Origin of the sequence: Halolamina pelagica (genome assembly GCF_900115675.1) — an archaeon.
Taxonomy (GTDB): Archaea; Halobacteriota; Halobacteria; order Halobacteriales; family Haloferacaceae; genus Halolamina; species Halolamina pelagica.
Genome location: NZ_FOXI01000001.1, coordinates 324128 through 523073, shown reverse-complemented (window position 1 = coordinate 523073; position 198946 = coordinate 324128). Strand labels below are relative to the sequence as shown.

Here is a 198946-nt window from a genome sequence, read left to right as displayed (position 1 = left end):
CCCTCGCGTGCTGAACTGGCCGCCCGCGTCGAGGAGCTCGAGGAGGAACTCGCCGACGTGGCCGCCGAGACCGGCGAGGACGAGAAGAAGATGTCCATCATCGCCACGAAGGGCACGCTGGACATGGCGTACCCGCCGCTGATCCTCGCGAGTACGGCAGCGGCGTTCGGCTACGAGGTCACCGTGTTCCACACGTTCTGGGGGCTGGAAATCCTCCACGAGGAGCGTTCGAAAGACCTCAAGCTCAGTTCGGTCGGTAACCCCAACATGCCGGTTCCGAACGTGATCGGCGCGATCCCGGGGATGGACCGCATGACGACGAAGATGATGGAGAAGAAGATCGACGACAACGAGACCGCCTCGATCGAGGAGCTCATCGAGACCTCCCTCGATATGGGCGTGGAGTTCCAGGCCTGTCAGATGACCATCGACCTGATGGACTACGACGAGGAGAACTTCTACGACGGCGTCACCACCGGCGTCGGCGCCGCCACCGCCATCCAAGACATGGCCGAAGCCGACATCCAACTGCTGATCTGACGGGGCCGGAGTTTTCTACGGCGCGCGAACGACGAGGAGGAACGTCTCCGAGCGACTCGCCCCGAACTCGACGTCGAAGCCGCCGGCCCGGAACTGCCGTTTGGCGTCGTCGAGTCCGAACCGCTCCGACACCGGCGGGCCCGCCTCGCCGTCGCCCGTGGCCGACCAGTCGGCGACGGCGACGCGGCCGCCCGTTTCGACGACGCGGGCGACCTCGTCGATCGCGTCCTCGGCCGCGAACTCGTGGAACGTCATCGTCGAGAACGCGCCGTCGAGCTCCCCCTCGTCGAAGGGGAGGTCCGCCACCTCGGCGGTGACGAGTTCCACGTTCTCGGGCGTTCCCTTCCCGCGGTAGTACTCGTGCATCTCCGCCTGGACGTCGACGCCGTACACGGTCCCGGCCGTGGCCGCCACGTCGTCGGTGTAGAAGCCCGTTCCGCTGCCGAGATCAGCGAGGACGTCGGTCCCGTCGGCGCCGACCGCCCAGCCGAGTTCTTCGGCCGACACGTACCGATACCGGGCGGCGGCGTCGTCGAGGTTCTCCGCGTTCGCCGCGTCGAACGTGTGAAATCCCATCGTTTCGACGTCGGTACGGACGGGGAAATGGGTACCGCTCTCCGCAGGAAAGGGCGACGTCGCGATGTTCGGAACGTGGCACCGCGGGTACGGGGAACTCGACGACAGTACGACCGGCCGAGAGGGCTGAACCCGTCGCGTTACACCCGTTCGAAGCGGTGCCGGACGATCTCGCTGTCGTCGTCCCACTCGAAGTCGTCGTGGGACATCCGGAGGATCTGCTTGTAGTGGTCGAGGTCGCGTGCGCCCTCCGAGCGGGCGTCCTCCTCGGTCAGATCGCCCAGCGTGCGTTCGGTCACCTCGACGACCTCGAACTGCTCGCCGTCGATGTCGAAGCGGTCCCCTTCCGCCGCGTACGCCTGCCCGCGGTGGATCTGGGTGACCTCGCCCCCGAGTGCCTGTTCGCGCATCCGCTCGTTCGGCAGCAGCGTGTCGGCGTGGGCCTCACTCATCGACTGTATCAGGGGACGCGCACCGTAAATAGGTCCGGACGCCGGAACGTGTGCCGTTCAGGGACGTCGACGACGCGCGCCACGGGCGCGGGACGTAAGCCCCTCCAGCGCCTAGACCCAGTATGAGCAAAGCCTCAGCGAAACCGCACCGACTCGACACCGGCGACGAACTCGACGCCCTCGTCGCCGAGCACGAGGTGGTGCTCGTGGACTTCTACACCAAGGGCTGCACGCTGTGTCAGTCGATCGAGCCGATCGTCGGCAACGTCGCTCGCGCGACGACCGCGACGGTCGCGATGCTGAACCCTCAGACGGATCTGGACCTCGTCGACGAGTACGACATCAAGAGCGTGCCGACGCTGCTGCTGTTCGAGGACGGCGAGGTCGTGGGGCGGATGGCCAGCGGCTTCGAGGGGACGGAGTCGATCGTCGAGTTCGTGACCGAGAGCAGTTCGGCGGAGCGACAGTGAGCCGTCGAACCCACCGCGGGATTCATGCCCACGGATCACCAACGTCGGCCATGGACGAAACCGGGGTGACAGCCAGCTATCCCTGTTGATCGTGCCGTCGTCGCCAAGCGCGTCGACGAAGGAGCGGCCGACCTCGAGGAGATCACGGAACTGACCCGCGCCGCCGGCTACGAGGTCGTCGGCGAACTCACCCAGCGGCGCACACAGGACGCCGCCTACCACTTCGGCGAAGGGAAGGTCGACGAACTCGCCGCCCTCGTGCGGGAAACCGGCGCCGACACCGTCGTCGTCGACAACGAGATGGGCCCGTTCCAGACGTACAACGTGGGCCAGAAGCTCCCCGAGGGCGTCGACGTGCTCGACCGCTTCACCCTCATCCTCGAGGTGTTCGGCCAGCGCGCCCAGACGCGCAAGGCCCAGCTCCAGGTCGAACTCGCGGAACTGCGCTACGAACTCCCGCGGGCCGAGGCCAAAGCCAGCCTCGCCAAGCGCGACGAGCGCCCCGGGTTCATGGGGCTCGGCGAGTACGACGAGTCCCGCGAACAGGACATCAAGAACCAGATCTCCCGGATCTCCGAGGAGCTCGACCAGATCGCCGAGAAGGAGGAGAAGCGCCGGTCCCAGCGCCGCGATCAGGGGTTCGACCTCGTCGCGCTGGCGGGCTACACCAACGCCGGGAAGTCGACGCTGCTCCGCCGGCTCGCGAGCGAACTCGACGTCGACGAGAACGAGGACCGCCACCCGGACCTCGACGCGACCGCCGAGTCCGAGGACCGGCTGTTCACCACGCTCGGCACCACCACCCGGAAGGCCGACACCGGCACCCGGGAGGTGCTGCTGACCGACACCGTCGGGTTCGTCTCGGACCTCCCCCACTGGCTGGTGGAGTCGTTCAAGTCCACGCTGGACTCGGTGTACCACGCCGACCTCGTGCTGCTGGTCGTCGACGCCTCCGAGCCGGTCGAGGAGATGCGACAGAAGCTGGTGACCTCCCACGACACGCTCGGCGACCGCAACGAGGCGCCGATCGTCACGGTGTTCAACAAGGCGGACAAGCTGACCGACCCCGAGATCGAGCGCCGGAAGCGCGCGCTCTCGGCGCTCGCCCCCAACCCCGTGGTCGTTTCGGGCAAGACCGGCGAGCACGTCGACGCCCTCCGCGACCGCGTCGAGCGCGAACTGCCCGACTGGGAGCGGGAGCGCCTCCTGCTCCCGGTCAGCGACGAGGCGATGAGCGTCGTCTCGTGGATCCACGACAACGGCAACGTCCACGAGGAGAGTTACGGCGAGGAGCAGGTCGTGCTCGAGTTCGAAGCGCCGCCGGCGGTGGTCTCGAAGGCGCGTTCGAAGGCTGCCGAGGTCGAACGGCCGGCCGTCGACGCCGAGGCCGGCGAGGCCTGACCACCGGAGCCCCGTTACCCCGTTCAGGACGATGCTGGACGCCGACGTGCGCCCCGACGGCCGAAGCGTTCGTCCGTGGCACTCTCTTTCCCGTAGTTTGACGTTGTGCCTGCTCGACCCTCCAAGTGATGGTCGATCCACTCACGGATCCGCTCACTGAGGTCCTCTTCCATCTCCTCGTCGGTGTCACACTCGGCGCACTCGTGGGGTTGGAACGGGAACAGAGCGAGTCGGGAGGGACGTTCGCCGGGAGTCGGACCTTCCCCCTGTTCGCGCTTTACGGGGCGCTCGTCGGGGCCTTCTTCCCGAGGGCCCTCCCGATCGCACTCGGCCTGCTCGTCGTCCCGCTGACCGTCGCGTACGCCGGAAAGGTCTGGCACGAGCAGGACCTCGGGCTGACGACACTGATGGCCGCGCTGCTCACCGCCGTACTGGGCGCGACTGCGATGCACTCCGATTCGGGCGCAGTCACCGCGATCATCGTCGGCGGCGGCGTCACGGTGCTCCTCTCGGTCAAGGAGCGGATCCACGGGTTCGCCGACCAGTTCGACGAGACCGAACGCCTGGCCACCGCGAAGTTCATCCTCGTGGCCTTGGTCGTTCTGCCGGCGCTCCCGGGGCGGTCACTCGACGTGCTCTACGGCCTCAATCCCCGGTTCATCTGGCTGATGGTCGTGTTCGTCACCGGACTGGGGTTCGTCGCGTACGTGCTCGGGCGGTTCCTCGGGCCGACACGGAGCATCGCAGTGACCGGGATCATCGGCGGCTTCGTTTCCTCGACGGCGACGACGGTCTCGATGGCGGAGAAGGCGACCCAGAACGAGGGACTGCATCACGTCTGTGCGTTCGCGGTCGTGATCGCGTCCATCGTGATGTTCCCGAGGGCGCTCATCGAGGTTGCGGTCGTCAACCCGCGTCTGCTCCCGCGTGTCGCGGTCCCGCTGGGAGTGATGACGCTCGTCGGGATCGTCGCTGCCGGAGCGTTGTACTGGCACACGAGGACCGACGAGACGGTCCAACCCGACGAGTTGCGGAACCCGTTCCGACTCCGGTCGGCGCTCCTCTTCGGCGCGATCTTCGCGGTCGTGCTCCTCGTCTCCGAGTCCGCACACGAGTGGTTGGGAACGTCGGGCATCTACGCCACGGCGTTCCTCTCCGGGCTGGCGGACGTGGACGCGATGACGATCACGTTGAGCAAACTCGCTGCTGAGGGGACGATCTCGACGCAGGTCGCGACCACGGGGATCGTGATCGCGGCAACCGCGAACACGTTCCTCAAGGCCGCGTTGGCGTGGGTCCTCGGCACCTACCGCCTCGGGAGGCTCGTCTCCCTGGTCCTCGGTGTGGTCGTCGCGAGTGGGCTCGTTCTCGTCGCCGTGTAGCTTCCCGCGAGTTCCACGGACGGCCCCAGAGTGGGGACTCGACGACTACCGCGACAGTTCGCGTTTCTCCTTCGATACGACTTCGACGCCCGAGATCTCGGTGCCGGGGTAGCCACTCGCCTCGACATCGTCCCCGTCGTCGACGACCTCCTTCTCCGCCGCTTTCACCATGTCCCAGACGACGCCGAGCCCGGTCGTCACGCCCTGAATCGCCTCCATCTCGCAGCCGGTCTTTCCGGTGGTCTCGACGGCGACCTCGAGTTCGATCCGGTCGTCGGCGACCGAAAAGTCGGTCCCGACGTTCGTGATCGGGATCTGGTGACACATCGGGATGGTCTCCCACGTGTGCTTCACGGCCTGGATCGCGCCGATCCGGGCGGTCGCGAGCACGTCGCCCTTCCCGATCCCGTCGGCGCGGACGGCGTCGATCGTCGACGCCGTCAGGTGGATCTCGCCGCGCGCGACCGCGCGCCGTCCGGTGTCCGGTTTCTCGCCCACGTCGACCATCTGCACGTCGCCCGAGTCGCTGGTGTGGGTCAGTTCTCCGTCGGGGGGGTCGGCGTCCTCACTCATCGTCGCCCCCTTCGAGCGCCACCGGGATGGTCTCTTGGAGTTCCGTCGCGCGCAGGCCGTCGCCCCGATCGAGCAGTTCCGCGGCGCGCCCGTTGACGTAGCTCCCCACGCAGGCGGCCTCGAACGGTGGCGCACGGGCGAGCAGTGCGGCCACGATACCCGCGAGCGTGTCGCCGGTGCCGCCGACGGTCATCCCCGGCGTGCCGGCCCGACAGCGCCGAACCGTCTCGCCGTCGGTGATCACGTCGACCTTCCCTTTCGCGAGGACGACGTGACCCAAGTCAGCAGCGAGGTCGCGGATCTCGTCGGCGTGGCTTACGAGGTCGCCCACGTCCGGCCCGCCGAGTTCCGCCAACTCCGATCGGTTCGGCGTGAGCACCAGCGTCGCCTCGGTGTCGACCTCGGGCACCAGCGCCAGCGCGTCGGCGTCGACGACCGCCGTCCCCGAGAACTCGGCGAGGAACGCCGCGGCCGCCGCCTCGGTCTCGGGGTGTCGACCCAGCCCCGGCCCGAGGATCACGATGTCGTCGTGGTCCTCGGCCGTCCCGACGAGCTCCGGGACGTCTTCGGGCGCGAGGTGGTCGGTTTCGCCGCCCCCGTCGGCTCCATCGGCGCCGTAGGGCTGGACGATCAGGTCCTCCGAGTAGCCCGCGATCGGGTCGAACACCGACTCGGGACAGGCGACGAACGCGAGGTCGGCGCCCGCCGAGAGCGACGCCCCGGCGGCGAGGGCGGGCGCGCCGGTGTAAGGCCCGCCGCCGATGACGAACGTCCGACCGCTCTCGCCCTTCCGGTCGCCGCCGGCGCCCAGAACTGCCACGTCGCCCGGGCCGACCCGTTCCTCCGCGGCGGCCGGGATGCCGATGTCGGCGACGGTCACGTCCGTGTGGTCGGCGATGCCGGGCTTCAGGTCGTGGAACGTGACGACGTGATCGGCCTCGACGGCGGCGCCAGGGGCCCCTCCCGAGTCGGCGTCGACCCCCGAGGGCACGTCGACCGCGAGCACGGGCGCCCCGTCGTCGTCGATGGCGTGGGCGACGCTGGCCTCCGGCTCCCGGAGGTCGCCCGTGATCCCGGTGCCGAGCATCGCGTCGACGATCAGGTCCGGGTCGTCGAGCGCGAACGCGCGGGAGTCCGTGACGGTCTCCGTGGGGATCCCGGCCGCCGCCAGCGCGTCCCAGTTCGCCCGGGCGATGTCGGTCGCGATACTCTCTGGGCGGCCCAGCAAGTGGACGGCCACGTCCCTGTCCTCGAGGAAGCGCGCGGCGACGAGGCCGTCGCCGCCGTTGTTCCCGCGGCCACAGACCAGCGCCACGCTGTCGTCGGGCGTCGTCAGTTCCCGGATCCGCCGGGCGACGGCGTTGCCCGAGGACTCCATCAGCACGCGCAGGGGGACGCCGAGCGCCGCGGCGTTGCGGTCGACCGCGGCCATGCGTCTGCTCGTGATCATGCATCCGGCTTCGGGGTGGCCCGGATTAAGGGTGGTGGGGTGGCAGACGCCGGAACGCATACCCGGCCGGCCGCCGGAGGGCCGGTGTGAAGGAGTTCCCGCCCCTCCCGGCCGTCGACGACGACGCGGCCCCGACGTTCGACGGGCACCTCTGGCTGCTCGAGTTCGTCGAGGGGACGCCGCTCCGGTTCCAACTGCGGGCGTCCGGCGCGATCCGGTTCGGCGGCGAGCGCCGCACGTACGACGACTCGATCCCGCGGCCCTGTCGGCGCGCTGTCCGGCACGTGCGGGAGCGACTCGACCGCGAGGCGCTGCGGGGCGCCGTCGACGACGTGACGGACCTGACGTTCCTGGGTCGGGCGACCCACCGGGAGCGAATCGACTACGACTGGGACCGCCTGCCGCCGTTCCTGGGGGTGGACGTGTGGTCGGCCGACGCCGGGGCGTTCCGCCCGCCGGGGGCCGTCGAGGCCATCTTCGAGCGACTCGGCCTCGATCCAGTCACCGCGGTCGAACGCGAGGTCAACAGTCGGGATTTCGACCCTGTGGGCTACGAGATGCCCGAATCGGCGTGGTACGACGGCCCGGCGGCCGGGGTCGTGATTCGTGACAAGCGCGGGAATCGCGCGCTGGTCGAAAATTCCGAGATTTCTACACAGTCCGACGCCGGCGTCGACGCCGCGGACGCGGAGTCGCTGGCGGACACAGTCGCGACCGAGCAGCGCTTCGGGCGGGTCGCCGCGCGACTCCGGGAACGCGGGCGAGAACCGACCGTCGACGGCCTCCGGGAGCGACTGCTGGAGGACGCGTATCGCGAAGAACACGGCCGGCTGTTCGACGGGGGGCAGGCGGTCGACGAGTCGGCGTTCCGGACCGCCGTCGCGAGACGTGCACAGCGGTTCCTGGGCGAGTGACCGTCGACGGCTTCAGGTCGCCCCCCACGCGACGGCCGTGGGATCCGTCGTCTGGACGAGGCGCTCGATCTCGGCGGGCGAGAGCGCTTCCCCGTAGAGTCGGGCGTCGTACAGCCGACCCTCGTAGGTCGGGTCGTGGACGCCGGTGTCCCTGTCCCGGTAATGATAGCCCAGCGCGGCGCCGATCTCGTCGACGCGCAGGGGGTAGTCGTCCTCGGTCTCGTCGACGAGTTCGCCGTCGACGTACAGGCGGGCGACCGACTCGTCGTACGTGTAGGCGACGTGCTGCCAGCGGTTCCCCGCGAGGTCGGTGAGCGGGACCGCGGTGAACGCGCGCTGCTCGGCGTCGTCGGGGTCGTACACGTTCCCGTGGAGTTCCCCGCGCCGCAGCGCGACGACGAGGTAGTCCCACTTCAGCAGGATCTGCCAGCCGCCGGCGAGGTCGGTGGGCCGCATCCAGAACGCCACCGTACAGGCGCCTTCGGTGCCGTAGGCCGGCGTCCGGAGCTTGCCGCCGTCGGTCGCGTAGCCGCTCGCGAGTAGTTCGTCCGCCGGCCCGTCGGCGTCAGCGGAGCCGGCTGCGACCGCGGAGGGCTCGCCGAACGGTGGCGTGGCGTCGCCGACGCCGCCGAACCCGGCGTCGGCCTCGAGCTCGCGGACCTCCTCCCGTCGGTCCGTCACGTCGCTCCGGATCGTCCCGAACCGCTCCTCGGCCCACGCGGCCGCCGCGCCGTCGTTTCGAAGGACGGCGTGGAGTCGGCCGTCGTCGTACGTGAGCAGGAACGCCTCGCGCTCGTCGCCGGCCCGACAGACGACGAGGGCGTACCCCGGCACGGTGCCGACCGAGACGCTCCCGTTCTCGCCCAGCGCCACCGCGCGGAGCCACTCGGGGAACCTCGACGACAGCGTCTCGAACAGCGACTGCGAGACGACGATGTCGGTCTCGCCGCCGGCGCTGGCCCGCGCGTACAGCGTCTCCAGCTGCTCGGGCCGGGCGATCCGCGGGAGCACCGCCCGGATCTCGTCGGCGGTCCGCATCGCCGACCCCAGGGCCGCGAGGAGTCGCACGCCGTCGGCGGCGGCAACCAGCGACACGTCCGCGCCGCGGAGGAACTCGACGGCCACGTCGCTCTCCTTCCAGAGCGGCGTCAGCGCCGGCGCCGTCGTCGCGATGGCGTCGGCGTCGCGCTCGAACTCGCGGGCGCGTTCGAGTGCGAGCACGCCCACGAGGGTCGTCTCGTAGCCGCCGCTGACCTCGCGGACCATCTCGTGGTCGATCAGTTCCTCGATCGCGCGGTCGATCGTGGACCGCGACGCCGCCACGCGATCCAGCAGGTCGCGCTTGTCGAGCGGGCCGTCCCGCAGGTAGTCGAGGATGGTCGACCGACGCTGTGCGACGTGGAGTATCGTCATGTGGATGCGGGATCGAACGAGCGCAACCGCGTCCCGCGGAAAGATAAACCCGTTGACACCGCGAGCGCTCAGCCCGTGACGAACTTCGTCACCCGGTGAGGTAAGGCCGCCGAGTCGCCGACCTCTACACGTCGCCGCGGGGAGGCGGGGACCGACGACGAGCGAACCCGACGGACCACCGTCGTCGCGGCTGTTCTCCGAAACCGCGCCGACGACCCGTTTTCCGGGCGTCGACGACAGCCCTCCGATCAGACTTCGACGACCGGGTTGACCAGTTCGCCGATCCCCTCGATGTCGATCCGGACGCTGTCGCCCGGCTGGAGCGTGAACTCTCCTTCGGGGACGAGCGAGGTGCCGGTGAGCAGCACGCCCATCTCCGGCACCGCGTTGTGGGCCCGCCAGTACGCGGCCAGTTCCTCGCAGGTGCGGGCCATCTCGGCGGTCGAGGTCGCGTCGTCGAACACCGTCTCGCCGTCGCGCTCGATGCGCATCGAGATCCCGAGGTCGTGGGGGTCGTCGACGCCGCCGGCGCCGACGACGCAGGGACCGAGCGCACAGCAGCGGTCGTACACCTTCGCCTGCGGGAGGTAGAGCGGGTTCTCACCCTCGATGGCGCGGCTGCTCACGTCGTTGCCGACCGTGTAGCCGACGGTCTCGCCGTCGTAGAGCACCAGTCCGAGTTCGGGTTCGGGGACGTTCCAGTCCGAGTCGCCCCGGACGCCGACGGCCTCGCGCGGCCCGACGGTTCGGCTCGGGGTGGCTTTGAAGAAGATCTCGGGGCGCTCGGCGTCGTACACGTCGAGGTACACGTCGGCCATCCCGCTCTCTTCCTCGCGGGCCTGCTCGCTGATCTCGTAGGTCACGCCCGCGGCCCACACCTCCTCGGCGCGGACCGGGACCTCGAGATCGACGACGGAGAACTCGACGACCGGGGCGTCGTCGAGCAGGGCGGCGGCCAGCGCGTCGACGCTGCTGTCGGCCACGTCGGCGGCCGCGGCGAGGTCGCGGAACGACCGCAGTCGGGGTTTGACCGCGGTGAGGTCGTGGGCGCGGTCGCGGGCGACGACGAGCAGGCGCGCGTCGCCGTTGCGTTCGGTGCGGTAGTAGCGCATGCGGGACCTGGGGAGCGTGGTGGACATAAACCTCCTGTCACCTGCCCCGCGGCGTAAAGGGTTATCCCCGAACCGCCACAACCGTGGGGCATGCCGAGCAGATCGAACTTCATCGACGGCGAGTGGATCGACGCCGAGAGCGGCGACACGTTCGACACGCACGATCCAGCGAACCCCGACGCGGTCGTCGGGACGTACGCCCAGTCCGGGGCTGTCGACGCCGAGCGCGCGATCGAGGCCGCCCTCGTCGCGAGCGACGAGTGGGCCGATACCCCCGGCCCCCAACGCGGCCGGATCCTCTCGCGAGCGAGTCGGGTCCTCGCCGAGAGGAAGGAGGAACTGACCGAACTGCTGGTCCGCGAGGAGGGCAAGACCCAACCCGAGGCCGCCGGCGAGGTCCAGCGCGCCATCGACATCTTCGACTACTACGGCGCGAAGGCCCGCGACGTCGGCGGCACGGTGAAGGGGGCCAGCGGCCCCGACACGACCCTGCGGACGAAGACCGAACCGCTGGGCGTCGCCGGCCTGATCACGCCGTGGAACTACCCCATCGCCATCCCAACCTGGAAGATCGCGCCGGCGCTGGCGGCGGGCAACGCGGCCGTGATCAAGCCCGCGACGCTCGCCCCCGGCTGTACCTACGAGATCGCCGAGGCGCTCGCTGAGGCCGGCCTGCCCGAGGGCGTCCTGAACGTCGTCACCGGCCCCGGGGGCGAGGTGGGCGACACGATCGCCAGCCACCCCGACGTGGACGCCGTCTCCTTCACCGGCAGCACCGGCGTCGGCAACGCCGTCTACGACACGGCGACCGAGGACGGCAAGCGCGTCCAGTTGGAGATGGGCGGGAAGAATCCCATCGTCGTCTCGGACACCGCCGACGTAGCCGAGGCCGCGAGCATCGTCGCCGGGGGCGCCTTCGGCGTGACCGGCCAGGCCTGTACGGCGACCTCGCGGGCGATCGTCTACGAGGACGTGTACGACGAGTTCGTCGACGCCGTCGTCGCCGAGGCCGAGGGGATCGAGCCCGGTAACGGCCTCGAGGGCGGCGAGATGGGGCCGCAGGTCAGCGCGTCGGAACTCGAGGGCACGCTCGACTACGTCACGGTCGGGAAGCAGGAGGGAGCGACCCTCGAGACCGGCGGCGACGCGCTCGACCGCGACGGCCACTTCGTCGAGCCGACGGTGTTCGCCGACGTGGACGCCGACAGCCGGATCGCCCAGGAGGAGATCTTCGGCCCGGTGCTGTCGGTGATCCCCGTCGGCGGCTACCACGAGGCGCTCGCGGTCGCGAACGGCGTCGAGTACGGCCTCTCGGCCGGGATCGTCACCGACGACCACACCGAGGCCAACCGCTTCGTCGACGACATCGAGGCGGGCGTCGTGAAGGTCAACGAGAAGACCACGGGCGTCGAACTCCACGTCCCCTTCGGCGGGATGAAGGCCTCCTCCAGCGAGACCTACCGCGAGCAGGGTGAGGCCGGCATCGACTTCTACAGCATCACCAAGACCGTCTACGACAACTACTGAGGCGGTCCCGCCGTCGACGACGGCGGCCGGCACAACGGTTTTGCCACGCGAGCGAGACCGCCCGGCATGGATATCGAGACGCTCGCCGACGGGTTCGACCGGCGGGACTGGCAGGAGGTCGAGGCGACCGACGACCCGGTTCGCTTCGCGATGATCGGCGTCGGCTGGTGGACCCGCGAGCAGGCGATGCCGGCGGTCGCGAACGCCGAGTTGTGCGAGACGACCGTTCTCGTCAGCGGCGACAGCGAGAAGGCCGAAGCCGTGGCCGCCGACTCCGAGACCGTCGAGCACGCCATCACCTACGACGAGTTCCACGACGGCGAAGCGAGCGACGCCTACGACGCGGTCTACGTGGTGACGCCGAACGCGCTCCACCTCCCGTTCGTCGAGACCGCCGCGGAGCTGGGGAAGGCGATCCTCTGTGAGAAGCCGATGGAGGCGACGGTCGAGCGCGCGGAACGGATGGTCGAGGTCGTCGACGAGCACGACGCGACGCTGATGATCGCCTACCGGATGCAGACCGAGCCGGCGGTCCGGCGGGCGAAGGAGTTCATCGACGACGGGCTGATCGGCGAGCCGGTGTTCGTCAACGGGAACATGACCGAGCCGATCCTCGAACTGGTTCCGGATCCCGATCAGTGGCGGCTGGACGGCGAACTCTCGGGCGGCTGTGCGGTGATGGACATCGGGCTCTACCCGCTGAACACCGCGCGGTTCCTGCTCGACGCCGATCCCGAGCGGGTGCGGGGGACGGTGGCGTCGGTCGACGAGGCGTTCGACGACGTGCCGGACGAGCACGGCGCGTTCCAACTCGACTTCCCCGGCCACGTCTACGCGGTCTGTACCGCGAGTCAGAACGCCCACATGGCGAGCCACATCGAGGTGCTCGGCACCGAGGGCCGGGTCCGGGTCGAACCGGCCTTCTACCCGTGGGACGACCGCGCCCTCACGATCGAGCGCGGGGACACGAGTTTCGACGTGTCGTTCGAGCAGATCGACCAGATGGAGGAGGAGTTCGAGTACTTCTCGCACTGCCTGCTGACCGGCGAGGAGCCCCACCCCGACGGCGAGCACGGGCTGACCGACATCCGGGCGATCAAGGCGGTGTACGAGGCGAGCGAGACGGGCGAGACGGTCGAACTGTAGCAGAAAGCGGCAGGAAGCGTGGCACGAGACGGACGACTGTCGCCGCGGCGGCCCAACGCCTTAAGTACCAACGGGCAGCACCACCGGCCATGACCGACGACTACGCGATCGAGGGGATCGAACTGAGCGACGATCGCTACACGGTCGAGCAGGGGCTGATCCGGACCAAGTTCCGCGCGCTCGACGCCGACGGGGACGTGGTGCTGCGCGGGAAACAGAAGATGCTGAAGCTGAAAGAGCAGTTCCCGTTCGTCAACGCCGACGGCGAGGACGTGTTCGAGGTCACCGCCGGCAGCATGCTCGACGTGGCCGGGGACTACACCCTGACCGACTCCCGGACCGGCGAGGACGTGGTGATCCTGGACAACGACTACTCGCTGCTGCAGGACACCTGGACGATCCGCGACGCCGACACCGAGGCTAAGCTCGCCGAGATCAACTCCAGGGGTGCGCTCACCACGATGGCGCGCAATACGCTCCCCTTCGGCGAGCTGATCCCCCACAAGTACGAGATCACCGACGCCGACGGGAACCACGTCGGGAACATCGAGGGGCAGGTCTCGCTGCGGGACCGCTACGAGGTGACCGTCGACGACGCGAGCGACGTGCCGACCGAACCGGTCGTCGCGGCCGCGATGGTGATCGACGCGATCCAGGACCACTGAGCGGGATCCTCGCGCAGAAGTGACCCCGACGCCGGCGTCAACGCTTTGCCACCCGCGCGCGAACGCCACGGGCATGGTTCACTCGACGTGGGGCGACTGGTTCGTCCGCGAGGAGATCGAGGCGGCCGACCCCGGCGACGGCGTGATCGGCTGGTACCTCGGCTGCAACGGGTTCGTGCTGCGCTCGGCGTCGACGACGCTGTACGTCGACCCGTACTTCGGCGACGGCGACCCGCCGAACATCGTCCGGATGATCCCCGTCCCGATCGACCCGGCGGACGCGGCCGACTGCGACGGCGTGCTCGTCACCCACGAGCACATCGACCACATGCATCCGCCATCCTACGGCCCGCTGGTCGAGGACCTCGACGCCGACCTCTACGCGCCCGAAGCGGCCTACGAGTCCCCGGACTACGAGGGCGACCTCGAAGTGTCCGACAACCGCAAGAACGTGATCGCCGCCGGCGGCGAGTTCGAGGTCGGCGACTTCACGGTCCACGTCCGCGGCGCGAACGACCCCGACGCGATCGAGCCGGTGAGCTACGTGATCGAACACGACTCGGGAACGTTCTTCCACGCCGGCGACAGCCGACCCGCGCCCGAGGCGTTCCCGGGCGTCGCCGACGAGTTCGACGTCGACGTGGGCGCGCTGGCGTTCGGTTCTGTCGGGGAGATCTACGAGTACGACCTCGGGCGGGGCGAGCGCACGCGCTGGTACATGGACGAGAACCAGGTGATCGAGGCGGCGAACCAGCTCGAACTGGACCGGCTGCTCCCCTCCCACCACGACATGTGGCAGGGCGTCGGCGCCGACCCGAAGGTGCTCCACGAACACGCGGCCTCGTTCCGCCATCCCCGGGTGCTGGAGATGCCACACGTCGGGTGCTCCTTCCGGCTCGACGAGCCCGGCCTCCGGCGGATGCGTGCGCTCGACGGTCGGTAGGCCGGGCGAAAGCTCTCGATGCCGAGGTGTTTTACCCCGGGCCCCCGGAGGGGACGGGCATGGCACCCACTATCACGGAGATCGAGAGCCGGGAGTTCGAGTACCCGCTGGCGGACGTGGGCACCGACGAGCACGGGTTCAACCTGGTGTACGAGCCCGGGGAAACGACCTACCGCAAGCTGTTCGGCGTCAAGATCCACACCGACGAGGGGATCACCGGCGAGTACGTCGGCGGGAACTCGCCGGCGGCGGCGCAGTACAACATCATCGCGGAGTACCTGATCGGGAAGAACCCGCTCGAACGCGAGAAACACTGGTCGGAGATCAAGCGCGCGCTCCGGAAGTACGACCGGATGGGAATGGGCCCCATCGACATCGCGCTGTGGGACTTCGCGGGCAAGTACTACGACGCCCCGATCCACGAACTGCTGGGCACCTACCGCACCGAGATCCCCGCCTACGCGTCGACGTACCACGGCGACGACGCCGGCGGCCTCGACTCGCCGGAGGCGTTCGCGGACTTCGCCGAGGAGTGCCGTGACCAGGGGTTCGGCGGGTTCAAGATCCACGGTTGGGGCGGCGGCGACGCCTCCCGCGACTTGGATCGGGAGGTCGCAGCGGTCCACGCCGTCGGCGAGCGCGTCGGCGACGAGCTGGACCTGATGCACGACCCGGCCTGTGAGTTGGAGACGTTCGCCGACGCGCTGGAACTCGGGAGGGCGATCGACGAACAGGACTTCTTCTGGTACGAGGACCCGTTCCGTGACGGCGGCATCTCCCAGCACGCCCACCGGAAACTGTCCCGGAAACTCGACACGCCGATCCTGCAGACCGAACACGTCCGCGGGCTGGAACTCAAGTCCGACTTCGCCGCGAACGACGCGACGGACTTCCTGCGGGCCGATCCGGAGTACGACGCCGGGATCACGGGCGCCATCAAGGTCGCCCGCGTCGCCGAGGCGTTCGGCCTCGACGTCGAGTTCCACGCGCCCGGGCCGGCCCAACGACACTGCATCGCCGCCTGCCGGAACTCCAACTACTACGAGATGGCGCTGGTCCACCCCGACTGCCAGAACACCCAGCCGCCGGTTTACGAGGGCGACTACTCCGACATGATGGCGGCCGTGGAAGGGGGGACGGTCTCGGTCCCGGAGGGGCCCGGCCTCGGTGTCGACTACGACTGGGGGTACATCGAGGACAACACGACCGGACCGATCCACACCTACCAGTAGCGGCATCGGTTCGGCGTCGCGAGTTTCGCGGGCCGAGAACCGCCGACGGATATATCGTTGTTTAGACGTAACCGTGTACGTATGAGTTCCGAGAAGGTCATCGACCTGCTGCGCAAGGCCTACGGCGACGAGATCGAGACCGTGATGAACTACCAGACCAACGCGATCGTCCTCGACGGCGTCCGCGCCGAGGAGATCAAGGAGAGCCTCCAAACGGACATTCAGGAGGAGTTGGGCCACGCCGAACAGATCGGCAACCGGCTCAAACAGCTGGACGCCCGGCCGCCCAGTTCCGCCGATTTCGTCGCGCGACAGGACTCCCTTCAGCCGCCGGAGGACTCGACGGACGTGCTCTCGGTGATCCGCGGGGTGCTCGACGCCGAGGAGGGCGCCATCGAAACCTACCGCGCGCTCATCGACGCCGCTGATGCCGCCGACGATCCGGTGACCGAGGACCTCGCAGTGACGCTCCTCGCCGACGAGGAGGCCCACCGGACGGAGTTCCGCGGGTTCGAGAAGGAGTATCAGGACGAGTAACGCGCGGTCCACCACGGACTGTCGGCGCCGCCATCCCCGTTTTTCACTCGGTTTGAGACGCCCGCCGACCGGTCGGTGTCGGTGACTGGGGGAGCTGTCGCGAGGAAGCCTTCCACCAGCGGAAGAAGATCGGCTCCGGAGAAGGTTTATTTCGAGTGGGCGCTTCAGGCTCATAGGCCCTCAGACGCCCTTAGAATTTCTCTCGTTCGGTTTGACGAACGGAGAGAAATCGCGGCGTTCAGATCGACCCGTTATCGGTTCGCGACTCACGACTATGAGTCTCGAACCAATCGATCCGGAGACAGCACTCGAGCTGTACCTCACGGACAAGGAAGCCGAACTCGCTGAGAGTTCGATTCAGTCGCACAAGTACCGTCTCAAGCACTTCCTGCGCTGGTGTGACAAGGAGAACATCGACAACCTCAACGATCTCACCGGCCGCAAGATTCAGCAGTACCGCCTCTGGCGGCGAGACGACGGGGACCTCTCTGTCGCCAGTGAGAAGACACAGATGGACACGCTGCGCGTGTTCATCCGCTGGGCCGAGTCGATCGACGCCGTCGAGCAGGACCTCTCGACGAAGGTTCGCTCGCCGTCGATGACGCCAGAGCAGAACACTCGTGACGAGATGCTCGACACCGAAGAGGCTGAAGCTGTCCTCGAGCATCTCGCGAAGTACCAGTACGCCTCCTGCCAACACGTCACCGTTGCGTTGATGTGGCATACGATGATGCGAGTGAGCAGCGTCCACGCGCTCGACGTCGACGACTATCACCGCGACGAGCAGTACATCGAGGTCCGACATAGTCCCCAGACGGACACCCCGATCAAGAACAAGAAGGACGGCGAGCGCCTGGTGGCGCTCTCGGACGATGTCTGCATGCTGCTCGACGACTGGCTCGAAGACCAGCGGCCGAACGTCACCGATGATTACGGACGTGAGCCCCTTGTCGCGACCACTCAGGGACGAGCGAACAAGACCACGCTACGGACCTACGTCTACCAGGCGACGCGCCCGTGCTTTCGCGGCGCCGACTGCCCCGAAGAACGTGATCCAGAAGAGTGTGAGGCGGCCATCAAGGACCAGCAAGCGTTCAGATGTCCCGCAAACGTTAGCCCCCATGCCATTCGTCGAGGCAGTATCACGCACTCACTCAACAGCGACCTCCCGGACAACGTCGTGAGTGACCGGGCGAACGTGAGTCCCGCGGTTATTGAACAGCACTACGATCGGCGCACCGAGAAAGAAAAGATGGAACAGCGCCGCGACTACCTAGAACTGTTGTAACAAACGCATTTATCCGTTTTTATTCTTTGGTATAGCTACTGGTCTCAGCTTGAGATAGAGTCAGCATTGAGTCCACCTCGTTAGACCTTCTACCCACTCATCGACGTAATTTGAGTCAGATGCTGATTTTATCACACCAGGTAAATCCTCCTTGAGTTCCTCTTGTTCCTCTTCAGAGAGATGATCCATTGCCGTAGAGATCACTATCTTCGCATAGTCGCCGAACTCATCGAACGGTGCCTCTGATAGGTCTTTCATCACCAGTACAACAAAATCAAACACAGCCTCAGAACCCTCTCTCTCAGACAACTTAGCGAGAACACTTTCTGAGACCTTTTGTGTGGAGCTCTCATTCTGGAAGTCAAGAACATATATTATTATTTTCGAATATAATAGTACAATACTGTAATCGAAATTATCAACATCTTGTTGTATAATAAAGGTGCAAATTATCTCATACACCCATTCGAACAATTCTGAGTCTGGAGCATTATCTGACATAAGAACGTGGGCACAACCACCAACCACAGCGTATTGAAGAGAATCGACCTCTCTTCCCAACTGTTTGAGGATATAACTGACAAAGTTCGTCTGTAAATCGACCTGAAAACATTCCGGAGCAACTACAAATGGTTCTGTGAGTACGACATCAGAATTCGCTTCAATCTCTTCTAAATTCGTAAGTTCGGTGGCATGATCAAAATACCACACCACCCACGTCTCGATGAATTCCTCATCATCAGTGGAAATAAGACTCTGAACCGCACGACAGAGCATCCAAGCGTAGCTCCGCAGTTCAACTAGTTCTGAAGAGTGTTTGTCTCCGACTTGGTCTCTCACCAATTCCACTAGCCGCTCAGTCCATGCCCCTGGTTCGGCGACATCTCTCTTTTCAAATATAACATCGCCCACAAACCTTGCCCATCCATCGTGAATTACCTCGTCGCCCGGATCTACTGCTGTCCCCTGTGAGTGTGCCGAGCTTTTTGCTCTATCAAACTCTTCGGCTAGCCGCTGTTCTGCCATTACAATCCACTCATCAGCCCAATCTGGAGAATGGAAGTCTGCGAGTTGTCCAAGTATGGCCGCCCATAGGGGGAGCGACATTATAACTTCATCTTCATCAGAGGATTCGGTTGGGCCATTACCCCGGTCTTCCAATCGGGACCTAAACCGTTTGAGTCGCGCTTCTGTATCCTCTATCCATTGGAGTCGGTCGGTCGGATCCCGTGGTGGATTAGTGATGATAGCACGGGCGAAAACCTGAACTACAACACGATCTGGACTCGTCTGGAATTGACGAGGTTTACCGGCGATTAATTCCTCGGGAGGCATGTCTAATCCTGTGAGGCCCTCAGGTTGCTCGTTAGCATCGGTAATGTCCTTGATGATGAAGTCGAGCCACTCACTGTAGTCCGCCGGACCTTCATCTACCTCAACATGAGGGGCGAGGATCTGGGAATAGAATTCAACCAGGAATACATCGTTGACGTCGCTACTGTTTTGAATACTCGCGGCCCTTTGTCTTACTTCTCTCACAAATGGTTTGACATCAGTGAGATCAAACGTACGAACTAACGGGGAAAGTACCCCGCAATAGTATCGAATGATCAGCAAGTTAGCCAATTCTGATTGAGAATATTCTGTATCTACAATTTCACGAAACAGATTTGTTCCAAGTGAGAGGAACGCTTCGGCACTCTGGTCATTATGATGGTATGCTGCGATGGTAACGCCCGCTAAGCCAGTAACAAACAAGTGATAATACTGGTGGGGTACCTCTTGTGATTCCCCATCTGAGGCCTTGAGAACCCCGTAAAGCGATTCATGAAGTCGATTCGAATCAGTGAGAACAGTCAGTTGAATTGGAACTTGATATATACCAACTGCTGCCAGAACTTGAGGAAATCTTGCGGGCCCAGATTGTTCAAGTATATCCTCAATACAGGATAAAACCAAATCAACGTTTTCTGTATCGGTTATACTTGACCCAGTTGATTCTAATTCTGCTAAATTAGTAGTTAGCCCAACTACATTTTGACTACTTGAATCATAGATTCGCTCTGTAAATCGCTCTCGTCTATCCGAAAGAACCCAATCACCACTCAACTCAGTGAACCATTCCAGTTCAAAGATTGTTAGAGCATAGATTCGAGGGGAAACAACTAGTCTTCCATCTGATCTCCTGTATATATAAGATGACATAGAGCCGGCCATATACCCCTTGACGCGGTTCTCACTGATGTTCAGCAGATTAGCAAGTTCTTTTTCGTCGTCTACTCCTCGAATAGCGGCAAGCATAACAAGAATATCCACTGGCTCCTCTCCATGATTCTCTTGAAGTTCTTGGAGTGCACCGCTCAATCGAGAGCGAATAAACTCCCGTCCTCGAACCCCACTAATCGATTCTACCCCATTCTCAAGGGCTTCTAATGTCGCCTCAACGGCGATCGTAGGGTTACCATCTGCTGTAACAGCAATTCGCTCTACAGAATCATCGTCAAGTGAACTAAGAGTCCGTGGGATTCGTTCCAATACTTCATTATCAACGTTTGAAAGCTGAATTTCTGCTCTAGGTTCTAATCGAGATTTAGCCGAGTCATATCTGATGTCACGGGTTTGTTCCCAGGAAGTTCTGATACTATCTATCTGTTCCTGACTACATTCAATAATTATCACATCATAGAATTCGAATACTTTCTCCCCAAATAAAATTTGGAAATTGTGTGGTGAAATTGATCTTTCCCGACCAACACTGTAGACCAACGCAAGGCCTTTAGAATCTGACTGCATTGAACGCAACTTTGATCGAAGAATTTCCGGGGTAGTGCTATTGACGACACCAATATCGTAACCGTCACGCGCGTAGTGCTCTAGTAACCCCTGAGCAAAAGTGGTTGTACCACCACCCATCTCGCCATAGACTAGCAACGCTCCTTGGTTAGGAGCAACGTTGTCATAATCTTCAGACAACTTCTCTTCCCGCAGAGACTTCGAAAACAGATCGTCGACCCTTCCTTTGGCTTCGGTCTCTGAAATATCCGCCGCTGATTTGAGTTCTTTTGTGATACGATCCTTTTGCTGTTGAGTCAGTGACTTAGGGGGGAGGACTGCATTATTAAATTCCTCTGAGATCAGCTCAGTGATGGGAATAGTCTCCGTAGCAAGCTGGTCAACTAATTCTACAAGCGAGTCGATGTCCTCCTCAACACAAATATCAGATTCTTGAATGAATGAGCGAAGCTCATCCTGTTCTTCAACCAGAGTGTCCAAATGATGGCCAGTAACCGGATCTGCAAATTTTCCAAATGTCTCAAAGGTTCGAGGTGGAAGTTCAGTTTCGCGTTCTAAGTTCTCTTGGTGATGCGGGAATAATTCATGTCCGAGCACCCGACCAAGATTTCGTTCGAATTCGTGCCCATCGTGAAGTGTTCGATTCAGAAGAATTGGAAGGACAGCGAATAGTGCGACTGCACCCACACCACTTGCTAAGGCTCCACCACCAACAGCACCACTCAGTGTTGCTGTCACCGAAGCAGGGAGATGGGTACTTGCCGATCTTGCGAACGAGCTGAGATCAGGGAGGTGATTACTTTCGGATCTTACGAACGAACTGAGATCGGACTGTTTAGCGAAGTTACTAATTTTCGCTGTGACAGAATCACCAGTAATAACATTCTCCACGGCTGCATTACTTGCTCTAACCGCACAATAGGGAAGATATGAATGATAATCTTTTATTGGCGCATGAGTGAAAGAGAACTCGTATTCGAGTGTGTCAACGAACCTCTTGATTTTACTCTCCGACAAAGATTCATCTACACGTTGTAACTTACTGATCGCCTCCTCTCGGGTATAAACCAAGGAAAGAAGTTGTATTGACTCAAAATCGAAGTTTATATTGTTCGACTGACTTACAACCCATTCTAATTCATACGGCCGAAAAACGTAGCAAACACCGGGTTCATGATTTTCAAGCGTGGTAATCAATTCTGCTGCATCTAATTCAGGATCGCTCAAAATCTGATACGCATTATCTAGAATAATTGGACGATTCGTATTGTGCTTTTTTATGTTATCGATTGTATTAATATACGTTATATCACTAGAGGACTTACAGATATTTGTTTTTCCGGTGCAGGGACCTCCAAGCAAGATGCTCTGTGTATCAGTAATATACCCCGGTATGTGCTCTGTCTTGGCTGGTGAAATCTCAATACGCGAATGGGTTGACACGATATAGCCATGTTATAGCGGGGAGATAAGAATTTGTGGTTGCTCTGAGACTGTACCCGAATTGTTCCAACTGAGAACACGATAGCAGACAAAACACTTTGTCAACTACAGTACACCTGTAACATATGGCGCAAATCAAGCTCGAAGTCGTCACAATCGAGGATGAGTATAATGGCAGCGAAAAAGAGGCCAGTACTGTTCGATGTCGTGACCTCGGAGGTCGCAGACGTATTCGATTCCTTCGAGCTCACAGAATTCGACGAAGTAGTTCAGTCGCTTTCGATGAGTGTCGACGGTTCCTTGCGTGGTGCTGCTCTCAGCCTTGCGGCGACTGAGGTACGCCTCGACGGCCTCATCGACGGCGACCTGAATTGGATCGCGTGCGTTCGATGGTTGCTGTCTGTTCGGCCTACTCATCTTCTCGCCCCCGCGCGAATTTCACGAACCTGACGATTGTTTTCATGTGACTATCGACTGTCGATTCGGCGAGTGTGTCGACTTCGCTGGCTGCATCGGTTCGTCGCCAGGACCGGTACTTGTCTGGATCGTGTGATGCCAGCTCGCTGATGGTGTTGATCCCCTGGTCGTCGCAGTAGTCCACGAGGTATGCGAGTCGTCGCTTCTCGAGGTCGACTGTGGTCTGTTTGAGACCGCAGTCGTTCTTTCGGTGATCGAGGTACTTCCTGACTGCTTCTCGGACCGTTGTGCCGGACTCGAAGGCGTTGAGCCGTTTCTGTTCATTCATTGTTGTTTCCCTCCTGATCTTCGTAGCGTGAGTAGCAACTCACGACCCCGGATGCCCGCTCAAACCGGGCGCTGCTGTCGTGGGTTGCGACCACTCGTTCTGTGCGCATCATCGCGATTGAGCTTACGTCAGTCAGACTGACTTAAGGGTTAGGTCAAATTTTCTGATAAGAATTCGGAAGAAGTGTAGATTATATCGAATAGAGCGGCCGTATTCGCCGAATTAGTTGATGGCAGCAAATCACGCTCTTATTTCTTGGAATATGATACGTCTCACACAGAGTGAGCACATCTCACTGCGCGTTAGACGGACTCGAGGTTTGTCGCACGCTCAGTGAAGTCACCGCACGCTGCGTGCGACTAACGAACTTAGCTGAAGCCAGATGTTCTCGCGCGCGCCCCACGGAACTGTACTGAGAGTCGGATCGATTCGCAAAGATTTAACACGATTCTAAACGTTTGGTATCCTGCGAACCGCATGACGGCGTCGACCCGCATCACGAAACATGATGAAATCTTCCGCGGTAAGCGGGGGGGGCGTTTTATAAATAACCCGCCGCTGTCTGTGGAATCCTAAGCATCATGAAAACGGATGGGCGCTGCAGGATTTGAACCCGCGGCAGCTTGGTCCGAAGCCAAGTACTCTGTCCAGGCTGAGCTAAGCGCCCCGTACCCTCTCATACTGTCGACCCACAAATAAGTGACTCGGTTCCGTCCGGGGGTTCCGGGCGCCGTCGGCGTCGACGCCCCCGCGGTAATCACAAAGAATAATAACGCGTCAGGGCATTTTCCAACTATCCGATGAATCCCGGGCAGGTCGTGTATCACGTGATCGGAGCCGCCAGCCCCCCCTGCTCCATCGCGTGATGTACGACCTCCATCCCCATCTCGACGCGGAGGTCCAGCCCGGGTCGAACATCCTCCTCACGGGCCCGCCGCTGGCCGGGAAACGCGCACGGTGTCTCGACCTCCTCGCCGCCGGCACCGAGCAGGGCGAGGGCTCGATCATCGTCACCACCAAAGACAGCGCCGACCGCATGCTGGAGCAGTTCGCCGAGCGCACGAGCTACGAGAGCCGGCCCGTGGCCGTCGTCGACTGCGTCACCAAACAGCAGGGTGACGACGTTCCCGAACGCGACCGAGTGAAGTACGCCTCCTCGCCGGTGGACATGACCGGCATCGGGATCCAGCTCTCGGAGTTCCTGCAGGCGTTCTACAAGGACCGGAACATCGAGCGCAACCGCGTGATGCTCCACTCGCTGACGACGCTGCTGATGTACTCGGACCTCCAGACCGTGTTCCGCTTCCTCCACGTGTTCACCGGTCGCGTCCAGAGCGTCGACGGCCTCGGGCTCTACTGCATCGACGAGACGGCCCACGATCAGCAGACGCTCAACACGCTCAAACAACTGTTCGACGGCGTCGTCGAACTCCAGGAGCACGCCGACCCGATCGTCCACCTCGCGGACGCCTGAGCCGACCCCTTTTGCCGGTGGCAGTCCAACCGCCACCGATGCCCATCACCGACGACGACAGCCTGCGCGCCCTGCTCGACGCCGACACCATCGCGGTCGTCGGCTGCTCGACCACCGAGGGGAAAGCCGCCCACGAGATCCCGAAGTACCTGCAGGAACACGGCTACCGGATCGTTCCGATCAACCCCTTCGCCGACGAGATCCTGGGCGAGACCGCGTACGACTCGCTCGCCGACGTCGAGGAGGAGATCGACCTCGTCGACGTGTTCCGGCCCAGCGAGGAGACCCCGGAGATCGTCGAGAACGTGATCGACCGCCACGAATCCCGCGGCGACGCCGGCACGGTCTGGCTCCAACTCGGCATCGCGAACGACGAGGCCGCCGACCTGGCCGAGAACGCGGGACTGGACTACGTACAGGACCGCTGCACCAAGGTCGAACACGACCGACTGGTCGCCTCGGTGTAGGCCGCCTACTCCGATTCCGCGATCGCGTCCTCGACGACCGTCTTCGCGGCTTCCGACAGCGTCTCCACGTCCTCGCTCTCCGCGTAGATCCGGAGGTACGGCTCCGTCCCGCTCGGCCGCACGAGCACCCACGACGCGTCCGGGAGCTCCAGCCGGACGCCGTACTCGTCGTCGACGCTCGCCTCCGGGAACCGGTCGGGCAGCGTCTCGGCCAGGCGCGCCATCGCGTCGACCTTCGCGTCGTCGTCGCAGGGGACGCTCACCTTCCGGTACGGTCGCTCGGGGATCGGTTCACGGCGCTCAGCGAGCGGCACGTCGGCGACGAGGCGGGCCAGCACGGCCGCCGAGGCGACGCCGTCGATCCAGCCGCCGAAGCGCGTGTGGACGTGCTTCCAGGGCTCGGCGGCGAAGGCCACGTCGGCGCCGCCCGCGCGGGCGTCGGCGATGCCGTCGTGGAGGTAGCCCAGCGCGACGCGTTCGACGCGGCCGCCGGCGGCGCGCACGCGCTCGTCGATGCGCGCGGAGGCGTTCGGCGTCGTCACGACCGTCGGATCCTCCGAGCTCGCGGCGGCGACGTACTCCTCGGCGAGCATCGCGAGCACGGTGTCCTCGTGGACCACCTCGCCGTCGCCCGTGAGCACGACGATCCGGTCGGCGTCGCCGTCGTGGGCGATGCCGAGGTCGAACTCCCCGTCTTGGAGGAAGCGGATGCAGTCGCCCAGCGTCCCCTCGGTGGGCTTGCTCCCGCGGCCTGGGAAGTGGCCGTCGACGTTGCCGTTGAGCGTGACGACCTCCGCGCCGAGTTCGCGGAGCACCTGCGGCGTCGCCAGCGACGCCATCCCGTTGCCGCAGTCGACGACCACCCGGAGCCCGTCGAGGTCGGCGCCGAACTGCCGGGCGTAGGCGACGACTGCGTCGCGGTAGTCGTCGAGTACCTCGGCCCGTTCGCGGGTGCCCCACGCGTCCCACTGCGTTGGCTCGGTGCCGCCCTCGATCCGGCCCTCGATGCGGGCCTCGGCCTCGCCGCTGTACTCCACGCCGTCGTCGAACAGCTTGATCCCGTTGTCCTCGGGCGGGTTGTGCGAGGCGGTGAGGGCGACGCCGTAGCGACCCTGACTCGCGTACGCAAGCGCGGGGGTCGGCGCCTGGCCGATCTCGACCACGTCAGCGCCGGCCGAGGCGAGCCCCGAGGCCATCGCGTCGACGAGCGCCTGCCCCGTCTCGCGGCCGTCGCGGGCGACCGCGAACTCGACCGACTCGTCGTCACCAGCCTGTTCCAGCGCGTCGGCCGCTGCCGCCTGCCCCACCTGGAGGGCCAGCGACGGCGTCACCCGTTCCCGAGCGTCGCCGCGGATCCCCGCCGTTCCGAACAGTTCCATGGTCGACGAGTCGGCGTGGGGCTACTTTGCCTGCCCGGTTCGCGAGCGCCACGCGACACCGGAGTTAAGTGTCGCTCAGCCGATCTACCGGGCATGAGCGATGCTGACCACGTCCGGGTACACGTCCACGTCAGCGGGAACGTACAGGGCGTCGGCTACCGGGCCAACACCGAGGAGACTGCCACGCGACGCGGGGTGAGTGGATGGGTTCGCAACCTGGCGGACGGCCGGGTCGAGGCGGTGTTCGAGGGCGACCCCCGGTCCGTCGAGTCGATGATCGGCTGGTGTCACACCGGCAGCCCGCGGGCGACCGTCGACGGCGTCGAGGTGGCATACGAGGAGCCCCAGGGCGTCGACGGGTTCGACGTGCGCTGGTCCGGGTGACCGCCGCCGGCTCCCCAGCCACGCTCGCCGCAGTCGGAACGACTTAGCCACGGGCGGGCGACGCACACGGTGATGCGACACGCACGCTTCCGGGATCCGAGTGGCGCGGTACGGCGCGGCGAGTGGCACGGCGACGCGGTCAGCTTCGCCGGCGACGAGTACGACCTCGACGAGGTCGACCTGCTCGCGCCCAGCGAGCCGAGCAAGGTGGTCTGTGTCGGGCGCAACTACGTCGCCCACGCCGAGGAACACGACGCCGACGTGCCGGACCGCCCGCTCCTGTTCCTGAAGGGCCCGAACACCGTTGCCGGCCACGGCGACACCGTGACGCTCCCGGCCGGCAAGGAGCGCGTCGAGTGGGAGGCCGAACTCGGCGTCGTCATCGGTGAGCAGGCCAAACACGTCGATGCCGACGAGGCGATGGAGTACGTCGCGGGCTACACCTGCGTCGACGACGTGTCGAACCGCGACGACCAGCGCAGCGAGTCCCAGTGGGTCCGCGGGAAGGCGTTCGACGGCGCCGCCCCGATCGGCCCCTGCGTCGCCGACCCCGAGCACGTCCCGGCGGACGCGACGATCCAGACCCGCGTCAACGGCGAGGTCGAACAGGACGCCACCATCGACCAGCTGGTGTTCGACGTGCCGGCCCTGATCGAGGAGGCGACCCAGTACATGACGCTCGAACCGGGCGACGTGATCGCCACCGGCACGCCGGAGGGCGTCGGCCCCTTCGAGGACGGCGACCGCGTCGAGATCGAGATCGAGGGCGTGGGCACCCTCGAACACGAGGTCACTCGGTGAGCGGGGATGCCGATCCGGCGGGCGGCCCGACCGCGGACGGGGGCGGCGCGATCGTCCGGGTCTGGCACGGCTGGACGGACCCCGAGGACGCCGACGAGTACGAGCGGTTCCTCGTCGACCCCGACGACGGACTGCTGGAGAACCTCTCGGGCGACGGCTACCGCGGCTACGACCTGCTGCGCAGGGAGGCCGGCGACGAGGTCGAGTTCGTCACCCAGATCCGGTTTGCGAACTACGACGCCGTCGCCGCGTTCGCGGGCGAGAACTACGGGCGGGCGCACGTGCCCGAGGAAGCCCGCGAGCTACTCGCTCGCTGGGACGCGGAAGCGACACATTACGACCACCGGGCGAGCGAGCGCCGCTGAGGCGGCGTCGACGACCGGCTCCGAGAACTACTTGCCGTACGTCAGCCGCTTCACGGCGGCGTTCAACCGCGCGGTGACGTTGCCCATCCACGCGACCGGCGACACCCGGCGGATCGACGACTCGTCGACCTCGATGCGCTCGTCGCCGAACGGGTCACGTGTCGGCCCGTCGCTGTTGGCGTCGACGGCGTCGACGACGGTGGTCATCGAACAGCGCCCGCAAGCCTCCGTCGGCTGTTCGTCGCTCATGAACGTGTGTTACAGTTCCACAGTGATAGGTTTGCCGCCGGCGGCCACGCGACGGGCTTTTGAGCCGCCGTGTGCCACAGTCGTGCATGACTCTCCGAACCGCCACGGGTGACCGCGACTGGGTCGTCGGGGGGCGCCGATGACCGAGGCCGACGCGCGCGACCCGGAGGAGCTCCCCGCGGAGATCCGCGAGGAGGTGCCGACGTGGGACGACGAGTACTTCGATCGGGTGGGCGACCGCCTGATGTTCAGCTACGACCTCGAACGGAACCACCGCGTCAGGGGGGAGTCGTTCGACCTCTACGGCGAGTTCCGGGTGCGCACCCAGAAGCAGTTCTTCCACCCCGCGCTGAGCTACGCCGACCACGACCGCGCGGAGTACCTGTTCGCCCGTCGGACCGCCCGCCCGGCCGTCGCCGACCTCGAGTCGCTGGTCGAGTTGGGCCACGACCTGGCAGACGACTGGATCGTCCCCAGCGAGGAACACTTCGGGACGGAGTTCACGTTCGTCGTCGTCGCCGACGAGCTCACCGACCCGGTCCGGGAGTTCGTCGAGGGGTTCCGCGAGCGGGAACTGCTCGCCTACGGCTACTACGGCCACTACGAGATCAACCTCGTCGTCGTCGCCCCCGACACCGAGACCGTGATCGCGAGCACCGAGGCCGACACCGCCGAGGCGTTCGCGCTCTGGGGCGACGTCGACCGCCCGAGCGAGAGCTTCCTCTCGCGGTTCGCCAAACGCTTCTGGACGTAGCTGTCGCTCGGGCGTTCCGGCGGAGGGAAGGTAATGGGGACCGTGACGGTCCGACCGCCCGGTGCGGCCGACCGGTGTCGCAGCGTCCGTCGCGGCCGACACTTCGCCACGACGGTCAGCGTGCGCGGCGTTCGCCGGGGTGACGACGACGGTCAGTCGTCGCCCGGTTCCGGCGTCATACCGCTGCCGCCGCGGACGTTGCTGATGTTGTCGTAGCCGATCTTGACCAGCGAGAGCGCCAGGTAGATCAGTACCAGCGCCAACACGATCCGGACCGACGCCGAGATCTGGGCACCGAGCCCGCTCGCGCCGCCCATGATCAGCTGGTCGTACAGCTGCTCCTTGAACGCGACCCACGAGAGGCCGAGCACCGTGATCGTCACCATCAGCGCCATCGGGACGCCAGTGCTGATCAGCTGCTTGGACTCGTCCCAGTTGGCGAGCCAGACTGTCGCGGTCAGCAGCGCGAGCGCCGCGAGCAGCTGGTTCGCGCCGCCGAACAGCGTCCACAGCGTCGCCCACTCGCCCGAGATGACCAGCACGTATCCGAGGCCACACTGGATGAGCGGGTTGGTGTAGCGGCCGCGAGCGATCGAGGCGGGGTCGGCGGACAGCCCGGTGTCGGTCCCGCTACCGGGCGTGCCGATGATCTCTTCCATCATGTACCGGCCGAGTCGGGCGGCCGTGTCCGTCGACGTGAGCAGGAAGCTCACGAGGACGAGCGCCATGAACGGCGCGCCGAAGCTCGCGGGGATCCCCAGACTGGTGAGGATGATCCCGCCGCCGCTCGCGAAGTTCGGCAGCGCGCCGCCGATCCCGCCGCCGGCGGCCGCTTGGGCCCCGCCAGCGATCGCGAGCGTCGACAGCGCCACCGCGGCGAGCAGCCCCTCACCGAGCATCCCGCCGTAGCCGATGAGGCGGGCGTCGCTCTCCTTGTTGAGCTGTTTCGCGGTCGTCCCGGAGGAGACCAGCGAGTGGAACCCGCTGATCGTCCCGCAGGCGATGGTCACGAACAGCATCGGGAACAGCGGGAACGGCGAGACCGCGTCGACGCCCAGGAACCCTTCGTAGGCGGCGATGCTGCTGTCTACCACCAGCGGCTCGGACGACGTGCCGAGCAGCGTGCCGGCGATGATCGCGATCAGCGCGCCGCCGACCCCCGCGTACAGGAGGAACGACGACAGGTAGTCACGCGGCTGGAGCAGCGTCCACACCGGGAGCGCGCTCGCGACCGCCGCGTAGATCAGGATCGTCGGCACCCACGCCGCAACGTTCGGCGTGAGGATGGCGCTCGACTCCAGCACCGCACCCGGGAGCCAGGCCCCGTTGCCGAGGAACCCCAGCAGGATGATCGTCCCGTCGGGGTAGGCCCCGGCTTCGACGGCCGGGAACAGCGCGATCGGGTTGTTGATACCGAACCAGACGCCCGCGAACACGCCCGCGACGAACACGATCGTCCCGGGGATGAACGGGCCGTCGAGCTGGTAGAGGTAGACGCCGAACACCACCGCCAGCGCGATGTACACGAAGCTCGCGGTCGCCGCCGACGGGAACGCGTTCAGCACGATCCCCACGACGAGCGCGAACACGGCGACGACCAGGATGATGGTGAGGAACGCGAACCACAGCAGCAGGTTCTTGCCCCGTTCACCCACGTACTCGCCGATGATGTAGCCGATCGACTTCCCCTCGTGCCGCATCGACCCCGACAGCGAGACGAAGTCGTGGACCGCGCCCATCAGGGGGTTCCCGATGGCCACCCACGCGAGGGCGGGCACCCAGCCCCAGATGGCGCCGGCCGTGATCGGGCCGACGATCGGCGCGCCGCCCGCGATGCTCGAGAAGTGGTGCCCGAGCAGCACTGGTTTCTTCGATGGAACGTACTCCTGCCCGTCTTCGTACTTGTGGGCCGGTGTCTCACGCGAGTCGTCGAGGTCGACGAACCGCGAGAGGTACTTCGAGTACCCGACGTACCCGACCGAGAACGTGATCAACACCGCCGCCACGATCCAAATTACCTGAGTCATTGTGTCACGTACCTTCGTGATAGAGATTGGTGTGCAGGACTTAAGCGTTGGCCAATCGTTACGCCAGCTCCGACCGCTGTTAAAAGGGCACGGCCCCTCAACGGTCGCGAATCACACGAACGTCGGTTCCTCGACGCCGACCGGCACGTCGAGTTCGGCGGCCACCTCGGCCAACAGGTCCCCCCGGATCTCCCGGGTTCGGGTCTCGATCTCCGCCAGGATCGGCGGGTCCAGCGACCCCCGGACCTGATCCAGTCGGTCCGTCTCCGTCTCGATCCGGTCGCGGAGGTAGCGCGCCCCGCGGCCGTTCTCGTCGTCGTCGGGCGCGGGGGTGAGCTTGTTCGCGATCAGGCCGTCGACGCCGAGCCCCTCGGCGTCCATGTCGTCGATGGCCCGGGTGGTCTCGTTGACAGAGAGCTGATCGGGGTTCAACACGAGGAAGAAGGCGGCGTCGTTCCGGAGTGCGCCGCCCGCGAACTCGAAGAACTCCTTGCGGTCCTGCAGGCGTTCGAGGACGGGATCGCCGTCCATCACGCGCCGCGGCTCGTTGTTGCCGATGGCGGCTTTCTCGAACAGGTCGATGCTCTGGCGGCGCTTGTACATCAGGCGGTCGACCCAGTCCTCGAGGAACTCCGGGAGCCCGAGCAGGCGCAGCGTCGACCCCGTGGGCGCGGTGTCGAACACGACGCGGTCGTAGGGGTCGCTCTGCCTCATCACCTCCACGAACCGATCGAACAGCGCCGACTCGTAGGCCCCCGGCGTCTGGTGTGCCATCTCCAACTGCTTGTTGATCTCGTTGACCATCGACGCCGACACCTGGTCCGAGAGCCGGTTCCGGATGTCGTCGAGGTGGGCGGTCACCTCCTCGTCGGGGTCGATCTCCAGCGCGTCGAGGCCGTCGACGCCGTCCACGGGCTCCGAGGTGTCGCCGAACTGCTGGTCGAACACGTCCGAGACGGAGTGCGCGGGGTCGGTCGAGACCACCAGCGTGTCCACGCCCGCGTCGGCGCACTTGCGGGCGTACGCACACGAGACGGTCGTCTTGCCGACGCCGCCCTTCCCGCCGAAGAAGACGAACGGCTCCATCAGAAGTGGTACTGCTGGCCCTTGCGTTCGATCATCGTGTTCCGGTCCCAGAGCCGTCGCTCCCACGCCTTGAACTCGTCCTCGATGTAGGGGAGGATTTCGGCGGTGTAGTACGACACCGGCGAAGGGATGCCGAAGGCGTCGGGGAAGCAGGCGAGCATGAACGCGTCCTCCAAGTCCTCGGCCTCCTTCTCGATCTTCTCGTAGGCCGGGTGGCTGATCATCCCGTGGTAGAGCCCCCTGAGCCACTCCTCCAGGGTGTCGAGGTAGGCGTCGATCCGTTCGGAGAGATCCATCGTCTCTGGTGGTAGGGGTTCGCGCGGTAAAAGCTGTCGTAGCCGCGGTGGCCAGTTCGGCGCCGCGTCGACGCTGTGGGCGGCGCCGGCCGCTGCCGAGGGGTTGAAAGGCGAGTGGCACCCACCCACACGCATGAGCGATCGCATCCCGGTCACGGTGCTCTCGGGGAGCCTCGGCGCCGGGAAGACCACGCTGCTGAACCACCTGTTGACAAACGCCGGCGACCGCGACATCGCCGTCCTCGTCAACGACATGGGCGACGTGAACGTCGACGCCGAACTCGTCGCCGAGGGGTCGGAGACCGACGTCGCCGGCGGCGTCGAGGAGCTCTCGAACGGCTGCATCTGCTGTGAACTGCAGGACGACCTCGAGACCGCCGTCGTCCGCCTCGCCCGCGACCGCGAGTTCGACCACCTGGTCGTGGAGTCCTCGGGCATCTCCGAGCCCGCGCCGGTCGCGCGGCTGTTCACCACCGAGTCCGCCGCGGCCGCGCGCTACCGCGTGAACGGGCTGGTGACCGTCGTCGACGCCCGGCTGTTCGTCGACACGTTCGGCGGCAAGGGGACGCCCGAGCGCACGGCCGCCGAGGAGGACGACCGCCCGCTGTCGGACCTCCTCGTCGAACAGATCGAGGTGTCGAACGCGGTCGTGCTCAACAAGGCCGACCTCTGTACCGACGACGAACTCGACGAGGCCGAGGCGCTAGTCGCGGCGCTCCAGCCGGACGCCGACACCGTGCGCACGTCGTTCTCGGCGGTCGATCCTGCCTGGCTGCTCGACGAGGAGCGGTTCGAGGAGCACGAGGTCAGTGACCTCCCGGGCTGGAAGCGAGCGCTGGACGACGCGGAGCACGGCGAGGATGACCACGAACACGACGGGGATCACGAACCCGCCGACGCCCGCCACGGCCACCGCCACCCGGACGAGGTGTACGGCGTCTCCTCGTTCACCTACCGGCGTCGACGCCCGTTCCACCCCGAGCGGATCGCCGCGGTGCTCCGTGACCTGCCCGCGGGCGTGGTGCGCTCGAAGGGGACGGTCTGGGTCGCGGGCAACGACCTCCGCCAGACAGTCGGGCAGGCGGGGTCGTCCGTGCGCGTGGAGGCACGCGGCCCGTGGATCGCGTCGCTCCCCGAGATCGAGCAGGACCTCTACCGGTCGAACCGACCGAACCTGGAGTGGGACGACGAGCACGGCGACCGGCGCACGGAGTACGTCGTCATCGGGACGGAGTTCGACGAGGGCGCGCTCCGGCAGCGCCTCGACGACGCGCTGGTCACGGACGAGGAGTGGGACCGACTCGACGATCTCCCCGCGGGGCCCTTCCCGACGGAGAACGAAGCCGAGACCGCCCTGCGGGAGCCGACGCCCGCGCCGGCCGAGTAGCCTCAGCAGGCACAGCCGTCGGCGTGGGAGCGCTCGAAGCGCATCGCCGACCCGCAGTCCGGACACTCCGGCGTCCCTTCGTCGTCGCGGTCCAGCCCCTCGGGCTCCACGTCGACGTCCCGAACCCGCACGTCGCAGTCGTCACACCAGTACGCGCCGGTCGATTTCGACTCCGGTTCCGTGCTCGGCGACGCCGACTCGGTCGTCAACGCGTCCTGAATCGTGCTAACGATACCCATAGTGGACGTATCGGCTCGACCGACTTAGCACTCCCGCCGGCGACCAACAGCTAAGTGCCCCGGTCCCGGGGTTACCGGGTATGAGCGACGACGACGGCCCGACGGGTCGGGACGGGTTCGAGACGGCGACGGAGCGCTCCGCGGGGAACCCGTGGGTGGTCCACGGGCTGAACCTGATACTGTCGACGCTGTTCGCGGTCACGATCGTCTGGGGGCTCGACTTCGTCGGGAGCGTCTCGTTCACGCTCGTCAACGTGGCGACGGCAGCGGTCGTCATCTTCACCGCCGCGTACCTGATGTCGGTCCGGTAGTCGACGAGCGTCGCCAACACCGGCGGTCGTGCGTGGATCCGACACACTGTAGAGGCCGTGCCCGAAACCCCCCGCCCATGGTGACACGAATCGGCATCCACGCCTCCATCGAGGCGCTGTTCCCGCCGGAAGTGCTCCGGGACCGACTCGCAGCCGTCGATCCCGAGGTGGTCGTGGTCGACACCGACGAGGTCGACGCCGTCGACGCGCTGGTGACGTTCGCGTACGAGGACGCCTTCCTCGACGCCGGCCTCGACTGGATCCACTCCGTCCAGGCCGGCATCGACCGGTTCCCGCTCGAGGAGTTCGAGGCGGCAGGGATCAACCTGACCAACAGCACCGGCACCCACGGCGACAGCGTCGGCGAGACCGTCGCGGGCTACATGCTGGCGTTCGCCCGCCGGCTCCACGAGTTCCGGAGCAAGCAGGAGCGGAAGGAGTGGGCGTGGGCCGAGTGGGACGCGCCGTTCACGCTCTCGGGGAGTTCCCTCTGTGTTGTCGGATTGGGCACCCTCGGCCGCGGGATCGCCGCCCGCGCGGACGCGCTGGGCATGGACGTGACGGGGGTCAAACGGACGCCGACGCCGGTGGACCACGTCGACACGGTCCACCCGAGTTCGGAGCTCCACGAGGCGATCGGGGGCGCGAAGTTCGTCGCGCTGGCCGTCCCGCTAACCGACGAGACCGAGGGGCTGATCGGCGCCGAGGAGTTGGCGCGGATGCGTGCGGACGCCGTGCTCGTGAACGTCGCCCGGGGCGGCGTCGTCGACCAGTCCGCGCTCGCCGACGCGCTCAGGGCGGACGATCTCGGCGGCGCCGCGCTCGACGTGTTCGAGACCGAGCCGCTGCCCGCGGACTCGCCGCTCTGGGACATGGACGACGTGATCGTGACGCCCCACAGCGCGGCCGCTCACCGCGAGTACCCCGACCGCATGGCCGCGCTGGTCCGGGAGAACCTCCGGCGCATCGACGACGGCGAACGGCTGGCGAACGGGGTCGTCTGAGTTCGAGCCACCGGAAGCGACACAAGCCTCCGCCCCTACCCCTCGAGTATGGTCGGACTCGGAAGCACCGCACAGAAGCTGCAGACCGTCGCGGAGAAGGCCGAGAAGGTGTACGAGCGGATGAACAAGCTCCGCGAGGAGGTCGAGGAGACTCAACAGACCGTCGACGAGACCAAGGAGCGCGTCGGCACCGTCGAGGACGAACTGGCCGAACAGCGCGCCGTCCTCGACGCCATCGCCGCGGAGTACGACATCGACGTCGACGCCGTCGCCGCCGAGGCCCACATCAGCGAGGCCGAGGACGAGCCGGCACCCAACGAGGACACGGCGACCACCGACGACTGAGCGGCACGGGTCGCTGACCGCCCTCGGAGATGGTAAACTACACAACGGTTACCCTCCACGTCCCCGTATGACCACTCATCGGGAACCTCTGGACTCGGTTCTCGACACCATCGGCGAGACGCCGCTGGTCCGCGTCCACGACAGCCCCGACGCCGTCCCCGTCTACGCGAAACTGGAGTCGTTCAACCCCGGCGCCAGCATCAAGGACCGCATCGGGAAGTACATGCTCGAAGGGATGCTGGAGCAGGGCGACGTCGACCCCGGCGGCACGATCATCGAACCCACGGCGGGCAACACGGGCATCGGCATCGCGGTCGCCGCCCGCCAGCTCGACCTCGACGCGGTGTTCGTCGTCCCCGAACGGTTCTCCGTCGAGAAACAGACGCTGATGCGCGCGCTGGGCGCCGAAGTGATCAACACGCCCAGCGAGGACGGGATGCCCCGTGCGATCGAGCGCGCCCACGAACTCGCGGACGAACTGGACAACGCCGCGGTCCCCCAGCAGTTCTCGAACCCGCTCAACGCCGAGGCCCACTACGAGACCACCGCGCCGGAGGTCTACGACGCGCTCGACGGCGAGGTCGGCGCGCTCGTCGCCGGCTGTGGGACGGCGGGCACCCTGATGGGACTCGCGCGCTACGGGCGCGAACAGCACGCGAATACCCACGTCGCCGCCGTCGAGCCCGAGGGGTCGCTCTACGGCACCCTCCTCGGCGAGGAGCGGGAGGAAAGCGAGTACAAGACCGAGGGGATCGGTACCCACGACACGTCGACCAACGAGCTGTTCGAGCCGGAACTCGTCGACGAGGTCCACGCCGTCCCGGACGAGGAGTCCCACGCGGAGGTCCAGCGCCTCGCCGCCGAGGAGAGCCACCTCGTGGCCTCCAGCTCCGGCGCGAACGCGGTGGCGGCGAAGCGGGTGGCCCGACGGATCGCCGACGGCGAGATCGACGCACCCTACGACGCGGTGGTGACGGTGTTCGCCGACTCCAGCGAGCGCTACCTCTCGAAGGGGATCTACGGCGACTACGAGGAGTGGGAGGGGTAGTCTCCCACCCAGTCGTTTTCACGCGTGCGATTGATTCACGAGCTATGGACAGCGACGACGCCACCGGCGAGATGACGCTCGCGTTCTCGCTGTCGGCCCTCGGCCGGCTCGCCGACCCAGCGGCGGCGTTCGGTGACGCGGAAACCTGGTGTCGACACATCGGTGTCGTCGACAATGACCGCGAGGGGCTCGAGGCGGCCGTCGCCGACCACGACCTCCGGCAGGAGTTCGATCTGGCCGACGACGAGGACATCTGGCTCGCTATGGAGCGGATCCGGGCATCGACGGCGACGCCGCGGCACGTCTACGTCGGCGCGACCGCGGCGGACCGCCGCGTGGCGATCCAACTGGGCTGGGAGTTCGTCCACGTCACTGACGCCGCCGAGAAGGCGGGATGGCGCCTCGACGGCGAGGCGTCGACCGACGGACTGTTCGCGGGGTTCCGAGAGCGCGTCGCGACGTGGCTCTCCGAGATCGGCGACGACTGACCGAGCACGCGCGACCGCCCCCACCTTCGTGATAAAGAGTTTTGCACCCTCCCACCCGAGGGTTGGCAAATGAGTACACACGAGTACGACATCGTCGTCGTCGGTTCCGGCACGTCCGGCTGCTACGCGGCGGCGACGGCCGCCCGCGAGGGGCTCGACGTGGCGGTCGTCGAGCGCAAGAGCGAGGCGGAGGCGGGCCACATCGCCTGCGGCGACGCGCTGAAGGGTGCGGACTCGTTCCCCGACGCGATCCCGAAGTCGAAGATCGAGTCCTCCTTCACCAACACCGCGGTCGACCACGGGCGCTTCGAGATCCCCTCCGAGGACACGGTGCTCGACATCCCCGTCCCGGGCGAACTCGCGGTCATCGACCGCTGGGAGTACGGCCGCAAGATCATCGACGGCGCCGACGAGGCCGGCGCCGAGTTCCACTACGACACGGTCGTCAACGACGTGATCCAGGAGAACGGCCGCGTCGAGGGCGTCCGCGGCAAGCGCGAGGGCGAGGTCGAGGAGTTCCGCGCCGGGATCACCGTCGACGCCGCCGGCGCGCTCTCGGTGCTCCAGGACAACACCGACTTCTCGGACGCGACCTTCGACACGAACGTCTCCTACTCCCAGTTCTGCTCGGCCTACCGCGAGATCGTCGAGGTCCCCGAGCCGGTCGAGTGGGACGACGCGCTCGTGTTCAAGCCGACCGACCGCGCCTCCGGCTACCTCTGGTACTTCCCGCGCACGCCGACGACGATCAACGTCGGCCTCGGCTTCCAGATGACCGAGGAGCCGATGAAGCTCGTCCAGGACCTCCGGAACGACCTCCGGAGCCGCCCCGAGTTCGAGGGCGCGGAGGTCGTCGACAAGCTCGGCGCCGCGCTCCCGACCCGGCGACCGTACGACTCCGCGACGGCCCCCGGCCTCGTCGCGGTCGGCGACGCCGCCGGGCTGGTCAACCCCACCACCGGCGGCGGGATCGCCGGCGCAGCCTACTCCGGCCAGTACGCCGCCGAAGAAGCCATCGCGGCCATCTCGAACGGGCGGACGGACGAGGAGCTCTGGCGGTACAACGAGCGGATCATGGACCACTTCGGCGCGCGCTACGCCGCGCTCGACGTGTACAACGTGCTCTCGACGGCCGTCGAGGTGGACGAACTCACGTCGATGCTGGCCTCGCTGCCGGGCGAGCCCATCGCCGAGGCGCTCTACTCCGGTAAGACCTCGATCAGCCCCGGCGTCGCGCTCAAGACCGTTCGCGGCGCGATCGGCCACCTCGGCCAGCTCTGGGAGATCTACCAAGTCCGGAACCTCGCCGAGGAACTGCTTGCCCACTACGAGAGCTACCCGGATCGCCCGTCGGCGCTCCCGCGCTGGCAGGACCAGCGCGACTCGATCATGGAGCGCGTCTACGAGCAGACCGGCGCCGATCCGAAGTACTAGAACTCGACCGTTTGCTACTCGACCTTTTGCTGCGGGCCCCGGAGGGCCCTTGCAAAAGCTCGACCAAAAGCCTGCGTCGACCCCTCCGAGAGAGCTCCGCTCTCTCGTGTTCCCGCTCGGTACCCTCGCGGGAACTCCGGGGTCTCCTTGGCCCACTCACTCCCTCCGGTCGTTCGTGGGGAGTGCCGATCTATCAGTCCGCCTGCTCGCCGAGTGCCTCGATCGCCCCCGCCAGCGTCTTCACACCGATACGGAGCGATTCCTCGTCGACGTCGAACGTCGACGTGTGGTGGCCGCCGGGGTGATCGGTGCCGAGGCCGACGTAGCAGGCGTTCCCGCCGTTCTCCTGCACGCGGTTCATCAGGAAGGTCGCGTCCTCGCTGCCGCCGAGGTCGTCGTGGTCCATGATCGAGTCGACGCCCTCGACGCCCTCGGCCACGTCGGCGACGACCGCGGCGAGTTCCTCGTCGCTCTCGGCGGAGGGCGCGCGGGAGTTCCGGGTGCGCTCCGCGTCCACGTCGTGCATGTCGGCGGCGGCGTCGACGACTCGGCCCGTCTCCTCCCACATGTACTCCATCAGTTCGGTGGTCTGGCCGCGAACCTCACACTCCATCCGGGCCTCCTCGGCGATGATGTTCGAGGCCGTTCCGCCGTCGACGACGCCGGCGTTCACTCGGGTCGGCCCGTCGGCGTGGCGCGGGACGGCGTACATGCCGGTGATGGCTTCGGCCATCGCCTGGATCGCGTTGTCGCCCTCCTCGGGGTGGGCGCCGGCGTGGGCCGGCGTGCCCGTGAACTCGGCTTCGAACCCGGAGACGGCGAGGAAGCCGCCGACGCCGGCGACGATCTCGCCGGTCGGGTGGTCGAGCCCGATGTGGACCGCGTAGAGGGAGTCCACGTCGTCCAAGTGGCCCGAGCGGGACATCGGGCCGCCGCCGGCGACGCGCTCCTCCGCGGGCTGGAAGAACACCTTCAGCGTGCCCGAGAAGTCGCTGTGTCGCACCGCGTCGAGCACGCCCAACCCGACGGTCGCGTGGGCGTCGTGCCCGCAGGCGTGCATGTACCCCTCGTTCTCCGAACGGAACCCCTCGGCCGCGGGGACGTGGTCCGCGTCGTCGGACTCGGGGATCGGGAGGCCGTCGATGTCGACCCGGAGGCCGATCGTCGGTCCCTCGCCCCGTTCGACGACCGCGACGACGCCGGTGTTGCCGCCGTCGAGACGGTCGACGAGGTCGGCGTCGGCGCCCGCTTCCTCGGCGCGCGCCTTCCACTCGTCGCGGGTAGCCTGGTCGGGGAGGGACATCCGCGGCTCGTCGTCGTCTTCGAGCGCGTCCGGGCCGACGTGGAGTTCGTCCACGTCGCGAGCCCGGAGTTCCTCGACGATGCGCGCGGTGGTGTAGAACTCACACCACGCCGGCTCGGGATGGCGGTGGAGATCTCGGCGGAGTTCGGTCAGCGCGTCGGCGTCTACGGTCACGCCGGATCGGTCGGCCGGCAGGCGCTTAAACCCCGGCGTGGCGGCAGCGAGTGCCCCGTGGACGAGGGGGATCGCTGTGACGTATGATTTATTCCAGCCCGTGCCGCCACCATAGTGTATGGAAGAGGAGCCAACGATCGACGCAGAGCGAGGTCGGAGCCTCGAGTTCCACGGTGGGCCAGCGATCAGCGCCATCCCGATCGGAGTGTTCATCGTCTGGGCCGTGTTCCAGTCCGGCGTGCTGGGCATCGGCGACACCTCGGGGCTCGTCGTCGGGATGCTGGTCGGCCTCATCGCGGGGCTCCCCTTCGTCCGGGGCGACTGGAAGGCGTACGCGGACGCCATCTTCGAGGGGATGACCCAGAAGGTGGCGGCGACGGCCGCCGTCGCGTGGCTCTGGGCGGGGATGTTCGCGAACACCATCCAGGCCGGCGGCTTCGTCGACGGGCTGGTCTGGGCCGCGAACGCCGCCGAGGTCGGGGCGACGCTGTTCCCGGCAGTGACGTTCCTGCTCGCGGGGGTGCTCGCGACCGGGATCGGAACGGGGTACGGGACGACCATCGCCTTCGTGACGCTCGTATTCCCGGCGGGGCTCCTGCTCGGGACGAACCCGATCCTCCTGTTCGGGGCGATCCTCTCCGGCGCCGTGTTCGGGGACAACCTCGCACCGGTCTCCGACACGACCATCGTGAGCGCGGTGACACAGAACGCCGACATCGGCGGCGTGGTCGCCTCGCGCGTGAAGTACGCCGTCGCCGCCGCGGTACCGGCGTTTTTCGCCTTCCTGATCGCCGGGACGACGATGGCGACGACCGCTCCGGCCACCGGGTCGGGCGTGACTGCGGGCGCCGCGTGGGGGCTGCTCCACCTGATCCCGGTCGCGATCGTCATCGGCACGGCCATCCGGGGTCGCCACATCGTCGAGGCGGTCTCGTGGGGGCTGGCCACCGCGTTCGTGCTCAACGTCCTGCTCGGCTACTTCGACCTGGTCGAGGTGGGAGTCAGCGACGTGCTCGTGTTCATGGCGCCGGAGAGCTCCGGGCTCGCAGCCACCTTCGACACGGCGCCGCTGATCGGGGCGGTCGTCGAGACAGTCCCGGCTGGTGAGGCCGGGATCGGCGGCAGCCTCTACAACGGTGCGGTGGGCTTCTTCCCGCTGATCGTCCTCACGCTGCTGATCGTCGCCGGCGCACAGATCATGCGCCGGGGCGGCGGGTTCGAGGCGCTCCAGAACTGGCTGCTCGAGCGGGTCGCGACGACGGTCCGGCGCGCGGAGGTGACGATGGTGCTCGGGACCGCGATGGTCAACGCGATGGTCACCATCAACACCGCCGCCGAGATCGCGATCGCGCCGTACGTCCGGACGCTCGGCCGGCGGTTCAACATCAACGGCTACCGCCGGGCCAACATCCTCGACGCCAACACCTCCGCGCTGGGCTACATCTTCCCGTGGGGCGGCGGCGTGCTCGCTGGCTACTCCGCGATGCAGACGCTCCCCGACGAGTACGCGTGGTTCACGGCCGACATGATCGTCAACCCGGCCGCGGTGTTCCCGTACGTGTTCCACGGCTGGTTCCTCGTGGCAGTGTTCCTGTTCGCGGCGGTGACCGGGTTCGGTCGCGAGTACGTTAGCGACCGCGAGAGCGAGGAGGTGAGTCGCGTATGAGCCGACTCGACGCGTTCTTGGCGGGGCTCGAGTTCCGAACGGCGACGCCGCAGTACCAACCGGGCGACGAACTCCCCGTAATCGTCACGGGTCGCGACGGCGACGACGCGCTGGTTCGGATCGGGGATACGCGACTCCGCCTGCCGGACACGGACGTGGCCGTCGACGAGGAGGTACGCATCCGCGTGACGGCGTTCGACGCCGACAGGTCGACTGGCGAAGCCGAGCTCGTCTGAGTCGGCGTCGGCGTTTTTCCGGGGGAGAAGGAGACTGCTCGATCGGAGAGACGATCCGTCAGCGGTAGGCCTGACTCGCGCGGCGCTCCACGTCGACTTCGACCCGGATCGAGTCCGGCAGGTCGGTCGCGACGACCTCGCGGGCGATGTGGTCGGAGCCGTGGATCTCCAGCCAGCGCGTGTAGACGGTGTAGTTCCAGGGGTCGCACTGCTCGCCCGGCTGACAGCGGCTGAACAGCGGGACGGTGTGGTGTTCGGGCTGTTCCTGGTGGGGGCCTTTGCACTCGGCGCCCTTGCGCTCGACGCGGTCTTTGAGCCCCGTGACGGTGTCGTCGAGGACGGCCCGGTCCCCGCTCCGGAACGTCAGCGTCGTGACGAAGGTCATACTCGGAGGTTGGGTTCGAGCGTGAAAAGCGCATCTACCGGTGGCTGACAGGACGGATGCTGAACCGGGGTTTTGGCCCACCGAAGCCAATTTAAGAGCACGACGCGTACCGAGACCTAATGACGGTCGAAGCGACGTCTGCCGGAGCCATCCTCTTCCGCGACACCCGCGGCGAACGGGAGTACCTGCTCCTGAAGAGCCGACCCGGGGACTGGGAGTTCCCCAAGGGCGGGGTCGAGGGGGAAGAGGAGCTCCAACAGACCGCGATCAGAGAAGTGACGGAGGAAGCCGGCATCGAGGACTTCAGACTCATCGACGGCTTTCGCAGGGAGTACAACTACGTGTTCGAGGCCAACGGGAACACGATCCACAAGACGGTCCACCTGTTCATCGCCCGGTCGTTCGAGGCCAGCGCCGAACTCTCGGCCGAACACCGCGACATGCAGTGGCGGGACTACGATCAGGCCCTCAACACGATCACGCAGGACGGCCCCCGCGACATCCTCGAGGAGGCCCACGAGTACCTCGACGACGTGAAGGAGGCCGAGGGCGAGGGATACGTCGGTACGCCGGCGTAAGCGGTGCCGACCCCCACCGTCGGTTCGGAGTTCAGCTTCGAGCTGTTGGTCTGTCGCTGGGCCGAACTCGACTGGCGCCCCACCGAGGCGGGTGGCGGCGACGCCAGCGGCGCTTCCGCCGACGGGACGCCGGTGATCGTCTCGCGCCAACTCGGCACCCAGCGGCGCCGCTGGGACACCATCGTGATCGAGTGCGACCCGGCGGGGTTCGCCGCCCGTCGATCGTTCGGCGACCGCGCGATCGACGGCGACCTGCTCCCGATCGTCCGCCACGCCCCCGCTGAGTGGGCCTACTACCGGGACGCGCTCCCGGACCCGGGCTACCCCTGGCGCTACGTTCGGGAAGCGATCCACCGCGCGGCATCGCGGGGGCTGGTCGACGAGCGCAAGAGCGGCAACCGGATCGAGATCCGCCGGAAGCGTCCTTACCCCGACTGGGTCGAGCGAATCGTCGCCGTCGAGAACAAACCGGACCTGGACGCCAGCGCCGCCGCCGCGCTCTCGGACCAGCTGGAACACGACGTAGAAACCGCGCTGGCCGACGAGGTGTGGCTCGCGACCGGTCGAACCGGCGACCGCGTGGAGCCGGCCCTGTTACGACAGTTCCCGGTCGAGGCGGGGGTGCTGACGTTCGACTTCGGGACGGCCGACGGCGTCGGCGTCGGCGCCGACGCGGCGACGGTCGACTGGCTCCCATCGGAACTCGAGGTCGGGGCGCCGAGCGATCAGTTCGACGCCGAGGAGAAAGCACGGCGCCGGCGTCTGATCGCCGAGCGAGCTTACGGCAAGGGGTGGCGCTCGATCACGGAGACGATGCGGCCGGACTGTCGGAAGTTCGAGGTCGCGCGGGCGGGTCGCGGAGTCGTACCCGTGTGTGGCGCCAAGGGCCGCTGTCAGACGGAGAGCGAGTGCGGCAGTCGCTGTGACTCGTTCGAGCCGGAGCCGCCCCAGTGGCGGACGAAGGGGTGGCCGATCGAGGGCGGACCGGGGCAAGGTGTGCGGACGCTGCTGGAACGTCGGCGCGAACGGGCCCGCGACCGCTAACTGTCGGCGTCGGCCGACTCGGTCCCGCCCCGACTTCAACCGGAAAATCGGCCATGTCGGGGCTGAAGTGGTCGTTCATCGCCTCAAGCACGGTCTCGCCGATCCTCGTTCCCCTTACTCTTCGGTTTCGAACGGGACTCCACCCGGATTGAGTCAGTACTCAGGTCGCTGAGCTCGGATGATGTCTCCGAGCAGCTGTTGCTCGTCGGCGATCAGTTCCGCTATGTCGTCGGCAGTGATGATCCCGACGAGCGAATCACCCTCACAGACGGGGAGCCGTCGGATCCCGTTGTCAGCCATCAGCGTGGCTGCCTCGTAGAACCCGGTATCGGGGTCGACCGTACAGAGATCGGTGGTCATCACGTCCTCGGCGGTTTGCTCGGTCGGCTCAGTTCCCGCCGCGAGGACGCGGACAGTCAGATCTCGGTCAGTGACGATACCGACCGGCGTCTCGTCGGTCGTGATCACGATACTCCCGACGTTCTCCTCGTCCATGGTCGCTGCAAGGTCGGTGACGGGAGTCCCGGGGTCGGCCATGACGGTATCGCTTCGGGCGAGGTCTTCGATTGGCATTGGTTTACACCCACATGGGGGTAGCACCGGAACTCCCAAATGAATTTTCAGAATTCCCACAATATGGGAAGTCGACCGTCGTCCTCAGAAGTCGGGGACTGCCGTGATGAACCTCGAGCGTGTTCAACCACGGATACAGCGTTGTGTTGCTTCACTTCGGAACGGAGAATCCGCTAGCGGACTCAGCACGTGACAGATGCACCGACCGGGATTTGAACCCGGGCCATGAGCTTGGAAGGCTCAGGTCCTGCCACTAGACCATCGGTGCGCACTCGGAGTAACCACACGCAGAAATAAGGGCGTTCCCCTTCGCGTCGACTGCCCCCGGGCGCGATCAGTCGTCGGCTGTCGGCGCTTCGGACTCGTCCCGGCGGCGGGCAGCCTCACGGATCTCCGCCGACACCGCGGGCGTCGACGCCGGGTCCACCGACCCGCCGTCGAGTTCCTCGAGCGACTTGGGGAACTCGCGCAGGTCGTAGTGCAGTCCGATCCCCGCCTTCGCGCCCTCGCCCATCGCGACCGGGATCTGGTTGTGGCCGGGCGTGAGGTCGCCGACCGCCGAGACGCCCTTGACGGAGGTGCGCCCGTGGTCGTCGACGGCGACGGCGCCGCCGTCGGTCCGCTCGACGCCGAGTGCATCCACCAGGTCGGCGTTGTAGTCCGAGCCGTACATGGGGAACCCGCCGCGGTACTCCCGGACCGTCCCGTCCGCGAACTCGAACGACTCCAGCCAGCCGTCCTCGCCGCGGTTCATCCCCGTGATCTCCTCGTCGATCACGTCGATCGGGTGCGCACGGAGCTGGCGGTCGGTCTCCTCGCTCCACTCCGGTTCCTCGCCGCGCAGCAGCACGTCCACCTCGGCGGTGAAGTTGAGCATGATCATCGCGACCTGGGCGGCGCTCTCGGAGTGGCCCATCACGTACACCGACTCGTCGATGAACATGTAGGCGTCACAGTGCAGGCAGTAGTGGAGGCCGCGGCCGGTGCGGGGCAGCGGCGGGTCCGGACGCTGGTCGGAGAACCCCGTCGCGAGCACCACCCGCTCGGCGGTGTAGCTGTCGTCGCCGACGGCGAGTTCGAACCCGCCGACCTCGCCGTCGATGGCCGAGACCATCCCGCGGACGGTGTCGGCGCCGTAGGACTCGATCTGGCGTTTGGCGGTCCGGAGCAGTTCGTTGCCGGAGGTCTCCTCGGTGATGCCGATGACGTTGTGGGTCTCCTGCATCATCGCCGCCCGGCCGCCGCCGCGGTCGATCAGCACCGTGTCGTGGCCGAGTCGGGTCGTGTAGAGTGCGGTCGTCAGTCCCGCCGGGCCGCCGCCGACGACGGCGACCTGGTACTGGGGGTCGGCTTCCGTCATACCCCTACTCCGGACTTCCGACCTAAAAGCACACCACTCGTGGCATCGTTCCCGAACGCGCCGGCGAGGACGCCTATGGATCGGGGAACAGCGCGCCGACGTCCGGCTCGTCGACGGCGAGCCGGTAGTCGGTCGCCTCGCGCTCGACGACGCCGTGTCGCGCGAGGTGGTCGAGGTGGGCGAACGCCTCGCCCGGCCCGTGGAGGATGTGGATCGTGTCCAACTCCCCGAACAGGTGGTGGCTCACGGTCCACACGTCACAGGCGCCGTGGCGGTCGAGGACGTCGACGACGCGTTCGGTCCGCTCGCGGTGGTGGCCGATGATCTCACGCGCGCGCTCGGCGGGCTCCTCGATCGTGTCGCGGTGCCCCGGCAGCGCTCGGTCCCAGTCCCGCTCGACGACTTCGACCAGGCTGTCGACGTACTTCGCCAGCGGCGACTCGACCCGCACGTCGGCGCCGCCGACGTTGGGCGTGTACTTCGGCAGGATGGCGTCGCCGACGAACGCCTGTCGCTCCCCGTCGTCCTCGAACGCGAACGCGGAGAGGCCGGCGGAGTGACCGGGCAGGTGGACCGCTTCGAGTTCGAACCCGTTCACCGCGAACCGGTCGCCGCCGGAGAACGGCGTCACGTCGACGTCCTCGCCGGCGAGTTCGGCGTGGCCCTCGAGGAACGAGAGGAGCTCCTCGCGAGGGCCGTCGGGCAGCTGCCACGCCTCGAACGTCTCCTGCTGGAGCGTTCGGTCCTCGATCAGCGACGCCTCCTCGCCGGAAACGAGCTCCGCGTCCGCCTCGTGGACGTGGACGGTCGCGCCGCCGGCCTGCTGGATCATCCCCGCCAGGCCGGCGTGGTCGTAGTGCCAGTGGGTCAGGAACACGCGGTCGACGTCTTCGGGCGTGACGCCGAACGACGCCAACCCGTCGACGAACTCCCCGCGGGTCGGTTCGGTGGCGACGCCGGCGTCGACGAGTACCGTCTCGTCGCCCTGCAGCAGGTAGACGTTGTTCGCCCCCTCGAAAACGGTGTTCCCGAGTTGAATCCGCTCCATACTCGGAGTGGTCGGGCGCCGCCAAAGAGGGTTCCCACTTCGGTGCGACCCTCGGGAGTCACCCACCTGCGAGACGGGTGGCCGTCGGGCGGTAGATTCAAACACGGACTGGGTGTAACGGAAACCATGCCGGCGGACCTCTACGACGTTCTCGGCGCGCCCGACGACGCCCCCGCCGAGGAGATCAAACGCGCCTACCGGGAGCGCGTCCGGGAGTACCACCCCGACGTGAACGACCACCCTGACGGCGACGCCCAGTTCAAACTGATCCGAACCGCACACGACGTGCTCTCGAACCCGGCCGAGCGCAAGACCTACGACCGGCTGGGCCACCGCGAGTACGTCGAGCGGAACCTCGACGACCTCCCGCCCGTATCCGTGTTCCCCGACGAGGACCTGCCCGACGGCGTGTCGGCGAACGACACCGGGGCGGGCACCGAGTCGTCGACGGCCAGTGCGACAGCGGGGACGACCTCGACGACCGGCACGTCGGCTTCCAGCACGAGCACGACCACCGGCCGGTCCACTGGGTCCGGATCCGACACGCGTACTGGGACGGACACGCGTACCGACCGCTCCTCGAACGGGCGCGGCTACGGGAGCACGGAAACGAACGGGACCAGGGGGAGCGGTGACTCGTCAGCCGATGCGTCGACGGCCGGTGGGGGCAGTGCGACGACGGCCGACGCCGCCAGCCAGACGGCCGACCGGAACTCGTCGAGCGCCGGATCGGACGCCAGCAGCTGGGACGCGGCGACGAGTTCCGCACAGTCCGCAACGTCCTCGTCCTCGTCGGTCCCGGCGGGCGTCCGCCGGCGGCGAGGGCTGAAACGGTGGTACGGCGTCGTTGCGCTCTCCCTGCTCGTCTACCTCGGTGGGCTCGTCGTCTACGCGCTGCCGCGCCAGGCGGCCCTCCGCGGCGCCGTCGCCGACGCAATGACGGCGCCCGCGTCGACGCTCCTCGGCCCGTTCCCGCTCGCGTCGCCCACGGCGTACCTACTCACGGCAGCGCGGACCTTGCAAGCGGGGACGCCGACGCTCGGGGCCGTACTGCTCGCGGGAACGATCCTCCTCCCGCTGGTCGTGCTGACCACCGTCGGGCGGTTCGGCCGCGGCGCCGCGTGGACCTACGCGATCCCCTCGCTGGGGCCCGCGGTCACGTTGGCGGTCTGGCCCGTCGTCGCCGTGCCGACGTGGGCGGCGCTTTTGGGGCTGATCGTGCTGCCGGTGCTGAGCGGCGGCGGGTTCCTCGTCGACGTGGGGCGGTACCTCCGGGCGACGCGGTGAGCTACCGGACGTGGTAGGACTCGCCGCCCGGGAGGAACCGGCCGAGGTCGCTCTCGCGCCGGTAATCCGTCGACTGTAGCGTTCGCAGTGCCTCGACCAGTTCCTCGTCGTCACCGTCCGCCCAGTCGGCCGGATCCTTGATCGGGAGCACCAGCCACCCGCTGCCGAGGAGTTCCGTGCCGTGGAGTCGGTCCATCTCCGCCTCGGTCCGGTAGGCCTGTGCGGTGTAGGTCTCGAGGACGTGCCGCGTCGCGCGCTCGCCGACGGGCAGGAGCACGTGGGCGGCGATGGCCCGGAGTTCGGCGTCGAAGTAGCGCTCCATCTCCGCGTACTCGCCGTCGGTCGGGGTGTCGTCGCCCTCGGGGACGCACATGTGGAGGTACGAGAGGAACGTCCCCTCGACCTCGGGCTCGTCGTCGACGCGCTGGAGCAGGCCGCCGTTCAGGAGCGCGTCCTGCAGTCGCTCCGCGGCCGCCGACCCCGTGAACGGGACGCCGGTGTCGGCGCCGCCGTGGACGCCGGGGTGGTCGCCGACGACGTGGAAGTCCGCGTTGGCGTCGCCGTAGCCGGGGACGAAACGATCGCAGGGCGGCTCCATGCCGAAGGGGTTCGACACCCGGTCGGTGACGTTTCGCACGTCGTCCCGTAGCGGGTTGGGAGGCTTAGCTACCGTGGTTCCGGCCCGCCGGGACCGGAATAGCCATACGGCCCGACGCCCCAGCCTCGGCCGATGAGTCTCAGCGACGAGGCCAGATCACGCCTCGCCGACATCGTCACCCTCCAGCCGACGAAGAACAAGGAGCTACAGGACCGCTGGGGGATGGAGTCGGGGAGCGAGGTCCACCAGTATCTCGAAAACGAGTTGGGCGACTACTACTACCGCGACGACGACAGCCTGATCCGGGCGACCGAGGAGGGCGTCGACCTGGTCGACGTCGAGCCGAGTGTGCCGCCCGAGGAGGCCGGCGGGGTACCTGAACGCATCCGGGTTCACGAACTCCACGCGCAGATCCTCGACGTACTCGCGGGGCCCGAGGAGCGATCCGAGAGCGTCGTGAGCGTGCTCCAGAAGCTCCGTGCGTCGTTCGACGTCGACCCGGACGTCGAGTCGGTCCGGGACGCGCTGGGGAGCCTCCGCCGGAAGAACGTCGTGGAGGTCGAGTACCGGACGGTCCCGACGTTCCGGCTCGCCGTGGAGCGCTCGGCGGTCGACGTCGAGACGATCGAGAACTGATCGGGCCGGCACCGCTCGGCCGGCCCCGGCAGCTACCCGTCCGGAACGGGATCGACGGCGTCGGGATCGCGGGACAGCGTGTGCGTGAGCCAGAACAGGCCCGTGGCGAAGATCACGAACGCCGACGCGGTGAGGAAGGCCTCGACGGTCCCGACGAAGTCCTTGATCAGCCCGACCCCGACCGGGCCGGCGGTCTGGCCGATCTTCCAGGAGATCGAGCGAAGCGACATCGCGCTGGCGACGGAGTCGTACTTCTCCCCCTCCTCGACGAACAGCGCCATGCTCGCCGGCAGGCGGATCGAGTCGCCGACCCCCAGTACCGCGTAGGCGAGAAAGAGCACGAGGAAGCCGCCGCCCAACTCCTGTCCGTGCCCGAAGTACCCGAGGTAGAACCGCCCAACCACCTCCTCCGCTGGCAGTGATAGCGGGATGAGCGCGATCCCGAGGCCGTACACCAGCGCGCCGACGGCGACGAACTTCGCGCGGTCGCCGATCCGGTCGGTGAGGTCGCCGACGTACCCCTGCAACAGGGATTTGGTGATCTTCCCGCCGGCGAGGATCCAGCCGATCGCGAAGGCGTTGATCCCGAACTCCGTGCGCGCGAGGATGGGGAGGAAGATGATGACCGCCATCTTCCCAACCGAGAACGACAGTCGGAACAGCACGAGCGAGCGCAGCATCGGGAGCTTGAGCAGTTTCTTGATCGTCCCGAATCCGGACTGGGCCTCCGGGTCGTCGACGCCGCCGCCGGGGTCGTCACGCAGGTTGGTGTAAACGAGTACGAACGCGACCAGCGTCACCAGCGCGAGGATCGCGTACACGACCCGTGACTGCAGGGGGTCGTACATCGAGAGCAGGAGCCCGCCGACGATGTCGCCCGCCAGCGAGGAGAACGCCGCGACCTGGTTGTACGAGCCGAGCCAGCGGCCGCTCTCGTCGTCGGGCGAGATCTGCCCTACGACGGTCGAGCCGGTGATCCAGAGGATGCTGGCGCCGATCCCCTGCAGCATCCGGACGAAGATCACGTCGACGGAGCTGGAGACCAGCATGTAGCCCACGAACACCAGCACGTTGATCAGCAGGCCACCGAGCAGCCAGCGCTTGGCGTTCCCGGTGTCGATCTTCCGACCCAGCGGGAGCACGATCAGCAGTTGGACGGTCGCGAAGGCGGTTCCCCACAGCCCCTCGATGAACCCCGTCGTACCGAAGGCGTCGGCGTAGAGGGCGAGCGCGATGATGATGGTCGAGTACGCCTGGCTCCTTGCGAACGCCGTGCCCGCGAGCGAGAGGAACTCGCGGTTCCGAAGCAGGGCGACCGAGTTTCCGAAACGGGCCACGTTTCGTCGGATCGAACACGACACCGCCTCATAAAGGAATTCATCTCTGCAGGCGTTTCCGGGACGGCTGGCGGCGACGACGTATCAGAAAGGCGAGCGAACGAGTCCGGTTCAACAGATACATCCTTCCCACTTCACTGGGAACCGGTCAGATGCACGCAATCGGCGTGAATTCGTACGATCCTGCGACGATACCGTCGGCGAACAGTGTCGAACGATCCGCTGTGGCACGGACATCGACACCGCACTCGTGAGTGTACCCTCACAACTCGCGGGCGGAGTCGAGTCGTTCCGAGAGAAATCAGACGGGACAGTCTTCTCGCTGTCGGTCGCCGCGTTGCTGGCGATCATCGTCGCCATCGTGGCGTTCTCCGACGTGGTCGCGTCGACGCTGGCGGCCGCGAACGAGTTCATCATCACGAACCTGGGGTGGCTCTACCTCTGGGTCGTGTTCCTCTCGTTCGTGTTCGTCCTGTACGTCATGGTCGGCCCGTGGGGGCGGATCAAACTCGGCGGTCCCGACGCGGAACCGGAGTTCACGTTCTGGCAGTACCTCGTGATGACGTTCACCGCGGGGCTCTCCTCGGGCGGGTTGGAGTTCTGGGGCCCCGTCGAGCCGCTGATCCACTACGACACGCGGCCGCCGTACTTCGGCGGCGAGGTCGGGACGTGGGCGCGGATGGCCGACGCGCTCCAGTACGCGATCTACCACTACGGGCTGTCGGCGTGGGCGACCTACCTCGTGTTCGCGGTCGCCATCTCCTACTTCGTCTACCGGAAGGACGCGCCGTTCCGACCGGCGGTCATCCTCGCGCCGTTCGTCGGCGTCGACGACCTCGACGGCCCGCTGGGCAAGCTCGTCGACACGCTGGCGGTCGTCGTCACCGTCAGCGGGATCACCGTCTCCTTCGGGCTCGGGATCAGCCAGTTCGTCTCCGGGCTCGCGTTCAAGTGGGGGGTCGGCCTCGGCGAGGCGGGCCGGATCGGCCTGATCCTCCTCGTCGGCATGCTGTTCCTGCTCTCGGTGATCGCCGGCATCCAGAAGGGGATCAAACGCTTCGCCGACCTCAACGTCGTGCTGTTGATCGGGCTGATGGCGGCCATGTTCGCGTTCGGGCAGGCGACGACGCTCGTCAACCTCACGACGCAGGCGTTGATCGGCTACGCCACCGACTTCGTCGGGATGAGCCTCTTCTTCGCCCCGAACGGTGCGGCGACGAGTTGGCTCGGCTCGTGGACGCTCTTCTTCTGGCCGTGGTGGCTCACGTTCGCGCCGATGATCGGGGTCTTCATGGCCCGGATCTCCAAGGGGCGGACGCTCCGCGAACTCGTCTTCGCGGGGCTGTTCGGCTCGTTCGCGCTGACGGTGCCCTGGTACGCCGCGACCGGCGGCTCCGCGCTCCTACTCCAGACGTCCGGCGCCGCCGACCTGCTCGGCGTCTACGACAGTTCGGGGCTGGAGGCCGTCGGGTTCGCGCTGTTCGAACAGCTGCTCCCCTACCCCGGCGTGTTCTCGGCCGTCCTCCTGCTGCTGGTTGTCAGTTTCCTGATCACCACGCTCGACTCGTCGACGCTCAGCATCGCGATGATGGCCGCCAACGGCGAGGAGTCGCCGTCGACGATCAACCGGCTCGTGTGGGGCGTGATGATGGTGCTACTCACCATCGCGCTCAGCCTCGCCGGCGGGATGCCCGTGCTCCAGTCGTTCACCATCCTGGTCGGGCTGCCGACCGCGATCCTCTGTCTGATCGCGATGACGGGGATGCTCGTCGAACTCGAACGCGAGTTCCCCATCCTCACGGAGAACCACTTGGAGGAGTCGAGGTGGACGACCCAGCAGTCGGGACAGGCGTCCGACGACTGAGAGGCGGTTCCGCCGACCGCGATCACTACTCGGAGCGCCCGGCGCTCAGAGTTCGATCCGTTCGACCAGTCCCGCGTCGCTCTTGGTGTTGACGGCGACGATGCGGACCGCGTCCTCGATCATCGAGTCCTCGAGCTTCGACTTGAGGAGGTTGTCGACCTGGTAGACGCCGGCGGCGTTGACCATCTCGATCTCGACCATCACCGGCGTCCCGTTGCCGGGTTGGAGGCTCACCCGGTCGATCGCCTGGCTGGAGAGGGTGTTGATCCCCCGTCCGCCCTCCTCGTAGGGGATGCGCGAGCGGCCCCGCTCCATGTCGAGCGCGTCGGAAACGCGGATGACCCCGGCTTCACGGGTCAGCGGCGTCTCCGCGGTGTGGTGACAGAGGATCGCGTGGAGCACCTCCGCCTTGATCCGGACCCGTTCGGGGATCTCGTAGAACCGGTCGAGGAACCGGTCGAGGAAGTCCGCGGCTAACGGGATCGAGTAGTAGACGTGATCGTCGCGGTGGACGACGTGGCCGACGTCGTGGAGCGTCGCCGCGAGCGCGATGATGACGGGTTCCTCGGCCTCGTCGAGCCCTTGCTCGGTGGCGCCGTTGAACGCCACGTCCCCCGCCTTCAACAGGTCGTAAAGCCGGAGCGCGCGGTTCCGGACGATCTCGATGTGCTTGCTCCCGTGGTCGTTGTACCCCTTCCGGGTGACGGCGTTGACGTTCTGGGCGTCGAGGTAGGCCTCGACTTCGGGGTGGTCGACCAGTTCGGGCAACACCTCGTTGAGTCGCTCGTCCGGGAAGGCGTGGTCCTCCGAAGGGTCGTACTTGTAGTCGCCACTCTCGCTGGCCATGGGCTACCAATGGCGAAGCGGACGGAAAAAAGGTCGTCAGTCCTCGCCAGCCGCCTCGACGGCCGCCGAGACGGCCCCGTAATCGGGTTCCGTGCCCGGATCGTCGGCCAGCCACCGGTAGGTGACGGTCCCGTTCGCGTCGACGACGAACACGGAGCGCCGGGCGACGCCGTCGATGCCGAGCTGTTCGTACTTCGTCCGGACGCCGTAGGCCCGGCAGACCGAGCCGTCGTTGTCGGCGACGAGGGGAAACGGGAGCGACTCCGCCGCGCGGAACTCGGCGAGTGCCCACGGGAGGTCGGTGCTGATTCCCAGCACGGTGGCCTCCTCGGTCGCCAGTGGGCCGAGACTGTCGCGGAACGTACAGAACTCGGTCGTGCAGGTGCCCGAGAACGCCGCCGGGAAGAACGCGAGCACCGTCGGCGTCTCGTCCAGGTACGCGTCGAGGGGGCGGGGGGTGATGCCGTCGTCGTCGGCGACGGGAGCGGTGAACGCCGGGGCGTCGGTACCGACTGCGGGCACGGTGTCGTCCATGTGGGTACGTCTGCCGGCCGCGGGAAAAAGGACTCTCCCGCGGTCCGAATTTCCAAAAGGCCTATAGTCGATTGTGGGGTATATCACCATAGAGATGTTCCAGACTGCGCCGCTTCAAGTACCGATTCCCGGGGGACCAGAGCTCGTCATCATCCTCCTCGTTCTCGTGTTGCTGTTCGGCGCGAACAAGATCCCGAAGCTGGCCCGCTCGACCGGGCAGGCGATGGGTGAGTTCCAGAAGGGCCGACAGGAGCTGAACCAGGAGCTCGAAGAGATGAAGGAGGGGCCGGAGGCGGACGACAGCACGACCTCGTCGACGGCGACCGACGACGCCGACGAGGAGGAAACGGAGACCGAGAGTTCGACGACCCAGTAGCGCGGAAGCGTGTTCTTTTGTCCCCCGACCCGGTAGCGGCCGGTAGGGCGTGTGGCCTAGCGGACAAGGCGAGGGGTTCCTAACTCCTCGAGCGTGGGTTCGAATCCCACCACGCCCGCTGCACCGCATACCGCACAGCTACCGCCGAAACCGCCGTACAGCGGCACGACAGACTTTATTTCGCACCTGAATCGAGGGTGATTCGAACCCATCTCTGGACGGGGGTCGACGCCGTCTGCGATTCACCCGAGATTCGAAGTCTTCGCACGTGAAACCGGATTCCGTCGAAGGGCGTCCGAAGGAACCACGGACGGGATGCCACTGACCGCGTTAACTCCCCCTGTGAGGTGCAGAGGACAGTTTCGGCACTTCGACACGTTCCGATGCCGAAACCATTGGGGTGAAGCTTCACCGATTCTCCATCTCGGAGCTCACTGATCCGGGTCCCGAGTTCGTCGATCGGCAAGTCGTTTGTCCGTACTTATCCGTGTCCCTACCGCACCACAGCGGGACCTCGTCCGCTAATCGGGGGGAAACGGCCGGCAGGTCGGGTAGCGACCCGACTTCCTATATACTCACCAACATTTATGGCGGTTCGAATCCGTTGTCTCATTAACATGGATCGAATCGCTCTCACCTGTTCGTGTGGCAGTGAGCTTTCGGTATATCCCGACGAACAGCAGAACGCTGTCGATACATCAGTTTCGTGTGACTGTGAGTCGTACTACCTCCTCACGGTAACGAAAATGGAAGTTGGTTCCCGGTTCTGAGATGAAGCGGACCGTTCGGTAACTCTCTCCTGGATTTACCGGAGCGACTTACCACATCGAGACGGATTTCTCACCACCGAATTGGGTGAGGAACAACTGGTGAGCGGGGTTGCGTAACGACGATCTGCATATTTATCGGGCCTGGTTAAAGACTGAACTTTTCCCGAAGCGGGTATGGATCCCTCAATAGCCGGCCTCGACGTTCGTAAACTCGAACCGTGCCCCTCCCCCGTCGGCGTCCCGAATCCGGACCTCCCACTCATGCGCATCGGAGATCTCCCGGACGATGTTCAACCCGAACCCCGTTCCACCACTGGTTGTCGAGTACCCGGGTTCGAACACGTTCTCACGGTCGGCCTCGGGGATCCCCGGGCCAGTATCAGCAACGTAGAACCCGTCCTGCAGGTCCCCGATCGTGACGGTGACACTGCTCCCACCGTGCTCCACGGCGTTTCGCATCAGATTCTCCAATAGCTGTTTCAGCCGGCCGGGATCCGCCCGAACCGTCCGTTCGGACTCCACTACGAGCACCCCGTCGTCCGTGGCCACGTTCTTCCAACACCTTCTCGCTACCCCCGCTAAATCGACCGATTCGAGCGTCTTAACCTGCTTTCCCTCGCGAGCTAACGTCAACAAGTCTTCGACCAGACACAGGCTTCGGTCAACCGCCCTGTCGGCCGCCGCCAGATGCTCAGTATCGGATCCCTCTTGTGCGAGTTCGATTCGCCCCTGCGCCACGTTCAGCGGGTTCCGAAGGTCGTGTGAGGCGACTTTCGCGAACTTTTCGAGCTGTTCGGCTTGCCGTTCGAGTTGCGTCTCGCGTGAAAGCCGCGCCAACGCGTTTTCGGTGTGAGTGATCAGCAGTTCGGCCAGTTTCCGATCGGATTCGGCGAACGCACCGGTCACTCCCGAAACGGCCTGAAAGTTACCGTAGTCCCCGATCGGAACGCTAATCAGGGATCCGTAGGGTCCTTGCGGCTTAGAATCGGGATGGGCTGGAAGGTCGTCAATGACGAACGTCTGCCCCGTTCGATAGGTCTTTCCCCCGATTCCCTCATCGACGGACATCTCGATTACCCCCTCGGGGGTGATTCCCGACGACGTGGCGACTGGATCGAGTACCCGGTCCTCCTCGATACTGATGAGACTCAAGTCGAACTCGAGGATGTCTTCGCTCGCTTCGATCGTTCGCCGATAGACTTCTTCGGCCGAATCGACCTGCGTGAGTTCGTCTGCGAACTCGTGAAGGGCAGTGAGTTGGTGTTCGTACTCCTTACGTCGGGAGATGTCCCTGCCGATGCCGGCGATACCGACCGTTTCCCCCCGCTCATCGGTCAGTCGTGCGCCGGTGAACTCGTACGGGATCCGTCTGCCGTCAGCAGTGAGGAGGTCCGACTCGACAACTCCCTCGCCGGTCCGCAGCGTCTCCTCCATCGCTTCGAGGGCCAGCTCGTCATCGGCCAGAAAATCGACAGCGTTCATCTCGGCGATTTCGTCCTCGGAATATCCCGTGACCTCAGCCGCTCGGTCGTTCCACTGGAGCAGTTCACCGTCCGGTCCGAGAACGTAGAAGACGTCGTCCAGCACATCAAGAGCGTGATCGAGGAACTCCTGTCCCCCGTGTACCGCTTGGATTCCCTCGTCAGGGTTGGCAGTATCTGTCACACGTGCTCACAACATATCATTTATTATACTCATATTTAATATCGTCGGTGAAAACTCGGGGACGGCTTCTCCTCGTAGATCCTACCTAAAACTCAAACTCTCCCGATTCGAAACAGGGAGGTCGCTCGATGCGATCGGAGTGAGCGGGCACGTCCGACCGTGAATCGACCGCCACCACGTCCGGTCACGGCCTCCAGTCGTTCACGCCCGTCTACTCCGCACCCGCCTCCATCCGTTCGTAGCGCTCCACGAACCGGGAGCGACACGAGGGGCAACAGAAGTGGTACACGTCGCCGCCGAGCCGTTCGGTTTCGCCCTCGCTGTCGACCGTGTTGCCACACTCGGCGCAGGTGAGCGCGAACTCGACGCCCCCGAGGGCGGGCGTCCACTCCATGTCGTCGACGACCGAGACCTCCCGTTCGCGAACGTCGGCGTCGCCGATCAGGTCCGCCAGCCAATCGCGGACGCCGTCGGCCTGCGCGCGACCGTAGAACAACAGCTCCCCGTCGGCCGTCACGAACAGGTGTTCCACGGCGCTCGCCGACGAGACGCGCTCGCGGAGCCCCGCCATCCCGCTGTCGACGGTGAGGCGGACGAACACCGGGACGCCGGCGCGCAACTGGGAACGGTCCACGTCGACGGTGAACCGCTTCAGGACGCCGGAGTCCTGCAGGCGCTTGACGCGGTCCGAGACTGCAGGCCCAGACAGCCCCACGTCGTCGCCGATGTCGCTGTACGGCTGACGGGCGTCCGCCGCGAGCAGTTCGATGATCCGGAGGTCCGTCTCGTCGAGATCGCGCATACCCGGGCTACGGCGACCGGAAGGAAATGGCTTCGGTGGCGGCGTCGTTCTCCGAGTTGATACTCCCAGGGGTGACTTTTTGCGTTCGGGGCTTCAGCCTGTAGTCAATGGCTACCGACGAGGGTGACTCCACTCCGAGCCCGCTTGACGGCGAGGTCCAGGAGCCGGCCGAACCCACCGACGACGGACCGGACGCCGTCGTCGGGTCGTACACGTGGGACGATTTCCTTCGGGAGCACGGGGAACCGGAGGCGGCACGGACGCTCTACCAGCGCTTCGACGAGACCCCCGGCAGCGACCGCTGGGGCGAGAAGGAGCGGACGCTCACTCGCGAGGACTGGGACCGGACCGACGTCGACCCCGGCGAGTACCTGGGGTTCCCGCCGTGGGAGATCGAGGCGCGCATCGGCGCCGCGGGAATGGTGGCACAGGACATCACCGACTACTCGGAGCTGATCGGCTACGACGAAACGCCGGTCATCAAGGACATCTACGGCTGGGAGGACTACAAGCGGGAGTACTTCTACGACGAGAACGGCGACCCGCCGACCGACGCCGAGGGCGAACCCGAGGCGTTCGACGCCGAGGCGGCGTTGGGGGTCCCGCCGGAGTCGCTCGACGCGACGATGGCCGACTGCGAGCGGGCCGGCGAAGAACTACAGGAGCTGATCGACGAGCGGACGGTGAACGTCGACGGGGAGGTCGACGAGGACGCCTTCTTCTCGGACCCGCAGGGGCGAACCACCGTCGCCAACCGCTACGACCTGGAGAAGACCGTCCCGCTCGCGAAGAAACACCACTTCGAGGAGCGGGACCGCTACTGGGTGAACAAACCATTCTCCTTCGTGGTGATCTTCCACTCCACGAAGGAGAACGAGATCAAGTACTACGTCGTCCAGCCCCACCTGACCGAGATCGAGTCCGAGCTCTCGGAGTACCTGACCGACAAGCTCCGGGCGTCGATCAAGTACGAGGACGAGGGCGGGACCGCCGGCGACGAGGACCACCGCCGATCGGTGATCGAGAACAAGACGCGGGAGCTACTCGACCGCTACGATCTCTACGAGGAACCGAACGACGACGGCGAGGGCGACGGGCTCGGTAACCGCGTCGCCGACACGTTCGGGCTCGATCCCGAGAGCGGCGTCGCCGGGCGCGTCGTCGACCTGCTGGGGTACCAGGAGCCCGTCGACGGCGTCAGACAGCTCCAGGGGATCGAGGTCCGGCCCGAGCCGGTGCTGCTCGAGGAGGACGCCGACATCCTCAACGAGTACCAGGTCGAGAAGCTGCTGTACTACCTCGAACGGGACTTCATCGGCTACGAGCGCATCGACGGCATCAAACACGACATCAACGTCGAGGACATCTCGTGTGACGGGTACAACTCGCCCGTCTTCGTCTACCACTCCGACTACGAGCAGATCATCACCAACGTCTACCACGGCGAGGACGAACTCGACGACTTCGTCGTCAAACTCGCCCAGCGCTCCGGGAAGGGGATCTCCAAACGCCGGCCACAGGTCGACGCCACGCTCCCCGACGGCTCGCGTGCCCAACTGACCCTCGGGCGGGAAGTGTCGGACCACGGGACGAACTACACGATCCGGCAGTTCAAGGACGTGCCGTTCACGCCGGTGGATCTCATCAACTGGCAGACGTTCAGCCTCGGCGAGATGGCGTTCCTCTGGCTCTGTATCGAGAACCACAAGTCGCTCATCTTCGCGGGCGGGACGGCGTCCGGGAAGACGACCTCGCTGAACGCGGTTTCGCTGTTCATCCCGTCGAACACGAAGATCGTCTCCATCGAGGACACCCGCGAGGTCGAACTGCCCCAGCGCAACTGGATCGCGTCGGTGACCCGACCCTCCTTCAGCGACGACGACAAGGGCGACGTGGACGAGTTCGACCTGCTGGAGGCCGCGCTCCGCCAGCGTCCGGACTACATCGTGATGGGCGAGATCCGTGGCGAGGAGGGACGGACGCTGTTCCAGGTCATGTCCACGGGGCACACGACGTACACGACGTTCCACGCCGACAACGTCGGCGAGGTGCTGAAGCGCTTCACCACCGAACCGATCAACGTCTCGAAGACGATGTTCACGGCGCTGGACCTGGTGTCGGTCCAGACCTCAACCCGGGTGCAGGGCCAGAAGGTGCGCCGGAACAAGTCGCTGACCGAGATCAACCACTACGACGCCGAGAACGACGAGATCAACGTCCAGGACGTCTACCAGTGGCAGGCCGAGACCGACGAGTTCCTGAAGATGGGCGACTCGAACACGCTGGACGAGATCATGTTCGATCGCGGGTGGGACCGCGAGAAGCTGGATCTGGAGATGTTCAAACGCCGGACGGTGCTGGCCTACCTGATCCACGAGGGGCTCAACACCTACACGCAGGTGGCGGCGACGTTCCAGGCGTTCATCAACGACCCCGAGACGATCCTCTCGCTGATGGCCAACGATCAGCTCGAGGCCTCCCTCGAAGACCTCCGGGAGATGGAGTCCGTGCTGATCGACATCGACCCCGAGAAGGAGGAGATGGTCCCCCGGCCCGAACCCAACGACGAGATCCTCGCCGAGACCGAGGAGATCCTCGAGCGGGCGGAGGAGGAGCTGTTCGAGCAGTACTACGGCGAGACCCCGGACGAGGTGGCCGACGCCCTGGTCGACACCCAGCCCCAGGGGAACGTCGAGGCGACTCCCGACGCCGCCGGCGAACTGCCCGCCGGGGCCGACGAAGGCGTCGACGTCGACGACGGCCCCGATCGCGACGCGATCGACGGGGGAAGCGACGAGCGAAACGCGATCGACGAGGCGGACGACGACCCGACGCCCGAACTCGAACCCGGCGACGACCAACTGCCGGACTCCGACGCCGCCGCCGCGGCGGACGACGAAGCACCCGCCGAGGGGCCGTCGGACCGTACGGAACCGGATCAGGCGCCCGACGACACGGCTTCGCAGTCCGTCGACGACAACGGCGCCGGCGGAACGTCGGACGGGGAGCCGAGTGCTGAGGGACACTCCGCGGCCGATCGGCCCGTCGACGGTGGGCCCGGTGATGCCGCCCCTGCCGACGACGGGTTCGAGGTCCACGACTCCGACGACGGGGTCGCGGATCAGACGCCCGCCGGCGACCGCCCCGACGACGAGCGGGCGAACGGCGACGTATTCGGCGACCGGACGCCCGCCGACGAGCAGTTCGACGGGGACGGACCGATCGAGGACCCGTTCGCTGCGGAGTCGCCCGCGGACAGCGGGTCCGAACCCGCGCTGGACGAACGGCCGGACGACGAACTGGCCACCGACACGCAGTCCGTGGACGCCCCGGACCCGAACGAACCGTCCGAGGACGAACCGGCCACCGACGATCCCTTCGACGAGGAACCGGCCGCCGAGGAGACGTTCGGGAACGGGTCGGCCACCGACCGGTTCGACGACGGGGAGTCACCTGGCGATCGGTCGGACGGCGAGCCGCTCGGGTGGGACGACCCCGGCGACGACGACCCGAGCCAGCCCCCCATCCAGTTCGGGGAGGAGTCCGACGACACGGACTCGGCGGACCTCGAGTCCGACGAGCCGGCGATCCAGTGGGAGGAAGACCCGTCCGACGAGCGGGACGATCCGAGCGATCTGACCTTCGGCTCCGACGACGACGAGCCGCTGTTCGAGTCGGACGACGCCGACGACCCCGACGACCTGTTCCTTGGCGTGCCCGAGGAGGACGATGACGAGGACGACGACCCCAGCGACGGCTCGGACGACGGCGTCGATATCGACTCGTGGTCACTCGACGAGGAGGGCGAAGAGTAGATGAGCCTCGAACTCGGCGAGGGCCGCGACGGCGACTCGGGTGCGCTGGCGGACGCGTTCTACCCGCTGTACGAGCTCCTGTTCAACTCGGAGGGGGACTTCGTCAGCGACGTCGAGGGGAAACTGACCGAGGCCCGGATGAACCAGGCGGTCGAACTCTACCTCTCGCGGGCGCTCGCCGTCGGCATGTTCGTCGGCGGCGCGCTCTGGCTGGTCGGGAGCCTGCTCGGGTGGGCCGTGTTCGAGTTCGGGCTGATCTCCCCCGAGGCTCTCAGTCTCGGAATCCCCGTCGGGAGCGCCGAGATGGCGGCGGCGCTGAAGGCGGCGACGGTGCCGGCGGTGATCCTGCTGTCGGGGCTCGTGTTCGGCAGCATCGGCTTCGGGATGGGGTTCGGGACGATCGTGGCGATCCCCTACTCCCGGGCCTCGACGCGCAAGCGGGAGATCAACATGCTGCTCTCGGACTCCGTCTCCTACATGTACGCGCTCTCCGTCGGGGGACTGAACCAACTCGAGATCCTCGAGTCGATGGCCGAGGCCGACGACACGTACGGCGAGGTGGCGAAGGAGTTCCAGAGCATCGTCAACGAGACGGAGTACTTCGGCACCGACTACCGGAACGCGGTGCGCAAGCAGTCGATGGAGACGCCCAGCGACGAACTCTCCCAGTTCCTCACGGACATGCTCTCGATCATCAACTCCGGGGGCGACATGGAGCAGTTCCTCTACGACAAGAAGGAGAAGCACATGCGCACCGCCAAACAGGAGCAGGAGACCACGCTGGAGACCCTGGAGCTGTTCGGCGAGATGTACATGACCCTCTCGCTGTTCCCCCTGCTGCTCATCATCATCCTCGTCGTGATGAGCATGATGGGCAGCGGCCGGGAGCAGCTGATCTACGGCACCGTCTACGCCCTGATCCCGCTGATCGGGGTGGGCTTTCTGGTGCTGATCTCGACGGTGAAGCAGGACGAGACCGGCGACGGCTACCTCTCGCCGGGGACGGGCAACGAGCGACTCGAGGCCAGCCAGGACGAGGGGCTGTTCCACCTCGGGCTGATCGAGTCGTTCACGGGGGGGTTCAGCGTCTTCAACCGCATCAAGTCCCGCGAGGGGAACTACAAGACCAAGCAGCTGCTTTCGGCGCCCCAGCTCTTCTTCCGGGACAACCCGCTGTTCACGCTGGCGCTCACGGTGCCGACGGCGCTGGCCGTGATGGGCGTGCTGTTCGTCGACGGCTCGATGCCGACGACGTGGGACGGGATGATCGCGAACCCGATCTGGGGAACGGTCGTCTGGTTCTACGTCCCCTCCTACATGACGCTCGTGCCGCTGGCGTTCTTCTACGAGTGGAACGGGATGACGCGGCGGTCGATCACCGGGAAACTCTCCGAGAACCTCCGGAAGCTCTCCTCGGCCAACGACACGGGCCAGACGCTGCTCGAGTCGATCGAGACCGTCGCCGACACGTCGACGGGGAAACTCGCCGACGAGTTCGAGGTGATGTACGCGAAGGTGAACTACGGGATGAGCCTGCGGGGGGCGATGGTCGAGTTCAACAACAAGTACCACATCCCCCGGCTGGCCCGGACGATCAAGCTGATCGCGGAGGCCCAGGAGGCGTCGAGCCAGATCACCGACGTGCTCTCGACGGCCGCGCAGTCCTCGGAGAACCAGGACGACATCGAGCGCGAGCGGAAGTCGCGGACGCGGATGCAGGTCGCGATCATCCTGATGACGTACATCACGCTGCTCGCGGTGATGGCGATCCTGAAGGTGCAGTTCCTCGACACGATGGCGGGGATGGGCGGCGGTGGGGGCGGCAGCGCCGGCGGGCTGAGCTTCGGCGCCAGCATCGACACCCAACTGCTCTCGCTGCTGTTCCTGCACGCGGTGACGCTGCAGGCGGTGCTCTCGGGGTTCATCTCGGGCTACATCCGCGACGCCCAGATCATCTCCGGCGTGAAGTTCGTCGTGATCCTGCAGACGCTGGCGCTGGCGGTCTGGGTGGTGGTAGTGTGAGCCGCCCCGTCGACGACGAACGCGGGCAGACCGTGCTCGACTACGCCATCGGCGTGGGGATCTTCCTCGTCGCGGTCACGTTCGTCGTCGCCACCATCCCGGGGATGTTCGCGCCGTTCGTCGGCGCCGGCGACGCCCAGATCGCGGACCGCGTCGCGACCTCGGTGGCGACCGAGCGGCTGGGCGCCCCCGACGAGCCGTACCTGCTCGATCGCAACTGCACGGTCGCCTTCTTCGACCAGTTGGACGGCGGGACCACGGTCCCGTCGGACTGCCGGTTCGACACGGACGCGACCACGATACAGGGGATGTTCGCCCTCGAGCCCGGACAGGCGATGCAGATCCGGATCGAGAACACGGGCGGCGGCGCCGCCGTCGTCGACGGCACGACCCTCGCGGCCGGGAGCGATCCACCGAGCGGCGTCTCGGTGACCACGGCCCGCCGGACGGTCGCCATCGACGGGACGACCTACTGGCTGGAGGTGCGTGCGTGGTGACGGGCGGCGATCGCGGGCAGGCCCACGCCCTGGAGGCGATCACGGCGGGGATGCTGCTACTCGCGAGCCTGCTGTTCGCGCTGCAGGTCACCGCCGTAACGCCGCTGACCGGGAGTACGTCGAGCCAGCACATCGAGAACCAACAGGCGAAACTCGCCGAGGGGGTGCTGGCCACGGAGGCCGAGAGCGGGACGGTCGTACCGACGCTGCTCAGTTGGAACGAGAGCGGCCACTTCTCCCGGGCCGAATCGGGAGGGTTCCACGGCGGTGGCCCCCCGACCGCGTTCGGGAACGCCCTCGACCGGACGCTGCGGGAGCGCAACATCGCGTTCAACGTGAACGTGTACTTCATCACCGACGGCGGGGAACGGAGCCGCCACCCGGTACAGCTGGTCGATCTCGGGTCGCCCTCGGATCACGCGTCGACGGCCACCCGGTCGTTCACGGTGTACGACGACGACGTGCTCCGCGAGACCAACGAGTCCACGGAGTCGACCGAACGCACGAACACGACGCTCACGGAGGCGAACTTCTTCGCCCCCGACGCGGACGAGAGCCGGGTGTACAACGTGCTGGAGGTGGAGGTGGTCGTATGGCGGATGTAGACGATCGCGGGCAGTTGCTCCTCGTGGGCGCGCTCACGCTGGCGGTGATGCTGGTCGCGCTCGCGGTGTTGCTCAACGCCGCCATCTACACCGGGAACGTGGCGACCCGCGACGCCGGCACCGGGGCTGGCGAGGCCATCGAGTACGAGAACGAGGCCACGACGATGGCGCAGTCGAGCATCGACGCCGCCGAGGGGAGCAACTACTCCGAGGTCCGGGGGAACTTCACCGACAGCGTCCAGGGGTGGAGCGAGCTCGCACACACGCACTCGGGAGCGTCGCTGGCGGCCACGAACCTGACGACTGTGGACCTGACCAACGGGAGCCGGATCGCCCAGCAGTCGGATCGGAACTTCACCGACGACAACGGGAACTCGAACTGGACCGTCGCCGGGGACAGCCACGCGCGGGCGTTCCGGATGAACGTGACGCAGGGCTCGCTGAGGACGGGTGCGACGGACGCGTTCCAGGTGACTTTCGACGACGGCACCGACGAGTGGGGGATCTACCTCTACCAGGACGGGGGGAACGTGTCGATCACCGTCGAAGACGAGACGGATACCGAGGTCGGCGACGGCTGTACGGTCGATCCCGGAACCGACGACCGAGCGATCGTCGACGTCACCGGCGGCACGCTCGCCGGACAGGAGTGCCCCGAGATGCAGTTCTTCGAGAACCTCTCGGGTGCGTACACGATCGGCTACGTTGACGCCCTCAACGGGAGCGGGAACGAACAGGTCAACGGGACCTACTCGCTGGTCGTCGATCGACAGCAGGGCAGTCTCGTGACCGGGGCCGACGAGGACGCCGGCGCCCCGACGGTCGCCCCCGCGCTGTACAGCGCCGACCTCAGCGTCACCTACCGGGCCGCAGATCTCCTCTACCAGTCGGAGTTCCGGGTCGCCCCCGGGGAGGCCGGCGACGATGACTGACGGGCCCACGACGGCGGGATCCGATCGGCCCCTGCTCGGCGACGAGCGCGCCGTCTCGACGACGCTCGCGTACACGCTCACGCTCTCGATCTCCGCGGTGCTGGTCTCGGGCCTCCTGATCGCCGGCGGGGGACTGATCGAGGACCAGCGACAAGCGATCACGGCGGACGAACTGTCCGTCTCGGGCCAGCAGCTCGCCGGCGGCCTCGAGGACGCCGACAGGCTCGCGGGCGCTGCGGAGAACGGCACCGTCGAGGTCGACGTCTGGCTCCCCGCGGACGTCGGGGCGGGCGGGGAGTACAGGCTCCGGTTGGTGAACCACCCGACACCGGCTGATCAGCCCGCTCGGGGGACCGTCGTCGTCAGCGCCGAATCCGTCGACGTGACCCGGAACGTCAGCTTCCGGACCGAGAACCCGGTCGCGAACGGGACGCTTTCGGGCGGCCCGGTGACGATCGTCGTCGCCGACGACGACGGCGACGGCGACCCGGAACTCGTTGTGTACGAGGAGGGTGAGGCACCGTGAGCGATCGTGCACGTCGTCGTGACGTTGATCTAACCGGTGTGGAGGAGTGCACCTATCACTGTGGAGGCCGTAGCGATAGATGATGGGATCGGATACCGACCGTGCCGTCTCGAGCGTCGTCGGGGTGGTGTTGCTCCTGGGCATCACCATCCTCGGTACCGGGGTCGTCGTCGGCCTCGGTTCGCAGGCCTTCGCCGACGCCGAGCGCGGGGCGACGGTGTCACAGGCGGGGCACTCGCTGACGCAGTTCGACTCCAAGGCGGCGATCGTCGCCCTGGGGGAGAGTAGCTCCCAGCGTGTCGATCTGGGGCCCTCCGGTAACGGCGAGTTCGTCACCGACGGGGACGCCGGGTGGCTCCGGATCGTCCACCAGAACGCGACCGGCTCCGGCCAGAACGAGACGATCTACAACGCCTCGCTGGGCTCGGTGAGCTACCGGAACGACGACGTGGTGATCGGCTACCAGGGCGGCGGGGTCTGGGAGCGCCGCGATAACGGCAGCGTGATGCGCTCGCCGCCGGAGTTCAACTACCGCGGCGCGACGCTGACGCTGCCGGTGATGCGAGTGACCTCCGACTCGCGGGCCTCCGGACCGACGACCGCGCTCGTCACGCGGCAGAACGACTCCCGACAGGTGTTCCCGAACGCGTCCGCGAGCGACGCCGACGAGAACTGGAGCGACGAGGGTGCGCCGTACGGCGACAACACCGCGTACGAGAACCCGGTCACCTCCGGGAACGTGACCGTCACGGTCAAGAGCCAGTTCTACCAGGCGTGGGCCGAGTACTTCCGTACCCGGACGACCGGCGAGGTCTCCGTCGACCACGACCGCAACCGCGCGAGCGTGGAACTGGTAACGGTCGCCTCGATCGGCGAGTTCACGCTCAACGACGTGATCTCCAACGACCGACTCACCGCTCGCGGGCAGGCGCCGGGCCACAGTCTCACCGACTTCAACGTCACTTTCCAGACCGAGAGCCAGGGGAGCGGCTTCAACAACTACGACGGCGGCTTCTACCTGGAGTCCGACCAGCACCAGTTCGAGTATCTCGTGCACGTGCCCTCGGGTGGGAATCCGGACCACCTCGAACTGTACATGTTCTACCGGAACACGGAAACCAACGAACAGCACGTGTGGGCGAACAAGAGCGTCGACGCTGACACCGGCCCGGTCCGGATCGAGGAGAGCAACGGCGCCTCCCGGCTCGTCGTCGACCTCACCGCGGGCGACGCGACGAACGGCTTGAACCTCACGTACCAAGACGCAAGCCCCGACGGCACGGAACTCGACTGGAACCAGCCATTCGCCACCGACATCGATTTCAACCACACGGCCGACGGTGAGCCGAGAACGTTCGTGGAGAACGACTCGGCGACGACGTACCTCCTCACCCGACACTACGTCGCGAAGTTGGGTGACGAGTTCACCGTGAACGCCCACGGTACCACCGGGGGATCCGGGGGAGGGGTCCACCTCGACCACGCCGCGTCGAAGGGGGTCCTCGACTACGACCCCGGCGCCGGCGGCACCTACATCACCTACCTCCACGTGACCGAGAACGAGATCCAAGTCGAACTGGATTGACGCCACGCAGTACGGCTTTCCCTCCGCGATCGCCCACCGCGGACTGACACCGTCCGACCACCGGCGCCGTTCTGTGCGTCGGCAAACGTTTTTGGGCGCGGAGTTCTGACCTTTGTACGAACACACATGTCTGGAAAGCCCGAAGACGACACGACCGGGGACTCCGAACTCAACTCGGCGCGGGAACGGCTCGAAGAGGGCGCCGACAAGGCCATCGGCGAGTTCGACCAGGGCGTCGTCGATCTGCTCGCGTGGCTGCTCGACACCGAGACCCGCGCGCGGATCTACGTCTACCTGCGACAGCACCCGAACAGCACCAGCGAGGAAGTCGCCGAGGGGACGGGACTCTACCCGAGTACGGTTCGCGAGGCGCTGGCGGAGCTCCACGACGAGGACACCGTCTCCCGCGGGAAACGCGAGAGCGAGGGCGCCGGCAACAACCCCTACGAGTACGAGGCCATCTCCCCCAGCGAACTCGTCTCGGGGGCGGTCGGACAGGTCCAGAGCCAGCTCAACGCGGTGTTCAACCTCGACGAGAAGCTGACCCGGGACGACGACGGCGACGAGGACGGACCCGTGACGATCTCGGTCCGAGACGCCGACGAGGGGGCCAGTGACACCGACGACTCGCGCGACGACGACGCCACCGACGCCGACGTGGATGCCGACCCCAGCGACGCCGACGGGGACGACGTGGCCGAACCCGAGACCGAATGACCGCGCTTTAACCCCCGGCGCGCGGAAGCCGGGGTATGCAGGTCGCCATCGGGGGGACGTTCGACCCCGTCCACGACGGTCACCGCAAGCTGTTCCGCCGAGCGTTCGAACTCGGCGATCTGACCGTCGGTCTCACGTCCGACGAACTCGCCCCGGAGACCCGTCACGTCGAGCGGTACGTCCGTCCCTGGGAGGACCGCAAACGGGACCTCGAGGCGGAACTGGAGCCCCTGGCCGAGGAGTACGGCCGTGAGTTCGAGATCCGCCGGCTGGACGAGCCGACCGGGATCGCGGTCGAACCCCAGTTCGACGCCCTGATCGTCTCGCCGGAGACGCGCGAGGGCGGCGAGCGGATCAACGAGATCCGGGAGCAGCGCGGCCACGACCCGCTCCGGATCGAGGTCGTCGACCACGTGCCGGCCGAGGACGGCGAGCGCATCTCCTCGACGCGGATCGTCACCGGCGAGATCGACCGCCACGGCAACCGAACGCCGGAGCGCGACGGACGCGGGAAGTTCCCGCCCGAGAGCCCGAAGTCGACCTCCGCCTGCGACTCCGAGTAGTTACCACGACGGGGGACGGAACCCGGCCGCCTCGAGCAGCGGCTTCCAGCGCTGCTGGACCGAGAGCCGGGAGACCTCCATCGCGTCGGCAACCTCGGTCTGGGCCCGCTCCTCGCCGGACAGCAGCGTCGCCGCATAGAGGGCGGCCGCCGCGACCGCCGGCTTGGACCGGTCGCTCTCGGGCACGTTGTTCAGAAACAGGTCCTCGGCGGTGGACCGCGCCTCGGCGCTCAGTCCGAGGCTGTCGGCGCCGCGGTCCATCTCCGCGAGCCACTCTTCCTCTTCGACCCGGTCACGCGCGCTGTACACGGGTGAGCGTTAGCGCGCGGCAGAATAAACCTCCGGGCTCAGAGCTCGTGGTACGCCGCGATCGCCTCGCGCCACGCGTCCGGGAGCGGCACCGACTCGCCGGCCTCCCGGTCGTACGCGACCTGGACGCTCTCGACGCTGGCCGCCAGTTCGCCCTCGGCCGTCCGGATCTCGTACTCCATCGGCAGACTGGACTCCCCGAGCCGGGGGACAGACACCGCGACGGTCACGGGGCCGTCGCCGAGTTCGATCGGCCGGTGGTAGTCGATCTCGATACGGGCGAGCACGGAGGAAACCTCGGAGAGGTCCTGATCGAGCACGTCGGCGAAGTAGTCCGCACGGGCCTGCTCGGCGTACGTTGCGTAGACGGCGTTGTTGACGTGTCCCATCGCGTCGATGTCCCGGAACCGCACGTCCAGGCTCGTCTCGTAGCTCATGGGTCGACCTGGCGGGCGAGTGAAAAAGGGACACCGATCCGGCCGGACCGACGGCTCAGTCGTGCTCCTCGATCTCGGCGCCGGCCGCGTTGTTCTTGACGCTCTCGATCCCCTGACGCGCCTTCTGCTTGCTCGCGTACCCCTCGCCGCCGTCGGCGACGATGTTGCCGTTGTCGTGGCGGAGCCGCCAGCGGTACTGCCCGGCTTCGTCCTCGAACAGCTCGAAGGTGGCTTTGGACTCGGACATCGGTTGGTGATCGTTCGCATACGTGAAACCTCTTCCGACTATCACGAACGCGCTCGACGTCGACGCCACCCGACTGACGTAGCCCCCGCGGATCCGCGGCGACGATTACCCTCCTGGATGGCGTGTGTTTTTCCTTGGTCTCGTGCAACCATGACGTATGGCAGCGGATCACGACCCGTCGATCGACGGAGACTTCGACTACCAGGGCGGCGACGTGGCCCGGCCGGGGCTCGTCGCGGACCTCGAGCGCCTCGTCGACGGCGAGGTTCGGTTCGACAGCTACTCCCGCCAGCTCTACGCGACCGACGCCTCGGCGTACGAGGTCACACCCATCGGCGTCGTTCTCCCCGAATCGACCGCCGACGTGGCCGCGGTCGTGGAGTACTGCGCCGAGCGGGAGATCCCCGTCCTTCCCCGCGGCGGCGGCACCAGCCTCGCCGGCCAGACCGTCAACGAGGCGGTCGTGCTCGACCTGACCGCCGAGATGGACGGCGTGCGCGAGGTCGACCCCGACGCGGCGACGGCGACCGCAGCGGCGGGCGCGATCGTCGCCGAACTCAACGCCGCCTGTGCGCCCCACGGGCTGAAGTTCGCGCCCGACCCGGCGTGGCGGGACAAGTCAGCCCTCGGCGGCGCGATCGGCAACAACTCCACCGGCTCGCACTCGCTGAAGTACGGCAAGACCGACGTGTACGTCGAGTCCTGCGAGGCCGTACTCGCCGACGGCACCGTCACGCAGTTGGGCGAGGAACGCGTCGGCGACCTCCGTGAGCGCGCCGATCCCGAGGGCGACCTCGAACGGCGTATCGCGGCGGGCGTCGTCGACGTACTCGACGGCCACGCCGAGGAGGTGCGCGAGCGCTACCCCGAACTCAAGCGCAACGTCTCGGGGTACAACCTCGACGTGCTGGTCGACGAGGGGACCGTCGACGGCGAGGTTTCGGCGGACGCAACGGTCAATCTGGCACGCCTGCTCGCCGGGAGCGAGGGGACGCTCGCGTTCGTCACCGAGGCGACCGTCTCGCTCGAACCGGTCCCGGCTACGAAGGCGGTCGCGCTGCTGGCCTACGACGACCTGATCGCGGCGATGGAGGACGTGAGCGCGGTGCTCGAACACGATCCCGCCGCCGTCGAGGTGATGGACGACACCCTGCTCGACCTCGCCCGGGACACCCAGGAGTTCGCTGACGTGGTGGGGATGCTCCCCGAGGGCACCGACTCGGCGCTGCTCGTGGAGTTCTACGCCGACAGCGACGACGAGGGGCGGCGGAAGGTGGCCGACCTGCTCGCGGACCGTCGGCCGGGGACCGACACCGCCGGCGACCCGAGCGACTCGCCGCCGAGCGCCGGCGATCCCCCCCGGGCGATGGCGGCGATGGAGGCCCACGACGAGGAGACGCGGGGACGGTTCTGGAAGATGCGGAAGGCCGGGATGCCCATCCTGCTCTCCAGAACCACCGACGAGAAACACCTCTCCTTCATCGAGGACTGCGCCGTCCCTCCCGAGAAACTCCCCGAGTACACCCGGCGGTTCCAGCAGATCCTCGCGGACCACGACACGTTCGCCTCCTTCTACGCCCACGCCGGCCCGGGGGTGATCCACGTCCGGCCGCTGATCGGCACCAAGACCGAGGCCGGCGTCGAGCGCTACGAGTCGATCGCCGACGCCGTCAGCGACCTCGTCGTCGAACTCGGCGGCAGCGTCTCGGGTGAACACGGCGACGGTCGCGCACGCACGCAGTGGAACCGGAAACTGTACGGCCAGGAGCTCTGGGAGGCGTTCCGCGACCTCAAGGCCGCGTTCGACCCCGACTGGCTGCTGAACCCGGGCCAGGTCTGTGGCTACGCGGCCGACGAGGCGCGCCCCCAGCAGTTCCCCGAGCGCGCCGACGCCGTCGAGATGACCGAGAACCTGCGGTTCTCCCCCGAGTACGAGTTCGAGGCCGGCTTCGACCCCGAACTCAGGTGGGAGAACGACAACGGGTTCCAGGGGATGGCCGAGCTCTGTCACGGCTGCGGCGGCTGCCGTGGGGATCAGGACACCACCGGCGGCGTGATGTGCCCCACCTACCGCGCCGCCGACGAGGAGATCCAGGCCACCCGCGGCCGGGCGAACCTGCTCCGGCAGGCGATGAGCGGCGACCTCCCCGAGGAGGAGGTCTTCACCGAGGAGTTCGAGGACGAGGTACTCGACCTCTGTATCGGCTGCAAGGGCTGTGCGAAGGACTGCCCGAGCGAGGTGGACATGGCGAAGATGAAGACCGAGATCGAGCACGCGCGCCACCAGCGCGAGGGCAGCAGCTTGCGGGAGACGCTGTTCGCCAACGTCGACGCCCTCTCGCGGGTCGGGAGCCGGCTCGCGCCGCTCTCGAACGCCGCCGCGAACCTGCCGGGCGCGCGCTGGCTGCTGGAGAAGACCGTCGGCATCGCCGCCGACCGATCGCTCCCGACGTTCCACCGCCGGAGCTTCGAGGGCTGGATGGCCGACCGCGAGCCCGCGGTTTCCGAGGCGGAAGCCGACCGGAAGGCCCTGCTCCTCCCGGACACGCACACGAACTTCAACGCCCCCGGGCAGGGGAAGGCCGCGGTCCGCGTGCTGGAAGCCGCCGGCGTCCACGTCCGACTCGCCGAGGCGGCCGGCCCGAGCGGCCGGCCGCCGCTCTCGAAGGGGTTCGTCGGGCAGGCCCGCGGTCACGCCCGAGAGAACGTCGACGCGCTCGCCCCCCGAGTCCGCGATGGCTGGGACGTGGTCGTCGTCGAACCCTCCGACGCGGTGATGCTCCAGTCCGACTACCACGACCTGCTCACGGGCGACGGCGTCGAGGCCGTCTCGAACGCGACCTACGGGCTGTTCGAGTACCTTGACTCGTTCCACCTCGACGAGGAGCTCGACGCCGCCGGCGAGGGGTCGCTGGTCTATCACGGCCACTGTCACCAGAAGGCGACCAAGAAGGACCACCACGCGGTCGGCGTCCTCCGCCGTGCCGGCTTCGCGGTCGAACCGCTCGACTCCACCTGCTGTGGGATGGCCGGGAGCTTCGGCTACGAGGCCGAGCACTACTCGATGAGCAAAGCGATCGGGCGGCTCCTGTTCGACCAGGTCGAGCGCGCCGACGCGGAGGAGGTCGTCGCGCCGGGCGCCTCCTGTCGCACCCAACTCGGCGACCGCCCGGGCGCCGACGCCGAGCCGGCCCATCCCGTCGAGAAGCTCGCCGCCGCGGTCGACGACGCCTGACTGCGCCCGGCCGGTCGGGCCCACTTTTCAAGTACGAGAGCGCGACCACTCGCCCCGTGACCTGAGAACTGCGGCGGGGCAGCAGCGGTAGCGTGGCACCTGCCCCGCCAGCGACCCGCCACCTGTTCGCCAACTCGCCGGCGATCGCGCTCCTCAGAGGTCGTCGAGTAGCCGCCCCAGTTCCGCCAGTCCCGCCTCGACGGCCGCCGGGCGCCGCCCCGCCGAGAGTCGGATCCCCGACGGTGCCCCGAAGAAGCGCCCCGGGACGACGAGTACGCCCGCGTCCCACGCCGCCTCGGTGAGTGCGTCGCCGTCGACGCGTTCGTGCTCGACCAGCCCGAACGTACAGCCGGCGGCGATCCGCCCGTCGAGATCGTCCCGGCCGTCGACGAACGACGCGAGCAGCTCGTGGTTCCGCCGCAGGTGGGCCCGCGAGTCCGCGACGAGCTCGTCCCGGTGGGCGAAGAAGCGCCGAGCGAGCGCGCGGGACGGCTCCGCGACCGACGGGACGTGCATGAACACCTCCCGGGCGCGGTCGACGAACGACTCGTCGGCGATCACCCAGCCGATCTGGAGCCCGCCGAGCCCGTGAAACTTGGTGAAGGAACCGGTCACGACGGTGTTCGACAGCCCCGCGGCCGTGACACCTCCGAACGCCCCTCCGGAGCCCGGGTCCGCCGTGTAGGGGCCGTAGACCTCGTCGACGAGCAGGCGAGCGTTCGTGTCGGCCACCGCCTCGGCGACCGACGCCAGGTCGCCGCGCGACGTGAGCCGTCCAGTCGGGTTGTGGCGGTTCGTGACGGTGACCAGCGCCGTCCCCGGGGACGTCGCGGCGGTGATCGTGTCCGGGAGCAGCGGGTACCCGGAACTCGCCGGGCGTTCGAAGCGCTCGATCTCCCCGCCGACGCCGGCCGGGGTGTGGATCAGCGGGTCGTACCCCGGGCGCTCGACGAGGACCTCGTCGCCCTCGGCCAGCGACAGCGCCGCCGCGGCGGCGAGGAAGTTCGCGTGGGTCGCCCCCGCGGTCACCAGCACCCGGGACTCGTCGACGCCGTACTCCGCCGCGATGGCGGCTTCGAGTGACGGCGGGTCGGCCGGGTCGTCGAGCCCCGCGAGCGGCGACGGGACGACCGACCCGTGCGCGCGATCGGTCCGGAGATCGCTCGACCCGAGGTCGTGTGTCGCCGTCTCGGGCCGGCCGTGGATCCACTCCAGATACGGCATCGGTTCGTACATGGCTCGGGGATCGGTGTGGAGGGGCTAAGAGCCACCGGCTCACCGGCCGCGCTGCCGGGATCAACCACGGTGGACGTCGCGCGCTCGCTCCCGTGCGGCGTCGATACTGTCGAACCGCGCGAGGTGGGTCTCGCAGTCGCAGTCGGAGGCGCCGAAGCCCGACACGGGGCCGCTCCCGAGCGCCTGCGCGACCGCGCACTCACAGTCCCGCTCGGGCGTGCGCTCGACGGCGACCAGCTCCACGTCGGGGTGGCCGCCGAAGTAGTCGACGTGCCAGTGGCGGACGTCGTGCTCGCCGGCGGCGACGCGCCGGTGGCGGTCGATCCGGGAGAAGCCGCCGCTGCCGAGCGCGCTCCCGGTGTAGCAGTAGCCGCCGGCGGGGAACCGGTGGGTCCCCAGTGCGCCGACCTCGATAGCGGCGGCGTTCGGCAGCGCGAACACGAGCGTGTAAGTGCCGCCCTCGGCCATATCCCCGTCTCGGCGTCGGCGCCCAAAAGCGGCCGGGACCAGAACCGTCATACTCCGCCCGCGCCGAACAGACGGCGTGCACGACCCGCTCGACTGGCTCCGCGAGCGGCCCTACTACCGAGATCAGGTGGCCGCCCATCGACGCGTCCCGCCACGCGACCCCCGGTTCGCGGAGCTGGATCTCGAACAGCGCCTCGAAAGCGCGCTGGCCGAGCGCGGCATCGAGCAGCCGTTCCGCCACCAGACCGACGCGGTTCGGGCCGTTCGGGCGGGCGACGACGCCGTGATCGCGACCGAAACCGCGAGCGGGAAGAGCCTCGCCTACACCGTGCCGGCGTTCGAGAACGCGATGGATCACGGCGGCCGCACGCTGTACATCGGCCCCCAGAACGCGCTGATCGCCGACCAACTGGAGACGCTCTCGGAACTCGCTCGGGATCTGGGGTTCGGGTCCCGGGTCGCCGTCGAGCAGTACACCGGTCGCCTCTCGAAGTCGGAGAAGCGCGACGTGCGTGACCGCCGGCCGACGGTGCTGCTGTCGAACCCCGACATGGTCCACTACGCGCTCCTCCCGCACGCCCACCGGCTCTGGGAGTGGTTGTTCAGTTCCCTCGAACGGGTGGTGATCGACGAGATCCACAGCTACCGGGGCGTGTTCGGTTCGCAGGTCGCGCTGCTGTTGCGGCGACTCAACCGGATCTGTGACCGCTACGGCGCCGACCCGACCTACGTCTGCTGTTCGGCCACCATCGGCAACCCAGTCGAGCACGCGGCGACGGTGACCGGGCGGGACCCATCGGGGTTCACGCTGGTCGACGACGACGCCTCCGCGACCGGGCCGCGGGACTGGGTGCTCTGGAACCCCCCGGAGTACGAGCAGGATCGCGGGACCGGGCGTCGACGCTCCAGCCACACCGAGTCGATGCGCCTGTTCGCCGACCTCGTCGAGGCGGGCGAGCAGACGCTCGTCTTCACCCGGAGCCGCCAGACCGCCGAGCGATACGCCGAGGAGTCGGCGAAGGAACTCCGGAGTCGCGGCGCGACCGAGTTGGCCGGGAAAGTCGGCGCCTACCAGGGCTCGCTCACGGACGAACGCCGGCGGGAGTTGGAGGGGCAGCTCCACGACGGCGACCTCCGCGGCGTCTGGAGCACGACCGCGCTCGAACTCGGCGTCGACGTCGGCGGGCTGGACGCGGTGATCGTCGACGGCTACCCGGGGACCCGGATGGCGGCGTTCCAGCAGGCCGGCCGCGCGGGCCGGGGCGACGACCCCGCTCTCGTAGTGCTCGTCGCCGGCGAGGACCAGTTGGATCAGTACCTGATGCGGAACCCGGAGACGTTCTTCGAGGGCGAGCCAGAGGACGCGATCTCGAACCCCGAGAACGAGGAGCTCCTGCCGGACCACGTCGCCTCGGCGGCCGCCGAGAACTGGCTCTCCCGGGACGACGACCGCCACTTCGGCGAGCCGTACCCGGACGTGGTCGCAGAGCTGGAAGCGACGGGGGTTCTGGAGCGCCGGAACACAGAACGGGGACTCCGCTGGACCCACGACGGCGACGAGAGCCCCCAGCACGGCATGAACCTCCGGACCATCGACGACCGCGAGGTCGACCTCCGGGACGCCCGCTCGGGCGACGTGGTCGCTTCGCTGTCGTTCTCGGACGCGCTCCGGGACGTCCACCCCGGCGCGATCTACCACCACCAGGGCCGGCGGTACGAGGTGGCCGAGTTGGATCTGGACCGCGATACGGCCCGGCTGGAGCCGACCTGGGCCGACTACCACACGCGGGTCCTGACCGAGAAGGACGTGACCGTCCATGAGGACCTGCGGGAGAAACCCCTCTCGGCACGACCGGAGACCACGGTTCGGTTCGCGGACGTCTCCGTCACCGAGCGGGTCACGGGGTTCGAGCGTCGCGACGCCGCGTCGGGCGACACGCTAGGTCGGGAGTCGCTGGACCTCCCCGAGACGACGCTCCGGACGAAGGCGCTCTACTGGACCGTCCCGGAGGCCGTCGAAGTCGAGATGCGGGCGATGGCGGCCGAGGACGGCGACCCGGAGTACGGCTTCAACGGCGGCATCCACGCGGCCGAGCACGGCGTCATCTCGCTGTTCCCGCTGTACCTGCTCTGTGACCGGGCGGACGTCGGCGGGCTCTCGACGCCCTATCACGGCCACACCGACCGGTCGACCGTCTTCGTCTACGACGGCCACCCCGGCGGCGTCGGCCTCGTCAGGCGCGGCTACGACCGGATCGAGGAGCTCATGCGCCGAACCGCCCGGCTGATCGACGACTGCGACTGCGCCGACGGCTGTCCGTCCTGCGTGCAGTCGCCCCACTGCGGCAACGCGAACGATCCGCTCTCGAAACCCGAGGCGGTGTTCATGCTCGATGCGCTGACCGGCGACTGATCCCGCGCCGACTGGCGGGGCGGTTTTGCAACGCTTAAACCCACGGCGGCGCTTCCTTCGGTTATGACCGACGACGCCGACGCGGCAGCCGAGGAGCCGACCGAAGCCGAGACGGGCGTCGACGCGCCCGAGGAAACGGACGCCGAGACGGCGCCCGAGGCTGACGCCGGTGCCGAGGCTTCCGCGGCGGAGGGGGAGCGCGAGCAGGAAGAACTCGACCGGTCGCTGATCGAGCGTGTCGCCGACCACGACGAGGCGTTGGCCGAAGAACTCGAAGCGGAGCGAGCCGACTACGAGGAGCGCGTCGACGACCTCGAGAGCAAACTCACCCGCAAGCAGGCCGACTTCCAGAACTTCAAGAAGCGCCAGCAGAAGAAGCTCGAACAGCAGCGCGCCCGCGCGACCGAGGACCTCGTGGAGCGCCTGCTCCCGGTCCGGGACAACCTCGCCCGCGCGCTGGCGCAGGACGGCGACGCCGACATCCGCGAGGGCGTCGAGAAGACGCTCGGGGAACTGGACCGCGTGCTCGACGACGAGGGCGTCGACCGCATCGAACCCGAGGTCGGCGAGGAGCCCGACCCCGAGCGCCACGAGGTACTGATGCGCGTCGAGAGCGACCGCCCCGCCGGCGTCATCGACGAGCTCTACCGCCCCGGCTACGAGATGGGCGACCGCGTCATCCGGACCGCACAGGTCACCGTCAGCCAGGAGTAGCGGTCGGTGGACGGTTCGGGATAAATCCTTCTCCGTACCCCGCCGCCGGGTGGCAGAACCGCAAGCGGGCGTTGGGGTTGTCTCCGGGCGTTAAAGCAACCTTTAACCGACTCAACCCGGAAGGTATGAGCAAGATGGCGAGCAACAAGATCCTCGGAATCGACCTGGGGACCACCAACTCCGCGATGGCCGTCATGGAGGGTGGAGACCCCGAGATCATCGTCAACAGCGAGGGCGATCGAACCACGCCGTCCGTCGTCGCGTTCTCCGACGACGGCGAGCGACTCGTCGGCAAGCCCGCCAAGAACCAGGCGATCCAGAACCCGGAGAACACGATCGCCTCGATCAAGCGCCACATGGGCGACGAGGACTACACCGTCGAGGCCGAGGGCGAGGAGTACACGCCCGAGCAGATCTCGGCGATGATCCTCCAGAAGCTCAAACGCGACGCCGAGGAGTACCTCGGCGACGACGTGGAGAAGGCGGTCATCACGGTGCCGGCGTACTTCAACGACAAGCAGCGACAGGCGACCAAGGACGCCGGCGAGATCGCCGGCTTCGAGGTCGACCGCATCGTGAACGAGCCGACGGCGGCGTCGATGGCCTACGGGCTCGACGACGACTCCGACCAGACAGTCCTCGTGTACGACTTGGGTGGGGGGACGTTCGACGTGTCCATCCTCGACCTCGGCGGCGGCGTCTACGAGGTCGTCGCGACCAACGGGGACAACGACCTCGGCGGCGACGACTGGGACGAGGCGCTGATGGACCACCTCGCCGACGAGTTCGAGAACGAGCACGGCATCGACCTCCGCGAGGACCGGCAGGCGCTCCAGCGGCTCAAGGACGCCGCCGAGGAGGCCAAGATCGAGCTCTCGAACAAGAAGGAGACGACGGTCAACCTCCCGTTCATCACGGCGACGGACTCCGGCCCGGTCCACCTCGAGCAGTCGATCACGCGAGCGACGTTCGAGTCGCTGACCGAGGACCTGATCGGGCGCACGGTCGAGCCGACCGAGCAGGCGCTCGAGGACGCCGGCTACACCAAGACCGACATCGACGAGGTCATCCTCGTCGGCGGCTCCACCCGGATGCCCCAGGTCCACGAGCAGGTCGAGGACCTGGTCGGCCAGGAGCCCAAGAAGAACGTCAACCCCGACGAGGCCGTCGCGCTGGGTGCGGCGATCCAGGGCGGCGTCCTCTCCGGCGACGTGGACGACCTCGTGCTGCTCGACGTGACCCCGCTCTCGCTGGGGATCGAGGTCAAGGGCGGCCTGTTCGAGCGCCTGATCGAGAAGAACACCACCATCCCGACCGAGGAGTCGAAGGTGTTCACCACCGCGGCGGACAACCAGACCTCCGTGCAGGTCCGGGTGTTCCAGGGCGAGCGCGAGATCGCCGAGGAGAACGAGCTGCTCGGCGAGTTCCAGCTGACCGGCATCCCGCCGGCGCCGGCCGGGACCCCCCAGATCGAGGTCACGTTCAACATCGACGAGAACGGTATCGTCAACGTCGAAGCCGAGGACCAGGGCTCGGGTAACGCCGAGTCGATCACCATCGAGGGCGGCGCCGGCCTCTCCGACGAGGAGATCGAGGAGATGCAGCAGGAGGCCGAGCAGCACGCCGAGGAGGACAAGCAGCGCCGACAGCGCATCGAGGCCCGCAACGAGGCCGAGGGCGCGATCCAGCGCGCCGAGACCCTGCTCGAGGAGAACGAGGAGAACGTCGACGAGGCGATCGTCGAGGACGTGGAAGCCGCGATCGAGGACGTCGAGGAGGTTCTGGACGACGAGGACGCCACGGCCGAGGAGCTCGAGGAAGTCACCGAGGAGCTCAGCGGCGAGCTCCAGGAGATCGGCAAGCAGATGTACCAGGAGGAGGCCGCTGCCGGCGGCCCCGGCGGCGCAGGTGCCGCGGGTGCCGGTCCGGGCGGCATGGGCGGCGCCGGCCCGGGCGGCATGGGCGGCGACGCCGGTGCTGGCGCGGACGGCGACGACGAGTACGTCGACGCCGACTTCGAGGACGTCGACGAGAACGACGACGAGGACGAGTAACGCGAGCCCGAGGGGTCGTTCCCGTCGGCCCGAAAACGAGCGGAGCGAGCTTTCCGAACCGAACGGGCCGTAGCTTTTCGTGCGGTTCGAATCTCACCGACGCTCCAGCGGCACGGTCATGCAGTTGATCCCGCCCGCGCCGCGGGTCAGCACGCCCTCCGGGATCCCCTCGCCGTCGGGGAGCACCTCGACGCCGCGCTCTTTCAGGCCCTCGATGGTGGCGTTCAGGCCAGGGTCGTAGTTCCCGTCCTCGTCGGTTCGGTGCATCGGGACGACCACGCCATCGTCGACGGTGAGGAAGTTCGCGGCCCAGCGCTCCGTCGGCCCCGTCTCGACGACGTCGTAGCCGCGATCGCGGAGGTACGCGAGCGCCGACGTGGACCGATCGAACTCGTAGCCGTCGCTCGTCTTCCGGAACACGTCGACCGTCGCGGCCTCGGCCAGCGTGGGGTCGGTCACCGCGAGCCCCTCGGCGGCGAGGTTGCACCAGCCGAGCAGGTGGAGCACGCGGGAGCCGATCCCGTGCTCCTCGCGGTGGCGCCGGTCCGCCGAGAGCGGCGCGCGCACGAGGCCGACCTCCTCGAACCCGACGGCGCCGGCCTCGAGGAACTCCCGGCCCGCGTCGTAGGTGGTCCGGATCACCTCCTCCTCGCCGTCGACTTCCGCCGAGACGCCCAGCAGCGCGAACTCGTCGGCCGGCAGGAACTCCCCGCCCTCCAGGGGCCGGTGCATCTCGTGGCCGAACTCGGCGCCGAGACCCTCCCACGCCCGGCGGACGACCGGGAGTTCGTCCTGCCGGACCGGCTCGCCCATCTCGCACAGGACGGGGCCCTCGTCCCCGACGACGACGGTGTCGCTCTGGAACAGCGTGTTCGAGATGGGCTGGCGGAGTTCGACGCTCGTCCGGTCGTTCGCCTCGGAGAGCTCGGCCCGCGAGAGGACGAGTTCCAGCGTCTCCCGCGGGCTGAACGCGGCAGTCGCCGCGGCGGCGTCGACGCCCTCCGGCACGTCGACGTACTCGTCGACCAGAGCGTCGAGCTCGCCCGCCGCGGCGAGGTCGTCCGCGAGGAGGTGCACCTCGACGCCCGCGGCCGCGAGGGCGTCGGTCATGCGCTCGTGCTCCCGTGCGGCCTGTGCTGGCGGCAGCGGGGCGTCGAAGAGGTTCGTCTCGGGATCGAGCGCGCCGGGCCAGAGTTCGAGTCCCGGTCGGTGGGCGCGAACGTGGCTGAGACGGTCGTACTCGGCGCGGGCGGTGAACGATGGCATTCGTGTACACGGTGCACGACGGGGGCGATGAATCCATCGCCGCGACAGGGTACCGCGACCGAGTGATCGCCGCGGTCGGAGCCACGCGATTCAAATACGCCGAGCGAGTTTGTTCCGATAACGAATGAGCGAGGACTTCTACGAGGTGCTGGGGGTCTCCCGGGACGCCGACGAGGACGAGATCCAGCAGGCGTTCCGCAAGAAGGCTTCCCAGTACCACCCGGACGTGAGCGACGACGACGACGCCGAGGAGAAGTTCCGCAAGGCCAAGAAGGCGAAGGAGGTGCTCACCGACGAGGAGAAGCGCCAAGCCTACGACCAGATGGGCCACGAGCGCTTCGAACAGGCCGAGAAGCGCGGCGGCTTCGACGAGGGCGCCGGCGGCGCCGGCGGGATGGGCGGCGGCCCGTTCGGCGGCGCCGGCGGCGGCGGTGGCGGCTTCGAGGACATCTTCGAGCAGTTCTTCGGCGGCGGTCGCGGGGGCGGCCGTGGCGGCGGCGGCAACCGCCCGCAACAGGGCCGCGATATCCGCACCGGGATGTCGATCACCCTCGAGGAGGCCTACGAGGGCGTCAGCAAGGAGTTCACCATCGAGCGCCCCGAGGAGTGCCCGGACTGCGGCGGCGCCGGCCACCCCGACGACGCCGACGTGGAGACCTGTCCGGAGTGTAACGGGCAGGGCCAGGTCACGCAGGTCCAGCAGACGCCGCTGGGCCGGGTCCAGCAGACCCAGACCTGTCGGCGCTGTGGCGGCGAGGGCGAACTCTACTCCGAGGAGTGTTCGACCTGTTCGGGCGACGGCGTCGTCCGGCAGGAGGCCAGCCTGCAGGTCGACGTGCCCGCCGGGATCCAGAGCGGCCAGAGCCTCCGGATGGAGCGCGAGGGCGCCCCCGGCGAGAACGGCGGCCCGAAGGGCGACCTCCTCATCGAGGTCGAGGTCGAGGACCACCCCGAGTTCGAACGGGACGGGGCCGACCTGGAGCACCGCCACGCGATCTCGTTCCCGCAGGCGACCTTCGGCGCGACCGTCGAGGTGCCCACGCTCGACGGCCCCGTCGAACTCGACGTTCCCGCGGGCACGCAGTCGGGCGAGCGGTTCAGACTCCGGGGGAAGGGGATGCCCCGCCTGCGCGGCCGCGGGCAGGGGAACCTCTACGTCGACGTGCAGATCGTCACGCCGGACGACCTGAACGAGGAACAGCGCGAAGCCCTCGAACGGTTCGCGGAAGCCGGCGGCGAGGAGGTCGACGTCGACCGCGGCTTCTTCGAGAAGCTCCGGAACTCGTTCTGAGGCTGGCGGCGGCGGTCGCTTTTTGGCGCGGGCGGCCGATAGTCGACGCGCAATGAGTCACGACGCCGCCACCTACGACGACGTGGAACCGAAAGCGCCCGGGATGTACTTCCTCCGGGACGCGCTCGACTGCGAGAACCTCGGCGTCACCGTCGTCGAGGCCGACGCCGGCTGGGAGGGGATGGAGCACGACCACGAGAGCGACGGGCAGGAGGAGGTGTACCTCCTGCTCTCGGGTGCGGCGAAGCTCACCGTCGAGGACGAGGTCATCTCGATGGACGCGGGCGACGCCGTGCGCGTCGACGCCGGAGACTCCCGGATGCTCATGTTCGAGGCGGACGACTCCCGGATGGTGATCGCCGGCGCTCCCTGATCGCCGGCCCCACCGCCGACCGCCGGAGCCTTGGTTCTCCCGCCGCGAGTGGGCGTATGGACGCCGTCGGCGACCTGCTCGCCCGCGACCGGCGCAGCGACCGCCCCGCGCTCGTCGTCGGTGACGGTCGCGAGCGGAGCTACCACGAACTGATCACGAACGCCTACAAGGCGGGCAACGTCCTGCGCTTCCACGGCGTCGGCGAGGGCCGGACGGTCGCCGTCGCGCCCGTGCCCGACCTGCCGCCGGTATTCGCCTTCCTCGGCGCCGCCCAACTCGGCGCAGCGACCCGGTTCGATCCCGAGGCCGGCGCCGACGCCGGCGACCGACTGCTGCTCGTTCCCGGCGCCGAGCAGGCCGCGTACGACCCCGGACCCGGAACCAAACTCGCCGTCTTCGGCGACGACGCCGACGCCGCCGACACCGTCGACTGGGAGGAGTCCGTCTGGAGCGAGAACCCCGCCTTCCCGCCGACCAGCGTCGATCCCGCGACGCCGTTGCTCGTCGGCGAGGACTGGCGGGTGAGCCACGGCGACGCACTCACCGCAGCCGCGGAGGTGGCGGACCTGCGGCGGCTGGACGCCGACAGCCGCGTCGTCGTCCGGAGTTCCCTGGCGGAACCGGGGGCCGTCGTCGCCGGCCTGCTCGCGCCGTTACTCGTCGGGGGATGTGCCGTGCTGGCGGATCCGGCCGCGCCCGCGAGCGACGCACGCGGCGATCTCGCGGTGACGAGCGGGAGAGGACCGGAACCGGCGACGCTGGCGCCCGACGACGTCCTGCGATCGGTCGAGTGAGCCGGCAGCGGCGTCGTGGCTAGCGGCCACGGTCGCCATTGGGCTATCGCTTAAGTACCCCCGGGTGAATTACCGACTGACGTATGAGTACACTCTCGACGTACTGGTCGCGCTACCGATCGGTTCCCATCGTGTACCGGATCGGGACGGCGTTCGTCCTGGGTTCGGTCTTCGGGCTCGTCGTCGGTCAGCCCGCGACCAGGCTGCAGCCGCTCGGTGATCTCTTCGTCCAACTGCTGAGCATGCTGATCATCCCCATCATCGTGTTCACGCTGCTGATGGGGGCCAGACGGTTGACGCCGAGCAAACTCGGCAGGATCGGCGGGCAGGTCGTCGGACTGTACGCGATCACGTCCGGGCTCGCCGTCGCCTTCGGGCTGCTGGTCGCGAACGTCATCAACCCCGGTGAGAACCTCCAACTGACTGGCGGTGAAGCGATGGAGGCCGAGGCCCCCGACATCGTCGATGTGATCCTCGGCATCGTGCCCGGCAACGTCATCGGCTCGATGGCTGCGGGTGACATCCTGCCGGTCATCTTCTTCGTCATCGTGTTCGGCTACGCACTGGCTGTTGTCGAGGAATCCGATCAGGTCTCCGAACAGGTCAACGAGGGGATCGAGAGCTTCTACAACCTCGCGGAGGCCGGTGCTGAGGCGATGTTCAAGATCGTCTGGGGCGTGATGGAGTACGGCGTGCTCGGCGTGTTCGCGCTGATGGCGGCCGTGTTCGGGCAGGCGGGCGTCGACGCCATCCTCCCGTTCGCGCTGCTCATTCTGACCCTCCTGCTGGCCGTAACCCTGCACATCGCCGTCGTCCACCTGGGCGGGCTGGTGATGCTGCTGGCCGGCCAGTCGCCGATCAAGTTCCTCCGCGGCGGGCGCGACGCCCTGGTCACGGCGCTGTCGATCCGGTCCTCGTCGGGGACGCTACCCGTGACGATGAGCGACGCCGACGAGAACCTCAAGATCGACGAGAGCGTCTACAGCTTCTCGCTCCCCCTGGGCGCGACGATCAACATGGACGGCACCGCGCTCTACCAGGGGGTCGCGGCCATCTTCGCCGCGAACTTGGTCGGGGTGTCGCTGACGCTCCCCGAACAGTTCACCGTCGTCGTCGTCGCCGTGCTGGCGAGCATCGGCGCCGCCGGCGTGCCCGGGACGGGGCTGATCATGCTGACGCTGGTGCTCACCCAACTCGGGCTGCCGCTCGAAGTGGTCGGGTTCGTCGCGGGCGTCGACCCGATCCTCGACCGGATGCGGACGATGACCAACATCTCCGGCGACCTATCGGTGACGACGGTGGTCGCCAAGTGGAACAACGCTATCGACTTCACCAGCGGGTCGTGGGTCGGTGAGCCGCGCGGCCCGGCGCCGGCTGACGACTGAGTCGGCAAAAACAGTTGGGTGGGGAACCCCCCGACCGGTCTACGACGCGTCTTTCAGCTGCTCGAACGCCTCGGGGTTCTCCATCGAGGAGAGGTCGCCGGGGTCCTCGCCGCGGTAGGCCGCCTCGATCGCGCGGCGGATCACCTTGCCGGACTGCGTTTTCGGGAACTCCCCGACGAAGATGACCTCGCGGGGGCGGAACGGTTTGCCGTGCTCCTCGCCCACGAGCGTGCGGAGTTCGTCGGCCAGGTCGTCGTCGGGGGTCACGCCGGCCTCCGGCACGACGTAGACGACGACCGCCGTCCCGGTCGTCTCGTCGGGGACGCCGACGGCGGCGGCCTGGTTCACGGCCTCGTGCTCCACGAGCACGGCCTCGATCTCGGCGGGGCCGACCTTTCGGCCGGCGACGTTGAGCGCGTCGTCGGCGCGCCCGTGGAGGAACCAGAACCCGTCCTCGTCCTTCTGGGCGAAGTCGCCGTGGTCCCAGAGGTCCTCCCACGTCGACCAGTACTCCGCGAGGTAGCGCTCGTCGCCCGACCAGAGGCTCTTGGTCATCGAGGGGCAGGAGTCACGCGCCACGAGGAAGCCGCGCTCGTGGGCCTCCTTCACCGACTCGCCGTCGGCGTCGACGATGTCGATGTCCATCCCCAGTCCGGGGCCGCCCAGCGTGCCGGGCTTGAGGTCGTTGATCGGCATGGGCATGAGGAAGCAGCCACAGATCTCCGTGCCGCCGGAGATGTTGATGATCGGCGCCTCGCCGCCGCCGACCTGCTCGTAGAACCACATCCACGACTCGGGGTCCCACGGCTCGCCCGTGGACCCGAGCAGGCGCAGGCTGGAGAGGTCGTACTGCTCGACCACGTCGTCCCCGTGCTTGCGCAGCGCCCGGATCGCGGTGGGCGAGACGCCGAAGGTGGTGATGCCGTGTTCCTCGATCATCTCCCAGAACCGGCCCGGGTGCGGGTGGTCGGGCGCGCCCTCGTACATGAACGTCGTCCCGGCGAAGTGGTGGTTGCCGATCAGCGTCCACGGGCCCATCATCCAGCCGATGTCGCTGACCCAGAAGAAGCGGTCGTGGTCCTTCTGGTCGAAGCCGAAGTGGATCTCCTTCGCACACTGCACGAGCACGCCGGCGTGGGTGTGGACGATCCCCTTCGGCTCGCCGGTCGTCCCGGAGGAGTACAGCAGCATCGACTCCTGATCCGACGGCAGGGACTTGGTGTCGTACTCGCCGGACTTGGGGGAAACGGCGTCGTCCCACCACTCGTCGCGCTCGTCCTCCCACGGCACGTCCACGTCGGGGTTCTCGCGGTCCCCGAGTCGGTCGTAGACGACGACGTTCTCGACGTGGCCGGCCTGCGCGATCGCCTCGTCGGCGCCCTCCTTCAGGCGGATCGGACTCCCCCGGCGGTAGAAGCCGTCGCCGGTGAACAGCACCGCGGGCTCGGCGTCGTCGATGCGGGTCGCGGTCGCCTCGACGCCGAACCCGGAGAAGATCGGCACCGCGATGGCGCCCACCTTGAAACAGCCGTAGAGGATCGAGATGACCTCCGGCACCATCGGCATGTACAGCCCGACAGTGTCGCCGGTCTCGACGCCGGCGTCCTCGAGGTAGTTCGCGACGCGGTTGGCCTGCCGGTAGAGGTCGTGGAACGTCCGTTCGTCGACCTCGCCGTCCTCGCCCTCCCAGATGCAGGCGACCTTGTTGCGCTCGGGGGAGTCGACCTGGGCGTAGCGATCCAGGGTGTTGTGGGCGATGTTGATCTCGCCGCCGGGGTACCAGTCGGTGAACTGCGGCCCATCGCCGTCGTCACGGACGGTGTCGTACGCCTCGTAGAACTCCACGTCGAGGTAGTCGGCCATCTCGTCCCAGAACCAGTCGACGCCGGAGTCGGGTTCCCCCTCGACCTCGGTCGTCGTTCGCTCGATCAGTTCCTCGTAGTCGTCGATACCGTACGCCTGCATGAACTGCCAGACGTTGGTCGACTCCACGAACTCCCGGTCCGGTTCGTGAACGACCTCGTCGAACCCCTCGGTCGCGTCCATACGCGCGAGGTTTTGGCGGCGACGGGAAGTAACTTTCTCGACAAGGGTCGCTCGACCGAGGGCCGGCGGTGGCTAAATGTCTGATCAGTACGTTTATCGTTACTGAGTGAGTACTCAGACAGTATGAGTTCCGATACGTCCGGCACCGACACCCGCGAGCAGTTGATGGCGGCGACCTACCGGGTCCTCGCGGAGCGGGGGTTCGCGAACCTGACCACCCAGCGCGTCGCCGACGAGGCCGACTGCAGCCAGTCGCTCGTCCACTACCACTACGACACCAAGGACGACCTCGTCGTCGCCTTCCTCGAGTGGGTTCACGAGCAGGAGACCGAGTGGCTCGAGACGCTGGGGGACGGAAGCGCCGAACGGCGACTACGGCGGTTCGTCGACGCGCAGCTCTCGATCCCGGCGGACGACGAACACGCTCGGTTCAACGTCGCGTTCGTCGAACTGGCGGCCGCTGCGGCCCGCAACGAGCGCTACCGGGCGGTGCTGACGGCGTTCTCCGAGCGACTGCAGGCGACCCTCGCCGGGATCGTCCGGGACGGGATCGAGGCGGGCGAGTTCAGGCAGGTGTCCCCCGAAGCGACCGCCCGGTTCCTCCGGTACGCACTCCAGGGAGCGGTCCAAGCTGACCTCACTCTCGACGAACCGGAAGCGAAGCCCCAGACGGAGGCGGCCGTCGACGCGTACGTCGAGGGGATGCTTCTGGCCGAGAGGGACTGATGCGCGCGCTCCTCCGGGAGCGGGGGTTCGCGGCGCTCTGGCTCGCGCAACTGATCACCCGGATCGGTGACAGCATCCACGAGATCGCGCTGATCTGGATCGTGTACGAGGTGACCGGCGACCCGCGACTCGTCACGCTCGTCGCGCTGGCGAGTTTCACGCCGGGAGTGCTGCTCTCGATCCCGGCCGGCGTCGTCGTCGACCGCGTCAACCGGAAGTACCTCCTCGTCGCCACCGAGGCCATCCGCGGAGTGGTCACGCTCTCGATCCCGATCGTTGGCGACGGGCCGTACCTCGTCCCGGTCGTCATCGCCGTCGCGCTGATCGCGGGCACGATGGAGACGTTCTTCGGGCCCGCCCAACAGGCGATGATTCCGCGGCTGGTCCCGCAGGCGGACCTCGACGCCGCGAACTCGCTGAACAACCTCACGCTGTCGACCTCCCGGCTGTTCTACGCGCTCGGCGGCGTCATCGTCGGTGTCGGCGGCTCCTTCCTCGCGTTCTACATCAACGCCGGAACGTTCCTGCTCTCGGCGCTTGTGTTGCTCGCCGTGCCCGCCACGGCGGGCGTGACCGAGCGCGGGACGGACGAGGCTTCGCCGCCCCTGCTCGCGGAGGCCCGTGAGGGGATCGAGTTCGTCCGGGCGAGCCCGGCGCTGCTCTCGGTGATCGCGATGGGGGTGTTCGTCGACTTCGCGTTCGTCCCGCTGGTCGTCGTGCTCCCGATATTCGCCGCCCTCGTGGTCGGCGGTGGGAGCGTGACCTACGGCTTCCTGCTGGGGTCGTACTTCGCGGGGACGCTCGTCGGGAACCTCCTGATCGGGCCGGTTCGCGAGGTCGTCGACGCCCGCCGTGGCGCCGTCATGGTTTCGGCGACGGTGTTCACGGGCAGTAGTCTCGCGCTCGCTGCGTGGCTCCCCACGGTCGTCTCGTTCCCGCTGGCGGCCGCCTGTGCCGGGATGGCTCTTGCCGGCGGCGCGAACCCGTTCCTGAACGTCCCGCTGACGACGTACATCCAGGCGACCGTTCCCGACGAGCAGCGCGGCAAGGTGCTGTCAGTCATGCGACTGGGGATCACCGGCGCGGCGCCGATCGGGATCGCGCTCGCGGGGCCGCTCGTCGAGGCGTTCGGCCCCGTCGCGGTGCTGCTCGGGATGGCCGCGATCGTCGTCGCCGCCGGCGCGAGCGGGCTCGCAACGCCGCTGATCCGGATCGGCTCCGTTCGCACCCCCGAGTGACGGTTCGGACGGTCGAACCACTCGACCGCAGGTGGACCGTTCGAACTTCTCAAAAATTCTGTACTGTTCGGGCTGTGCAGACGGCGGGGGAAGTGAAAACGGAGAACGGTGGGGCGACTTACTCCTCGTCCTCGACTCGCTCGGCGTCGATCACGTCGACGGCGGCGACGCCGTCGTCGGCCTCCAGCTCCATCACCTTCACGCCCATCGTGTTCCGGCCGACGATCGAGAGGTCCTCGACCGGACAGCGCATGATCTGGCCGGCCTCGCTCATCGTCACGAGGTGGTCGCCCGGCCCGACGGCGTGGAGCGCGGTGACGCCGCCGTTTCGCTCGTTAGTCTTGATGTCGATCAGCCCCTTCCCGTTGCGGGACTGGACCCGATAGGCGTCGAGGTCCGAGCGCTTCCCGTAGCCGTTCTCGGTCACGGTCAGCAGCCACGAGTTGGACGACTCGTCGATGCCGGCGACGGCGGCGACCTCGTCCTCGCCCTCGAGGTCGATGCCCCGGACGCCGCGGGCGGTCCGCCCCATCGCACGGGCCTCGGTCTCGTCGAACCGGATCGACATCCCGTCGCGGCTGGCGATCACCACGTCCTGGCTGCCGTCGGTGACCTCCACGTCGGCGAGTCGATCGCCGTCCTCGAGGGTGATCGCGCGGATCCCCGTCGAGAGGATGTTCTGGAACTCCGAGACGCCGCTGCGCTTGATGTAGCCGCCGCGGGTGACCATCGTGAGGAACTGCTCGTCGTCGTCCTCGCCGTCGTGTTCGACGTCGGCGGTGTTGACGACGGCCTCGATCTGCTCGTCGTCGTCGAGGTCGAGCAGGTTGACCGCGGACTTCCCGCGGGCGGTTCGGGACATCTCCGGCACCTCGTAGGTCTTCAGCTTGTACACCTGCCCGTGGTTGGTGAAACAGAGCAGGTAGTCGTGGCTGTTGGCCACGAACACCGAGGCGACGGCGTCGCCCTCCTTGAGGTCGGTGCCGATGATCCCCTTCCCGCCGCGGTTCTGGGCGCGGAACACCTCGAGGGGCATCCGCTTGATGTAGTCGTCCTCGGTCATCACGACGACCTGCTCGGACTCGGGGATCAGGTCCTCGTGGGTGACCGTGCCCGAGTCCTCGATGAAGCCGGTGCGGCGCTCGTCGCCGTACTCATCGGAGATCTCCTCGAGTTCGTCGACGATGACGGCGTCGAGTTCCTCGTCGCTGTCGAGGATGGTCTCGAGGCGGTCGATCGTCGCCTGCACGTCCTCGTACTCCTCCTCGATGGAGGCCCGCTCCATCGAGGTCAGGGAGCCGAGCTGCATCCGGACGACGTGGGCCGCCTGCTCCTCGCTGAACCCCCACTCCTCCTGGAGCATCGCCTTGGCGGCGTCGCGGTCGTCGCTGTTCCGGATCGCCTCGACCACGTCCTCGGCGTTCTCCAGCGCCTTCAGCCGACCTTCGAGGATGTGGGCGCGGTCCTCGGCCGCCGCGAGGTCGTACTGGCTACGCCGTCGGACGACCTCGCGGCGGTGCTTGATGTACTCCTCGAGGGTCTCCTTGAGGTCGAGGACCCGCGGCTGGCCGTCGACCAGCGCGAGGTTGATCACGCCGAAGGTGGTCTCGAGGTGGGACTCGAGCAGTTGGTTCTTCACCACATCGACCATCGCGTCGCGCTTGAGCTCGATCACGATGCGGATGCCGTCGCGGTCGGACTCGTCGCGCAGGTCGCGGATCCCCTCGATCTCGCCCTCGTTCACGTCGTCGGCGATTCGCTCGATGAGGCGGGCTTTGTTGGCTTGGTACGGGAGTTCGGTGACGACGATGCGGCCCGCCTCCTCGTCGGTCTCGAAGCGGGCGCGCAGGCGGAGCCGCCCGCGGCCGGTCTTGTACGCCTTGTGGACGCCGTTGCGGCCGACGATGTTCGCGCCCGTCGGGAAGTCCGGCCCCTGGACGTGCTCCATCAGGTCCTCGACGGTCGCCTCGGGGTTCTCGATCAGTTCGACCGTGGCGTCCACGATCTCCCCGAGGTTGTGCGGCGGGACGTTCGTCGACATGCCGACCGCGATGCCCGAACTGCCGTTGACAAGCAGGTTCGGAAACGCCGACGGCAGGACTTCCGGCTCCGTCAGCCGGTCGTCGTAGTTGCTCTCGAAGTCCACGGTGTCCTTGTCGAGGTCCTCGAGCAGCTCCTCGGCGATCGGCGACATGCGCGCCTCCGTGTAGCGCATCGCCGCCGGCGGGTCGCCGTCGACGGAGCCGAAGTTCCCCTGGCCGTCGACCAGCGGCGCCCGCATCGAGAAGTCCTGCGCCATCCGGGCCAGCGCGTCGTAGATCGCGCTGTCGCCGTGGGGGTGGTAGTCCCCCATGGTGGTCCCAACGATGGAGGAGGACTTCCGGTGGCCGGAGCCGGCGGTGATGCCGTCCTCGTGCATCGCGTAGAGGATGCGGCGGTGGACCGGCTTCAGGCCGTCCCGGACGTCCGGCAGCGCGCGGCCGGCGATGACCGACATCGCGTAGTCGATGTAGCTCTGCTCCATCTCGTCTTCGACGCGGACGTGCTCGATGCGCTCGGCGTCGGCGTCCCCGTCGTCGGGTACATCCGTGCTCATATGTCCACCCACTCGGCGTCCTCAGCGTGTTCCTTGATGAACTGCTTTCGCGGCTCGACGGCGTCGCCCATCAGCACCGAGAACATCTTGTCGGCGGCGGCGGCGTCGTCGAGCGTGATCTGCTTGAGCACCCGGTTCTCCGGGTTCATCGTGGTCTCCCAGAGCTGTTCGGGGTTCATCTCCCCCAGCCCCTTGAACCGCTGGACCTGCGAGGGGTTGCCGTTACAGACCTCCTCGACAACCTGGTCCCGTTCCGCCTCGGTCATCACGTCGTAGGTCTCGCCGCGGTAGCGGACCCGGTAGAGCGGCGGCTTGGTCGCGTAGACGTAGCCGGCCTCCAGCAGCGGCTTCATGTGCCGGTAGAGGAAGGTGAGCAGCAGCGTCCGGATGTGGGCGCCGTCCACGTCGGCGTCGGTCGCCATGATGATCTTCTGGTACCGGGCCTCCTCGATGTCGAACTCGTCGCCGATGCCCGTCCCGATGGCGGTGATCAGCGCGCGGATCTCGTCGTTCTCCAGCACCCGGTCGAGCCGGTGTTTCTCGACGTTGAGGATCTTCCCCTTCAGGGGGAGCACGGCCTGGAACGCGGCGTCACGCGCCTGCTTGGCGCTGCCGCCAGCGGAGTCGCCCTCCACGACGAACAGTTCGGCGTTCTCCGGGTCGCGGCTCTGACAGTCCGAGAGCTTCCCGGGCAGCGCCGTCGACTCGAGCGCCGATTTCCGGCGGGTGAGCTCCTCCGCCTTCTTCGCGGCCTGCCGGGCCTTCGCGGCCTCTGCGGCCTTGGCGACGATCTTCTCGGCCGTGTCGGGGTTCTCTTCGAGGTACGTGCCCAGCCCCTCGTGGACCGTGCTCTCGACGATGCCCCGGACCTCGCTGTTGCCGAGTTTGGTCTTGGTCTGGCCCTCGAACTGCGGGTCGGGGTGTTTGATCGAGACCACGGCGGTCAGCCCCTCGCGGACGTCCTCGCCCTTGAGGTTGCCGTCGACGTCGCCGATGAGGCCCTCCTCGTTGGCGTAGTCGTTGACGACGCGGGTGAGCGCCGTCTTGAACCCGGTCAGGTGGGTCCCACCCTCGCGGGTGTTGATGTTGTTGGCGAAACTGTGGACCGAGCCCTGGAGTTCGTCGGTGGCCTGCATCGCCACCTCGACCTGGATCCCCTGCTCCTCGTCCTCGAAGTAGACCACGTCCTCGTGGATCGGGGTCTTGGTCTCGTTGAGGAAGCGGACGAACGCCCGGATCCCGCCCTCGTAGCGGAACGTCTCCGAGCGAACTTCGCCGTCTTCGGCTTCCTCGGGGCGCTCGTCGGTGAGTTGGATGCGGACGCCGCTGTTGAGGAAGGCGAGTTCACGGAGCCGGCTCTCCAGCGTGGTGAACTCGAAGTCGGTGGTCTCGAAGATCTCCTCGTCGGGCCAGAACCGGATCGTGGTCCCGGTGCTCTCGTCGGCCTCGAGGTCACGGACGCGGTCGATGTCGCCCTGCGGTTCGCCGCGCTCGAACTCGTGGCGCCAGACGGCGCCGTCGCGTTTGACCTCGGCGGTCAGGCGCGAGGCGAGCGCGTTCACCACGCTCACGCCGACGCCGTGGAGGCCGCCGGAGACCTGGTAGGACTTGTTGTCGAACTTCCCGCCGGCGTGGAGGACGGTCATGATGACCTCGAGTGCGGGGCGGTCGTACTCTTCGTGCGTGTCGACGGGGATCCCCCGTCCGTCGTCGGTGACGGAGACGGAGCCGTCGTCGTGGATACTCACCTCGATGTGATCACAGTGTCCGGCCAACGCCTCGTCGATGGCGTTGTCGACGACCTCGTAGACGAGATGGTGGAGCCCACGGTCGTCGGTGGACCCGATGTACATGGCGGGGCGTTTCCGAACGGCCTGGAGACCCTCCAGGACCTGGATCTGGCCCGCGCCGTAGTCGGCGTTCTCTTCTGACATAGCGCGTACTATCCGAGAGGCGGTCCCGCCGGATAAAGGGCTCGCACGCGCGGGCGAGCGCGCGAAGAGAAAATCGCAGACTGCATAGGGAAGTTCGGGATTACCGAAAGCGATTCGACGGTTCGGAAAAGTGAGTTTGGGGCCGGCCGTGCGGGGGTGAAACACGGCCGAATCGGGGCGCGCGCGAGACTCGCCGAGCGCTCGTCGACGGTACATCCCGAGCCCCGGTCGGATCGCGCTGTCGTCGACGCCGCATCGACCGACTGAACCAGTCGCCCACGCGGAGTTTCAGTTTCACCGAGCTACGGAAGGGACTTTACGTGACGGCCGGGTAGGCCACCTACAGAATGACCTCGCAGCAGACGACACTCGGCGAGGGCGCCACCACGGCCGAGGAACTGGCCGAGGGGCAACGCGAGATCTCCATCGCCGAGTTCTTCGAGAAGAACAAACACATGCTCGGGTTCGACTCGGGCGCCCGGGGGCTGGTGACGGCCGTGAAGGAGGCCGTCGACAACGCCCTCGACGCGACCGAGGAGGCCGGCATCCGGCCGGACATCTACGTCGAGATCCGGGAGGTCGGCGACTACTACCGGCTCGTCGTCGAGGACAACGGGCCGGGGATCACCAAGGAACAGCTCCCCAAGGTGTTCGGGAAGCTCCTGTACGGCTCCCGGTTCCACAAGCGCGAGCAGAGCCGCGGCCAGCAGGGGATCGGGATCTCCGCGGCCGTGCTCTACTCCCAGCTCACCTCCGGCAAGCCCGCGAAGATCACCTCCCGTACCGAGGGCAGCGCCGACGCGGAGTACTTCGAACTCATCATCGACACGGACACCAACGAGCCGGAGATCGGGACCGCGGAGACCACCTCCTGGGACCGCAGTCACGGCACCCGCATCGAGTTGGAGATGGAGGCCAACATGCGGGCCCGGAGCCAGCTCCACGACTACATCAAACACACCGCAGTCGTCAACCCCCACGCCCGGATCGAACTCCGGGAGCCGGGGCTCGACGAACCGCTGAAGTTCGAGCGCGCGACCGACCAGCTCCCCGCCGAGACCGAGGAGATCCGTCCCCACCCCCACGGCGTGGAACTCGGGACGCTGATCAAGATGCTCGACGCGACGGACTCCTACTCCGTCTCGGGGTTCATGCAGGAGGAGTTCACCCGCGTCGGCAAGAAGACCGCCGACAGCGTCGTCGACAGCTTCCGCGACCGCCACTTCGGCCGGGAGCTCGGCTGGCCCGCCCGCAACGGCGCGCCGGCTGCCGACGTGGGGGCCGACATCGAGGACGCGCTCCGCGAGGCCGTCTCGAACAAGGGCGCCGACGCCACCGACACGTTCGCCGAGCGCGTCGCGAACAGCCTGACCGAGCGCGAGCGGACGACCTACTCCCAACTCGTTGAGATCGTCGCCACCGTCGCCGACGAGGTGGGGGCCGACACGGGCAAGACCTTCGGCGCGACGGTCCGGGACAACGCCGTGGAAGCGGCGTGGGCCGAACTCACCGAGTTCGGCACGGGCGGCGTCGAGGAGAACGGCGAGGAAGCGGACGGCGACCTCGACCGCCTCACCCCGACGCTGTACGAACTCGTCGACGACGCCACCTCGACGCGGAAGGACGACGCCGCGGTCCACGGGCTCGCCGAACGGCTGGCCGAACGGTTCGTCGCGCTCGGCGACGACGGCTCCAACCGGATGCGCCTGGCGCTCGACGACCTGACGACGCTGGTCCACGAGGCCGCCGACACCACCGAGGAGTACGACGACGAGACGTTCGGGGACACCGCCCGCGAGAACGTCGTCGAGGCGCTCTGGTCGCGGATGGTGACGGTACCCGACGACCCGCCGAACGTGACCGAGATCGCCGGCGACCGCGACACCGCCTCCGAACTGCTCGAGGCGATGCGGGAGACCGACATCCTCTCGCCGCCGACGGACTGTCTCGCGCCGATCACGGCCGAACTGGTCGAGGCCGGCCTGCGCAAGGAGTACGACGCCGACTTCTACGCCGCCTCGACCCGTGACGCCGAGGTCCACGGCGGCGACCCGTTCGTCGTCGAGGCCGGCATCGCCTACGGCGGCGACATCCCCGCCGACGGGAGCGTGGAGCTGCTTCGCTTCGCCAACCGCGTCCCCCTGGTCTACCAGCGCGGCGCGTGTGCGACGACCAACGTCGTCAAGCGCATCGGCTGGCGCAACTACGGGCTCGACCAGCCCGGGGGCTCGGGGATGCCCAGCGGCCCGGCGGTCATCTCGATCCACGTCGCCTCGACGAACGTCCCCTTCACCAGCGAGTCGAAGGACGCGCTGGCGTCGGTCCCGGAGATCGAGGACGAGATCGAACTCGCGATCCGCGAGGCCGCCCGCGAACTCAAGTCCTACCTCAACAAGCGCCGCTCGATGGCCAAGCGCCGGGAGAAACAGGACGTTCTCGGGCGGATTCTCCCGCAGATGGCCGAGAAGGTCGCCGAAGTCACCGGCCGCGAGCACCCCGACATCGAGGGGGCGATGGCCCGGATCATGAACAACGTCGGCGTCGACCGCGAGCGCGACGGCGAGACGGTGACGCTGAAGGTCGCGAACCACTCCGACCGGAACGAGGCCCTGGAGGTCACCGAGATCGTCTCCGCCGAGCCCGAGGGACTGCCCGACGGCGTCGAGCCGATCGAGATGGACGGCGAGTGGTTCGTCAACTGGAACCCCGAGGTGAGTTCGGGCGAGACGGTCGAACTGGAGTACAGCCTGCCGACTGACGCCGACGCCGACGCCACCGTCGACGGCGTCGACGACGAGAAACTCACGGTGAACGCATGAGCACAGAGGACACCACCGACGCTGAGGCACGGGAACGGCTGATCGACCTGGCCGCGGAGTTCTACGACCAGTTCGCGGCCGGCGAGATCCCCCGGATGGAGCTGCCCACCCGGACCAAGAGCAACATCGAGTACGACCCCGAGAAGAAAGTCTGGGTGTACGGCGACCGGAAGTCGACGCGCACCGCGAACTCGGTCAGCGGCGCACGGAAGCTGCTGAAAGCCAGCTACACCATCGATTTCCTCGCGAACCAGTTGGACGAGGACCGGTCATCGACCCTGCGTGAACTCTACTACCTCTCCGAGTCCTGGAACAACGAGGAGGCACAGTTCAACAGTCAGGACGAGTCGAACAACCTGGTCGAGGACTTGGAGATCGTCACGGGCGCCACCCGCGAGGACTTCCACATGCGCCCCGAGGAGTCGGGCGCGAAGGTGATGGGCCCGCTCCTCATCCGGGAGCAGACCCAGCGGGGCGACCGGGACATCCACTGTCAGAAGGACGTCGGGCAGGGTGGGTACCAGATCCCCAACGACACCGACACGATCGAGTTCCTCGACAACGACGCGGAGTTCGTCATGTGCGTCGAGACCGGCGGGATGCGCGACCGGCTCGTCGAGAACGGCTTCGACGACGAGTACGACTGTCTCGTCGTCCACCTCGGCGGCCAGCCGGCCCGGGCGACCCGGCGACTCACCAAGCGACTCCACGACGAACTGGACCTGCCGGTCGTGGTGTTCTGTGACGGTGACCCCTGGTCCTACCGGATCTACGGCTCGGTGGCGTACGGCTCGATCAAGTCCGCCCACCTCTCGGAGTACTTGGCGACGCCGGAGGCCGAGTACGTCGGGATTCGCCCGCAGGACATCGTCGACTACGACCTGCCGACGGACCCGCTGTCGGACTCGGACGTGAACGCCCTGGAGTCCGAACTCGACGACCCGCGCTTCCAGACGGAGTTCTGGGAGGAGCAGATCGAACTCCAGTTGGACATCGGGAAGAAGGCCGAACAGCAGGCGCTGGCCTCCCGGGGGCTGGATTTCGTGACCGACACGTACCTCCCAGAGCGGCTGGACGAGATGGGCGTCCTGTAGCCGGCGGTTCTCCCCGGAACGGTTCCGCTTTTGCCCCCGCCCCACGAGCTACGGGTATGCACTTCCCGGACCCGCACGACGAGGGCGGATTCGACCACGTCGATCCCGAAGCGGCCGGCATCAACCCCGACGCCGTCGAGGACGCGGTGACCTTCCACCTCACCCACGGAACCCCCGACGAGACCGTCGAGTACCACATGCCCGACCTCGAACCGTTCGACGAGACAGAGGGCGAACTCGGCGGCTTCCTCGGCCCGGTCCCGGACCGCCGCGGCGGTCCGGCGGGGATGATCCTCAAAAGCGGCCGCGTCGTCGCCGAGTGGGGCGACACCGAGCGCGTCGACCACTGCTTCTCCTGTGCGAAATCCTTCTTGAGCATCGTCGGCGGCGTCGCGTGGGACCAGGGGCGCTTCCAACTCCAGGACAGAGTGGCAGAAGATATCGCGGATAACGGTTTCAACTCGGACCACAACTCCCAGATCACCTGGGAGCACCTGTTCCAGCAGACCTCCGAGTGGGAGGGCGAACTGTTCGACCGCCCGGACAGCGTCGACCGCAACCGAGGCGTCGGCAAGACCGAGGGCCCGGGGAAGGACCAGCCTCGGGAACTCGAAGAGCCAGGTGCGTTCTGGGAGTACAACGACGTGCGGATCAACCGCCTCGCGCTCTCGCTGCTGCGGCTGCACGCCAAACCCCTGCCTCGCGTGCTCGCCCACGAGGTGATGGACCCCATCGGCGCCTCGCGAACCTGGGAGTGGCACGGGTACTACAACTCCAAGGTGGACGTGGAGGGGCGAACGATGGAGTCCGTCTCCGGCGGCGGCCACTGGGGCGGCGGCTTCTGGTCCTCGACGGCGGACCTCGCGCGGGCCGGCCACCTCCTCCTGAACGACGGCGAGTGGGACGGCAAGCGCCTGCTGAGCGAGGCGTGGGTCGAGCAGGCCACCGAACCGTGTGACGTGTACGAGAACTACGGCTACCTCCTCTGGCTCAACACGAACCGAACGCTCTGGCCGTCGGCGCCCGAGTCGGCCTACGCCTTCCTCGGCCACGGACAGAACGTCGTCTGGGTCGATCCCGAGCACGAGCTGGTGGTCGTGCTGCGCTGGCTGGATCTGGCCGACGACCGCGACGAACGCGAGGACCAGCCGAACCAGGACCGGTTCTTCGAGAGACTGCTGGCCGGGGTCTGATCCCCGCCGACGCCGACCACAGCCGGGGGCGAACGACAGCCTTACGCTCGGGAGTCCAGAACCACGGGGGTATGTCCGACGAGATGCAGTACCACGTCGAACTCGAACCCGGCGACGTCGCCGACGCCGTCCTGCTCCCGGGCAACCCCGAGCGCCTCGACAAGATCACCCCGCTCTGGGACGACCACGAGGCGGTCGCTCACCACCGCGAGTACCGTACCGCGACGGGGACCTACGACGGCGCCGACATCTCGGTCACCTCGACCGGTATCGGCTCTCCCTCCGCCGCCATCGCCGTGGAGGAGCTCGCCCGTATCGGCGCGGACACGTTCATCCGTGTCGGCTCCTGCGGCGCCATCCAGCCCGAGATGGAGGTCGGTGACCTCGTCATCACCCGCGGCGCGGTCCGGCAGGAGGGCACGAGCAAGGAGTACGTCCGCGAGGACTACCCCGCCGTCGCCGACGAGGAGGTCGTCGCCGCGCTCGTCGCCGCCGCGGAGCGACTCGGCCACGACTACCACGTCGGCCTCACGATGTCCGCGGACTCCTTCTACGCCGGGCAGGGCCGCGAGGGGTTCGACGGCTTCGAGGCCGCCGGCAGCGAGGACCTGGTCGAGGACCTGAAGGAGGCGAACGTGCTCAACATCGAGATGGAGACCGCCGCGATCTGTACGCTGGCGAACGTCTACGGCCTGCGAGCGGGGGCGGTCTGCTCCGTCTTCGCGAACCGCACGACCGGGGAGTTCATGACCGAGGGCGAGTCCGTCGCCGCCGAGACGGCCAGCCTCGCCGTGAAACTGCTCGCGAAGATGGACGAGGTGAAGGCCGAGGCTGGCGCGGATCGCTGGCACGCCGGCCTGAGTCTGGAGTAGCGGGAGCGACGACGACTCTCACCGCGCGACCGCCCAGAACCGCACGCTCTGGGGGACTCGCCACAGTACTTCTGGCAGGTCCGTCTCCTCGGGCTCGTTCGCTTCGACCGCGTGGCGCTGGTGTTCGATCAGTCGCCGCACCGCGAAGCCGGCGTCGAGTAGCGCGCCGTGGAGGTCGGCGATCGACCGGTCGAACGTCCGGAGCACCTCGTCGTACTCCTCGTCGATGGTGATCTCCCGGGGACCGGGGTCGAGGTAGTCGCCCCCGACAGTGCCCGACTCCGCTTCCAGCGCCTCGTTCAGTGGGTGCGGGACGCTCAGGACGAACACGCCCCCTTCGCGGAGCACGCGGTGGGCCTCCCCGAGCGCGGTGTCGAGGTCGGGAACCATCTGGAACGCCGCCTCGGAGGACGCCACGTCGAATCGATCGTCCGGGAGCGGGAGGTCGGTCACGTCGCCCTGCACGAACTGGGCGTCGACGCCGTACTCCTCCCGGAGTTCTCTCGCGTACTGGAGCTGATCGCCCGCGAAATCGACGCCGACGACGGGGTCGGCGCCCAGTTCGGCGGTGCCGACGCTGCCCTGCCCGCCGCCACAGCCGAGTTCGACGTACGCCTGCCCCTCGACCGAGTCGAGAATCCCCGGTTGGGGACCGCCCGGCGCGTCGTCGGCGAACGGCGAGGGCGCCGGCGGGAGTTCCCCCTCGTCGGTGCCCGAACGCCAGATCGCCTGGAAGTCGTCGCTCCACTCGTTCCAGAGGCGTCGGTTCGCCCGTCGGAGATCGCTCACGCGCGAGACTGTGTCGGGATGGAGTAAAGTGGTTTCGAGAGATCAGGAGAGGTCCGACCACGCGCCCCAGAACCGCTGAAGCGCGGTCAGGTGGCCGACGACGGCGAACAGCACCAGCAGCAGTTCCACGGCGCCGAAACCGACGGCGAGTTCGCCCGGCAGGACGAAGGCGACGACGCCGACGATCCCCACCAGCGCGAGTCGGTCCGCACGACCGAGCAGACCGCCGTACTCCCGCCCCAGCCCGACCGCCTGGATCTGCGTGCCGAGGTAGGAGGTGAGCAGGACGCCAGTCACCGCGAGCAGGCCCAGCGCGTAGGCGTCGGCGCCGGCCGCGAGCCCGGCGATGATGAGTACGTCGGCGTAGCGATCGAGCACGTGATCCAGCAGGTCGCCGCCCTTCGACTCGGTGCCGAGTTCGCGGGCGAGCGCGCCGTCAACGATGTCGAGCCAGCCGTTCGCGAACACGAAGAAACTCGCCGCCAGGTAGAGCCACAGCGGCCCCTGCCCGCCGGCGAGCGCGAACGCGCCGCCCGCGGCGCCGGCGAAGGCGAACGCGATCACGCTCACGCCGTCCGGACTGAGCCCCAGTGTCCTCGCGGCGTCGACGAACGGCACGAGCATGCGGTCCGCGATATCGCGGTACTGATCGAGCGTCACAGCGCCCCCGTGAAGTCGACCGTGCCGGCCGACGGCTCGCGCTCGCCGCGCAGAACGGCGACCACGTCGTCGACGACCGCCGCGACCGGTCGGTCGGTGGTGTCGATCTCGTAGACGCTCCCCTCGCCGTAGGCCCGAACGGCCTCGCTGAGCACGATGTCCAGCGCCTCGCTCTCGGCGTTCTCGGCGATCGTGGGCTCGGGCTCGTCGCGCTCCCGGAGTCGCTCCTCCAGCTCGTCGGGGTGACAGCGCAGTACGACCGCGGCGTCGGCGTCGAAGTGGTGTGCGAGGTGGGAGTCGAGCAGCCCCGACCAGTCGTCGAGGTACGCGTCGATGGCGTCGAAGTCAGCGATGAGCGAACCCCGTTCCTCGTCTCTCCCCTCGTGGAGCCCCTCCTCACGGATCAGGTCGTTGAGGTGGTGGACGGGAACGTCGAGGCGTCGACCCACCTGCTCGGCAACGGTCGATTTGCCCGTCCCGGGCGTCCCCGTGAGCGCGACGCGGTCGAACGCGAGGTCGGTGTCGTCGGCCGTGTCGGTCATGCTTCGGGCGCCTCCAGGTCCGCGAGCACGTCGTTCAGCGTCTCGACCGCGCGCCGGGTTTCGTCCTCGGTGCCACAGGAGACCCGGATACAGCCCGGCAGGCCGAACGAGGAGCAGTCCCGGACGATGACCCCCTGCCCCTGGGCAGCCTCGGCGACGGCGCTCCCGTCGCCGACCTCACAGAGCACGAAGTTGGCCTCGCTGTCGAACGTCGGCGCGTCGAGGTGCTCGTGGACGTACTCGCGGGCCCACGCCGCGCTCTCGACGGACTTCTCGACGTGGGCCTCGTCGTCGAGGGCGGCGATGGCCGCCCGGAGTGCCGCCTCGCTGGCGGCGAATGGCGTCGACACCTTCGCGTAGGCGTCGGCCCACGCTTCGGGGACGAGCGCGTAGCCGATCCGCAGACCGGCGAGGCCGTACGCCTTCGAGAACGTCCGGAGGACCGCGAGGTTGTCGTACCCGTCGAGGAGCGCCGCCGCGGAGGGTTCCTCCGCGAACTCGCCGTAGGCCTCGTCGACGACGACGAGCGTCTCCTCGTCGACGCCGGCGAGCAGCGCCTCGATCTCCTCGCGGGCCATCGTCGCGCCGGTGGGGTTGTGGGGCGAGGTGACGAAGACGACGCGCTCGCCGTCGTAGACGTCGAGGACGGTGTCGGCCGTCATCGCGAACTGGTCGGCCTTCGAGAGCGCGTAGGATCGAACGTCTCCGTGGTGGTAGCGCGCGCTCATCCCGTAGTAGGAGAATCCGGGGTCGGGGACGAGCACGGGGTCGTCGGGATCGAGCATCGCCCGCGAGAGGTAGTCGATCGCGCCGTCGGCGCCGGGGCCGACCCAGACCTGGTCGGTGGAGAGCCCCCACTTCTCGGCCAGCTCGGCCGTCAGGTCCGTGTGGGCGGCCTTGGGGTAGACCGAGACGTCCGCGGCGGCGTCGCGGACGGCGTCGACGGCCGCGGGACTGGCGCCGTGTGGGTTCTCGTTCGAGGAGAGCTTCACCAGCTCCTCGGGGTCGAGACCGAGGTCGCGGGCGACCTCCTCGACCCCCCGGCCGGGAACGTACTCGACGTGGGCGGAGAGGTCCCGTGGTTGCATGCCGCGACGTTCTCGGTGATGGGGGATAAGGCTCCCGCCCTCGGGTCAGTCGGGGGGCCGAGTTCGGCGACGACCTCGCCGATCACCGCGTTTCGACCGGAGTGGCGCGAAGCGTTCGCGGCGGCGGCCGCGAGCCGGCGCGAGGGAGGCGGGCTTCGCCCGCCGAGGCCGGGGAGGGTCGAGGGCTGTGCGGTCGCAAGTAGTCGACGATCGAGACGCTGTCGCGGTCGCCGGAAACGTCACGAGAGTTGCACCCGCTAGCGTCGTTTCGAAGCGCCACGGGGACGCCAGCGGCGACGAACTGCGGTCGAACGTCAGCCGCGAATTAGTCGGCGCGCTCCTCGATCAGCCGGGTCTCGACGGCGGCCTGCACGACCTCGGACACGTCGCCGAGGCTGTTGGAGTTGTTCGCGACGACGCCGTTGAGCAGCGCCTCGTGGTCCCGCAGGCCGGCGACGACCAGCGTGTCCGCCTCGGGCACGTCGTAGGCCTCTGCGATCGCCTCGACGACCACGTCGCCCTGGTCCTGATCGTCCTCGGCGACGGTGTCGAGCAGGCCGCCGAAGATCTCGTCGGCGTCGACCTCGACGCGCCGCTTGAGCGTCCCGGGCGACTCCACGTCGCCGCCGAGCAGCCCCGCGAGGTACCCCTTCACCGAGCCGACGATGTACTCGTCGAGGCTGTCCTCGCCGAGCTGGTGGGCACGCCGCGCGGCGAAGGCGCGCACGAACTGGTCCATCTCGATCTCGAGCGCCGAGCGCTCGTCGGCGTCCTCCTCGCGAGTCTCGAAGGAGCCGTCGTCGTCACGCTCCTCGGCCGCGTCGCCGTCGTGCTCGGTCGTGGCCGCCTGGGTCTCGTCGTCGCCGTCCGCGTCGTCCGCCGCGCCGTTGCCGCGGTTTTCGGCGGTTTCGGGTTCATCGTCGGCCTCCTCGGTCACCGAAGCGCCCGCGACGATCCCCTCGGACTCGTCGGCGTCGTCGGACCGGCGGCCGCTCTCCGACCCGCTCACGCCGTTGCCCGTGCCGAGCGTGTTGATTCGCCCCTCGATGTCCCGTCGTCGGTCGTTACCGCCGTTGTCAGTCATGATTAGCACCGCGTGCGTTGCCGCCGGGTGCCCCAGTGGGCATCCACGGCCTCGTCCCGCACACAGGGGTCCGTCGGTGCAGAGCGAGAAAAAGTCAGCGGAGCTACCGGGCGACGGTCAGTCGGCCCGGATCGTCGCCGCGCGGGAGCGCGCCCGCTCGACGACCGCCGGACGGGCGGAGAACTCCACTCGGACGCGCTCGCCCGCGTACTCGACGGCCACCCGCCCGCGGTCGTGAGCCCACGCGAGGAACGCCTGCGTCTCCCCGGTGTTCGGCAGGTCGAACTCGGCACGCTCGTCGGGCAGGGCGTCGACGACGGTGTCGGCGAGTCGCCCGACTCCCGCACCGTCGAGGGCGCTGACGGCGACGATCTCGTCCACCCGATCGCCGGCCACCTCCCCCACTGCCCGCCGTCGCTCGGCGAGGTCGTCCTCGTCGCCGAGGTCGGTCTTGTTGAGCGCGACCAACAGTTCACCCCGCGGCTCGTCGATCTCGGCGAGCGAGACCCTGAGCTTGCCGCGCATCTCGGCGGCCGAGTCGCTCGCGTCGACGACCAGGAGCGCGGCGTCGCTGTCGGCGACGGCGTCGAGCGTCGCGCTGAAGGACGCGACGAGGTCGTGTGGGATGCCGTCGACGAGGCCGACGGTGTCGGTCAACAGCACGCGCCGGCCGTCGATCGTCGCCCGCCGGGTCGTCGTCTCGAGCGTCTTGAACAGCCGATCCTCGACCTCGGCGACGCCGTCGAGGTCGGCGTGCTCGGGCGCCGTTTCCGCGATCGAGAGGTCGTCGGCCAGTCGGTGCAGGAGAGTCGACTTCCCGGCGTTCGTGTAGCCCGCGATCGCGACGAGGTCGAACCCCTGCTCGCGGCGCTCGGCCCGGCGTTCGCTCGCGCGGTCGGCCAGCGTGTCGAGCTTGCGCTCGACGGTCCGGATTCGTTTCTCGATGTCGACCAGCCGGGAGCCCGTCTCGGCCGCACGCTGCATGTGGGTCCGCTCCTCGGTCTCCCGGACCCGCGGGCGCTCGTAGCGGAGCTTCGCCAGTTCGACCTGGAGCCGGGCGGCCTTCCCGCCGGCGCCCGCCTCGAAGATGTCGAGCACGAGTCGGTGGCGGTCGACGACCCGGACGCCGTCGGGCAGCAGCGCCGTGAGCGAACTGTACTGGCCGGGCGTGAGTTCGGAGTCGAACAGGACCGCGTCCGGATCCGTCTCGGCGACCCGACGAGCCAGTTCCTCGGCCTTGCCGCGGCCGACGTTGTACTGGCCGTCCTCGCGGCGGCGCTGGGTGAGCGCGTCGACGACGGCGTACCCCGCCGCCGCGGCGAGACGCCTGATCTCGGTCGTGTCCGGGTCCGCGGCGTCCCGGGCGACGACGATGGCGGTTCGGTCGGGTCGGTCGCCGTCGCTTCCCGACCGCTCGGTGGTGCTCGCTCGCTGTGCGTCCGTCTCGTTCGCTGGTGAATCTTGCAACGTTGGTGAGGGTGGATCCCCCACCGGCGCCGGAACGCCGACGGCGAGAGCGCCCGCCGGCAGTGGGAGACCCGAGGCTGTCGGATGTCGGTGCCGCAGTGGGTCTCCCGCCGGCGCTCACGGGGACGATTTCCCCCGCCGTCGTGTGAGCGTCACGGGCTCAGTAGGAAACGAGCTCCATCGGCTACGCGGTACTGCGTCTGCGGACCGCAAAAAGGTTCGGTCGGTGTGGGAACCTTACTCGTCGTCGAGCTCGTCGACGATCTCCTCGGCGTCGACGTCGGCGTCCTCGAGGTCGCCCTCGATGTCCTCGAGCTCCTCCTCGAGCTCCTCGGCGCCGCCCATGCCGCCCATCATGCCGCCCATGCCGCCCATCATGCCGCCGGCGCTGCCGTCGAAGACCTCCTCGACGACCACGCGGTCGAGGTCGAGGCGGTCCATCAGGTCGTCGGCGACCTGCTGCTTCTGGAACATCCACTGCTGGTTCATCTGCATCTGCTGGGTCGCCTCGATGTAGAGGGAGCGCTGCTCGACCTCCTCGGTCTCGGTGGTCTCCTCGCCGTCGTCGTCCTCGACGGTGACCTCCTCCTCGACCGTCTCGGTCTCGATGCGCAGGTCCGGCTCCATCTGGAGGTACATCCCCAGCAGGCCGGCGGCCTTCTCCTCGTCGTCGTCGACCACGTCGACGATCTCGTACTCGTACTCGAGGTCCTCACCCGCGAGCGGGTGGTTGAAGTCGACGCGGGCGCGCCCGCCGATCACGGTCTCGACGTAGCCCTGCTCGCCGTCGATCTGGACCTGGGCGCCGGGGCGGCGGTCCTCCTCGTCGAGCTTGTTGGCGCTGACGGTGCGGACCTCCTCCTCGTCGTACTCGCCGAAGCCGTCCTCGGCGGAGATATCGACGGTGCCCTCGTCGCCGACCTCGCCGCCGATCAGCGCGTCGTCGACGCCGGGGAAGACGTGCCCCTCGCCGACGACGATGATGCGCGGGGAGAAGTCGTACTCGTCGTCGTCGATGCCGGCCTCCTCCGCGACGTCCTGCCGGGTGGTGTCGACCACGCGGTCGTCGCTGACGGTGCGGACGTTGTAGTCGATGCGGACGAAGTCCCCGTCCTGGATACCGGATTCGGTCTCTGCCTCGGCCTCGTTGGCCGTGTCGGCCTCGGCGTCGGCCTCGTTTTCGCTCATACCTCTACGGTCTCGTGTTCCACTCTTAAGGACAACGTTTCGGGCCCAGACGGCGTCGAATGGGCAGTTCGCCGGCGCTGGCGGCCCAGCACTCCGCCACGAGTGGGCAGCCTTTTCGTCGCCGCCGCCGACCCCCGAGCCATGTACGAGGTCGAACTCAAAGTCGAAGCCGACCACGCCCGCGTGCGCTCGGCGCTGGAGGCCGCAGGCGCCGCCCCGGTCGACTACGTCCGACAGGTCGACACCTACTACGATGCCCCCCACCGGGAGTTCGCCGAGACCGACGAGGCGCTGCGGCTGCGCGAGGAGACTGAACTCGACGGGGACGGACAGCCCGTCGAGACGACGACGAAGATGACCTACAAGGGCCCCCTCGTCGAGCAGGCGTCGAAGACCCGCGAGGAGCACGAGACCGCCGTCGACGACCCCGACGCCGCCGCGGGCATCCTCGACGGGCTCGGGTTCGAGCCCGCGGCGACCGTCGCGAAGGAGCGCGAGCGGTTCGAACTCGACGGGTACACCGTCACCCTCGATCAGGTCGAGGGCCTCGGCTCGTTCGTGGAGGTCGATCGGGAGGGCGCGGAGTCGGAGATCGAGCGTCTCCGGGCGGGTGCGCAGGCGCTGCTCCGCGATCTGGGGCTCGATCCGGCCGACCAGATCCGCACCTCCTACCTCGGCCTGTTGCTCGCGGGAGATACCTGAGAGTAATTTCCAGAGGTCAGATCGTTTCCGAAGGTTATAGAGTGTACGCCGCAGAAGCGTCACCAATGACGCGGAACATCCAGGTCTCCGAACTCGACCGGCGGGCGGTCGAGGATCAGCAGGTCGAGATCGTCGAGCGAAAAGGGCTCGGTCACCCCGACTCCATCTGTGACGGCATCGCCGAGGACGTCTCGCGGGCGCTCTCCCAGCTCTATCTCGACCGCGTGGGCAAGGTGCTCCACTACAACACCGACGAGACCCAACTGGCTGCGGGCCGTGCGGCGCCGGCCTACGGCGGCGGCGAAGTGATCGAACCCATCTACATCCTGATCGTCGGCCGGGCGACCAAGAGCTACGAACAGGACGGCCGCACCGTCGAGCTCCCGGTCGACTCGACGGCGCTCGCGGCGGCGCGGGCCTACCTCGAGGAGCAGATCCCGGAGCTGGAGTACGGCACCGACGTGGTCGTCGACGTGCGCCTCGGCGAGGGCTCCGGCGACCTGCAGGACGTGTTCGGCGAGGAGGAGGTCCAGGTGCCGATGGCCAACGACACCTCCTACGGCGTCGGCCACGCGCCCCTGACCGAGACCGAGACGATCGTCCGCGAGATCGAGCGCGGGATCAACGGCAAGTACGCCGCCGAGCACCCAGAAGTCGGCCCGGACGTGAAGGTGATGGGCAAACGCGAGGGCGACCGCATCGACGTGACCGTCGCCGTCGCGATGATCGACGCCTACATCGCCGACCTCGAGGCGTACAAGGCCGCCGTCTCGAACGTGCAGGAGTACGCCACCGAACTCGCGCGTAGTTACACCGACCGGGAGGTGAACGTCGAGGTCAACACCGCCGACGACTACGACGCCGGCTCGGTCTACCTCACCGTCACCGGCACCTCCGCCGAGCAGGGCGACGACGGCTCCGTCGGCCGCGGGAACCGCGCGAACGGGCTCATCACGCCCAACCGGCCGATGAGCATGGAGGCCACCTCCGGGAAGAACCCCGTCAACCACATCGGGAAGATCTACAACCTGCTGTCGACGGCGGCCGCCGAGGACGTGGTCGAACAGGTCGACGGGATCCGCGACCTCCAGATGCGACTGCTCTCCCAGATCGGCCGCCCCATCGACGAACCCCACGTCGCCGACGCCCAGATCGTCACCGAGGCGGACGTCGACGTGGCCGACATCGAGGCCGAGGTCACCGAGATCGTCGATGGGAACCTCGCGAACGTGACCGGGATCACCCGCGAGGCGATCGAGGGCGAGATCTCGACGTTCTAGGCCACCGAGCATTTACCCGGGGCGGCCGAGAGTCTCGCCCATGCAGACGCTGGAGCTGACCGTCAGACTGCTCGCCGGCGTCGGGCTCATCCTCACGAACGGGTTCTTCGTCGCGATCGAGTTCGGACTCACCCGCGCCAGGCAGTTCTCCAAGGAGGAGTTCCTCGGCGACGGCGAGAGCAAGGCCCTCCAACGCGCCTGGGAGATGACCAACGACCTGGAGCTGTATCTCACCACCTGCCAGGTCGGGATCACCGCCTCCAGCATCGCGGTGGGGATCGTCGCCGAGCCCGCGCTGGCGGCGGTATTCGAGCCGCTGTTCCAGGGGACGTTCCTGGCCAGCGTCGGGTCGGGCGCGATCCTCGCCTTCCTCATCATCAACCTCGTCCACCTCACCCACGGCGAGCAGACGCCGACGTACCTCGGCGTCGAGCGCTCGCGGCTGGTGTGCAGGTACGGCGCGACGCCGTTGTACTGGAGTAACCGCCTCATCCTGCCGATCATCAAGCTGGGCGACTGGGTCGCGAAGGCGACGCTCGGCCTGTTCGGCGTGGAGATGACCGGCGCGTGGCTGGAGGCCGAGGAGGACGCCATCGAGTCCCGCGCGGAGCTCCGGAACCGGCTGGGCTCGGTGCTGAGCCAGGGCGACGTGCCCGAGGATCGCCGCGAGGAGGTCATGAACGCGCTCCAGATCGGCGACCGTCCCGTGAGCGAGGTGGCCGTGCCGACGGCGGACATCGTCGCCCTCTCCACGGAAGTCGACACCGAGGAGAACTTCGACCGGATGGAGCAGCACCCGCACACGCGCTACCCGCTGGTCGGCGAGGACCTGAGCGACTTCCGCGGGATCGTCTACTTCCCGATGCTCGCGCGGTACCGCGACAGCGTCGCCGAGGGCGACGTGGACTTCAGCAACCTCTCGGCGCCGCCGATGACGATGTCCCACGACACCAGCGTCAGCGACGCCATCGACCAGTTCCAGGTCGAGAGCCAGGAGCTCGCGTTCGTGCTCGAGGACGGCGAGGTGATCGGGATGGTCACCGTGACCGACCTGCTGGAGTCGATCACCGGGCAGATCGAGGACCCGATCGACCTGCGGAACGGCGACGACGACTAAGCAGCGATCCGGCCCGAGCCGGAGGGAAACGCCCTTGCTCGCCCGGGGGCTACGACTGCTGTGCAGCAGTCTCCGGATCTCGCGGTCGTCCGCTACGGGGAGGCAGGCATCAAGAGCGACAAGGTCCGCGGGCAGATGCTCGACCGCCTCGCCGAGAACGTCCGGGCGATCCTCGACGACCGCGGGATCCCGGGACACGTCGAGCGTCACTGGTCGCGCCTCCTGATCCGACCGCCCGAGGCCGGCGAGTTCGACGCCGACGCCGCCGCGCGGGCCGCCGCCGACGCGTTCGGCGTCGTCTCGACCCGACCCGCCATCTCGACGGCGCCCGAGGCCGACGCGTTGGCCGAGGCGGCCGTCACGCTCGCGGCCGACCACCCCGACGGCGCCACGTTCGCGGTCCGAGCCAACCGCGCCGGCTCGCCGGAGACCCACCCGTTCACGAGCCAGGAGGTCGCCGCGGCGGTCGGCGCCGCGATCGGCGACGCCACGGGCGCCGGCGTGGACCTCGACGAGCCGGACCGCGCCTACCGCCTCGACGTCCGCGAGGACGAGGCGTTCGTCTCCGCCGTCGAGTACGACGGCCCGGGCGGGCTCCCGGTCGGCACCCAGGGGAAGACGGTCGCGCTGTTCTCCGGCGGCATCGACTCCCCCGTCGCGGCGTGGGAGCTGTTCAAACGCGGACTCGAGGTCGTCCCGGTGTACCTCGACCTCGGGGACTACGGCGGCCCGGACCACCTCGCCCGCGCGGTCGAGACCGCCGGAACCGTCGCTCGCTCCGCGCCCCACGTCGACGCCCGCCTGCGTGTCGTTCCCGCCGGCGACCTCGTTGACGATCTCGTCGACGCGACGGGGGCGACCCGGATGCTCTCGCTCCGGCGCGCGATGCTCCGGGTCGCGGAGGCCGTCGCCGAGGACGTGGGCGCCCACTCGGTCGCGACCGGCGAGTCGATCGGCCAGAAGTCCTCCCAGACCGGGCCGAACGTCCGGGTCACCGACGCCGCCGCGACGCTGCCGGTCCACCGCCCGCTCCTGACCCGCGACAAGCCCGAGATCGTCGCCCGGGCCCGCGAGATCGGCACGTTCGTCGACGCCACGATGAACGTCGGCTGCGAGCGCGTCGCGCCGGACTACCCCGAGACCAACGCGAGGCTGTCGGCGGTCGAGGCAGCCGAGCCCGAGGACCTGTTCGACCGCGCCGAGGCGCTGGCCGACGAGCGCTACGTCGTCGACGGGAACTGAGCGCCGTCGCCGGATCGCAACCCACTTCATCCGCGCCGGCGACCGCCCGACAATGGCGCAGGTCTGTCTGCTGGGCGAGCCCGGGAGCGAGCTCCGGTACGAACTGCTCTCCCGGGAGACCGCCCGCGAGGCGCTCTCGACCTACGACCTGCGGGAACCGTACGCGAACAGCCTCGCGCTCGACACCGTCTCCATCGGCGCCGCGGTCTCGCTGTTGAACGACCTGAACTGGTACCTCGTCCGGTTCGCGCGGACGGCGCTGGTACAGGCCGACTCCGTCTCCGAGACGGAGTGGCTCTCCCGCGATCTGGCGACCGCGGTCCGGGACGGGGACGTGGATCCCGCGGAAACGGGCGAGTACCTGAAGGTGTACGGGGTCGAGGACGGCCGACCCGAGGACCCGGCGTTCGTCGAGCGAGAGGGCGACTGGACGCCCGATCGCGGGGGGTACGACGAGGTGCTGGTGGTCCGGGTCACTGAGGCGGAGTTCGAAGCGTAGCGCTATTCGCCACACTGCCACGGGCAGTCCTCGGCCTCCTCGGCGTCGAACAGGCCCGTGGACATGTAGCGCTCGCCGCTGTCGGGGAACACCGTCACCACCAGCGGGTCGTCGACGCCCTCGTCGACGAGTCGGTCAGCAGTCCGTCTTGCGGCGACGTTGGCGGCGCCGCTGGACTGGCCGACGAGGATCCCCTCCTCGCGGGCGAGACAGCGACACTCCCGCTCGGCGGTCCCCAGGGCGACGGTCTCGACGGCGTCGACCAGGTCAACGTCCAGGTTCGGGGCGACGAACCCCGGCCCCATCCCCTGGTAGTCGTCGGCTCCCGACTCGCCGGTCGAGAGCACGGCGTTCTCCGCGGGTTCGACGGCGACCACGTCCACGTCCGGGAACGCCTCCCGGAGGCGCCGACTCGTTCCGGTGAGCGTGCCGCCGGTGCCGACGCCGGCGACGAACGCGTCGACCTCGCGGTCGTCGACCTGCTCCAGGATCTCCGGGCCGGTGGTCTCGTAGTGCGCTCGCGGGTTGGCGTCGTTCTCGAACTGCCGGACCTGCACGTAGTCGCCGGTCGCTTCGAGTTCGTCGGCGCGGTCGCGGGCGTCGCTGATGTCGCCGTCGACGACCTCGATGTCGGCGCCGTAGGCGCGCATGATCCGCCGGCGCTCGGGCGACTTGGAGCCCGGGATGACGATGCGCACGTCGTACCCCTTCACCGCGCCGATCAGCGAGAGCCCGATCCCGGTGTTGCCGCTGGTGGGTTCGACGATGGCGTCGTCCGCGCCGAGTTCGCCGGCCTCCTCGACCGCCCGAATCATGTACAGCGCCGGACGGTCCTTCGCCGAGCCGCCGGGGTTCTTCGACTCCAGTTTGGCGGCGACGGTGCCGGCCGGCGAGGCCACCTCGACGAGCGGCGAGCCGATGCTCTCGATCACGTTCGCGTCCATCTACCCCGGCGTATCCGGGTCGAACCTAAATGGGTAGCGACACCGGGCGAACAGGTTCCGGAACGGCCGACAGTAATTTTTGCGCCCGCATCGACGTTCCCAACGATGAGCACTAACAGCATCACCGACCGACTCCCGCTCGGGGCGGGCGCCGGCGCCGGCGTCGCCGCGTACCTGCTTGGGTATCTTCTCACCTACGTCTGGCAGAGTGGCTCCGTCGAGGAGCGCCTGGAGGGGTACAACTTGGTCACGGAACTGTTCGGCGGGGAGCCCATCGCCGTCTGGCAGGGCGTGGGCTGGCTGTTCTACAACGCCCACTTCGTCGACACCCGGATCGACGCGCTGGGCGGAACGCAGTCACAGAACTTCATCGCCGGCAGCGACGGCGGGTCGCTCGCGCTGCTGTACCTCGTGCCGGTCGTGCTGCTGCTCGCGGCGGGGCTGCTGACCGCCCGCGTCGCCGACGCGGACGAACCGGTCGACGGCGCGACCGCCGGCGTCGCGATCGCCGTCGGCTACTTCCCGCTGGCCCTGCTCGGCCGGTTCCTCTTCGCCTACCAGGGGTCGGCGGCACCGGACCTGATCACCGCGGCCCTGCTCGCGGGGTTCGTCTATCCGCTCGTGTTCGGTGCGGTCGGCGGCGCCATCGGCGGCGTCCTCGGCGAGTAACCGCCGCCGGCGTGCGTTCTCGAAGGCGGCGGCCGACAGCCGCCGACGTGCGTTCTCGAAGGCGGCGATCGACAGCCGCCGACGTGTGACTTATTCCCCTCCGGCGCGGTGTTCGGGTATGAGCAACGCCGAACCACCCGAATCGACGCTCTCGACGCTCCAGCCCGACCCGACGTGGGACGCCGAGTCCCACGCCGACGCCGTCGACGCGCTCGGCGCCGACGGACTCACGTTCCGGGTCTGGGGCGGCGACTGGTGTGGCGACTGCCGCCAACTCCTCCCCGCGTTCGCGGCCGCGCTCGACGCCGCAGGCGTGCCCGACGAGCGGATCCACGCTCACGCGGTCGAGCGCGAGGACGGCGAGAAAGTCGGCGAGGGGCTCGAGGAGTACGGGATCGAACTGATCCCGACCGTGATCGTCGAACGCGATGGGAGTGAGATCGCGCGGTTCGTCGAGAGCGAGGGGCGGCCGATCGCGGAGTACCTCGCGGACGCGATCGCGGCCGCCGAGTAGCTCAGAGGTTCTCCTCGACCCAGTCGAGCGCCGCTTCCAGATCCGTCTCCGGCGGCGAGCAGGTGCGCGAGCGACAGGCGTACACCGTCGGCTCGCCGTCGCGGGCCTCGCGGCCGGCCCAGATCGGCGGCGCCTCGTCGAGCCCGAGTTCGTCGAGCCAGCCCTTGAGCCCGTCCTCCGTCGGCGGCCGCCGGGCGACGACGGCGCCGGGCAGGTGGCGGTCGGCGAGCGTCTCGCGCCAGTCGGCGGGCAGTTCGTCGGCGGCGACGGTGAGTTCGAGCGAGCCGCGCCGGGCGGCGTCGGCGGCCATCGCGAGCGTCCCGTGCTCCACGGGGCTGGCCTCGATCCGGCCGCGGTGGGTCGCGAGCGTCTCCCGCGCGACCGAGCCCAGATCGCGGTCGGTGAAGTGGTCCAGCTCGAGCAGCAGCGAGACCGCGGCGCCGACGCTCGACGGCGTGGACTGGTCGGTCAGCTCCTGGGGCCGCGCGACCAGCTCCTCGCCGTCGTTCGCCGAGAGGTAGAGCGTCCCGTCGTCGGCGTCGTAGAACGAGTCGGCGACGACCGCGGCGAGGTCGAGCGCGAACGCCAGCGGTCCGACCTCCCCCGTCGCCTGGTAGAGTTCGAACGCCCCGCGGCCGAGGAACGCGTAGTCCTCGAGCGCGGCGTCGACGGCGACGTCGCCGTCCTTGAACCGTCGGGAGAGCCGCTCGTCCTCGGCGTCCCAGAGGTGTTCCCGGACGAACCCGAGCGCCGACTCGGCGCGTTCGATCCGGGCGTCGTCGCCCAGCACGAACCCCGTACGGGCGAACGTCTCGATCAGCAGGCCGTTCCAGCCCGCGAGCACCTTCTCGTCGCGTGGCGGGCGCGGGCGCTCCTCCCGGGCTTCGAACAGTCGCTCGCGACCCTCGGCGAGCAGGTCGCTGATCTCGCTCTCTGAGTCCGGTGCCTCGACCGTCTCGCCCGCGACCTCCATCTCCGCGCCGACGAGTTCCGCGACGGGAACCGTCTCGTTCAGCACGCTGGTTCCACCCTCGAAGTTGCCGCCGGAGACGACGCCGTAGCGCCGGCAGAACAGCGTCGCCGCCGGCTCGTCGAGGGTCTCGCGGACCTCAGCGGGCGTCCAGACGTAGAACGCGCCCTCCTCGCGGTCCGGTTCCTCACCCTCGTCGAGCCGGGAGCCGGGCGTCCCGCTCCGGGCGTCGAGCGTGCTGAAGAACCCCCCCTCGGGGTGGGAGAGTTCGCGTTCGAGGAAGTCGAGCGTCTCGCGCGTCAGGTCGGCGTAGCGTTCACGCCCGGTCGCTCGGTAGCCCGCGAGGAACGCCGCCGGGATGGTGGCGTTGTCGTAGGCCATCTTCTCGAAGTGCGGGACGGTCCAGTCCTCGTCGACGCAGTAGCGGTGGAAGCCGCCGCCGAGGTGGTCGTAGAGCCCGCCGCTGCCCATGGCGTTCAGGGCGTTCTCGGCGACGGTCAGCGGCTCGGGATCGTCGGAGAGGGCGGCGACGCGCAGCAGGAGTTCGACCCGGCCCGGATGCGGGAACTTCGGGCTCCCCTGTCCGAAGCCGCCGTGCTGGCGGTCGGCGCCGCGGATCGCCGCCGCCGCGGCGTCGTCGAGGATCTCGCTGCTCGGTGGCTCGGCGTCGTCGGGGGATCCCGTCGGCGCCATCCGGTCGCGGGCGGCCGTGGTCCACTGCTCGGCGCGGGTCTCCATCTCCGGGCGCTGCTCCGGGTCGGCCCAGGAGTCGGCGATCTGCCGGCAGAGCCGTTCGAACCCCGGGACGTTGCGCCCCGGCTGTGACTCGGGCGGGAAGTACGTGCCGACGTAGAACGGCTTCCCCTCCGGCGTGAGGAACGCCGACAGGGGCCACCCGCCGCCACCCGTGACCAGCTGGCAGACCGTCTGGTAGACGCGGTCGAGGTCCGGCCGCTCCTCGCGGTCGACCTTGATCGGGACGAAGTTCTCGTTGAGGGTCTCGGCCACCTCGGGGTCCTCGAAGGACTCCTCGGCCATCACGTGACACCAGTGGCAGGCCGAGTAGCCGACCGAGAGGAAGATCGGCACGTCGCGCTCGCGGGCCTCCGCGAGGGCGTCGTCGTCCCACGGCTGCCAGTCCACGGGGTTGTCGGCGTGTTGCTGGAGGTACGGGCTGGCCTCCTCGGCGAGTCGGTTCCGGTCGTCGTTACTCGGCGGTTCGGTCATTATCGAGGAAAGCGCGCCGAGGGGGAAGTAGCCGGTGGTCGCGGCCCTACTCGACCGCGCGGTAGACGACCACGCCGTCGTTCTCGTAGGCGCGCTCCCAGTCCGGCGAGGCCGCGAACGAGCGGTCGAGCGAGCCGAACGTCACCTCGGGCTGGCCCCGAACGGTGTAGGCGCCCTTCGGGAGGTAGACGTAGTCGGGGTCGGCGCCGACGCCCGCCAGCTCGTGCTCGACACAGTCGACGCCGTCACACTGCGAGAGCGCTTCGAAGGTTTCCAACTGCGTCTCGTACGCGTCCGGACCGTACCACTCCACCCCCCACGGGCCGATCAGGATCGTGCGGTCCGCCAGCGCCGGGACCCACTCAGCCGCGTCGCCGAGCACGACGAACGTGGCGTCCGGCGGCGTCTCGGCCGCGGCCCACGCCATCGCCTCGGTGTCCTCCTCGTCGAGGAACTCGGGGGTCGAGGGGTCGCTCGGCAGCGTCATCTCGTGGGCGAGGTAGCCCCCACCCGCGACGCTCGCGAGGAGCAGGCAGGCCGCCGCGGCGACCTCGCGGCGTTCGACGGCGCCGGTGCCGGGGAGCGAGACGCTGCCGTCCAACGAGGGTAGCCGGCGAGCCACGTCGACGGCGGCGACGCCGGCGACGACGCTCCCGACGGTGAACGCGAACCGGGGCTGGGCGAACAGCAGTTCCGCGGCGGCGGCCCACCCCGCGAGGAACCAGTTCCGGCGAGCGTACAGCAGGTACGCCGCGCCGAGCAGCGGGAGGAGGGTGGCCGAGACGCCGATCGTCGCCGCGCCGCCGCCGATGCCGCCGTGGGTGCCCGCGGCGCCGGCGAGCACGTCGATCCCGTGCGTGCTCGTGACCCAGCCCAGCCACGGCGAGACGACGACGGCGCCGCCGACGCCGACCGCCGCGCCGCGGGCCAGGCCCGCGCCCGAGCGGTCCCGAGTTCCCCAGAGGAGGAGGTACGTGACCACGACGAACAGCGAGTAGGTCGGGTGGGTGAGCACGGTCGCGCCGAACGCCAGCGCGCCGACGGCGACCGCGCGCCACGACTCCCCGTCGAAGACGTGATAGCCCGCGTAGATCGCCGTCAGCGCGTAGCAGAACGCGAAGGCCCGAACCAACCCGCCGGCGGAGACGTGCCACTGGAGCAGTTGTGGGTTGAGCGCGACGGCGACGCCCGCGGCCGCGCCGGCGGGGCGCGAGCCCGCGTAGTCCCGCGCGAGCAGGTAGACGGGCACGAGTGCGGCCAGCACGCCGAGCGACGGCAGGAAGCGCGCGAGGGCGACTGGCCCCGCACCCAGATCCAGCAGCACCGCGAGCAGGTAGAACTGAAGCGGCGGGTACGCGAAGGGGACGCCCTCGGCGGTGTAGCCCGAGATCTGCCCGGGCGGCGCGTACCCGCCGGCGGCGATGGCGTCGGCGATCCGGAGGTACAGCCCCGCGCCGTAGGCCGGGTAGGGGTTGGTCGCGAGGTAGATCGCGACGGCGAGCAGGCCCGCAGCGAGCGCTGCGCCGAGCCACGGCACGTCGTCGCGCGTGATCGGGAGGCGATCGAGGCGGCTCATTTCCGGCGGAGTTCGATGGGGAATCGGAACGCGATCGTGTGGTCGAGCCAGCGGTACTCGAGCGTCGCCCAGCGCAGCAGACTCCCGACCAGGACGACGATCGCGAGCTCCTCGAGCAGGCCGACCCAGCGCGGGAACACGTAGGCGATCGCGTTCTGGATCGTCGGCGGCAGCGCGTTCTCGACGCGCTGGCGCGCCGACGCCGCCTCGGGGGCGGGCTCGTGGCTCTCGAGCCCCAGCGACGCCGCGCTCTCGCCGCCCGTGCTCTCGTCGCCGGTGCCGAGGCGCTCGGCCTCGTAGGGGAAGCCGACGTCGGCCGACCAGACGATCTCCCCCTCCCGGTCGACCTCGAAGACGCGGTCGCCGTTAGAGTCGGTGATCAGCGTGTGGCCGTTGGGCAGCCGGTCGGCGTCGCGGGGCCACTGGATCCGCTGGTCGGCCCACGTCCAGGACTCGACCCACTCGCCGTTCTCGCGCTGGTACTCGACGATCCGGCCGTTCTCGGAGTCGCCGACGAGGAGTGCGGGCCCGCCCTCCTCGGCCGGGATGAAGTCGGGGTTGTGCTGTTCGTACAGCGTCGCGTGGTCGCCGTCGGCGCCGAGCGTCCACTCCGCCATCAGCTCGCCCTGCATGTCGACGAACGAGACCTGGTCCTGGTTCCGGAGGCTGACCATCACCGCCTCCTCGCCGTCGACCTCGACGTGCTCCACGTCGTTGATGTGGGTCCAGTCCTCGGGGAACGGGCCGCCGCTCTCGACGCCGTAGTCGGCCTGCGCCTCCCAGGACCACTCGATCAGCCCCGTCGTGGTGTTCACGATGAACGCGCGGTCCTGCGCGATGTCGGCGACGAGCAGGCGGTCCTCGTCGATGCGGTCGGCGTCGTGCCAGCGCGTGGAGTGCTTGCCGGCGGTGATCCGGCTGAACACGTCGGTTCGCTCGCCGGTCGTGAGGTTGACGCGCTCGACCCCGTTCCGGGTGCAGACCGCGCCGTCGCACTCGTCGGCGTCGAGGTGGTCCGCGTAGACGAACTCGACCGTGTGGCTGGTGCCCTCGACGGGGTCGACGTCCCAGTAGCGCGTGTGGTCGTTCTGGTAGTAGTAGAGACTCCCGTCCGGCGCGAACGCCGCGAGTTCGGCCCGTGCTCGCGGCGCGTCGCTCTCGTCGCTGACGAACGCGTTCGAGTCCGTCGCGACGACGGTGACGTTGTCGCGCTCCCCGACGACCGCCGCGTCGTCGCCCGACCGGAACGCCTGCTCGACCGCGGGGTCGCCGGTCACGCGGTCGTTCGTGCGCTCGCTCTCGACGTAGCCGGCGACGATCGTCGACGCGGCGACGAGGACCAGCGCCGCGAGCAGGAGGCGGAGGGTCCGCTTGGGGAGGTCCATCGCGCGGTGAGAGCCGTGGCGAGGGGTAAAACCTGTCCCTGTCCACTGGACAGACGGGTGGTCGGGGGGGCCGGAACGGACAGCACAATCCCTATGCCAATCGGTCACCCAAATTCGGTGACAATGGGTAGCGAGTCGAGCGTCCCCACGGACCGACGATCGGTCCTCGCGGCCCTCGGAAGCGGTGCGACCGTCCTCAGCGCCGGCTGTCTCCAGCGTGCGCGGAACCTCACGGGCTGGCGGTCGACCCAACCAGTCACCCTGCGGATCAAGACTCTCCCGACCGATGCCGACCCGTACGCGCTCGCCCTCGCCCGCGAGATCGCCTCGTGGTTCCGGGCGGCGGGGATCGAGACCGAGGTGCTCCCGATGGCGGAGCAGGAGCTCATGCGCCAGAGCCTGCTCCGGACCGAGTTCGAGATGTTCGTGATGCGGCTGCCCGAGAAGTTCCGCGATCCCGACGCGCTCACGACCCTGCTGCACTCGCGGTTCGCCGACGCCCCCGGCTGGCAGAACCCCTTCGGCTACACCAACTTGGGCGCCGACGAGGCGCTCGAACGCCAGCGCCGGGCCGACGGCGCCGAACGGCGGGCGACGCTCGAACGCCTCCAACGGACGGTCGCCCGAACGCAGCCGTTCACGCTGCTCACCGTCCCGGACGACATCCGCGCGGCGCGGACCGGCGCCGGGCCGAACTGGCAGGTGACCGACCTCCGCTCCCCAGTGGGGTATCTACGCCTCGCCGGCGAGTACGAGAGCGGGAGCGAGGAGACAGTCCTCCGCGTGGTGACAACCGACCGCCGCGCGACCACGAACCTGAACCCTCTCGCCGTCGAGTTCCGGCGCGGCGGCGCGTTGACCGGGCTGCTGTACGACCCTCTCGCCCGGTCGATCGAGGGCGAGCTAACACCGTGGCTCGCCGAGTCGATCGACCTCGTCGACGGCGACCCGCCGTCAGCGCGGGTCACCCTCCGCGAGGACGTCCGGTGGCACGACGACGAGGCGCTGACTGCGGCCGACGTGGCGTTCACGTACGACCTGCTCGCGGACACAACGCTGGGCGACGACGAGGAGGACGCGGAGGTGCCGTCACCCGAGTTCCGGGGACAGAGCAGCCTCGTCGACGACGTGTCGGTCGTCGACGACCGGCGACTCGACGTGACGTTCGCCGACGCCGATCGGGCCGTCGTGCCGCGCGCACTGACCGTCCCGATCCTCCCGGAGCACGTCTGGCGCGACCGCACCGACACCGCCGCGATCGGCGGCATCCCCGTCGGCACCGTGACCGAGGCGCTCGTCTCGAACAACATCCCGCCGGTCGGGAGCGGCCCGTTCGCGTACGTCCGGAACACGCCGCGGGAGAGCCTTCGACTCGAACGCGTCGAGGGGCACTTCTCGGCCCGGGAGGGAGCTGACTTCCCCGACTGGATCGCCGATCCCGCCGTCGACGCGCTCTCGGTGCGGGTTGTCGGCTCCGACGTGACCGCCGTCGAGACGGTGGCGGACGGCGAGGCGGACGTGACCGGCACCGCCGTCGGCGCGGCGACGGTCCCGCGGATCGGCCGCGCCGACGGCACGGAACTGGTCGTGCGACGCTCGGATCGGCCGTACGTCCTCGGCTACAACACCCGTCGCCCGCACCTCGACAACCCTCGGTTCCGGAACACGCTCGCCCGGGTCGTCGACGAACAGCACCTCGGCGAGCACGTGCTCGACGGCTACGCCCGCCCCGCGGTCGGGCCGCTCCAGGGGACCGAGTGGTACCCGGAAGACCTCGAGTGGGACGGCGGGAACCCCGTCGTCCCCTTTTTCGGGCGGGACGGCGAGTTGAACGTCGAGGCCGTCCGTGAGGCGTTCCGCGAGGCCGGCTACCAGTACGAGGACGGCGCACTCGTGGGGGGGAGCACATGAGTCTGTTCACCGTGTTGACCGACGTCGTCGCCGTGGTGCTCGTGTTGCACCTGCTGAGCCTCGGCGCCGTCCGGCGACTCACGGGGAGGAAGTTCCGGCGCGGATCGCTTCGGGAGAACGTCCGGGCGGTCGGGCCGACCGCGGTCGTCCTCGGCGTACTGCTGCTCGCCAACGGCGCCGTGCGCGACGTCGGCGTCGAACTCTCGTGGCTGATCGGCGTGAACATCACGGGCGCGATCCACGCCGTCGAGGGGACGTTCGTCGCGGATCTGCAGTCGATCGCGTCCCCGGAGCTGACGGCGTACTTCAGCTTCGTCTACGTGTTCGGCTACGTGTTCCTGTTGACGTTCCCGATCGTGCTCTACGCGCTCCACGACGACGCGCGCCCGCTGGCGGCGACGCTCGTGGCGTACGCGCTGAACTACGGGATCGGGCTGGTCTGCTACGTGCTGTTCGTCGCGTACGGCCCGCGGAACTTCATGCCCGGCGCGGTCGAGTCGCTGCTGTTCACCAACTGGCCGGAGGTCCAGCACCTGACGAGTCAGGTGAACGAGAACACCAACGTGTTCCCGTCGCTGCACACGTCGCTGTCGGTGACCGTCGCGCTACTCGCGGCCCGTTACCGCTCGGCCGCGCCGGGCTGGCTCCCCATCGCGACGGTCGGCGCCACCTCGGTCGCCGTGGCGACGATGTATCTCGGGATCCACTGGCTGACCGACGTGCTGGCGGGGATCGTACTCGCGGTGTTCAGCGTCGCCGTCGGCGCCCGCGTCGCCGAGGGGAGACACGGCGACGAGCCGAGCGCGACTGAGACCGATCGCCGACCCGCGGGCGGCGTCATCGAACAGTTCCGGCGGTAGGCGTCGACGTGCCGGAGACGAACGATTCCTCGAGAACGTCCCGAGCGTCTACATGTCGCTCCACGCGCTCATCCCTCGGCCGACCGAGGAGATGGAGGCGATCCACCGGACCGCAGCCGCCTTCTTCAGGAACTTCGCGCCCGGGCCGCCGAAGGTCCCGAACGGGAGCGAGTCGACGTCGTGGGCGATCGCCTCGTCGCCGACGGAGATGAGCGTCCCCTTGTCCTCGTAGGTCCACTTCGAGAGTGGTTCGTCGAGCACGGCGTGGACGAGGTTCTCGCCCGCCACCTCGGCGGCCGTCCACGCGGCGACGGCCGTCGGCGGCGCCACGTCGTCCCCGCCCTGGTCGATCAGCGCGGTGTCGCCGATGGCGAACACGCGGTCGTCGCTGGTCCGGAAGTCCCGATCGGCGAACACGCGGCGGGAGCGCTCGTCCTTGTCGAGGTCCGTGTTCTCCAACTCCTCCCGGCCGGTGATGCCGCCGGTCCAGACGAGCACGTCGTAGGGCATCTCGTCGGGCGCCTCGTCCTCGCCGCCGCCGAGGTAGACCGTCTCCCCGTCGACCTCCGAGATGAAGTCGCCACACTCGATGTTCACGCCGGCGTCCTCCAGCCGGGTCCGGATGGCCTGCTGGACCTCGTCGGGGTTGTTGGGGAACACTTCCTCCAGCCCCTCGACGAGGTGGACGTCGACGGGCGCGTTGTGCTCGTCGCGGTAGGCCGCGATCTCGCCCGCGGCCTGGATCCCGGAGAGGCCGGCGCCGCCGACGATCACCTGCGCGGGGGCGGCGACGGAGGCGTCCGCGGCGGCCTCCCGCACCGACTGGTGGATCTCGCGGGCGTCGGCGAGGCTCTTCAGCGTGAGCGCGTGCTCGTGCAGGCCGTCGATGCCGAAGAACGCCGTCGCGCTCCCGACGCCGAGCAGGAGGTAGTCGTAGTCGACGGGCTCGCCGTCATCGAGCTCGACCGTCCGGTCGTCGGTGTCGAGGCCGACGACGCGGTCCTGGACGAACTCGCCCCAGTCGGGGAGCATCGACTCGCAGGGGACGGTGATCTTCGAGGCGACGCTCGGATCCCGGATGACGCGGTGGGACTCGTGGAGCACGAGGTGGTAGTCGTGTTCGTTGATCCAGACGAGTTCCACGTCGCCTTCGAGGCCCGCATCGGGCACTTCCTCCTTCAGCGAGTCGACAGTTCCGGCGCCGGCGTAGCCAGCCCCGACGACGACGATGCGATCGGTCATGGCCGGAGGTGACACGGGCTCCGGTAAAGTCGCTACGGAACCGCCCGCGGGGGATCCGGGAACGCAGGAACCAACAGCCCCGGCCGCGACACTCCGGTAATGACCGCACCGAACCGAAACACGCTCTGGGCCCGAGCGATCGTCGACGAGCTCGTTCGGGGCGGGGTCACCGCGGCCTGCGTCTCGCCGGGCTCGCGCTCGACGCCGCTGACCGTCGCGTTCGCCGAGCACGAGGACGTGCGCGTGTTCTCCCACCTCGACGAGCGCGCCGCCGCCTACTTCGCGCTGGGGCGGGCCCGCCGCACGGGCGAGGTCACGCCGCTGGTCTGCACCTCCGGCACCGCCGCCGCGAACTACCACCCCGCCGTGTTGGAAGCCGACCAGTCCCGGGTCCCGCTGCTGGCGCTGACCGCGGACCGCCCGCCGGAACTCCGCGACTCCGGCGCGAACCAGACCGCCGACCAGGAGAAGCTCTACGGCGACGCCGTCCGGTGGTACAAGGACCTCCCCGAACCCGAGGCCGAGGCGCGGAAGCTCCGGTCGCTGCGAACGACCGTCGCCCGCGCGCTGACTGCGGCCGAGGGGACCGACCCCGGCCCGGTCCACCTCAACGTCCCGTTCCGCAAGCCGCTTGAACCCACCGAGGTGCCCGGCGACGTACCCGACGACCTCGAGTCGCTGGCCGCGGCGGGGCGAACGAACGCCGCCGGGGGCGCCGGCTCCGGCACCGGCGGCGTCGGCACCACCTCGCCGCCCGCGTTCGTCGAGCGGGCACAGGGGGCGCCGGAACTCCCCGACAGCGAGATCCGCTCCCTCGCGGACGACCTCGGCGTCGAGCGGGGGCTGATCGTCGCCGGCCCCGCGGACCCCCACGAGATCGACCCCGAAGCCGTCGTCGCGCTCTCGCACGCGACCGGGTTCCCGATCCTCGCCGATCCGCTGTCGGGGCTCCGCTTCGGCGGGCACAACCGCGTCGCACCCGTACTCGGCGGCTACGACGCCTACCTCGACGAGGCGGTCACCGCGGACTGGCCCGACCCCGAGGCCGTGCTCCGGATCGGCGCCTCGCCCACCTCCAAGCCGCTGCGGAAGTACCTCGCCCGGACCGACGCCCAGCAGCTCGTCGTCGATCCCGCGGGGAAGTGGCGCGAGGCGGAGTTCACCGCCAGCGACCTCGTCGTGGCCGACCCCTCGCGACTGGCTGAAGCGCTCGCTCGGATCGTCGCCGGCCCGGACTCGGCGGCCTGGCGCGACCTGTGGGCCGAGGCCGAGCGGACCCACTGGGACGCCGTCGACGCCCACGAGGGGCTGTTCGAGGGCGGCATCGTCGCCGACGCCGTCGCCGAGGCTCCCGAACCCACCACGCTGTTCGTCTCGAACTCGATGCCCGTTCGCGACCTCGATCGCTTCGCGCGACCCAGCCCCGACGCGGTGACGGCGCTCGGGAACCGCGGCGTCTCGGGCATCGACGGCATCACCTCGACGGCGCTGGGCGCCGGCTCGGCGACGACGGACCACCTGACGCTCGTGATCGGCGACCTGGCGTACTACCACGACATGAACGGGCTGCTCGCGGTCGCGCGCTGTGACGTGGACGCGACGATCGTCCTGCTCGACAACGACGGCGGGGGGATCTTCCACATGCTCCCGATCGAGTCGTTCGACCCGCCGTTCACCGAGCAGTTCAAGACGCCCCACGGGATCGACTTCGAGCCGACGGGGGAGCTGTACGGGCTCGAGTACGAGCGCGTCGACGGCCGCGAGGCGTTCGTCGATGCCTACACGGAAGCGGTCGCGGGCGAGGGGTCCACGGTCGTCGAGGTCGCCACTGACGCCGCGGACTCCCACGGGACCCGCGACGAACTCCGGGCGCAGGTGATCGCCGAACTCGCCGGCGGATCGACGAACTGAGCGCGTGAGGGCCGCGGCGACCGCGGGGTTTTTGCGGGCCGGCGTCGCCGTTCCGACATGGTCTCAGAGCTGTTCGACCCCGAGCGCTGGGAACAGGTCGACGGCGCCGGCGAGTTCGACGACATCACCTACCACCGCGGCGTCGACGTCCCGGCGGTCCGCATCGCGTTCGACCGCCCCGAGGTCCGCAACGCGTTCCGGCCGGGCACCGTCGACGAACTCCACGCCGCGCTCGACCACGCGCGCAAGCAGGCCGACGTCGGCGCCGTCCTCCTGACCGGCAACGGGCCCTCCGAGAAGGACGGCGGCTGGGCGTTCTGCTCCGGCGGCGACCAGTCGGTCCGCGGCGGCTCGGGCTACGAGTACCGCGGCGACGACGAGGCTGGCGAGGACGACTCCGAGGCGGTCAAGCAGGCCAAGGCCGGGCGCTTGCACATCCTCGAAATCCAGCGACTCATTCGGTTCATGCCAAAACCCGTCGTCGCCGTCGTTCCGGGCTGGGCCGTCGGCGGCGGCCACTCGCTACACGTGGTCTGTGACCTCACGCTCGCCAGCGAGGAGCACGCGAAGTTCCTCCAGACCGACCCCGACGTGGCCTCCTTCGACGGCGGGTTCGGCTCGGCGTACCTCGCCCGGCAGATCGGCCAGAAGAAGGCCCGCGAGGTGTTCTTCCTCGGCAAGACCTACTCCGCCGCAGAGGCCGTCGACATGGGGATGGCCAACGAGGCGGTCCCCCACGAGGAACTGGAGGACACGGCCATCGACTGGGCCGAGACGATGACCAGCAAGAGCCCGACGGCGATGCGGATGCTGAAGTTCGCGTTCAACATGGTCGACGACGGGATGGTCGGCCAGCAGGTGTTCGCCGGCGAGGCGACGCGGCTCGGCTACATGACCGACGAGGCTGCGGAGGGCCGGGACGCGTTCTTGGAGGGCCGCCAACCTGACTTCTCGGGCTACCCCTGGCACTACTGACCGACCACTTTTGACGGGGGCCTCGCTCGCGGCCCAACCCCACGGCGGTGTACCGCAACAGCGACGCCATGTCACCCTCGAAACCCCCGAAGTCGCCGGCGGCGAGGGCGGCCATCTCGGCCTCGGTGACGCCGGCGTCGCGGCCGATTCCGACGTGGTGGTGCCACTCGTAGCGAGGGCCGTCCCCGGCGGCCGTGAGCAGGATCAGGGGTCGCGATGTCGGTCTTCGAGGCCGTTCGACTCCCACAGCGAGAGAGGAACGCACGGGTGCCAACGAGCACCTCGGGGTTGTTGCCGAGGACCGCGTCGGCGTTCACCGGTTTGCCCCGTAGCTTCGAGATGCCCAGATGGCGGTACTTCGCGGGGATCTACTCGGGAGCGACATACAGGACGGGTGCCATACGGCGGGAGTGTAGCTCTCCCGTCCACCTCCGGCAGGCTGCCAGGGTTATCCCGTTGCTCGTCGGCCGAGAACCAACCCTTCATGGCCCGTCCGCCCCGACGCTTCGACAATGAGTACGGAGACGAGTGGAGCCGACATCTCGCGGCAGCGCGCGTGGGTGATGGCCGCCCGGCCCCAGACGATGCCGGCGGCGATCTCGCCCGTCGTCGTCGGCGTGGGCGTCGCCGTCCACGAGGGGCTGTTCGCGGTGCTCCCGGCCGCCGCGGCGCTGCTAGGGGCGATCCTGATCCAGATCGGCACCAACTTCGCGAACGACTACTACGACGCCGTGCAGGGCGCCGACACCGAGGAGCGGGAGGGGTTCACCCGCGTCACGGCGGGCGGGCTGATCGAACCCGCGGCGGTCAAGCGCGCGATGTGGCTCACCTTCGCCGCCGCGATCCTGGTGGGGGTCTACCTCGTCTGGGTCGGCGGCGTCCCGATCCTCGTGATCGGCCTGCTCTCGGTCGCCTCCGGGATCGCGTACACGGGCGGCCCCTATCCCCTCGGCTACCACGGGCTCGGCGACCTGTTCGTGTTCGTCTTCTTCGGCCCCGTCGCCGTCGCGGGGACGGTCTACGTGCAGGCAGCAGCCGCCGTCAGCGGCGTCCCGACGGGGCTACCCGCCGGGACCGTTCCCACGCTGGCACTGCTGGCGAGCCTCCCGATGGCGGGCCTGACGACCAACGTCCTCGTCGTGAACAACGTCCGGGACAAGGAGGAGGACAGCAAGACCGGGAAGCGGACGATCGCGGTTCGGTTCGGCTACGGCGTCGCTCGCGCCGAGTACGTCGCGATGCTGGTGCTGGCCTACGCGGTTCCCGTGTCGCTGTTCATGCAGTCGTTCGGCGCCGCCGTCCTGCTGCCGCTGCTCTCGCTGCCCTTCGCTGCGGTCGTCGCCCGTACAGTCCTGACAAAGACCGCCGGCGAGGCGCTCAACCCCGCACTGGAGCGCACCGGCCAACTGCTCGCGCTGTACGCGGCGCTGTTCGCCGCCGGGTTGATCCTCGGATGAGCACCGAACGCCGACCGTTCACGCTCGATCTGTCCCGGCCGCTGTCGACCGCCGACGGCACGATCGAGCAGCGCCGCGGCGTCCTCGTCGGCGTCGAGCGGTCGGCCGACGGCGGCTCGGTTCGCGGCGTCGGCGAGGCGACGCCGCTCCCGGGCTGGACCGAGTCGTACGACGCCTGCAGGGGGGTGCTCGAGGACCCGCCGGAGGCGTGGGAGCATGTCGACGACACAGTCGGTGCGGAACCGCCGTCGACGCCGGCCGCCAGGCACGGCTACCGGCTGGCGGTACTCGACGCGGCGGCGCGGGCGAGCAGGAGATCGCTCGCGGCGCTGCTCGCCGAGCGCGGCGGGTTCTCGACACCCAGCGAGTCGGTTGCCGTCAACGCCACCGTCGGCGACGCCGATGCTGAGGAGACCGTCGCCGCCGCTCGCGAGGCGGTCGACGCCGGGTTCGACTGCCTGAAGCTCAAGCTCGGCGCGCGATCGCTGGACCCGGATCTCGACCGGGTTCGAGCGGTCGCGGACGCCGTCGACGCCACGATCCGCGTCGACGCGAACGGCGCGTGGGACCGCGAGTCGGCCGCAGCGGCCGTCGACGCGCTCGCCGCGATCGGGATCGAGTACGTCGAGCAGCCGGTGCCCCCCGAGGAGGTATCCGCGCTCGCGGCGCTGCGCGGCCGGGGCGTCGACATCGCCGCCGACGAGTCGATCCGTGCCTACGGCGTCGACGCCGTCCTCGACGCCGGTGCGGCCGACGTGGCGGTGCTGAAGCCGATGGCGCTCGGCGGGCCGGGTGCCGCGATCGACGCCGCACGACGGCTAGTGGACGCCGGCGTCGATCCGGTCGTGACCACGACGATCGACGGCGCCGTGGCTCGCGCCGCCGCGGTCCACGCCGCCGCCGCGGTGCCGGGCGACCGTGCCTGCGGCCTCGCGACCGGGAAGATGCTCGCCTCGGACCTGGGCACGGATCCCGTTCCAGTCGTCGACGGGGCGATCACCGTCCCCGACGGACCGGGGAACGTCGGCGGGGCGTTCGACGACCTGCTCTGGGACTGAGCTCGCGCTAGCCGAGGCGTGAGCTGTGGCGAACAGGCGACACGATAAGCTCGCGGGACGGTGTGTCGCGCTACTACCCTGGCGCCCCGCGGTCGTTCTCAGGTCACGCGGGGCGTGGTCGCCCGATCGCTGATAAACTCTCGCCGGAAAACCGCTCAGTCGTCGGCGGTGACGGCCGCGTCCGACTGCGGGTCGACGCCGCCGCGGGGCGGCGCCGAGTCGAGGCCGACGCCGGCGAGCGTCAGCACTACCAGCACCAGCGGCGAGAGGAACGCGAAGAAGTAGTACGGCGCGTACTCGGTGAGGATCAGGAACGAGGTCTGGCCCTGCAGCCCGAACACGCCGGCCATGAACACGCCGCCGGCGTGCCACGGCAGCAGCGCGCCGGTCGGCGTCCCGGCCGACTCCACGGCCCGCGAGAGCACCGAGGTGTCGAGGTCGTGGTCGTCGAACAGCTCCCGGAGCGTCATCCCGGGAACGACGATCGACATGTACTGTTGGGCCGAGAACGCGTTGACGAGGAACGCCGACGCGCCGGTGCCGATGACGAGGCTGCGCTGGCCAGTCACGACGCTCGCGAGGCGGGACGCGAGCGTCGAGAGCACACCGAGGTGATCGAGCAGCCCCCCGAGCGAGAGCGCGAGCACGACCACCGAGATCGTCCACGCGGAACCGGCGAGCCCGCCGCTCACGAGCAGGTCGTTCACGAGCGTGACCCCCGTCTCCGGCGCGGTCCCGTTGAGGAAGACGCCCCAGGCGTCGGTGAACGCGCTTCCCTGGACCAGTACCGTCGTGCCGGCGCCGGCGAACACGCCAGCGACGAGCGAGGCGAGCGCGGGCACGCCCCGGATCGCGAGCGCGAACGTGACCAGCAGCGGCAGGAAGACGAACAGTCCGAGGTCGTACGAGCCCGCCAGCGCGCCGCGGATCTCGGCGACCCGGCCCGTCGGGATCGCACCCCCGGCTCGGAGCCCCAGCACGGCGTAGAGCAGGACCGAGAGCCCGAACGCGATCGCGGTCCCCAGCCGCATCGAGAGGATGTGGTCGTAGAGGTCGGTGTCGGTCACCGCGGCCGCGAGGTTGGTCGTGTCCGAGAGCGGCGACTGCTTGTCGCCGGCGTAGGCCCCCGAGAGGACCGCGCCCGCCGTCATCGGGATCGGGATGCCGAGCCCGGAACCGATGCCGGTGAAGGCGACGCCCAGCGTCCCCGCGGTGGTCCACGAGGAGCCGATCGAGAAGGCGACGACCGCCGCCAAAAGCGCCGTCGCCGGGAGGAACGTCTCCGGGGAGAGGATCCCGAGCCCGTAGTACATCAGCCCCGGGATCGTCCCCGCGGAGATCCACGTCGCGATGAGCGCGTAGATGGTGAAGAGGATCAGGATCGCCTGCAGTCCCATCCGGAGGCCGTGTTCGATCCCCTCCGTGAGGTCGTCGTACCCAACGCCGATCCAGTACCGGCCGACGACGCCGGCGAGCACCACGCTCCAGAGCAGTGGCGCGTGGGGCGCCATCCCCAACAACCCGGAGCCGAGACCGAGGAAGACGACCACTCCGAGCGTCGGGACGAGCGCCTGCGACAGCGTCGGCGTCGCCGCGGACGAACTATCCGCCGTCGAGTTATTCATAGAGGACATTTCCCTACCCGTTTCGATTACCTTCGGAAATAAATACTCGTTGGGACGGGAGCCGTCTGGCGTTTGGTAGCGAACGACGAACGCAGTGATCGCCGGAAGGAAAACTGCAGCGCATTTTTACCTATCGGGGTATGCGTTATGGACATGACTCGCGGGTTCCAAAGCCGAAGTCTCCACGGCGGTCACGAGCCAGCGGCCGAGGGCGGCTCGTACGCCCCGCCGATCCATCAGACCACGTCGTACCGCTTGGGCAGCGCCGACCGCGCCGCCGACCTCTACGCGCTGGAGGCCGACGGCGACGTGTACAGTCGGATCTCCAACCCGACCGTCCGGACGCTCGAGCGGCGGCTGGCGTCGCTCTCGGGCGGCGTCGGCGCCGTCGCCACCAACGCCGGGATGGCCGCGATCGACGCCCTGACGACCGTCCTCGCGAGCGCGGGCGACAACGTCGTCACCGCGGGGGATCTCTACGGCGGGACGACGACGTACTTCGCACACACCGCCACGCGCCGGGGCGTCGAGATCCGGACCGTCGACACGCTGGACTACGAGGCCTACGCCGACGCGAGCGACTCCGACACCGCCTTCGTCCACGTCGAGACGATGGCCAACCCCTCGCTGGTGACGCCGGAGTTCGAACGCCTCGCCGAGATCGCCCACGAGCGCGCGACGCCGCTGATCGTCGACAACACGTTCGCCTCGCCCGCGCTCTGTCGGCCGCTGGAGCACGGCGCCGACGCCGTCTGGGAGTCGACCACCAAGTGGATCCACGGCTCGGGTACCACCGTCGGCGGCGTCGTCGTCGACGGCGGCACGTTCCCGTGGGACCACCCGGACGCCGACTACCCGGAGCTGTCGGGGGAGAACCCGGCCTTCGGCGTCGACTTCTCGGAGCGCTTCGGCGAGGAGGCGCTCGCCCACGCGCTGCGCCACCGCGGGCTCCGCCCCCTGGGCGCCCAGCAGACGCCCTTCGACGCCTGGGCCACGCTGCAGGGGCTCGAGACGCTGGATCTGCGGATGGATCGCCACTGCGAGAACGCCCGCATCGTCGCCGAGCACCTCGACGATCACCCGGAAGTGGCGTGGGTCACCTACCCGGGGCTGGCCGACCACCCGACCCACGACAACGCCGCGCGCTACCTCGACGGCTTCGGCGGCATGATCGCGTTCGGCCTCGAGGACGGGTTCTCGGCCGGCAAGCAGTTCTGCGAGGCGGTCGACCTCGCGGGCTTCGTCGCCAACGTCGGCGACGCGCGCACGCTGGTGATCCACCCCGCGAGCACCACCCACGCCCAACTCAGCGAGGACGAACAGCGCGCCGCGGGCGTCTCGCCCGACCTGCTGCGGCTCTCGGTCGGGCTGGAGGAGCCCGGGGACGTCGTCGACGACATCGACGCCGCCATCGAGCGCGTGACGACATGACCGGGAACACACGCGGGACGGCGGCGCCACAGCACACCAGCGCCACGCGCTCGGTTGGCCCCTTCGAGTTCGAACGCGGCGGCTCGGTCCCCGACCTCGAACTGGCGTACGAGACCTACGGGGAGTACGACCCGGAGGGCGGCCCGAACGGTCGGGGGAACGCGGTGCTGGTCTGCCACGCGCTCACCGGGAGCCAGCACGTCGCGAGCGGGCCGGACGACGACGGCACGAACGACGGCGCCGCCGGCCAGGCCCGCGCGTGGTGGGACGACGTGGTCGGCCCGGGGCAGGCCATCGACACGACGGCGTACTTCGTCGTCTGCGTGAACGTCCCCGGTTCCTGCTACGGCTCGACGGGACCCGCCAGCCCCCACCCCGACGGCGGCGTCTGGGGGAGTTCGTTCCCGGCAGTCACCGTCGGCGACTGGACCCGCGCCCAGCGACGCCTGCTCGACGAGTTCGACGTCGACCGGCTCCACGCCGTCGTCGGCGGCAGCGTCGGCGGGATGAACGTGCTCGACTGGGTGCGTCGCTACCCCGCGGCCGTGGACCGAGCGATCCCCATCGCCACGGCGCCCCGGCTCGACGCCCAGCTGTGCGGGCTCAACGCGGTCGCCCGCCGGGCGATCCAGGGCGACCCCGAGTGGCACGGCGGCGAGTACGCCGCGGCGGGAACCCACCCCGACCGGGGGCTCGCGCTGGCGCGCCAGCTCGGCCACCTCAGCTACCTCTCGAAGGCGTCGATGGAGCGGAAGTTCGACCGCGGCGGGAGCGACTACGACGTGGCGTCGCCGTTCCCCGACGGGCCCGCGGCCGACGCGTTCGCGTACGACGAGGTCGAGTCCTACCTCGACCACCAGGGCTCGACGTTCGTCGACCGGTTCGACGCCAACAGCTACCTCTACCTGACCCGGGCGATGGAGGCGTTCGACCTCGCGGCGGACGAGGACTCCGACGCCGACGCAGTCGCCGAGTTCGACGGCGAGGCGCTCGTGGTCTCGTTCACGGGCGACTGGCACTTCCCGGTCGAGGGCGGGACGGCGATCGCGGAGGCGTTCGAGCAGACTGGCACGGCCGTCGATCACCACGTCGTCGACTCCGACCACGGCCACGACGCCTTCCTCGTGGAACCCGAGAACGTCGGGCCGCCGATCCGTGAGTTCCTCGGTGGCGGCGTCGACGAGCGCCAGCCCGCCAGCAGTCGATCGCGATCCGAGACAGCCGACGGCGACGCGGTCGCTGGGGAGGCGGGCGACGGCGACCCGGACAATGACGGGAGAGGTTCCGACGACGGGGTTCAGCGGCCGCCAGGAACGCCGGGGACGGCGTGTTCGGTGTTCATGAGCTGATCGCGCGCAGTCGTCGTCCGCCCCCTCGTGGTCGCCGCGGTTACGACTGCGGCCGCGGTTGCTCGAACCCCAGACCTTTTGTCTGACTGCAGAGTTTGACTAACCAGTCAGTCAGTATGAGTACCGGAGAGTCGACCAGCGATATCACCGAGGGAACGTACCGCGCGCTCTGCAAGCACGGGTACGCGGACGTGACCATGGAAGACATCGCCGCCGAGACGGACGTGAGCAAATCCGCCCTCCACTACCACTACGACAGCAAACACGACCTGCTCGTCTCCTTCTTCCAGGACCTGCTGGAGGGGTTCACCGAACGCCTCGACGCCGTCGAGGGCGAGACCGCCTACGAGTCCCTGTTGAACCTCATCGACGCCGTCCTGTTCCCGCCGGACGACGACGCCCCCGACCTGGGGTTCCAGACGGCCGTGCTGGAGATGAAGGCCCAGGGCCCCTACGACGAGTCGTTCCGACGCTACCTGAAGGAGCACGAGCACACGCTGCGTGAACACGTCGAGGACCACCTCGCCGACGGCGTCGAGAGCGGCGAGTTCCGCGCGGACCTCGACGTGGAGGCGTCGGCGGACTTCCTCGTGACCGTGTTCAACGGGGCCCAGACCCGCAGCGTCGCGGTCGGGCGGCCGGTCGAGGAGACCCGTGAGACGCTCCGGGCCCACATCGACTCGATGATCGTCGCCGACGGGGGGAGGAAGTGAGCCTCCGCGGCCGACTCGCCGGGGTGCGGGACCTCTTCCACCGCGCGTTCAATCAGGGGGAGCTGGACCTGACCGAGGGCGGTATCGCCAAGCCGCTGTTCATCCTGGCGATCCCGATCGTCATCACGAACCTGTTCCAGACCGCCTACAACCTCGCGGACACGTTCTGGGTCGGGCGGTACAGCACCGAGGCGCTGGCCGCCATCAGCTTCGCGTTCCCGATGGTGTTCCTGCTCATCTCGCTGGGGATGGGGCTCTCGGTCGCCGGCAGCGTGCTGATCGCCCAGAACATCGGCGCCGGCGACAAGCGCGAAGCCGACTACGCCGCCTCCCAGACGGTCTCGTTCGCGGTCGTGGTCTCGATCGTTCTGGGCGGTGTCGGCTACCTCGTGGTGGACACGCTGGTCCGGATCTACGGCGCCTCGCCCGACGTGCGGCCGCTCGCGGTCGACTACATGGAGGTGATCTCGCTGGGGCTGGTGTTCATGTTCGGCTTCTTCGTGTTCATCTCCCTGATGCGCGGGGCGGGGGACACGGTGACGCCGATGGTGGTGATGGGCATCTCGGTCGTCGTCAACATCGTGCTCGACCCGTTCCTCATCTTCGGGTTCGAGAACAACCCGCTGTTCGCGATCATCGGGATGTCGGGCCTCCAGGACCAGCTGTTCGCGATGACGGGGTACACCGGCGACGGCCTGCGCGGCGCCGCCATCGCGACCGTCTTCTCCCGGGCGCTGGCATTCCTGATCGGCTTGGGGATCATGTTCCGCGGGAACCAGGGCGTCCAGATCCGGTTGGGCGACATGGCCCCGGATCCCGAGTTCGCGCGCCGCATCCTCGAGATCGGCGTCCCCGCCTCGGTCGAGGGCGTGGGGCGGGCGCTCTCGGTCAACCTCCTGCTGATCGTCGTCGGCCTGTTCGCGACGCCCGTGGTGTCGGCCTACGGCATCGGGACGCGCGTGCTCTCGGTGGTGTTCATGCCCGCCATCGCGATGGCCCGCGGCGTCGAGACGATGAGCGGCCAGAACATCGGCGCGGACAAGCCCGACCGCGCCGCCGCGACCGCGGCGTTCGCGTCGAAGGCGTCGTTCCTGATCCTCTCGGCGGTGGGCGTGATCGCGTTCGTCTGGGCCGAGCCCATCGTCTCGATCTTCGTCGGCGCCGACCAGCCCGACGCACCCCGCGTGATCGAGGTGGGCGCCCAGTTCATGCGCTTCGTCGCCCCCACGTTCGGCTTCATGGGGATCATGCGCGCCTACAACGGGAGTTTCCGCGGCGCCGGCAAGACGACGGTGGCCGCGGTCATCTCGGTGGGGACGCTGATGGTGTTCCGCCTGCCGATCGCGTGGCTCGCCTCCCAGACGTTCGCGATGGGGCCCGACGGCCTCTGGCTCTCCTTCGCGCTCTCGAACGCCTTCGGTGCGACGCTCGCCTATCTCTGGTACCAGCGCGGCACTTGGCGCGACGTGAGCCTGGATCGGACGCCCGGGCCGACGCCGAGCGACGACTGATCGCCGTCGCCGACTCCGCTCCCCGAGCGACGGCTGTCCGTCGCCGTCGACTCCGTTCCTCCGCTGAACCTGCAGAAACAGCCTACCGAACGATCCGGCAGCGCTCGCCCGCGCGCTCGACGTAGCCGGCCGACTGCAGCGAGCGCAGCGTCGGCAGGAGCTCGATCAGTTTGAGGTCCAGCGCCTCGGCGATGCTGTCGACGGTCGTCTCGACGACCGACGAGAGATAGACGTACACCAGTTTCCCCGCGGTCGAGTCGACGTCTGCGGGCGGTTCGGTGTGCAGTTCCGCGGCGCCGTCAGCTCGTGCCGGCTGCGCTTGGGTCATTACGTACGCCAACCACTTCGACATCCGTAAAGGTTGGTTACAACGATCGTCGAACGCCCGTCACGCGTCGTCCGTGCGCTCCATCCCGGAGTCGATCCCCGACTGCATGAACTGCGCGAGGATCCGGCCGATGCTGCTGTCGGCGGTCCACATCGCCTCCTCGCCGACGGCGTCGTCGGTGACCGCCGAGAGCAGCACCGTTCGCTGGTCGACCATCAGCGCGCGCCCCGCGAAGTCGCCGGGGTTGTCCTCGTCCATCACGAACACCCGGACCGGGCTGTCCGCGAAGCGCTCCCGCTGGTCCGGTTCTGCCGTGACGACGACGACGGCGACGCCGTCCCGGGCGCGATCGCGGAGGGTCTCGGCCAGCGTCGTCGGGACCGACCGCGAGTCGGGCGCGACGAACACCACCCGCTGCTCGGCCCGCCGGAGCAGGTCGGCGATGCGGTCGTCGATGGGCTGGCGGCCCCGCAGCGTGGCGACGGCGCCGCCGGCGTCGCCGTCGTCGGTCTCGGTCCGGAGCTCCGCGAGGTTCTCGAACGCGCGGTCCCGTTCGCGTTCGAGGCGCTGTCCGAGTTGGTCCCGGGCCGCCTCGAGGCTCACCGGTCGGTACTCCTTCGGCGAGGACGCCACCAGTTCGACGAGCCCCCGCTCGACCAGGTCGTCGGCGGCGCCGTACACCTGCGAGCGTGGCACCTCCGAGGCGTCGCTGATCGCCTGTGCGGTCCCCGTTCCGAGGCGCTGGAGCGCGACGAACACGCGGGCCTCATAGTTCGACAGTCCGAGTCGCTTCAGCGCGTCGACGGCGTCTCGTGTGCTCATGGCGGGGGCGGGTCCTCCGGTCGACCGACGGTTCGACGGCGCCCGGTATGAGTGGCCGGGATCCGTCGACCGGATATTTTGTACTAATCTACAATATTTATTTCCCTCGAGCGAGTGGAGGCCACCAATGAGGCTCGCCGAACGCTACGCCGCCGCCGTCACCGACCACAGCAGGCTGGTGATCGCCGCAGTCCTCGTCGCGACGCTCGTCGTCGGCGCCGGCGCCGGGAGCGTCGACGGCGGGCTCACGATCGCGGGGTTCAGCAGCGACTCGGCCGAGGCCGCCGCCCTCGACGACATCGAGCGGAACTTCTCGGTCGCCGGCGAGAACACGACGACCGCACAGGTGGTCGTCCGCGGCGACAACGTCCTCACGAGGGAGTCGCTGCTCGACACGCTGCGGTTCCAGCGGGCGATCAGGGAGGACGAGTCGATCAACGCGACGCTGCGGGACGACCAACCGACCCTCGGCGTCTCCAACGTCGTCGCGACGGCGGCGTACTACGAGTCCCGGGGTGGCGGCGGCCCGCCGCCGTCGCTCGACGCCCAGATCGACCAACTCGAGTCGATGTCCGAGGCGGAGGTCGAGGCGACCGTCGACCGCGTGCTCGACCCCGAGGCCGACACGCGCGGCGACCCCTACGCGCTGCTCGCGACGAGCTACGAGCCGGGGTCGACGACCGCGTCCGGGCGGATCCTGCTCGTGTATCAGGACACCACCGGCGCGGCGGCCGACAGTCTGCCCGAAGACGTGACGGCGGCGCAGTTGGAGCTACGGGAGCTCGCCGACACGGAACTGTCCGCGACCGACCACTTCGTCTTCGCGCCCGGCATCGTCGACGAGGAGAGCGGCCAGGCCACCGGCGAGAGCTTCGCGCTGATCTCGCCGGTCGCGCTCCTGCTGATCCTCACGGTGCTCGGAATCGCGTACCGCGACGCGATCGACGTGCTGCTGGGGCTGCTCGGGGTCGCGCTCGTGCTCGTCTGGATGGCCGGCTTCCTGGGCTGGGCCGGCATCGGCATCACCCAGATCCTGATCGCCGTCCCGTTCCTGCTGATCGGGCTGAGTATCGACTACGCGCTCCACGTGGTGATGCGCTACCGCGAGGCGAGCGTCGACGACCCCGGCCTCGATCCCCGGGCGGCCATGCGCCGGGGGCTTGCCGGCGTCGTCGTCGCCATCGGCGCCGCGACGTTCACGACCGCGGTCGGCTTCCTCTCGAACGCGGTGAGCCCGATCGCGTCGATCCGGGAGTTCGGCCTCGTCAGCGGCTTCGGGATCGCCGCCGCCTTCGTCGTGTTCGGGCTGCTGTTCCCCGCGCTGAAACTTGAGATCGACGGGCTCCGCGGCCGCCTCGGGTGGCCGCCCAACCAGTCCCCGTTCGGGCGCGGTGAGCGCGTCGGCCGCCTGCTCAGTGTGGGGCCGGAACTGGCCCGGCGCGCGCCCTACGTCGTGATCGCCGTCGCGGTCGTGCTCGCGGCCGGCGGCGGGGTCGCGGCGACGGGGATCGACACCACGCTCGACCAGACCGCGTTCCTCCCGCAGGACTCGCCGGACTGGATGAACCTGCTGCCCGCCGCGCTGCAGCCGAGCGACTACGACATCAAGGCCAACGCCGTCTACCTCAACGAGAACTTCGTCCAGTCCCGCGGGGGTTCGCAGGCGGAGTTCCTGATACGCGGCCCGGTCACCGATCCCGGGACGCTGGACGCGATCGCCGCCGGCCACGACGCGCTCCGTGAGACGGACTCGGCGGCGGTACGGGCCGACGGCAGCCTGCAGGCGACCGGCCCGCTCGCGACGATCGAGGCCGTCGCCGCAGAGAACGAGACCGTCGCCGCGATGGTCGACGACGCCGACACCGACGGCGACGGCGTGCCCGACGGGAACCTCGCGGCGATCTACGACGCGGTGTACGACGCCGACCCGGCGGCCGCGGCCGAGACGATCCACCGCGAGAACGGCGAGTACCGCTCGCTCCGGCTCTCCGTCGCGCTCTCGGGGACGACCGACACCCGGACGATCACCAAGGAGATGCGCGGCGTCGCGACCGAGATGGAGTCCGGGAGCGACCTGAACGTGATCGCGACCGGCTCGCCGATCACCTCGGAACTGGTCCAGCGGTCGCTGCTGCGTACGCTGGTCGAGGGGTTCCTCATCACCTTCGGGGTGATCCTCGCGTTCCTCGCGATCATCTTCCGGCTACGGTACGGCTCGGCGACGCTGGGCGCGGTGGTGCTGTTCCCGGTCGTGCTCGCGCAGGCGTGGCTGTTCGGCACGATGTACCTCGCCGACCTGGCGTTCACGACCGAGACCGCGATCATCGCCGCCATCGGGATCGGGATCGGCGTCGACTACGCGATCCACATCGGCGAGCGGTTCGTCGACGAACGCGGGGCGGGCCGCGAGCCGATCGACGCGCTGACCCGGACCGTCGAGGGGACCGGCGGCGCGCTCCTGGCCAGCGCGGCGACGACGACCGCGGGCTTCGGCGTGCTCGCGCTCGCGCTCGTGCCGTCGCTCCAGCGCTTCGGCTTCATCACCGCGGTCGCGATCACGTACGCGTTCCTCGCGAGCGTGCTGGTGCTGCCGAGCCTGCTGACGGTGTGGGAGCGGCTGGACGGGACGACGGCGGACACGTCGGCCTGAGGACACCGCCCCACCCGCAGATGTTCGGGGCCACGGGTAGGGAGCGAGAACGCGTACGCTCGTTCATGCCCGGACTCTCCCCCTTCGGCGGCAACGACGACGCGACGTTCGACGATGACGACGAGTTCGTCCCGGACCACCTCCCCGAGCCCGGCGAGTTCCTCGCCGGCCACGAACTCCTCACCGACGACGCCCACGTCGCGGTCCACGGGACCGCACGCGAACTGTTCGAGGAGCGCGGCGTCTACGACATGACCTTCGGCTACAACCTGGCACGCCTCAACCTCGACACGCGACACCCCGGGGCGGGCTTCCGGTACGCCGAGGAGGTCGGCGAGCGGAACGTGCTGCGCGCCGAGTTCACGCCGACGACGGCGTTCTGTCCGCAGACCCACACCCTCACCGTCGGCGCGTTCCGGGCCTGGAACGGGCTCAGCGACCGCCACGACTACGATCTGGTCCGGATCCGTGCGGCGCCGATGCACCAGGAGAGCGACGCCGTCAACGAGCAGTTGCGCTCGCTGGAACAGGAGTACCGGGAGACCGGAACCGTTCCGGACGGGGCGGGCGAGGCGGACGACGGCGCCGCGGACGCGTCGGACGCACCCTTCTGAGCCGGGCGTCGACGGGACTCGCCGCCGCGACCGCGGCCCCGTCGCTACGACCCCCCGGTCGTCGGCGCGAACACGATCAGCGCCGTGCTCGCCTCGACCGCACGGGGCGAGATCTCCCGCTCCCCGCTGAATCGCGCGACGTCGCCGGGTTCGAGTTCGTGCGTCTCGCCGTCGAGTGCGAGGTCGAGGCGACCGTCGAGAAGGTAGAGGACGACGTTCGTCCCGGGGTGGGTGTGGGGCGGGACCTCGTCGCCGGCGTCGAGTTCGAGGCGGACGGTCCGTGGTCGTCGCTCCTCGAACACCTCGGCGTGTGGTGCCTCGGCGAGCTCGTCGATGGCGATGATCTCGGGCATCGACGGCACTCCGACCGGCTCGGCCCTAAGCGTTCGCCCGAACGGTCGGGCGGGCGGCGACGACTCAGTCGCTCTCGACGGGGCCGGGTTCGGCCTCCGACGCCGCCGCCCAGTCGCCGAACAGCACCGTGGGAAGGGACTGGGGCGCGTGCTCGCGGACGACGCCGACGACGTTCGCGACGAACAGCACCGTCCCGACGAGCGCGAGGAGGCCGCCGACGGGAGAGGCGGCCGACGGGAGCCCGAGCAGATCGTCGGCGACGAGCAGGGAAGCGCCGACGAGGAGGCTCCAGAAGTCCGCCGCGGCGACGCGGCCGTCGTAGAGGTCGTCGACCATCGGCACGGGTTCGTACCCCAGTCGGTCGCTGTAGCGGTGGACCCAGACGACGAACGGGACGACGTGATAAACCGTCCCGAGGACGACGAACCCCACGACGCCGAGCAGGAGGAGGTGGGTCGTCCCGGGAGCCCCCAGCAGGCTCGCGCGAGCGAGCGGATCCGCGAGCCACGCGGGCAGCGCGAGCGCGGCCCACAGCGCCGTCGCCGCCGCGACGACGGCGTACCGCGAGAGCATCGGCGTCCGGTCGACTTCCGTCCCCCAGAGCCGCCGCGCGAGCACGATCGAGAACGAAAGCAGCGCCAGCGCGACGAGCGCGCCGCCGACCCGGGCCAGCGACGCCGACCCGACGAGTCGCCCGCCAGCCAGCAACAGGACCCCCGTCGGGAAGCCGAGTTCCTCGACCCGGCGGAGGGGCTCGTCGACGCCGTGGAGCTCGGTCTGGGTGAACATCGTCCCCAGCTGGTAGAGCGCGCCGAGGACGGTCGTGAGCACGGCGCCGAAGACGGCGAGGGTCGCGTGGGCGGCGACGACGCCGGGGCGAGTCACTGGGCCCCCAGCCAGTAGCGGGTGCGTGAAGTCGACCGCCAGCACGAGGCCGAGCAGCGGCGCCAGCACGAAGAAGCCGAGCGCGAGCGCGAAGTGGCGCTCGGTGACGTCGAACGGCCGCGCGCGGGCCAGCGTCCGGCCGACGTTGTAGACGAACAGCCAGAAGCCGAGCAGCATCGCCGCGCCGAAGACGGGCAGGAGCGCGAGCCGCGTCAGGAGCAGGCTGGCCGCGAACCCGAGCAGGCCGCCGGCGAGCAGCGGAAGCTGGAGGGCGGCGAGCCGCGTCGAGTGGAGGTCGACGCCCGACCAGACGGGGACGAACTGGGTCATCGCGCCGGCGATGGTGAGACAGACCCAGCCCACGAGCAGCAGGTGGGCGTGTGCGAGCGAGAGCAGGCCCGGCCGGAAGTCGGCGACGGCGGCGACGCCGGCCAGCACGCCCAGCGGGAGGAACGCGCTCGCGACGAGGAAGTGCCGGAGCGGCACCGTCATCGGCGGCTGGCGGTCGGGGTCCACGTCGCCCGGGATCGCGCTCATGTCCTCGAGAAGGGGCTCCAGCCGCCTCCCGATGGCTCCGAACACGTTCGGGACATGACCGACCGGGCGCCTGGGCGGGGTTCGACGGCTACTGTTTGGGGAACCGCGCCACGTACTCGTCGTCGGCGCGCTGTTCGACCGCGTAGCCGTCGGCGTCGAACGCCTCGACCTCGGCCTGCATCTCGTAGAACAGCGGTTTGGGCTCGTGGTCGTTGACGATCACCAGTTCGTCGCCGCTGTCGAGCGCCGCGAAGGCGTCGTGGATCTTCGGGTGGCGGTCCGACGGCGGCACGTCGCGGACGTCGAGAGTCGTATCGGACATCTGTTTTCCCTCGCACGCGCCGGGCCCAGAAAGTTGCTCCGAACGTGTTCGCCTCGGGGTGCTGGAGGCCCGCGTGCGAACATGTTCGGCAGCACCGACTGGTGTCCCAGGGCAGTAGAATGAGCTATCGATGCCATGGGTGAACGACACCATCTCTCTCCACGACCGACGCCGACCCGCAGTCGCTCCCGACCACGCAACTGCGGGTCGCTCGACCGGAACGAGGCGACCGCCGTACCCGCCGCGATAGCCGCCGATGGCGTCCGCACCGCCGCGCCGATCACCCGACGGCCCCGAGACAGATGACTGGTTACATGCACGACACGACGCGACCCGCCGAGGAAAAGACGATGACGAGTGACCCGCTCGCCGCCGAGACGCCGACGCTGCAGACGGTGTTCGACGCGCTGGAGGACTCGGACTGCCGGGCCATCCTCGAACGGCTCGACCGTCCGATGGCCGCGAAGGAGCTCTGTGAGGCGTGTGAGATCCCGCAGTCGACGACCTACCGGAAGCTGGACATGCTCAGCGACGCCGGGCTGGTCGAGGAGCGCACGGAGATCCGGGAGGACGGCCGCCACACGACGCGCTACGTCGCCGACTTCGAGGAGATCAACGTCTCGCTGACCGAGGAGGGGACGCTCGAATTGTCGATCGACCGCACGGAGTCGACGCCCGAACAGCGCCTCTCGAAGCTCTGGTCGGAGGTGCGCACGGAGACATGAACGTCGCCGTCGTCGCGCTCAAGACGCTCACGCTCGTCCTCGGCGGCTCGATCACGTTCTACGCGTACCGGGCCTACCGACGTAACGGCTCGCCCGCGCTCCGGGCGCTCGCGGTCGGCTTCGGCGCCGTCACGCTGGGCGCGCTGGTCGCGGGAATCGTCGACCAACTCCTCCCGGTGAACTCCGACTTCGCGCTCGTCGCCGAAAGCGCGTTCACGACGCTCGGGTTCGCCGTGATCCTCTACTCGTTGCACGTGGAGTAGGGATCACGGGAGCTACCGGTTCGTGCCGTCTCCCGAGTCAACCCTCCCCTCACTCGCAAAACCTCTAACCGGCGGCGGAACTCAGACGCTCCGCCGGGCGATCAGCCGACTCGCCAGCCACGCCCCCGCGGCGCTCCACACGACCAGCGCCGCCACGAGCACCGGCGTCGTCACCCCGGACCCGACCAGCACCTCGGCCATCCCCCCAGTGACCGTCGGCACCGACTGGAGCGCGAGCACCCGGAACGCGGTCGCGGGATTCGCGAGCACGAACACCGGGAGCCAGTTCGGGCCGACCACGTCGGCGGCGATCAGCCCGACGGAGACGAGATCGTGGACCAGCGCGACCCAGACCCACAGCAGCAGCGCGCCGCCGAGGGCGTGGGTCTTCTCCGCGGCCAGCGTCGACAGCAGCACCGACAGCGCGAGGAAGGCGGCGCCGCCGAGCACCGCCGCGCCCACGAGCCCCAGGTACGCTGTCGTGAGCCGCCCCTGAATCGCGAGCCAGAGCCCGCCGACGCCGAAGCCGGCGACGACGCCCCCAGAGAACACCGCGAGCCGGCCGAGGTAGGTGCCGAGGACGACGCGACCCCGCGGGATCGGGAGCGCGAACAGCACGCCCAGCCAGCCCGACTCGTCGCTGCCGACCACGGCGTCGTAGCCGAACAGCAGCGCGACCAGCGGCAGCAGCAGCGCCGAGAGCTCGACCAGGCTCACCACCACCGCGTCGGCGCGGACGACGCCGCCCTGCCCGCCCAGCGCGACGACGAGCACCGACAGCGAGGCGAACAGCGCCGTCAGCGCGAACGCCCAGCGGTTCCGGACCGCGAGCGAGAACTCCAGCCGCGCGATCGTGGCGACCTGGCCGAGCGGCGAGCCGTCGGCGGCGAGGCTCGGCAGCCCGAGGGCGGTCCCCTCGGCGACGCCGCCGTCCGGCTCCGCGTCGGTCATCGGTCCACCTCCAGGGTTTCGCCGCGACTCCCGCCCGCCTCCGCGACCAGGCTCCCGAACCCGGCTTCGAGGTCGTCGTCGCCCAACTCCTGCAGGTCGTCGACGGCGCCGTCGAACAGCAGGTCGCCGTCGTGGAGCACCGCCACGTCCTCACAGAGCGCCTCGACCTCCGCGAGCACGTGGGTCGTGATCACGACCGTGAGATCCGACTCCTCCCGGAGGCGGTCGAGGATGCGGTGGAACTCCGCGACGCCCAGCGGATCGAGGCCGGCAGTGGGTTCGTCCAACAGCAGCAACCGCGGCCGGTCGAGCAGCGCCGACGCGAGCGCGAGCCGGCGGTTCATCCCGTTGGAGTAGCCGCCGACCCGGCGGTCCGCGGCGTCGTCGAGGCCGACGGTGCCGAGTGCGGCGGCGACCCTGTCGGGGCGCTCCGCTTTCGGTACTCCCCGCAAACGGGCGTGGTAGCCCAGCACCTCTCGGCCCGTGAGCGCGGCGGGGAACCCCGCGTGTTCGGGGACGTAGCCAACCACCTCGCGGAGTTCGTGGCCGGCCTCCGTCACGTCCTGGCCGCCGACGGTCACCGTCCCCGAGTCGGGGGTGAGGTGGCCGACGAGCAGTTTGAACAGCGTGGACTTGCCGGCGCCGTTGGTGCCCAGCAGGCCGTAGGTCGTGCCCGCCTCGATCGAGAGGCTCACGCCGTCGAGCGCGAGCACGTCGCCGTACCGTTTCGTCAGGTCAGTCGTCGCTATCGCGTGCATAGTGGTCCCTCCAGTCGTGTGGCGAGCGTTCGAGCGGGTGGTAGTCGACGACCCCCGGCGCGTCGACGATCGGGAGCGTCCGTTCGGCCCGCCGCAGCGCGCGGAACGCCGGGCTGTTCGTGAACACCGCGGCAGTCGGGTTCTCGCGGACCAGCTTCTCGACCAGCCCCGCGGGGCGGTAGCGGAGTTCGCTCACGCCGTCGTCGTCCAGGTCGGCGGCGCCGCCGCCGCTCCAGTAGTTCCCGCGGTCGGAGTCGTTCCAGACGTGCGTGTCGCTGGTGACCGCCTGGACGTGGCGGGCGTTGCCGACGAAGCTGTTGCCGACGACGCGCTCGCCGTGGGTGCCGGCGGTCAGGTGGAAGCCGATCCGGTTGCCGAGCACGAGGTTGTCGACGATCTCGTTGTCCGCGGAGTTCAGCGAGTAGATCCCGCGTTTGTTGCCGACGAACTCGTTCCCGCGAACCGTCGAGTAGTCGATACGCTTGAGCAGGATCCCGTGGCCGCTGGTGCCGGTGTTGTTCGCGGCGGTGTTGTTCACGACCGCGATGTCCTCCGAGAGCATCAGGGCGAAGCCCACGTCGTTGTCGACGGCGGTGTTGTTCGCCAGCCGCGAGCTGTCGGAGTACATGTAGTGGACGCCGTAACGCAGGTCCCACAGCGCGTTCCCGCGGGCGGTCACGTTCGACGCCCAGGAGTAGTAGATGCCGTCCCGGGCGTCGGTGATGCGGTTGTCCTCCACCAGCGTCCCGGCGGTCTTCCAGAGCTGGATGCCGTTACCCCGGTAGGACCGCGGCGTGACGTTCTCCCGGCCGACGATGGTGTTGTTCCGCAGGCGGGCGTCGTCGACGCCGTCGACCCAGACGCCGAAGGTGATCCGCGTCAGCCGACTGTCGGCGACGGTGACGTTCGGCGCGTCGACCCAGACCCCGGCGTCGTTGGTCGAGGTGTCCATCCCGGCGTTGCGGATCCAGACCCCCCGGACGGTGACGTTCGGAGCCTCGACAGTGACCACGTCGCCCTCCTGCCCGCCGTCGATCACGGCCCGCGCGTCGGGTGCGGTCGTGACGGTCACCCCCGTGGTGTTCACGACGACGCGCTCGTCGAACCGGCCGCGAAGGAGCACCGTCTCGCCCGGCTCGGCGGCGTCGACGGCGCGCTGGACGGAGTCGAACGACTCGTCGCCGACGGTGGCGACGCCGGACTCGGTCACGGGGTCGAACGCGAAGTCGTCGGGGCGCTCCGCGTCGGCTGCGGGCGTCGGCGTCGCCGCCGACGTGGGGGCGAACGTCACCCCCACGAGCGCGGCCGCCACGACGACCACGAGCGCGACGAACCCGCGTTCGAGTCCGGCGTCGTCCATCAGCGGTTCACCTCCCCCCGCCCGATTCGGTCCCGGAGTCGGTCGGGAGCCCCCGGACGATCCGGGGCAGTTCGTCCACCGTCGCCGTGGAGTCCCGGGCCGCCCACGCGACCAGCAGCAGGCCGATAGCCGCCACGGTCAGGTAGGCGCCGACGCCGAACCGGGAGTAGCTGGTGATGTTCGCCACCGCGTACTTCCCCCACAGCGGCGGCGTGAACGGGTCGACGCCCATCACTGGCGCGTCGGGATCGAGCGTGTGGCCCGCCTGGTAAAGCCGGTACTGGATGTCGGCGAGCAGGACAGTGAACACCAGTACGGAGCCGACCAGTTGCGCCGTGAGCCCGCGACGGAGCTTCCGCGCCGTCGGCGCGACCGCCACGAACAGGCTGGTCGCCGCCACGCCGACGAACGCCAGCGGCCCGAACGACCACTCCGGCACGTCGATCGCGTCGGGGTGGGGCTCGTAGTTCGGCGGCCAGAACACCGGGTCCGGGTAGTAGAACCCGATGTAGTGGTTCAGGCGGGCGATCTCCACGTAGTCACCGCTGATCCGCGGGTAGGCGTAGAGCCCGAGCGTCAGCGTCTCGCTGGGGTACTGGACCGCGTCCATCCGAATGTGCCACATCGGGAAGAACAGCGCGACCACGAGCAGCGCCGCCGCTAGCAGCGGCAGCAGCCGCCTGATCTCGCCGAACTGGCTCCATTGCGGGCGTTCCATGGTCCTACTCGGACGGTTCCACGATCATTCGCGAGCGCATCTCCAGGTGGAGCGCGCTGCAGAAGTACGTACAGTAGATCCAGTACACCCCGGGCTCGTCGGCGGTGAACGTCACCTGTCGCGTGTCCTGGGGCGCCAGCGCGAGGTTCACGTCGTGTTCGGGGATCGCGAGCCCGTGGACGATGTCCTGTGTCCCCTCGATGTTGGTCGCGGTCAGGGTGACCTCGTCGCCCTCTTGGACGGTGAAGTCACGCAGGCCGTACTCGCTACGCTTGACAGAGGCGTACACCTCGACGGTGGAGTCGTCGACGCGCTCGACCCGGGAGTCCTCCTCGCTGACGAACTCCTCGTCGTAGTCCTCCGGATCCCACGTCGTCGCGGGCTCGATCTTGTCCTTGTGGGCGAAGATCGCGTCGTGGGGTTCGGGGTACACCGGGTGGTCCGCGACCAGTTCCATCCCGCCGGTCTCGTCGTCCTTGTCGTTCCCGATGTAGATGAGCTGGTCGTTGTCGGGGTAGATCGGCCCGACCGGGAGGAAGCGGTCCTTCGAGAGCTTGTTGAGCGCGACCAGCCAGTTGCCCTCCGGCTCGGTCGACATCGCCTGAACCGCCTGGATGTGGCCGGGGTTGTAGTGCACGTCGATCTTGCCGAGGATCGGCTCCTCGGAGCCCTTCTCGGCGTTGACGGCCTCCTCGATGTCCCACTTCACGACCTGGGAGTCGATGAACAGGGAGGTGTAGGCGTGCCCGCGGTCGTCGTAGGTCGTGTGCAGCGGCCCGAGGCCGACCTTCGGCTGGCCGACGATGGTGTCGGCCGGGTCGTCGGCGGTGGCCAGCTTCTCGATGTCGATGATGGAGACGGTCGGTGAGAGCTTCCCGGCGACCATCCCGTACTTGCCGTCCGGCGTCACCTCGACGCAGTGGGGCGACTTCGGCGTCGGGATGTACCGCACGATGGGGTCGTCGCCCTCGTTGTGCGGGCTCTCCTTCGTCCCGTCGACGACGGGGACGCCGTTGACCTCCTCGTACTCGCCGGCGTCGACGAGCTCCTGGATCGCGGGCACGTCGAACGCCTTCACGTCGTCCCGGTCGTCCTTGGTCATCTCCTCGACCTCGACGCCCTCCTCGTCGTTGTAGGAGGAGGAGAGCACCCAACGGCCGTCCTTGTCGGAGTCGACGATGTCGAGTTGGCCGTCGACCTCGACCTGCCAGAGCACGTCCATGCTCTCGGGATCGAGCGCGCTGAACACCGAGACGTACTCCTCGGGTTCGTTCACGTCCCGCCCGTCGTTGGGCATCGGCGTCCGGAACTCGCTGTTCGCGAACACGTAGCCGGTGTCCGGGCTCTGGATACAGCAGCCGTGGACCGACTGGACGTTCGGGATGTCGACGATCGCGTCGGTCTCGAAGTAGGTGAGGTTCACCCGGGCGACCCGGCCGTTGGCCTTGTCGTTGACGAAGATGTACTCCCCGTCGTACTTCCCGTCGGTCTCCGAGAGGCTCGGGTGGTGGGAGTCACCCCACGTGTAGTCGCCGGCCTCCTCGAGCATCTCGGTGGTGCGGTCGTCGTGGCCGTACCCCTTCGCGGACTCGCGGTTGAACACCGGGATCCGGGTGAGCTGGCGCATCGACGGGATGCCGTACACCCGGATGTCGCCCGCGTGGCCGCCCGACCAGAAGCCGTAGTACTCGTCGTGCTCGCCCGGCGGCACCTTGTGGTCGGGCACGTCGCCGCCGCTGTTCGACTCGGTGGCCGTGTTGTTGCCCAGGCCCGCACAGCCCGCGAGGCCGCCGACGGCGCCGACGGCCGCGCCCGCCTTCATCACGTCCCGGCGGGTCACGCCGTCGCCCAGCGAGGGGAGCGTCGACTCCGCCTCGGGCGCGTCGGGTCCCTCCACGTCCGCGAGCAGTTCGTTCAGCTGTGCCTCGTGCTCCGCGAACAGCTCCTCGGAATCTTTCCGCTCGGTGCGCTCCTCCTCGTCGGTGTCAGTGTTGGTACTCATCTCAGACCACCCGTACAGTGCCGACCATCCCGTTCATCTCGTGGGGGATGCAGTAGTACTCGTACTCGCCGGTCGTCTCGAACGTGTGTTCGTACGTGCCGCCCTCGGTGACGTTCCCCTCGTCGGGGTAGGCGTCGACGGCGGCCTGCTCGCTGTCGAAGCCACCCGAGGCGAAGTACTCGGCGCCGTCGGGGATCTCGTCCTCGTACGCCGTCGCCGAGTGCCCGATGGAGCCGACGTTCTCCCAGGTGACCGTCGTCCCGGCCTCCACCTCGATCTGCTTGGGTTCGAACGTCAGCTCGTCGGTCATGTCCACCGTGTTCGTCTGTTCGAAGCCGTCACCGCCGCCGCCGGATTCGGTCGGCGTCGCCGTGTCGGTGGGGGAGTCGGTCGACCCGCCGCCCCCGCCACAGCCGGCGAGTCCGATGCCGATGCCCGTCGACGCCAGCGCGACAGCGAACCGTCGTCGCGAAATGTCGTCAGTCATGCTCCTACAGACCCTCGTTCGGGAGTCCACTACTAGAACCGTCCAGCGAGTTCCCACGGTATCAGAACTCACGAACGCGTTCGGGCAGGGGTTTATCCGTTGAACCGGTGCGAACGCGGCGACTATTCTGTCGGGGATAGCTATCCAGAAAAGAACGCCGCGAACGGGTTCGATCCGTGCCAACCCCAGCGGCGGTCGGCTCACGCGCGGTCGACCGTCGCGGTCGGTCCCGTGCCTACCGCTCGATGACGGCCTGTGGCTCCGGCTCCTCCAGGGCCGCGGCGGCGAACTCCTTCATCACGCGCTCCTCGGCGCGGTGGAGCGTCTCGCTCGCCGTCGACTTCGCGAGCCCGACGGCGTCGGCCAGTTCGGTCAGCGAGCACTCCCGGGGCGTGTCGTAGTAGCCGCGCTCGATCGCCGCGCGGACGATGGCGCGCTGGCGGTCGGTCAACAGCTCCTCCGAGCCGGCGACCTCCTGCTGGAGGTAGTCGACGGTGTAGGCGATCCCCAGCGCCGAGAGCTGGTCGCCCAGCTCCGAGATGGCGTCCTGGGCGGCGGTCAGCGTCCACGTCGCGTCGCCGTCGCGGATCTCGAACGGCATCTCCAGCGGGAGCCCCGAGTCACGGGCGGCCAGCAACAACAGCGGGAGGTGGGTTCGGAACTGCAGGAGACACTCGTCGTCGCCACACTGGAGCACCTCGACGTCGTCGACGGAGTCGTGTGCGCGGACGTCGGCGAGAACCTGCCGGGGGTCGGGGGCGGCGATCTCCGCCAACCCGACCCCGGCGTCGGTCTCGGTCATCGCCGCCAGGATCCGGATCGTCGCGTCGTCGTGGGTCCGGGAGATCTCGCCGGGCCAGGTCCGCTCCGGGATCGTGAGCGTGAGTTTCGCTTCGGGCATAGCTCTACGTTCGCGTTGCACACGGATAACCCAGACGATGTTCCCGAACATGTTCGTTCTTTTTCCAACAGCCCTCGTGTCGACCATGTTCGGCACAACCCCCACCCCCGCGGACTGCGTGGGTCAAGCCATGCCCGAGAGGACACTCGACGTCCGCGAGGTCGACGGCGAGCCGTTCGGCCGCATCGTCGACGAACTGGAGACGCTGCCGGAGACGGAGACGCTCGTGTTGATCAACAGCTTCGAGCCCGAACCGCTGTACGCCGTGCTCGACCAGCGCGGGTTCGACCACGAGACCGAACGGGTCGCCGAGGAGGAGTGGCGCGTCGAGATCCACCACGCCTGAGCCTCACGCCTCCCAGATCGCGGTGAGGACGGCGTCGTCGCTCTCGACGGTCTCGTAGGCGTACCCGCGCTCCTCCAGTCGCGGGTAGAGGTGCTGGGGCGCTCGGTCGTTCGTCTGGACGAGCGCGGTGTCGGCGTCGAGTTCCGCGAGCCGTTCGAGCGTCCGTCGGAGCGGTTCGGGCGGGGGCAGGTCCCGCGCGTCCAGGTGGGCGAGCGGGCGAGCGGCGGGCGCGTCGTCGAACCGGTCGTCGATCTCGGGCTGCTGTTCGGGCGACATGGTCGGGGTTACGGCCAGAGACGGGGGGAACGTTGTGCCGAACCGGTTCGGGTGAGACTGGCAGCCCCCGAGATTTATTCGCGTTCAGCACGCTGCAGACGGTATGTACGCGAGGATCCTCGTTCCGACCGACGGGAGCGACCACGGTCAGCTGGCCGCCGAACACGCGATGGATCTCGCCGACCGGTTCGGCGGGGCCGTCGACGCGCTGTTCGTCGTCGAGGAGGCGGGCCCCAGCGGCCACTGGGACTTCGAGGTCGAGAAGCAGGAGGCGGCCGGCGAGCGGGCGCTGGACGCCGTGGCCGCGATGGCCGACGAGCGCGGCGTCGTCCTGGAGCGTCACCTCCGCCGGGGGACGCCAGCCGAGGAGATCGTCGATGCCGCCGCCGACTACGGGGTCGACCTGATCGTGATGGGGACACAGGGCCGAACCGGGTTCTCGCGGATCGCTACCGCCGGCAGCACGACGGAGCGAGTGGTTCGGTTGACCGAGATCCCGACGCTGATCGTCGGCGGTGCGGGCGTCGAGAAGGTGTGAACAGTCACTCGTCCGAACCCTTCCCAGTGACGAACGCCGAGAGCGAGCCGTCCACCCGGTCGGCCAACTGCGCCTCGATCCCCTCGCGGCGGACGCCGGCCGGCGCCAGCACCGACGCCGCGGCCCGGCAGAGCCGATCCCGGTAGTAGTCGGCGTCGTACGTCGCCGGCTCCTCGGACGGGAGTGCGACCCGCGCCCGACCCTTCTTCCCGTCGTCGACGACGACGTACGCGACGTTCTGGCCGGGCTGTTTCTCCAAGCCGCGGTCGGCCGCCCGCTCCAGCGCGGCGACGTTGGTCGTCGACTGGGTGTACTCCTCGAGGCGCTTCGAGACGCGGTTGGTGATCGCCAACCGCGACGGGTCCACGTCGCCGGCCTGCAGCCGCTCGACGAACGTCCGGAGGCGCTCACAGACTGCCGCCGGCGAGCGGGTCCGGCCGAACTCGCGGATCAGCGCCAGTTGAGCGTCGACGATGAACGGCGGCGTCGACCGCTGTCGGGCCTCGATCCCGCGGCGCTTGTAGCTCACCGTCTCGTCGACGGGCTCGCCGGCCCGCTTCCCGAAGTAGCGCGTGAGCGCGCCGGCGTCGTCGTTCCGGCGCGGGCAGAACGCGATCCAGTCGTAGGCCGCCTCGTACTCCAGCCTGATCCCGGCGTCGTCCGTGATCTCGGCGGCGACGGCGTCGAGGTCGGTCTGCTCGCGGTCGGGCATCGGCGTCACCCACAGCGAGTCGACGATCCCGTGGACGACGCGCCAGCCGTGGCGCTCGAGCGTCGCCTTCGCGTCGAGGAGGATCTCCCGGGCGAACGCGTTGATCGCCTCGTGGCACTCGATCCGGCCGAACTTCGCGTTCGAGAACCCCTGGTAGCCGAAACAGGAGACGAGGATCCACTTGATCGCCGACGCCGCGCCTTCGAGCGCCTCGGTGTCGCCCTCGCCGGCGCTGAGTTGGCGCTTGAACTCGTCGCGGTCGTCGATCAGGGGCTGCAGTACGTCGGGGAGGTAGCCCGGCTCGGGGCAGATGCCGTACCCCAGCCCGGGCACGTCCTCGCGGTCGGGGTGGCAGTCACAGCAGACGGTCTCGGGCGAGACGTTCCGGGTACACATGATGTTCGGATAGAGGCTCGAGAAGTCGAGCTCGTGGACGTCCTCGTGGACGCCCACGTCCGGGGAGAACGTGAAGCCGCCGCGATCGGCCGCCGCGAGCGTGCTGGCGGTCTTGAACTGCTCGGCCCGCCACGATCGCCACGGCACGAGCACGTCGCGGGCCAGCGCTTCGCGGATCTGAATGGCGGTGAACACGTTGCCGATCGAGGCCCACGCCGCCTCCTGCAGCGGCTTGTGGGAGCGTTCGACCAGGTCCAGGATCCCCTCGATGGAGGTCTCCCGCAGGAAGAAGGAGTTGGCGGCGTCGACGATGACCCGGCCGGGCACCGCGTACCGCGCCGGCGAGTGGCCGACCTGCCCGTAGCTCTCGTAGCTGCTCGCGGCCGCGAGCTGGGTGTACCCCGGCTCGCGACCCAGCCGGAGCGGCCCGTCGACGGCGTCGAACAGTGCCGGGACGAGCCGGGCCGAGGAGAGCCGCAACACGTCCGGCTCCGTCTCACGGATCAGTGCCTCGACCCCGCGGGCGATCGTGGCGGGATCGCCGTCGAAACAGTGTGTCCCGTCCGCCGCCGTCGTCGCCGTCACCGACTCGAGTCCGCTCTCGGCGATCGGCGGCGCGTCGAGGCGCAGCACGCGCGGCGGTCGCGCGGGTGTCGGATCCACGTCGGTCTCGACGCAGTAGCGGAACTGCCGGGAGAGATCGACGTTGAAACAGCGGTACTCGCCGGGACGCCCGGCGCTCGTGATCGTCGACGCCAGCCGCGTGACGGCGTCGGGCGTCGTCACCTCGACCGCGAGCATCGGCGTCGGGTCGTGGCGCCAGCCGGGGCGGTGGCGTTCGGTCTCGACCGCCGTCACCGCGGGATGCGGGCGGACCGCCTCGGCGACCTCCGCGAGCGAGCCGTCCCCGGTCGCGCGGACGTAGAACCGCGGGCGGTAGGGGACGGGCTCGCGCTCGGCGCCCGACTCGGTCAGCGACCACTCGACGGCCGTCCCCGGCTCGGGGAAGTCGACGCAGTAGGTCACGGTCGCGCCTCCAACTCCGCTTCGAGCGCGGCGATTCGGCGCTCCTGGGCGAGCACGATCGACACGAGCGCGAGATCGAGGGGGCGCTCGGCGTTCTGGTAGCCCGCCGCGTCGGCGTAGGCGGCGGCGTGCTCCCAGAGCCGGTCGAAGTGGGCCTGATCGCGCCGGCGGAGCGCCCGCCGGTAGTCACCCCAGCGCTCCTCCAGGCGCCGCAGGCTGTCGCGGTGGGTGGGGTTAGACCGTCCCACGGGCGAACACCTCCCCGGAGATCGTCGCGGTGTCGTGGAGCGGCTGCCGGGCCTCGAGCACCCGCTCCCAGAAGGCGATCGTCGTCTGGACCCAGCCGCCGTCGAGCTCATAGCCCAGCGTCTCGAACACCTCGCCGACGAACCGCGGGCCCATCGGCGTGTCCCGCACCGTCAGCGTCGACGACGACGCAGCCGCGAGCGGTTCGCTGAACTCGTCGGCCCGGGAGCGCGTACAGAGGACCGGGATCTCCTTCTCGCGGGCGACGGCGGCCACCCGCGCCAGCGCTCGGACGAGCATCGTCCGCCCGTCGTTGCCCTGGAGGTCGTCGCCGCGGTACTGGGCGTCGATCTCGGGCAGGGCGATCACGGCGGTCTCCTCGTCGACGTGGGCCGCGAGGCCGTCGAGCAGCGCCGCGTGCTGGTAGGGCGTGAATCCGCGGGCCACGTCGACGCGCTCGAGCACGCGCCGATCGGGCGCGACCTGCGCGAGCGTGTCGGTGCTGCAGTACCGGCCGGTCCCGACCCAGACGCCCCGCCCGCCAGCCAGCAGGAGGTGGTCGACCAGCAGCGTCTGCAGCGGCAGCCGGGGGTCGCCGTCGGCCTCGAGCAGCGTGATGCCCGCCTCGACCGACGGGAGTTCGGGGATCGTGAGCGACTGCGCGTCGGTGGTGGGAGCCATACCTCCCCCTTCCGACACCAGCGCCATGAGTGTCGGCCGGCCGGTTCCGAACGGTTCCGGCCGGGACGTGATCGCGGGAGGGGAGCAGGTTGTACGGGTTCCGACCGGTGTTCCGACCGGTGGCGGCGTCAGTCAGGAGTCTCGAGGGAGCTAGAAGTAAGGGTACCTTTTAGCGGCTGCAGAAGTCGCTAACGACCTTTCTTTCGAAACCATTAAATCTGAAATGGGGACGGAGGGATTTGAACCCCCGATCGACTGATATCTCCGGTGCGCCTCGGTCCTCCAGAGGGTCGTCGTCGCCGGCGATGATCAGTCGCCGACTCGGTATATCAGTCTGGAGTTCGTCACCGGGCGCGTGGCCTCTGGAGTCAGTCGCCATCCCGGGCTTGGCCACGTCCCCTTGCACTTTCCGCTACATCCGTTCGGCGTAAAGGGATTTCGATCCGATTCAGTCCCGGTCGACCTCGGCCCAGTCACACTCCTGGCACTTGTACGCGGTGACGAACTCCGTCACGCTGGGCATGTAGCCGACGCTGATCACGTCGCCGCCACACTCCGGGCAGTCGCGGTCGGCGTCCTCGATCGGTTCGGCCTCCAGCACGGAGTCGCCTTCCACCTGTTCGGCCAGCGATTCGGGCGTCACCATCCGCCCCTGCACGACGCGGTTGCTCATGTCTCCACCCTCGTTCCGACGCCCGTAAGCCCTGTCGGTCCGAACGGCCGCGACAGTACGGCAACCGCCCGCACGGCGACGACAGGCCCACAAGGTTTTTGCGCTCCACCACGTCCCCCCGAACATGGGATTCGGATCGTACGACGAGTCTGAGCAGGAAAACCAGAACCAGGACACCGACGACCAGGCCGAGGGCGTCGACATCGACGGTGGCGAGGAGGGCGATCTCTCCTTCGAGTCGTCCGAGTCGACCGACGAACTGGTCGGCAAGCTCGACGAGATGCGCGACGACGACGAGTAGCGCCGTGATCGCCGCCGCCGCTTGCCGCCCTTCTCGAGCGAACGATCGGTCAGCGCCGGCTCAGAGCTGTTCGAGTAGCCCCGCGAAACTCCCCGTGTCGTCGGCCTCCTTCCGGAGCACGTCCAGCGCGCGCCGGAACGAGCCGTGCTCCGCGAGGTAGGTGATCCCGACTGCCGACTTGAGCGCGTTTGCGGGCGCGCCGGTCAGCACCGTCGGCCCGACCTGGGCCACCGCGTCGTCGCCGATCGAGATCAGCCAGCCGGGGCTCTCCCAGCGCCACTGCGCCAGGTCGACGAACCCGCCGTCGGCCGTCGCCGCGGCGACGACGTTCCGTGCGACCGTCTCCGACGCCCGCACTGCCGCGGAAGCGCTCGCGGGCACGGGCTCGCCGTCGGCGTCGACGATGCGCACCGCGTCGCCCAGCGCGAACGTCCGGCCGTCGAGCCGGAGGTCACCCCGCACCTGCGGGCGATCGCCACCCATCGCCTCGTTCCCGCGGATCCCGCCGGTCCAGACGAACTGGTCGTAGTCGATCGTCCCCCCCTCGGTCGTGATCTCCGACTCGTCGGCCGCGGTCACGGTCGTCCCGGGGCGCACGTCGACGCCCTGTGCCTCGAGTCGTTCGTGGGTCGCCTCCTGGAACCGCTCGGGGAACCCGGGTGCCACAGTCTCCAGCTGTTCGAGCAGGACGACCTCGATGTCGTCGGCGACCTCGCGCTCGCGGGCCATCGCCGCCAACTCGCCCGCGACCTGCACGCCGGAGAGGCCGGCGCCGCCGACGACGACGGTGCCCGTGCTCTCGGCCGGGGTGGTCGGGTCCTCGTGGCCCTGCTGGTCGATGACCGCCTCGAACTCCCGGCGGATCTCGGCGGCGTGTTCCAGTCGCTTCAGCGGCGTCGCGTGCTCCTCGACGCCCGGGATGCCGTAGAACTCGGTCTCGACGCCCAGCGCGACGACGCAGTAGTCGTAGTCGAGTTCGTCGCCGTCGGCGAGCGAGACGGTCCGGGTGGCCCGATCCACGTCGGTCACCCGGGCCTCCCGGAGCGACGCGCGGTCGAGGATCTCCCCGAGGGGGACGTCGATGTCGTCGACGTACTCCGGGTCCCGGATCGCCCGGTGGAGTTCGTGCTGGACCAAGTGCGTTCCGGTCTCGTCGACGAGCGTGAGCGTCGCCGACTCCGGGAGCCGTCGCTCCAGCTTCCGCGTCACGAGGAGCCCTGCGTAGCCGCCGCCGAGAACGAGAACGTCCATACCGGGTATGCGGGGCCCGAGAACAAAACGGTGTTTGCCGCGGTAGACGCCTGCGCCGGTGACGGGCCGCTACGACACGCCCTCGCTCGCCGCGAACTGCTCGTGGTCGCCCGACTCGATCACGTCCCGAAGCTGCTCGGCGACCGCGAACACGTCCTCGAAACCGACGTACAGCGGCGCCGGACAGATCCGGACCACGTTCGGCGGCCGGTAGTCGACGACCACGCCGCGCTCGCGCAGCCCCTGGCTCACGCGGTCGGCGTCGGGGTGCTCGACGGCGACGTGGCCGCCGCGGCGCTCCCCCTCCCGTGGCGTCCCGACCGCGTACTCGTAGCCCGCGTCGGCGAGGTCCTCGACCAGCGTCGCGAGCAGGTCCGTCAGTTCGAGCGACTTCTCGCGGACGTGATCGATCCCCGCCTCGTCGAGCAGGTCGAGCGAGCCCTCAAGCGGCGCCGCCGACAGCATCGGCACGGTGCCGATCTGCCACGCGCCCGCCGACTCCTCGGGGGTGTACGTGAGTTCGAGGTCGAACTGGCTCTCCTTCTCGTTGCCCCACCAGCCCGGGAGCGCGGGCGCGAGCCCGTGGTAGCGCTGGTTCACGTACAGCCCCGCGATGGAGCCGGGGCCGGCGTTGAGGTACTTGTAGGAACACCAGACCGCGAAGTCCACGTCCGCCGCGGCGAACTCGTGGGGCACCGCACCGACCGTGTGGGCGGCGTCGAACCCCGCGAGGGCGCCGTGGTCGTGGGCCAGTTCGGTCAGCGCCGCCACGTCGAACAGCTGACCGGAGCGGTAGAGCGCAGTCGGCATGAACAGGATGCCCACGTCGTCGTCCATCGCTTCGGCGATGTCCTCCTGTTCGATGGTTCGACCGTCCCGGCTCTCGACCAGCCGGAGGTGCTCGTCGGGGTCCAGCCCGCGCTGGCGGAACTGCGCGCGGATCGCGTAGTGGTCGGTCGGGAAGTCGAGTTCGTTGGCGACGACGACGTCGCCCGAGGCGTCGACGGCCGCGTCGTCGACCGTCTCGGCCGCCTCGAGGTCCCGTGCCGGCACGTCGGCCACGCGGTCGAGGAACGTCCCGATCAGCGTGTGGATGTTGACGGTCGTGGAGTTGGCGACCACCACCTCGTCGGCGTCGGCGCCGACGTAGGGCGCGAGCCGCTCGCCGAGGTACCCGGCGTACTCCCACCACGGCTGTTCGCCCTCGGTCCAGCCCTCGATGCCGCGCTCGCGCCACTCGCCGACCACACGGTCGAGCGTGCGCTCGGCGTCGTCGGAGATCGGGCCGAGCGAGTTGCCGTCCATGTAGAGATCGCTCGACAGGTCGAACCGGTCGCGGAACGAAGCCAGCGGGTCGTCGGCGTCCCGCGCGGCGGCGTCCTCGCGGGAGACGGAGAAGGGGCTGCTCATAGACGATACTCCGGCGGAGCCGACAAAGGCGTTGTCACACCGGCCGCCGTGGCCGCCGACCGCGCTGGGGGAACTACTCCGTGCCGGCTAACTCGGCGTAGGCGTCCCACGACTCGTCCCGCGGCGGCTCGGTCCACTCCTCGTCGCGGAACCGTACGCCCGAACCCTCGACGACGCGCCCCACCTCGGCCACGGGCGTCCCGCGGGCGTCGATGGCGCGTCGAACGGCCGCCGCGTCGGCGGGCGGGACCGCGAGCACCAACGTCCCCGAACTGGTCACCGTCCACGGATCGATTCCGAGCACGTCACAGACGGCGGCGACCCCCGAGCGCGTCGGCGCCGCCGCGGCGTCGATCTCGAACCGGACGCCGGCGCTCGCGGCCATCTCGCAGCACGCGCCGAGCAGACCGCCCTCGGTCGCGTCGTGCATCGCCGACACGTCGCCCGCCTCGGCGGCCGCCACCGCGTCGCGGACGAGTCGCGCCTCGTCCAGTCCGTCGGCGGCGTCGGCGACCGTCTCGGGGGCGAGCCCGCGCTCGCCTAACTGCTCGGGGTACAGCGACGCGAACAGGCCCGCAGTCTCGACGGCCGGGCCGCGGGTCACCAGCAGACGATCGCCCGGGCGCGCGCCGTCCGGGCGTACGACCGTCTCGGGGTCACAGACGCCCATCGCCGTCGCGGCGCCGACCCACGGGAACTCGGCGCCGGGGTAGCGCGCGGTGTGGCCCGTGACGATGCTCGTCCCCAGCGCCTCGCACTCCTCGTGGATCCCGGTCCAGAGCGCGTCGAACTCGTCGTCGCCCACCGACTCCGGAAGCGAGAAGGAGATCGCGAGGTGGCTGGGGGCGACGCCCGCGACCGCCACGTCCGAGAGCGCGACGTGGAGCGCGAACCGGCCGGCGCGCTCGAACCCCAGTTCCGGGAGCACCGAGATCGGGTCGGTCGCGACTGCCAACCCCGTCCCGTCGAGATTCAGCAGGCCGAAGTCGACGCCGGCTGTCGGCCCCAGCGCCACGTCGTTGCGCTCGGCGCCGAGTCGGGGGGCGATCCGCTCGGCGAAGAAGGCGGGGTCGATCTTGCCGCGGTCGGGCATGCGTCCGGCTGGGGCCGACGCCGCCGTATGCCTACCGACTGCGGGCGACGGGAACTGACTCGGGTCGCGTCCGCGAGTCCCTCAGTCCCCGGCCTTCTCGGCTCGCAGCGGTTGCTCACTCACGAGCCCACAGTCGAACGCCGGGTGCTCGGCCAGGTGCCGGACGATAAGGTGCCGCCGCGAGTCGGTGATCCCCTCGTTGCCGACCGGTTCGGCGCCGAACTCGGCCGGGAGCGACTCGAACAGCGCCCGCAGCGCCCCGAAGGAGTCGAACACCTGCTCGTTCCCGGGCGTGTCGGCGCCCCGCCGGGCGACGGCGTAGCTACCGTCCCGTCGGTAGCGACCCGCCGTTCGGAAGTACTCGACGCGGCGCTCCAGCGCGTCGCCGACGGCGGTTCGCAGCGCGAGCGCCTGCTCGCGGCTCAGCCGGTACGTCCCGTCGTCGACAATCAGCCGGACCGTCTCCCCGTCACGCTCGACGGTGACCGGCGACCCGTCGCCGGCGGAGAACGCGATCAGGAGGGTGGTGACTCCGCATACTCGGGATGGGGGCGGGAGCCGCGAAGAACGTGTCGGCAGTCAGTGAACCGTTCTCACACCCCGGGGGCGCCGATCGAGAGGATCCCGTCGTCGGTGGGCGTCGGTGTCGGCGTGGGGGTCGGCGTCTCCTCGTCGGGCGTGGCTGTCCCGTCGCCCGGCGTCGGGGTGGCGTCCCCGGGCATCGACGTTCCCTCGCCGTCGCTCGGCGTCGCGGTGCCCGCCGGCGTCGCCGTGCCCTCGGGCTCGTTGCCGTCGTTCGTCCCGTCCTCGTTGCCGAAGATGTCCGTGTCGATGGTGCGCTCGATGGTGTCCAGCCGGACCCGGACGGTGTCGCCGCCGAACGCCGAGAGGTCGACCCGGGCGTAGAACGTCACCTCGAGCCGGGTGGTCTGCTCGTTCTGCAGGTGGGTGACCCACCACTCGTCGAGGTTCTGGTTCCGGATCGCGGTCGTCGCCCGGACGGTCTCGGTCTCGCCCGGCGCGATCGCGACGCCCTCCTCGGTCGCGCCCTCGCCCATCGTGACGTTGTTCATCCGGATCTCGTAGCCGATCTCGGAGATCGCCACCGGCGTCGGGTTGGGGTTGTACAGCTCGAACGCGGTGTCGATCTCGGTGGTCTCGTTGCTCACGTCTCCCCACGCGCCGCTGGTGCTGTTGAGCCAGAGCACGGGGTCCGGCGCCACGGGCTCGTCGACGTCGATCGGCCGGTCCTCGTCGCTGTTGAACCCGCCGATGAGGTTAGTCTGGACCGAACGCTCGATCTGCGGGTTGAACTCACGGCCCAGCAGGTCGGAGTGGATCGACGCGTCGACGGTGAGCGTGGTGTTCTCGCCGTTCTCGACGTGGCTGATCCACCACGGCGGGATGCGGTCGTTGTTCATCCGCGTCGTGAGCGGGATCGAGGTGTTGCCGCTCGCGTTCACCCCGAGCCCCTCGCGCCCGCCGGTGGCCATCCGCACGTCGTTCATCTCGATGGCGTAGTCGATCGTCAGCCCGCCCAGCCGAACCCCGAACGGGTTGGGGTTGTTGACGACGATCTCGGACTCGATCGTCGTCGTCGACTCGTTCACTGGGCCGAAGGCGTTGTCGACGCCCGCGACGGAGGGGGCGCCGATGATCCCGACGGCCCACGCGCCGCCGAGCGAGAGCGTCACGACACCGATCACTGCGACGGCCGCTTTGAGCGTCGACGCGGCGACGAGCTTCCCACCCACCATACCCCGGCATGGACTGCGCGAGGTCTTCAATCATCGGATGTACCGTCACCCGGAAGCGCATGGCTCAAGGCGCCTCGCGCGCGAACCTGGGACATGGACGAACGCACGCGGACGGCGGTCGGACTGGGCGGGGCCGCGCTGCTCGTCGTCGCCGGCACGCTCGCGACGGGGTACCTCCCCAGCCAACCGCGCTCGCAGCTCCTCGCCGGTGCGTTGATCGTCGCCGGGTTCGCGCTGGGCTTCTTCGTGCTCGGGGAGTTCGAACTCCCCGAGTGATCAGGCGACGCCCGACTCTCGGAACGCGTTGGCCGCCACGAGGCTACAGCACACCACCGCCGCGGCCATCGTGAACAGCGGGTTCAACAGCCCCGCCAGCGCCAGCGGGATCGCGAGACCGTTGTACAGCAGCGCCGCGCGGTCGTTCCACCGGCGCCGCCGGTAACTCTCCGCCGAGAGGTCGAACGCCGCCGCCACGCCGCCGAGGTCGTCGTCGACGACCGCCAGGTCCGACGCCTCGGCCGCGAGCGCGGTCCCGCTCCCCAGCGAGACGCCGAGATCCGCGGCCGCAAGCGCCGGCGCGTCGTTGGTGCCGTCGCCGACCATCGCGACCGGACCGGACGCCCGGAGTCGCCGGACCGCCTCGGCCTTCCCGGCCGGGGGCACCTCGGCGAACACGTGATCGACGTGGGGGCTCGCCGCGAACTCGGCGGCCGCGGACTCGTCGTCGCCCGTGAGGACGACCACGTCCAGCCCGCGCTCGCCGAGCCGTTCGAGCGTCGCTTCCCAGTCGACCCGGGACTCGTCGCCGACGGCGACGACGCCCGCCGCCTCGCCGGGGCCGTCGTCCGTCTCGTCGACCGTCCCGTCACCGGCGGCAGTCTCACCGACAAGCACCGGCAGGTGGCCGGACTCGCGAACGTCGACGGCGCGCTCGCGGACCGCCTCGGGGATCTCCCACCCGCGCTCGGCGAACAGGTCCGGGTTGCCGACGAGCACGCGCCGGTCGCCGACGACGCCCTCGACGCCGGTGGCGTGGCTGGTGAACGCCTCGACGGCCGGGACGTCGGCGTCGCCGAACGCGTCGACGATCGCCGCCGCCGCGGGGTGGGACGCCCGGCGCTCCAGTTCGGCGGCCGCGGCGAGCAGGTCGTCGGGCACGTCCGCGGAGAGCGCCTCCATCCGGCCGGTGGTGAGCGTCCCGGTCTTGTCGAACACGACCGTCTCGACGCCGCGTAAGCGCTCGAACACCGTCTCGTCGAACACCGCGACGCCGCGGCCGAGCGCGCGATCGACGCTGGAGCCGGCCGACAGCGGCGTCGAGACCCCCAGCGCCCACGGCGACGCCGCGAGCGGCACCGTGAGCGCCGCGACGACGGCGCCCGCGGCGCCCCCGCCGAGCGCGAGCGCGCCGACGCCGGCGAGAAGCGACAGCGCGAGCAGCGGCAGCGTCACGCGCTCGGCGATACGGTTGGCGCGGCGCTGGTCGCCGTGGGTCGCGCTCTGGAACCCCCAGACCGAGGACGCGAGGCGGTCGACGCTGCTCTGTACGTCCTCGCCAACCGAGACGACCGCCGCGCCGGCGGTCACGACGGCGCCGCCGACCAGCTCGTCGCCCGCGCGTTTGCGGACCGGCGTCGACTCGCCGGTGACGACCGCCTCGGCGACGGTGCACTCGCCCTCGGCCAGCGTCCCGTCGACGGGCACGCGCTCGCCCTCGGGGACGAGCACGCGCTCGCCCGGCGCGAGTTCGGAGACGGGGACCGTCTCGGTGCCGTCGGCGGTCTCGCGGGCCGCCTCCGCGACGCGGGAGACGGTCAGGTCCGTCAGCGCGCCCGCAGCCTTCCGTTTGGCGAGTGACTCGTAGAACGTCGCGCCGGTGACGGTCGCGACGGCCACGACCGCGAGGTCGTAGTAGGCGTGGGTGCCGCCCGCGAAGAAGGCCGCCGTCGCGTAGAAGTACGCCGCGAAGGCGGTCAGCGTGACCAACAGGCCCGTGTTGGGCGTCCGGAGCTTCAGCGCGATGTAGGCGTCCCGGAGCACGGGCGCGCCGGTGACGAAGATGACCACCAGCGTCAGCACCAGGAACACCGGCAGCACCATCGCGACGTTCCCCTCGCCCGCCAGCGGGTCGGTGGCACCCAACAGGGAGGCGAGGTGGGAGGGGTAGAACACGACCGTGTACGGAATCAGGAGGAACGAGGCGAACACGACGCCAGCGGCGTAGCGGTAGCCGAGCGCGCCCTCGACCACGCTGTCGGCGGCCTCTCGCTCCTCGGGCGTGCGCTCCTCGCGCGGCGTGGCGTCGTAGCCGAGGCCGGAGAGCGCCTCGGTCAGGCGGTCGATCGGCGGGTCGCCCTCGCAGTCGACGCGGACTGACTCGGTGACGTAGCTCGCGTCGGCGTCGACGACGCCGTCGACCCCGCGGGCGACGGCTTCCAGGTACGCCTCGCAGGTCGCTGAGTGCATCCCCTCGACCGCGAAGAAGGCCGATGCGGTCCCGTCGGCGGCGGCGTCCTCGGCTGCCGACTCGGGGGCGTCGGCCGGGAGCGTCTCGGCGACCGATCGGCAGCCGTCCGAACAGAAGCGGCCCTCGCGGTGCTCGGGGATCGGGTCGTCACAGAGCTCGCAAGCGGGCGAACCGGACACGGTCGACCGTTGGGGCCCGTGGCGTAAGCCCTGTCGGTTCCCGACCGAAAGGGGTGGGCGTCAGTCGCTGCGGTAGCGCTGTTCGATGACGGTGTCGGGGTCGGCGTACTCCTCGCGGTGGCGGAGACACCGGCTGGTCCGTCCCGCGCCCACGTCGTTGGCGTCGGGGTGCTCCTCCGAGCAGACGCTGCCGAACGCGTCGTCGAGGCGCTCGGCGGCGCCCTCCTCGTCGCCGGCGCGGGCCAGCTCGGCGGCCTCGTAGACGACGGCTGCGGCGTCGGCGGCCATGTCGAGCGTGATCCCGCCGTCGCCGTCGCGCTCGGCGTCGAACAGTTCGAGCAGCAGTTCGTCGACGGTGGAGACGTCCTGGACCCCCAGCCGCTCCTTGACCACGTCGACGATCCCCTTCTCGGCGTTCGACCGGGCGCGGAACACCGAGTGGAGCTGGTCGAGCGCCTCCCAGTGCTCGCCGGTGACGCTGTACGCGTCGGGGCGGATCTTCGCCGGACAGCGCGAGGAGAACCGGCAGCCGCTGGGCGGGTCACGCGGGCTGGGCGGGGTGCCCCGCAGCGTGATGCGCTCGCCCGTCTCGACCATCGAGCCGGGGATCGCCGAGAGCAGCGACTCGGTGTAGGGGTGGGCCGGATCGGTGAACACCTGCTCGGTCGGTCCGAGTTCCATCACCTCACCCAGGTACATCACCGCCACGCGGTCGGCGATGTGGCGGACGACGCTCAGGTCGTGGGCGATGAACAGGAAGGTGAGCCCGAGCTCGTCCTGCAGGTCCTCGAGCAGGTTGATGATCCGGGCCTGGACGCTCACGTCCAGCGCGGAGACGGGCTCGTCGAGCACCAGGAACCGCGGTTCGAGCGCGAGCGCGCGGGCGATGCCGACGCGCTGGCTCTGCCCGCCGGAGAACTGGTGGGGGTAGCGGTAGAAGTGCTCCTCCCGCAGGCCGACCTGTTCGAGCAGGCTCCGGACGCGGTCCTCGCGCATCTCGGATGCGTGCTTGTGGAGGGTCACGTCGACCCCCTCGCCGTCGGCGTCGACGGTCAGGTCCTCGCGGGTCAGCGGCGCGCCCTCGCGGACGGTGACGCCGCCGTCGGCGTCGATCGTCACGTCACGGCGTTCGTCGCCCTCGGCGCGGTGGACGCGCTTGCCGGCCACCTCGCGGTCGTCGGCGACCGACACCGCGAGGTTCGGCCAGTCGTGGGCGTCCAGCGGCTCGCGGATGATCTCGCCGACGGTCATCCGGTCGTTGAGGCTAGCGTCGGGGTCCTGGAACACCATCTGGGCGTGACTCTGCCACCGGCGGAGCTCCCGGCCGGAGATGCTGGTCACGTCGGTGTCGTCGGCGAGTACCTCGCCGTCGGTCGCGGTCTCCAGGTTCAGGATCGTCCGCCCGAGGGTGGTCTTCCCGCAGCCGGACTCGCCGACGAGGCCGAGCGTCTCGCCCTCACGGATGTCGAAGCTGACGCCGTCGACGGCCTTCACGGGGTCGCCGCCGAGCAGGCCGCCGTCGTCGTAGTACTTCTTCAGGTCGCGCACTTCGAGGAACGGCTCGGCCTCGCTCATGCGGTCTCACCTCCGTCGGCCACGACGCCGTCCTCGGGCGGCGACTCCTCGAACTCGTCGTCGTAGAGGAGACAGGCCGTCTCGTGGTCGGCGTCGGGGTCACCCACGGCGATCCGCTCGGGGTGAACCTCGTCGCAGGCGTCGAACGCGTGCGGGCACCGCGGGGCGAACCGGCACTCGGTGGGCTCGCTGGTCGAGGTCGGCACCTCGCCCTCGATCGTCGGGAGCCGGTCCCCGCCGGCGGTCCGGCCGGGGATGCTCGCGAGCAGCCCCTTCGTGTAGGGGTGTTTGGGGTCGTCGAACAGCTCCTCGACCGGCGCGCTCTCGACGAACTCGCCGGCGTACATCACGTTCACGCGGTCGGTCGTCTCCTCGATCACGCCCATGTCGTGGGTGATGAACAGGACGCCCAGATCCTCCTCGCGCTGGAGCTCGTCCAGCAGTTCGAGGATCTGGGCCTGGATCGTCACGTCGAGCGCCGTCGTCGGCTCGTCACAGACCAGCAGGTCCGGGTCGCAGGCCAGCGCGATCGCGATCACCGCACGCTGGCGCATCCCGCCGGAGAACTGGTGGGGGTACTCCGAGACGCGCCGGGCGGCGTCGGGGATCCCCACGTCCTCCAGCAGTTCGATCGCGGCGTCGGTCGCCGCTTGCCCGCGGAGCCCCTGGTGGATGCGCAGCGCCTCCTTGATCTGGTTACCGACCGTGTAGACGGGGTTGAGCGAGTTCATCGGGTCCTGGAACACGATAGCGATGTCGCCGCGGTGTTCGTCCCAGTTGCCGCCGACGAGTTCGTCGCCGCAGAACTCGATCGACCCCTCCTCGATCACGCCGGGCTCCTCGACGAGTCCGAGCACGGAGCGGGCGGTGACAGACTTGCCCGAGCCGGACTCGCCGACGAGGCCGACAGTCTCGCCACGCTGGACGTCGAAGCTCACGCCGTCGACGGCGTGGATGGTCTCCTTGTCGGTGTGGAACACCGTCCGGAGGTTCTCGACTTCGAGCAGGGTGTCGCTCACGCGCCACCCCCCGCCCCGGCGGTCTCGCCGCCGGCGCTGTCGGACTGCGGGTCGATCGCGTCGCGGATCCCGTCACCCAGCGCGTTGAACCCGGTCACGACCAGCGTGATCAGGATGCCGGGGATGAGCGAGATGTGCCACGAGCCGGTTCTGACGTAGTCCTGTCCGAGGTTGACCGCACGGCCCCACTCGGGGGTCGGCGGCGCGACGCCCAGCCCGAGGTAGGAGAGCCCCGCGATGGAGATGATCGCGCCGCCGAGGGTCATCGAGCCGTAGATGAGCAGATAGCCGGTGACGTAGGGAAGCATGTGTTTGCGCATGATCGTCGTCGGTCGCTGGCCGAAACTCCGGGCGGCGTCGATCCACTCGCGTTCGGAGATCTGGAGTGCCGGCCCACGGATCGACCGCCACATGTAGGTCCAGCCGGTGAACGCGAAGATGAGCGCGAGCAGGAAGCCGCCGCTGTACACCTCGTTGATCCACGACTCCCTGAGCACGGTGGTGAGCATGATCAGGAGGAGGAGCTGTGGCATCGCCATCACGGCGTCAGAGACCAGTACCATGCTGAGGTCGACCCGGCCCTTGTAGTAGGCCGACGTTAACGCGAGCGTGGCGGCGATCGAGGCGCTCAGCGCCACGGAGAGCACGCCGATCACCAGGGAGATGCGCGACCCCACCACGAGGAAGGTGAACAGGTCACTCCCGTCCTGCATCGTCCCGAACGGGTGGAACCGCCCGTAGTCGTCGTAGGTCCACGGCTCGACGTTCTGGTCGTTCCCCTGGGACAGGGAGTCGAGGTTCGCGTCGCCGACCAGGATCGTCTCGACGGAGCCGGAGTCGCTGTCCCAGTAGTCGATCTCGTGGCCGTAGGAGTTGCGCATGTTCTGGTCGACGGTGGTCGGCCCGAGCGCGGGCGCGAACACGGCCATCGTGACGAACATGAACACGATGACGAGCCCGAAGATCCCCCACTTGTGCCCGCGGAAGCGGTCGAACACGTCGTCGCGGGGGGTCCAGTCGGCGGCGCGGTACTCACGGCGGTAGATCCGGTAGCCCCAGACCCCCCAGCCGAAGGCCGCGAACGCGTAGAGGTAGACCAGCGTCGCACGGAACGCCCACGCCATGGCGGGCGAGAGGCCGAGGAACGTCCCCTCGTACCCGCTGCCGTCGAAGTACCCCTGGTTGGGGATCGTCTCGCGGGAGAGCAGCGTTGGGATCTCCCGGACCGCGTTCTCGACGGCGGTCAGGAAGCCGACGGCGTCGACGCCCGGGATCGCGAGGAGCCCGTCGATGGTCAGGCTGACGACGAAGTTCAGAACGGCGCCGGCTTCGAGGAGGAAGAGGAACAATCCCACGAGCGCCCACAGCGCCGTTCGCCCGTCGGTGAAGGCGTCCGCGACGCGGGAACCGTTCACCGACATCTCACTCGCCCTCCAACCCGACGCGCGGGTCGATCAGCGTGTAGAGCACGTCCTGTATCAGATTGATTCCGACGATCATGAGGATGAACACGTACATCAGCGTCCCGACCAGCGGGAGGTCGCCCTGGATGGCCGCCTGGAAGAACAGGTAGCCGATCCCGTTGATCCCGAAGACGGACTCGACGAGCACGCTGCCGCCGATGAGGAGGAACGCCTCGCTGGTGATGATCGGGACCAACGGCACCAGCGCGTTCCGGAGGATGTGTTTGTAGACGAGCGCCCGGTCGGAGACGCCCTTGACTTTCGCGAGTTCGACGTAATCCTGGTTCTTCACTTCCAGCACGGCCGTTCGACCGATACGCATCTCGTTCCCCATCGACGCCGACCCGAGCACGATGGCGGCGGGGGCCACCTTCTTGATCGCCTGCAGGGTCGCGTTCGGGTTCGTGAAGAAGGCGATCGGGTTGCCGGCCATGTAGCTGAGGTCCGGGTTGCCGGAGATGCCGGAGGTGAGGTTCGGTCCGATCGCCTCCCAACTGAACCCGAAGATCGCCTGTGAGCTCCCGAGGACCGCCAGCAGCATGATCCCGAGCCAGAAGTTGGGCATCGCCCGCCAGACGATCCCGCCCATCGACGCGACGTAGTCGGCGACCGTGTTCGACCGCATCCCCGCGTAGAACCCCAGCGGGACGCCGATGAAGATCGCGATCAGTACCGACCAGAACCCCAACCAGAGCGTCCGGGGGAGGAAGTCCATGATGAGCGCGTTCACGCTCGATCCCTGGTAGAGCAGCCAGGTCCGGCCGAGGTCGAAGACGATGAGGCTGCTCAGCCAGTCGACGTAGTGCTGGAGCGGCGGTTGGTTCAGCCCCAACTGCGTCTGTGCGGCTTCGTACGCGGCGGGGTTCCGGACCTGCCCCTCGCTCAGCAGCCGCGTCGCGGGGTCGATCGGCCCCATGAAGATGATGTACCACGTCATCGACGTTCCCAGCCAGATGACCGGGATCGCCATGAGCAGCCGCTTCCCGAGGTAGCGTGCTCTGCTCACGTCTGGCCTCCGTCGGTCGGCTGTTCAGTTCGTCCGTACCGGAGGTCGAGACGGCGTGTTGGGTGCATTCGTGTGCGTTCGGACGGGCGTAGGAAGGGGGTGTTGAAAAGCCGGCCGATTACCGTTCTACCGGCTGAGCGTCAGGTCGGTGAACATCTGGTTCTCCATCACGCCGTACATCTCCACGTCGACGTTGGTGTGCCAGAAGCGCTGGCTCGCGGGGTTGACGATCGGCAGCTCCTGCATGGAGAGCCAGTTGCCCTCCTCGATGGTCTGGAACGCCTCGGCCTCGGACTCCGACGTGGCGTCCTCGGCGGCGTAGTTCTCCTGCCACGCGTCGATGGTGGTCTGGCGGAGCTCCTCGTCGTGGTAGCTCCCCTCGGCGCCCCATCGGGTGAACTGCGTCGACGGGCTGCCGCCCCAGAGGAAGCGCAGGAAGTTCTCCGGGCCGGGGTACTCCATCCCGTCACCCAGCGCGAAGACCTCCATGCTGCCGCTGATGGCCTGGCTGATGATCGTCCCGAACTGCGCCTCGGTCACGTCCATCTCGATGTGGGCCTGCCGGAGCTTGGACTGCAGGCGGGTGAAGACCCGCTGGTAGGCGCTGTTGCCGGAGATGGTGGTCGCCGTGATTTCGAAGGTGTTGTCGGGGCCGTAGCCGGCGTCCTCCATCACCTGCTTCGCGGAATCGAGATCCGTCTCGGCGTAGCCGTACGGGTAGCCGTCGGCGGCCCCCTCGAGGTTGGACTGGTACCCCTCCTCGGCGTGGCGGGTGTACGTCTCGCTCGCGCTGACGTCCTCCTCGAACTGCGGGTACGCCGCCGGCGGCACGATGTGGTAGGCCGGCGTCGCGGTCCCCTTGAAGACGCTCTCGGCGACGTCGTGCTGGTTCAGCGCGTAGGCGAACGCCTTCCGGACCGGGATCGGGACTTCGAGGGTGTTGAACACCAGGTACTCGGTCGTCAGCGCCGGGATCTGACCGTAGTTGACCGTCTGGCCGCCCAGGTCGTACGTCCCGATCTGCTTGGCGCCGTCCTGCTCCTCGATCGAGACGTTGCTCGGCGAGAACGAGGCGGTCGGCATCCCCTCGAGGATGTCGGCGTTGCCGTTCTCGAACCGGTTGAGTCGGGCGTTGCCGTCGGGGACGACCGTGAAGACGATCTCGTCGACCTGGGGCTCGGTGCCGTAGTAGTCGTCGTACTCCGACAGCGTGATCGCGTCGCCCTTGCTCCAGGAGTCGACCTCGAAGGCGCCCGCGCCGGCGAAGGTGGGGCCGTCGCCCTGCGTGCTGAAGAACTCGTTGTAGGCGTACTCGCCGTCGTACCCCTCGACGTCGCCGACGGAGTTCTCCGGCAGGATCGCGAACGTGCCGCCCGCGATCTGGAACAGCGTCCACGAGAACGCGCTCTGGAGCGTCATCTCGAACGTGTAGTCGTCGACGGCCTCGACCGCCAGCGAGCCGGGGACCACGTCCTCGAGGGTCGTCTCGTCCTCGGGGGGCGCGAGGGTCTGGTCCTTCTCGTGGGCGATCGTCATCGTCTCGCCGATGATGTCGTCCTTGTTCCGGGAGTTCTCGGACTCCGCGAGCCGTCGGTAGGAGTAGACCACGTCCTGTGCGGTCACGTCCTCGCCGTTGTGGAACGTCGCGTCCTCACGCAGCGTGAACGTGTACGTGAGGCCGTCGTCGGACAGTTCGTAGTCCTTCGCCAGCGCGGCCTCCGGCGGGTACTCCCCGTCCGGGAACTCCATCAGCTGCTGGTTGTACTGGTTGTAGCCGGCGCCGGACCCCTTCGCGTTGATCGGGTCGAGGGTCTGGATCGCGCCGGTCGCCATCATCTGGAGGGTGCCGCCGGCCATCGGCGTCCCCGGCTCCGTGTCGGTGTCGTCGGAGCCGCCCGCCGGCTCGTCGGTGGGCGATTCCGTCGCTGTTTCGTCGGGTGCGTTACCGCCACAGCCGGCGAGTGCCGCCGCAACGCCGGTACCTGCCGCCGCCAAGAACGACCGCCGAGTTTTCTCCTCGGGCATCACTCCAACAGGATTTCCGGCGATGCAAATAGTTTGTCCTCTGTGTTGGTCCGTGGCAGTATATCCCGGTCAAAACGGAGGTTTCGGTAGCGATACGTGTGGATATATATGGCGAACCACCGGACGGGCGAAGCTCCACAGGTTTATGAACGGCGTCGGCTCAGTCCCGGTATGGCTGACGGACCCGTCGACCACAGTGGTACAACGCCGGGGAACGTGATGGCGCGGCTGGCGCGCCCCCGAAGCGACGAGCCGACCCGCATCGCCGTCGTCGCGGACCCGCACGTCTCAACCCGCGAGGAGGGTACCTCGAAACTGTTCGAACACACCGAGACCCACCTCCGGAACGCGGTGGCGGACATCAACGACCGCGATGTCGACTACACGCTCTGTGTCGGCGACGTCACCAAGGACGGCGAGCGCTGGAACTACGACGCCGCCGACGCGATCCTCGCCGACCTCGAGACGCCGTTCCGGGCGATCCCCGGCAACCACGACGTGGAGAAGGAGGGGTACGACCACGAGAACCTCCCCCTCGCCGAGTTCGAGGAGCGCTACACCCCCGACGGGCTCCCGTTCCACGAGCGCGTCGGCGGCGTCGACGTGGTCGGCCTCAACAGTTCGGGCGGCGACGACTGGCTCACCGACTCCCACGACGGGCTCGTCACCGACGAGCAGCTCGAGTGGCTCGACGGGACCCTGCCCGAGCTCGAGAGCCCGCTCGTCGCGGTCCACCACAACCTCCCCACGATGTCCGACCAACTGGTCCAGCACCGCGACAACAACGAGCCCGAGATGGCGATCCCGCCGACGATGCGGGAGCCCGAAGCGTTCCTCGACGTGCTCGCCGAACACGACGCGCCGCTGATGGTCACCGGCCACCTCCACCTCCCCTCCGCGACGAAAGAGCGGGGCGTCCGCGAGATCATGTCGCCGACGACGTGTTCGTTCCCGCAGTCCTACCTCGTCTTCGACGTTGGCCCCGACGGCACCGAGGTCCGGCTGATCCCCGTCGTTGACCACGAGGGGATGATGCTCGGCCACTACGAGCGCCACCAGGACTCCGACACCGGGAAGGGGTTGACCGACATGGCCGCGATCCGGCTGGCCCAGTTCCCGCTGGTCGACGAGTCCTGATCGCTGCGGCCGTCCCCCCGCGGCGAGAACTCACTTCTCAGGTCGCTTTCGCGGCCGCCCGCAGCGCCGTATCGCTCCAGACGCCGACGACGATGGCCAGCTCGACGACCGGCGGGAGTCCCTGGGGGAAGAGCACGTAGACGATCAGCGCCAGGGCGAGGAAGATCGCCAGCGGCGGCACGTCGTCGAGACGCGTCGAGCGCGTCCCCCGGTAGTAGAACGCCGCGCCGGCCACGAGGCCGAGGCCGACGCCCAGCGCGATCCCGCCGGCGTCGAAGGCCGGCACCGATCCGCCCCAGAGTTCGAGGTAGACCAGCCCGGTCGCGACCACCGCGATCAGCAGCGAGATCGACACGGACTCCGAAACGTCGCCCTCCGCGTTCCCCGTCTCCATACTCGGCCCCTGTTCCGGCCCGCTGAAAAGCGTGCCCACTCGAAATCGACGACCTGTACCTCGGTGGTCACACCGAGAGGGGAAGCGTTATGGCCGGGGTCGTGCTCTATGTTGACATGGACGACATCGACGATCTCTTCGTGGCGAGCCTGATGACCACCGACGTCAAGACCGTGACCCCCGAGACGCTGGTCGAGGCGGCCGCCGACCTGATGCTCGAACACGAGATCGGGTCGGTCGTGGTCGTCGACGACGACGGCGGACTCTCCGGGATCCTCACCCGCACGGACTTCGTCGCCATCGTCTCCGGGCAGGAACCCAAGGACCAGACCCCCGTCTCGGAGTACATGACGACGGACGTACTAACCGCGAAAGGCGGCGACTCGATCCGCGATGTCGCCGACCGGATGATCGAAGCCAGCATCCACCACATGCCCGTTCTCGACGACGAGGAAGTCATCGGGATGATCACCACCTCGGACCTCACGGCCTACCTCTCGACGGTCCGGACGCCGAGTCCGTAGACCCGGCAGCCTCACTCCTTGCTCACGTCCGCGCCGAGCCGATCACACAGCCACGTCCACTGGTCGACCTGCTCCTCGACGATCATCTCGGTCGACTTGCCGACGCCGTGGCCCGTGTCGGTCTCGGTGCGGAGCACGATCGGCTCCTCGCCGGTCTGGTGGGCCTGCACCAGCGCGGTCATCTTCCGGGCGTGACTCGGGTGGACGCGCGTGTCGCCCGCGGCGGTCTTGAACATCGTCGCCGGGTAGTCCCGCTGCTCGACGTTGTGGTACGGCGAGTACTCGCGGATGTACTCGAACGCCTCGGGGTCCTCGGGGGAGCCGTACTCGACGGTCCAGGACTCGCCGAGCAGGAAGCGGTGGAACCGGAGCATGTCGAGCAGCGGCACCGTACACAGGATCCCGGCCCACAGGTCGGGGCGCTGGGTCAGCGCTGCACCGGTGAGTAGGCCGCCGTTGGAGCCGCCGTAGGCGCCGAGGTGGTCCGTATCCGTGTAGCCCGCGTCGATCAGTCCCTCGGCGACGGCGTGGAAGTCGTCGAACACGTTCTGTTTGTGCTCGCGCATCCCGGCCTCGTGCCAGGGTTCACCGTACTCGGTCCCCCCGCGGAGGTTGGCGACGACGAAGACCCCGCCGGCGTCGAGGAACGGGCCGGCGAACCGCCAGAAACTCGGCGTCTGCGGGATCCGGAAGCCGCCGTAGCCGTACAGCACCGTCGGCGCCTCGCCCGCGGGATCGAGCCCCTCACGGTGGACGACGAACGCGGGCACCTCGGTCCCGTCCGCGGACTCGAAGAACTCCTGGCTGACACTCACGTCGACGCCGAGTTCGATATCGGCCCGTCCGACCGTCTCGGGGGAGGCGTCGGCACCGTCGAGTCGATAGCGCGTGACGCGGTCGGGCGCCTCGAAGTCGTGGACGACGTAGAACAGTTCCTCGCCGTCGTCGTCCGAATCGACGCCGTCGATGGTGCAGAACTCGGGGCTGGGGAGCGTCTCGACGGTCTCGCCCCCGGCCCAGACCGAGAGCCCCGAGGAGGCGTCCCGGAGGTGGTTCGCGACGAGCGACTCGCCGGCGACGGTCACGTCCTGCAGAACTGCGTCCGTCTCGGGGATCGACACCGCGAACTCGTCGGGGTCGAGGTCCGCGCCCGCCGCGACCGTCCCGACGTCCGCGGTGAGTACCCGCGAGAAGTCGGCCTCGTAGTTGGTGAGGAAGTGGACCTCGCCCGCATCGGAGGCGACGTGGGGGGCGAACGTGGCGTCGTAGTCGGTCAGTAGCGGCGTGAGCGGCTCCTCGGCGTCGGGGTCGACCCGGTAGAGGTCGGTGTGGGTCGTCCCCTCGTGGACCGCGGCGAGGAGGGTGTCGGTCTCCGTGTCGTAGGCCAGTTCGGGCCACGCGTGCTCGCTGAAGGCGTCGGTGAGCAGTTCGTCCTCGTCGGGATCCGCGTCGTGGCGGTGGCCGTACAGCGCCTTCTGGAGCTGCTCGCCGTCGCCGGGGCCGCCCGTGCGGATCGAGTAGAAGCCGTCGTCGGTCCACGCGAACCCGCCGGGGTTGACGCGGCCGGCGTCGGGCACCTCGTCGCGGAGTTCGCCCGTGTCGGTGTCCACGACGCGCACGTCGTACTGCTCCTGGCCGCCCTCGTCGTAGCCGTAGGCGACGCGTTCGCCGTCCGGGCCCACGGTGAACCAGTTCATCGACGCCGCCTCGCCGTCGAACGCGTTGGGGTCGACCAGCGACCGCGGTTCTTCGTCGAACGAGTCACGGACGTACAGGACGCCGTGGTCCTCGTCGGGCTCCTCGATCGTCTGGAAGTAGCGCCCGCCGGCGGCGGTCACGGCGCCGTAGTCGGTGACCCGGGCCACGCGCTCGAACTGCGGGCGCAGGGCGTCGCGGGTGTCGGTGTCGAGCACGGTGTCGGCGTACTCGTTCTGGGCCGCGACCCACGTTTCGACCTCCTCGCTGCTCTCTTCCAGCCAGCGGTAGGGGTCCACGATCTCCTCGCCGTGGTGCTCCTCGGTGACGGGCCGTCGCTCGGTGTCAGGGGGGCTGTCGCGCATACGGGAACGGGCCGCGCGGCGGGCTTAAAGGAGTGGCAAGCGGCAGGACCGACGCCGGCGGTTACTCGATGCGGAACGTCGTCTCCGCGCGGAGGTTCTCGGTGCCGTGGACGGCGTCGATGCTCACGCTGAGCGTGTGTTCACCCCGGTCGGCGGTGCGCCACTCGCGCTCGTCGACGCGGACGCGGCCGGACCACGTGCGACGGAAGCGCTTGCGCTCGCTGCGGTCGAACCGGAAGAGGCTCCGCTCCTCGGGGTGGTCCGCGGGCAGCTCCGAGCCCTCGACGTTGCCGTCGACCGACCACTCCCACGGTTTGGGCGTCTCGGTAACGATGGTGACAGGGAGCGGGAACCGGTTGTAGAAGGTGACGCCGAAGTGGATCTCCTCGCCGGACTCGTAGCGGTCCTTGTCGGTCTCCACGTCGACGGCGATCGCCCGCGAGCGCAGGAACTGCGGCACGAGCGCGTGGCTGACGTTGGTCCAGTTGACGTGGTTCCGGCTGGTGCTCTCGTCGTCCTCGACGGGCGAGAACGGGTCCTCGTCGTCCCGGCGCAGCGCCTCCGAGTCGTAGACCCGACGCATACGCTGTCGCATGCGGTCGACGCGGAAAAAGGTCCCGTGACCGGGGCCGTCAGTCGGCCGTCGACTCGGCGCCGGTCGAGTCGGCCGACGAGCCGACCTCGTCCTGGATCTCCTCGTGGAACGGGCAGCCGATCCCGTGAGTCGAACTCACTTCCTCCAGGTCCGGGTGTTCGTCCCACTCCGAACACTCGTCGTGTGCGATCGGACACCGCGTGTGGAACTTACAGCCCGACGGCGGGTTGATCGGCGAGGGGACCGTCCCCTCGAGGATGATCCGGTCGCCCTCCCAGAGGGGGTCGGGTTCGGGGATCGCCGACAGCAGCGAGCGCGTGTAGGGGTGGTACGGCGGGGAGAAGATCTCCTCCGTTTTCCCGACTTCCACGATCTCGCCGAGGTACATCACCGCGATGCGGTCGGCGATGTGTTCGACCACGCTCAGGTCGTGGGCGATGAACAGGTAGGAGAGGCCGAAGTCCTCCTGCAGGTCCTCGAGCAGGTTCAGGATCTGGGCCTGGACGCTCACGTCGAGCGCCGACACCGGCTCGTCGCAGACGATGAACTCGGGGTCGACCGCGAGCGCGCGGGCGATCCCGATACGCTGGCGCTGGCCCCCCGAGAACTCGTGGGGGTAGCGCGAGGCGTGGCTGGCCTGGAGCCCGACGGTCTCGAGCAGTTCCTCGACGCGCTCGGCGCGCTCCTCGCCGGCGGCGAGGCCGTGCACGTCGAGCGCCTCGCCGACGATGTCGCTCACCGTCAGGCGCGGGTTCAGCGACGCGAAGGGGTTCTGGAACACGAACTGGAGGTCCTTCCGGTAGTCCCGGAGTTCGGCCGAGGACAGCTCGGTTAGGTCCTCGCCGTCGTAGTAGACGGAGCCCTCGGTCGGCTCCTCCAGCCCGAGCATCGTTCGGCCGAGCGAGGACTTCCCGCAGCCGGACTCGCCGACCAGGCCGAGGGTCTCCCCCTCGGCGATCTCCAGGTCGACGCCGTCGACCGCTTTCACCGTCTCGGCGTCGCCGAGGATCCGGTCGAGCAGCCCCTCGTCGGTCGAGTAGTGCTTCTTCAGCCCGTCGATCTCGATCAGTGGCTCCTCGTCGGCACTCATACTGATTCACCTCCGTCGGCCGCGGCGTCCTCACGGATCTGCACGTCGAAGTCGACGCCGTCCTGCAGGTCGCCGGTGTACTCCAGACAGGCGGCGGTGTGGATGTCGGAGTCGGGTTCCTCGATCGGTTCGCCGGTCTCCGTGTCGACCAGCGGCGGTTCGTGTTGGATGCAGGCGTCCTCAGCGTACGGACACCGCGGGTGGAAGCTACAGCCCGAGGGGAGCTGGACGAGGTCCGGCATCGTCCCCGGGACGGTTTCGAGCCGGTCGCGGTCGTCGCCGATCCGCGGGATCGAGCTCATCAGCCCCACCGTGTAGGGGTGTTTGGGATCGTAGTACAGCTCCTCGACGGAGCTCCGCTCGACGGGCTTGCCGGCGTACATCACCATCACGCTGTCACACAGTTCGGCGACGACGCCCAGGTCGTGGGTGATCAGCTGGATGGCCACGTCCTCGTCGTCGGAGAGATCCTTCAGCAGGTCGAGGATCTGCGCCTCGATCGTCACGTCCAGCGCCGTCGTCGGCTCGTCGGCCACGATGAGCGACGGGTCACAGGAGAGCGCGATGGCGATCACCGCGCGCTGTTGCATCCCGCCGGAGAACTCGTGGGGGTAGTCCGAGTACCGCTCCGCGGGGTCCGGAATCCCGACCCGATCGAGCATGTCGATTGCCCGCTCGCGGGCGGCCTTCTCGCCCATGTCGAGGTGTTTCCGGATCGCCTCCGCGATCTGTTCGCCGACGGTGTAGACCGGGTTGAGCGCGGTGTGCGGGTCCTGGAAGATCATCGCGATCTCGGCCCCGCGCAGCTCCTGCATCGCCTCGGCGGGCGCGTCAAGCACGTCGACGTGGCCGGCCTCCACGTGGAGGCTACCGTCGTCGAGCTCGGTCGCGACCTCCTTGGGCCGGTCGCGGACGGTCGCGCCCGGATCGTCGCCCACGCTCCCGGACTCCGCGCGGAGTTCGGCGACGTGGATGTAGCCGGAACTGTTCTCGGTCGCGACGCCCTCCGGGAACTTCCGGGCGAGCGTGGCGACCGCGCTGGGCGAGCGGAACGTCACGTCGCCGCCCTTGATCCGGCCGGGGTCGTCGATCAGCCGCATCAGCGAGAGGCTGGTGACGGATTTGCCCGCGCCGGACTCGCCGACGACGGCGAACCGTTCGCCCCTGTCGATCTGGTAGGAGACGTCGTTGACGGCCTTGACCTCGCCCTCCTCGGTGTAGAAGCTGGTCTGGAGGCCGTCGACCGAGAGCAGCGGTTTGTCGTTCGCGCTCATTCTCGCACCCCCGCACCGCCGCTTGTGTCACCCTGCGGATCGACGGCGTCCCGGACGCCGTCACCCACGAGGTTGATCGAGAGCACGAACAGGAAGATGGCCAGTCCGGGGAACACCGTGATCCACCACTGGCCCTGGATCAGGCTGCTCCGGCCGCGGGCGAGCATGCTGCCCCACTCGGGGGAGCCCGGCTCGAGCCCGAGCCCGAGGAAGCCCAGCGCCGCGGCGTTGAGCACGACGGTCCCGATCCCGAGCGTCGCCTGCACGATCACCGGCGCCATCGCGTTGGGCACGACGTGGCGGAAGATGATCGAGCGGTCGCGTGCGCCGAGCGCCTTCGCGGCGGTGACGTACTCGTTCTCCTTGACCGAGAGCACCTCGCCCCGCAACAGGCGGGCGTAGCTGATCCAGACCACGAGGACCAGCGCCGTGATCATGTTCCAGAACCCCTGGCCCAGCACCGCGATCAGCGCGATGGCGAGCACGAGGAACGGGAACGCGTAGAGGATGTCGACCAGGCGCATGATGACCTCGTCGATCCACCCGCCGTAGTAGCCCGCGAGGGCGCCGAGCGGGACGCCGACCGAGAGCGCGATGCCGACGGTGATCACGCCGATCGTGAGGCTGTAGCGACCGCCGTACATCACTCGCGAGAGGATGTCCTTCCCGGACCAGTCGGTCCCGAAGGGGTGGGCGGCCGACGGCCCCTGGTTGAGCGCGCCGAAGTTGGAGTTCGTCGGATCGAACGGCGCCAGCGAGAACGGCTGGATCGTGATCCCCTCGATGGCGATCGGGCGTGCGAAGATCGTCGTGAACAGCATCACGGCGATGATCGCCAGCCCCACCAGCGCGGTGCGGTTGCGCTTGAACCGTTCCCACGCACGCGTCATGCGGTCGCGAGACACCGTGCTCTCGTCCTGTTGCCACTCGAATCGCTCGTCGCGGTCCTCGAACACGGAGGTGTCGAACCCGGTCACCCGGATCCGCCCGCGTTCAGTCGTCGTCGTTCGCTGTGATTCGTGAGACATGTGTCAGTATCGGATACGTGGATCGAGCCACGAGTAGAGGAGGTCCGCAACCAGGTTGACGAACACGATAGTGACGGCGATCATCAGGACGATCGCCTGCAGTACCGGCAGGTCTCGCTGGGTGATCGCGTCGATGAGCAGTCGACCCACGCCGGGCCAGGAGAACACCTGCTCGACGACGACCGAGCCGTTGACGATGAACGCGACCTGGATCGCCGCCACGGTCACGACCGACACCATCGAGTTGCGCAGCACGTGCTTCACGATGACGGTGCGCTCGGAGAGCCCCTTGGCCTTCGCGGTGCGGACGTAGTCCTTGTTCAGCTCTTCGACCATCGAGGAGCGGGTCAGTCGCATGATCAGCGCCGACGACGCCGTTCCGAGGGTGATCGCCGGTAGGATCACGAACTTCAACATCGCCGGACTCAGCACCGCCTTGTCGGGCGGGATGACCCGGAACAGGCCGAGTTGGACACTGAACACCAGCAGGAGCATCAGGCCGAGCCAGAAGTTCGGGGTCGCGATCCCGATGAGGGCCGCGACGCGGCTGGCCTCGTCGACCGTGTTACCGTTGTTGATGGCTGCGACCACGCCGAGCGGGATCCCGATCGCGATCGCGATCCCGAAGCCCATGGCGCCCAGCAGCAGCGTGTTCGGGAGCCGGTTGAGGATCGCCCCGGAGACGCTACGGTCGGAGATCAGCGAGTCGCCGAAGTCGAGCATCATCGCGTCCCGAAGCCAGAGCCAGTACTGGATGTATATCGGCTCGTTCAGGTTGTACTGTGCGCGGAGCTGTTCACGCAACCCGGGGGTCGTCTCCTGGAACTGCAGGATGTAGTCCACCGGCGACCCGGGCAGCATCTTCGTGAGCGAAAACGTCAGTATAGTTACACCAAGCAGTACTGGGATCATCACCAGCAGCCGCTTGATTAGGTATCGTTGAAGAGACATGGAGGGGGGAGGTCGCTATTCCTGCGAGAGGTAGGTGAACGCGCCGTCCGCCGGCGAGTAGATCCCCTTGAACTCGCCGCCGTTGATCGGGTAGGTCCGGAAGCCCTTCACGACGCTGTTGTCGTACACGTCGGTCTCCTCACCGAACCGGATGTACGTCATCGGCGCGTCCTCGGCGAGGATCTCGACGAGGTCCTTGTAGATCTGGTTGCGCTCGTCCAGGTCGTAGGTGCTCGTCCCTTCCTCGAGCAGCTGGTCCACTTCCTCGTTCTTGTAGTGGCCCATGTTGAACCCGTTCGGCGTGAACTGCTCGCTGTCGACGAGGTCACCGACGTACGCGTCGGGGTCCCAGCCGCCGGACCAGCCGACCGCGATGATCTCGTTGTTGCTGGCCGAGGACTCGCCGGCGATCTTGCCGACGTACGTGTTCCACTCGTACTGGTCGACCGAGACCTCGAAGTAGTCGGTGCTGTTCAGGCTCTCGGCGATCAGCTGCACCCACTGGACGCGCTGGGGGTTCTGGTTCACGATGATGGTGGTCTCGAACGGCGGCTCGACGCCGGCCTCGTTGAACCCCTCCTCGAGGAGCGTGTTCGCCTGCTCCTGGTCGTAGCCGAGGTACTCCTCGCCCAGTCGGTCGTTGAGGTCCTGCCACTCCTCGGTCTCGAACACCGCGGAGATCTGGGAGATGGCCATGTACGCCGGGACGCCCAGTCCCTCGTACACCGCGTCGACGATCTCCTCACGCGGCACCAGCCGGGAGATCCCGCGGCGGACTTTCGCGTTCCCGTAGGGATCGACTTCCGTCGGGAAGTACATCAGGTCGTAGCCGCCGGCGAGTCGGCGGTTGACCGTGAAGTCCTCGTTCTCCGCGAAGTCGTCGAGGCTCGCCGCCGGCGGGGTGTTGGCGAGGTGGATGTCGCCGCCCTCGAGCGCCGCCTGCTGTGCGGACTGCTCGGTGATGACGCGGTAGGTGATCTCCTCGATCGGCGGCGTCGCCGGCACGCTGTCGTCGCCCTCGAACCAGTAGTCGTCGTACCGCGTGATGCGGAACAGGTTGTCGGGCTGGTGCTCGACGAACTCGTAGGGGCCGGTCCCGACCGGGTTCTCCGTGATGTCGAGGTCGCCGGTCTCGACCTCGGCCGGAATGATCGGAATGGCCGAGATGTCGAACTTGAGCGGGGCGTAGTCGCCCTTGAGCGTGAACTCGATGGTGTAGTCGTCGATGATCTCCGAGGACTCGTACCACGAGTACACGTCGGTCGCGTTGACCTTCCCCTCGTAGCGCTCGAAGGTGACCTGAACGTCCTCCGCCGTGAGTTCGGTCCCGTTGTGGAAGGTCACGCCCTCACGCAGCTCCGCACGGAAGACGCCGTCGTCGACCTCCTCGAAGGTGTGGGCGAGCGCGTTGTTGATGCTGCCGTCGAAGCCGACGGTGAGCAGCGTCTCGTAGGTCAGGCCGAACGCCTTCACCGAGGTGGTGTCGGCGGCCTTCGCCGGGTCGAACTGCGCCACGTCGGCGCCGAAGGAGGCGATCAGTTCGCCGCCCTCCTGTGCGTTCTCCGGATCGGCAGGCGTCGTCGTACCGCCGGGACGGGCGGGCGTCCCCTCCTCCGTCTCCGTGCCGTCGCCGCCCAGACAGCCGGCGAGCCCCGCGACCCCTGCGACCCCGAGGGACTTCACCAAACTACGTCGGTTGAGACTAAAGTGCCGTTCCGTGTCATCTGATCGCATGTGTGGTAGAGACGCGGAGTCCGGACCGTATGAAGGTTTCGCTGGCCGTTTCGTGTTTCGAACCGCAACCCTCCAGCGAGATTCGGGCGCCTGACCCGCCGGAGACCGTTATGATCAATCGTGATATTTCACCTTTAAACCGATACGCCGGAGCCCGGGGCGAACTATAAGCCCTCCGAGAACCAACAGGTCCGTGAGACACGATGACGACCAACGAATCCGACGAGAACACGCTCCAGTCGCTGTATCGAACCCACGTCGGCGACCCCGAGACCGACGACGAAGTCCAGGGGTACTGGCTGTTCGTCGTCGGTGTCGTCCTCGGGGTGGCCGGCCTCCTGCTGTTCCTGGCGAGCGAACCACAGGGAGGGGTCAGACAGCTGTCGATCGTCGCGGTCGGGGTCGGACTGATCCTGCTGCAGGTCGGCCCGATCATCCGACTGCCGCTCCGATCCCGGGCGACGACGCTCGTCTACGTCGGCGCGACGATCGCGGCCATCGGCGTCATCTACTTCGTCGTCGTGTTCCCCGGCGGCTGGTCACTCCGGAACGGGAACGCTGCGGTGATCGGCATCTACGGGCTCGGCCTGCTCGTCGTCGGCGCCGGTGGCGTGTTCGTGCCCCTCCTGGACGAACCCGCCCCCGCAACCGAACAGGGCGAGCTCAGGCGCGAACTCGCGGCGCTCGACGACGTGCTCGAGGACACGGCCGCCGACGAGGCCGACCTCGCGGCAGAGATCGCCGAACTCAGGCGGGCGTTGTCGAAGTCCGACGACGCCGTCGCCACGCTGGGCGGTGCCGTGACGGCGCTCTCGGAGGACCTCGCCGACACCGAGAGCGAGCGGGACGAACTGATCGAACGGCTCTGGGAACACCAGACGAGTCAGGCGCGGTTCGAACTCTTCGAGGACAAGGCGGGCGAACACCGCTGGCGGCTCCGCCACCGCAACGGCCAGATCATCGCGACGAGCGGGGAGGGGTACACGCAGCGACACAACGCCCAGAACGGGATCAAGAGCGTCCGGAACAACGCGCTGGGGGCGACGGTGCTCCGCATCGAGTCCGAGGCCGAACTCGCCGACGCCGGCGAGACGTTCGAACTGCCCGACGAGACCGAGCCCCAGACGACGTTCGAGCTGTACGAGGACAACGCGGGCGAGTTCCGCTGGCGGCTCCGCCACGACAACGGTAACATCGTCGCCGACGCCGGCGAAGGGTACACCCGTCGCCGGGACGCCCGCGACGCGATCGAGCGCGTCCAGGCCCACGCCGGTCCCGCGGACTACCTCCGGGTCGACCCGACCGGGTTCGAGATCTACCGGGACGCCGCCGACGAGTGGCGCTGGCGGCTCGTCCACCGGAACGGGAACGTGCTCGCCGACGGCGGCGAGGGGTACACCCGCCGCCGCGACGCCCGCCGTGCGGTCGACCGCATCCGCGAGGGGATCGACGAGCTGACGTTCGAGACCTACGAGGACAGTGCGGGGGAACACCGCTGGCGACTCAAGGCCGCCAACGGGCAGATCGTCGCCGACGGCGGCGAGGGGTACAGCCGGAAGTCTGGCGTCGAAGACGCCGTCGAGCGCGTGCGGGAGTACGCCCCCGAGGCCGACGTGCTTGACATCGGCCCCGCGGCGTTCGAGGTGTACGAGGACAACGCGGGCGAGTTCCGCTGGCGGCTCCGCCACCGCAACGGCCAGATCGTCGCCACCGGCAGCGAGGGCTACGCGGGGAAGTCCAAAGCCGAGAACGCCGTCGACCGGTTCAAGCTGAACGCGCCGGGTTCGGAGATCGAAGACCTCGACGAGGAGCCCGAGGCGGCGTAGCCCGGCCGGGGGCCGCAGCCTTATCGCCGCCAGTACTCCGGCGTGAGACAGACCAGCAGCGGCAGGATCTCGAGTCGCCCGGCCCACATCAGCACCACCATGAACAGCTTCGAACTGTCCGGGAACCCGAGGTAGCTCCCCATCGGGCCGAGGCGGTAGAACGCCGGCCCGACGTTGCCCAGCGTCGACGCGGTGCCGGAGATCACCTCCAGTACGGTGAAGTCGACGCCGGCACGCGTCGTGTCGAGGAACAGGACGAACGACGCGAGGAAGAAGATCGTGATGTAGAACAGCGTGAACGAGAGGATGCCACGGATCGCACGGTCGTCGAGGGTGTTCCCGCCCAGCCGGACGGGTCGGACCGCCTCGGGGTGGGCGCTGGTGAACAGTTCGCGGCGGATCACTTTCGCCACGACGATCCACCTGATGACCTTCACGCTCCCGCCGGTCGATCCCGCCGAGCCGCCGACGAACATGGCGAACAGCAGGGCGTACTGCGCCGGCGCGCCCCACACGTCGAAGTCCATGCTGGCGTACCCCGTCGTCGTCACGATCGACACCGCCTGGAACAGCGCGTGGCGCAGCGACGGTTCGAGGGTCCCCGTGAGCGTCGTCGCGTACTCCTGCAGGTAAGCGGCGTCGAACGTCGCGCCCTCGGGAACGCCGGCAGCGAAGCCGCCCGTGAACAGCAGGCCGGTGATGATCGCCGTCAGCACCGCCATCGCCCCCAGGAACCCGCGGAACTCCGTGTCCCGCCAGACCTTCCCCGGCGACCCCGAGACCGCGTGCCAGACGAGCGCGAAGTTGGTGCCCGCGATCACCATGAAGGGGATGATCACCCACTGGACGGCGGCGGAGAACGCCTCGATCGAGCGGGCCTGCGGCGAGAACCCGCCGGTGGGCATCGTCGTCAGCCCGTGGGCGACGGCGTTGTAGGCGTCCATGTTCGGGCCGGCCATCCCGGCCAGGTCCAGCCCGGACAGCAGCAGGATCTCGACGACGGTGATCACGAAGTACGCGCCCCAGAGCACGCGGGCGGTCTCGGCGATCTTCGGCGTCAGCTTCTCGATGCCGGGGCCGGGGGCTTCGGCGTCCATCAACTGCGCGCCGCCGACGGAGAGTTCGGGGAGGATCGCGACCGCGAGCACGACGATCCCCATCCCGCCCAGCCACTGGGTGAGCTGGCGCCAGATCATCACGCCCCGGGTGTGATCGGTGACGTTGATGCTCCCCAGCACGGTTGCGCCGGTCGTGGTGAACCCGGACATCGCCTCGAACAGGGCGTTCGCGGGGTTGCCGAGCGTCGATCCGGGGTGGATCGGCTCCACCAGCAGGGGGATCCCGTGGGCCTCGATGAGGTACGGGAGCGTCCCGACCAGCGCGACGGCGATCCACGTCGTCGCGACCATCAGGAACCCCTCACGGGCCCGGATGTCCGGATCGGGACGGAGCCGTTCGAGCCCGGTACCGACCAGGAACGTCACGGCCATCGTCGGCAGGAAGGGTGCGAGCGTCTCGCCGTACACGAGCGCGACGACTACTGGGACGAGTAGCGGGACGGAGAGGTACTTCAGCACCGTCCCGACGAGGCTCAGACTGGCACGATAGTCGACGCGTATCGACACGGTTGCCCGGAGGAAAACCCCTACGACGCTTCAAACTACTGTTTCGACGACGGCTATAGGCGGGACGACACGTCGTCCGCGTGCTCGCTGTCGACGAACAGCACGACGTGGTCGCCGGACTCGATCACCGTCTCGCCCCGCGGGACGACGTACTCCCCCTGGCGGGTGATGGCGCCGATGACCACGTCGGCCGGGAGCGACTGGACCGACTCGCGGATGGGCTCGCCCACCAGCGGACTGTCGGACGTGATCTCGATCTCCAGGACCTCCGCCCGCCCGTTCTCGATCAGCGCGATGTTCTCGGCCCCACCGTCGCGGGTGAACCTCGTGATCTCCTCGGCGACGACCTCGCGGGGGTTGATCCCCACGTCGATCCCGACGGCCTCGAACAGGTCGACGTAGTCAGCCTGGTCGATCACGGCGACGCTGCGTTCGGCGCCGACCCGCTGGGCCAGTAGCGACGCGAGCAAGTTCTTCTCGTCGGAGTCCAGCGCGGCGACGACGACCTCGGCGTCACCGACGTGTTCGCGTTCGAGGAACTCGATGTCGGTGGCGTCGGTCTCCATCACCATCGTGTCGGGGAGCTTCTCGGCCAACCACCGCGCGCGCTCGGTGTCCTGCTCGATCAGGCGCGCGGAGATGCCCCGATCCGAGAGCATCCGCGCGACGTGGTAGCCGATCTCGCTGCCGCCGATGATCACCACGTCGCCGGAGAGGGCGTCCTCCTCGGGCGCCACGTCCCCGGCGAACGAGCGGACGCTTCGCGGGGTGCCGATGACCACCAGCCGATCGCCGGCCCGGATGTCGGTGCCCCCGGTGGGGATCAGCATCTCCTCGTCGCGGACCACCGCGGCGAACGTCAGGGAGTCGTAGGTGTCGGCCTCCGCCACGGTCTGCCCGGCTACCGGCGATCCCGAGTCGACGTCGAACTCCGCCATCTCGACGCGCCCGTCGGCGAACGTGTCCGCGTCGCGCGCCGCGGGCAGGCCGACGACGCGCACGATCGACTCCGCGGCCAGCAGGTACGTACAGACCATGAAGTCGATCCCGAAGGCGGTCGTCGACCGCCGCCAGGTCCGGAGGTACTCGGTGTTCTTCACGCGGGCGATGGTGAACGCGTCCGAGACGGCTTTCACCGTCGAACAGATGACGATGTTCGTCTCGTCGTCGTCGGTCGAGGCGATCACCATGTCCGCGTCCGCTACGTCGACCTCGTCGAGCGTCGTGACGTTCGTCCCGTCACCCTCCACCGCGAGCACGTCGAGGCTGTAGTTGAGCTCCTCGACGCGGTCCGGGTCCTGCTCGACGATCACCACGTCGTGGGCGTCGCTCAGGTCGGCAGCGATGCTCTCTCCCACCTGACCGGCGCCGACGATGATCACGCGCACGGATTACTCACTCGCTCGAAACCACAAACCGACACCGTATCACCCTTTCTCTTCGGGAGGGAACGGCGCGTGTTCCGCGCCGTCGCCCGTCTCGACGGTCAACTCGACCGATCGCCGCTCGCCCTCGAGGTCGGCGACCGCACGCTCGACGACGGTCTCGGCCTCCCGCTCGATCAGCGGCTTCACCTTCTCGATCACCCGGTCGAGCGACACCAGTCGCGGGAGGTCGACGAGCCCGGAGTGAGCGGTCTCCGGGGCGTACTCCACCTCGAACCGAACCGCCGTCGCCGTCTCCGCCCACTCGGGGGCGTCCTCGGGGAGGTCGCACTCGGCGACCAGCCAGCGGCCGCCGGCGTCGAAATCACCCAGTAGCTCCCACTCGATTCGTTCGTTCTCGACCAGTTCGGTGACCGCCGACCGCGCGGTGTACTCGAGTTTCCACCACGCGAACCGCAGCGCGTAGCGGGCGCGCTCGCCGGAGGCGGGATCGAGCTCGTCGACCCGGTCGAGGTACTCGGAGTAGTTCGCGTACCCCGGGAACTCCCTGAGGAACTCGTACACCTCCTCGGCGGGGCGATAGACCACCGTCCCCACGGTGAGACGCTCCATGCCCCAGCCACGCAGCGCGAGGGTCTTAGCGTCGTGGGTTCGAACGACGGCGGCGCCGACGACCGCCGTCCGAGGTCCGGCTTCGATGGGTTCTTTTGGGGCCGATGGGTTTCGCTTCGTAATGAGTGCGGAAGAGGGGAGTGTGTTCGACGTCTACCGCGAGCGCGTCGAGCGACCGCTCTATCGGCTGTTCATGGAGTACGGCCCCGGGCGACTGAAGTGGATGGTCGTCGGGATGATCGCGAACGTCATCGGCCGGGGTGCGAGCCTGCTCCCGCCGCTCGTGCTGGGGGTGGCGATCGACAGCGTGATCGACGGCGACTCGCCGTACACGCTCCCGCTGGTGCCGAACGCGTGGCTCCCGACCGCCGACGGCGTCCAGTTCTGGTTCTCGGTGCAGGTGATCGTCGTCGCGTTCGTCGTGACCGGCCTGTTCACGTGGGTCTACGGCGTCGCCGCCAACAACTTCGCCCATCGCGTGATGCACGCCGTCCGGACGGACAGCTTCTCCACGATGCAGCGGCTGGACATGACCTTCTTCGACGACAAGCAGACCGGCGAGGTCATGTCGGTGCTGAACAACGACGCCAACAACCTGGAGAACTTCCTCGACAACGGGCTCCAGAACTCGGTGCGGCTCTCGGTGATGATCCTCGGGATCGCGTTCATCCTGTTCTCGCTCAACTGGCAGCTCGCGCTCGTGACGCTCGTGGCGGTGCCCGCGCTGTTCGGACTGACGGTCTGGTTCATGAAGGCCGTCGAGCCTCGCTACGTCGATCGGCGGGCCAGCGTCGGCAACCTCAACACGCGCCTGGAGAACGCGCTCTCGGGCGTCGAACTGGTCAAAACTAGCGGCACCGAGTCCTACGAGACCGAGCGCGTCGAGGGCGCCTCCTGGCGCTACTTCCGGGACACGATGGCGGTGCTGCGGCTCAACTACGTCTACCGCCCGGGGATGGAGATGCTGGCCGGGCTCTCCTTCGCGGTGACGTTCATCGTCGGCGGCCTCTGGATCTTCCAGGGCGAGGCGCCGTGGATGCTCACCGGCGATCTCGACACCGGGGAGTTCGTCACGTTCCTCTTCATGACCCAGCGGTTCGTCACGCCGCTGTCGCAGGTGTCGAACATCGTCGACCAGTACGAGAACGCCAAGGCCTCCAGCGAGCGCATCTTCGGGCTGATGGACATCCCGTCGATGATCACCGAGGCCGAGGACCCAGTCGCCCTCGACGACCCCGAGGGACGCGTCGAGTACGACCACGTCGACTTCGGCTACATGGGCGTCGAGGACGACGAGCCCGAGGAGATGGTGCTGGAGGACGTGAACTTCGAGGCCGAACCCGGCGAGACCGTCGCCTTCGTCGGGCCCACGGGGGCCGGGAAGTCGACGCTCCTCAAACTGCTGATGCGGCTCTACGATCCCGTCGACGGCGAGGTCCGCATCGACGGCCACGACGTGCGGAACCTGTCGCTGGAGAGCCTGCGCTCGACGATCGGCTACGTCTCGCAGTCGACGTTCCTGTTCGACGGCACCGTCGCCGAGAACATCCGTTACGGCCGCTTCGACGCCGACCGCGAGGCGGTCGTCGACGCCGCGAAAGCCGCTGAGGCACACGAGTTCATCGAGTCGCTCCCGCAGGGCTACGACACCCGGATCGGCGAGCGCGGCGTGAAGCTCTCCGGCGGCCAGCAGCAACGGCTCTCGATCGCGCGAACGATCCTGCAGGACCCCGAGATCCTCGTGCTCGACGAGGCAACCAGCGCGGTTGACACCGAGACCGAGATGCTGATCCAGCGCAGCCTCGACCGGCTGAGCGAGGACCGCACGACGTTCGTGATCGCCCACCGGCTCTCGACGGTTCGGGACGCCGACCAGATCCTCGTGCTGGAGGACGGCGAGATCGTCGAACGGGGCGACCACGACGAACTCATCGAGACCGACGGGCTCTACGCCAAGCTCTGGGGCGTCCAGGCCGGCGAGATCGACGACCTCCCCGACGAGTTCGTTCAGCGGGCCCGCGAACGGGCGGCCGAACGGACGGACATGCTCGAAGACGCCGACGCGGACGACGACTGATCCGGCGAAACCTGCAAACTCCCTGCGGCCTATCTTTCAACTACGATGGGGCGACCACCCGCACCGTGGTCTGAGAGCGACCCGGAGCGGGGAGCGATCGTGGGGTGTGTCGCTCCGGGACGGAAAGCACCCCCTGTTCGCCAGCGGGGGGTCAGTAGGAACTCTTACCCCCGCGAACCCGGAACGTCGGGACAGTGGAGACGACGACCAAGTGGCTGGTCGCGGTCGGGGCGCTCGCCGTCTTTCTGCCGAGCGTGTTCGTCCTCGGGAACGCGTTGCTCGGCTGCGTCGCGGCGGGCACGGTGGTCTGGGCCGCCGTCACGCACGACCGCGACGGCAGCCTCTCGGCGCCGCCGGTGCTGCTGGCCGGGGCAGTAGTCTGCGCCGGGATCCTGAGCGACGGCTACCTCGTCTACGCGCTGGTTGGCGCGAACGTCGTGCTGTGGGTCGGGCGCAACGGCTTCCCGGAACTCCGAAGTTCCTAACCCGGCACCCGTTCTCTCGACGGCCATGTCCGACCCAACCGGAACCCGACACAACGACGAGCCACTACACCGCGAGGTCCTGATCGTCGGCGGCGGGGTCGCCGGCCTGACGGCGGCGGTCTACACCGCCCGCGCCGGCCTCGACACGCTGGTGTACGACGGCGGCGAGTCGATCCTGCGCCGGAACGCCCACCTGGAGAACTTCCCGGGCTTTCCCGCGGGCGTCAACCCGCGGCTGTTCGCGGACATGCTCCACGCGCAGGCGACTCGAAACGGCGCCGATCTCGTCGACGGCCGGATCGTCGAACTCCAGCGGGCCGAGATCGACGATGCGCCGGGCTTTCTCGCGATCGCCGAGGACGGCACGGAAACCTACGCCGACCGCGTGATCGCCGCCTCGTGGGCCGACACCGACTACCTCGACCCGGTGGGACTGGAGATCCGCGCCGCGGGGAGTAAGGCGTTCCTCGAGGACGACGAGGACGGGCGCACGAGCGTCGACGGCCTCTACGCCGCCGGCCGGCTCGCGGAGCGGTACCACCAGGCGACCGTCGCGGCCGGGGACGGAGCGCGGACCGCGATCACGCTGATCCACGACTCCGAGACGCCGTTCTACCACGACTGGGTCGTCCCGGAGGGGTACTTCACCGACCGCGGGCGGGAGGTGCCGCCGGGCTGTGAGGAGATCGACGACACCGAGCGAGCGGCCCGCGAGGCCGAGTCCAGCGCGGCGATGCGGGAGTACTTCGCCGAGGCGCACGGGGAGCGCCAGCGCACCCACCCGAGCCTCGTCGACGACGAACAGGGACGGGTGGAGGAGTCGTAACGCCGGTCGGCTCACCGTCGCAGACCGCCACGTTTTACCCCTCACCTCCGGAACGAGCGACATGGATCAACTCCGTCGGTCGCTCCTCGAAGCGCCGATCATCGAGAAAGGCGAGTACGAGTACTTCGTCCACCCCATCAGCGACGGGGTGCCGACGCTGCAGCCGAGTCTCCTCCGGGAGATCGTCATCAAGATCTGCCGCAAGGTCGAACTCGAGGACGTCGACAAGATCGTCACCCCGGCGGCGATGGGCATCCACATCTCCACCGCGCTCTCGCTGATGAGCGACGTGCCCATCGTCGTGATCCGCAAGCGACAGTACGGCCTCGAGGGCGAAGTCTCGCTCTCCCAGCAGACCGGCTACTCGGAGTCGGAGATGTACATCAACGACGTCCAGGCGGGCGACCGAGTGCTGGTGATCGACGACGTGCTCTCGACGGGCGGCACGCTCTCGGCGATATGTGAGGCGCTCGACGGGATCGGCGCCGACGTGACCGACGTGCTCACGGTGATCAAGAAGGCCGGCGAGAACGAACTCGACGGCGAGGTCGACTACAAGTCCCTCATCAACGTCCGCGTCGAGGACGGCGAGGTCGTGATCGTCGACGAGAACGGCGACGGGTAATCCAACGAACACGTTTTAGGTCCCTCCACCCGTGGGAAGCGCCATGACCAGCGTCTCGTGGCTCCCGGAGCGACTCAACCGCTGGCTGACCGTCGGTCGGCCGGTGACGTACTGGTCGTTCTGGGCGGCACTCCTCCGGCTGGTGCCGCTGCTCGCCGTGCTGTTCGTCGCGGTCGCTTTCGCCGTCGGTGAGGGGTTCGCGCTGCGGGCGTTCGCGCCGCTACCGTTCGTCTTCGTGGCGGCGACGCTCGGCTACGCGGTCCGGGCGTTCGACGGGTTAGGCGTGCTGATTTCCCTTCTTCTGGCCGGTATCTACGCGTTCCTGCTCTGGCTTTCGGGGGTGGGCGCGACGCTGCTCGGGCAGCCGACGCCGCTGCTCTCGGTGCTCGCCGTCCTCGCGTTCGTCGCCGTGCTGGCGGGGTTCGGCGCACCCACGCTTCACGGTCAGCGTGGGGCCGACGAGCTCGAACAGGCTCGCAGAGAGTGGCAGCAGGAGTGACTACTCCTCGGACTCGCGGCCGTGGGGGTCCTCGGCGTCCGGATCCGTCACTTCGGGGTCGTGGCGGCGGTACCACGACGTGATCTCCTCCAGCCGGTGGATCGCGCGGTCCGGGTCGCCGACGTTGTGGTGCTCGTCGCCGTAGACCACGAGCCGACACTCCGCGCCGGCCTGCTGGGCGGCGACGTAGAGCTGCTCGGACTGGGAAGGCGGACAGCGCCAGTCCTCCCCGCCGGCGGCGACCAGAAGCGGCGTCTCCACGTTCCCGATATCGTTAATCGCGGAGGAGGCGTCGATCGCGTCCTGGTTCTCCCACGGGTAGCCGTACTCGTTCTCCATCCAGATGTGGGAGTCGTCGGTGCCGTAGGCCGAGCGCAGGTCGTAGATCCCGTGCTCCGGCGCCGCGGCGGTGAACAGGTCGGGGTACTGCGTGACCAGGTAGCCCTGCGCGATGCCGCCGTAGGAGAAGCCGTGGCCGAACACGCGGTCGGGGTCGGTCCAGCCGCGGTCGACGAGGTCCTCGACGCCGGCGGCGATGTCGCTTGCCTCGACGGTCCCCCACTGGCCGTGGAGCGTCTCGCAGAACTTCCGGCCGAACGAGGAGCCGCCGCGGTAGTTCGGGCGGAAGACGAGGTAGCCACGCGAGGTGAAGGCGGCGTGGGTGAAGTCGAACACCGGCTCGTCGTAGGAGACGGGGCCGCCGTGGATCGCACACACCGTCGGCGCCGGGTCGGACTCGCCCGGTTCGTAGTCGGGCGGGTTGTAGAGCACGCCGGAAAGCTCCCAGCCGTCGTTCTCGAAGGTGACCCGCCGGACCTCGGGCATCTCGTACTCGTCGGTGAGGTCGTCGTTGAGTTCGGCGAGCCGCGTCAGGGAGTCGGGCTCCTCGTCGGCCGCGAGGTCGTCGACTGGCAGCGCGTAGGGGTCGTGCCCCTCGCTCGGGTGAGAGAGCCCGAGCGCCGCGGTGTCGCCGTCGATGGAGAGCCCCGAGACCGCGCGGTCGTCGCCCTGGGCCTCGAACGTCCGCTCCCAGTCGGCCGCGGCCGCGTCGCACTCGAGGATCCGGGTCCGGGCCTCGTCGCCGACCAGCGTGTAGAACGTCCCGTCGTCGACCCACTCGAACGACGAGCCCCGCGCGAGCGTCCGGTCGAGGTCGCCCGTGACCGGGACGTGCTCATCGCCGTCCCAGACGCGGGCCTCCGTCGGGATGCACCAGTTCGTGTCGTCGCCCGCCGAGAACGCGAGCCGCTCGCCGTCGGGCGACCACGTCGGCGTGTTGCAGGTCAGGTCGCCGTCGGTGATCGCCGTCGCGTCGCCGCCCTCGGGCGGGACCGTGAACACGTCGGTGACGAGCGTGCTGTCGGGGTCGTCGCCGCGGTAGGAGACGAAGGCGATCTCGCCGCCGGCGCCCCAGTCTGGCTGGAGGCCGCTCAGCCCCTCGAACGCGCCGCGGCCGTAGGCGTCCTCGAGCTTGCGGGCCGAGTCGGCGTCGGCCGCGTCGTCGCCGAGCACGGCGTCCTCGCCCACCACGAACAGGTAGCTGGTGACGGTGTCGAGGTAGCCGACGCCGTCGAGCTTGTGCTGGACGCGCTCGGTCTCGACCGGGCCGCCGTCGCGGCGCTCTTCGAGGTATTCCGACTCGGCGTCGGTCGGATCGCGGGCGGTGACGACCAGTCGCTCGCCGTCGGGTGCCCAGTCGAACTCGCGGACGCCCTCCTCGAAGTCCGTGATCTGGGCGGCGTCGCCCCCCAGCGCGAGGTCGAACGCCCAGACCTGCGACTTCGGCTCCTCGTCGCCGTTGCCGCCGTTCGCGTCCGCTTCTTCCTCCTCTTCCTCCTCGTCCTCTTCGTCTTCGGCCTCCCGGCCGACCCGGAGGTCGTTGTCCTCGTCGCGGGACGCAAGGAAGGCGAGGCGGTCACCGTCCGGCGACCACGTCGGGCTGGAGGCGCCGGAGACGCGAGTGAGTCGGTGGGGGTCGCGGCTGCCGTCGGTGGGAGCGACGAACAGCGACGCGACGGACTCGTCCGCGTCGGGGTCGTACTCGGTGGTCGTGAAGGCTGCCCGCTCCCCGTCCGGGGAGACGGCGACCTCGCCGACCTGCGTGAGGTCGTAGTACGCGTCGAGTAGGAGTTCGCTCATCACCCGCGAGGTTAGCCGGCACCGCGAAAAGGGTTCGGCAAGCGGAAGCGGGGGCGCTACTCGGACTCGTCGTCGCTCGGCGGCTCCGCCTCGCTGGATGGCTCGTCCTCGTCGCCCGCGTCGCCGCCGCGGATCGAAGGCCGCCCGCCGACGACGAACCGCTTGAACACGATCCCGAGCGCGAACAGCGGCACGCCGAAGGCGATCAGGTAGGGGAGGGCGTACGCGATCCCGACCACCAGCGCCCGGAGCGCGACGATCGCGCCGTCGACCGACTCGAGGAAGGCGGCGACGACGCCGGTGTCGTACCAGTTGTCGGTGTCGTAGTCGACGTCCGGACGCTCCTCGCGGAGTTCGACGGTCACGGTCGCGTAGGCGACGCGGTTCTCCAGCGCCTCGAGGCGGGCCTCGGTCGACTCGATCTCGCCCTGCACGTCCGAGAGTTCGCGCTGGACCGCCAGCACGTCCTCGGTGTCGTTTGCCTGCTCGTATAGTTCGCGCAGTCGGTCGCGCTCCGCGCGGAGGTTCGCCAGTCGGGCTTCGAGGTCGGCGTGCTGCCCGGTCACGTCCTGGACGTTCTCCTCCTCGTGGACGACCGTCCCCTCCGCGCGGGCGGCGTCGAGGAACGCGGAGTAGTTCTCCGCGGGGACGCGGTAGGTGAACCGCCCGTCGCGGTAGGTCTCGTCACCGCGCTCGCTAGTGGAGATCTGGGAGCTCCCGACGTAGCCGCCCTGTGCGTCGACGGCCGCCGAGAGGTTCGACCGGCTCGCGTCGAACGCCTCGACGCGGACGGTGAGCCGGGCGGTGTAGATCCGCATCCGGTCGCTCGCCGACGCCGCCGAGTCCTCCTCGACCGGCGTTCCGGTCGCCTGTTCGTAGTCGGGTTCGTCGCCGCCGAGCGCCGCCTGCGTGGCGCCGTCGCCGCCGTTGCCGGCGCCCGTACAGCCCGCGAGCACGAGCAGGCAGGCCAACGCGACCGCGGCGAGTGCACGGTTCCGTTGCATACCGACCTCTGTGTGGGGGACCCGCTAAAGGGTTGGCTAGCCACAAAGAACCGTTTGACTCATCCCACCGACACCGGCAAAGGGACGACGGCCGTACGACCGGTATGGAACGCCGCTACGTCTCGATGGCCTGGCGGGACGCGCTGTTCGCCCACTGGCCCGTCGACGCCGCCGTCGTCGAGGACCGACTGCCGCCGGGACTCACAGTCCGCACCCACGACGACAGCGCGTGGCTGGGCATCGTCGCCTTCGTGATGGAGGACATCCGGCCACGGGGCGTTCCGGGGGCGCTGGGGTTCACCTTCGGCGAAGTGAACCTCCGGACGTACGTCGAGGGACCCGACGGCGGCGAGGGGATCTACTTCTTCAACCTCGACGCGGCCGACCGGATCAGCGTCCGGATCGCGCGCCAGTTCTACCGGCTCCCGTACTACCGCGCCCACATGGAGATCGACCGCCACGGCGCGTACCCCGGCGAGACCGGTCCCCACGAGCGCCGCGTCGACTTCGTCAGTCACCGCGCACACGCCGGCGAACCGGACGCGTACTTCGACGCGGGCTACGGCCCCGACGGGGATCGGTCCCTCCCCGAGACGGGGTCGCTCGAACGCTTCCTCGTGGAGAACTACCGGTTCTACCTCGCGGAGGGTGACGTGGCCGGCAACGCGACCGATTCCGGCCTGTTCTACGGCGACGTGGAACACCTCCCCTGGGGCGTGTACGAGGCCGATCTCGACCTTCGCTCGACGAACCTGTTCGAAGTCAACGGGTTCGAGCGTCCCGACACCGACCCGCTGGCGCACTACTCGCCCGGGGTCGCCGTCGATGCCGACCGCGTCCGGCGCGTCGACTGACCGTTGCGGCAGATTCACGTCGCTTCGGACGCGAGCGAAACTATGACTCCGGAGGACCTGCGAGCCGACGTTCCCGTCTGCGAGGAGGGCACCTACCTCAACACGGGCGCGTCAGGGCCCGCGAGCCAGACAGTCGTCGATGCCGTCGGCGAGTTCGTCGCCTACCACGAGACTGAGGCGCCCGTGACCGAGGGCGCCTACCCCGCCGCCTTCGGCGCGCTGGACGGCGCCCGCGAGACGTTCGCCGACTTCCTCAACGCCGATCCCGAGGAGATCGCGCTCACCGAGAGCACCTCGGACGGCATCGCCCGGGCCGCCGCGGCGATCGACTGGGAGCCCGGCGACACGGTCGTTCGGACGGACCTGGAACACAGCGCCGGGATCCTCCCGTGGTGGAACCTTCGGGACCGGGGCGTGGACGTTCGCGTCCTCGAGACCGACGGCGGGCGCGTCGATCTGGACGCCTTGGCCGCGGCGGTCGAGGACGCGCGGCTGCTCTGTCTGAGTTCGATCACGTGGAACTACGGCACCCGGCTCCCGATCGCGGAGATCGTCGAGATCGCCCACGAGCACGACTGTCTCGTGCTCGTCGACGCCGTCCAGACGTTCGGGCAACGGCCGCTCGACGTTCGCGAGTGGGGCGCCGACTTCGTCGTCGGCGCCTGTCACAAGTGGCTGCTCGGCCCGTGGGGTGCGGGCGTGCTCTACGTCGACCGCGAGGTGGCCGAGACGCTCCGCCCGGCGCAGGTCGGCTACCGTTCCGTCGAGTCACCGGGCGCCGACGACCCGGCGTTCAAACCCGGCGCGATGCGGTTCGAGGTCGGCACCACGAGTCCCGCGCCCTACGTCGGCGCGGAGGCCGCGATCGAGATCGTCCAAGAGCTCGGGTTCGACACGATCCAGTCCGAGATCGAGCGCCTCTCGAACCGACTGAAAGCGGGGCTGGGTGACCGACTCATCTCGCCCGAGGCGTACGAGTCCGGGCTGGTCACCTTCGCCGTCGACGACCCCGAGGCCACGGTCGAACGACTCGCCGAGGCGGACATCTACGTGCGGACGCTCCCCGATCCCGACGCGGTCCGGGCGTCGGTGCACGTGTTCAACACCGAGGCGGAGGTCGACGAACTCCTGTCGGCAGTCGACGGCTAGCGGAACGTCTGGAACTCCGCCGTCCGGCCGTCCGGGTCGGCCGCGAAGAACTGGTAGATGTCGTACGTCCCGTTCTCGTGTGGCGCCTCGTCGGCCGCGTCACCGACGCGCTCGTGCATCGCGTCGACGGCCGCGGCGTCGTCGTAGACGAACGTCAGGATCCCCTCGCTCTCCGTGTACTCGGCGTCACAGAAGCCGAACCGGAACCCCTCGAAATCGAGGATCGTACAGCCCGGCTGTTCGAGCCACGTCTCCGCGCCGACGGTTTCGCGGTACCAGGCGACCACCTGCTCGCGGTGCTCGGTTCGGAAGAAGACGATCCCCCCGGCGGCCTCGGGCGGGCGATCTGGGTCGGCCATACCCACGCTGCTCGCGGATGGCGTATAAATCTCGGCGCTTCCGGGCGTCGCCGCGGGTGGCGAGCCGGAGTTGCGAGTTCAGTCCGTCCGCGGCACGGCGTACGCGCCGACGACGAAGAACACGAGCGAGAGTACCGCGAGCACGCCCAGCTGGACCAGCGCGAGCGTCGTCGGGTCCGCGGCGCCGACGACCGGGATGGAGACCCGCTCGTAGGTCAGGTAGCGCACGCCGCGGGCGAAGTAGGTGAGCGGCGAGAGGTCGGTGATCGGCCGGAACCACGCCGGGAGCAGCTCGGGCGTGACGAACGTCTCCGAGAGGAAGAGCAGGGGGAGCGCCACGGAGTTGCTCGCGGCGATGACGCCGTCCTGGGAGTCCGCGAGCCGGCCGAGGATCGCCCCGAGCCCGCAGAACAGTGCCACCCCCAGCGCGACGAACGGGATCAACAGGAGCAGGTGCGCGCCGACGGCGATCTGGGCGTCGACCAGCGCGACCACGAGCCCGAAGATCAGCAGCGAGGCGGCGCCGATGACCAGCACGTTCACCAGCGTGTGCGCGAACAGCCACTCCCAGCGCCGCAGCGGCGTGGTCGCCAGCTTCTCGAACCGGCTCCCCTCGCGGTGGCGAGCGAACTCGCTCCCCACCCGCGACAGCGGCGTGAACAGCACGACGACGGCGAGGTAACCGGGGAGGTAGTAGCCCGGCGGCTCCGCGAACAGGCCGCCGCCGGTGGGCTGGGTGCCGACGAGCACGCCGAAGATGAGGACGATGATCACCGGGAAGAAGAACGTGAAGAAGACCGCCGTGCGGCGGCGCAGGAACGCCTTCGCGCCCGCCCGGGACTCGCTGGCGATCCGTCCGAGTCGGCTCATCGCTCCACCTCCGCGGTCCCGGCGTCACCCGGCGCGGTCGACTCCTGCTCGGTGGCCGCCGCGGTCACTCCTTCACCCCGGAACGAACGCCCAGTGAGTTCGAGGTACACGTCCTCGAGCGTCGGTTGCGTCCACGTGAACGACTCGTAGTCGATCCCCGCGGCCGCGAGCGCGTCGACGGCGTCGTCGATCCGCGTCGCGTCGACGCCGTGGAGGGTGAGTCGACCCGCCGAGGCTTCGACTCGGAACCCGGCATCGGCGAGCGGGTCCGCGTTCGCCTCCGTCCGGACGACCAGCCGCGAGTCGCCGCCGTGTTCGGCGACGAGCGCGCTCGGCGTCCCCTCGGCGATCATCCGCCCGTCGGCGAGCATCGCCACCTGGTCGGCGAGTCGCTCGACCTCGTCCATCGAGTGGCTGGTGAGGAACACGGTGGTCCCCTCGGCCGCGAGCTGTTCGATCAGCGTCCAGAGGTCACGCCGCCCCGTGGGGTCGATCCCCGTCGTCGGTTCGTCGAGGAACAGCACGTCCGGGTCGTTGACCAGCGTGATCCCGACGCAGGCACGGCGCTGTTGCCCGCCCGAGAGCTCCTCGTACCACGTGTCCGCCGCGTCCTCGAGGCCGACCTCGGAGACGACCGAATCCACCTCCCGGGCCTCGTCGTAGAGGTTCGCGTAGTAGCCGAACAGTTCCCGAACCGTTAGGCGCTCCGGCGGCGAGAACGACTGCGGGAGGAGGCCGATCCGGGCGCGCTCGACCTGTTCCGGTGCCGAACCCAGCAACGACACGTCGCCGTCGTAGGCGGTCGTTCCGGTGAGACAGCGCACGAGCGAGGTCTTGCCGGCGCCGTTGGGGCCGATCAGGCCGAACACCGTCCCGGCCGGCACCGACACCGAGACGTCGTCGACGGCGACGGTGTCGCCGTACCGCTTCGTCACGTTCTCAGCGACGACTGCCGCGTCCATAGTCGAGGTGGGCAACGGCGGCGGGTAAAGCGTTCGTTCTCGGCGGGCACGTGATCAGACCGAGCCCGCGCCGCCGGCAGACAACGAGACGGGACCGGGCGCCGGCGTCGGGTACTCGGCCAGCCGGCTCCGACCGGCCGCCGTCTCCAGTGCGTCGCGGAACCACCGCTCGTTCAGGATCAGCGATCCGCGGCGCCAGCGGCGCAGCAGGATCGCCGCCGAGAGGGCGCCGCGTCCCCACGCCACGGCGCCGCCGACGAGGACTGCCGGGAGGTTCCCCATCCCGACGGACGAGAGCAACTCGGCGCCCCCGACCCACGACGGCACCAGGGTGAGGACCGACGCGACGAGCAGTAACTCGCCCGTCACACCCATTCGCGAGTAGCTACGCTCCAGCATTCACTCGGGCAGATGATCCAACTACTGTTAAATCTTTTGTGGGGGTTATCGCTCGTGAAAACTCGGATTGACTTTCGATACCGACGCGGGCGGGCACCCAGGATGGACGCCGGACACGGAGGATACCGACCTGGGGACCACTGAGGGCCCGGGGTTCGGGCCTGCCACCGTGCAAAGAGTTAGGGGGAGAGCGGCCGAACTGAGGCCTGTGACTGACGTAATCGTCGTCGGCGGCGGCCCCGCCGGCCTGAGTGCGGCACTGTTCACCCAGAAGAACGGGCTCGAGACTACGGTGTTCGACACCGACGGGACGTGGATGCACAAGGCCCACCTGTTCAACTACCCCGGCGTCGGCTCGCAGGACGGCTCGGCGTTCATTGACACGCTCCGCAAGCAGGTCGACAGCTTCGGCGTCGAACGCAAGCAGGGCGAGGAGGTGACCGCCGTGGCCGAGAGCGGCGACGGCTTCAGCGTCACGACGGAGGAGGCCGAGCACGAGGCGTCCTACGTCGTGCTCGCTACCGGGGCGAACCGCGACCTCGCGGAAGGTCTGGGCTGTGAACTCACCGACGAGGGCGTCGTCGACGCCGACGTGACGATGGAGACCAGCGTCGCGGACGCCTACGCGACGGGTGCGATGGTCCGCGCCGAGGAGTGGCAGGCCGTGATCTCCGCCGGCGACGGCGCCGCCGCCGCGCTCAACATCCTGAGCAAGGAGAAGGGCGAACACTACCACGACTTCGACGTCCCGGCCGACGCCGAGTCGACGTTCGGCGGCATGGTCGACGAGGCGTAAGCACGGGCCGGATACTCTCTCGATCTCCCTCCTCGCCGAGTCTGAACGCGTATCGACGACGCGGCGCCGAAAACGACTATCCGCCTCCGGTACGTGTCCCCGGCCATGGGTGACGACGCGTGCTACCGCGACTACTGCCCCGAGTGTGACCTCCAGGTGACCGTCGTCGACGAGGAGTGCCCCGAGTGCGGGGCGTCCCTGCCAACGGGGTAGGTCGGTTCTGACGGTCGAACGAACGCATCGGTCCACGTCGGGTCGATGTATCGGAGGGGTTTTGTAGCGATAGCGGGGAGGGAGAGGTGGACGGCACGGTCAGCAGTCCCTTTCGCCCCGCGTGCTC

183 protein-coding genes, 4 tRNA genes and 1 pseudogene are annotated in these 198946 nt (G+C 68.6%); 93 read left to right on the top strand and 95 right to left on the bottom strand.

The genetic code is table 11. From position 1 onward, the window contains the following. Window positions 1-540, top strand: a 540-nt coding sequence (locus BMZ83_RS02660; RefSeq protein WP_074875315.1) for a DsrE/DsrF/DrsH-like family protein, incomplete at its 5' end; no start/stop codon positions are given. 15 nt (window positions 541-555) lie between these two features. On the opposite strand, the gene BMZ83_RS02655 is transcribed toward BMZ83_RS02660, so the two are convergent. After that, entirely contained in the window at window positions 556-1116 is a 561-nt protein-coding gene (locus BMZ83_RS02655) for a class I SAM-dependent methyltransferase (protein WP_074875313.1), read from the bottom strand. A 140-nt stretch (window positions 1117-1256) separates the two neighbouring features. Beyond that, window positions 1257-1568: an ASCH domain-containing protein gene (locus BMZ83_RS02650; RefSeq protein WP_074875312.1), complete on the bottom strand. Its 312-nt coding sequence runs from the start codon at window positions 1566-1568 to the stop codon at window positions 1257-1259. A gap of 122 nt (window positions 1569-1690) precedes the next feature. Here BMZ83_RS02650 and BMZ83_RS02645 point away from each other — a divergent pair, with 122 nt between their 5' ends. From BMZ83_RS02645 to BMZ83_RS02635, 3 genes are all read left to right on the top strand, one after another. Further along, window positions 1691-2038, top strand: coding sequence for a thioredoxin family protein (locus BMZ83_RS02645; RefSeq protein WP_074875310.1), 348 nt, complete (start codon window positions 1691-1693; stop codon window positions 2036-2038). A 78-nt stretch (window positions 2039-2116) separates the two neighbouring features. Continuing rightward, complete coding sequence (gene hflX, locus BMZ83_RS02640; protein ID WP_074875308.1) at window positions 2117-3439, top strand: GTPase HflX; 1323 nt, start codon at window positions 2117-2119, stop codon at window positions 3437-3439. Window positions 3440-3567: 128 nt separating this feature from the next. After that, on the top strand, window positions 3568-4821 hold the full coding sequence (locus BMZ83_RS02635) for an MgtC/SapB family protein (protein WP_074875306.1): 1254 nt from the start codon (window positions 3568-3570) through the stop codon (window positions 4819-4821). Between the two features lie 45 nt (window positions 4822-4866). On the opposite strand, the gene moaC is transcribed toward BMZ83_RS02635, so the two are convergent. Continuing rightward, a complete protein-coding gene (gene moaC / locus BMZ83_RS02630) occupies window positions 4867-5394 on the bottom strand; it encodes a cyclic pyranopterin monophosphate synthase MoaC (RefSeq protein ID WP_074875304.1) in 528 nt (175 codons plus the stop codon). Continuing rightward, entirely contained in the window at window positions 5387-6844 is a 1458-nt protein-coding gene (locus BMZ83_RS02625; RefSeq protein ID WP_074875302.1) for a bifunctional ADP-dependent NAD(P)H-hydrate dehydratase/NAD(P)H-hydrate epimerase, read from the bottom strand. Before BMZ83_RS02625 ends, moaC begins: the two co-directional genes overlap by 8 nt. An 86-nt stretch (window positions 6845-6930) precedes the next feature. On the opposite strand from BMZ83_RS02625, the gene BMZ83_RS02620 reads away from it, so the two are divergent. Continuing rightward, window positions 6931-7758 (top strand): hypothetical protein, encoded by an 828-nt coding sequence (locus BMZ83_RS02620; protein ID WP_074875300.1) that lies wholly within the window; start codon window positions 6931-6933, stop codon window positions 7756-7758. Between the two features lie 12 nt (window positions 7759-7770). Here the strand turns inward: BMZ83_RS02620 and BMZ83_RS02615 are convergent, their stop codons facing one another. Together BMZ83_RS02615 and BMZ83_RS02610 are read right to left on the bottom strand one after the other, a co-directional pair. Further along, entirely contained in the window at window positions 7771-9171 is a 1401-nt protein-coding gene (locus tag BMZ83_RS02615; RefSeq protein ID WP_074875297.1) for a LamG-like jellyroll fold domain-containing protein, read from the bottom strand. 248 nt (window positions 9172-9419) lie between these two features. Continuing rightward, window positions 9420-10283, bottom strand: coding sequence for a fumarylacetoacetate hydrolase family protein (locus tag BMZ83_RS02610; RefSeq protein ID WP_074875295.1), 864 nt, complete (start codon window positions 10281-10283; stop codon window positions 9420-9422). Between the two features lie 90 nt (window positions 10284-10373). Here BMZ83_RS02610 and xacF point away from each other — a divergent pair, with 90 nt between their 5' ends. The 7 genes from xacF to BMZ83_RS02575 all read left to right on the top strand — a co-directional run bounded on the left by xacF (window position 10374) and on the right by BMZ83_RS02575 (window position 17621). Continuing rightward, window positions 10374-11810 (top strand): 2,5-dioxovalerate dehydrogenase, encoded by a 1437-nt coding sequence (xacF, locus tag BMZ83_RS02605; protein WP_074875293.1) that lies wholly within the window; start codon window positions 10374-10376, stop codon window positions 11808-11810. 66 nt (window positions 11811-11876) lie between these two features. After that, window positions 11877-12956, top strand: a complete 1080-nt coding sequence (gene gfo6, locus BMZ83_RS02600; RefSeq protein WP_074875291.1) for a D-xylose 1-dehydrogenase Gfo6 — start codon at window positions 11877-11879, stop codon at window positions 12954-12956. An 89-nt stretch (window positions 12957-13045) separates the two neighbouring features. Beyond that, entirely contained in the window at window positions 13046-13621 is a 576-nt protein-coding gene (locus tag BMZ83_RS02595) for an LURP-one-related/scramblase family protein (RefSeq protein WP_074875289.1), read from the top strand. A gap of 73 nt (window positions 13622-13694) precedes the next feature. Next, entirely contained in the window at window positions 13695-14564 is an 870-nt protein-coding gene (locus BMZ83_RS02590) for an MBL fold metallo-hydrolase (protein ID WP_074875287.1), read from the top strand. A gap of 59 nt (window positions 14565-14623) precedes the next feature. Beyond that, the gene (locus BMZ83_RS02585; protein ID WP_074875285.1) at window positions 14624-15796 is read left to right on the top strand and encodes a mandelate racemase family protein; all 1173 of its coding nucleotides are present in this window, start codon (window positions 14624-14626) and stop codon (window positions 15794-15796) included. Window positions 15797-15877: 81 nt separating this feature from the next. Further along, a complete protein-coding gene (locus BMZ83_RS02580) occupies window positions 15878-16333 on the top strand; it encodes a ferritin-like domain-containing protein (RefSeq protein ID WP_074875282.1) in 456 nt (151 codons plus the stop codon). A gap of 274 nt (window positions 16334-16607) precedes the next feature. Further along, window positions 16608-17621, top strand: a complete 1014-nt coding sequence (locus BMZ83_RS02575) for a tyrosine-type recombinase/integrase (protein WP_074875280.1) — start codon at window positions 16608-16610, stop codon at window positions 17619-17621. Window positions 17622-17681: 60 nt separating this feature from the next. Here BMZ83_RS02575 and BMZ83_RS16165 read toward each other — a convergent pair whose 3' ends face one another. The 3 genes from BMZ83_RS16165 to BMZ83_RS02565 form a co-directional block, all read right to left on the bottom strand. Next, window positions 17682-21857 (bottom strand): P-loop NTPase family protein, encoded by a 4176-nt coding sequence (locus BMZ83_RS16165; protein ID WP_143076871.1) that lies wholly within the window; start codon window positions 21855-21857, stop codon window positions 17682-17684. Between the two features lie 409 nt (window positions 21858-22266). Then, window positions 22267-22602, bottom strand: a complete 336-nt coding sequence (locus BMZ83_RS02570; protein WP_074875278.1) for a hypothetical protein — start codon at window positions 22600-22602, stop codon at window positions 22267-22269. 592 nt (window positions 22603-23194) lie between these two features. Continuing rightward, window positions 23195-23269, bottom strand: a tRNA-Arg gene (locus BMZ83_RS02565). 198 nt (window positions 23270-23467) lie between these two features. Here BMZ83_RS02565 and BMZ83_RS02560 point away from each other — a divergent pair. Continuing rightward, entirely contained in the window at window positions 23468-24076 is a 609-nt protein-coding gene (locus tag BMZ83_RS02560) for an RAD55 family ATPase (protein ID WP_074875276.1), read from the top strand. Window positions 24077-24114: 38 nt separating this feature from the next. Then, window positions 24115-24543 carry a CoA-binding protein gene (locus BMZ83_RS02555; protein WP_074875274.1) on the top strand — a complete coding sequence of 143 codons (429 nt, stop codon included), beginning with the start codon at window positions 24115-24117 and terminating at the stop codon, window positions 24541-24543. A 5-nt stretch (window positions 24544-24548) separates the two neighbouring features. Here the strand turns inward: BMZ83_RS02555 and BMZ83_RS02550 are convergent, their stop codons facing one another. Beyond that, complete coding sequence (locus BMZ83_RS02550) at window positions 24549-25922, bottom strand: phosphohexomutase domain-containing protein (RefSeq protein WP_074875272.1); 1374 nt, start codon at window positions 25920-25922, stop codon at window positions 24549-24551. A gap of 93 nt (window positions 25923-26015) precedes the next feature. Here BMZ83_RS02550 and BMZ83_RS02545 point away from each other — a divergent pair, with 93 nt between their 5' ends. From BMZ83_RS02545 to BMZ83_RS02535, 3 genes are all read left to right on the top strand, one after another. Further along, window positions 26016-26306: an acylphosphatase gene (locus BMZ83_RS02545; RefSeq protein ID WP_074875270.1), complete on the top strand. Its 291-nt coding sequence runs from the start codon at window positions 26016-26018 to the stop codon at window positions 26304-26306. 72 nt (window positions 26307-26378) lie between these two features. After that, window positions 26379-27107: a fumarylacetoacetate hydrolase family protein gene (locus BMZ83_RS02540; protein ID WP_074875268.1), complete on the top strand. Its 729-nt coding sequence runs from the start codon at window positions 26379-26381 to the stop codon at window positions 27105-27107. Next, a complete protein-coding gene (locus BMZ83_RS02535; RefSeq protein WP_241729519.1) occupies window positions 27104-27472 on the top strand; it encodes an antibiotic biosynthesis monooxygenase in 369 nt (122 codons plus the stop codon). Before BMZ83_RS02540 ends, BMZ83_RS02535 begins: the two co-directional genes overlap by 4 nt. A 27-nt stretch (window positions 27473-27499) precedes the next feature. On the opposite strand, the gene BMZ83_RS02530 is transcribed toward BMZ83_RS02535, so the two are convergent. After that, entirely contained in the window at window positions 27500-27721 is a 222-nt protein-coding gene (locus BMZ83_RS02530) for a hypothetical protein (protein ID WP_074875266.1), read from the bottom strand. Window positions 27722-27860: 139 nt separating this feature from the next. Between BMZ83_RS02530 and BMZ83_RS02525 the strand changes: the two genes are divergently transcribed. Then, window positions 27861-28475, top strand: a complete 615-nt coding sequence (locus BMZ83_RS02525; RefSeq protein ID WP_074875264.1) for a hypothetical protein — start codon at window positions 27861-27863, stop codon at window positions 28473-28475. Window positions 28476-28627: 152 nt separating this feature from the next. Here the strand turns inward: BMZ83_RS02525 and BMZ83_RS02520 are convergent, their stop codons facing one another. From BMZ83_RS02520 to BMZ83_RS02510, 3 genes are all read right to left on the bottom strand, one after another. Then, the gene (locus tag BMZ83_RS02520; protein ID WP_074875262.1) at window positions 28628-30502 is read right to left on the bottom strand and encodes a carbon starvation CstA family protein; all 1875 of its coding nucleotides are present in this window, start codon (window positions 30500-30502) and stop codon (window positions 28628-28630) included. A gap of 111 nt (window positions 30503-30613) precedes the next feature. Beyond that, a complete protein-coding gene (locus tag BMZ83_RS02515; protein ID WP_074875260.1) occupies window positions 30614-31588 on the bottom strand; it encodes an ArsA family ATPase in 975 nt (324 codons plus the stop codon). Then, complete coding sequence (locus BMZ83_RS02510) at window positions 31588-31884, bottom strand: hypothetical protein (RefSeq protein ID WP_074875258.1); 297 nt, start codon at window positions 31882-31884, stop codon at window positions 31588-31590. Before BMZ83_RS02510 ends, BMZ83_RS02515 begins: the two co-directional genes overlap by 1 nt. A 133-nt stretch (window positions 31885-32017) precedes the next feature. Here BMZ83_RS02510 and BMZ83_RS02505 point away from each other — a divergent pair, with 133 nt between their 5' ends. Beyond that, window positions 32018-33271: a CobW family GTP-binding protein gene (locus tag BMZ83_RS02505; RefSeq protein ID WP_074875256.1), complete on the top strand. Its 1254-nt coding sequence runs from the start codon at window positions 32018-32020 to the stop codon at window positions 33269-33271. A gap of 2 nt (window positions 33272-33273) precedes the next feature. On the opposite strand, the gene BMZ83_RS02500 is transcribed toward BMZ83_RS02505, so the two are convergent. Beyond that, a complete protein-coding gene (locus BMZ83_RS02500) occupies window positions 33274-33510 on the bottom strand; it encodes a hypothetical protein (protein ID WP_074875254.1) in 237 nt (78 codons plus the stop codon). A gap of 80 nt (window positions 33511-33590) precedes the next feature. On the opposite strand from BMZ83_RS02500, the gene BMZ83_RS02495 reads away from it, so the two are divergent. The 6 genes from BMZ83_RS02495 to BMZ83_RS02470 all read left to right on the top strand — a co-directional run bounded on the left by BMZ83_RS02495 (window position 33591) and on the right by BMZ83_RS02470 (window position 38140). Next, window positions 33591-33821, top strand: a complete 231-nt coding sequence (locus BMZ83_RS02495) for a hypothetical protein (RefSeq protein ID WP_074875252.1) — start codon at window positions 33591-33593, stop codon at window positions 33819-33821. A gap of 77 nt (window positions 33822-33898) precedes the next feature. After that, window positions 33899-34825: a D-2-hydroxyacid dehydrogenase gene (ddh, locus tag BMZ83_RS02490; protein WP_074875250.1), complete on the top strand. Its 927-nt coding sequence runs from the start codon at window positions 33899-33901 to the stop codon at window positions 34823-34825. A 48-nt stretch (window positions 34826-34873) separates the two neighbouring features. Then, window positions 34874-35170 carry a DUF5798 family protein gene (locus tag BMZ83_RS02485; protein WP_074875248.1) on the top strand — a complete coding sequence of 99 codons (297 nt, stop codon included), beginning with the start codon at window positions 34874-34876 and terminating at the stop codon, window positions 35168-35170. Between the two features lie 67 nt (window positions 35171-35237). Further along, window positions 35238-36218: a PLP-dependent cysteine synthase family protein gene (locus BMZ83_RS02480; protein WP_074875246.1), complete on the top strand. Its 981-nt coding sequence runs from the start codon at window positions 35238-35240 to the stop codon at window positions 36216-36218. 44 nt (window positions 36219-36262) lie between these two features. Beyond that, complete coding sequence (locus tag BMZ83_RS02475; protein WP_074875244.1) at window positions 36263-36706, top strand: DUF7124 domain-containing protein; 444 nt, start codon at window positions 36263-36265, stop codon at window positions 36704-36706. Between the two features lie 69 nt (window positions 36707-36775). Beyond that, a complete protein-coding gene (locus tag BMZ83_RS02470; RefSeq protein ID WP_074875241.1) occupies window positions 36776-38140 on the top strand; it encodes a geranylgeranyl reductase family protein in 1365 nt (454 codons plus the stop codon). A gap of 193 nt (window positions 38141-38333) precedes the next feature. On the opposite strand, the gene BMZ83_RS02465 is transcribed toward BMZ83_RS02470, so the two are convergent. Continuing rightward, a complete protein-coding gene (locus tag BMZ83_RS02465) occupies window positions 38334-39617 on the bottom strand; it encodes an amidohydrolase (protein WP_074875239.1) in 1284 nt (427 codons plus the stop codon). Window positions 39618-39735: 118 nt separating this feature from the next. Here BMZ83_RS02465 and BMZ83_RS02460 point away from each other — a divergent pair, with 118 nt between their 5' ends. Continuing rightward, window positions 39736-41283 (top strand): Na+/H+ antiporter NhaC family protein, encoded by a 1548-nt coding sequence (locus BMZ83_RS02460; protein WP_074875237.1) that lies wholly within the window; start codon window positions 39736-39738, stop codon window positions 41281-41283. Beyond that, a complete protein-coding gene (locus tag BMZ83_RS02455) occupies window positions 41280-41519 on the top strand; it encodes a DUF7513 family protein (RefSeq protein ID WP_074875235.1) in 240 nt (79 codons plus the stop codon). Before BMZ83_RS02460 ends, BMZ83_RS02455 begins: the two co-directional genes overlap by 4 nt. Window positions 41520-41577: 58 nt before the next feature. Here BMZ83_RS02455 and BMZ83_RS02450 read toward each other — a convergent pair whose 3' ends face one another. Beyond that, window positions 41578-41904 (bottom strand): uS10/mL48 family ribosomal protein, encoded by a 327-nt coding sequence (locus BMZ83_RS02450; RefSeq protein WP_074875233.1) that lies wholly within the window; start codon window positions 41902-41904, stop codon window positions 41578-41580. Between the two features lie 119 nt (window positions 41905-42023). Here BMZ83_RS02450 and BMZ83_RS02445 point away from each other — a divergent pair, with 119 nt between their 5' ends. Further along, the gene (locus tag BMZ83_RS02445) at window positions 42024-42482 is read left to right on the top strand and encodes a bis(5'-nucleosyl)-tetraphosphatase (RefSeq protein ID WP_074875231.1); all 459 of its coding nucleotides are present in this window, start codon (window positions 42024-42026) and stop codon (window positions 42480-42482) included. Between the two features lie 3 nt (window positions 42483-42485). Continuing rightward, window positions 42486-43526 (top strand): DUF5787 family protein, encoded by a 1041-nt coding sequence (locus BMZ83_RS02440; RefSeq protein ID WP_074875229.1) that lies wholly within the window; start codon window positions 42486-42488, stop codon window positions 43524-43526. Window positions 43527-43679: 153 nt separating this feature from the next. Here the strand turns inward: BMZ83_RS02440 and BMZ83_RS02435 are convergent, their stop codons facing one another. From BMZ83_RS02435 to BMZ83_RS02420, 4 genes are all read right to left on the bottom strand, one after another. Continuing rightward, window positions 43680-44099 (bottom strand): CBS domain-containing protein, encoded by a 420-nt coding sequence (locus BMZ83_RS02435; RefSeq protein WP_074875227.1) that lies wholly within the window; start codon window positions 44097-44099, stop codon window positions 43680-43682. A 197-nt stretch (window positions 44100-44296) separates the two neighbouring features. Further along, a tRNA-Gly gene (locus BMZ83_RS02430) sits at window positions 44297-44367 on the bottom strand. Window positions 44368-44433: 66 nt separating this feature from the next. Continuing rightward, window positions 44434-45459, bottom strand: coding sequence for an NAD(P)/FAD-dependent oxidoreductase (locus BMZ83_RS02425; protein WP_074875225.1), 1026 nt, complete (start codon window positions 45457-45459; stop codon window positions 44434-44436). 73 nt (window positions 45460-45532) lie between these two features. Then, window positions 45533-46507: an MBL fold metallo-hydrolase gene (locus BMZ83_RS02420; protein WP_074875223.1), complete on the bottom strand. Its 975-nt coding sequence runs from the start codon at window positions 46505-46507 to the stop codon at window positions 45533-45535. 126 nt (window positions 46508-46633) lie between these two features. Between BMZ83_RS02420 and BMZ83_RS02415 the strand changes: the two genes are divergently transcribed. Continuing rightward, window positions 46634-47794 carry a DnaJ domain-containing protein gene (locus BMZ83_RS02415; RefSeq protein WP_074875221.1) on the top strand — a complete coding sequence of 387 codons (1161 nt, stop codon included), beginning with the start codon at window positions 46634-46636 and terminating at the stop codon, window positions 47792-47794. Window position 47795: 1 nt separating this feature from the next. On the opposite strand, the gene BMZ83_RS02410 is transcribed toward BMZ83_RS02415, so the two are convergent. Then, complete coding sequence (locus tag BMZ83_RS02410) at window positions 47796-48431, bottom strand: uracil-DNA glycosylase family protein (protein ID WP_074875219.1); 636 nt, start codon at window positions 48429-48431, stop codon at window positions 47796-47798. 93 nt (window positions 48432-48524) lie between these two features. On the opposite strand from BMZ83_RS02410, the gene BMZ83_RS02405 reads away from it, so the two are divergent. Then, window positions 48525-49028, top strand: coding sequence for a DUF5797 family protein (locus tag BMZ83_RS02405; RefSeq protein WP_074875217.1), 504 nt, complete (start codon window positions 48525-48527; stop codon window positions 49026-49028). A 32-nt stretch (window positions 49029-49060) separates the two neighbouring features. Here the strand turns inward: BMZ83_RS02405 and BMZ83_RS02400 are convergent, their stop codons facing one another. Continuing rightward, window positions 49061-50365: an MFS transporter gene (locus BMZ83_RS02400; RefSeq protein ID WP_074875369.1), complete on the bottom strand. Its 1305-nt coding sequence runs from the start codon at window positions 50363-50365 to the stop codon at window positions 49061-49063. A 250-nt stretch (window positions 50366-50615) separates the two neighbouring features. Here BMZ83_RS02400 and BMZ83_RS02395 point away from each other — a divergent pair, with 250 nt between their 5' ends. After that, entirely contained in the window at window positions 50616-52229 is a 1614-nt protein-coding gene (locus BMZ83_RS02395) for a BCCT family transporter (protein WP_074875215.1), read from the top strand. 45 nt (window positions 52230-52274) lie between these two features. On the opposite strand, the gene BMZ83_RS02390 is transcribed toward BMZ83_RS02395, so the two are convergent. Then, a complete protein-coding gene (locus BMZ83_RS02390; protein WP_074875213.1) occupies window positions 52275-53075 on the bottom strand; it encodes an HD domain-containing protein in 801 nt (266 codons plus the stop codon). Between the two features lie 36 nt (window positions 53076-53111). Beyond that, window positions 53112-53597, bottom strand: a complete 486-nt coding sequence (locus BMZ83_RS02385) for a redoxin domain-containing protein (RefSeq protein ID WP_074875367.1) — start codon at window positions 53595-53597, stop codon at window positions 53112-53114. Window positions 53598-53703: 106 nt separating this feature from the next. Between BMZ83_RS02385 and BMZ83_RS02380 the strand changes: the two genes are divergently transcribed. Together BMZ83_RS02380 and BMZ83_RS02375 are read left to right on the top strand one after the other, a co-directional pair. After that, window positions 53704-53985, top strand: coding sequence for a Sec-independent protein translocase subunit TatA/TatB (locus BMZ83_RS02380; protein ID WP_074875211.1), 282 nt, complete (start codon window positions 53704-53706; stop codon window positions 53983-53985). A 45-nt stretch (window positions 53986-54030) separates the two neighbouring features. Continuing rightward, window positions 54031-54103, top strand: a tRNA-Arg gene (locus tag BMZ83_RS02375). 835 nt (window positions 54104-54938) lie between these two features. Here BMZ83_RS02375 and BMZ83_RS02370 read toward each other — a convergent pair. Together BMZ83_RS02370 and BMZ83_RS02360 are read right to left on the bottom strand one after the other, a co-directional pair. Further along, window positions 54939-56420 (bottom strand): PAS domain-containing sensor histidine kinase, encoded by a 1482-nt coding sequence (locus BMZ83_RS02370; RefSeq protein WP_079990081.1) that lies wholly within the window; start codon window positions 56418-56420, stop codon window positions 54939-54941. A gap of 211 nt (window positions 56421-56631) precedes the next feature. After that, the gene (locus BMZ83_RS02360) at window positions 56632-57222 is read right to left on the bottom strand and encodes an AsnC family transcriptional regulator (protein WP_074875209.1); all 591 of its coding nucleotides are present in this window, start codon (window positions 57220-57222) and stop codon (window positions 56632-56634) included. Window positions 57223-57329: 107 nt separating this feature from the next. Between BMZ83_RS02360 and BMZ83_RS02355 the strand changes: the two genes are divergently transcribed. From BMZ83_RS02355 to BMZ83_RS02315, 9 genes are all read left to right on the top strand, one after another. After that, window positions 57330-61037 (top strand): ATPase, T2SS/T4P/T4SS family, encoded by a 3708-nt coding sequence (locus tag BMZ83_RS02355; RefSeq protein ID WP_074875207.1) that lies wholly within the window; start codon window positions 57330-57332, stop codon window positions 61035-61037. Beyond that, window positions 61038-63059, top strand: coding sequence for a type II secretion system F family protein (locus BMZ83_RS02350; RefSeq protein ID WP_074875205.1), 2022 nt, complete (start codon window positions 61038-61040; stop codon window positions 63057-63059). It abuts the gene before it with no gap. Continuing rightward, window positions 63056-63556, top strand: coding sequence for a DUF7287 family protein (locus tag BMZ83_RS02345; protein WP_079990080.1), 501 nt, complete (start codon window positions 63056-63058; stop codon window positions 63554-63556). Before BMZ83_RS02350 ends, BMZ83_RS02345 begins: the two co-directional genes overlap by 4 nt. Before the next feature lie 50 nt (window positions 63557-63606). Beyond that, entirely contained in the window at window positions 63607-64161 is a 555-nt protein-coding gene (locus BMZ83_RS02340) for a DUF7288 family protein (protein WP_174955711.1), read from the top strand. Then, a complete protein-coding gene (locus tag BMZ83_RS02335; protein ID WP_074875200.1) occupies window positions 64149-65093 on the top strand; it encodes a DUF7261 family protein in 945 nt (314 codons plus the stop codon). Before BMZ83_RS02340 ends, BMZ83_RS02335 begins: the two co-directional genes overlap by 13 nt. Next, window positions 65086-65619, top strand: a complete 534-nt coding sequence (locus BMZ83_RS02330; protein ID WP_074875198.1) for a DUF7266 family protein — start codon at window positions 65086-65088, stop codon at window positions 65617-65619. Before BMZ83_RS02335 ends, BMZ83_RS02330 begins: the two co-directional genes overlap by 8 nt. An 82-nt stretch (window positions 65620-65701) precedes the next feature. After that, window positions 65702-67204, top strand: coding sequence for a DUF7289 family protein (locus BMZ83_RS02325; RefSeq protein ID WP_079990079.1), 1503 nt, complete (start codon window positions 65702-65704; stop codon window positions 67202-67204). A gap of 126 nt (window positions 67205-67330) precedes the next feature. Next, a complete protein-coding gene (locus BMZ83_RS02320; protein WP_074875194.1) occupies window positions 67331-67921 on the top strand; it encodes a helix-turn-helix domain-containing protein in 591 nt (196 codons plus the stop codon). A 35-nt stretch (window positions 67922-67956) separates the two neighbouring features. Further along, window positions 67957-68484 (top strand): phosphopantetheine adenylyltransferase, encoded by a 528-nt coding sequence (locus BMZ83_RS02315; protein ID WP_074875192.1) that lies wholly within the window; start codon window positions 67957-67959, stop codon window positions 68482-68484. Here BMZ83_RS02315 and BMZ83_RS02310 read toward each other — a convergent pair whose 3' ends face one another. The 3 genes and pseudogenes from BMZ83_RS02310 to BMZ83_RS02300 all read right to left on the bottom strand — a co-directional run. Beyond that, window positions 68485-68793 carry a cyclin gene (locus tag BMZ83_RS02310; RefSeq protein WP_074875190.1) on the bottom strand — a complete coding sequence of 103 codons (309 nt, stop codon included), beginning with the start codon at window positions 68791-68793 and terminating at the stop codon, window positions 68485-68487. Between the two features lie 38 nt (window positions 68794-68831). After that, a complete protein-coding gene (locus BMZ83_RS02305; protein ID WP_074875188.1) occupies window positions 68832-69230 on the bottom strand; it encodes an acyl-CoA thioesterase in 399 nt (132 codons plus the stop codon). 55 nt (window positions 69231-69285) lie between these two features. Beyond that, window positions 69286-69468 (bottom strand): annotated as a pseudogene (locus BMZ83_RS02300) (HVO_2922 family protein); the annotation flags it as partial. A gap of 166 nt (window positions 69469-69634) precedes the next feature. Here BMZ83_RS02300 and BMZ83_RS02295 point away from each other — a divergent pair. Further along, window positions 69635-72712 carry an FAD-binding and (Fe-S)-binding domain-containing protein gene (locus BMZ83_RS02295; RefSeq protein ID WP_074875184.1) on the top strand — a complete coding sequence of 1026 codons (3078 nt, stop codon included), beginning with the start codon at window positions 69635-69637 and terminating at the stop codon, window positions 72710-72712. 153 nt (window positions 72713-72865) lie between these two features. Here BMZ83_RS02295 and BMZ83_RS02290 read toward each other — a convergent pair whose 3' ends face one another. Together BMZ83_RS02290 and BMZ83_RS02285 are read right to left on the bottom strand one after the other, a co-directional pair. Next, window positions 72866-73948, bottom strand: a complete 1083-nt coding sequence (locus tag BMZ83_RS02290; RefSeq protein ID WP_074875182.1) for a pyridoxal phosphate-dependent aminotransferase — start codon at window positions 73946-73948, stop codon at window positions 72866-72868. Window positions 73949-74008: 60 nt separating this feature from the next. Further along, the gene (locus tag BMZ83_RS02285) at window positions 74009-74416 is read right to left on the bottom strand and encodes a GIY-YIG nuclease family protein (protein WP_241729518.1); all 408 of its coding nucleotides are present in this window, start codon (window positions 74414-74416) and stop codon (window positions 74009-74011) included. A 76-nt stretch (window positions 74417-74492) separates the two neighbouring features. Here BMZ83_RS02285 and BMZ83_RS02280 point away from each other — a divergent pair, with 76 nt between their 5' ends. From BMZ83_RS02280 to dnaK, 3 genes are all read left to right on the top strand, one after another. Then, window positions 74493-76829, top strand: coding sequence for a DEAD/DEAH box helicase (locus BMZ83_RS02280; protein ID WP_074875179.1), 2337 nt, complete (start codon window positions 74493-74495; stop codon window positions 76827-76829). A gap of 63 nt (window positions 76830-76892) precedes the next feature. Beyond that, the gene (locus BMZ83_RS02275) at window positions 76893-77543 is read left to right on the top strand and encodes a nucleotide exchange factor GrpE (protein ID WP_074875178.1); all 651 of its coding nucleotides are present in this window, start codon (window positions 76893-76895) and stop codon (window positions 77541-77543) included. Window positions 77544-77677: 134 nt separating this feature from the next. Continuing rightward, on the top strand, window positions 77678-79597 hold the full coding sequence (gene dnaK / locus BMZ83_RS02270; RefSeq protein ID WP_074875176.1) for a molecular chaperone DnaK: 1920 nt from the start codon (window positions 77678-77680) through the stop codon (window positions 79595-79597). A 93-nt stretch (window positions 79598-79690) separates the two neighbouring features. Here dnaK and BMZ83_RS02265 read toward each other — a convergent pair whose 3' ends face one another. Further along, window positions 79691-80863: an arginine deiminase family protein gene (locus BMZ83_RS02265; protein ID WP_074875174.1), complete on the bottom strand. Its 1173-nt coding sequence runs from the start codon at window positions 80861-80863 to the stop codon at window positions 79691-79693. Window positions 80864-80987: 124 nt separating this feature from the next. On the opposite strand from BMZ83_RS02265, the gene dnaJ reads away from it, so the two are divergent. From dnaJ to BMZ83_RS02245, 4 genes are all read left to right on the top strand, one after another. Further along, window positions 80988-82154 (top strand): molecular chaperone DnaJ, encoded by a 1167-nt coding sequence (gene dnaJ / locus BMZ83_RS02260; RefSeq protein ID WP_074875172.1) that lies wholly within the window; start codon window positions 80988-80990, stop codon window positions 82152-82154. A 52-nt stretch (window positions 82155-82206) separates the two neighbouring features. Beyond that, the gene (locus BMZ83_RS02255; RefSeq protein WP_074875170.1) at window positions 82207-82527 is read left to right on the top strand and encodes a cupin domain-containing protein; all 321 of its coding nucleotides are present in this window, start codon (window positions 82207-82209) and stop codon (window positions 82525-82527) included. A gap of 56 nt (window positions 82528-82583) precedes the next feature. Then, a complete protein-coding gene (locus BMZ83_RS02250) occupies window positions 82584-83321 on the top strand; it encodes an acyl-CoA synthetase family protein (RefSeq protein WP_074875168.1) in 738 nt (245 codons plus the stop codon). Between the two features lie 83 nt (window positions 83322-83404). After that, a complete protein-coding gene (locus BMZ83_RS02245) occupies window positions 83405-84706 on the top strand; it encodes a dicarboxylate/amino acid:cation symporter (protein ID WP_074875166.1) in 1302 nt (433 codons plus the stop codon). A gap of 39 nt (window positions 84707-84745) precedes the next feature. Here the strand turns inward: BMZ83_RS02245 and BMZ83_RS02240 are convergent, their stop codons facing one another. After that, window positions 84746-86752: an AMP-binding protein gene (locus BMZ83_RS02240; RefSeq protein WP_074875164.1), complete on the bottom strand. Its 2007-nt coding sequence runs from the start codon at window positions 86750-86752 to the stop codon at window positions 84746-84748. Between the two features lie 123 nt (window positions 86753-86875). On the opposite strand from BMZ83_RS02240, the gene BMZ83_RS02235 reads away from it, so the two are divergent. Both BMZ83_RS02235 and BMZ83_RS02230 read left to right on the top strand, forming a co-directional pair. After that, window positions 86876-87478 carry a TetR/AcrR family transcriptional regulator gene (locus BMZ83_RS02235; RefSeq protein WP_074875162.1) on the top strand — a complete coding sequence of 201 codons (603 nt, stop codon included), beginning with the start codon at window positions 86876-86878 and terminating at the stop codon, window positions 87476-87478. Next, window positions 87478-88716, top strand: coding sequence for an MFS transporter (locus BMZ83_RS02230; RefSeq protein WP_074875160.1), 1239 nt, complete (start codon window positions 87478-87480; stop codon window positions 88714-88716). The genes BMZ83_RS02235 and BMZ83_RS02230 overlap by 1 nt, the downstream gene beginning before the upstream one ends. Before the next feature lie 118 nt (window positions 88717-88834). Here BMZ83_RS02230 and gyrA read toward each other — a convergent pair whose 3' ends face one another. Then, on the bottom strand, window positions 88835-91312 hold the full coding sequence (gene gyrA, locus BMZ83_RS02225; protein WP_074875158.1) for a DNA gyrase subunit A: 2478 nt from the start codon (window positions 91310-91312) through the stop codon (window positions 88835-88837). Beyond that, the gene (gene gyrB / locus BMZ83_RS02220; protein ID WP_074875156.1) at window positions 91309-93246 is read right to left on the bottom strand and encodes a DNA topoisomerase (ATP-hydrolyzing) subunit B; all 1938 of its coding nucleotides are present in this window, start codon (window positions 93244-93246) and stop codon (window positions 91309-91311) included. The genes gyrA and gyrB overlap by 4 nt, the downstream gene beginning before the upstream one ends. Window positions 93247-93593: 347 nt before the next feature. On the opposite strand from gyrB, the gene BMZ83_RS02215 reads away from it, so the two are divergent. From BMZ83_RS02215 to BMZ83_RS02200, 4 genes are all read left to right on the top strand, one after another. Further along, window positions 93594-96065: a DNA topoisomerase VI subunit B gene (locus BMZ83_RS02215; RefSeq protein ID WP_074875154.1), complete on the top strand. Its 2472-nt coding sequence runs from the start codon at window positions 93594-93596 to the stop codon at window positions 96063-96065. Continuing rightward, a complete protein-coding gene (locus BMZ83_RS02210; RefSeq protein ID WP_074875152.1) occupies window positions 96062-97159 on the top strand; it encodes a DNA topoisomerase IV subunit A in 1098 nt (365 codons plus the stop codon). The genes BMZ83_RS02215 and BMZ83_RS02210 overlap by 4 nt, the downstream gene beginning before the upstream one ends. A gap of 56 nt (window positions 97160-97215) precedes the next feature. Then, a complete protein-coding gene (locus tag BMZ83_RS02205) occupies window positions 97216-98352 on the top strand; it encodes a serine hydrolase domain-containing protein (RefSeq protein ID WP_074875151.1) in 1137 nt (378 codons plus the stop codon). Between the two features lie 71 nt (window positions 98353-98423). Further along, window positions 98424-99224, top strand: a complete 801-nt coding sequence (locus BMZ83_RS02200) for a nucleoside phosphorylase (protein WP_074875149.1) — start codon at window positions 98424-98426, stop codon at window positions 99222-99224. 18 nt (window positions 99225-99242) lie between these two features. Here BMZ83_RS02200 and BMZ83_RS02195 read toward each other — a convergent pair whose 3' ends face one another. From BMZ83_RS02195 to BMZ83_RS02165, 7 genes are all read right to left on the bottom strand, one after another. Further along, window positions 99243-100013, bottom strand: coding sequence for a class I SAM-dependent methyltransferase (locus BMZ83_RS02195; protein WP_074875147.1), 771 nt, complete (start codon window positions 100011-100013; stop codon window positions 99243-99245). Between the two features lie 42 nt (window positions 100014-100055). After that, window positions 100056-100673: a CDP-alcohol phosphatidyltransferase family protein gene (locus BMZ83_RS02190; protein ID WP_074875145.1), complete on the bottom strand. Its 618-nt coding sequence runs from the start codon at window positions 100671-100673 to the stop codon at window positions 100056-100058. Next, a complete protein-coding gene (locus tag BMZ83_RS02185; RefSeq protein WP_074875143.1) occupies window positions 100670-101215 on the bottom strand; it encodes an adenylate kinase family protein in 546 nt (181 codons plus the stop codon). The genes BMZ83_RS02190 and BMZ83_RS02185 overlap by 4 nt, the downstream gene beginning before the upstream one ends. After that, the gene (gene hisC / locus BMZ83_RS02180; protein WP_074875141.1) at window positions 101212-102303 is read right to left on the bottom strand and encodes a histidinol-phosphate transaminase; all 1092 of its coding nucleotides are present in this window, start codon (window positions 102301-102303) and stop codon (window positions 101212-101214) included. Before hisC ends, BMZ83_RS02185 begins: the two co-directional genes overlap by 4 nt. Window positions 102304-102628: 325 nt before the next feature. Continuing rightward, complete coding sequence (locus tag BMZ83_RS02175; protein WP_074875139.1) at window positions 102629-103387, bottom strand: hypothetical protein; 759 nt, start codon at window positions 103385-103387, stop codon at window positions 102629-102631. Between the two features lie 117 nt (window positions 103388-103504). Continuing rightward, window positions 103505-104854 (bottom strand): GTPase HflX, encoded by a 1350-nt coding sequence (gene hflX / locus BMZ83_RS02170; protein ID WP_074875137.1) that lies wholly within the window; start codon window positions 104852-104854, stop codon window positions 103505-103507. Between the two features lie 237 nt (window positions 104855-105091). After that, window positions 105092-106042 carry an FKBP-type peptidyl-prolyl cis-trans isomerase gene (locus tag BMZ83_RS02165; RefSeq protein ID WP_074875135.1) on the bottom strand — a complete coding sequence of 317 codons (951 nt, stop codon included), beginning with the start codon at window positions 106040-106042 and terminating at the stop codon, window positions 105092-105094. A gap of 141 nt (window positions 106043-106183) precedes the next feature. Here BMZ83_RS02165 and cyaB point away from each other — a divergent pair, with 141 nt between their 5' ends. The 5 genes from cyaB (at window position 106184) to BMZ83_RS02140 (ending at window position 110882) form a co-directional block, all read left to right on the top strand. Further along, a complete protein-coding gene (gene cyaB, locus BMZ83_RS02160) occupies window positions 106184-106744 on the top strand; it encodes a class IV adenylate cyclase (RefSeq protein ID WP_074875133.1) in 561 nt (186 codons plus the stop codon). Between the two features lie 65 nt (window positions 106745-106809). Then, window positions 106810-108024, top strand: a complete 1215-nt coding sequence (locus BMZ83_RS02155; RefSeq protein ID WP_074875131.1) for a methionine adenosyltransferase — start codon at window positions 106810-106812, stop codon at window positions 108022-108024. Window positions 108025-108064: 40 nt separating this feature from the next. Then, window positions 108065-109141, top strand: coding sequence for a CNNM domain-containing protein (locus BMZ83_RS02150; protein ID WP_074875129.1), 1077 nt, complete (start codon window positions 108065-108067; stop codon window positions 109139-109141). A 60-nt stretch (window positions 109142-109201) separates the two neighbouring features. After that, entirely contained in the window at window positions 109202-110383 is a 1182-nt protein-coding gene (locus BMZ83_RS02145) for a tRNA sulfurtransferase (RefSeq protein ID WP_074875127.1), read from the top strand. A 52-nt stretch (window positions 110384-110435) separates the two neighbouring features. Continuing rightward, window positions 110436-110882, top strand: a complete 447-nt coding sequence (locus tag BMZ83_RS02140) for a DUF5804 family protein (RefSeq protein WP_074875125.1) — start codon at window positions 110436-110438, stop codon at window positions 110880-110882. Window positions 110883-110884: 2 nt separating this feature from the next. On the opposite strand, the gene BMZ83_RS02135 is transcribed toward BMZ83_RS02140, so the two are convergent. Then, window positions 110885-111826, bottom strand: coding sequence for a PLP-dependent cysteine synthase family protein (locus tag BMZ83_RS02135; RefSeq protein ID WP_074875123.1), 942 nt, complete (start codon window positions 111824-111826; stop codon window positions 110885-110887). Between the two features lie 105 nt (window positions 111827-111931). On the opposite strand from BMZ83_RS02135, the gene BMZ83_RS02130 reads away from it, so the two are divergent. Both BMZ83_RS02130 and BMZ83_RS02125 read left to right on the top strand, forming a co-directional pair. After that, a complete protein-coding gene (locus BMZ83_RS02130; RefSeq protein WP_174955662.1) occupies window positions 111932-112495 on the top strand; it encodes a transporter in 564 nt (187 codons plus the stop codon). Window positions 112496-112613: 118 nt separating this feature from the next. Then, entirely contained in the window at window positions 112614-113009 is a 396-nt protein-coding gene (locus BMZ83_RS02125; protein WP_074875121.1) for a thioredoxin family protein, read from the top strand. 1 nt (window position 113010) lies between these two features. Here the strand turns inward: BMZ83_RS02125 and BMZ83_RS02120 are convergent, their stop codons facing one another. From BMZ83_RS02120 to BMZ83_RS02110, 3 genes are read right to left on the bottom strand one after another with little or no spacing between them, the layout of a single operon-like run. Beyond that, window positions 113011-115206: a thioredoxin domain-containing protein gene (locus BMZ83_RS02120; RefSeq protein WP_074875119.1), complete on the bottom strand. Its 2196-nt coding sequence runs from the start codon at window positions 115204-115206 to the stop codon at window positions 113011-113013. A 46-nt stretch (window positions 115207-115252) separates the two neighbouring features. Further along, window positions 115253-116782, bottom strand: coding sequence for a glycosyltransferase family 39 protein (locus BMZ83_RS02115; RefSeq protein WP_074875118.1), 1530 nt, complete (start codon window positions 116780-116782; stop codon window positions 115253-115255). Next, complete coding sequence (locus tag BMZ83_RS02110) at window positions 116779-118167, bottom strand: arylsulfotransferase family protein (protein ID WP_074875116.1); 1389 nt, start codon at window positions 118165-118167, stop codon at window positions 116779-116781. Before BMZ83_RS02110 ends, BMZ83_RS02115 begins: the two co-directional genes overlap by 4 nt. 123 nt (window positions 118168-118290) lie before the next feature. On the opposite strand from BMZ83_RS02110, the gene BMZ83_RS02105 reads away from it, so the two are divergent. Together BMZ83_RS02105 and BMZ83_RS02100 are read left to right on the top strand one after the other, a co-directional pair. Beyond that, the gene (locus BMZ83_RS02105) at window positions 118291-120078 is read left to right on the top strand and encodes an ABC transporter substrate-binding protein (RefSeq protein ID WP_074875114.1); all 1788 of its coding nucleotides are present in this window, start codon (window positions 118291-118293) and stop codon (window positions 120076-120078) included. Further along, window positions 120075-120938 (top strand): phosphatase PAP2 family protein, encoded by an 864-nt coding sequence (locus BMZ83_RS02100; RefSeq protein WP_074875112.1) that lies wholly within the window; start codon window positions 120075-120077, stop codon window positions 120936-120938. The genes BMZ83_RS02105 and BMZ83_RS02100 overlap by 4 nt, the downstream gene beginning before the upstream one ends. Before the next feature lie 48 nt (window positions 120939-120986). Here the strand turns inward: BMZ83_RS02100 and BMZ83_RS02095 are convergent, their stop codons facing one another. Next, the gene (locus BMZ83_RS02095) at window positions 120987-122180 is read right to left on the bottom strand and encodes an NAD(P)/FAD-dependent oxidoreductase (RefSeq protein WP_074875110.1); all 1194 of its coding nucleotides are present in this window, start codon (window positions 122178-122180) and stop codon (window positions 120987-120989) included. 99 nt (window positions 122181-122279) lie between these two features. Here BMZ83_RS02095 and menD point away from each other — a divergent pair, with 99 nt between their 5' ends. The 4 genes from menD (at window position 122280) to BMZ83_RS02075 (ending at window position 127581) form a co-directional block, all read left to right on the top strand. Further along, a complete protein-coding gene (gene menD / locus BMZ83_RS02090; protein WP_074875108.1) occupies window positions 122280-124091 on the top strand; it encodes a 2-succinyl-5-enolpyruvyl-6-hydroxy-3-cyclohexene-1-carboxylic-acid synthase in 1812 nt (603 codons plus the stop codon). Window positions 124092-124148: 57 nt separating this feature from the next. Next, on the top strand, window positions 124149-125066 hold the full coding sequence (locus BMZ83_RS02085; protein ID WP_074875106.1) for a 1,4-dihydroxy-2-naphthoyl-CoA synthase: 918 nt from the start codon (window positions 124149-124151) through the stop codon (window positions 125064-125066). 512 nt (window positions 125067-125578) lie between these two features. Continuing rightward, on the top strand, window positions 125579-126523 hold the full coding sequence (locus tag BMZ83_RS02080; protein ID WP_074875104.1) for a 1,4-dihydroxy-2-naphthoate polyprenyltransferase: 945 nt from the start codon (window positions 125579-125581) through the stop codon (window positions 126521-126523). Next, window positions 126520-127581, top strand: coding sequence for a mandelate racemase/muconate lactonizing enzyme family protein (locus BMZ83_RS02075; RefSeq protein WP_074875102.1), 1062 nt, complete (start codon window positions 126520-126522; stop codon window positions 127579-127581). The genes BMZ83_RS02080 and BMZ83_RS02075 overlap by 4 nt, the downstream gene beginning before the upstream one ends. Window positions 127582-127736: 155 nt before the next feature. On the opposite strand, the gene arcD is transcribed toward BMZ83_RS02075, so the two are convergent. Beyond that, window positions 127737-129206 carry an arginine/ornithine antiporter ArcD gene (gene arcD / locus BMZ83_RS02070; RefSeq protein WP_394327181.1) on the bottom strand — a complete coding sequence of 490 codons (1470 nt, stop codon included), beginning with the start codon at window positions 129204-129206 and terminating at the stop codon, window positions 127737-127739. A 153-nt stretch (window positions 129207-129359) separates the two neighbouring features. Here arcD and BMZ83_RS02065 point away from each other — a divergent pair, with 153 nt between their 5' ends. From BMZ83_RS02065 to BMZ83_RS02050, 4 genes are all read left to right on the top strand, one after another. Further along, a complete protein-coding gene (locus BMZ83_RS02065) occupies window positions 129360-130637 on the top strand; it encodes an O-acetylhomoserine aminocarboxypropyltransferase/cysteine synthase family protein (protein ID WP_074875098.1) in 1278 nt (425 codons plus the stop codon). Further along, the gene (gene metX, locus BMZ83_RS02060; RefSeq protein WP_074875097.1) at window positions 130634-131986 is read left to right on the top strand and encodes a homoserine O-acetyltransferase MetX; all 1353 of its coding nucleotides are present in this window, start codon (window positions 130634-130636) and stop codon (window positions 131984-131986) included. The genes BMZ83_RS02065 and metX overlap by 4 nt, the downstream gene beginning before the upstream one ends. A gap of 116 nt (window positions 131987-132102) precedes the next feature. Next, on the top strand, window positions 132103-132699 hold the full coding sequence (locus BMZ83_RS02055) for a TetR/AcrR family transcriptional regulator (RefSeq protein WP_074875095.1): 597 nt from the start codon (window positions 132103-132105) through the stop codon (window positions 132697-132699). Next, a complete protein-coding gene (locus BMZ83_RS02050) occupies window positions 132696-134210 on the top strand; it encodes an MATE family efflux transporter (RefSeq protein WP_074875092.1) in 1515 nt (504 codons plus the stop codon). The genes BMZ83_RS02055 and BMZ83_RS02050 overlap by 4 nt, the downstream gene beginning before the upstream one ends. Window positions 134211-134292: 82 nt before the next feature. Here BMZ83_RS02050 and BMZ83_RS02045 read toward each other — a convergent pair whose 3' ends face one another. Next, complete coding sequence (locus tag BMZ83_RS02045) at window positions 134293-134538, bottom strand: hypothetical protein (protein ID WP_074875090.1); 246 nt, start codon at window positions 134536-134538, stop codon at window positions 134293-134295. Window positions 134539-134598: 60 nt separating this feature from the next. Further along, entirely contained in the window at window positions 134599-135360 is a 762-nt protein-coding gene (locus tag BMZ83_RS02040) for a TrmB family transcriptional regulator (protein ID WP_074875088.1), read from the bottom strand. Between the two features lie 127 nt (window positions 135361-135487). On the opposite strand from BMZ83_RS02040, the gene BMZ83_RS02035 reads away from it, so the two are divergent. Both BMZ83_RS02035 and BMZ83_RS02030 read left to right on the top strand, forming a co-directional pair. Continuing rightward, entirely contained in the window at window positions 135488-138010 is a 2523-nt protein-coding gene (locus tag BMZ83_RS02035) for an efflux RND transporter permease subunit (RefSeq protein ID WP_074875087.1), read from the top strand. A gap of 65 nt (window positions 138011-138075) precedes the next feature. Beyond that, window positions 138076-138624 carry a hypothetical protein gene (locus tag BMZ83_RS02030; RefSeq protein ID WP_079990078.1) on the top strand — a complete coding sequence of 183 codons (549 nt, stop codon included), beginning with the start codon at window positions 138076-138078 and terminating at the stop codon, window positions 138622-138624. A gap of 44 nt (window positions 138625-138668) precedes the next feature. Here BMZ83_RS02030 and BMZ83_RS02025 read toward each other — a convergent pair whose 3' ends face one another. The 3 genes from BMZ83_RS02025 to BMZ83_RS02015 all read right to left on the bottom strand — a co-directional run bounded on the left by BMZ83_RS02025 (window position 138669) and on the right by BMZ83_RS02015 (window position 140722). Beyond that, on the bottom strand, window positions 138669-138977 hold the full coding sequence (locus BMZ83_RS02025) for a cupin domain-containing protein (protein ID WP_074875083.1): 309 nt from the start codon (window positions 138975-138977) through the stop codon (window positions 138669-138671). Window positions 138978-139041: 64 nt separating this feature from the next. After that, a complete protein-coding gene (locus BMZ83_RS02020; protein ID WP_074875081.1) occupies window positions 139042-140400 on the bottom strand; it encodes a hypothetical protein in 1359 nt (452 codons plus the stop codon). Between the two features lie 88 nt (window positions 140401-140488). Then, window positions 140489-140722 carry a DUF2249 domain-containing protein gene (locus BMZ83_RS02015; RefSeq protein ID WP_074875079.1) on the bottom strand — a complete coding sequence of 78 codons (234 nt, stop codon included), beginning with the start codon at window positions 140720-140722 and terminating at the stop codon, window positions 140489-140491. Between the two features lie 350 nt (window positions 140723-141072). Between BMZ83_RS02015 and BMZ83_RS02010 the strand changes: the two genes are divergently transcribed. Both BMZ83_RS02010 and BMZ83_RS02005 read left to right on the top strand, forming a co-directional pair. After that, a complete protein-coding gene (locus BMZ83_RS02010; protein ID WP_074875361.1) occupies window positions 141073-141447 on the top strand; it encodes a winged helix-turn-helix domain-containing protein in 375 nt (124 codons plus the stop codon). Next, window positions 141444-141710, top strand: a complete 267-nt coding sequence (locus BMZ83_RS02005) for a DUF7521 family protein (RefSeq protein WP_074875077.1) — start codon at window positions 141444-141446, stop codon at window positions 141708-141710. The genes BMZ83_RS02010 and BMZ83_RS02005 overlap by 4 nt, the downstream gene beginning before the upstream one ends. Window positions 141711-141791: 81 nt before the next feature. Here the strand turns inward: BMZ83_RS02005 and BMZ83_RS02000 are convergent, their stop codons facing one another. The 7 genes from BMZ83_RS02000 to BMZ83_RS01970 all read right to left on the bottom strand — a co-directional run bounded on the left by BMZ83_RS02000 (window position 141792) and on the right by BMZ83_RS01970 (window position 148887). Continuing rightward, window positions 141792-142661 (bottom strand): ABC transporter permease, encoded by an 870-nt coding sequence (locus BMZ83_RS02000; RefSeq protein WP_074875075.1) that lies wholly within the window; start codon window positions 142659-142661, stop codon window positions 141792-141794. After that, window positions 142658-143419 (bottom strand): ABC transporter ATP-binding protein, encoded by a 762-nt coding sequence (locus BMZ83_RS01995; protein WP_074875359.1) that lies wholly within the window; start codon window positions 143417-143419, stop codon window positions 142658-142660. The genes BMZ83_RS02000 and BMZ83_RS01995 overlap by 4 nt, the downstream gene beginning before the upstream one ends. After that, window positions 143397-144779, bottom strand: coding sequence for a nitrous oxide reductase family maturation protein NosD (gene nosD / locus BMZ83_RS01990; protein WP_074875073.1), 1383 nt, complete (start codon window positions 144777-144779; stop codon window positions 143397-143399). Before nosD ends, BMZ83_RS01995 begins: the two co-directional genes overlap by 23 nt. A gap of 7 nt (window positions 144780-144786) precedes the next feature. After that, the gene (locus tag BMZ83_RS01985; protein WP_074875071.1) at window positions 144787-145497 is read right to left on the bottom strand and encodes a hypothetical protein; all 711 of its coding nucleotides are present in this window, start codon (window positions 145495-145497) and stop codon (window positions 144787-144789) included. Window positions 145498-145501: 4 nt separating this feature from the next. Beyond that, window positions 145502-147499 (bottom strand): TAT-dependent nitrous-oxide reductase, encoded by a 1998-nt coding sequence (gene nosZ, locus BMZ83_RS01980; protein ID WP_074875069.1) that lies wholly within the window; start codon window positions 147497-147499, stop codon window positions 145502-145504. Window position 147500: 1 nt separating this feature from the next. Beyond that, on the bottom strand, window positions 147501-147986 hold the full coding sequence (locus BMZ83_RS01975; RefSeq protein WP_074875067.1) for a plastocyanin/azurin family copper-binding protein: 486 nt from the start codon (window positions 147984-147986) through the stop codon (window positions 147501-147503). A gap of 235 nt (window positions 147987-148221) precedes the next feature. Beyond that, the gene (locus BMZ83_RS01970; protein WP_074875065.1) at window positions 148222-148887 is read right to left on the bottom strand and encodes a helix-turn-helix domain-containing protein; all 666 of its coding nucleotides are present in this window, start codon (window positions 148885-148887) and stop codon (window positions 148222-148224) included. 130 nt (window positions 148888-149017) lie between these two features. Between BMZ83_RS01970 and BMZ83_RS01965 the strand changes: the two genes are divergently transcribed. Then, entirely contained in the window at window positions 149018-149233 is a 216-nt protein-coding gene (locus BMZ83_RS01965; RefSeq protein WP_074875357.1) for a DUF2249 domain-containing protein, read from the top strand. A gap of 3 nt (window positions 149234-149236) precedes the next feature. Here BMZ83_RS01965 and BMZ83_RS01960 read toward each other — a convergent pair whose 3' ends face one another. Next, window positions 149237-149509, bottom strand: coding sequence for a DUF2249 domain-containing protein (locus BMZ83_RS01960; RefSeq protein ID WP_074875063.1), 273 nt, complete (start codon window positions 149507-149509; stop codon window positions 149237-149239). Window positions 149510-149612: 103 nt separating this feature from the next. On the opposite strand from BMZ83_RS01960, the gene BMZ83_RS01955 reads away from it, so the two are divergent. Continuing rightward, the gene (locus BMZ83_RS01955; RefSeq protein ID WP_074875061.1) at window positions 149613-150047 is read left to right on the top strand and encodes a universal stress protein; all 435 of its coding nucleotides are present in this window, start codon (window positions 149613-149615) and stop codon (window positions 150045-150047) included. Between the two features lie 4 nt (window positions 150048-150051). Here BMZ83_RS01955 and BMZ83_RS01950 read toward each other — a convergent pair whose 3' ends face one another. The 5 genes from BMZ83_RS01950 to BMZ83_RS01935 form a co-directional block, all read right to left on the bottom strand. Further along, window positions 150052-152181, bottom strand: a complete 2130-nt coding sequence (locus tag BMZ83_RS01950; protein WP_074875059.1) for a type B DNA-directed DNA polymerase — start codon at window positions 152179-152181, stop codon at window positions 150052-150054. Then, window positions 152178-152429, bottom strand: coding sequence for a hypothetical protein (locus BMZ83_RS01945; RefSeq protein WP_074875056.1), 252 nt, complete (start codon window positions 152427-152429; stop codon window positions 152178-152180). The genes BMZ83_RS01950 and BMZ83_RS01945 overlap by 4 nt, the downstream gene beginning before the upstream one ends. Next, the gene (locus tag BMZ83_RS01940; RefSeq protein WP_074875054.1) at window positions 152416-153108 is read right to left on the bottom strand and encodes a hypothetical protein; all 693 of its coding nucleotides are present in this window, start codon (window positions 153106-153108) and stop codon (window positions 152416-152418) included. Before BMZ83_RS01940 ends, BMZ83_RS01945 begins: the two co-directional genes overlap by 14 nt. A gap of 224 nt (window positions 153109-153332) precedes the next feature. Continuing rightward, window positions 153333-153508, bottom strand: a tRNA-Trp gene (locus tag BMZ83_RS16695). Between the two features lie 48 nt (window positions 153509-153556). After that, window positions 153557-153781, bottom strand: a complete 225-nt coding sequence (locus BMZ83_RS01935; RefSeq protein ID WP_074875052.1) for a DUF5795 family protein — start codon at window positions 153779-153781, stop codon at window positions 153557-153559. A gap of 124 nt (window positions 153782-153905) precedes the next feature. Between BMZ83_RS01935 and BMZ83_RS01930 the strand changes: the two genes are divergently transcribed. Then, window positions 153906-154082 carry a DUF5786 family protein gene (locus tag BMZ83_RS01930; protein WP_074875050.1) on the top strand — a complete coding sequence of 59 codons (177 nt, stop codon included), beginning with the start codon at window positions 153906-153908 and terminating at the stop codon, window positions 154080-154082. A gap of 60 nt (window positions 154083-154142) precedes the next feature. On the opposite strand, the gene BMZ83_RS01925 is transcribed toward BMZ83_RS01930, so the two are convergent. The 5 genes from BMZ83_RS01925 to BMZ83_RS01905 form a co-directional block, all read right to left on the bottom strand. Then, window positions 154143-155333, bottom strand: coding sequence for an NAD(P)/FAD-dependent oxidoreductase (locus tag BMZ83_RS01925; protein ID WP_074875048.1), 1191 nt, complete (start codon window positions 155331-155333; stop codon window positions 154143-154145). Between the two features lie 69 nt (window positions 155334-155402). Further along, window positions 155403-156743, bottom strand: a complete 1341-nt coding sequence (gene kynU / locus BMZ83_RS01920; protein WP_074875046.1) for a kynureninase — start codon at window positions 156741-156743, stop codon at window positions 155403-155405. A gap of 73 nt (window positions 156744-156816) precedes the next feature. Beyond that, window positions 156817-157836 carry an AIR synthase-related protein gene (locus BMZ83_RS01915; protein ID WP_074875044.1) on the bottom strand — a complete coding sequence of 340 codons (1020 nt, stop codon included), beginning with the start codon at window positions 157834-157836 and terminating at the stop codon, window positions 156817-156819. Window positions 157837-157917: 81 nt separating this feature from the next. Beyond that, window positions 157918-158262, bottom strand: a complete 345-nt coding sequence (locus BMZ83_RS17505) for a DUF7528 family protein (RefSeq protein WP_074875042.1) — start codon at window positions 158260-158262, stop codon at window positions 157918-157920. A gap of 167 nt (window positions 158263-158429) precedes the next feature. Then, window positions 158430-159593 (bottom strand): LEA type 2 family protein, encoded by a 1164-nt coding sequence (locus BMZ83_RS01905; protein WP_074875040.1) that lies wholly within the window; start codon window positions 159591-159593, stop codon window positions 158430-158432. Between the two features lie 93 nt (window positions 159594-159686). Here BMZ83_RS01905 and BMZ83_RS01900 point away from each other — a divergent pair, with 93 nt between their 5' ends. Then, complete coding sequence (locus BMZ83_RS01900; protein WP_074875037.1) at window positions 159687-159869, top strand: hypothetical protein; 183 nt, start codon at window positions 159687-159689, stop codon at window positions 159867-159869. Here the strand turns inward: BMZ83_RS01900 and BMZ83_RS01895 are convergent, their stop codons facing one another. From BMZ83_RS01895 to BMZ83_RS01870, 6 genes are all read right to left on the bottom strand, one after another. Beyond that, the gene (locus tag BMZ83_RS01895; protein WP_074875035.1) at window positions 159870-162239 is read right to left on the bottom strand and encodes a heavy metal translocating P-type ATPase; all 2370 of its coding nucleotides are present in this window, start codon (window positions 162237-162239) and stop codon (window positions 159870-159872) included. It abuts the gene before it with no gap. Between the two features lie 60 nt (window positions 162240-162299). After that, a complete protein-coding gene (locus tag BMZ83_RS01890) occupies window positions 162300-163814 on the bottom strand; it encodes an ABC transporter ATP-binding protein (protein WP_074875033.1) in 1515 nt (504 codons plus the stop codon). Continuing rightward, the gene (locus BMZ83_RS01885; RefSeq protein ID WP_074875031.1) at window positions 163811-164833 is read right to left on the bottom strand and encodes an ABC transporter ATP-binding protein; all 1023 of its coding nucleotides are present in this window, start codon (window positions 164831-164833) and stop codon (window positions 163811-163813) included. The genes BMZ83_RS01890 and BMZ83_RS01885 overlap by 4 nt, the downstream gene beginning before the upstream one ends. Next, window positions 164830-166254 (bottom strand): ABC transporter permease, encoded by a 1425-nt coding sequence (locus BMZ83_RS01880; protein ID WP_074875029.1) that lies wholly within the window; start codon window positions 166252-166254, stop codon window positions 164830-164832. The genes BMZ83_RS01885 and BMZ83_RS01880 overlap by 4 nt, the downstream gene beginning before the upstream one ends. Before the next feature lies 1 nt (window position 166255). Then, window positions 166256-167302, bottom strand: a complete 1047-nt coding sequence (locus BMZ83_RS01875; RefSeq protein WP_074875026.1) for an ABC transporter permease — start codon at window positions 167300-167302, stop codon at window positions 166256-166258. 126 nt (window positions 167303-167428) lie between these two features. Then, on the bottom strand, window positions 167429-169327 hold the full coding sequence (locus BMZ83_RS01870) for an ABC transporter substrate-binding protein (RefSeq protein WP_074875024.1): 1899 nt from the start codon (window positions 169325-169327) through the stop codon (window positions 167429-167431). Window positions 169328-169498: 171 nt separating this feature from the next. Between BMZ83_RS01870 and BMZ83_RS01865 the strand changes: the two genes are divergently transcribed. Further along, window positions 169499-170464 carry a metallophosphoesterase family protein gene (locus tag BMZ83_RS01865; RefSeq protein ID WP_074875023.1) on the top strand — a complete coding sequence of 322 codons (966 nt, stop codon included), beginning with the start codon at window positions 169499-169501 and terminating at the stop codon, window positions 170462-170464. Between the two features lie 37 nt (window positions 170465-170501). Here the strand turns inward: BMZ83_RS01865 and BMZ83_RS01860 are convergent, their stop codons facing one another. Next, window positions 170502-170858, bottom strand: coding sequence for a hypothetical protein (locus tag BMZ83_RS01860; RefSeq protein WP_074875021.1), 357 nt, complete (start codon window positions 170856-170858; stop codon window positions 170502-170504). A gap of 125 nt (window positions 170859-170983) precedes the next feature. Between BMZ83_RS01860 and BMZ83_RS01855 the strand changes: the two genes are divergently transcribed. After that, window positions 170984-171382 (top strand): CBS domain-containing protein, encoded by a 399-nt coding sequence (locus tag BMZ83_RS01855; RefSeq protein WP_074875355.1) that lies wholly within the window; start codon window positions 170984-170986, stop codon window positions 171380-171382. A gap of 11 nt (window positions 171383-171393) precedes the next feature. Here the strand turns inward: BMZ83_RS01855 and BMZ83_RS01850 are convergent, their stop codons facing one another. From BMZ83_RS01850 to BMZ83_RS01820, 7 genes are all read right to left on the bottom strand, one after another. Then, the gene (locus BMZ83_RS01850) at window positions 171394-173442 is read right to left on the bottom strand and encodes a prolyl oligopeptidase family serine peptidase (protein ID WP_074875019.1); all 2049 of its coding nucleotides are present in this window, start codon (window positions 173440-173442) and stop codon (window positions 171394-171396) included. Between the two features lie 61 nt (window positions 173443-173503). After that, window positions 173504-174025, bottom strand: a complete 522-nt coding sequence (locus BMZ83_RS01845) for a hypothetical protein (protein WP_074875017.1) — start codon at window positions 174023-174025, stop codon at window positions 173504-173506. A 49-nt stretch (window positions 174026-174074) separates the two neighbouring features. After that, a complete protein-coding gene (locus BMZ83_RS01840; RefSeq protein WP_079990077.1) occupies window positions 174075-175127 on the bottom strand; it encodes an ABC transporter ATP-binding protein in 1053 nt (350 codons plus the stop codon). Further along, the gene (locus BMZ83_RS01835) at window positions 175124-176401 is read right to left on the bottom strand and encodes an ABC transporter ATP-binding protein (RefSeq protein ID WP_074875015.1); all 1278 of its coding nucleotides are present in this window, start codon (window positions 176399-176401) and stop codon (window positions 175124-175126) included. The genes BMZ83_RS01840 and BMZ83_RS01835 overlap by 4 nt, the downstream gene beginning before the upstream one ends. Further along, window positions 176398-177429, bottom strand: coding sequence for an ABC transporter permease (locus tag BMZ83_RS01830; RefSeq protein WP_074875013.1), 1032 nt, complete (start codon window positions 177427-177429; stop codon window positions 176398-176400). The genes BMZ83_RS01835 and BMZ83_RS01830 overlap by 4 nt, the downstream gene beginning before the upstream one ends. A 3-nt stretch (window positions 177430-177432) precedes the next feature. Next, window positions 177433-178380, bottom strand: coding sequence for an ABC transporter permease (locus BMZ83_RS01825; protein WP_074875011.1), 948 nt, complete (start codon window positions 178378-178380; stop codon window positions 177433-177435). 15 nt (window positions 178381-178395) lie between these two features. Continuing rightward, window positions 178396-180063, bottom strand: coding sequence for an ABC transporter substrate-binding protein (locus BMZ83_RS01820; RefSeq protein ID WP_074875010.1), 1668 nt, complete (start codon window positions 180061-180063; stop codon window positions 178396-178398). 254 nt (window positions 180064-180317) lie between these two features. Here BMZ83_RS01820 and BMZ83_RS01815 point away from each other — a divergent pair, with 254 nt between their 5' ends. Then, window positions 180318-181940 (top strand): YegP family protein, encoded by a 1623-nt coding sequence (locus BMZ83_RS01815; protein ID WP_074875008.1) that lies wholly within the window; start codon window positions 180318-180320, stop codon window positions 181938-181940. Between the two features lie 20 nt (window positions 181941-181960). Here BMZ83_RS01815 and BMZ83_RS01810 read toward each other — a convergent pair whose 3' ends face one another. Genes BMZ83_RS01810 through BMZ83_RS01800 form a run of 3 tightly spaced genes read right to left on the bottom strand, consistent with a single transcriptional unit; the run spans window position 181961 to window position 185562 of the window. Then, the gene (locus BMZ83_RS01810) at window positions 181961-183565 is read right to left on the bottom strand and encodes a TrkH family potassium uptake protein (protein WP_074875006.1); all 1605 of its coding nucleotides are present in this window, start codon (window positions 183563-183565) and stop codon (window positions 181961-181963) included. Between the two features lie 53 nt (window positions 183566-183618). Continuing rightward, window positions 183619-184953 (bottom strand): Trk system potassium transporter TrkA, encoded by a 1335-nt coding sequence (trkA, locus tag BMZ83_RS01805; RefSeq protein ID WP_074875003.1) that lies wholly within the window; start codon window positions 184951-184953, stop codon window positions 183619-183621. Window positions 184954-184992: 39 nt separating this feature from the next. After that, window positions 184993-185562, bottom strand: coding sequence for an SRPBCC family protein (locus tag BMZ83_RS01800; RefSeq protein WP_074875001.1), 570 nt, complete (start codon window positions 185560-185562; stop codon window positions 184993-184995). A 121-nt stretch (window positions 185563-185683) separates the two neighbouring features. On the opposite strand from BMZ83_RS01800, the gene BMZ83_RS01795 reads away from it, so the two are divergent. From BMZ83_RS01795 to BMZ83_RS01775, 5 genes are all read left to right on the top strand, one after another. After that, complete coding sequence (locus BMZ83_RS01795) at window positions 185684-187639, top strand: ABC transporter ATP-binding protein (protein ID WP_074874999.1); 1956 nt, start codon at window positions 185684-185686, stop codon at window positions 187637-187639. 194 nt (window positions 187640-187833) lie between these two features. Next, window positions 187834-188124 carry a hypothetical protein gene (locus BMZ83_RS01790; protein WP_074874997.1) on the top strand — a complete coding sequence of 97 codons (291 nt, stop codon included), beginning with the start codon at window positions 187834-187836 and terminating at the stop codon, window positions 188122-188124. 25 nt (window positions 188125-188149) lie between these two features. After that, window positions 188150-188950: an NAD(P)/FAD-dependent oxidoreductase gene (locus BMZ83_RS01785; RefSeq protein WP_074874995.1), complete on the top strand. Its 801-nt coding sequence runs from the start codon at window positions 188150-188152 to the stop codon at window positions 188948-188950. A 61-nt stretch (window positions 188951-189011) separates the two neighbouring features. Next, window positions 189012-189575 (top strand): hypoxanthine/guanine phosphoribosyltransferase, encoded by a 564-nt coding sequence (gene hpt, locus BMZ83_RS01780; RefSeq protein ID WP_074874993.1) that lies wholly within the window; start codon window positions 189012-189014, stop codon window positions 189573-189575. A 43-nt stretch (window positions 189576-189618) separates the two neighbouring features. After that, the gene (locus BMZ83_RS01775; protein ID WP_074874992.1) at window positions 189619-190074 is read left to right on the top strand and encodes a hypothetical protein; all 456 of its coding nucleotides are present in this window, start codon (window positions 189619-189621) and stop codon (window positions 190072-190074) included. Here the strand turns inward: BMZ83_RS01775 and BMZ83_RS01770 are convergent, their stop codons facing one another. Both BMZ83_RS01770 and BMZ83_RS01765 read right to left on the bottom strand, forming a co-directional pair. Continuing rightward, window positions 190075-192213 carry a S9 family peptidase gene (locus tag BMZ83_RS01770; protein WP_074874990.1) on the bottom strand — a complete coding sequence of 713 codons (2139 nt, stop codon included), beginning with the start codon at window positions 192211-192213 and terminating at the stop codon, window positions 190075-190077. Between the two features lie 56 nt (window positions 192214-192269). Then, window positions 192270-193217 carry a DUF4349 domain-containing protein gene (locus tag BMZ83_RS01765; RefSeq protein WP_074874988.1) on the bottom strand — a complete coding sequence of 316 codons (948 nt, stop codon included), beginning with the start codon at window positions 193215-193217 and terminating at the stop codon, window positions 192270-192272. 104 nt (window positions 193218-193321) lie between these two features. Here BMZ83_RS01765 and BMZ83_RS01760 point away from each other — a divergent pair, with 104 nt between their 5' ends. Both BMZ83_RS01760 and BMZ83_RS01755 read left to right on the top strand, forming a co-directional pair. Then, window positions 193322-194071, top strand: a complete 750-nt coding sequence (locus tag BMZ83_RS01760; protein ID WP_074874986.1) for a YqjF family protein — start codon at window positions 193322-193324, stop codon at window positions 194069-194071. Window positions 194072-194113: 42 nt separating this feature from the next. Then, entirely contained in the window at window positions 194114-195220 is a 1107-nt protein-coding gene (locus BMZ83_RS01755; protein ID WP_074874984.1) for an aminotransferase class V-fold PLP-dependent enzyme, read from the top strand. Here BMZ83_RS01755 and BMZ83_RS01750 read toward each other — a convergent pair. From BMZ83_RS01750 to BMZ83_RS01735, 4 genes are all read right to left on the bottom strand, one after another. Beyond that, window positions 195217-195579, bottom strand: coding sequence for a glyoxalase (locus tag BMZ83_RS01750; protein WP_074874982.1), 363 nt, complete (start codon window positions 195577-195579; stop codon window positions 195217-195219). The genes BMZ83_RS01755 and BMZ83_RS01750 overlap by 4 nt on opposite strands. A gap of 78 nt (window positions 195580-195657) precedes the next feature. After that, window positions 195658-196449, bottom strand: coding sequence for an ABC transporter permease (locus tag BMZ83_RS01745; RefSeq protein ID WP_074874980.1), 792 nt, complete (start codon window positions 196447-196449; stop codon window positions 195658-195660). Continuing rightward, window positions 196446-197411, bottom strand: coding sequence for an ABC transporter ATP-binding protein (locus BMZ83_RS01740; protein ID WP_074874978.1), 966 nt, complete (start codon window positions 197409-197411; stop codon window positions 196446-196448). The genes BMZ83_RS01745 and BMZ83_RS01740 overlap by 4 nt, the downstream gene beginning before the upstream one ends. Window positions 197412-197465: 54 nt before the next feature. Then, a complete protein-coding gene (locus BMZ83_RS01735; RefSeq protein ID WP_074874976.1) occupies window positions 197466-197810 on the bottom strand; it encodes a hypothetical protein in 345 nt (114 codons plus the stop codon). Between the two features lie 208 nt (window positions 197811-198018). On the opposite strand from BMZ83_RS01735, the gene BMZ83_RS01730 reads away from it, so the two are divergent. Continuing rightward, window positions 198019-198606 carry an NAD(P)/FAD-dependent oxidoreductase gene (locus BMZ83_RS01730; protein ID WP_074874974.1) on the top strand — a complete coding sequence of 196 codons (588 nt, stop codon included), beginning with the start codon at window positions 198019-198021 and terminating at the stop codon, window positions 198604-198606. The last annotated feature ends 340 nt before the right edge of the window (window positions 198607-198946 follow it).

Bases quoted from the DNA above. Each gene is read 5' to 3' on its own strand.
- ddh (WP_074875250.1), top strand. From the start codon at position 33,899: ATGGTGACACGAATCGGCATCCACGCCTCCATCGAGGCGCTGTTCCCG.
- BMZ83_RS02265 (WP_074875174.1), bottom strand. From the start codon at position 80,863: ATGCCATCGTTCACCGCCCGCGCCGAGTACGACCGTCTCAGCCACGTT.
- nosD (WP_074875073.1), bottom strand. From the start codon at position 144,779: ATGGACGACGCCGGACTCGAACGCGGGTTCGTCGCGCTCGTGGTCGTC.
- BMZ83_RS02505 (WP_074875256.1), top strand. From the start codon at position 32,018: ATGAGCGATCGCATCCCGGTCACGGTGCTCTCGGGGAGCCTCGGCGCC.
- BMZ83_RS02120 (WP_074875119.1), bottom strand. From the start codon at position 115,206: ATGACCGAACCGCCGAGTAACGACGACCGGAACCGACTCGCCGAGGAG.
- BMZ83_RS01850 (WP_074875019.1), bottom strand. From the start codon at position 173,442: ATGCGCGACAGCCCCCCTGACACCGAGCGACGGCCCGTCACCGAGGAG.
- BMZ83_RS02285 (WP_241729518.1), bottom strand. From the start codon at position 74,416: ATGGCCGAGGGCGGCACTTACACGCTCGTGTTCGCGCTGCCGAACGCC.
- BMZ83_RS01745 (WP_074874980.1), bottom strand. From the start codon at position 196,449: ATGAGCCGACTCGGACGGATCGCCAGCGAGTCCCGGGCGGGCGCGAAG.
- BMZ83_RS02445 (WP_074875231.1), top strand. From the start codon at position 42,024: ATGACGGTCGAAGCGACGTCTGCCGGAGCCATCCTCTTCCGCGACACC.
- BMZ83_RS01915 (WP_074875044.1), bottom strand. From the start codon at position 157,836: ATGCCCGACCGCGGCAAGATCGACCCCGCCTTCTTCGCCGAGCGGATC.
- BMZ83_RS02275 (WP_074875178.1), top strand. From the start codon at position 76,893: ATGACCGACGACGCCGACGCGGCAGCCGAGGAGCCGACCGAAGCCGAG.
- BMZ83_RS02315 (WP_074875192.1), top strand. From the start codon at position 67,957: ATGCAGGTCGCCATCGGGGGGACGTTCGACCCCGTCCACGACGGTCAC.
- BMZ83_RS02470 (WP_074875241.1), top strand. From the start codon at position 36,776: ATGAGTACACACGAGTACGACATCGTCGTCGTCGGTTCCGGCACGTCC.
- BMZ83_RS02450 (WP_074875233.1), bottom strand. From the start codon at position 41,904: ATGACCTTCGTCACGACGCTGACGTTCCGGAGCGGGGACCGGGCCGTC.
- BMZ83_RS01935 (WP_074875052.1), bottom strand. From the start codon at position 153,781: ATGAGCAACCGCGTCGTGCAGGGGCGGATGGTGACGCCCGAATCGCTG.
- BMZ83_RS01775 (WP_074874992.1), top strand. From the start codon at position 189,619: ATGACCAGCGTCTCGTGGCTCCCGGAGCGACTCAACCGCTGGCTGACC.
- BMZ83_RS01835 (WP_074875015.1), bottom strand. From the start codon at position 176,401: ATGAGCGCGAACGACAAACCGCTGCTCTCGGTCGACGGCCTCCAGACC.
- BMZ83_RS02150 (WP_074875129.1), top strand. From the start codon at position 108,065: ATGCAGACGCTGGAGCTGACCGTCAGACTGCTCGCCGGCGTCGGGCTC.
- BMZ83_RS02360 (WP_074875209.1), bottom strand. From the start codon at position 57,222: ATGCGCGATCTCGACGAGACGGACCTCCGGATCATCGAACTGCTCGCG.
- BMZ83_RS01845 (WP_074875017.1), bottom strand. From the start codon at position 174,025: ATGCGTCGGGTCTACGACTCGGAGGCGCTGCGCCGGGACGACGAGGAC.
- BMZ83_RS02065 (WP_074875098.1), top strand. From the start codon at position 129,360: ATGACTCGCGGGTTCCAAAGCCGAAGTCTCCACGGCGGTCACGAGCCA.
- BMZ83_RS02540 (WP_074875268.1), top strand. From the start codon at position 26,379: ATGCGACACGCACGCTTCCGGGATCCGAGTGGCGCGGTACGGCGCGGC.
- BMZ83_RS02305 (WP_074875188.1), bottom strand. From the start codon at position 69,230: ATGAGCTACGAGACGAGCCTGGACGTGCGGTTCCGGGACATCGACGCG.
- BMZ83_RS01970 (WP_074875065.1), bottom strand. From the start codon at position 148,887: ATGCCCGAAGCGAAACTCACGCTCACGATCCCGGAGCGGACCTGGCCC.
- BMZ83_RS02595 (WP_074875289.1), top strand. From the start codon at position 13,046: ATGACCGACGACTACGCGATCGAGGGGATCGAACTGAGCGACGATCGC.
- BMZ83_RS02295 (WP_074875184.1), top strand. From the start codon at position 69,635: ATGGCAGCGGATCACGACCCGTCGATCGACGGAGACTTCGACTACCAG.
- BMZ83_RS02510 (WP_074875258.1), bottom strand. From the start codon at position 31,884: ATGGATCTCTCCGAACGGATCGACGCCTACCTCGACACCCTGGAGGAG.
- BMZ83_RS02655 (WP_074875313.1), bottom strand. From the start codon at position 1,116: ATGGGATTTCACACGTTCGACGCGGCGAACGCGGAGAACCTCGACGAC.
- BMZ83_RS01905 (WP_074875040.1), bottom strand. From the start codon at position 159,593: ATGGTGGGTGGGAAGCTCGTCGCCGCGTCGACGCTCAAAGCGGCCGTC.
- BMZ83_RS02325 (WP_079990079.1), top strand. From the start codon at position 65,702: ATGGGATCGGATACCGACCGTGCCGTCTCGAGCGTCGTCGGGGTGGTG.
- BMZ83_RS01825 (WP_074875011.1), bottom strand. From the start codon at position 178,380: ATGTCTCTTCAACGATACCTAATCAAGCGGCTGCTGGTGATGATCCCA.
- BMZ83_RS02025 (WP_074875083.1), bottom strand. From the start codon at position 138,977: ATGCCCGAGATCATCGCCATCGACGAGCTCGCCGAGGCACCACACGCC.
- BMZ83_RS02635 (WP_074875306.1), top strand. From the start codon at position 3,568: ATGGTCGATCCACTCACGGATCCGCTCACTGAGGTCCTCTTCCATCTC.
- BMZ83_RS02560 (WP_074875276.1), top strand. From the start codon at position 23,468: ATGTACGACCTCCATCCCCATCTCGACGCGGAGGTCCAGCCCGGGTCG.
- BMZ83_RS02585 (WP_074875285.1), top strand. From the start codon at position 14,624: ATGGCACCCACTATCACGGAGATCGAGAGCCGGGAGTTCGAGTACCCG.
- BMZ83_RS02130 (WP_174955662.1), top strand. From the start codon at position 111,932: ATGAGCACTAACAGCATCACCGACCGACTCCCGCTCGGGGCGGGCGCC.
- BMZ83_RS01765 (WP_074874988.1), bottom strand. From the start codon at position 193,217: ATGCAACGGAACCGTGCACTCGCCGCGGTCGCGTTGGCCTGCCTGCTC.
- BMZ83_RS02095 (WP_074875110.1), bottom strand. From the start codon at position 122,180: ATGACCGATCGCATCGTCGTCGTCGGGGCTGGCTACGCCGGCGCCGGA.
- BMZ83_RS02235 (WP_074875162.1), top strand. From the start codon at position 86,876: ATGAGTTCCGATACGTCCGGCACCGACACCCGCGAGCAGTTGATGGCG.
- BMZ83_RS01760 (WP_074874986.1), top strand. From the start codon at position 193,322: ATGGAACGCCGCTACGTCTCGATGGCCTGGCGGGACGCGCTGTTCGCC.
- BMZ83_RS01975 (WP_074875067.1), bottom strand. From the start codon at position 147,986: ATGACTGACGACATTTCGCGACGACGGTTCGCTGTCGCGCTGGCGTCG.
- BMZ83_RS02545 (WP_074875270.1), top strand. From the start codon at position 26,016: ATGAGCGATGCTGACCACGTCCGGGTACACGTCCACGTCAGCGGGAAC.
- BMZ83_RS02570 (WP_074875278.1), bottom strand. From the start codon at position 22,602: ATGAATGAACAGAAACGGCTCAACGCCTTCGAGTCCGGCACAACGGTC.
- xacF (WP_074875293.1), top strand. From the start codon at position 10,374: ATGCCGAGCAGATCGAACTTCATCGACGGCGAGTGGATCGACGCCGAG.
- BMZ83_RS02460 (WP_074875237.1), top strand. From the start codon at position 39,736: ATGGAAGAGGAGCCAACGATCGACGCAGAGCGAGGTCGGAGCCTCGAG.
- BMZ83_RS02045 (WP_074875090.1), bottom strand. From the start codon at position 134,538: ATGACCCAAGCGCAGCCGGCACGAGCTGACGGCGCCGCGGAACTGCAC.
- BMZ83_RS02015 (WP_074875079.1), bottom strand. From the start codon at position 140,722: ATGTCCGATACGACTCTCGACGTCCGCGACGTGCCGCCGTCGGACCGC.
- BMZ83_RS02005 (WP_074875077.1), top strand. From the start codon at position 141,444: ATGAACGTCGCCGTCGTCGCGCTCAAGACGCTCACGCTCGTCCTCGGC.
- BMZ83_RS02255 (WP_074875170.1), top strand. From the start codon at position 82,207: ATGAGTCACGACGCCGCCACCTACGACGACGTGGAACCGAAAGCGCCC.
- BMZ83_RS02020 (WP_074875081.1), bottom strand. From the start codon at position 140,400: ATGAGCGCGATCCCGGGCGACGTGGACCCCGACCGCCAGCCGCCGATG.
- BMZ83_RS01750 (WP_074874982.1), bottom strand. From the start codon at position 195,579: ATGGCCGACCCAGATCGCCCGCCCGAGGCCGCCGGGGGGATCGTCTTC.
- BMZ83_RS01930 (WP_074875050.1), top strand. From the start codon at position 153,906: ATGGGATTCGGATCGTACGACGAGTCTGAGCAGGAAAACCAGAACCAG.
- BMZ83_RS02245 (WP_074875166.1), top strand. From the start codon at position 83,405: ATGAGTACACTCTCGACGTACTGGTCGCGCTACCGATCGGTTCCCATC.
- BMZ83_RS01960 (WP_074875063.1), bottom strand. From the start codon at position 149,509: ATGTCGCCCGAACAGCAGCCCGAGATCGACGACCGGTTCGACGACGCG.
- BMZ83_RS02075 (WP_074875102.1), top strand. From the start codon at position 126,520: ATGAGCACCGAACGCCGACCGTTCACGCTCGATCTGTCCCGGCCGCTG.
- BMZ83_RS01755 (WP_074874984.1), top strand. From the start codon at position 194,114: ATGACTCCGGAGGACCTGCGAGCCGACGTTCCCGTCTGCGAGGAGGGC.
- BMZ83_RS02555 (WP_074875274.1), top strand. From the start codon at position 24,115: ATGCCCATCACCGACGACGACAGCCTGCGCGCCCTGCTCGACGCCGAC.
- BMZ83_RS02350 (WP_074875205.1), top strand. From the start codon at position 61,038: ATGAGCCTCGAACTCGGCGAGGGCCGCGACGGCGACTCGGGTGCGCTG.
- BMZ83_RS02645 (WP_074875310.1), top strand. From the start codon at position 1,691: ATGAGCAAAGCCTCAGCGAAACCGCACCGACTCGACACCGGCGACGAA.
- BMZ83_RS01865 (WP_074875023.1), top strand. From the start codon at position 169,499: ATGGCTGACGGACCCGTCGACCACAGTGGTACAACGCCGGGGAACGTG.
- hpt (WP_074874993.1), top strand. From the start codon at position 189,012: ATGGATCAACTCCGTCGGTCGCTCCTCGAAGCGCCGATCATCGAGAAA.
- gfo6 (WP_074875291.1), top strand. From the start codon at position 11,877: ATGGATATCGAGACGCTCGCCGACGGGTTCGACCGGCGGGACTGGCAG.
- BMZ83_RS02425 (WP_074875225.1), bottom strand. From the start codon at position 45,459: ATGACGGAAGCCGACCCCCAGTACCAGGTCGCCGTCGTCGGCGGCGGC.
- BMZ83_RS01860 (WP_074875021.1), bottom strand. From the start codon at position 170,858: ATGGAGACGGGGAACGCGGAGGGCGACGTTTCGGAGTCCGTGTCGATC.
- BMZ83_RS02100 (WP_074875112.1), top strand. From the start codon at position 120,075: ATGAGTCTGTTCACCGTGTTGACCGACGTCGTCGCCGTGGTGCTCGTG.
- BMZ83_RS02405 (WP_074875217.1), top strand. From the start codon at position 48,525: ATGAGTCTCAGCGACGAGGCCAGATCACGCCTCGCCGACATCGTCACC.
- BMZ83_RS01900 (WP_074875037.1), top strand. From the start codon at position 159,687: ATGGACGAACGCACGCGGACGGCGGTCGGACTGGGCGGGGCCGCGCTG.
- BMZ83_RS01740 (WP_074874978.1), bottom strand. From the start codon at position 197,411: ATGGACGCGGCAGTCGTCGCTGAGAACGTGACGAAGCGGTACGGCGAC.
- BMZ83_RS02115 (WP_074875118.1), bottom strand. From the start codon at position 116,782: ATGAGCCGCCTCGATCGCCTCCCGATCACGCGCGACGACGTGCCGTGG.
- BMZ83_RS02330 (WP_074875198.1), top strand. From the start codon at position 65,086: ATGACTGACGGGCCCACGACGGCGGGATCCGATCGGCCCCTGCTCGGC.
- BMZ83_RS02610 (WP_074875295.1), bottom strand. From the start codon at position 10,283: ATGCGCTACTACCGCACCGAACGCAACGGCGACGCGCGCCTGCTCGTC.
- BMZ83_RS02230 (WP_074875160.1), top strand. From the start codon at position 87,478: ATGCGCGCGCTCCTCCGGGAGCGGGGGTTCGCGGCGCTCTGGCTCGCG.
- BMZ83_RS02215 (WP_074875154.1), top strand. From the start codon at position 93,594: ATGACCTCGCAGCAGACGACACTCGGCGAGGGCGCCACCACGGCCGAG.
- BMZ83_RS02210 (WP_074875152.1), top strand. From the start codon at position 96,062: ATGAGCACAGAGGACACCACCGACGCTGAGGCACGGGAACGGCTGATC.
- BMZ83_RS01925 (WP_074875048.1), bottom strand. From the start codon at position 155,333: ATGGACGTTCTCGTTCTCGGCGGCGGCTACGCAGGGCTCCTCGTGACG.
- BMZ83_RS01840 (WP_079990077.1), bottom strand. From the start codon at position 175,127: ATGAGTGCCGACGAGGAGCCACTGATCGAGATCGACGGGCTGAAGAAG.
- BMZ83_RS02085 (WP_074875106.1), top strand. From the start codon at position 124,149: ATGGTCTCAGAGCTGTTCGACCCCGAGCGCTGGGAACAGGTCGACGGC.
- BMZ83_RS01735 (WP_074874976.1), bottom strand. From the start codon at position 197,810: ATGCTGGAGCGTAGCTACTCGCGAATGGGTGTGACGGGCGAGTTACTG.
- BMZ83_RS02485 (WP_074875248.1), top strand. From the start codon at position 34,874: ATGGTCGGACTCGGAAGCACCGCACAGAAGCTGCAGACCGTCGCGGAG.
- BMZ83_RS02475 (WP_074875244.1), top strand. From the start codon at position 36,263: ATGGACAGCGACGACGCCACCGGCGAGATGACGCTCGCGTTCTCGCTG.
- dnaJ (WP_074875172.1), top strand. From the start codon at position 80,988: ATGAGCGAGGACTTCTACGAGGTGCTGGGGGTCTCCCGGGACGCCGAC.
- BMZ83_RS02530 (WP_074875266.1), bottom strand. From the start codon at position 27,721: ATGAGCGACGAACAGCCGACGGAGGCTTGCGGGCGCTGTTCGATGACC.
- moaC (WP_074875304.1), bottom strand. From the start codon at position 5,394: ATGAGTGAGGACGCCGACCCCCCCGACGGAGAACTGACCCACACCAGC.
- BMZ83_RS02520 (WP_074875262.1), bottom strand. From the start codon at position 30,502: ATGACTCAGGTAATTTGGATCGTGGCGGCGGTGTTGATCACGTTCTCG.
- BMZ83_RS02155 (WP_074875131.1), top strand. From the start codon at position 106,810: ATGACGCGGAACATCCAGGTCTCCGAACTCGACCGGCGGGCGGTCGAG.
- BMZ83_RS02250 (WP_074875168.1), top strand. From the start codon at position 82,584: ATGGACGCCGTCGGCGACCTGCTCGCCCGCGACCGGCGCAGCGACCGC.
- BMZ83_RS01830 (WP_074875013.1), bottom strand. From the start codon at position 177,429: ATGTCTCACGAATCACAGCGAACGACGACGACTGAACGCGGGCGGATC.
- BMZ83_RS02515 (WP_074875260.1), bottom strand. From the start codon at position 31,588: ATGGAGCCGTTCGTCTTCTTCGGCGGGAAGGGCGGCGTCGGCAAGACG.
- BMZ83_RS01795 (WP_074874999.1), top strand. From the start codon at position 185,684: ATGAGTGCGGAAGAGGGGAGTGTGTTCGACGTCTACCGCGAGCGCGTC.
- BMZ83_RS02355 (WP_074875207.1), top strand. From the start codon at position 57,330: ATGGCTACCGACGAGGGTGACTCCACTCCGAGCCCGCTTGACGGCGAG.
- metX (WP_074875097.1), top strand. From the start codon at position 130,634: ATGACCGGGAACACACGCGGGACGGCGGCGCCACAGCACACCAGCGCC.
- dnaK (WP_074875176.1), top strand. From the start codon at position 77,678: ATGGCGAGCAACAAGATCCTCGGAATCGACCTGGGGACCACCAACTCC.
- BMZ83_RS02340 (WP_174955711.1), top strand. From the start codon at position 63,607: ATGCTGCTACTCGCGAGCCTGCTGTTCGCGCTGCAGGTCACCGCCGTA.
- BMZ83_RS01955 (WP_074875061.1), top strand. From the start codon at position 149,613: ATGTACGCGAGGATCCTCGTTCCGACCGACGGGAGCGACCACGGTCAG.
- arcD (WP_394327181.1), bottom strand. From the start codon at position 129,206: ATGAATAACTCGACGGCGGATAGTTCGTCCGCGGCGACGCCGACGCTG.
- BMZ83_RS02650 (WP_074875312.1), bottom strand. From the start codon at position 1,568: ATGAGTGAGGCCCACGCCGACACGCTGCTGCCGAACGAGCGGATGCGC.
- nosZ (WP_074875069.1), bottom strand. From the start codon at position 147,499: ATGAGTACCAACACTGACACCGACGAGGAGGAGCGCACCGAGCGGAAA.
- BMZ83_RS02435 (WP_074875227.1), bottom strand. From the start codon at position 44,099: ATGCCAATCGAAGACCTCGCCCGAAGCGATACCGTCATGGCCGACCCC.
- BMZ83_RS02055 (WP_074875095.1), top strand. From the start codon at position 132,103: ATGAGTACCGGAGAGTCGACCAGCGATATCACCGAGGGAACGTACCGC.
- BMZ83_RS02480 (WP_074875246.1), top strand. From the start codon at position 35,238: ATGACCACTCATCGGGAACCTCTGGACTCGGTTCTCGACACCATCGGC.
- BMZ83_RS02040 (WP_074875088.1), bottom strand. From the start codon at position 135,360: ATGAGCACACGAGACGCCGTCGACGCGCTGAAGCGACTCGGACTGTCG.
- BMZ83_RS01815 (WP_074875008.1), top strand. From the start codon at position 180,318: ATGACGACCAACGAATCCGACGAGAACACGCTCCAGTCGCTGTATCGA.
- BMZ83_RS02035 (WP_074875087.1), top strand. From the start codon at position 135,488: ATGAGGCTCGCCGAACGCTACGCCGCCGCCGTCACCGACCACAGCAGG.
- BMZ83_RS01785 (WP_074874995.1), top strand. From the start codon at position 188,150: ATGTCCGACCCAACCGGAACCCGACACAACGACGAGCCACTACACCGC.
- cyaB (WP_074875133.1), top strand. From the start codon at position 106,184: ATGTACGAGGTCGAACTCAAAGTCGAAGCCGACCACGCCCGCGTGCGC.
- BMZ83_RS02335 (WP_074875200.1), top strand. From the start codon at position 64,149: ATGGCGGATGTAGACGATCGCGGGCAGTTGCTCCTCGTGGGCGCGCTC.
- BMZ83_RS02615 (WP_074875297.1), bottom strand. From the start codon at position 9,171: ATGACGATACTCCACGTCGCACAGCGTCGGTCGACCATCCTCGACTAC.
- BMZ83_RS02550 (WP_074875272.1), bottom strand. From the start codon at position 25,922: ATGGAACTGTTCGGAACGGCGGGGATCCGCGGCGACGCTCGGGAACGG.
- BMZ83_RS02000 (WP_074875075.1), bottom strand. From the start codon at position 142,661: ATGACCGACGCGGAGCCGGACGGCGGCGTCGCCGAGGGGACCGCCCTC.
- BMZ83_RS02030 (WP_079990078.1), top strand. From the start codon at position 138,076: ATGCCCGGACTCTCCCCCTTCGGCGGCAACGACGACGCGACGTTCGAC.
- BMZ83_RS01965 (WP_074875357.1), top strand. From the start codon at position 149,018: ATGCCCGAGAGGACACTCGACGTCCGCGAGGTCGACGGCGAGCCGTTC.
- BMZ83_RS02010 (WP_074875361.1), top strand. From the start codon at position 141,073: ATGACGAGTGACCCGCTCGCCGCCGAGACGCCGACGCTGCAGACGGTG.
- BMZ83_RS01995 (WP_074875359.1), bottom strand. From the start codon at position 143,419: ATGCACGCGATAGCGACGACTGACCTGACGAAACGGTACGGCGACGTG.
- BMZ83_RS02590 (WP_074875287.1), top strand. From the start codon at position 13,695: ATGGTTCACTCGACGTGGGGCGACTGGTTCGTCCGCGAGGAGATCGAG.
- BMZ83_RS02175 (WP_074875139.1), bottom strand. From the start codon at position 103,387: ATGACTGACAACGGCGGTAACGACCGACGACGGGACATCGAGGGGCGA.
- BMZ83_RS02080 (WP_074875104.1), top strand. From the start codon at position 125,579: ATGAGTACGGAGACGAGTGGAGCCGACATCTCGCGGCAGCGCGCGTGG.
- BMZ83_RS02205 (WP_074875151.1), top strand. From the start codon at position 97,216: ATGCACTTCCCGGACCCGCACGACGAGGGCGGATTCGACCACGTCGAT.
- BMZ83_RS02500 (WP_074875254.1), bottom strand. From the start codon at position 33,510: ATGGGTATCGTTAGCACGATTCAGGACGCGTTGACGACCGAGTCGGCG.
- BMZ83_RS01770 (WP_074874990.1), bottom strand. From the start codon at position 192,213: ATGAGCGAACTCCTACTCGACGCGTACTACGACCTCACGCAGGTCGGC.
- BMZ83_RS01940 (WP_074875054.1), bottom strand. From the start codon at position 153,108: ATGGCTCCCACCACCGACGCGCAGTCGCTCACGATCCCCGAACTCCCG.
- BMZ83_RS02420 (WP_074875223.1), bottom strand. From the start codon at position 46,507: ATGGAGCGGATTCAACTCGGGAACACCGTTTTCGAGGGGGCGAACAAC.
- BMZ83_RS02575 (WP_074875280.1), top strand. From the start codon at position 16,608: ATGAGTCTCGAACCAATCGATCCGGAGACAGCACTCGAGCTGTACCTC.
- BMZ83_RS01800 (WP_074875001.1), bottom strand. From the start codon at position 185,562: ATGGAGCGTCTCACCGTGGGGACGGTGGTCTATCGCCCCGCCGAGGAG.
- kynU (WP_074875046.1), bottom strand. From the start codon at position 156,743: ATGAGCAGCCCCTTCTCCGTCTCCCGCGAGGACGCCGCCGCGCGGGAC.
- BMZ83_RS02290 (WP_074875182.1), bottom strand. From the start codon at position 73,948: ATGTACGAACCGATGCCGTATCTGGAGTGGATCCACGGCCGGCCCGAG.
- gyrA (WP_074875158.1), bottom strand. From the start codon at position 91,312: ATGAGCACGGATGTACCCGACGACGGGGACGCCGACGCCGAGCGCATC.
- BMZ83_RS02165 (WP_074875135.1), bottom strand. From the start codon at position 106,042: ATGAGCGAAAACGAGGCCGACGCCGAGGCCGACACGGCCAACGAGGCC.
- BMZ83_RS01890 (WP_074875033.1), bottom strand. From the start codon at position 163,814: ATGAGCGAGGCCGAGCCGTTCCTCGAAGTGCGCGACCTGAAGAAGTAC.
- gyrB (WP_074875156.1), bottom strand. From the start codon at position 93,246: ATGTCAGAAGAGAACGCCGACTACGGCGCGGGCCAGATCCAGGTCCTG.
- BMZ83_RS02110 (WP_074875116.1), bottom strand. From the start codon at position 118,167: ATGGACCTCCCCAAGCGGACCCTCCGCCTCCTGCTCGCGGCGCTGGTC.
- BMZ83_RS02495 (WP_074875252.1), top strand. From the start codon at position 33,591: ATGAGCGACGACGACGGCCCGACGGGTCGGGACGGGTTCGAGACGGCG.
- BMZ83_RS01985 (WP_074875071.1), bottom strand. From the start codon at position 145,497: ATGGAACGCCCGCAATGGAGCCAGTTCGGCGAGATCAGGCGGCTGCTG.
- BMZ83_RS02625 (WP_074875302.1), bottom strand. From the start codon at position 6,844: ATGATCACGAGCAGACGCATGGCCGCGGTCGACCGCAACGCCGCGGCG.
- BMZ83_RS02185 (WP_074875143.1), bottom strand. From the start codon at position 101,215: ATGACCGACACGGCCGACGACACCGACCTCGCGTTCGACCGCGTCGCG.
- BMZ83_RS02240 (WP_074875164.1), bottom strand. From the start codon at position 86,752: ATGGACGCGACCGAGGGGTTCGACGAGGTCGTTCACGAACCGGACCGG.
- menD (WP_074875108.1), top strand. From the start codon at position 122,280: ATGACCGCACCGAACCGAAACACGCTCTGGGCCCGAGCGATCGTCGAC.
- BMZ83_RS02200 (WP_074875149.1), top strand. From the start codon at position 98,424: ATGTCCGACGAGATGCAGTACCACGTCGAACTCGAACCCGGCGACGTC.
- BMZ83_RS02320 (WP_074875194.1), top strand. From the start codon at position 67,331: ATGTCTGGAAAGCCCGAAGACGACACGACCGGGGACTCCGAACTCAAC.
- BMZ83_RS02580 (WP_074875282.1), top strand. From the start codon at position 15,878: ATGAGTTCCGAGAAGGTCATCGACCTGCTGCGCAAGGCCTACGGCGAC.
- BMZ83_RS02140 (WP_074875125.1), top strand. From the start codon at position 110,436: ATGGCGCAGGTCTGTCTGCTGGGCGAGCCCGGGAGCGAGCTCCGGTAC.
- BMZ83_RS02125 (WP_074875121.1), top strand. From the start codon at position 112,614: ATGAGCAACGCCGAACCACCCGAATCGACGCTCTCGACGCTCCAGCCC.
- BMZ83_RS02415 (WP_074875221.1), top strand. From the start codon at position 46,634: ATGCCGGCGGACCTCTACGACGTTCTCGGCGCGCCCGACGACGCCCCC.
- BMZ83_RS01870 (WP_074875024.1), bottom strand. From the start codon at position 169,327: ATGCCCGAGGAGAAAACTCGGCGGTCGTTCTTGGCGGCGGCAGGTACC.
- BMZ83_RS01880 (WP_074875029.1), bottom strand. From the start codon at position 166,254: ATGTCGGTGAACGGTTCCCGCGTCGCGGACGCCTTCACCGACGGGCGA.
- BMZ83_RS02135 (WP_074875123.1), bottom strand. From the start codon at position 111,826: ATGGACGCGAACGTGATCGAGAGCATCGGCTCGCCGCTCGTCGAGGTG.
- BMZ83_RS02105 (WP_074875114.1), top strand. From the start codon at position 118,291: ATGGGTAGCGAGTCGAGCGTCCCCACGGACCGACGATCGGTCCTCGCG.
- hisC (WP_074875141.1), bottom strand. From the start codon at position 102,303: ATGCAACCACGGGACCTCTCCGCCCACGTCGAGTACGTTCCCGGCCGG.
- BMZ83_RS02390 (WP_074875213.1), bottom strand. From the start codon at position 53,075: ATGGCCAGCGAGAGTGGCGACTACAAGTACGACCCTTCGGAGGACCAC.
- BMZ83_RS02455 (WP_074875235.1), top strand. From the start codon at position 41,280: ATGAGCCGACTCGACGCGTTCTTGGCGGGGCTCGAGTTCCGAACGGCG.
- BMZ83_RS02380 (WP_074875211.1), top strand. From the start codon at position 53,704: ATGTTCCAGACTGCGCCGCTTCAAGTACCGATTCCCGGGGGACCAGAG.
- BMZ83_RS02525 (WP_074875264.1), top strand. From the start codon at position 27,861: ATGACCGAGGCCGACGCGCGCGACCCGGAGGAGCTCCCCGCGGAGATC.